Annotated in this window: 212 protein-coding genes, 1 tRNA gene and 1 other annotated feature (1 of these 214 cut by a window edge); of the genes, 45 read left to right on the top strand and 168 right to left on the bottom strand. The window is 39.5% G+C overall.

What is annotated here, in order from left to right; genetic code table 11:
- The 7 genes from ACWTVK_RS07350 to glmS form a co-directional block, all read right to left on the bottom strand.
- On the bottom strand, positions 1-811 hold the 5' portion of the coding sequence (locus ACWTVK_RS07350; protein ID WP_456046439.1) for a hypothetical protein. 461 nt of this gene lie to the left of the window's left edge; only the first 811 of its 1272 coding nucleotides appear in the window; its start codon is at positions 809-811; its stop codon lies off the left edge, out of view.
- Between the two features lie 8 nt (positions 812-819).
- Positions 820-1578, bottom strand: coding sequence for an amino acid ABC transporter ATP-binding protein (locus ACWTVK_RS07345; RefSeq protein WP_060923854.1), 759 nt, complete (start codon positions 1576-1578; stop codon positions 820-822).
- Positions 1579-1691: 113 nt separating this feature from the next.
- The gene (locus ACWTVK_RS07340; protein WP_005387763.1) at positions 1692-2348 is read right to left on the bottom strand and encodes an amino acid ABC transporter permease; all 657 of its coding nucleotides are present in this window, start codon (positions 2346-2348) and stop codon (positions 1692-1694) included.
- A 123-nt stretch (positions 2349-2471) separates the two neighbouring features.
- Positions 2472-3284: an amino acid ABC transporter substrate-binding protein gene (locus ACWTVK_RS07335; RefSeq protein ID WP_129823661.1), complete on the bottom strand. Its 813-nt coding sequence runs from the start codon at positions 3282-3284 to the stop codon at positions 2472-2474.
- 199 nt (positions 3285-3483) lie between these two features.
- Positions 3484-3960 (bottom strand): hypothetical protein, encoded by a 477-nt coding sequence (locus tag ACWTVK_RS07330; RefSeq protein ID WP_456046438.1) that lies wholly within the window; start codon positions 3958-3960, stop codon positions 3484-3486.
- A gap of 36 nt (positions 3961-3996) precedes the next feature.
- Complete coding sequence (gene trpS, locus ACWTVK_RS07325; protein ID WP_005387758.1) at positions 3997-4983, bottom strand: tryptophan--tRNA ligase; 987 nt, start codon at positions 4981-4983, stop codon at positions 3997-3999.
- Positions 4984-5041: 58 nt separating this feature from the next.
- Positions 5042-6874: a glutamine--fructose-6-phosphate transaminase (isomerizing) gene (gene glmS, locus ACWTVK_RS07320; RefSeq protein ID WP_456046437.1), complete on the bottom strand. Its 1833-nt coding sequence runs from the start codon at positions 6872-6874 to the stop codon at positions 5042-5044.
- A gap of 575 nt (positions 6875-7449) precedes the next feature.
- On the opposite strand from glmS, the gene ACWTVK_RS07315 reads away from it, so the two are divergent.
- Positions 7450-8847, top strand: coding sequence for a hypothetical protein (locus ACWTVK_RS07315; RefSeq protein WP_456046436.1), 1398 nt, complete (start codon positions 7450-7452; stop codon positions 8845-8847).
- Between the two features lie 117 nt (positions 8848-8964).
- Here the strand turns inward: ACWTVK_RS07315 and ACWTVK_RS07310 are convergent, their stop codons facing one another.
- The 13 genes from ACWTVK_RS07310 to ACWTVK_RS07250 form a co-directional block, all read right to left on the bottom strand.
- Positions 8965-9957, bottom strand: a complete 993-nt coding sequence (locus ACWTVK_RS07310) for a tetratricopeptide repeat protein (protein WP_456046435.1) — start codon at positions 9955-9957, stop codon at positions 8965-8967.
- Positions 9958-10323: 366 nt separating this feature from the next.
- On the bottom strand, positions 10324-11676 hold the full coding sequence (glmM, locus tag ACWTVK_RS07305; protein WP_456046434.1) for a phosphoglucosamine mutase: 1353 nt from the start codon (positions 11674-11676) through the stop codon (positions 10324-10326).
- 169 nt (positions 11677-11845) lie between these two features.
- Complete coding sequence (locus ACWTVK_RS07300; RefSeq protein ID WP_456046433.1) at positions 11846-13444, bottom strand: NAD(P)/FAD-dependent oxidoreductase; 1599 nt, start codon at positions 13442-13444, stop codon at positions 11846-11848.
- Positions 13445-13717: 273 nt separating this feature from the next.
- Positions 13718-14638, bottom strand: a complete 921-nt coding sequence (locus ACWTVK_RS07295; RefSeq protein ID WP_456046432.1) for a CdaR family protein — start codon at positions 14636-14638, stop codon at positions 13718-13720.
- Positions 14635-15447 carry a diadenylate cyclase CdaA gene (gene cdaA / locus ACWTVK_RS07290; RefSeq protein ID WP_105085212.1) on the bottom strand — a complete coding sequence of 271 codons (813 nt, stop codon included), beginning with the start codon at positions 15445-15447 and terminating at the stop codon, positions 14635-14637. The genes ACWTVK_RS07295 and cdaA overlap by 4 nt, the downstream gene beginning before the upstream one ends.
- 97 nt (positions 15448-15544) lie before the next feature.
- Complete coding sequence (locus ACWTVK_RS07285; protein ID WP_024066914.1) at positions 15545-15859, bottom strand: XdhC family protein; 315 nt, start codon at positions 15857-15859, stop codon at positions 15545-15547.
- Positions 15849-16577, bottom strand: a complete 729-nt coding sequence (locus ACWTVK_RS07280) for an XdhC family protein (RefSeq protein ID WP_213467968.1) — start codon at positions 16575-16577, stop codon at positions 15849-15851. Before ACWTVK_RS07280 ends, ACWTVK_RS07285 begins: the two co-directional genes overlap by 11 nt.
- Positions 16561-17373, bottom strand: a complete 813-nt coding sequence (yqeB, locus tag ACWTVK_RS07275; protein ID WP_456046431.1) for a selenium-dependent molybdenum cofactor biosynthesis protein YqeB — start codon at positions 17371-17373, stop codon at positions 16561-16563. The genes ACWTVK_RS07280 and yqeB overlap by 17 nt, the downstream gene beginning before the upstream one ends.
- The gene (locus ACWTVK_RS07270; RefSeq protein WP_456046430.1) at positions 17370-18092 is read right to left on the bottom strand and encodes a nucleotidyltransferase family protein; all 723 of its coding nucleotides are present in this window, start codon (positions 18090-18092) and stop codon (positions 17370-17372) included. The genes yqeB and ACWTVK_RS07270 overlap by 4 nt, the downstream gene beginning before the upstream one ends.
- Positions 18093-18098: 6 nt before the next feature.
- Positions 18099-18857, bottom strand: coding sequence for a selenium cofactor biosynthesis protein YqeC (gene yqeC / locus ACWTVK_RS07265; RefSeq protein WP_456046429.1), 759 nt, complete (start codon positions 18855-18857; stop codon positions 18099-18101).
- 41 nt (positions 18858-18898) lie between these two features.
- Entirely contained in the window at positions 18899-21193 is a 2295-nt protein-coding gene (locus ACWTVK_RS07260) for a xanthine dehydrogenase family protein molybdopterin-binding subunit (protein WP_456046428.1), read from the bottom strand.
- The gene (locus tag ACWTVK_RS07255) at positions 21193-21648 is read right to left on the bottom strand and encodes a (2Fe-2S)-binding protein (RefSeq protein ID WP_024065760.1); all 456 of its coding nucleotides are present in this window, start codon (positions 21646-21648) and stop codon (positions 21193-21195) included. Before ACWTVK_RS07255 ends, ACWTVK_RS07260 begins: the two co-directional genes overlap by 1 nt.
- Positions 21648-22430: an FAD binding domain-containing protein gene (locus ACWTVK_RS07250; protein WP_456046427.1), complete on the bottom strand. Its 783-nt coding sequence runs from the start codon at positions 22428-22430 to the stop codon at positions 21648-21650. The genes ACWTVK_RS07255 and ACWTVK_RS07250 overlap by 1 nt, the downstream gene beginning before the upstream one ends.
- Before the next feature lie 154 nt (positions 22431-22584).
- Between ACWTVK_RS07250 and ACWTVK_RS07245 the strand changes: the two genes are divergently transcribed.
- Complete coding sequence (locus tag ACWTVK_RS07245) at positions 22585-23463, top strand: epoxyqueuosine reductase (RefSeq protein ID WP_456046465.1); 879 nt, start codon at positions 22585-22587, stop codon at positions 23461-23463.
- A 90-nt stretch (positions 23464-23553) separates the two neighbouring features.
- Here the strand turns inward: ACWTVK_RS07245 and yfbR are convergent, their stop codons facing one another.
- From yfbR to ACWTVK_RS07230, 3 genes are all read right to left on the bottom strand, one after another.
- A complete protein-coding gene (gene yfbR, locus ACWTVK_RS07240) occupies positions 23554-24144 on the bottom strand; it encodes a 5'-deoxynucleotidase (protein WP_119209174.1) in 591 nt (196 codons plus the stop codon).
- 117 nt (positions 24145-24261) lie between these two features.
- On the bottom strand, positions 24262-25119 hold the full coding sequence (locus tag ACWTVK_RS07235; protein ID WP_105094659.1) for a D-alanyl-D-alanine carboxypeptidase family protein: 858 nt from the start codon (positions 25117-25119) through the stop codon (positions 24262-24264).
- Positions 25120-25143: 24 nt separating this feature from the next.
- Positions 25144-26073, bottom strand: coding sequence for a mechanosensitive ion channel family protein (locus tag ACWTVK_RS07230; RefSeq protein ID WP_105094658.1), 930 nt, complete (start codon positions 26071-26073; stop codon positions 25144-25146).
- A gap of 164 nt (positions 26074-26237) precedes the next feature.
- On the opposite strand from ACWTVK_RS07230, the gene ACWTVK_RS07225 reads away from it, so the two are divergent.
- Complete coding sequence (locus tag ACWTVK_RS07225; RefSeq protein ID WP_456046426.1) at positions 26238-27014, top strand: adenosylcobinamide amidohydrolase; 777 nt, start codon at positions 26238-26240, stop codon at positions 27012-27014.
- A gap of 159 nt (positions 27015-27173) precedes the next feature.
- Here ACWTVK_RS07225 and ACWTVK_RS07220 read toward each other — a convergent pair whose 3' ends face one another.
- From ACWTVK_RS07220 to ACWTVK_RS07210, 3 genes are all read right to left on the bottom strand, one after another.
- The gene (locus ACWTVK_RS07220) at positions 27174-28151 is read right to left on the bottom strand and encodes an asparaginase (RefSeq protein WP_105094656.1); all 978 of its coding nucleotides are present in this window, start codon (positions 28149-28151) and stop codon (positions 27174-27176) included.
- Positions 28152-28246: 95 nt separating this feature from the next.
- A complete protein-coding gene (gene nadE, locus ACWTVK_RS07215; protein ID WP_456046425.1) occupies positions 28247-29008 on the bottom strand; it encodes an NAD(+) synthase in 762 nt (253 codons plus the stop codon).
- Between the two features lie 8 nt (positions 29009-29016).
- The gene (locus tag ACWTVK_RS07210) at positions 29017-30468 is read right to left on the bottom strand and encodes a nicotinate phosphoribosyltransferase (protein WP_295867545.1); all 1452 of its coding nucleotides are present in this window, start codon (positions 30466-30468) and stop codon (positions 29017-29019) included.
- Positions 30469-30784: 316 nt separating this feature from the next.
- Between ACWTVK_RS07210 and ACWTVK_RS07205 the strand changes: the two genes are divergently transcribed.
- The 4 genes from ACWTVK_RS07205 to ACWTVK_RS07190 all read left to right on the top strand — a co-directional run bounded on the left by ACWTVK_RS07205 (position 30785) and on the right by ACWTVK_RS07190 (position 35884).
- Complete coding sequence (locus tag ACWTVK_RS07205) at positions 30785-32233, top strand: aminoacyl-histidine dipeptidase (protein WP_456046424.1); 1449 nt, start codon at positions 30785-30787, stop codon at positions 32231-32233.
- A gap of 432 nt (positions 32234-32665) precedes the next feature.
- The gene (locus tag ACWTVK_RS07200) at positions 32666-33535 is read left to right on the top strand and encodes a CobW family GTP-binding protein (RefSeq protein ID WP_456046423.1); all 870 of its coding nucleotides are present in this window, start codon (positions 32666-32668) and stop codon (positions 33533-33535) included.
- A complete protein-coding gene (locus ACWTVK_RS07195; protein ID WP_456046422.1) occupies positions 33532-35067 on the top strand; it encodes a permease in 1536 nt (511 codons plus the stop codon). Before ACWTVK_RS07200 ends, ACWTVK_RS07195 begins: the two co-directional genes overlap by 4 nt.
- A gap of 52 nt (positions 35068-35119) precedes the next feature.
- Positions 35120-35884 (top strand): TIGR03943 family putative permease subunit, encoded by a 765-nt coding sequence (locus tag ACWTVK_RS07190; RefSeq protein ID WP_456046421.1) that lies wholly within the window; start codon positions 35120-35122, stop codon positions 35882-35884.
- Between the two features lie 175 nt (positions 35885-36059).
- Here ACWTVK_RS07190 and ACWTVK_RS07185 read toward each other — a convergent pair whose 3' ends face one another.
- Positions 36060-36626: a biotin transporter BioY gene (locus ACWTVK_RS07185; protein WP_024066798.1), complete on the bottom strand. Its 567-nt coding sequence runs from the start codon at positions 36624-36626 to the stop codon at positions 36060-36062.
- A 335-nt stretch (positions 36627-36961) separates the two neighbouring features.
- On the opposite strand from ACWTVK_RS07185, the gene ACWTVK_RS07180 reads away from it, so the two are divergent.
- Positions 36962-37549 carry a PepSY domain-containing protein gene (locus ACWTVK_RS07180; protein ID WP_456046420.1) on the top strand — a complete coding sequence of 196 codons (588 nt, stop codon included), beginning with the start codon at positions 36962-36964 and terminating at the stop codon, positions 37547-37549.
- Positions 37550-38081: 532 nt separating this feature from the next.
- On the opposite strand, the gene ACWTVK_RS07175 is transcribed toward ACWTVK_RS07180, so the two are convergent.
- The 11 genes from ACWTVK_RS07175 to ACWTVK_RS07125 all read right to left on the bottom strand — a co-directional run bounded on the left by ACWTVK_RS07175 (position 38082) and on the right by ACWTVK_RS07125 (position 49849).
- The gene (locus ACWTVK_RS07175; protein ID WP_456046419.1) at positions 38082-39353 is read right to left on the bottom strand and encodes an O-acetylhomoserine aminocarboxypropyltransferase/cysteine synthase family protein; all 1272 of its coding nucleotides are present in this window, start codon (positions 39351-39353) and stop codon (positions 38082-38084) included.
- 273 nt (positions 39354-39626) lie between these two features.
- Positions 39627-40586 carry a homoserine O-acetyltransferase MetA gene (metA, locus tag ACWTVK_RS07170; protein ID WP_456046418.1) on the bottom strand — a complete coding sequence of 320 codons (960 nt, stop codon included), beginning with the start codon at positions 40584-40586 and terminating at the stop codon, positions 39627-39629.
- 61 nt (positions 40587-40647) lie between these two features.
- Complete coding sequence (locus tag ACWTVK_RS07165; protein ID WP_456046417.1) at positions 40648-41832, bottom strand: MalY/PatB family protein; 1185 nt, start codon at positions 41830-41832, stop codon at positions 40648-40650.
- 13 nt (positions 41833-41845) lie between these two features.
- A complete protein-coding gene (locus ACWTVK_RS07160; RefSeq protein ID WP_456046416.1) occupies positions 41846-42976 on the bottom strand; it encodes a trans-sulfuration enzyme family protein in 1131 nt (376 codons plus the stop codon).
- A 152-nt stretch (positions 42977-43128) separates the two neighbouring features.
- On the bottom strand, positions 43129-43632 hold the full coding sequence (locus ACWTVK_RS07155; RefSeq protein ID WP_105085186.1) for an ECF transporter S component: 504 nt from the start codon (positions 43630-43632) through the stop codon (positions 43129-43131).
- 58 nt (positions 43633-43690) lie between these two features.
- A complete protein-coding gene (locus ACWTVK_RS07150; RefSeq protein WP_456046415.1) occupies positions 43691-44095 on the bottom strand; it encodes a PACE efflux transporter in 405 nt (134 codons plus the stop codon).
- A 387-nt stretch (positions 44096-44482) separates the two neighbouring features.
- The gene (locus ACWTVK_RS07145; protein WP_257847099.1) at positions 44483-45949 is read right to left on the bottom strand and encodes an anion permease; all 1467 of its coding nucleotides are present in this window, start codon (positions 45947-45949) and stop codon (positions 44483-44485) included.
- 244 nt (positions 45950-46193) lie between these two features.
- Complete coding sequence (locus tag ACWTVK_RS07140) at positions 46194-47018, bottom strand: MetQ/NlpA family ABC transporter substrate-binding protein (RefSeq protein WP_456046414.1); 825 nt, start codon at positions 47016-47018, stop codon at positions 46194-46196.
- A gap of 62 nt (positions 47019-47080) precedes the next feature.
- Positions 47081-47752 carry a methionine ABC transporter permease gene (locus ACWTVK_RS07135; RefSeq protein ID WP_005381510.1) on the bottom strand — a complete coding sequence of 224 codons (672 nt, stop codon included), beginning with the start codon at positions 47750-47752 and terminating at the stop codon, positions 47081-47083.
- Complete coding sequence (locus tag ACWTVK_RS07130; RefSeq protein ID WP_456046413.1) at positions 47752-48774, bottom strand: methionine ABC transporter ATP-binding protein; 1023 nt, start codon at positions 48772-48774, stop codon at positions 47752-47754. Before ACWTVK_RS07130 ends, ACWTVK_RS07135 begins: the two co-directional genes overlap by 1 nt.
- Positions 48775-48982: 208 nt before the next feature.
- A complete protein-coding gene (locus ACWTVK_RS07125; protein ID WP_456046412.1) occupies positions 48983-49849 on the bottom strand; it encodes a DMT family transporter in 867 nt (288 codons plus the stop codon).
- Between the two features lie 396 nt (positions 49850-50245).
- On the opposite strand from ACWTVK_RS07125, the gene pflB reads away from it, so the two are divergent.
- From pflB to pflA, 3 genes are all read left to right on the top strand, one after another.
- Positions 50246-52363: a formate C-acetyltransferase gene (gene pflB / locus ACWTVK_RS07120; protein WP_456046411.1), complete on the top strand. Its 2118-nt coding sequence runs from the start codon at positions 50246-50248 to the stop codon at positions 52361-52363.
- 75 nt (positions 52364-52438) lie between these two features.
- Complete coding sequence (gene grcA3 / locus ACWTVK_RS07115) at positions 52439-52678, top strand: autonomous glycyl radical cofactor GrcA3 (protein WP_024066082.1); 240 nt, start codon at positions 52439-52441, stop codon at positions 52676-52678.
- Positions 52679-52690: 12 nt separating this feature from the next.
- Positions 52691-53467 carry a pyruvate formate-lyase-activating protein gene (gene pflA, locus ACWTVK_RS07110; protein ID WP_456046410.1) on the top strand — a complete coding sequence of 259 codons (777 nt, stop codon included), beginning with the start codon at positions 52691-52693 and terminating at the stop codon, positions 53465-53467.
- Positions 53468-53595: 128 nt separating this feature from the next.
- Here the strand turns inward: pflA and ACWTVK_RS07105 are convergent, their stop codons facing one another.
- On the bottom strand, positions 53596-54549 hold the full coding sequence (locus ACWTVK_RS07105) for a 2-hydroxyacid dehydrogenase (RefSeq protein WP_456046409.1): 954 nt from the start codon (positions 54547-54549) through the stop codon (positions 53596-53598).
- A 323-nt stretch (positions 54550-54872) separates the two neighbouring features.
- Between ACWTVK_RS07105 and alr the strand changes: the two genes are divergently transcribed.
- Positions 54873-55985 carry an alanine racemase gene (gene alr, locus ACWTVK_RS07100; RefSeq protein WP_119206986.1) on the top strand — a complete coding sequence of 371 codons (1113 nt, stop codon included), beginning with the start codon at positions 54873-54875 and terminating at the stop codon, positions 55983-55985.
- Positions 55986-56458: 473 nt separating this feature from the next.
- On the opposite strand, the gene ACWTVK_RS07095 is transcribed toward alr, so the two are convergent.
- From ACWTVK_RS07095 to ACWTVK_RS07085, 3 genes are all read right to left on the bottom strand, one after another.
- Positions 56459-56737, bottom strand: coding sequence for a PepSY domain-containing protein (locus tag ACWTVK_RS07095; protein WP_119206988.1), 279 nt, complete (start codon positions 56735-56737; stop codon positions 56459-56461).
- Between the two features lie 158 nt (positions 56738-56895).
- Positions 56896-57561, bottom strand: a complete 666-nt coding sequence (locus ACWTVK_RS07090) for a ribonuclease E (RefSeq protein ID WP_456046408.1) — start codon at positions 57559-57561, stop codon at positions 56896-56898.
- A gap of 514 nt (positions 57562-58075) precedes the next feature.
- Positions 58076-58639: a PepSY domain-containing protein gene (locus ACWTVK_RS07085; protein WP_456046407.1), complete on the bottom strand. Its 564-nt coding sequence runs from the start codon at positions 58637-58639 to the stop codon at positions 58076-58078.
- Between the two features lie 156 nt (positions 58640-58795).
- Here ACWTVK_RS07085 and fliB point away from each other — a divergent pair, with 156 nt between their 5' ends.
- On the top strand, positions 58796-59710 hold the full coding sequence (gene fliB / locus ACWTVK_RS07080) for a flagellin lysine-N-methylase (protein WP_456046406.1): 915 nt from the start codon (positions 58796-58798) through the stop codon (positions 59708-59710).
- Between the two features lie 20 nt (positions 59711-59730).
- Here fliB and ACWTVK_RS07075 read toward each other — a convergent pair whose 3' ends face one another.
- The 7 genes from ACWTVK_RS07075 to ACWTVK_RS07045 form a co-directional block, all read right to left on the bottom strand.
- Entirely contained in the window at positions 59731-60339 is a 609-nt protein-coding gene (locus tag ACWTVK_RS07075; protein WP_213467608.1) for a hypothetical protein, read from the bottom strand.
- A gap of 149 nt (positions 60340-60488) precedes the next feature.
- Positions 60489-60788 carry a hypothetical protein gene (locus tag ACWTVK_RS07070; RefSeq protein WP_456046405.1) on the bottom strand — a complete coding sequence of 100 codons (300 nt, stop codon included), beginning with the start codon at positions 60786-60788 and terminating at the stop codon, positions 60489-60491.
- Positions 60789-61133: 345 nt separating this feature from the next.
- A complete protein-coding gene (locus ACWTVK_RS07065) occupies positions 61134-61817 on the bottom strand; it encodes a hypothetical protein (RefSeq protein WP_456046404.1) in 684 nt (227 codons plus the stop codon).
- 180 nt (positions 61818-61997) lie between these two features.
- Entirely contained in the window at positions 61998-62669 is a 672-nt protein-coding gene (locus ACWTVK_RS07060) for a hypothetical protein (RefSeq protein WP_456046403.1), read from the bottom strand.
- A gap of 166 nt (positions 62670-62835) precedes the next feature.
- Positions 62836-63405 (bottom strand): hypothetical protein, encoded by a 570-nt coding sequence (locus ACWTVK_RS07055; protein ID WP_308522387.1) that lies wholly within the window; start codon positions 63403-63405, stop codon positions 62836-62838.
- A gap of 12 nt (positions 63406-63417) precedes the next feature.
- A complete protein-coding gene (fic, locus tag ACWTVK_RS07050) occupies positions 63418-64023 on the bottom strand; it encodes a protein adenylyltransferase Fic (RefSeq protein WP_456046402.1) in 606 nt (201 codons plus the stop codon).
- A 122-nt stretch (positions 64024-64145) separates the two neighbouring features.
- A complete protein-coding gene (locus ACWTVK_RS07045; RefSeq protein WP_456046401.1) occupies positions 64146-65051 on the bottom strand; it encodes a metal ABC transporter substrate-binding protein in 906 nt (301 codons plus the stop codon).
- A gap of 147 nt (positions 65052-65198) precedes the next feature.
- On the opposite strand from ACWTVK_RS07045, the gene ACWTVK_RS07040 reads away from it, so the two are divergent.
- From ACWTVK_RS07040 to ACWTVK_RS07030, 3 genes are all read left to right on the top strand, one after another.
- Positions 65199-65996 (top strand): metal ABC transporter ATP-binding protein, encoded by a 798-nt coding sequence (locus ACWTVK_RS07040; protein ID WP_456046400.1) that lies wholly within the window; start codon positions 65199-65201, stop codon positions 65994-65996.
- Positions 65989-66807, top strand: coding sequence for a metal ABC transporter permease (locus ACWTVK_RS07035; protein ID WP_105094623.1), 819 nt, complete (start codon positions 65989-65991; stop codon positions 66805-66807). Before ACWTVK_RS07040 ends, ACWTVK_RS07035 begins: the two co-directional genes overlap by 8 nt.
- A 103-nt stretch (positions 66808-66910) precedes the next feature.
- Positions 66911-67318: a Fur family transcriptional regulator gene (locus ACWTVK_RS07030; protein WP_285365889.1), complete on the top strand. Its 408-nt coding sequence runs from the start codon at positions 66911-66913 to the stop codon at positions 67316-67318.
- Between the two features lie 104 nt (positions 67319-67422).
- Here ACWTVK_RS07030 and ACWTVK_RS07025 read toward each other — a convergent pair whose 3' ends face one another.
- From ACWTVK_RS07025 to ACWTVK_RS07010, 4 genes are all read right to left on the bottom strand, one after another.
- Positions 67423-68763: an anaerobic C4-dicarboxylate transporter gene (locus ACWTVK_RS07025; protein ID WP_456046399.1), complete on the bottom strand. Its 1341-nt coding sequence runs from the start codon at positions 68761-68763 to the stop codon at positions 67423-67425.
- 219 nt (positions 68764-68982) lie between these two features.
- A complete protein-coding gene (bioA, locus tag ACWTVK_RS07020) occupies positions 68983-70371 on the bottom strand; it encodes an adenosylmethionine--8-amino-7-oxononanoate transaminase (protein ID WP_456046398.1) in 1389 nt (462 codons plus the stop codon).
- Positions 70372-70496: 125 nt separating this feature from the next.
- Positions 70497-71249 carry a dethiobiotin synthase gene (gene bioD, locus ACWTVK_RS07015; protein ID WP_456046397.1) on the bottom strand — a complete coding sequence of 251 codons (753 nt, stop codon included), beginning with the start codon at positions 71247-71249 and terminating at the stop codon, positions 70497-70499.
- Between the two features lie 645 nt (positions 71250-71894).
- Positions 71895-72440 (bottom strand): beta-class carbonic anhydrase, encoded by a 546-nt coding sequence (locus tag ACWTVK_RS07010; protein WP_060923912.1) that lies wholly within the window; start codon positions 72438-72440, stop codon positions 71895-71897.
- A 341-nt stretch (positions 72441-72781) separates the two neighbouring features.
- Here ACWTVK_RS07010 and ACWTVK_RS07005 point away from each other — a divergent pair, with 341 nt between their 5' ends.
- Both ACWTVK_RS07005 and ACWTVK_RS07000 read left to right on the top strand, forming a co-directional pair.
- Positions 72782-73822: a YeiH family protein gene (locus tag ACWTVK_RS07005; protein ID WP_314356040.1), complete on the top strand. Its 1041-nt coding sequence runs from the start codon at positions 72782-72784 to the stop codon at positions 73820-73822.
- A gap of 135 nt (positions 73823-73957) precedes the next feature.
- Positions 73958-74575: a LysE/ArgO family amino acid transporter gene (locus ACWTVK_RS07000; protein ID WP_303939607.1), complete on the top strand. Its 618-nt coding sequence runs from the start codon at positions 73958-73960 to the stop codon at positions 74573-74575.
- A gap of 125 nt (positions 74576-74700) precedes the next feature.
- On the opposite strand, the gene ACWTVK_RS06995 is transcribed toward ACWTVK_RS07000, so the two are convergent.
- From ACWTVK_RS06995 to ACWTVK_RS06950, 10 genes are all read right to left on the bottom strand, one after another.
- Complete coding sequence (locus ACWTVK_RS06995) at positions 74701-75585, bottom strand: LysR family transcriptional regulator (RefSeq protein ID WP_456046396.1); 885 nt, start codon at positions 75583-75585, stop codon at positions 74701-74703.
- A gap of 210 nt (positions 75586-75795) precedes the next feature.
- A complete protein-coding gene (locus tag ACWTVK_RS06990; protein WP_456046395.1) occupies positions 75796-76998 on the bottom strand; it encodes an MFS transporter in 1203 nt (400 codons plus the stop codon).
- Between the two features lie 178 nt (positions 76999-77176).
- Entirely contained in the window at positions 77177-77782 is a 606-nt protein-coding gene (locus ACWTVK_RS06985) for a hypothetical protein (RefSeq protein ID WP_456046394.1), read from the bottom strand.
- A 152-nt stretch (positions 77783-77934) separates the two neighbouring features.
- A complete protein-coding gene (locus ACWTVK_RS06980) occupies positions 77935-79206 on the bottom strand; it encodes a putative porin (protein ID WP_456046393.1) in 1272 nt (423 codons plus the stop codon).
- A 253-nt stretch (positions 79207-79459) separates the two neighbouring features.
- Positions 79460-80062: a hypothetical protein gene (locus tag ACWTVK_RS06975; protein ID WP_303939615.1), complete on the bottom strand. Its 603-nt coding sequence runs from the start codon at positions 80060-80062 to the stop codon at positions 79460-79462.
- 337 nt (positions 80063-80399) lie between these two features.
- Positions 80400-81071: a respiratory nitrate reductase subunit gamma gene (gene narI / locus ACWTVK_RS06970; protein ID WP_005387642.1), complete on the bottom strand. Its 672-nt coding sequence runs from the start codon at positions 81069-81071 to the stop codon at positions 80400-80402.
- Positions 81068-81592 carry a nitrate reductase molybdenum cofactor assembly chaperone gene (gene narJ / locus ACWTVK_RS06965; RefSeq protein ID WP_105086439.1) on the bottom strand — a complete coding sequence of 175 codons (525 nt, stop codon included), beginning with the start codon at positions 81590-81592 and terminating at the stop codon, positions 81068-81070. Before narJ ends, narI begins: the two co-directional genes overlap by 4 nt.
- Positions 81592-83019 carry a nitrate reductase subunit beta gene (narH, locus tag ACWTVK_RS06960; protein WP_105086438.1) on the bottom strand — a complete coding sequence of 476 codons (1428 nt, stop codon included), beginning with the start codon at positions 83017-83019 and terminating at the stop codon, positions 81592-81594. The genes narJ and narH overlap by 1 nt, the downstream gene beginning before the upstream one ends.
- Entirely contained in the window at positions 83009-86686 is a 3678-nt protein-coding gene (locus ACWTVK_RS06955; protein WP_456046392.1) for a nitrate reductase subunit alpha, read from the bottom strand. Before ACWTVK_RS06955 ends, narH begins: the two co-directional genes overlap by 11 nt.
- Positions 86687-86757: 71 nt before the next feature.
- Complete coding sequence (locus ACWTVK_RS06950; protein ID WP_456046391.1) at positions 86758-87444, bottom strand: Crp/Fnr family transcriptional regulator; 687 nt, start codon at positions 87442-87444, stop codon at positions 86758-86760.
- Positions 87445-87799: 355 nt separating this feature from the next.
- On the opposite strand from ACWTVK_RS06950, the gene ACWTVK_RS06945 reads away from it, so the two are divergent.
- The gene (locus ACWTVK_RS06945) at positions 87800-89137 is read left to right on the top strand and encodes an MFS transporter (protein WP_456046390.1); all 1338 of its coding nucleotides are present in this window, start codon (positions 87800-87802) and stop codon (positions 89135-89137) included.
- A gap of 314 nt (positions 89138-89451) precedes the next feature.
- Here ACWTVK_RS06945 and hemQ read toward each other — a convergent pair whose 3' ends face one another.
- From hemQ to ACWTVK_RS06915, 6 genes are all read right to left on the bottom strand, one after another.
- The gene (gene hemQ, locus ACWTVK_RS06940) at positions 89452-90183 is read right to left on the bottom strand and encodes a hydrogen peroxide-dependent heme synthase (RefSeq protein ID WP_456046389.1); all 732 of its coding nucleotides are present in this window, start codon (positions 90181-90183) and stop codon (positions 89452-89454) included.
- 242 nt (positions 90184-90425) lie between these two features.
- On the bottom strand, positions 90426-92204 hold the full coding sequence (gene hemG / locus ACWTVK_RS06935) for a protoporphyrinogen oxidase (protein ID WP_456046388.1): 1779 nt from the start codon (positions 92202-92204) through the stop codon (positions 90426-90428).
- The gene (hemH, locus tag ACWTVK_RS06930; protein WP_456046387.1) at positions 92201-93100 is read right to left on the bottom strand and encodes a ferrochelatase; all 900 of its coding nucleotides are present in this window, start codon (positions 93098-93100) and stop codon (positions 92201-92203) included. Before hemH ends, hemG begins: the two co-directional genes overlap by 4 nt.
- Positions 93101-93104: 4 nt before the next feature.
- Complete coding sequence (gene hemE, locus ACWTVK_RS06925; RefSeq protein WP_303939624.1) at positions 93105-94148, bottom strand: uroporphyrinogen decarboxylase; 1044 nt, start codon at positions 94146-94148, stop codon at positions 93105-93107.
- Between the two features lie 131 nt (positions 94149-94279).
- Positions 94280-97162 (bottom strand): AAA family ATPase, encoded by a 2883-nt coding sequence (locus ACWTVK_RS06920; protein WP_456046386.1) that lies wholly within the window; start codon positions 97160-97162, stop codon positions 94280-94282.
- Complete coding sequence (locus tag ACWTVK_RS06915) at positions 97152-98423, bottom strand: metallophosphoesterase family protein (protein ID WP_456046385.1); 1272 nt, start codon at positions 98421-98423, stop codon at positions 97152-97154. The genes ACWTVK_RS06920 and ACWTVK_RS06915 overlap by 11 nt, the downstream gene beginning before the upstream one ends.
- A 312-nt stretch (positions 98424-98735) precedes the next feature.
- Between ACWTVK_RS06915 and bioB the strand changes: the two genes are divergently transcribed.
- A complete protein-coding gene (bioB, locus tag ACWTVK_RS06910) occupies positions 98736-99764 on the top strand; it encodes a biotin synthase BioB (protein ID WP_456046384.1) in 1029 nt (342 codons plus the stop codon).
- 119 nt (positions 99765-99883) lie between these two features.
- Here the strand turns inward: bioB and ACWTVK_RS06905 are convergent, their stop codons facing one another.
- Both ACWTVK_RS06905 and ACWTVK_RS06900 read right to left on the bottom strand, forming a co-directional pair.
- Positions 99884-100246 carry a hypothetical protein gene (locus tag ACWTVK_RS06905; protein ID WP_005387626.1) on the bottom strand — a complete coding sequence of 121 codons (363 nt, stop codon included), beginning with the start codon at positions 100244-100246 and terminating at the stop codon, positions 99884-99886.
- Positions 100247-100690: 444 nt separating this feature from the next.
- A complete protein-coding gene (locus tag ACWTVK_RS06900; protein ID WP_456046383.1) occupies positions 100691-101290 on the bottom strand; it encodes a TetR/AcrR family transcriptional regulator in 600 nt (199 codons plus the stop codon).
- A gap of 161 nt (positions 101291-101451) precedes the next feature.
- Here ACWTVK_RS06900 and ACWTVK_RS06895 point away from each other — a divergent pair, with 161 nt between their 5' ends.
- A complete protein-coding gene (locus ACWTVK_RS06895; protein ID WP_456046382.1) occupies positions 101452-102237 on the top strand; it encodes an MBL fold metallo-hydrolase in 786 nt (261 codons plus the stop codon).
- A gap of 169 nt (positions 102238-102406) precedes the next feature.
- Here ACWTVK_RS06895 and cooS read toward each other — a convergent pair whose 3' ends face one another.
- The 6 genes from cooS to ACWTVK_RS06865 all read right to left on the bottom strand — a co-directional run bounded on the left by cooS (position 102407) and on the right by ACWTVK_RS06865 (position 110610).
- The gene (gene cooS / locus ACWTVK_RS06890) at positions 102407-104590 is read right to left on the bottom strand and encodes an anaerobic carbon-monoxide dehydrogenase catalytic subunit (RefSeq protein WP_456046381.1); all 2184 of its coding nucleotides are present in this window, start codon (positions 104588-104590) and stop codon (positions 102407-102409) included.
- Between the two features lie 389 nt (positions 104591-104979).
- Positions 104980-105885, bottom strand: a complete 906-nt coding sequence (locus tag ACWTVK_RS06885; protein WP_227283320.1) for a LysR family transcriptional regulator — start codon at positions 105883-105885, stop codon at positions 104980-104982.
- A gap of 136 nt (positions 105886-106021) precedes the next feature.
- Positions 106022-107650 (bottom strand): phosphoenolpyruvate carboxykinase (ATP), encoded by a 1629-nt coding sequence (locus ACWTVK_RS06880; protein WP_303939635.1) that lies wholly within the window; start codon positions 107648-107650, stop codon positions 106022-106024.
- Positions 107651-107994: 344 nt separating this feature from the next.
- Positions 107995-109608, bottom strand: coding sequence for a PAS domain-containing protein (locus ACWTVK_RS06875; RefSeq protein WP_456046380.1), 1614 nt, complete (start codon positions 109606-109608; stop codon positions 107995-107997).
- Between the two features lie 266 nt (positions 109609-109874).
- The gene (locus ACWTVK_RS06870; RefSeq protein ID WP_456046379.1) at positions 109875-110222 is read right to left on the bottom strand and encodes an energy transducer TonB; all 348 of its coding nucleotides are present in this window, start codon (positions 110220-110222) and stop codon (positions 109875-109877) included.
- 10 nt (positions 110223-110232) lie between these two features.
- On the bottom strand, positions 110233-110610 hold the full coding sequence (locus ACWTVK_RS06865; RefSeq protein ID WP_298698248.1) for an energy transducer TonB: 378 nt from the start codon (positions 110608-110610) through the stop codon (positions 110233-110235).
- A gap of 504 nt (positions 110611-111114) precedes the next feature.
- Between ACWTVK_RS06865 and ACWTVK_RS06860 the strand changes: the two genes are divergently transcribed.
- The 4 genes from ACWTVK_RS06860 to ACWTVK_RS06845 are packed head-to-tail and all read left to right on the top strand — an operon-like array spanning position 111115 to position 114858.
- Positions 111115-112056, top strand: a complete 942-nt coding sequence (locus tag ACWTVK_RS06860; protein ID WP_456046378.1) for a metal ABC transporter solute-binding protein, Zn/Mn family — start codon at positions 111115-111117, stop codon at positions 112054-112056.
- A gap of 11 nt (positions 112057-112067) precedes the next feature.
- A complete protein-coding gene (locus ACWTVK_RS06855; protein WP_456046377.1) occupies positions 112068-112799 on the top strand; it encodes a metal ABC transporter ATP-binding protein in 732 nt (243 codons plus the stop codon).
- A complete protein-coding gene (locus ACWTVK_RS06850; RefSeq protein WP_456046376.1) occupies positions 112796-113761 on the top strand; it encodes a metal ABC transporter permease in 966 nt (321 codons plus the stop codon). Before ACWTVK_RS06855 ends, ACWTVK_RS06850 begins: the two co-directional genes overlap by 4 nt.
- Entirely contained in the window at positions 113758-114858 is a 1101-nt protein-coding gene (locus tag ACWTVK_RS06845) for a metal ABC transporter permease (protein WP_456046375.1), read from the top strand. The genes ACWTVK_RS06850 and ACWTVK_RS06845 overlap by 4 nt, the downstream gene beginning before the upstream one ends.
- An 83-nt stretch (positions 114859-114941) precedes the next feature.
- On the opposite strand, the gene ACWTVK_RS06840 is transcribed toward ACWTVK_RS06845, so the two are convergent.
- From ACWTVK_RS06840 to ACWTVK_RS06795, 10 genes are all read right to left on the bottom strand, one after another.
- The gene (locus ACWTVK_RS06840) at positions 114942-115430 is read right to left on the bottom strand and encodes a GNAT family N-acetyltransferase (protein WP_456046374.1); all 489 of its coding nucleotides are present in this window, start codon (positions 115428-115430) and stop codon (positions 114942-114944) included.
- Between the two features lie 134 nt (positions 115431-115564).
- Entirely contained in the window at positions 115565-115984 is a 420-nt protein-coding gene (locus ACWTVK_RS06835; protein ID WP_456046373.1) for a GNAT family N-acetyltransferase, read from the bottom strand.
- 34 nt (positions 115985-116018) lie between these two features.
- Positions 116019-116483: a GNAT family N-acetyltransferase gene (locus tag ACWTVK_RS06830; protein ID WP_456046372.1), complete on the bottom strand. Its 465-nt coding sequence runs from the start codon at positions 116481-116483 to the stop codon at positions 116019-116021.
- Between the two features lie 30 nt (positions 116484-116513).
- Positions 116514-116837 (bottom strand): hypothetical protein, encoded by a 324-nt coding sequence (locus tag ACWTVK_RS06825; protein WP_456046371.1) that lies wholly within the window; start codon positions 116835-116837, stop codon positions 116514-116516.
- Between the two features lie 8 nt (positions 116838-116845).
- Positions 116846-117256 (bottom strand): hypothetical protein, encoded by a 411-nt coding sequence (locus tag ACWTVK_RS06820; RefSeq protein WP_456046370.1) that lies wholly within the window; start codon positions 117254-117256, stop codon positions 116846-116848.
- 116 nt (positions 117257-117372) lie between these two features.
- Complete coding sequence (locus ACWTVK_RS06815; RefSeq protein WP_456046369.1) at positions 117373-117891, bottom strand: hypothetical protein; 519 nt, start codon at positions 117889-117891, stop codon at positions 117373-117375.
- A gap of 191 nt (positions 117892-118082) precedes the next feature.
- Positions 118083-118913, bottom strand: a complete 831-nt coding sequence (locus tag ACWTVK_RS06810) for a S1 family peptidase (protein ID WP_456046368.1) — start codon at positions 118911-118913, stop codon at positions 118083-118085.
- A gap of 192 nt (positions 118914-119105) precedes the next feature.
- On the bottom strand, positions 119106-120641 hold the full coding sequence (gene guaA, locus ACWTVK_RS06805) for a glutamine-hydrolyzing GMP synthase (protein ID WP_195186290.1): 1536 nt from the start codon (positions 120639-120641) through the stop codon (positions 119106-119108).
- A 194-nt stretch (positions 120642-120835) separates the two neighbouring features.
- Positions 120836-121039, bottom strand: coding sequence for a DUF362 domain-containing protein (locus tag ACWTVK_RS06800; RefSeq protein ID WP_303940737.1), 204 nt, complete (start codon positions 121037-121039; stop codon positions 120836-120838).
- Between the two features lie 206 nt (positions 121040-121245).
- Positions 121246-122328, bottom strand: coding sequence for an HAD family hydrolase (locus ACWTVK_RS06795; protein WP_456046367.1), 1083 nt, complete (start codon positions 122326-122328; stop codon positions 121246-121248).
- Positions 122329-122598: 270 nt separating this feature from the next.
- Here ACWTVK_RS06795 and ACWTVK_RS06790 point away from each other — a divergent pair, with 270 nt between their 5' ends.
- Positions 122599-122949 carry a hypothetical protein gene (locus ACWTVK_RS06790; RefSeq protein WP_456046366.1) on the top strand — a complete coding sequence of 117 codons (351 nt, stop codon included), beginning with the start codon at positions 122599-122601 and terminating at the stop codon, positions 122947-122949.
- Positions 122950-122974: 25 nt separating this feature from the next.
- Here ACWTVK_RS06790 and ACWTVK_RS06785 read toward each other — a convergent pair whose 3' ends face one another.
- Positions 122975-124156, bottom strand: coding sequence for an amidohydrolase (locus tag ACWTVK_RS06785; RefSeq protein ID WP_456046365.1), 1182 nt, complete (start codon positions 124154-124156; stop codon positions 122975-122977).
- A gap of 173 nt (positions 124157-124329) precedes the next feature.
- Here ACWTVK_RS06785 and ACWTVK_RS06780 point away from each other — a divergent pair, with 173 nt between their 5' ends.
- Together ACWTVK_RS06780 and ACWTVK_RS06775 are read left to right on the top strand one after the other, a co-directional pair.
- On the top strand, positions 124330-125112 hold the full coding sequence (locus ACWTVK_RS06780; protein ID WP_105094582.1) for a basic amino acid ABC transporter substrate-binding protein: 783 nt from the start codon (positions 124330-124332) through the stop codon (positions 125110-125112).
- Between the two features lie 140 nt (positions 125113-125252).
- Positions 125253-127622, top strand: coding sequence for a tetratricopeptide repeat protein (locus tag ACWTVK_RS06775; RefSeq protein ID WP_456046364.1), 2370 nt, complete (start codon positions 125253-125255; stop codon positions 127620-127622).
- Between the two features lie 90 nt (positions 127623-127712).
- On the opposite strand, the gene ACWTVK_RS06770 is transcribed toward ACWTVK_RS06775, so the two are convergent.
- The 5 genes from ACWTVK_RS06770 to ACWTVK_RS06750 form a co-directional block, all read right to left on the bottom strand.
- A complete protein-coding gene (locus ACWTVK_RS06770) occupies positions 127713-128954 on the bottom strand; it encodes an inverse autotransporter beta domain-containing protein (protein WP_456046363.1) in 1242 nt (413 codons plus the stop codon).
- A 731-nt stretch (positions 128955-129685) separates the two neighbouring features.
- On the bottom strand, positions 129686-132520 hold the full coding sequence (gene ileS / locus ACWTVK_RS06765) for an isoleucine--tRNA ligase (protein WP_456046362.1): 2835 nt from the start codon (positions 132518-132520) through the stop codon (positions 129686-129688).
- Positions 132521-132915: 395 nt separating this feature from the next.
- Positions 132916-133551 (bottom strand): DUF805 domain-containing protein, encoded by a 636-nt coding sequence (locus ACWTVK_RS06760; protein WP_456046361.1) that lies wholly within the window; start codon positions 133549-133551, stop codon positions 132916-132918.
- A gap of 218 nt (positions 133552-133769) precedes the next feature.
- A complete protein-coding gene (locus tag ACWTVK_RS06755) occupies positions 133770-134339 on the bottom strand; it encodes a DUF805 domain-containing protein (RefSeq protein ID WP_287507114.1) in 570 nt (189 codons plus the stop codon).
- A gap of 1 nt (position 134340) precedes the next feature.
- Complete coding sequence (locus ACWTVK_RS06750) at positions 134341-135264, bottom strand: DUF805 domain-containing protein (RefSeq protein WP_456046360.1); 924 nt, start codon at positions 135262-135264, stop codon at positions 134341-134343.
- A gap of 166 nt (positions 135265-135430) precedes the next feature.
- On the opposite strand from ACWTVK_RS06750, the gene ACWTVK_RS06745 reads away from it, so the two are divergent.
- Positions 135431-135721 carry a hypothetical protein gene (locus ACWTVK_RS06745; protein ID WP_105094574.1) on the top strand — a complete coding sequence of 97 codons (291 nt, stop codon included), beginning with the start codon at positions 135431-135433 and terminating at the stop codon, positions 135719-135721.
- 122 nt (positions 135722-135843) lie between these two features.
- On the opposite strand, the gene trpA is transcribed toward ACWTVK_RS06745, so the two are convergent.
- From trpA to ACWTVK_RS06705, 8 genes are all read right to left on the bottom strand, one after another.
- Complete coding sequence (gene trpA / locus ACWTVK_RS06740; protein WP_456046359.1) at positions 135844-136635, bottom strand: tryptophan synthase subunit alpha; 792 nt, start codon at positions 136633-136635, stop codon at positions 135844-135846.
- The gene (gene trpB, locus ACWTVK_RS06735; protein WP_105094572.1) at positions 136628-137821 is read right to left on the bottom strand and encodes a tryptophan synthase subunit beta; all 1194 of its coding nucleotides are present in this window, start codon (positions 137819-137821) and stop codon (positions 136628-136630) included. The genes trpA and trpB overlap by 8 nt, the downstream gene beginning before the upstream one ends.
- 42 nt (positions 137822-137863) lie before the next feature.
- Positions 137864-139375, bottom strand: a complete 1512-nt coding sequence (trpCF, locus tag ACWTVK_RS06730) for a bifunctional indole-3-glycerol-phosphate synthase TrpC/phosphoribosylanthranilate isomerase TrpF (protein ID WP_456046358.1) — start codon at positions 139373-139375, stop codon at positions 137864-137866.
- Positions 139376-139378: 3 nt separating this feature from the next.
- A complete protein-coding gene (gene trpD / locus ACWTVK_RS06725) occupies positions 139379-140389 on the bottom strand; it encodes an anthranilate phosphoribosyltransferase (protein WP_456046357.1) in 1011 nt (336 codons plus the stop codon).
- A 589-nt stretch (positions 140390-140978) separates the two neighbouring features.
- Positions 140979-141545 (bottom strand): anthranilate synthase component II, encoded by a 567-nt coding sequence (locus tag ACWTVK_RS06720; RefSeq protein WP_005387556.1) that lies wholly within the window; start codon positions 141543-141545, stop codon positions 140979-140981.
- The gene (locus ACWTVK_RS06715) at positions 141545-143014 is read right to left on the bottom strand and encodes an anthranilate synthase component I family protein (RefSeq protein ID WP_456046356.1); all 1470 of its coding nucleotides are present in this window, start codon (positions 143012-143014) and stop codon (positions 141545-141547) included. The genes ACWTVK_RS06720 and ACWTVK_RS06715 overlap by 1 nt, the downstream gene beginning before the upstream one ends.
- A 410-nt stretch (positions 143015-143424) precedes the next feature.
- On the bottom strand, positions 143425-144354 hold the full coding sequence (locus tag ACWTVK_RS06710; protein WP_456046355.1) for a DUF805 domain-containing protein: 930 nt from the start codon (positions 144352-144354) through the stop codon (positions 143425-143427).
- Between the two features lie 65 nt (positions 144355-144419).
- Entirely contained in the window at positions 144420-144803 is a 384-nt protein-coding gene (locus ACWTVK_RS06705; RefSeq protein ID WP_456046354.1) for a hypothetical protein, read from the bottom strand.
- A gap of 182 nt (positions 144804-144985) precedes the next feature.
- Between ACWTVK_RS06705 and ACWTVK_RS06700 the strand changes: the two genes are divergently transcribed.
- Entirely contained in the window at positions 144986-147211 is a 2226-nt protein-coding gene (locus tag ACWTVK_RS06700) for a tetratricopeptide repeat protein (RefSeq protein ID WP_456046353.1), read from the top strand.
- A 49-nt stretch (positions 147212-147260) separates the two neighbouring features.
- Positions 147261-148439 (top strand): MFS transporter, encoded by a 1179-nt coding sequence (locus tag ACWTVK_RS06695; RefSeq protein ID WP_456046352.1) that lies wholly within the window; start codon positions 147261-147263, stop codon positions 148437-148439.
- A gap of 138 nt (positions 148440-148577) precedes the next feature.
- Here ACWTVK_RS06695 and dcuC read toward each other — a convergent pair whose 3' ends face one another.
- The 19 genes from dcuC to ACWTVK_RS06600 all read right to left on the bottom strand — a co-directional run bounded on the left by dcuC (position 148578) and on the right by ACWTVK_RS06600 (position 167776).
- A complete protein-coding gene (dcuC, locus tag ACWTVK_RS06690; protein WP_227720638.1) occupies positions 148578-149831 on the bottom strand; it encodes a C4-dicarboxylate transporter DcuC in 1254 nt (417 codons plus the stop codon).
- 156 nt (positions 149832-149987) lie between these two features.
- On the bottom strand, positions 149988-151232 hold the full coding sequence (locus ACWTVK_RS06685; RefSeq protein ID WP_456046351.1) for a M20 family metallo-hydrolase: 1245 nt from the start codon (positions 151230-151232) through the stop codon (positions 149988-149990).
- A 146-nt stretch (positions 151233-151378) separates the two neighbouring features.
- Positions 151379-152674: an amidohydrolase gene (locus ACWTVK_RS06680; protein WP_227720640.1), complete on the bottom strand. Its 1296-nt coding sequence runs from the start codon at positions 152672-152674 to the stop codon at positions 151379-151381.
- 192 nt (positions 152675-152866) lie between these two features.
- Entirely contained in the window at positions 152867-153808 is a 942-nt protein-coding gene (locus ACWTVK_RS06675; RefSeq protein ID WP_456046350.1) for a DMT family transporter, read from the bottom strand.
- A gap of 88 nt (positions 153809-153896) precedes the next feature.
- Complete coding sequence (locus tag ACWTVK_RS06670; RefSeq protein ID WP_456046349.1) at positions 153897-154790, bottom strand: DMT family transporter; 894 nt, start codon at positions 154788-154790, stop codon at positions 153897-153899.
- 4 nt (positions 154791-154794) lie between these two features.
- Positions 154795-155271: a YhcH/YjgK/YiaL family protein gene (locus ACWTVK_RS06665; RefSeq protein ID WP_456046348.1), complete on the bottom strand. Its 477-nt coding sequence runs from the start codon at positions 155269-155271 to the stop codon at positions 154795-154797.
- A gap of 367 nt (positions 155272-155638) precedes the next feature.
- A complete protein-coding gene (fusA, locus tag ACWTVK_RS06660) occupies positions 155639-157705 on the bottom strand; it encodes an elongation factor G (protein ID WP_456046347.1) in 2067 nt (688 codons plus the stop codon).
- A gap of 134 nt (positions 157706-157839) precedes the next feature.
- Positions 157840-158505 (bottom strand): hypothetical protein, encoded by a 666-nt coding sequence (locus tag ACWTVK_RS06655; protein ID WP_308522447.1) that lies wholly within the window; start codon positions 158503-158505, stop codon positions 157840-157842.
- A 92-nt stretch (positions 158506-158597) separates the two neighbouring features.
- Positions 158598-159734: a [FeFe] hydrogenase H-cluster radical SAM maturase HydE gene (hydE, locus tag ACWTVK_RS06650; protein ID WP_456046346.1), complete on the bottom strand. Its 1137-nt coding sequence runs from the start codon at positions 159732-159734 to the stop codon at positions 158598-158600.
- Positions 159721-160464, bottom strand: a complete 744-nt coding sequence (locus ACWTVK_RS06645; protein WP_456046345.1) for a YaaA family protein — start codon at positions 160462-160464, stop codon at positions 159721-159723. The genes hydE and ACWTVK_RS06645 overlap by 14 nt, the downstream gene beginning before the upstream one ends.
- On the bottom strand, positions 160442-161044 hold the full coding sequence (locus ACWTVK_RS06640; RefSeq protein WP_060925028.1) for a hypothetical protein: 603 nt from the start codon (positions 161042-161044) through the stop codon (positions 160442-160444). The genes ACWTVK_RS06645 and ACWTVK_RS06640 overlap by 23 nt, the downstream gene beginning before the upstream one ends.
- A gap of 244 nt (positions 161045-161288) precedes the next feature.
- Positions 161289-162548: an Nramp family divalent metal transporter gene (locus tag ACWTVK_RS06635; protein ID WP_456046344.1), complete on the bottom strand. Its 1260-nt coding sequence runs from the start codon at positions 162546-162548 to the stop codon at positions 161289-161291.
- A gap of 19 nt (positions 162549-162567) precedes the next feature.
- The gene (locus ACWTVK_RS06630; RefSeq protein WP_456046343.1) at positions 162568-163320 is read right to left on the bottom strand and encodes a hypothetical protein; all 753 of its coding nucleotides are present in this window, start codon (positions 163318-163320) and stop codon (positions 162568-162570) included.
- A gap of 203 nt (positions 163321-163523) precedes the next feature.
- A tRNA-Ser gene (locus tag ACWTVK_RS06625) sits at positions 163524-163614 on the bottom strand.
- 96 nt (positions 163615-163710) lie between these two features.
- A complete protein-coding gene (gene epsC / locus ACWTVK_RS06620) occupies positions 163711-164319 on the bottom strand; it encodes a serine O-acetyltransferase EpsC (RefSeq protein ID WP_303939061.1) in 609 nt (202 codons plus the stop codon).
- Positions 164320-164422: 103 nt separating this feature from the next.
- On the bottom strand, positions 164423-165337 hold the full coding sequence (cysK, locus tag ACWTVK_RS06615; RefSeq protein WP_295869182.1) for a cysteine synthase A: 915 nt from the start codon (positions 165335-165337) through the stop codon (positions 164423-164425).
- 213 nt (positions 165338-165550) lie between these two features.
- Positions 165551-166363 carry a hypothetical protein gene (locus tag ACWTVK_RS06610; RefSeq protein WP_456046342.1) on the bottom strand — a complete coding sequence of 271 codons (813 nt, stop codon included), beginning with the start codon at positions 166361-166363 and terminating at the stop codon, positions 165551-165553.
- Between the two features lie 49 nt (positions 166364-166412).
- On the bottom strand, positions 166413-166910 hold the full coding sequence (gene queF, locus ACWTVK_RS06605) for a preQ(1) synthase (protein ID WP_005387511.1): 498 nt from the start codon (positions 166908-166910) through the stop codon (positions 166413-166415).
- A gap of 95 nt (positions 166911-167005) precedes the next feature.
- Positions 167006-167776 (bottom strand): hypothetical protein, encoded by a 771-nt coding sequence (locus tag ACWTVK_RS06600; RefSeq protein ID WP_456046341.1) that lies wholly within the window; start codon positions 167774-167776, stop codon positions 167006-167008.
- Positions 167777-168025: 249 nt separating this feature from the next.
- Between ACWTVK_RS06600 and ACWTVK_RS06595 the strand changes: the two genes are divergently transcribed.
- Complete coding sequence (locus tag ACWTVK_RS06595; protein WP_456046340.1) at positions 168026-168772, top strand: stalk domain-containing protein; 747 nt, start codon at positions 168026-168028, stop codon at positions 168770-168772.
- A gap of 173 nt (positions 168773-168945) precedes the next feature.
- On the opposite strand, the gene ACWTVK_RS06590 is transcribed toward ACWTVK_RS06595, so the two are convergent.
- From ACWTVK_RS06590 to ACWTVK_RS06540, 11 genes are all read right to left on the bottom strand, one after another.
- Complete coding sequence (locus ACWTVK_RS06590) at positions 168946-169335, bottom strand: hypothetical protein (protein WP_456046339.1); 390 nt, start codon at positions 169333-169335, stop codon at positions 168946-168948.
- Between the two features lie 127 nt (positions 169336-169462).
- Entirely contained in the window at positions 169463-171079 is a 1617-nt protein-coding gene (locus ACWTVK_RS06585) for a membrane biogenesis protein AsmA (RefSeq protein ID WP_456046338.1), read from the bottom strand.
- A 71-nt stretch (positions 171080-171150) separates the two neighbouring features.
- Entirely contained in the window at positions 171151-171513 is a 363-nt protein-coding gene (locus tag ACWTVK_RS06580) for a P-II family nitrogen regulator (protein WP_295792539.1), read from the bottom strand.
- A 29-nt stretch (positions 171514-171542) separates the two neighbouring features.
- Positions 171543-172820, bottom strand: a complete 1278-nt coding sequence (locus tag ACWTVK_RS06575) for an ammonium transporter (protein ID WP_308523037.1) — start codon at positions 172818-172820, stop codon at positions 171543-171545.
- Between the two features lie 251 nt (positions 172821-173071).
- Entirely contained in the window at positions 173072-174904 is a 1833-nt protein-coding gene (locus ACWTVK_RS06570) for a carbon starvation CstA family protein (RefSeq protein WP_295868315.1), read from the bottom strand.
- 246 nt (positions 174905-175150) lie between these two features.
- Entirely contained in the window at positions 175151-175498 is a 348-nt protein-coding gene (locus ACWTVK_RS06565; protein WP_456046337.1) for a HisA/HisF-related TIM barrel protein, read from the bottom strand.
- A 4-nt stretch (positions 175499-175502) separates the two neighbouring features.
- The gene (gene hisJ, locus ACWTVK_RS06560; RefSeq protein WP_456046336.1) at positions 175503-176366 is read right to left on the bottom strand and encodes a histidinol-phosphatase HisJ; all 864 of its coding nucleotides are present in this window, start codon (positions 176364-176366) and stop codon (positions 175503-175505) included.
- Between the two features lie 126 nt (positions 176367-176492).
- On the bottom strand, positions 176493-176993 hold the full coding sequence (locus tag ACWTVK_RS06555) for an N-acetyltransferase family protein (protein WP_456046335.1): 501 nt from the start codon (positions 176991-176993) through the stop codon (positions 176493-176495).
- A 255-nt stretch (positions 176994-177248) separates the two neighbouring features.
- Complete coding sequence (locus ACWTVK_RS06550; protein ID WP_370815411.1) at positions 177249-177917, bottom strand: energy-coupling factor transporter transmembrane component T; 669 nt, start codon at positions 177915-177917, stop codon at positions 177249-177251.
- A 9-nt stretch (positions 177918-177926) separates the two neighbouring features.
- Positions 177927-178739 carry an energy-coupling factor ABC transporter ATP-binding protein gene (locus ACWTVK_RS06545; RefSeq protein ID WP_456046334.1) on the bottom strand — a complete coding sequence of 271 codons (813 nt, stop codon included), beginning with the start codon at positions 178737-178739 and terminating at the stop codon, positions 177927-177929.
- On the bottom strand, positions 178732-180327 hold the full coding sequence (locus ACWTVK_RS06540) for a tryptophan transporter (RefSeq protein WP_456046333.1): 1596 nt from the start codon (positions 180325-180327) through the stop codon (positions 178732-178734). The genes ACWTVK_RS06545 and ACWTVK_RS06540 overlap by 8 nt, the downstream gene beginning before the upstream one ends.
- Before the next feature lie 186 nt (positions 180328-180513).
- Here ACWTVK_RS06540 and ACWTVK_RS06535 point away from each other — a divergent pair, with 186 nt between their 5' ends.
- From ACWTVK_RS06535 to rbsB, 8 genes are all read left to right on the top strand, one after another.
- Complete coding sequence (locus ACWTVK_RS06535) at positions 180514-180624, top strand: putative holin-like toxin (RefSeq protein ID WP_227720659.1); 111 nt, start codon at positions 180514-180516, stop codon at positions 180622-180624.
- A gap of 248 nt (positions 180625-180872) precedes the next feature.
- Positions 180873-181529 (top strand): NAD(P)H-binding protein, encoded by a 657-nt coding sequence (locus tag ACWTVK_RS06530; RefSeq protein ID WP_105086351.1) that lies wholly within the window; start codon positions 180873-180875, stop codon positions 181527-181529.
- Between the two features lie 36 nt (positions 181530-181565).
- Complete coding sequence (locus tag ACWTVK_RS06525; RefSeq protein WP_456046332.1) at positions 181566-181748, top strand: antitoxin PHD; 183 nt, start codon at positions 181566-181568, stop codon at positions 181746-181748.
- A gap of 322 nt (positions 181749-182070) precedes the next feature.
- Positions 182071-182958: a ribokinase gene (gene rbsK / locus ACWTVK_RS06520; protein ID WP_456046331.1), complete on the top strand. Its 888-nt coding sequence runs from the start codon at positions 182071-182073 to the stop codon at positions 182956-182958.
- A gap of 191 nt (positions 182959-183149) precedes the next feature.
- Positions 183150-183563: a D-ribose pyranase gene (gene rbsD, locus ACWTVK_RS06515; RefSeq protein ID WP_456046330.1), complete on the top strand. Its 414-nt coding sequence runs from the start codon at positions 183150-183152 to the stop codon at positions 183561-183563.
- Between the two features lie 73 nt (positions 183564-183636).
- Entirely contained in the window at positions 183637-185118 is a 1482-nt protein-coding gene (locus ACWTVK_RS06510) for a sugar ABC transporter ATP-binding protein (RefSeq protein ID WP_456046329.1), read from the top strand.
- Positions 185118-186053 carry an ABC transporter permease gene (locus ACWTVK_RS06505; RefSeq protein WP_456046328.1) on the top strand — a complete coding sequence of 312 codons (936 nt, stop codon included), beginning with the start codon at positions 185118-185120 and terminating at the stop codon, positions 186051-186053. Before ACWTVK_RS06510 ends, ACWTVK_RS06505 begins: the two co-directional genes overlap by 1 nt.
- A 9-nt stretch (positions 186054-186062) precedes the next feature.
- Positions 186063-186965, top strand: coding sequence for a ribose ABC transporter substrate-binding protein RbsB (gene rbsB, locus ACWTVK_RS06500; RefSeq protein WP_456046327.1), 903 nt, complete (start codon positions 186063-186065; stop codon positions 186963-186965).
- Positions 186966-187020: 55 nt separating this feature from the next.
- Here the strand turns inward: rbsB and ACWTVK_RS06495 are convergent, their stop codons facing one another.
- The 20 genes from ACWTVK_RS06495 to ACWTVK_RS06400 all read right to left on the bottom strand — a co-directional run bounded on the left by ACWTVK_RS06495 (position 187021) and on the right by ACWTVK_RS06400 (position 210848).
- Positions 187021-187419 carry a hypothetical protein gene (locus ACWTVK_RS06495; protein ID WP_456046326.1) on the bottom strand — a complete coding sequence of 133 codons (399 nt, stop codon included), beginning with the start codon at positions 187417-187419 and terminating at the stop codon, positions 187021-187023.
- Between the two features lie 87 nt (positions 187420-187506).
- Complete coding sequence (locus tag ACWTVK_RS06490; RefSeq protein WP_456046325.1) at positions 187507-190743, bottom strand: type I restriction endonuclease subunit R; 3237 nt, start codon at positions 190741-190743, stop codon at positions 187507-187509.
- A 12-nt stretch (positions 190744-190755) separates the two neighbouring features.
- Positions 190756-191913, bottom strand: a complete 1158-nt coding sequence (locus ACWTVK_RS06485) for a restriction endonuclease subunit S (protein WP_456046324.1) — start codon at positions 191911-191913, stop codon at positions 190756-190758.
- Position 191914: 1 nt separating this feature from the next.
- Positions 191915-193654, bottom strand: coding sequence for a type I restriction-modification system subunit M (locus tag ACWTVK_RS06480; protein ID WP_456046323.1), 1740 nt, complete (start codon positions 193652-193654; stop codon positions 191915-191917).
- A 21-nt stretch (positions 193655-193675) separates the two neighbouring features.
- Complete coding sequence (locus ACWTVK_RS06475; protein ID WP_456046322.1) at positions 193676-193897, bottom strand: helix-turn-helix domain-containing protein; 222 nt, start codon at positions 193895-193897, stop codon at positions 193676-193678.
- 339 nt (positions 193898-194236) lie between these two features.
- Complete coding sequence (locus tag ACWTVK_RS06470) at positions 194237-195565, bottom strand: S-layer homology domain-containing protein (RefSeq protein WP_456046321.1); 1329 nt, start codon at positions 195563-195565, stop codon at positions 194237-194239.
- Positions 195566-195639: 74 nt separating this feature from the next.
- Positions 195640-196293, bottom strand: a complete 654-nt coding sequence (gene pcp, locus ACWTVK_RS06465) for a pyroglutamyl-peptidase I (protein ID WP_456046320.1) — start codon at positions 196291-196293, stop codon at positions 195640-195642.
- A 116-nt stretch (positions 196294-196409) separates the two neighbouring features.
- Positions 196410-197339, bottom strand: a complete 930-nt coding sequence (locus ACWTVK_RS06460) for a DUF979 domain-containing protein (RefSeq protein WP_105086341.1) — start codon at positions 197337-197339, stop codon at positions 196410-196412.
- A gap of 1 nt (position 197340) precedes the next feature.
- Entirely contained in the window at positions 197341-198090 is a 750-nt protein-coding gene (locus ACWTVK_RS06455; protein ID WP_456046319.1) for a DUF969 domain-containing protein, read from the bottom strand.
- A gap of 211 nt (positions 198091-198301) precedes the next feature.
- The gene (locus tag ACWTVK_RS06450; RefSeq protein ID WP_119208347.1) at positions 198302-198787 is read right to left on the bottom strand and encodes a GNAT family N-acetyltransferase; all 486 of its coding nucleotides are present in this window, start codon (positions 198785-198787) and stop codon (positions 198302-198304) included.
- Positions 198788-199132: 345 nt separating this feature from the next.
- Positions 199133-201100: an S-layer homology domain-containing protein gene (locus ACWTVK_RS06445; RefSeq protein ID WP_456046318.1), complete on the bottom strand. Its 1968-nt coding sequence runs from the start codon at positions 201098-201100 to the stop codon at positions 199133-199135.
- A 683-nt stretch (positions 201101-201783) separates the two neighbouring features.
- Complete coding sequence (locus ACWTVK_RS06440) at positions 201784-202971, bottom strand: oxygen-binding di-iron domain-containing protein (RefSeq protein WP_060925001.1); 1188 nt, start codon at positions 202969-202971, stop codon at positions 201784-201786.
- A 322-nt stretch (positions 202972-203293) separates the two neighbouring features.
- Positions 203294-203833: a hypothetical protein gene (locus tag ACWTVK_RS06435; protein ID WP_227720675.1), complete on the bottom strand. Its 540-nt coding sequence runs from the start codon at positions 203831-203833 to the stop codon at positions 203294-203296.
- Positions 203834-203933: 100 nt separating this feature from the next.
- Complete coding sequence (locus ACWTVK_RS06430) at positions 203934-204263, bottom strand: DMT family transporter (RefSeq protein ID WP_101928623.1); 330 nt, start codon at positions 204261-204263, stop codon at positions 203934-203936.
- Positions 204264-204338: 75 nt separating this feature from the next.
- A complete protein-coding gene (leuB, locus tag ACWTVK_RS06425) occupies positions 204339-205409 on the bottom strand; it encodes a 3-isopropylmalate dehydrogenase (RefSeq protein WP_105092464.1) in 1071 nt (356 codons plus the stop codon).
- A gap of 245 nt (positions 205410-205654) precedes the next feature.
- Entirely contained in the window at positions 205655-206146 is a 492-nt protein-coding gene (locus tag ACWTVK_RS06420; RefSeq protein ID WP_005387442.1) for a 3-isopropylmalate dehydratase small subunit, read from the bottom strand.
- 1 nt (position 206147) lies between these two features.
- Positions 206148-207407 (bottom strand): 3-isopropylmalate dehydratase large subunit, encoded by a 1260-nt coding sequence (leuC, locus tag ACWTVK_RS06415; protein ID WP_456046317.1) that lies wholly within the window; start codon positions 207405-207407, stop codon positions 206148-206150.
- 1 nt (position 207408) lies between these two features.
- On the bottom strand, positions 207409-208947 hold the full coding sequence (locus ACWTVK_RS06410; RefSeq protein WP_105089572.1) for a 2-isopropylmalate synthase: 1539 nt from the start codon (positions 208945-208947) through the stop codon (positions 207409-207411).
- A gap of 180 nt (positions 208948-209127) precedes the next feature.
- Positions 209128-209331, bottom strand: a binding site (T-box leader).
- 96 nt (positions 209332-209427) lie between these two features.
- The gene (locus tag ACWTVK_RS06405) at positions 209428-209835 is read right to left on the bottom strand and encodes a hypothetical protein (RefSeq protein WP_456046316.1); all 408 of its coding nucleotides are present in this window, start codon (positions 209833-209835) and stop codon (positions 209428-209430) included.
- Positions 209836-210218: 383 nt separating this feature from the next.
- Entirely contained in the window at positions 210219-210848 is a 630-nt protein-coding gene (locus ACWTVK_RS06400) for a hypothetical protein (RefSeq protein WP_456046315.1), read from the bottom strand.
- A gap of 184 nt (positions 210849-211032) precedes the next feature.
- Here ACWTVK_RS06400 and ACWTVK_RS06395 point away from each other — a divergent pair, with 184 nt between their 5' ends.
- The gene (locus tag ACWTVK_RS06395) at positions 211033-211314 is read left to right on the top strand and encodes a type II toxin-antitoxin system RelB/DinJ family antitoxin (RefSeq protein WP_303940941.1); all 282 of its coding nucleotides are present in this window, start codon (positions 211033-211035) and stop codon (positions 211312-211314) included.
- Between the two features lie 292 nt (positions 211315-211606).
- On the top strand, positions 211607-211954 hold the full coding sequence (locus ACWTVK_RS06390) for a hypothetical protein (RefSeq protein ID WP_456046314.1): 348 nt from the start codon (positions 211607-211609) through the stop codon (positions 211952-211954).
- 70 nt (positions 211955-212024) lie between these two features.
- Here the strand turns inward: ACWTVK_RS06390 and ACWTVK_RS06385 are convergent, their stop codons facing one another.
- The 12 genes from ACWTVK_RS06385 to ACWTVK_RS06330 form a co-directional block, all read right to left on the bottom strand.
- Positions 212025-212765: an ABC transporter ATP-binding protein gene (locus ACWTVK_RS06385; RefSeq protein WP_456046313.1), complete on the bottom strand. Its 741-nt coding sequence runs from the start codon at positions 212763-212765 to the stop codon at positions 212025-212027.
- 1 nt (position 212766) lies between these two features.
- Positions 212767-213534, bottom strand: coding sequence for an ABC transporter ATP-binding protein (locus tag ACWTVK_RS06380; RefSeq protein ID WP_456046312.1), 768 nt, complete (start codon positions 213532-213534; stop codon positions 212767-212769).
- Positions 213527-215050 carry an ABC transporter substrate-binding protein gene (locus tag ACWTVK_RS06375; RefSeq protein WP_456046311.1) on the bottom strand — a complete coding sequence of 508 codons (1524 nt, stop codon included), beginning with the start codon at positions 215048-215050 and terminating at the stop codon, positions 213527-213529. Before ACWTVK_RS06375 ends, ACWTVK_RS06380 begins: the two co-directional genes overlap by 8 nt.
- A gap of 68 nt (positions 215051-215118) precedes the next feature.
- Positions 215119-215928 carry an ABC transporter permease gene (locus ACWTVK_RS06370; RefSeq protein WP_105089561.1) on the bottom strand — a complete coding sequence of 270 codons (810 nt, stop codon included), beginning with the start codon at positions 215926-215928 and terminating at the stop codon, positions 215119-215121.
- On the bottom strand, positions 215921-216871 hold the full coding sequence (locus ACWTVK_RS06365) for an ABC transporter permease (protein WP_456046310.1): 951 nt from the start codon (positions 216869-216871) through the stop codon (positions 215921-215923). The genes ACWTVK_RS06370 and ACWTVK_RS06365 overlap by 8 nt, the downstream gene beginning before the upstream one ends.
- 231 nt (positions 216872-217102) lie before the next feature.
- Positions 217103-217696, bottom strand: coding sequence for a hypothetical protein (locus ACWTVK_RS06360; protein WP_060924163.1), 594 nt, complete (start codon positions 217694-217696; stop codon positions 217103-217105).
- A 46-nt stretch (positions 217697-217742) separates the two neighbouring features.
- The gene (locus ACWTVK_RS06355) at positions 217743-218345 is read right to left on the bottom strand and encodes a hypothetical protein (RefSeq protein ID WP_273298828.1); all 603 of its coding nucleotides are present in this window, start codon (positions 218343-218345) and stop codon (positions 217743-217745) included.
- A 190-nt stretch (positions 218346-218535) separates the two neighbouring features.
- Positions 218536-219294, bottom strand: coding sequence for an SDR family NAD(P)-dependent oxidoreductase (locus ACWTVK_RS06350; RefSeq protein ID WP_456046309.1), 759 nt, complete (start codon positions 219292-219294; stop codon positions 218536-218538).
- Between the two features lie 464 nt (positions 219295-219758).
- Positions 219759-220760 (bottom strand): electron transfer flavoprotein subunit alpha/FixB family protein, encoded by a 1002-nt coding sequence (locus ACWTVK_RS06345; RefSeq protein WP_060924160.1) that lies wholly within the window; start codon positions 220758-220760, stop codon positions 219759-219761.
- Positions 220760-221746 carry an electron transfer flavoprotein subunit beta/FixA family protein gene (locus ACWTVK_RS06340; protein ID WP_456046308.1) on the bottom strand — a complete coding sequence of 329 codons (987 nt, stop codon included), beginning with the start codon at positions 221744-221746 and terminating at the stop codon, positions 220760-220762. The genes ACWTVK_RS06345 and ACWTVK_RS06340 overlap by 1 nt, the downstream gene beginning before the upstream one ends.
- A 4-nt stretch (positions 221747-221750) precedes the next feature.
- The gene (locus ACWTVK_RS06335) at positions 221751-222029 is read right to left on the bottom strand and encodes a Ferredoxin-like protein (RefSeq protein WP_024065077.1); all 279 of its coding nucleotides are present in this window, start codon (positions 222027-222029) and stop codon (positions 221751-221753) included.
- Positions 222026-223333, bottom strand: coding sequence for an FAD-dependent oxidoreductase (locus ACWTVK_RS06330; RefSeq protein ID WP_456046307.1), 1308 nt, complete (start codon positions 223331-223333; stop codon positions 222026-222028). Before ACWTVK_RS06330 ends, ACWTVK_RS06335 begins: the two co-directional genes overlap by 4 nt.
- Positions 223334-223723: 390 nt before the next feature.
- On the opposite strand from ACWTVK_RS06330, the gene ACWTVK_RS06325 reads away from it, so the two are divergent.
- Positions 223724-224185, top strand: coding sequence for an ArsR/SmtB family transcription factor (locus ACWTVK_RS06325; protein WP_456046306.1), 462 nt, complete (start codon positions 223724-223726; stop codon positions 224183-224185).
- A 141-nt stretch (positions 224186-224326) separates the two neighbouring features.
- On the opposite strand, the gene ACWTVK_RS06320 is transcribed toward ACWTVK_RS06325, so the two are convergent.
- The 4 genes from ACWTVK_RS06320 to ACWTVK_RS06305 all read right to left on the bottom strand — a co-directional run bounded on the left by ACWTVK_RS06320 (position 224327) and on the right by ACWTVK_RS06305 (position 228082).
- Positions 224327-224605, bottom strand: coding sequence for a type II toxin-antitoxin system Phd/YefM family antitoxin (locus ACWTVK_RS06320; RefSeq protein WP_005387370.1), 279 nt, complete (start codon positions 224603-224605; stop codon positions 224327-224329).
- Positions 224606-224727: 122 nt separating this feature from the next.
- Positions 224728-226044, bottom strand: coding sequence for a pyridoxal phosphate-dependent aminotransferase (locus tag ACWTVK_RS06315; RefSeq protein WP_456046305.1), 1317 nt, complete (start codon positions 226042-226044; stop codon positions 224728-224730).
- A gap of 217 nt (positions 226045-226261) precedes the next feature.
- The gene (locus tag ACWTVK_RS06310; protein ID WP_456046304.1) at positions 226262-227551 is read right to left on the bottom strand and encodes a M48 family metallopeptidase; all 1290 of its coding nucleotides are present in this window, start codon (positions 227549-227551) and stop codon (positions 226262-226264) included.
- Positions 227552-227710: 159 nt separating this feature from the next.
- Positions 227711-228082, bottom strand: a complete 372-nt coding sequence (locus tag ACWTVK_RS06305; RefSeq protein ID WP_005387366.1) for a CGGC domain-containing protein — start codon at positions 228080-228082, stop codon at positions 227711-227713.
- 345 nt (positions 228083-228427) lie between these two features.
- Here ACWTVK_RS06305 and ACWTVK_RS06300 point away from each other — a divergent pair, with 345 nt between their 5' ends.
- Together ACWTVK_RS06300 and ACWTVK_RS06295 are read left to right on the top strand one after the other, a co-directional pair.
- The gene (locus ACWTVK_RS06300) at positions 228428-228793 is read left to right on the top strand and encodes a type II toxin-antitoxin system RelE/ParE family toxin (RefSeq protein WP_054748583.1); all 366 of its coding nucleotides are present in this window, start codon (positions 228428-228430) and stop codon (positions 228791-228793) included.
- A complete protein-coding gene (locus ACWTVK_RS06295) occupies positions 228780-229055 on the top strand; it encodes a helix-turn-helix domain-containing protein (RefSeq protein ID WP_009352030.1) in 276 nt (91 codons plus the stop codon). Before ACWTVK_RS06300 ends, ACWTVK_RS06295 begins: the two co-directional genes overlap by 14 nt.
- Before the next feature lie 72 nt (positions 229056-229127).
- Here ACWTVK_RS06295 and ACWTVK_RS06290 read toward each other — a convergent pair whose 3' ends face one another.
- Entirely contained in the window at positions 229128-230018 is an 891-nt protein-coding gene (locus ACWTVK_RS06290) for a pirin family protein (protein WP_456046303.1), read from the bottom strand.
- Positions 230019-230686: the final 668 nt, after the last annotated feature.

The following is a 230686-nucleotide window of genomic DNA, read 5'->3' as shown; positions in this document are numbered from 1 at the left end:
TAAATTTGATGCCTTCAGCTACACTAATGTCACTAGTGCCAGAGATAAATTGTTTAACACCTTTAATCGTACTAGAACCAGTTTTATTTAATAATTCAAAGGACGGAATCGTATGTTCCATCAAGCCTTGTTCCATAAACTCCCCTTGAATAGGAGCATAAGTACTAGCTAAATTATAGCGATGCGTTGGGTCCTTATCCATGATGAATTCCGCTTCAAATACGGATTGAACGGGCTCTGTAGATGTCATTTCAGCATACGATTTTGGTGTCGTCTTATCCCAACGCGCTGATATAGCCCCTTTCTTGTTAAAGAAGCCACCAACAATATCATTATTTTCAAAGGCATTACTATGTTGACGCCAAATGCTCAAGTATTCTTCATCAGACATACCCTTGATTGGCACACCATACCAAGTCGTATTCCATTCCTTTTGAGACACCCCATCTTGCGGTGTATTATTGCGCTTTGTGAAAGACACAGTATAGGAATCATCTTGTGTAGGACCTGCTAAGTTGAAAGAATAGCCTTGAATATGCTCACTTTCACTGCGCACATCCATATCCAGTTTAACACCATCTGCTACACGCCAAGGAAGCGTAAAGGTATAGCCGTTTTTATAATCCTTAACCACTGTATTCATCGTAGTAGCATAGGACTTATATTGTTCTGGCAAAATAGATGCAGAGTCTTTTTGGGAATCTACAATAGCTAATGGAGTTTCAGGTCTTCCCTGCAAACCTTCCGCCATAATAGAGGTCGTGCCCATAGCCATTACAGCTAATGTGGCAGCAATAAAACGTAACTTCATAAGACCTCCTATAACATATTCTCCAAGAACGCTTTCGTTCTATCGTTCTGTGGATTATTGAAAATTTGCTCTGGTGTACCTTCCTCTTGGATGACACCGTCGGCCATGAAGATGACACGGTCAGATACTTCACGAGCAAAGTTCATTTCATGAGTTACGATAATCATCGTCATGTGATCATCAGCCAATTGTTTAATAGTCTTTAGAACCTCACCAGTTAATTCTGGGTCAAGAGCGGATGTTGGTTCATCAAAGAGCATGATTTCTGGATTCATTGCCAATGCACGAGCGATGGCCACACGTTGTTGTTGACCACCAGATAAACGGGATGGATACATATCGCGCTTTTCCCATAGGCCAACTTTATTGAGTAATCGCTCTGCAATCGGTAAAATCTCATCATCTTTCATGCCTTTTACCATGCGCGGCGCTATCATAATATTATCGAGCACTGTCATATGAGGGAATAAATTGAACGATTGGAATACCATGCCCATGCGTAATAGCAAGTCATGTTGTGTTTCTTGGCTTGCATAGTTTACAGTGCCATTAGCATCTGTACTAGCAAGAACAGTGCCATCTACAGTAATTGAACCACCGTCGATAGTCTCTAATTGACCTAAACAGCGCAAGAATGTAGATTTACCAGACCCAGAAGGACCGATAATAGAAACGATTTCCCCTCTATTCATTTTGAGCGATACATCGCGCAATACAGTTTGATTGTTAAAGCGTTTTTCAATACGCTCCATATTTACAAATGTCATAAGTACCTCTTAAATCGTCGCATCCTTTTATCTAAACATACTAATCATTAAGTATCAGTCCGCTATATGAACAATAATTGGATGTAAAATACGACAAGCAACTACAGAATAGATTAATCTTCGTATACAGCAAATCTTCTTTCTAAGTAGTTGAAGATATTTGTCAAAATAAAGGTAAAGATCAAGTAGAACAAAGCTGCCACCAAGAAGGCAGAGATGTCAAAGTCACGTTGTACGATAGATTTTGTAATACGCAAGATATCGTTCATAGCCAATACGTATACGAGAGAAGTATCTTTCAACAAGTTAATTGTCTCATTCGCAAGTGGCGGTAATACGCGTTTAAACATTTGTGGCAAGATGATCTTACGCATCGTTTGGGCATAAGTAAAACCAAGAACCTTTGCCCCTTCGTACTGACCACGAGAGATGGATTGAATACCACCGCGGAAAATTTCACATAAATACGCTGCATAGTTTAATACGAATGTAAGCACCGCTGCTGTAGCATCATCCATTTGGACAGCACCATCTGTAATGATAGGTAATGCATAATAGACGAATAAAATTTGAAGCATTAGTGGTGTGCCGCGCATCAAATATACGAAGGCTTCAACGATTTTGTCGAGCACTGTAAATTTAGATAAACGTACCAAAGCAAGTAGAATACCACCAGGAATGGATAGGATCCATACAATACAGAATAGCGATACGGTTACCTTTAAACCATCAGCAATGGTTGGGATAATCTGCAATAAATAATCTAACATGGAATACTCCTTCAAAACACGACTAGAGAAGAGGCTTCTGGCCTCTTCTCTAGTGTACATTTCGTTCTTTAATTATCTGTTGTACAAACTGACCATAGTACTATTAGTATATCACGAATTGTACTATTTAGCATCGCTCTTATCTAGGTCTGCGCTAGAGCCCAACCATTTTTCAACGATTTTATCAGCAGTACCATCTTTTTTCATTTCAGCTAAGATACCATTGATTTTATCACGTAATGCAGTGTCATCTTTACGGAAGCCAACAGCGAAGTTATCAACACCGTAATCAGTACCTTCTACGATTTTGTATTTACCAGGTTCTTTTGTCATGAGGTAACGAGCGATAACACCATCTGCGATAACTGCATCAACACGTCCAATACCAAGATCCATAAAAGCACTTACGAAATCAGCATAAGATTTAGTTTCTTTCACAGTTTTACCGCTTGGATCGTTTTGCAATGCAGATTCACCAGTACTTGCTTGTTGAACACCTACTACTTTGCCTGCAAGATCTGCTTTAGATTTAATGGATTCATCTTCATTACGAACAACGATGTATTGTTTATCCTTCATATATGTGTTGGAGAACAAGATATTTTTCTCACGTTCAGGAGAAACTGTTAGACCATTCCATAAAGCGTCGATTTTTTTAGATTTCAACTCAGCTTCTTTACTGGACCAGTCGATAGCTTTGAATTCCACATCCATGCCAGCGCGTTTAGCTGCTTCTTTAGCCATATCGATATCAAGACCTACGATTTCGCCTTTATCATCTTTAAAGCCCATTGGAGGGAAGCTATCATCTAAGCCGATAACGATTTTTTTAGGTAATTCTTTATTAGCCGTTTTAGTATCACTACCACAACCCGTTACAAATACCATCATAGATACTGCTGCAAGGCCAACGGCCATCATTTTTTTCCAATTCATAACTATCCTCCACGGTGTATTACACCTTTAACTACTTGCTAATATATGCTGTACAGAACTCATATCTGTACCCGATGATTGTATTATACTTTAGTTCGTTAAAGTTGTAAATAGATAATTTGATGAATTTTAGAATTTTTTAGTTCTCTTATGGTTCATGCAGGATTATAGTACTAAATGCTTTGTATATACGCACACATTATGTATCTAAATGCTTGTGAATCGCTTCAATCATGGCCATTTTGTCTTTATACCCTACCTGTGCGAGATCTAATGGTATTACATAAATCCCACCATGACCATTCATGGCTTGCAACTCACGCCAACCTTCAGTAAATCCAATTATATGCTCATAATCGACAAAGACAAAATATTCATCGCCATGAAAGAGGCTGTGAAAGTATTCTTTCACAGAAAAAGGCCTTCGCTTTAACACGAGGCCCTTTTCACAGATAAATGCTTGACTTTCACCTAATCTATGAAGGGTCCACAATATTAGGAGTAACAACAGGTAATACCATATACGCTCAGCCCAATCGGAGGGCATATATTTTACAATTAAGGCGCAAACCAATAGACCGATGATACGACCGGCCCACTGAATTCCACGATGTATTTCTAAGCTCTGTTGTACGGTACCTGATGAAAAGCGTTCCATCGCCTCTTGTTTCGTCATGGCTTACCTCACAAATTGAAAGTCTACTATATGATTTTATTTACGACACAAGCCCATAGCTTGCTCTACTTTACGATACATTTGACTTGCTTTAGCATGAGCCTTAGCAGCACCTTCATCGAGAATAACATCGAGTTCAGGGCTTGTAATCAATTCATTATAACGTTGTTGAATTGGCTCAAGAGTTGCCACCAATAGATCTGCGATATCGGATTTGAACACGCCATAACCTTTACCAGCATACATTTCTTCGATAGCTTCATAGCTGTCTTTTGTGATAGCACGGTAAATGCCCATCAAGTTAGAAATGCCAGGTTTGTTTTCTTTATCATAACGCACCGCGTTATCAGAGTCAGTTTGAGCGCGTTTCAATTTTTTCACGATCAAGTCTGGTGCATCCAAAAGACGAATTGTAGCATTTTGGTTATCATCAGATTTACTCATTTTCTTAGTTGGCTCTTGCAAGCTCATAACGCGAGCACCACCTTCGCCTACCTTGATATCAGGTACTACGAAAGTTTCGCCAAATCTACGGTTAAAACGCTCTGCCAAATTACGAGTCAACTCAAGATGTTGTTTTTGGTCCTCACCTACTGGAACATAGTTAGTACCATATAACAAAATATCTGCCGCCATCAATGGTGGATACGTAAGCAACGCTGTAGGGATAGAGTCACCTTGCTTTTGAGACTTATCTTTGTACTGTGTCATACGCTCTAATTCGCCAACATAGCTGATAGATTGCATAACCCAACCGAGTTTAACGTGCTCAGGTACTTCGGATTGCACAAATAATGTTACCTTTTTAGGATCGAGGCCAACAGCGAGGTATAACGCAGCCAAATTACGAGTATTTTGGAATAACTCTTTTGGATCTTGCGGTACAGTGATTGCATGTTGGTTAACGATGCAATAATAACATTCATCAGTATCTTGATAGTCTAAGAAATTACGTAAAGCCCCCAAATAGTTGCCAAGTGTTAATTCTCCACTTGGTTGGATGCCGGAAAATATAACTGCCATAATAGTCTCCCTATATTGAAATAAACCAACAGTGCCGAAGCACTGTTGGTTATATATATTATTCTACGGTTACAGATTTAGCCAAGTTACGTGGTTTATCTACATCTGCGCCGCGTGTAATCGCTGCGTAGTACGCCAATAATTGCAATGGTACAACCGCAAGGATTGGAGCGATGAATTTATTTGCACGAGGCACATAGATTGTATGGTCTACGTGTTTAGATAATTCTTCGTCACCTTTCATGCCAATACCGATTACAACAGCTTCACGCGCTTTTACTTCACGGATGTTGCTAATCATCTTATCATACACATCTTCTTGTGTAGCCAATGCGATAACAGGTACGCCTTCTTCAATAAGAGCCAATGTACCATGTTTCAACTCGCCACCAGCATATGCTTCAGCATGGATGTAAGAAATTTCTTTCAATTTCAAAGCACCTTCCATCGCTACTGCGTAGTCGATAGCACGACCCAAGAAGAACGCATCAGATTTGAAGCCATAATGTTTTGCAAAGGCTTTCATATCTTCGTCTACTTCAAAGATTTCATGAATCAATGTAGGCAAGCTTTTAACACCGCAAAGGATTTCTCCGCCTAAAGCCGGATCCATTTTACCATTTAATTGACCAAGATATACAGCAAACAACAAGCCTGCTACTAATTGAGTAGTATACGCTTTTGTAGACGCTACAGAGATTTCAGGACCTGCCCATGTGTACACAGTGTTATCTGCTTCACGGGAAATACTGGAACCTACTACGTTTGTAATTGCCAAGGATTTAGCGCCATGACGTTTAGCCTCTTTCAAAGCAGCCAATGTATCAGATGTTTCACCAGATTGACTGATAACGATACATAATGTTTTATCATCAGTCAACGGATTGCTATAACGATACTCAGATGCAATTTCCACACTTACAGGAATGCGCGCCAAGTTTTCAATATATTGTTTTGTTACAAGACCTGCATGGTATGCTGTACCACATGCAACGATGAGAATTTTATTGAAAGCTGCTACATCGTCAGCAGTCCAATTCAACTCATCAAAGATTACTGTTTTACCATCTTCGGAGATATGTGTACCGAATGTATCGCGTACAGCTTTAGGTTGGTCATGAATTTCTTTCAACATGAAATGTTCATAACCACCTTTTTCAGCAGCCTCTGCATTCCAACTTACGTGGAATACTTCTTTATCGATAGCATTACCTTCACGGTCAAATACGGATACATTATCACGAGTTACGATAGCTAATTCACCATCGCTCAAGATATATGTATCACGTGTGTAGTTAATGATCGCTGGAATATCCGATGCTACAAAGTTTTCGCCTTTGCCAAGACCGATAACCAATGGATTTTCTTTTTTAGTACAAATGATTTTGTCTGGCTCATCAGCACAGATGATTTCAAGGGCATACGCACCGTCAACACGAGCGAGCATGCGGCGTACAGTACTTACGAAATCGCCATCGTACATATCCTCTAATAAATGAGCTACTACTTCTGTATCAGTTTCAGATTTAAAATGGTACCCTTTTTCGATGAGCTCTTCTTTTAAAGGCATGTAGTTTTCAATAATACCGTTGTGAACAACAGCAAATTTACCATCTTCAGATGCATGAGGATGGGCATTCATATCGGATGGACGACCATGAGTAGCCCAACGAGTATGACCAATACCTACAGTTCCTTCATTAGGATCTGCTTTTACAATAGCCTCAAGATTAGCTAGACGGCCAACCTTTTTTTGAATTTTGATTGCATTTTCAGCACCAATAATAGCGATGCCTGCAGAGTCATAACCACGGTATTCTAATTTCGCCATACCGTCCAATAAGAAATCAGATGCTTGATTAAAGCCAATGTATCCTACGATACCGCACATAAATATATCCTCCTATAACTGGGGGCATTCTAGCCCCAGCCAACAACTAAGGCTAATTAATGTTCTAGATTAATGTTCTAGATTAAAGTTCTAGATTAATGTTCTAGATTAAAGTTCTAGATTAATATTTCAATTATGTATTAATTATTACTTTAATACAATTCATTCAGATACACTTTGTCTCCATTGTTACCAATGGGCTTTTTAGTATCTGTTACGACATGAATCTGCCGGAAGAGCATCCGCTGATTATTCGATCACTCTTCACCTCGTCTACCCTAACGACTGCCTTCGCGGGTACTTGCGCTATTCGCTTTTACGAATTGTGAAACTCCTTTCTATAAGATACGGCAGATCTTTAAAGTATACATCGTATACCAATCTATATTATACGTGATAATGAATGGTGAAAGCAAGACATCCTTATCGACATATCTAAACATCATGATTAATATTTCTTTATAAATCCCATGTATCATTCATACTATTTTCACAGATAATTACTATACTTCTTACAATCTTAATTTTACACAATTCGATTTTATCGCGCAATAAATATTTGGAGGTTATTATATATGACACATTCACGTAATTATAGAACTTTAAAACGTCTCATCGTGCCTGCTTTAGCGGGCGGTGCCCTTGCAGCACTAGCCTTTGCCCCTACATTTGGGGCAGAACCAGTACAAGCTAATAGTCCCGCCCAAAGCATATCAGCGCCTAAAGGCGATGCACCTAAAGCTGATATGCCTAAAACCGATGTACCTAAGGCTGATGTGCCTAGACCTGATGATGTAAAGACAGGCGAAATTAATGAACCAACGCCTCATAAGGAAGCTAATCCTAGTACTTTCACAGGGACCTCTGTTATTAGTGAAAGCAAAACATTCGAACACCAACGATTTGATAATACTACAAGCGACCAAAATTCTTTCATCGGCAAAAACAAAGCGTCAATCACCATTAATAGTAGTGTATTTGATAAAACAGGCAACACCACTAATGATGACAACAGTAATTTCCGCGGACAAAATGCAGTAGTACTCGGCATCGAAGGCAGCCAAACTAGCATTAAAAATAGTAATATCACATCTAATAGCATTGGATCTAATGCAGTATTTGCCACTGGTGAAGGATCTGTTATCAATGTTGAAAACACTAACATTCATACTAAGGGCGATTCTTCTCGTGGTCTAGATGCAACCTATAAAGGCACTGTAAACGGTAAAAACCTAACTATCACTACCGAAGGTGCTCACTCTGCTACCCTTGCTACAGACCGTGGTGAAGGCACTATTACTGCAGAAGCAGCTAAGCTTACAACCTCTGGCACAGGCAGTCCTGTTATCTACTCCACTGGCAATATTACAGCTAACAATGTAAACGGCGTGGCCAACAAGAGTGAAATTGGTGTCGTAGAAGGCAAAAACTCTATTACCCTTACGAACTCTAACGTAACCGGCTATCACGATAATGGATTCATGCTATACCAAAGTTTCTCCGGTGATGCTGAAAGCGGTATTGCTCGTTTAAAGGCGGAAAATAACACACTCACAACTCATGGTACAGGTGCATTCATCTATGTAAACAACACCACTGCTGAAGCGGACCTTACAGGCAACACAATCTTAATGCCAAATACTACGACACTTGTGAAAGTAGCGGCAGACTCCCGCTGGGGCAAAGACGGTGAAAATGGTGGACACCTCACTCTCCGCGCATCTAACCAAGAACTTAGCGGTAACATTGTAGCCGACTCCATCAGCACCATCGCGCTAGACATGGCAAATAGATCTAGCCTCGTTGGCGCTATCAATACCGACAACACAGCTAAAGAAGTAACTGTGAAACTCAGCAAAGACTCCACATGGACACTCACTGGCGATAGCTATGTAAAATCTTTAACTAATGAAGACACAACTGGCGAAAACATTCACTTGAATGGATATAAACTAGTGGTAACTGATAAATAAAACTAAGAAATAAAAGAGGCAACGTCGACGTTGCCTCTTTTATTTCTATGCCGATTCAGAACCATACAAAGCTGCATAAGGTTATATCAAAATTTATCCTGAGAGTTCATGCATGAATTAGTCTATCAAGTAGCAGTCATATATGGGCCATAGTTTTAATTCAACTACAGGCTTGTAGTTTTCATATTTAATCTTATGCTCTAATATATTTAGGCTTTCTAAATCATCTTCCCAACATTGGAGATGCTCTTGTCTCTCTTCTTCACTCGCAAAGTCATCATCTATTTTTACATCTTCAATACATGCTAGTATTTCTGTTCGTTGTTTGTCCACTTCTAGACAGAATTGGTCATGTTGGTTCATAGTCCAAAGGCCAAAATAATAAGGGCCGTAATTTAAGTCACAAGAGCTTTTAGCCTTTTCACACTCTTCTAAGAACAATTTGTACTCTTCTAATACATAATAGGCATTAAAGATATCAAACTCCCAAATTTCATCATCCCGCTGATATGCAGGATCTCCACCAATATTAATTTTCTTCAGATAATCAAGGGATTGGATTTTATTTCCTAAATACACATCACAATAAGCTATACAAAGGAATAATCGCATTCTATTTGGATAGTTTCCAAGTAACTGCAAAAATATGGTCTTTGCTTTTTCATATTCTTTGAGTTCAAATAAACATACTGCATAGCCAAAGTTCATTTCATAATTATCTGATATGCTTATTCCCTTTTCATAAGTCAGTAAGCTTCTCTCCAATTCCTCTACTGAGCCCTTATCTGCATAAGATGAAAAATGATATAAAGCCAGCCCTCGGTAGGTCTCTATATATGGAGAATTTAGCTTTACAGCTGCAGATAGATACCCATATTCTTTTATATTGCCCTCATCATTATAATAAAAAGCCAAATTAGTATAAACTTTAGCTTTTTCAACATCATTCAATTCATCGCTATATTTTTCTAAGAAGTCCTCCAAGATAAGCTGTGAATTTTTCTCTCTCCGTGCTTGTGACTCAGCATATGCAAGCGTACAAGCAGAATCAACACTATTCGGGCACTCATTAAGGAGAGTCTCAGCCTCCCCTTGATTTATATCCTTCATACTACACCTTAACTATTAAACCAATACAATTTAAACTATATAGCTATAATAACATAAATCATGCCCTATGTACGTATTTGCAAAAACACCATCCCATCTCTTAACTATCTAAGAGATGAATTACATCATCTCTGCTATCGGCCTCTCCATCCCCGAAATAACTCTTATGAGTAGAAGTGACTACTCAATAGTGCGGTTCCATTCGGTAATCATCCTATATAAATATAAAATAAATCCCCTCCTATATATGTTCCTGCAGCGACTTTACGTAGGACGGAGCAAAGGAACATATATAGGAGGGGATACTTTTAATATCAAATTGTAGAATGGAACCAAACGGAGTAGTATCAAACTACTCATTAAGAGTTAGTCCGCCAACCCTTGTTCTCTACCGATAATATCAGCAATTTCTTGGCATAATGATTGTAGTTCTTCTTGGTTAGGACCTTCTGCCATTACGCGAATGAGTGGTTCTGTACCAGATGCACGAACTAGAACGCGGCCTTCATCACCAAGTTCACCTTCTGCTGTTACGATGGCAGCTTTAATAATATCATTGTCTTCCCAACCTGTTTTTGTAGCAACACGAACGTTGATAAGAACTTGAGGATACTTAGTCATAATGCCAGCCAACTCAGAAAGTGGTTGATTTTTTTCTTTCATAAGAGCCGCCACTTGAACAGCTGTTAACATGCCATCACCAGTTGTATTGTGATCTAAGAAGATTACGTGACCAGATTGCTCACCACCAACGGAGAGGTCATGTTCACGCATGTATTCCAATACATAACGGTCACCAACAGCAGTAGAAACTGTTTTCATTCCTAGTTCTTCTGCCGCTTTATGGAACCCAATATTACTCATAACAGTACCAACTACAGTATCATCTTTGAGTTTGCCTTCTTCTTTCAATTTAAGAGCACACAATAACATGATTTGGTCACCATCAAGAACTTGACCTTTTTCGTCTACCAATAAGCAACGGTCCGCATCACCATCGTTAGCAATACCGAGGTCTGCATTATGTTGTTGTACAGCCACTTGTAAGCCTTCGATATGTGTAGAACCACAGTGATCATTGATATTCAAGCCATCTGGATTTACATTGATGTTGATTACTTTAGCACCAAGACCAGATAAAATTTCAGGACCTACGCTAGATGCGGCACCGTTCGCACCATCATATACGATAGTCAAACCTTCAAGGGATGTATCAATTGTGTGGCGAACAAAGTGAGCGTAGAAATGAGCTAAATTGCTATTGTACTCAATGGTACCAATGCCATCACCTGTTGGACGTGGCAATTCATTATCTGCACTTTGACGAACATATTGTTCTAATTGATCTTCTACTTCATCTGGCAATTTATAGCCATCGCCATCAAAAAATTTAATACCATTATCTGGATATGGATTGTGAGATGCAGAAATAACAGCACCTGCATCAAAGCCTTGTTGACGTACAAGGTAAGCTACTGCTGGAGTTGGGATAACACCGGCAATTACAACATTACCACCAACAGAGCAAATACCGGATGCTAACGCACTTTCAAGCATGGAGCCAGAAATACGCGTATCACGCCCAATCAAGAATGTGGGATGGTCTTTTTCTTTACCAAAATATGTAGCCGCTGCACGGCCTAAATGATAGGCTAATTCAGGTGTTAAAAATTCATTAACAACACCACGTACACCATCTGTACCAAATAAACGAGCCATAATTATCCTCCTCTAGGGATTGTGAAAATCACAAGTCCTTATATATTCACTGTTGTGTATTATATCACAATATATACACCACACATATATATACTATACAGATATACTATTTTACAGTATCAAAATGAACCTATACTGTAGTTTACTTTACCATACATTCTACTACTAACTAGTTAGGTTTTGCATATTTTGCCATGCATATAATGGCAGTTTCTGCCCCATCAAGGGCTGCACTCATAATACCTCCAGCATAGCCTGCACCTTCCCCCATAGGATAAAATCCACCTACAGTTGGAGAAATACGTTCTTCATTACGCCCCATACGAAGCGGCGCAGAGGTGCGTGTTTCAACACCAGTCATACATACCGAAGGATCATCGAATCCACGAATGCGACGGCCCCAATACGGTAATGCCCGTTCCAACACGGACGTTACGAATGGTGGCAAGCAATCATGTAAATCGCAATTTACTACACCTGGTTCATAGCTATATGTGCTATCTTGTACACCTGTTGCTTGTGAAAGTCCCAAAAACTGACCTACGGTCTGAGCTGGTGCATGGAAGTTAGAGCCCCCTAATTCATAAGCTTTACGTTCCCATTCACGTTGGAATGCTACACCATCCAGAGGATGATTACCAAAGTCATCAGGCCCTACATTAACTACGATAGCACTGTTCGCAACACCGCTATCACGAGCATATAAACTCATGCCATTAACAACAACGCCCCCATTTTCGGACGCTGATGCTACAACTTGACCACCTGGGCACATACAGAAGCTATACGCTGTACGGCCTGTTTCTTTATCGTGGTATACAAGAGAATATTCTGCGGCCCCAAGGCCCAAGCTAGATGGTTCTACACCATATTGAGACTCGTCAATGATAGCCTGATCATGTTCAATACGAACACCGATAGCAAATGGTTTTGCCGTCATTTCTACATTACGTTTATGTAACATTTCATACGTATCACGTGCACTATGCCCTACACCAGATAAGACAACTGTGGTATCAATGCGTTCGTTACCGTTAACTTCAACACCTACGATGCGGTCATTTTCAATAAATAAATCGGTAATCTTAGCACCAAAGCGAACTTCACCACCCCATTCGATGATGCGTTCACGCATAGCTTTTACCATGGTACGCAACTTATCTGTACCTACATGAGGTTTATGTTTATACAAGATTTCTTCTGGAGCGCCGAACTCTACAAAATATTTGGAGATTTCATGCAATCTTGGATGTGTAACGCGGGTTGTCAATTTACCATCTGAAAAGGTACCTGCACCACCCTCACCAAATTGTACGTTAGATTCAGGCTTGAATACACCCTCTTTCCAAAACGTTTCTACATCTTGGCTACGAATATCAACGTCTTGACCTCGTTCAAAAACGATTGGACGATACCCTTCACGAGCTAAATAAAAGGCAGCTAGCATCCCAGCCGGACCAAAGCCCATCACTACAGGACGATGTGCTAAAGGCACATTACCATACACAATAGGTTCTGGATCCTCTGGAGTAAATACAGATACATCCTTTTGTTTACCTAGTTTTTTCATGATTTGAGCTTCCTTATGAACCTCAACAAACAAGGTATACACAAATACAATATTCGGTTTTTTACGAGCATCTACAGCGCGTCGTACAACGTGAATCGTTTCAATAGCGCCTCGCAATTGGGGATATTTCTTTTCTACAATATCCTTTATATCCGACTTGACCGTAACAGCCACGCGGAGATTTATTATTCTAATCATATCTTTCCTTATTTAAGCTATCCTTTTAGGTTAGCAAATTTCTTTCTTATTTGACCTAAATCCTTCAAATTCAACCTACTAGAAATTGGTCATACAACACTATTATACAATATTACGGTAAAAGCTAATACATAATAAACAGAGTAGCCCCATAAAGCATTAAAATAGACCCTAATAGAGTTTAATCTTATCCTCTATTAGGGTCTTATTTTTAATTTAGGTTTTTAGTAATAACAATTTTGGAAATTACTATTACCTCTTTAATCTCATGAACTACGTAGTTTTCTTTTGTATATCTACCTTAACATGTACTGTAGTAACATTACTATTGACACCACTCGGTAATACTAAGTTGTAATTACCTTGAATGCCCTTCGTTGCACCGGTAAGATCAATTGGTTCTGTTTGAATTTCTGAAACAGAGTCAATCATTTCTTCTCGACCAGTCACAGTCAATTGGGTCGGTGTAACGGATATAGACTTAACCTCATACCCATCAGCTATCGTTCCCGCCGTTGGTACTGTAATAGGAACGGCTTTATCTTTACGCAATAAGTTTAGTTCATATTGTGCTTGACCTTGGCTCGGATTGATGTGTACATCTAATACATTACCAGATATATCCCAGGCTTCTAACGTACTAACAGCACTAAAGTTCTTGGTTTGACCAGCAATGTTAACCTTCATAACAACCTTATTTACGGCGTTAACAAGCTGTTTACGTCCAGATACAGTTACCTCTTTCGGTACAATGGTTACTGACTTGAGAGCAACATCGTCAGAGAACTTGCCAATTGGAACAATTTCAACCGGTATTTTCCGTTCTGCATATTCATCTACATTAATCGTTATAGTATCAGGCTTAACCTCAACAAGGCTCATCCCCGCTGGAGAGGTAAATCCAATGGTTACATTATTTTGACCTGGTTTTACACCAGATGCATCAATATATGCACGAAGATTATCTGCCTTTATAGACATAATCATATCTCGAGGGCCCGAAAGGACAATGCGTGCTACATCAGGTGCATCTTCTATAATATAATGTGAATCAAGATTTTGGACTTGAACAGGTACTGTATAGGTTACCTCCATCACAGGGTTCTGATCTCGCATGATAAAGAACCACATGACGATAGCCGCTAGCAATGATAACAACTTAGCTGGCCAATTGCGTTTCAAATGTATCATCATTTTTTTGCCCCCCATTTCCACATACCAGTAATGGTTTGACGAGGGCGTTCCATAAATGTACGCAACGCTTCTTTAATTTGATCTTCCGGTAAATGGCGATAAATATGACCGCCATAGGCGTAGGAAATTGTCCCCGTTTCCTCACTGACTACAACAACGACAGCATCAGTTTGTTCAGACAAACCGATGGCTGCACGGTGACGCGTACCAAGTTCAGTACTCAATGTACGGTCCTCAGTTAGTGGCAACAAACACCCCGCTGCACGAATACGGCCATCTCGGATGATCAGTGCCCCATCATGAAGTGGTGTACTAGGAACGAAAATATTTTTAATTAGTTCACGGCTCAACACAGCATCAATTAAAATACCTGTATCAACGAAGTCATTGAGGCCCACTTCACGTTCAAAAACGATAAGTGCCCCAGTATGCTCACGAGACATAACGCGAGCCGCCGCCATCACTTCATTGATAGCCATATCCATTTCCTCTTCATTGACATTCTGTGCCTTACTGAAAATTCGACCACGGCCCAATTGTTCTAACGCACGACGCAATTCCGGTTGGAATACTACAGGTAATGCGAAAAGAAGAACGGTCATACTTTGTTGCAAAATCCAATTGATAACATATAGATTCAGCAAATGACTCAATAAATTTAGAATTGCTAGCATAACGAGCCCCTTTAAAAGAGCAACGGCCCGTGTATCTTTAAGCAATTTATATAAGTAATAAATACCTACGGCAACGATTAAGATATCAGCAATATCAAGAAGCCTAAAGGTATGTATAAGTGCGTCAATATGCATAAAAATAGCTCCTTATACAAAATAATAAGGTACAACCAACTGCTTGGCTGCACCTTATATTTTAACTCATTTTAGAAGCACTGTAAATTTAATATACTTAGATGTTTTGTGTTTCAATCCACACATCCATCTGTCCGCCACACACCATACCTTCTTTTACAGCTACATCGTCATCTAAAAGAACTTCGATACGACGATGTGCTTCTTTTTTATTCAAGGAATCAACTGCACTGAGACGAATTTCATTTTCTGCTCGGCCACCACCGATAGTGCCAAAGATGGATCCATCAGGGAATACTACCATAGATGTGCCAGCCTTACGTGGTGTAGAACCACGGGTAAATAAAATTGTAGCTACAGCTAGTGTTTCATTTTTACGAGCACTTAAATATTCAATAAACTCACGATTCATGGCTCACTCTACCTTTCCGCAATGAGCCGCCTTTTTTACCACGCACCACTGCCAAATATTCGCTAACGATAGATAATGCAATCTCCTCAGGAGTTTGTGCACCCAAGTCTAGACCAATTGGTGCATATACCATATCTAACTCCTCTTGCGTCCAACCTTGTTCACGCAATACTTCAAATGCATAATGAATACGCTTTTGACTGCCCATAACACCCATATAGGTTGGCAAATAATCACGTAATTGTTCTAAGCATACATTATCATACTCATGAGCACGAGTAACAATGATAAACCCATTATATTCATCAAGAGGTAGATCATTTTTAAAGTTTTCTAATGGTAAGCATTTACGAGTTACACGTTCATCAAAGAATTCAGGAACTACATATTCTGGACGATCATCTACAACAGTAACACGACACCCAATGAATAGTAATAAATCTGTAATAGCACGGCTCACATGACCAGCGCCTAATACAAGAACAGACGGATCATTTTCTACAGGTTGTACGAAACATTCAGCTTCGCCTACCATGCACAAAGAATTAAGCTTTGCTTTATCTACCATAAAGCCTTCAATTGGTGTGCCATACAAAACACTACCATCTTCAGCATAAATTGTCTTATCCCCTTGACGCGGACCAGACAAAACAGTAACCATCAACGTAGTTTCTGTAAGCTGAAGACGGTCTTTCATCACATCATAGATCGTTTCCATCTTGATTCCTTTCATAATCCCATGCAGTGACGGCCTCTAAAACGCCGCCACCAACAGCGAGAGATTTATCTGAAATACTATAACAATGAGATTCTTCACAACGAGCATCTACATCGGCCAATTTAAAATGGTCGGATACGATGAGCCCGCTCTTAAGAATACCTCTAAGAATACCTGTAATTTTTGCCCGCACTGGCTCTTTATCTACATAACCAATGACTTCATTAGCTTGTACAGAATCGCCGATATGGCGCTTAGCTGTAAACAGACCAGCCTTTGATGAGTGAATAACACGTTCATGAGTATAACCACCTACATTACCGGGAATCCCCGTATTAGGCTGCGCTGGACCATCATAGATGCAACGACCTAAGTAATGACCGCGCATGGTTTCAATAACAACATCCACATCATGCCCTGCAGTAAATCCAGGCCCCACACCAATGACGAGATCTGCATCATCACGTTTGGTGCCAAGATTCTTTTTACTTAAAATAGCATCTACAACAATAGCTGGCTTCAATGTATCAAGTAGCTCTTCATATGAACTAGTCACAACGGGAATAACACCTTGTGCCAACGTATCTGCTACTTCACTAAGGGCTACATGACGTGCTACAAAGCGTTCCAAAATCATTTCTCCACGATGTACAGCATTACCATAACATACTTCACGGCGAATCATGGTAGGAATGGCGATTTCGTTAATCACCACAGGATAGCCTGCACGTTTCAATCTATATACAGCGCCAGAAGCGATATCTCCGCCTCCGCGCATAAGTACTAATGGTTTCATAATGCCTCACTTTCACGTTGTTTCAAACGCTCAAAATCATCGGGCGTGTCAATATCATATCCAACATCGTCACGAATCCATAATTTGATAACATGGTCTTTACCACTACCGCGAATGATAGTTTTGCCCCCTTGATCCCCTTGGATATGTTGCAATGATTCAAACCAATGTGAACCAAATAGAACAGGATTTCCCGACTGATAATTCGCCCCATAATGTGGGACGACGATAGTTTTCGAATGAAAGTTATCACTAAATGCACTAATAACCTGATGTACAACATTCCCAGTCAATAGGGGTTGATCCCCTACAGAACAAAGAATGCCGTCTAGCGGTATCGGTGAATTTTCTACCAAGTAACGTACTCCTATCGCTATGGACAGGCCTTGTCCACGATTAGGATGTTCATTCTGAACCACTTCAAACCCATAGCTCGTAACTATAGGTTCTAATCTTTCATGATCATCACCAGTAACCGCTACAAAAGGTAGTTTACAGGATTCAGTAATTCCTACCGAATCATTCCATCCACAATGAAGAGCCCCACAGACCGCATCTAAAACAGTTTTACCACGCCAAGGCAAAAGTTGCTTATTACATCCCATGCGCTTAGATTGACCTCCTACGAGGAGGACAATGCCAATATGCAAAGGACGACGGTCTATGGGGTCTCTCATGGGACTGAAAGCGGTATTAGGTTTTGCTTTCACATAAGTCATGAGTACCTACCGACATTGAATAATGCGACGGATTTCACAACTTGCTTTGTATCCATCAGCTAAGATGATATCGGAAATGTCGCTATCTACAATATGATCAATAAAATCATCAATGATACGATGTTGCACCGTTTCATAACCAGTACAGAACAGAATTTTTTTACCTATACTGTATTGGAATAAACCTTGCTTATGGAGCACAAGATCAGCCAACATGCGTGGCGTTACAATGGCCCCCATATCGCGCTTCACAATATCTTGAACGAGCTCGATATTATGCACGTGCTCATCATCAAGCGGCGCTCCTAACATTTGTAAATTCACAAGACCAATCGTAGTCTTTGTGAGAGATGGGATGACTGGCTCAGTCGTCTTAGGCGCTTTAAGCCATTTTTCCTTTGCCCCATCTGCTTCCACTACAATTTGCCAGTTCGGATGCAATTTTGCTAAACCATCGATAAGATCACAATCTAAGGAGTCTACTTTTGTTCCTGTAATGCCAGAGAACCACGCACCACAATATCCACGCAAAATACGATCAGTACAATATTCATCAGCTTCATTAATATTTCGAGTATAAATCGGTTCATAATGAGCCACTTGAGATTCATAGAGTCGAGTCGTAGTCGTAACTACGATGGGCTGACCTTTCAGCCTTCCATATTCTACTAATTTTGAAAGCACAGTCGTTTTACCGCCTGCCCCAACAAGGGCCACGATTCCCGGCTGAATCAATCGATTCCAATAGGATGTTTGTGATGTCATAAAACCAGGCCTCCTTAGAAAGGAAAAGTAAATAGAAATCTCTATACTTTATATTTCTCGTCCATAGCCATAAATACCTTCTCAGGTGTCATAGGTAGTGTACGAACGTCCGCACCAACTGCATTTTTAATAGCATGTTGAATAGCTGGACTAGCCGTATTAATAACAACTTCACCAATAGATTTGGCACCAAATCCGCCTGTTGGTTCATAAGACTCTACAAAGTCTACATGTAACTCACCGATATCTTGACGGGTTGGAATTTTATAAGTCATAAGGTTATTAGTCTCTAAGCGACCATTATTGGAATAGCGTACATCTTCATACAACGCCATGCCGATAGCTTGTACTACGCCGCCTTCAACTTGAACGCGAGCCAATTTAGGATTGATAACAGTACCGCAGTCGATGCAGGAGTATGTATGAAGCGGAATAACCTTGCCAGTTTGTTTATCTACTTTTACCTCTGCAATGGTTGCCATAAATGGAGGTGGGGATGTATGACTGCCCCATGTAGCGAAACCAGACAATTGTTCTGCATTAACGCCTACCAATAATTTTGGAGCTAATTGATGGATATCCATAGTTTGAGAACCATCTTTTGTTGTAGCTACAACGCCATCAAAGTCGATGTTTTCTACATCTGTATCGAAGAATTGAGCGAACTTAGCAATAATCTTAGTTCGTAATTCTTCAGCAGCCATTTTCGCCGCCGTACCAGTTACATATGTTGTACTAGATGCATAGGAACCTGGGTCAAACGGTACAATATCTGTATCGGATTCAACAACCGTCATATATTCCATAGGACAACCGATTACTTCGCAGGCCATTTGAGTCAATACAGTATTAGCGCCCATGCCCATATCGGAAGAACCAGTATACAATGTGTAGTTACCATCATCACCAAGGCGAATTTCTACAGATGCTACGTCAATATTAGCAACGCCAGAACCTTGCAATGCTAGCGCCATACCAAGGCCGCCACGGTAGCGTTCATCGATATCCCAAGAATGAGGACGTTCATCCCAACGAGCCATTTCTTTTACGCGATTTACAGTATCTTGGAACAAACCAGAATCAAGATATTCATCTGGAGCGTATACTAAGCTTTGTTCACCTTGAGCAATCAAGTTCTTTTGACGCAATTCAGCAGGGTCTATACCCATTTGGTCCGCCAAGTTATTAACTGCACACTCTAAAGGCCATAACGCTTCGGTAGCACCATAACCGCGGAATGCACCGCCTGGTGTATGGTTCATGTATACGCCTTCTGTACCGTAGTGGACAGCTGTCGCTTTATTGTATAAAGGAATGGACTTATGCTCACCAGCTGTAGTAGTAGTGAAACAGTGAGTTGCATGAGCACCTGCATCAGTAATAGAGTCCATATCAATAACCTTGATGATACCATCTTTTGTGGCACCTACACGAATTTGCCATTCACGAGCATGACGTGTAGTAGAGCAAGTTTGCGCTTCAGTGCGATCGTATAAGAGGTAGCAAGGTTTTTTCAATGTCCACGCCACAAAAGCTGTCATAATTTCTGTGCAAGCCGTTTGTTTAGAACCGAAACCACCGCCGATACGAGGTTTGATTACGCGAACCTTTGTAGCTGGAATTCCTAATGCACGCGCAATATGACGGCGTACATGGAATACGATTTGTGTAGAAGATACGATAACTACGCGGCCCAATGCATCAATATAACCAAAACTTTGGAATGGCTCCATCGCTGTTTGACGTGTAGCTTGGTCAAAGTAAGTACCATCTACTACATAATCACATTTTGCAAGTTCAGCTTCAATATCGCCTACTCGTTTATGATAAGATACGCAAATATTGCGTTTGTAATCTTGGCCTACAGGAATATTGTTATGAATATCATCCTCAGGATGAACTACAGTTTCATGGTCGATAGCAGTATGCATATCAAGAACTGGTTTTTGTACTTCGTACTCAACCTTGATAAGCGGCATAGCTTTTAGTGCTGTAGCCTCATCTTTAGCTACTACAAGAGCTACCTCATCGCCAACATACCGAACTACAGGATCCAAGATAAGAGCATCATAAGCAGATGGCTCTGGATAGCTTTGACCAGCCAATGTGAAACGAGTATTAGGCACATCTTCATGTGTAAAGATCGCTTCTACGCCAGGAATCAATTTAGCTTTAGATGTATCGATTGACTTAATTCGCGCCTGTGCATGAGGGCTACGAAGAACCTTAATAACGAGCGCATCTTTTGGAACAAAATCGCCAGTATAAGACGGTTTACCCGTCAAAATACCTTTAGCGTCAACCTTATCATAAGATTTACCAATGTGCTTATTCATTATTTTAGGCCTCCTTCTAAGAATTTACGAACCCCTCGAAGTTGTGATTCATAGCCAGTACAACGGCACAAGTTACCGATGAGGTATTCACGAATCTCATCATCACTAGCCTTTGGATTTTTACGTTTCAAGTTGATAGCACTCATCATCATACCAGTTGTACAGAAGCCGCATTGGTCAGCGCCTTCGCTAGCAATACAAGCCGCTAATAATTCAGCCTCTTCTTGCAAGCCTTCTAATGTAGTGATTTTATGACCAGGCGCACGGAATGTAGGATATGCACAAGACAAGATAATTTCGTCATCTACCCATACAGTGCAAAGGCCACAGTTTGTTGTGTCACAGCCACAACGTACGCTGTAGTAACCAAGATTACGCAATGTATCCAATAACATTTCATCAGTTGGCACATTAACAGTTACATTTTTATTATTAATATTAAGTACGAGTTCCATTATTGTGCCACCTCCTTAGCCAAGCGTTGAACCATAGCTTTTACCATTTCCATACGGTATTCTTTGGACGCATGAGAGTTGGATTGGTAAACTAATTCTTCAGATGCTAATTGACCTGCTTCTTTTGCTGCAGACAATTCTTTTTCTGAAAGCAAAGCACTTGCTTTTTCTGCTAATTGAGGCACACCAGGTCTTGTACCAATGTACACTTCAACGCCTTTGTCATCACGGCGAAGAGCACCTGTCAACACTGGGAAGTCACCACGAGAGATGCGAAGAGCCTCTACAGCTACAGGCACATCTACTTTAGGGATACGAATTTCCACGAGGATATCACGTTCTCTGTATTTCATATAGTCATGTATGGACATGCGACCGCCTTTAAAAGTAACGATGTCTGCATGTACTGCCATTAATGCAGGAATAATGTCGGAGAAGCCAAAGCGGCTTGCTACAGATCCACCCATAGTAGCAGTATTGCGGAATTGAATGCCAAGAATTTCCTTAACACCTTTAACAACAGCACCACTACAGAATTGTTGTAATGGCTCAAAACGTTCCACATCGCCTTGCGTTGCCATAGCACCAATGACAAATTCGTTATCCTCTTCGCGAACATAACGCAAGTCAAGACTAGCCATATCGATCACGGATGGCCATGTACGTCGACCTAAACGCAACCAGCAACCGCCAGCTAGCATTGGGGCAGTTTTGTTTTTTGTGGCTAATTCATAAGCCTCTTCCACCGTCTTCGGTTGTAATACTTTCATAAATGCTAACATAATCTGTCCTCTCAATGGTATACTAATACTAACAGAACTGGATGATAACCACAAAAATACAGATATCACCGAACTACAAACTTAGCAGGAATCTATAGAATTCCTCACGTTTCTTATACTTTTATTTTACCAATTATTCGCCACTAAATCTATGATGAAAGATATAAATTTACAGGAATTTTGCAAAGAATTACATATTTATGAATTTGGGATTGCCCCTTGGCCTCTACCTGAAAATGCAAAAACCATTTTGTACGAAACTAATCCCTGTCCATTTACAGCAGCAGATGTGGAGGAACGACTACTAGGAACAACTGAGTTCACACCTAAAAGTGCTATTGTCTGTCTCTTTCCATACTACGTAGAACATAACGGTCCATCCAATCTATCCCGCTATACATGGGGCACAGATTATCACCTGGTCATTAATGAATATTTAGAAAAACTTATTGAAAAATTACAAAAAATGAATACTTCAGCTCAGTTTTCTATACATTGTGACACCTCTCCCTTGGCAGACCGTTACATGGCATACTTAGCGGGCCTTGGCTTTTATGGCAAAAACAATTGTTTTATCAGTCCTAAATGGGGATCTTATGTTATGATAGGAACAATTTTAACTACCTTAGAATTTGAGCCAAACACACCGCTTGGACAATCTTGCATGGGATGTAATCGTTGTATTACAGCATGCTTAGGTCAATGTTTAGGGCACGACGAATTTAAATATGATACTTGTAAAAGCTACCTAACACAGAAAAAGGGAGATCTTACAAACGAGGAAGAAACCATCATAAGAAAAACGCCACTCGTATTTGGCTGCGATGTATGCCAAGAGGTTTGCCCTCATAATCAGAGTATCCCCGCAACGCCTATACCTGAATTTCAACGGATAGAACCGTACATAGATATTAACGAACTAGAGACCCTAACAAACAAAGAATTCAAAGCTAAGTATGGGCACCGGGCATTCTCGTGGCGTGGAAAGAAAATATTAATGAGAAATCAAGAAATTACGAAGTATAATGATTAATTGATATGCCACTAATAGTCACATACGTAGGAGATTTGGTATTTTTGCAGAATAAAAAGAGACGACCATCCATCGTCTCTTTTTTAATCATTATTTGATTTCGTAGTAATTTAGCTCATCTAAGCTTTTACCAAGAGCAGGCATATAAGTCTCAAGGAACATATCTACCTCTGGCATGTTGAGTGCTTTCAGTTTAGCCAAAATGGAGTCATGTGCTTCTTTAAACTCATCGTTCCCTGCCTTGAGTTCGTTTACACATTTCATATAGGCCGAAATTGTATCTGCCGCCTTAACGATAGGCCACTCAGGATTATCCTCTGCATCTACTATGAAAGGCTTATAAACAGCTTGTAATCGTTCTGGCAAGGTAGATAACATTTTCTCTTGTGCTAATGTTTCAACTTCACCGTACAGTTCACGAAGTTTTGGATCAAAATATTTAATCGGTGTTGGCATGTCACCCGTGAAGATTTCACTCACCTCATGATACATGGCAATAACAGCCACCTTATTAATGTCCACATTACCATCAAAGTATTCATTTTTGAGAGCTGCTAAATTGTGAGCTACCATCGCTACTTCGAGGCTATGTTCTTGAATATTTTCTGTTTCTGTATTACGCATGAGGCTCCATCGATTGATAAAGCGCATGCGTTTTAAAAATGCAAAGAATGAACTCATATATCCCCCATTACATAATAGGTCCTGCATAGCAGGACCTATTTTAATATCATTAATTTAACTATATAACATAAGTTCTACTAGACGCATTCAAGGAATACTCTAATTAAAAATCAATTAAATTACACCCCGTAGTTTAAAACCGTAATCAAGGAATTGTACAGCTTCATCCCAACGGTTATCATCGTTAAGCATAACTACAATCATAGTATGACCATTACGGGTAGCCGATGCAATCAAGCATTCCCCTGCAGCATTCGTAAATCCAGTTTTTAAACCATTAGCACCAGGATATTTATTGCGAATGAAATGGTTTGTAGTGCGAATTGTTTCTGGCGTACGGTTTTGATAAGGTACCTTATAATAATCATTGGCTACTTTATCGCGGAACATTTGGTATTTCATACCATACGCTGCAATCATCGCCAAGTCACGAGCCGTAGAGTGATGGCCCATTTGTGTCAAACCATGAGGATTTAAAAACACACTATTTTTTGCCCCTGCTTTTGCAGCAACGCGATTCATGTCCTTTGCAAAATTCTCTACAGAGCCACTTACATTTTCTGCTACTACAACGGCCGCATCATTACCGCTGGCAACCATCATGCCTTCAAGAACGCCTTCCAAGGTAATTTGATCTCCGACGCGAACCCCCAGATTGGATTCCTCCATACTAGTGGCATAACTACTAATAGTCGCCAGTTCATCAAGTTGTGTACCTTTGAGTTCTAGAGCTGTTAACAATGTAACCATTTTCGTAGTGCTCGCAGGATGCATCCACTTATCAGGATTCTTTGCAAATAGGATTTCTTTTGTATCCGCATCAATGAGAACAACAGCCTCACCTATCGTAGATGGCGGCGCAATATACGCCGCATGAGAAACACTAGTACCGAAAATAATAGCGCCTATACAGGCTATCATCAAAATAAGTCGTTTCCAAACTATACAAGCATTAGTTGTTAAAGATATCATATATCTCACTTTCTGTATCACATATTAACTTTCAGGGTTATCATCAATGGCAACATCCGTTCCACTTGCTTTTTTCTTAGTTCCCTTAATTTCACCAGTAGAGTTATCTACATTTTGAAGATATACAACACGTTGAGGATATGGAATGTCGATACCATATTTATCGAACGCATCTTTTACATCAGACATAATTCCATATTGCACATCTAAGAAGTCTTTCGACTTAACGCGTGCATAGGCAGCAATACGTACAGAGTTATCGCCAAATTCAGAAATACCAATTTCCATATTTTTAGGATTGAGTACACGTTTATCAGCAGCAAAAATATTTTTTAAGATTTTAATTGCTTCATGATGATTATTGTTATAACCAATATCAAAGACGAACGGGATAACCCTTTCATGGGTATAAGCAATATTAGTTATGGCTTGGGAGGTAAGGATAGAGTTTGGTATATACACATTTTTTTGATCTTTAGTAGTGATAATAGTATACATAAATTGAATAGACTTAACACTACCTACAGTATCTCCAACTTGAATAACATGACCTGCTCTAAAAGGCTTAAATATAAGAATTAATAAGCCTGATGCCAAGTTAGATAAGTTGTTTTGTAAGGCCAAACCAATACCTAAACCAAAGGCACCAAAGGCAGCTACAAAGGATGTAGTAGGAACACCAATTTGATTTAAGCAAATCAATATTAGACCTACTAGCAATGCATAATTGATGATCTGCGTAATAAAGCTCATCGCAGCAGAGTCATAAGAGGCCTTAGTCATAATACGGACAGCAAAGGTTTTCACCCATTTAATAGCATAACGACCTACCCAAAATATAATAAGAGCTAATAATATATTGCCCGCTTGAGAAAAGAACCAATCTCGAAATTGAATCAATACATTAGCATCTTTAAACAATATTTCTGATGCAGAATAAAGAATATTGCCCATATTAAACCTCCAATAATATAACTTTATAAATAATTGAGCACATCTATTAATATGGTCATCATAAACATATATGCTATAATTTAATAAATATATTTTACACGATATAGTAAAGTTATTATATCGTTATATTACATATATAACAATCTAAATCTAGGGAGACTTACATGTTCAACAATCCATATGAAGCACCACAAGAGCTTGCAACAGGAGGTCATGTAACGAAAGAATTAAATTCCGTTACAGTACACTTTGACGACATCCATTATGCCTTATCTAGTGGTCAACTCAATGGTGGGTATCACCATACGTTAGCCGTACGAAATCAACAATTAACATACCAAATCGAAACAGAAAAAGATTTACCAGGTGGCTCGGTAGCCAACTATTTAGCACAAGAGTTCGAGCAAATCGATACACCTGTTCATTTTAGTACAGCGCTTCTTACATCTGCTACAATGAACCTTCACGCATACGCCAAGGTCGAGGAACACGATACGATTGTGGAGACTATCGTTACTGCAGGCTATGAAAAAACGGCCCATCGTGCAGGCACAGGCTATTGCTACGAGGAGCGAGATGGTGGTTTCATAGTACCTGGTACCATTAATATTCTTGTCTTTACAAACAAGGCATTAACAGATAGTGCCATGGTGAAAGCCATCATGACAATTACGGAGGCTAAAACCGCAGCCCTCCAAGATTGGGGTGTTGAAAGTGTACGTCTCTATCCATTTATCAACGAAGATATTCCTGAAGCAATTACAAAAAAACGCAAGACTTCTGCTACAGGAACCTCCACAGACGGTATCATTCTCACCATAGATACAAATGGTGATGTGTTAACGGACGCCGGCTCCTTCTCCCTATTTGGAGACACATTGGCTAAGGCCGTTTATGTAGGTATACAACGAGCCTTAGAAAATGCTATTGGCGCCGAATAAAAAAAATACGCATCCTAGGCGAAATAAAAAACCGCACATCCTAGGCGATCGGGATGTGCGGTTCATTGCATATAAAACTGTTACACATAGTATAATACTTGAAAATGAATATCAAATTAAGATTTGAGAGTTTTTCTCAAATCTTTTTTTGTTTTCTAATTAATATTCATAGAAAAACTGTTGTAACTTTTTAAGATTTTTAGTTTTTGTAAGCCCCAGCATCAATAAGATACGAGCTTTTTGTGGACTCAATGTATCACTTACGAGATAGCCTGCTAGTGCATCTTGTGGTACAGCAGATACCATGCCACTCCCTGTACGAGAGGCACGTACAGTTGGGAATGCTGTATTTTGAGTTATTTGACGTACATTTTGAGGAATTGTACCATGACCCAATCCAGTCAAGATGAGCCCATCAGGATTAGTGGCAACTACACTCATTGGCACCATGTCATCCATACCGCCATAGCAAGTCAAAATGACTACACGAGGCAATTCCTTTAAGTCATGTACATCAAAGATGGATTCTTTCGTATGACGACGAGTAGAGGCTTTATAATAATGAGCTACACCATCCTGGACGATACCAAGATGACCTACTAATGGACTGTCAAAGGTAGCCACATTAGTTGTATTCCGTTTAGATACATCACGCGCCCCATCAACATAGCCATTTAGAACAACAAGTACACCTTTACCTACAGATGCAGGTGTTCTTGCCACTTGAATCGCTTGTAATAAATTAATAGGACCATCAGCACTAATTGCCCCAGCAGGTCTCATCGAGCCAGTAATAACGATAGGTTTATCTGTATGAACAGTAAGATTAAGAAAATAAGCTGTCTCCTCCATGCTATCTGTTCCATGAGTAATAACAACACCGCCTATATCCTCTTGATTTACTAATTCTTGTACTAACTTAGATAAATCCAACCAATGCTGGACGGTAATATCAGAACTTTCAATATTACTAAACTGAGTATATGTATATGGACCATATGGTTCTGTGCCTGGTACGGAAGCTAAAATTTCATCGAGGCCTAGTACACCTGCAGTATAACCCGTCAAATCTGTATCGGATGCGCCTTGTCCAGCAATTGTACCACCCGTACCAATCAACGCAATTTTTGTCTCCATATTACCTCCATCATAAAATACATAAGAAATAGTAAATCTTTTGTTAATCACCATTAGCATGAATTAGACTAGCTAAAACAAGTCCTCTCTCAACATTATGGGTGAAAGGACGGCATCAATTCTAATTTATGCTTATTAATACGATTTAAATAATCAATACGTTCTTTCGTTTCAGGATTTTCTATCTCTCCAGTTCTAATATATCGATCTAATACAGCATAGGTAAATCCTAATTTATCCTCATCAGATAGACCGCTGAGTCCATCACTAGGCGTCTTATCTACAAGATATTTTGGAATATCAAGTAATCGACCTATTTGGCGCACCTCTTCTACGACAAGATTGGCAAGAGGACTAAAATCCCCAGCACTATCGCCATATTTTGTAGAATACCCTACATAATCTTCAGATCCATTACATGTATTAGCTACGCGTGCCCCATTTGGCAAATTTTGCCCTACTGCATATAGCGTTGTCATGCGAAGACGCGGCGGTGTATTAATTCCTGCATCCTTAGATATATCAGATCTACCAGTAACTGCTTTATAACCTTCACCTTGAATGATAGCGCTTGTCAAAGCTTCATAGGCAGCTCCAATATTCACTATGATATGTGGAATCCCCAAATGTGCCACTACAGCCTTGGCATCATCGATATCAGACTGAATTCCATTCGGCATAAGAACACCTACTACGCGTTCTGCCCCAAGGGCTTCTTTACATAAAGCAGCTACAATTGTGGAATCCTTACCGCCGGAAATGCCCACTACGGCGCTACAACTAGGCCCATTTTGACTAAAATAATCTCGAATCCATTGAACGAGAGCCTCTTTTGTTGATTCTGGATGGTCTAACATAAGCCCTCCTATTTCTTCCGGAAGATACGATTTAATAAATCCATTTTCATTTGATAGTATCCTGGACTCATATCAAGGTAATGACGATGTGGATTTTCAAAGCGCTGTTCTTCTAACCAAATTTCGCGGTCTAATTGGTCTTTAACGTATTGACGAAGCTCTTCTAGTGTCGGTAATGTTACGATAAGCTTGCCATCTTTAATAATGAGTTGTTTCATCTCTTTAAAGGTGCAATTTTCAAAGTACAATTCACGCCATGGTTGTTCTGGATCGATATAACGATATGGTTCTGTCGTATCTGGCACCTCTTCTAACAATGTTAATAAATCTGCAATGGCACGCCCTTTATCATTGTACACGCGATACACCTTTTTAAAGCCTGGGTTCGTAATCTTTTCAACAGATTCAGAAATCTTGATGCGAGGCTCCCACACACCATTTTTTTCAACACCAGCAATCTTGTATACGGCACCAAATACAGGGTCACTCTTAGATGTAATCAGTCTTTCACCTACACCAAAGATATCAATGGGACCACCCTGTCCCAATAAAGAGGTTATTGTATACTCATCAAGACTATTGGAAGCCATAATTTTGCAATCTTCTAAGCCTGCCTTATCAAGCATACGACGCGCTTTTTTAGCTAAGTACGCAAGGTCACCAGAATCAAGGCGGATACCTTTTAAGCGTTTTCCCATAGGTTCCAATACCTCTTTAGCTACTTTAATAGCATTAGGAACACCAGAGTTTAATACATCATAGGTATCAACAAGGAATACGGCCCCATCTGGATACACTTCAGCGTAAGCTTTGAAAGCTTCGTATTCAGAATCATGATACATAACCCAACTATGAGCCATGGTTCCACTCACAGGAATACCAAATTGTTGGCCCGCTAAAACAGTTGCCGTAGACTGTACCCCACCAATGTAGGCTGCTCTCGCACCATATACAGCGGCATCCACATTATGAGCTCGACGAGCCCCAAAATCGGCTACTACACGCCCATCCGCAGCACGAACGATGCGATTCGCCTTTGTAGCGATAAGGGACTGATGGTTCATCATAGTTAGCACTGCAGTTTCTACGATTTGTGCGTCTATGAGAGGGGCTACGATGGTTATAACTGGTTCATTTGGATAAATAATAGAACCTTCTGGGAATGCATATACATCACCAGTAAAGGAGAAATCTTTAAGATAGTTTAGAAATTCCTCACTAAAGATCCCTTGATTTCGTAAAAAATCGATATCACTTTCATCAAAGTGTAGATTTAAAATGTACTCAACGATTTGTTCAAGACCACCAAAAATGGCAAAGCCACCCTTATCTGGATTGCGTCTAAAGAACACATCAAAAGCGACGCGATCCGTATTTTCATGTTGTGTAAAATAGCCGTGTGCCATGGTCATCTCATAAAAATCCATAAGCATACTAATATTGCGACTGTCGTGTTGCATCGGTTCACCAACCTTCTAAAATCTAATGGATTTAATTAATCGTTAATCGTATATCCTCATTATACATTATTATTCCTATATAGCTAGTACATACATATACTACAATTTTCATTAACTATCCTAATAATCATTCTTGTGATATAACTATATATATACTAACTATTTATATATTCCATATATGTGTCGGTGAAAGTTATCACTGGAATAAATTCTTTTATTAGTATTACAAATTCAGATACTAATAAAAACACTAAGTATTCCGTATAATCAATCAACATATATATCTATTATTTACATGAGAATGAAAGGAACCATTATGGAATCAATCGTTCAAGCAAAACGCGTATTAGAAATATTTAAAGAAATGAGCCAAATTCCTCGTGAATCAGGAAACGAAAAAGGCATCAGCGATTATATCGTAAACTTTGCTAAAAACCTAGGGCTTGAAGTTCATCAAGACGATCAATTTAATGTAGTCATCAAAAAGCCAGCGTCTCCAGGTTATGAAAACCGACCTTCTATCATCTTACAAGGCCATATCGATATGGTTTGTGTACGAGATCATGACTCCAATCATGACTTCTCCAAGGATCCTATTGCAAACATCATCGAAGGTGAATGGATGCACGCAGACCACACTACACTAGGTGCGGACAACGGTATGGGTGGTGCGATGATGCTTGCTATCCTCGAAGATGATAGTCAACAACATGGACCTATGCAATTATTGTTTACCACAAACGAAGAAACTGGCATGGATGGCGCTTTCGCCATTAAAGAAGGCCAAGTAAGTGGCGATTACCTACTCAATCTCGATACAGAGGTAGAGCACGACTTCACTGTTAGCTGTGCTGGCGGTTGCCATGTTCACGTAAACATTCCATTATTGCGCGAAAACAACCAACCTGGTTATGATGCAGGCTTATCTTTTACCGTAACAGGCCTTAAAGGTGGTCACTCCGGTATTGAAATCTCCGAACAACGTGCTAATGCTAACCAAGTACTAACACGTGTACTCTATGATATTCAACAACAATATCCTGTATGCTTAGCATCCTTTGAAGGTGGCGTAAAACATAATGCCATTCCTTCTAAAGCAGTTGCTGTATTATCCGTACGCGCTGAAGATGTAGCGGCCATTAAAACATTAATCGACTACCAAGAAAAGCAATATCTCCATGAATATGGTATCCAAGATCCAGGTCTTAAATTTGTTGTAGAAGATGTCGCTACTCCTGATGTAGTATATGCAGATGACACAACAGAAGCTCTTATTACTTACATCTATCTTGCACAAGATGGTGTTCATTCTGTAAGCAAATCTATCCCAAATCTTGTAGAAACTTCTAACAATATCGCTATCGTACGCGAAAACGAACATACTATTGAAGTACTCATTTCCATCCGTAGCTCCAATAGCAACAGTCTTGAATTCTTGGCTAAGAAAATGATGTTACTTGCGAAAACACTAGGTGTATCTGCAGAGCGTACTGGTGGTTATCCTGCATGGGAATACGATAAAGGCTCCAAGCTTGAAGAACAAGCTATTTCCTTACATAACGAAATGTTTGATACACCAGCTAATGTAAACGCTATTCATGCAGGTCTTGAATGCGGCTTGTTGAAAGGCGTATTACCAAACACACAAATGATTAGCTTTGGCCCTACTATCGTAAGTCCACATACACCAATGGAACGCGTTCATTTACCATCCGTTGAAAATGTGTATGTATACCTCAAAGCATTGTTAGCTAAGTTACAATAAAATTACAATAAATATACTATATTAAATAATGACTATATACTTCATATATAATTTGGTATACTAAAAGTAATCTAATTAGAGATTTATATAACGAATTCTCTTCCCCCCTCCTATGAGGGCTTCAGTCAACTCTTCCCGACTGAGCCTTCTATAGGAGGGATTTTTTTATATTTTTCAAAAAATATAAAATTAATATATATTCAAACAGGAGTATTCATTCATATATAGAAAATCGATAACTTCTACGTTTTCTACAATTAATTATGAATATTAAATACATCTGTTAATATACTCATATAAAGTATATAATCCATATATTTAAAGAGAATTTTAAGAATAATAGAACTCTCATAACTATGCATATACCCTAGGATGTATTTTCTGTGTTATCCTATAGGTGTATACTGTGTTTATCTTACTCAGGAGGCACATATGATTCCTATTATTATCATATCCGGATTTTTAGGTTCGGGAAAAACAACATTTTTACAACATATACTAAAAGAACATAAACCTACAGACAAGGTTTTAATTATAGAAAATGATTTTGGCGAAACTAGTCTTGATGCGGCAAATCTGGCTAAAACAGGTGCTACTATTCGTGAAGTAACGTCTGGTTGTATTTGCTGCAGCTTACAAGGAAATTTCCAACAAGCATTACTCGATATTCTTCAAAATTATGATGTAGATATTATCTATATCGAACCATCTGGGGTCAGTAAATTGAGCGAAATCATCCATACATGTGAAGATGAAGACATTACAAAATCCGCCTATGTTCACGCCTCAATAACAACGGTGGATGCTATGCAAGCGCCTATGTTTATCAAGAACTTTGGTTTATTCTTTAAAGATCAAATCACAAACAGTGACGCTATCTTCTTGAGTCACACCGAAGATGTTCAACAAACAAGCATTACAAAGCGCATGATTCACGAGTTAGCTCCCAACACACCTATTCACGAAGAGTCATGGGATACCATTTCCTTACGAGACTATATTAAACGCCTCTATCACTGTCATGATGACAATTCATTACATGATGACCATCAATTTATGAGTCATACCTTTAAAGACTTGCGTACACTCACTCTATTACAGTGGAAAACGATCTTAGAAGGTATGCCAGACAGTGTGCTCCGCGCAAAAGGTATTGTACCGACCACCGAAGGTCCCCATGAGTTGCAATACGGTACGCATTACTGCTCCCTAGTACCTAGCGAATCCACTGACTACAGCTTAGTCGTTATTGGTACTGATTTTAATGTGCCAATGGTACATAACGAAGTGTGTCAATCATGATACCTGTTTATATCGTTACCGGATTTATCGGTTCTAGTAAAAGTACATTCATAAATGAACACTTACAATACCGTAAAAAACTTGGCGGCACAGCATGTATCAGTGCCGAACAAGGCTCTGTATCACTTATTAAAGATGCTTTACAACTTAGCCCTGATAAACTCAGTGCAATCACGCCTAATCAACCTGACACCTATAGTTCTATAGCAGATGAAATCGCAACCTATATCAACAAGACAAATCCCAAAGAAATATGGATTGAATGGAATGGTATGGTCAGCTTTCACCAACTAGAAACCTTGCTATACAGTGATAAGCTGCATCACATGTTGCAAATTGAAAAGGTATTATACCTTTGTACAGATCAATTCGTCGCATCGATGTTGCCTGGTTTAGGTAATGATGTAACAAGCCAATTATACAGTGCAGATTGCATCATCACAGAGACCGATACACACCATGCCTTATTACGAACCTATAATAGAGAGGCCAAGATTGTAACAGCGCCAACGCCAGAAAAGGTAGAGCAATTATGTCGCAATTCTACGTGGGGCCTCATACCAAATCTATTAGTTATCGGTATTACCGCCTATATACTTTTAGTTACCGCGTTCCGTCATGACATTCCTTACTCCATTCATCAATGCTTTGCCATCATTACAGGGCTCATTGTCGAAGCGATTCCATTCCTTTTATTAGGAACTATTGGGTCAACCGTTATACGCTATTTTGTACCACAGAGCATACTACTAAAACTATTAGGCGATTATTCTTGGAAAAGCTATGGTGCCGCCATGGTTAGTGGCCTAGCCTTACCTGTATGTGACTGTGCTATTATTCCATTATTTAAAGCACTCACAGATAGAGGCGTACCATTATCTGTGGCCCTCCTATTTATGCTCGCCAGCCCAATCATCAATCCTATTACCATTCTCTCCACTTGGTATGCCTTTCCAGATGATCCCATGATTTCTGTATGGCGTATCGTCCTTGGACTTGGCGTAGCTTTATTAGTGGCATTATCGTTCCGCTTCTATCCACCTTCAAAGGCACTAATGAAAGCTAGAAATACTCAGAATCTCAGCTATGAAGAGATTTTAATAGAGTCATCTAAGAGTAAATACATCAACAAAAAAAGATTGTTAATTCATATGGAAAAAGAGTTTTCCCAACTCTTATTCTATTTTTCCATGGCTGCCGGTGTTTTATCAGTAGTTCAAGTATATGGAAAACCTTGGCTCATCAATGCGGGTATCACATTACCTATCGTGTGGGCTATTCCAATCTTGCTAGTATTAGCTTTCTTCTTCTCAATCTGTTCTACATCAGATGCTATTATAGGCAAATCCTTGAGCACCCTATTCCCTATAAGCTCAGTTATGGGCTTCCTCATCTTAGGTCCAATGCTCGATATTAAAAACGTATATATTTTAAAACAATATATGCCAACTTCATTTATACTTCGTCTCGGTATAACCATTGCAGTCATGTCTTATATAGCTGCCTTAGGTTTTCAATTCTTTGTAGGCTAATTTTTAATCATTACAATTTCAGTTCTTAATGAATATAAAAGGAGATGATTCTATGAAATTAGGGCTGAAAGATCGCTTTTCCATCGTGAAAGGCGCTCTCTATCTAATCTTAGGTATCTGCTGTGTATACCTAATTCTGACGGGCCGTTATTTGAACTATATTGCACCTCGATATGAACTACTGCTCGGCATCAGTAGCATAGCGCTTATAGTAGGTGGATTAGCAATTATCATTTGGGCTCCATCCCGCTATTACAAGCACAATTGGCGTTCTATCGTGCCTATTATTATCCCCGTAGTTTTGCTCATTGTTCCCCCTGTCCTAGTTCCTAACACTGGTGTTCACGGCGCAGCACGAGTTAATGATGATACGAACAATTTTGATTTTACAAATGATGCTATAGGTGAGGTTATTACCGTTAATAGTGAAAGCAAAGAGCCTGGCATTTCTAAAGACAAAAAAGAAATCGTACTAAACTCCGATAACTTCTATCAAACCATCGTAAAGGTCGGCTCTAACGTAGACCAATACAAGGACTACACTGTATATATGACAGGCTATGTAAATCGCGATGATAACACGCTAAAATCTAATGAGTTTACCATCTCTCGTATGGCCATGTCTTGTTGCATCGCTGACGTAGCCCCCATTGGCATGACGGCCTATAAACCAGATGGCGATAGTTTAGCTAATGAACAATGGGTTTCTATCGAAGGCAAAGTATCTACACGAGACTTCCACGGTCGTGCGCAACCATATGTAGAAGTAACCAAAATAAAAACAGCAGAACCTATTTTAGGTTATGTATATCCTTAAATAAATATTATTAAATCAATAGTCTTAATAAATCTTAAAGAGATATCATTAAACAGTCTTAAATAGATTTGTAAACAAATAAAACCGAGGCATAACGCCTCGGTTTTAATAAATATATAGTTTTAATAAATATATAGTTTTAATAAATATATAATAGTATTATATAAAGACTATATTATCGATGTAATTCTTTAACAATTCGTTTGCCAAGAGATGCCGCAACGGCACAAAGGAAGATATCTGGACCTACTGGAATCAAGAAGCATGTAATAATAACGGCCTCTACGCCAATTGGTTTACCTAAATACAAGTTCATAATGAAGTATAGATAGATCATACCAAGGCCATATACGATAAATAGGTTCAATATGGATCCTGCTAATAATCGTTTAAAAGATAATGTTTCCATAGACTCTGCAATACGGCCTACTGCATAAGCACCTACCATAAAACCGATCAAATAGCCAAAGGTAGGTTGTAAAATGTAACCGGGACCACCACCAGATGTAAAAATCGGTACTCCAATTAAACCCAAGACAATGTATATGCCAACGCTAGCAGCCCCCAATCGACTGCCCAGTACAATGCCTGCGAGGGTAGTAAATAAGATTTGTAATGTAAATGGACAATTTGGTAATGGTACCCGTATAAAAGCACCTACGGCTATCAATGCGACAAAGAGTGCTGTCATCGTTAACTGACGGGTAGTGATGCGACCTTGTTTCGACACGGTAGAACTCATGGTATACCTCCATTAATAACACATCAACAAACTACTAACTATCTAAATTAAATCACTTGTATTTTTAATTGTCAACTATGTTTGTTGACTTTTAGTTAACTATGTAGTCTAATACTATATATACGGAAATTTCAAGTATTTTATTTTTTTGACTATATATTATAGTTATTATCAATCATTCATAATAACCAAAAGATATACTCATCTTCATACAAAAATCTTCAAATTTCATCTTATATTCATGTAGCAACATTAAATTATACGTAAGTAGATTGAGTAAAATCTACTTTCACAAAACAGTATATAAAAGTACCTTATATTAGGAGGCATTCATTATGAAAAATGTTAAAAAAGTATCAAAGGTATTATGTGCATTTGGCGTTAGTACAGTATTATTAGCAGGCGTAGTTGGCGCAGCTAGCAACCATGCTTACAACAACAATAGCAACTGGAAAGGCGTTGGTAGCGTAGCTCCATCCGCTCAAGCTAACTATTCTGTTGATTACATGGGTGCTGTTACAGTATTCCAACAAAACTTCCCTGGCGCTACTGTAAAATCTATTTCTTACGATGCTAAGCATAACCCTTACTATGAAGTAGAAGGTTACTACAACAATCGTGCAGTAGAACTTAAAGTAGACGAAGCAACTGGCCAAATCGTTGGTAAAGAAGTTAAAGGCTATGCTAAAGCTAACAAAACTATTAATGTTCAAAACATCATTATCCCTGAAGTAGCTGAAACAAAAGCTCTTGAAAAAGTTGGTTCCGACTTCCAAACTATGGAATGGACTGTTGAACGTGAAAACGGCCAAGCTGTATACAAATTCGACATGACAACTGGTGGCGATAAAAAAGCAGAAGTAAAAGTTGATGGCATGAACGGTAAAGTTTTAAGCGCTAAAGTAAAAACTACAAAATACTAAGAAGCTCTTTTCATCTAGTGAACCCCTATCCTAACCCACTAAGATGACACACTACACATATAACACACATACTATACACACAGTATCCTAATGGATACACTCTCTAACACACAAACTAACACACAAACTTAGAGAGCCCTATAACTCATAAAGGGCTCTCCCAAAACCCTATCTCACACAATAGGTAAAGGGTCTGTGCACACACACCACAGACCAAACGTTACACACACTATACTCCCTTTAAAAGACCTTGGATCGTTGAATCCAAGGTCTTTTTTCTATCCTACTCTATCCGCTATCCCCCAGATATGACTATCTATTTACAAAGATCTATCATAACCCAATAAACTAATTTACAATTAACCAGAATATATATTACAACACAAAAAGACCTCCCACGCAGGGAGGTCTCTTGTATAAGTTTTATAGGTCTGATAGTTTGTGTTCTATTTCTTAAGCGAGGTCATACTTAAGAATGTAATTTATGTTCTGAAAGTTTGATCTATAGTATTTCCATATTTGGAGTAGGAAATTATGCTTTATCCAAAGCTTGAGCCAAGTCTTCAATGATATCGTCGATATTTTCAAGGCCAATGGATACACGGATCATATCTGGTGTTACGCCAGCAGATTTTTGTTGTTCTTCGTTAAGTTGTGCATGTGTTGTAGATGCAGGGTGAATAACAAGAGATTTAGCATCTGCTACGTTAGCCAAGTTGGAGAAGATTTCCAAAGAGTCCACAAGTTTAATACCTGCTTCTTTTCCACCTTTTACACCGAATGTGAATACAGCACCAACACCTTTAGGGAAGTATTTATCCGCTAAAGCTTTGTATTTGCTGTCTTCTAATTCTGGATAGCTTACCCATGCCACTTTAGGATGTTTAGTCAAGAAATCTACTACTTTACGAGTATTTTCTACGTGACGTTCTACGCGCAAGGATAATGTTTCAACGCCTTGCAAGATTTGCCAAGATGCAAGTGGTGTAATGGATGCGCCAGTATCACGAAGCAATTGAGCACGAATTTTTACAGTGAATGGAATTGGCAAATCACCATATACTAAACCATTGTAGTGTTCATCGCCTTCGGAGAAGCCAGGGTATTTACCAGAACCTTTATAATCGAATTTACCAGATTCTACTACTACACCAGCCAATGTTGTACCATGACCACCAAGGTATTTAGTAGCAGAATGTACAACTACGTCAGCACCATGTTCTAATGGACGGAACAAGTATGGAGATGCAAATGTGTTATCTACGATCAAGATGATATTATGTTTATGTGCAATATCAGCTACTGCTTGTACATCAACAAGGTTAATACCAGGGTTACCAATGGACTCGATATAAACAGCTTTAGTGTTTTCATCAATAGCTGCTTCGAATTCTTCCAAATTATCTGGATTTACAAATTTAGTATGAATACCCAAACGTGGCAATGTAGCAGTGAACAAGTTATAAGTACCACCGTACAATGTAGAAGCCGCTACGATATTATCACCAGCACTTGCAACGTTCAAAATGGAATATGTAATCGCTGCAGAACCAGATGCTACAGCGATACCACCAGCACCACCTTCAAGTTGAGCTACACGAGCATCCAATACATCTGTAGTAGGATTATTAAGGCGGGTATAAATACCGCCAGGATTAGTCAATGCAAAACGACCTGCTGCTTCTTCTGCGTCTTTAAATACGTAAGATGTAGTTTGGTAAATAGGCACTGCACGAGAACCTGTTGGATCTACCGTTTGACCGGCATGTAATTGTAATGTTTCAAATCTGTATTGTTTGCTCATTATAACAACTCCTTTATATTAACTGTGAATTGAGTTCATTCTTTATACCTAGTATACTACTATGTTTTAAAAATTATGTCTACTATTAATTTATATTGTTAGACATAACTTAAAGCTATATCCAATATATCTATACAAACCAAAGCTCGCTCTTCTGCAAAACTGCAAAGCGAACTCAATTGATAACAAATAAAAATCCCCTAATTACTTTCTTTATATCATCTCACACTAGAGATTTCAGCAGTAATTAGGGGATCTTCTACTAATGATACTTTAGATATAGGCACCTAAGTTCTTATCACGTTCAAATTTCATTTTTTGGATTTGTTCAATAATGTACGGAGTTTCTTGGTAAACATAATAGTTTAACCAGTTTGTAAATAACAATGTACTTACAGAACGCCACCGTACGATAGGACGTTGTTTAGGATCATCATCAGGGAAATAGTTTTCAGGAACTGCGATATCCATGCCTTTTTTGATATCCCGTACGTATTCGCGGTTTAATGTGTCCCAGTCGTATTCAGCATGACCAAAGACAAAGATATGTTTATTATCTAAGCTACGAACGATAGCTGCACCTGTTGCTTCAGATCCTGCCAATAATTCTAAATTGCGGTTTTCCTTAATTTGTTGTAAAGAATTTGTGGTATGACGGGAATGTGGCATCCAGAATTTTTCATCAAAGCCACGCAAGAGCACAGGACGATCATTGTAGATATCATGTTCATATACACCAAATAGCTTTTCATCCATCACGCATTTATTAATGCCGAAATGGTGATATAAACCAGCTTGAGCACCCCAGCAGATATAGAACGTAGAGTATACATGCTCTTCGCTCCAATCCATAATTTCTACTAACTCAGACCAATAGTCTACCTCTTCAAAAGGCATTAGCTCTACAGGAGCACCTGTAATGATCATACCATCAAAGAACCCGTCTTTCACCTCATCGAAGGTACGGTAGAAAGTATCTAAATATTGCTCATCTGTATTTTTAGCCTTACGAGATGCAGTATGTAGTAGTGTCAAATTCACTTGTAATGGACTATTACTAAGAGCACGTAAGATTTGTGTTTCTGTAACTTCTTTAGTAGGCATCAAATTGATTAACAGAATATTCAAAGGTCGGATTTGTTGAGTCTCCGCCCGTTCTGTATCCATCACGAAAATATTCTCTTGAGCTAATTTCGTAATGGCCGGTAAATTTTTTATTACTTTAATAGGCATATTATCACCTCTACACTCTAAACAATTTGATTACCTAATCTAAATAATTTAACTAATTCTGTTAAAACCCTCTAGCCTCGTAGGCACGTCGCCAAGCTTCAAGCCCCTCTTCCAAAGTTTTACGAGGGCACGCTACATTGATGCGCTCAAAGTCTTCCCCATCTACGCCAAACATAGAACCCGTATCGAGCCACAATTTAGCTTCATTAATGATCCATTCATCACGTTCTTTTGGGGTTAATGGCAACTTGGAGCAATCTAGCCACATGAGATACGTCCCTTCTGGACGATATACGTAAATTTTCGGCATATATTTTGCTACATAGTCGATGGTGAATTGAATATTACCTTGAATATATTCTTTTAACTCGTCAAGCCAAGGACCACCCACTTTGTAGGCCCCTTCACAACCAACGATGCCCATCGTATTTAGCTGGCTATAGCCAGCACGGTCGATTTCTTTAATGAAACGACGACGTAAGGAATCATTAGGAATGAAAATATTGCTTACTTGTAAGCCGGCGATGTTGAAAGTCTTGCTCGGTGCAGTACATACAATACAGTGTTCAGCATAGCTTTCACCTAGGTCAGCAAAGACCTTATGAGTATGCCCTTTCCAAACAAAATCAGCGTGGATTTCATCGCTTACGATGAGTACATTATGTTTAATACAAATATCGCCAAGTCGTTTCAACTCGTCCTCAGTCCACACGCGGCCTACCGGATTGTGGGGATTACATAAGAGGAATAATGTTACATTTTCCTCAACGATAGCCCGTTCAATGCCCTCAAAATCAATAGTATACTTCTCTTCGCCTTTGATTAATGGCACATTTATAAGACGACGGTCATTATCATCGATCACCATGCTAAATGGATAATACACCGGTTGATTGATAAGTACCCCTTCACCTTCATGGGTGAAAGCGCGAACAGCCATAGCCAAAGCAAATACGATACCTGGCGTTTTAACGAGCCATTTTTGATCTGGTGTCCAGTTAAAACGTGTACTAAACCAATTTTTCAAAACATCAAAATACTCATCATCGGACTCGGTATAACCAAATACGCCATGATTCACGCGGTCCAATAAGATTTGCTTCAACTCAGGGGGAACCTCAAAGTCCATGTCCGCCACCCAGAACGGTAACACATCTGCTGGTTTACCGCGTTTTACAGCAAAATCGTATTTCAAGGATTTTGTGTGGGTTCTATCTAAAATTTGATCAAAATTATATTGTCCCATAGGAACTCCTTTATTAATTGAAAGCTTGTTCTAAGTCCGCAATCAAATCATCAGTATCTTCAATACCTACAGATAGACGCAATAAGCGACGTGTAATACCTTTACGCTCTGCATCTTCAGGTTTTAAATCTGGATGTGTTTGCGTTACAGGGTAGGTCAACAAGGACTCTGTACCACCAAGACTTTCAGCAAACTGAATAAGCTCAATGCCTTCTAATACTTTTTTGGCAGTTTCTTCGCTATCTACTTCAAAGGATAACATGCCACCGAAGCCAGTCGTTTGAGCTTTATTAATTTCATAGCCTGGATGTTCTGGAAGACCTGGGAACAATACTTTAGTAACCTTAGGTTGTTTTTTGAGCCATTCAGCAAGAGCAATGGCATTCTTTTGGTGTTGCTCCATACGAAGAGCCAATGTTTTAACACCACGAATAACGAGCCAGCTATCCATGGCAGACAAACAAGCGCCTACTGTTTTATAAGTTAAACGCAATTTAGCAGCGAGTTCCTCATCGTTCACAATAGTGAAACCAGAAATTACATCGTGATGACCACCGATGAATTTTGTACCACTATGAACGACAATATCTGCACCCAACGTTAAAGGTTTTTGGAAATATGGACTCAAGAATGTATTGTCGATGATTACTAGTGCATTACGCTCATGGGCCAACGCACAAAGAGCGCGAACATCAGTAATCTCCATCATAGGATTTGTTGGTGTTTCAATATATACAGCCTTTGTATTTGGTTTGAAAGTTGCTTTCACCGCATCAAGATCAGATGTGCCTACATAGGTAAACTCGATGCCATTTTGTTCGTAAATATTTGTGAACATACGGATAGAACCACCGTATAAATCATCGCCCAAAATGATATGGTCTCCTGGGGAGAATAGATGGAATACTGCGTCTACCGCTGCCATACCAGAGGAAAATGCCAATGCATCTTTACCATCTTCAAGGCCTGCAATCAATTGTTCCAAACGGTCCCGTGTTGGATTAGATTCACGCGTATATTGATAACCTGTAGTATCACCCAACTTTGGATGGGAAAATGTACTAGACATATAAATTGCAGGGGAAATTGCACCAGTGCTATCTGGTCTACCGCTGCCATGAACGCATTTTGTATTAAATTTCATTCCATTCAACTCCTCATATTTGTATACAATATGTTAATTATAAAAGTAGACAATGACTAAGGTCAACAAAAATGGGCACTCATACTGCATGAGTGCCCTTAAAAAGTCATATCTATTTTGAATGGCTTGCCATAACTTTAAGTTAAGATAGCCTAATTTTTTGTGCGTTTTGTAATAAGTAGAGCCAAAATAATCCCCAAAGAAGATGTTACCAATTGAGGCCAACTAGATACAAATAACATAGTATTTACAATCTTCGGTGGAAATTGGAATAAAGAAAAGAACAAGGAATAACCACCAAAAAGAACACCAGCTTTTACCAAGGCCGCCACGATGATAAGCAATACCTTCGGTTTATGTTGTAACCAGTGTGCTACGAATACATAGGCTGTCGTGCCAAGGGCAGTAATCAAAATGAACGGCGGCAATGGTAACATACCTTGTAAATGCGCCACCACCGGTGCAATCCAAGCTATAACAAGGCCATTCCTCCAACCATAGCGCCATGTGGCGAGTACAAAGGTAGCAGACGTAATAGAACCGATGAGGAACATGCTCACTTGATTAGGAATAAAGGGGAAAATGAGGCGCAAACTTTGCGCCAATAAGGCTACGGCCAACAATAGACCTGTACCCGTAATAGACTTTGTAGACATAAGAACCTCCTACTATACGATATAGATTTTACAAGAGGTACCTACCTCATATTTCAAATTAAGCCTCTACAAAATATAGACGAGCTCGATCATACACCCAATTATACACATACGTATAACCTAAGATAACCAATGTCATCGTTATATCCGTCATAAAAGCCATCCAAAAGCTCATATGCATCATGTACATAATAATCGGTACAGTAGCAAGCATAAATAGACCTTCAAACAATACGGCATGGATTGTACGGATAATTGGGCCCCGCTCTAATCGATCACCTGGTACTAATTTATCAAAAATCCAGTTAAACACAAAATTCCAAACCATAGCTAGCAAGGAAAAAATAACCATTAATAAAAAAGGCTGTCCCTCATGCGGAACAAACTGCATTACCAAACAACCAATTAAAATACAACCAAGCTCATATAAAATCGACTGCACAATACGCTCAAAAGTAGACATAATAATAAAAATCTCCAGTAAAAACCCCAGATAAGTAACTTACCATCACATCACTATTATATTTGTTTTTTTAGATTTGTCGAGCTTTGTGGAATATTGCCATTTCAGGATAAAAAGAAGCCACATTGTATCTACTAAGCGACTTGTCCTCGGAAGTGAGTATTGCCATTTCAGGATAAAAAGAAGCCGTATTGTATCTACTAAGCGACTTGCCCTCTTGAAGTGAGCTATGCCATTTTAAGATAGAAGAAGCCGCCATATGTCTGTCCAGCGACTTGCTTTTTTAGAAGTGAGCATTGCCATTTTAGGATAAAAAGAAGCCGCATTGTATCTACTAAGCGACTTGCAGCGAATGGAGCGCAAGGAGATACAATGCGGCGGAGCACTTTATCCTAAAAGTGGCATTACGAACTGAATCCATGGAATCCCCACCACGATAAAGATAGCGAGGTAGATAATCCCAAAGATAGCGCCTAATTTCCAGAATTCAGGACCTTTATTATAGCCACTAGCAAACCAGATTGGGCTGTGACCAGTACCATATGGTGTAAGGATACCCATAATCCCCATTGGTACTAAAAGAATCAACATAACTTGCGCTGGGTCAACGCCAGGAATTTGAAGAATTAGAGTAGCAAATAAGCCTACCATAGCCGTTACATAAGCAGTACCAGATGCAAAGAAGTAACGAAGCAAGCAGAATGCTAATAACAAACCAAGAACTGCCATTGTAGGATCTAGAGACACTAAAGAGCCACCTGCAGATTTAGCAAGCCAGTCTAAGAAGCCTACATTTTTAAGGCCAGAAGCCATAGGTACGAGTGTAGCGAACCAAGTCAAAACATTCCATGCTGGTTTGTTAGCAAGGAAGTCTTGCCATGTCATAATCTTAGTGAAAATCATCAAGATAATAACAATTAAAGCTGTTGTAGTTGGGTTTACTTTAAATGTAGAAGCACCAATCCACAATACAAGAGCCAACACGGAAATCAAGGCCATGAAAATTTCACTGCGTGTCATGGAACCTAATTTCTTGTACTCATCCTTTGCCCACGCTGCAATTTCAGGGGAACCTTTCACCTCTGGCTTGCAGAATACATAAGTCAACAACGGAGTGATGATGAACAAAATAAGACCTACTGGCAAGAATGCGAGGAACCATGTGCCCCAGTTTGCCGCCACGATACCAGATTTAGCAGACAATTCAAGAGCCAATGGATTTGGCGCTGCGCCAGTCAAGAAGATGGAGCTAGATACACATGTAGTTGCCAACGCTACCCAGTTCAAATAGGAACCGATTTTACGAGGGTTCTTATCTGGATAAGAGTCAAACATTGGACAAATACTAGATACGATTGGGTAGATCGTACCACCAGAACGAGCCGCATTACTTGGGATGAACGGAGCCAATACAAGATCCGTAATAGCGATGGCATAACCAAGACCTAAAGAGGACTTGCCAAGCTTTGCTACGAGGAACAAGGCAATACGGCGGCCAAGGCCAGAGTTTTCATAACCGATACCAATCATGAAGGCTGCGAAGATCAACCATACGATGGCATTAGAGAAACCGCTAAGGCCCCAACTGATAGCTTGTGCATCAGTAATCGCCTTTGCTACACCAGTTGCTTTATCTACAACAGGTGCAGGACCAACCTTAAACAACATAGACACGGTAACAGCGATGATACCGATGAAAGCTGGTGGCATTGGTTCTAAAATCAACCCTACCACGAGGCCAGCGAAAATACTTACGTAAATCCAAGAATTTGCGCTAAGGCCTTCAGGAGCACCGATGAGCCATACAAGAATAGCTACTACAAGCGGTGCGAATAATTTCCAATTCAACTTCATTAGAAACTCTCCTTACTACTTCAAAACAAAAATTGCAAAAATTGCTTATATAGTATATCAAAAAATTTAATAAGATGATATAAACTCAATCATAATACTTATTAATTGATAATAAACTTTTAGTAATAGCTTTTATAACAATAAAAAGCGATACCAGTTAGAAGTAAAGAATTGAATCTAATTGGTATCGCTATCTATCTATTTTGTAAAAATATTTCAATTGTAATTAGCTTACTAAATTATATTATTCACCTTTTGGAACAAACCATAAGCCATTATTATTTTTTTCCATGTAATCTTTGAATTCTTGAGAGTGGTAAGCTGCCACAATGTCTTTCGCCCATTGTGCATCTTTGTTTTTCTCGTTAACTACAACTTGTAACAACCATTGTGGCAATACATCCTCGTTTGCAAGAGCTGTTTTAGGATCGATTTTTGCATTATAGATAATCGCACCAGTAATGACAATGTAATTGAAATCAGTACGTACAGACGGAATTGTAAGGGATTTCATTTCTGTAAATTTAAGATGTTTAGGATTTTCAATAATATCTGCTTGTGTTACTGTAGCTAAATCTTTATTTGGATCAAGTTTAATCCAACCGATTTTTTGCAATAACGCATAAGCACGAGCCATGTTGGATGCATCATTAGGTACAGCAATAGTATCGCCATCCGCTACTTGATCTAAAGATGTTTTAGAACCACTAAAGATACCTGCTGGTACTGTTGGAATTGGAGTTAAGGCTACAAGATGACCATTTTGTTTTTCGTTGAAGTTTTTCATGTATGCTGTATGTTGTTCAACGTTGAAATCTACTTCACCATCGCTCAACACTTGGTCTGCTTGTACCAAGTCAGACATATCTACGCCCTTAAAGGTATAGCCTTGTTTCTCCAAAATTGGTTTTACACCTTTTTCAAACAATTCAGAGTAAGGGCCTTGAGATTTACTATAGCTTAATTCTTTTTTAGCACCATTATCACTACTGTTTGAGCCGCAGCCTGCGATAAAAGCTACGCTAAATACTAATGCCGCACCGAGGGCAAGAAGTTTTTTTAATTTCATGGTATATTCTCCTATACTTTTATACTTTCACAATCAAGATAACTAAAATCTATTTCATCAAATCAGGAACGACGTGCACGACGTGCAAAGTAGTTACCTATTGTTTGAATAATTTGAACAAAAATAATTAAAATAACAACGGTAAATAGCATCAACGGGAAGTTCAACCGTTCATAACCATAGGTAAGAGCCAAATCACCTACACCACCTGCACCAATGGCACCAGCCATAGCTGTAGCACCGATAAGACCTATTGTACCTGTTGTAATAGATAAAATAAGCGAACCCTTTGCCTCCGGTAAAAGAAAATGCCAAATCACCTCAAAATGAGAGGCCCCCATTGATTGTGCAGCCTCGATAATTCCTTTATTAACCTCTAAAATAGAGTTTTCAAAGAGTCTAGCTAAATAAGGGGCAATAAATATAACAAGCGGTACGATAGCTGCCGTTGTACCCACACGAGTACCTACAATCATCTTTGTTAATGGCAAGATAAACACCATCAAAATAATAAATGGTACGGAACGCACAATATTAACAATTGTATTTGTAATAGTATAGACAATACTATTTTTAACGATACCATTAGGATTTGTTACTACCAGTGTAACTGCGATAATTAGACCTAGTACTGTACCAATGAATAGAGATAGGAACACCATATATAATGTCTGTTCTGCGGCTAATAATAACTGCGATCCTGGAACACCAAGTTCTTGCATAAAGAAATCCATTATAGTGTCACCTCCTGCCATTCAATACCTTGTGTCACAAGATATTCTTTTACCTTGCCCACTTCAAGATCATCACCAATAAACTGAACAATAAAAATACCAAGTACTGTATGTTCTAACTCTGTTACTGTAGCAAATAACACGCTCGTTTCTAAATCAAAGGTTTTATTAATATGATATAAAATATTATCGGTCGTATTATTTCCTAAGAAATGCATCTTAAGAATGGTATAAGGTCGCTTATCGCAGGCCAAGGTATGTTTCACTGTTGATGGAATTTCATCAGGAATTACAGTTCTAACAAATCGTTTCGTTGTTTCATGCTTTGGTTTACTAAATACCTCAAGTACAGAACCACTCTCTATGAGTTTTCCATGTTCCATAACCACAACGCGATTGCAAATTTTTTGAATTACATCAATCTCATGAGTTACGATAACTACTGTTACTCCTAGTTCACGATTAACACGTTCTAGTAATTGTAATATAGATTCTGTTGTATCAGGATCTAGAGCGCTAGTTGCTTCATCACAAAGCAATATGGATGGATCTGTAGCTAATGCACGGGCAATACCAACGCGCTGCTTTTGACCCCCAGATAATTCTCCAGGATATGCATTTGCTTTATCGCCCAAATCAACAAAGTCTAATAAGGTTTTAACTTTTTTATCAATGTCGGATTTTGGCACCTTATTAAGAATTAGTGGGATAGCCACATTATCATACACAGATTTAGCATTCAACAAATTGAACTGTTGAAAAACCATACCGATGCGCTTACGAACCTTTCTAAGCTCATTAAAACTTAAACCATTGATATTTACACCATCTATTTCAACATGACCAGAGGTAGGTACCTCTAAGGCATTAATCATGCGAAGCAGTGTAGATTTACCAGCTCCACTAAAGCCAATAATGCCAAATATATCGCCTTTTTCTATGGTAAAGTTTACATCAGATAATGCAGTAACCTTTTGCTTATTAACGTCAAACTCTTTCGTTACATTTCGTATAGCAATCACTGTACCACCTCTTTCCCTACGCATTAGTAGGAATTAATATTTTTCTAAAACATATCTTTAAGGTATGCTTTAATTGTATACTTAGATTACTACAATTTATAAGGACTGTCAAACACAAAAAAGAACCTCAACACTAAAAAGGTTGAGGTTCTTTTCGTATCTATATACTTTTATTTAAGATTAAGACTAGTCCTTTTTATCAAACCCATCATCTATATCGATTAAAGAGGTATAGTGAGCCTAAAATAACAGGTGCTCCAATATAAAGTCCCATATTTGGTATTTCTCCCAATAAGAACGCTGCCACTATAGCTGCCACGATTGGCGAGATATACATAAAATTGGTTACATCCGAAACTTTTTCAGCATGTTCAAAGGCATAGCTCCAGAATACGAATCCTAATGCACTGGAGAAGAATGCTAGGTATATCATAGCAAACTTCGCAGTAATTGGTGCGGCTTCAATCATTTCAATAGCATGATCTGCAAAAGGTAGTGCCATAATGGCACCTGTAAACATGGACCACATAGCGATAGTAATAGAGTCATAACCTTTCAGACTAAGCCCGCGATTTAGAATATTATAAACCGCAAACAGTATCATACCAATCAACGTCCATATGGCCCCCATTGGAATGGTCAGAGTGGAGTTCCAAAGAATAATAATAGCCACACCTATAAAAGCAGTTATGGTGAAGATCCAACCTATAGGGCGTATTTTATCCTTATAGACTACCAATGCCATCAATGCTGTAGTCATCGGTGTCAAAGCCATAATAATACTAGATGTAGCGGCCGGTATTGTTCGCAATCCTTCATTAAAAACGACTTGGTAAACGAAGTTTCCTGTAGCCCCTAGCAGAATATATATGCCCCACTCACGCCAAGATGTAGGTATATGTAATCCCTTAAATACACCGATAATGAGCATGAGTATAGCACCACCTACAACCCTCGCTACCGAGAGTGTCAATGCATCTACTGATTGCAATGCTACTTTACCAAAAGGAAACGCCGTAGCCCAAACGGCAATGGTGGCAGATGCCCCTAAAATGGCTTTCATACGATTTGTCATTAGCATCTACCTTTCTACGTAATTCCATAATCAATACTATCTAAATCATAATAACGCCCTATAAATATTACCATAATAAGACCCTACAATTCCAAGAAGATACATCATAATATATCGAACACTTTCTATTTATTGATATAAATTTTCATTATTTAAAGATAATATAATAATTAGTTTTCCCAAACTCAAGCCAAAATAAACTCAGTAAACACGTATACTTTCAATATATTTACATAGTATTTTTAATATTATTAAATTACAAATAACATTCATTATTACGAAAATTGCATAGTATGTATTGAAAATATATATCATTTAAAATTTGTTAAATTAGGACAAACATTGTACACTATAGGCATAGAAATCTATAGTTATATCCTTTTATGGAGGTGCAAAATGCAACATACTGCATGGAAAGATTTTAACACAGGTGTGTGGGATAAAGCCGTTGACGTACGCGACTTTATTCAAAGAAACTATATTCCCTATGAAGGGGACGATTCCTTCCTTGCTGGTCCTACAGAAAGAACGACAAAATTATGGGACCAAGTAATGAAGCTTTATGAAGAAGAACGTGAAAAAGGCGGCATGCTTGATGCTGATACTTCCGTGGCCACACACATTACTGCCCATGCGCCAGGATATATCGACAAAGACCTCGAAACAATCGTTGGTTTGCAAACTGATAAACCACTAAAACGCGCTATGTTCCCTTATGGTGGCTTGCGTACAGCAAAATCTGCTATTGAAGAATACGGCTTCAAAATGGATCCGCAAACAGAAGACTTCTTCAGAAAACACCGTAAAACTCATAATGATGGTGTATTTGATGTATATACACCAGAAATGCGTGCTGCTCGTACGGCTCATATCGTAACTGGTTTGCCTGATGCTTACAGCCGTGGCCGTATCATCGGTGACTATCGCCGTATCGCTTTGTATGGTATCGATTACCTCATCGAAGATAAAAAAGAGCAATTCAGCATTACTATGGGTGATATGCTTGAAGACGTAATTCGCGACCGCGAAGAGATTCAAGAACAAATCCGTTCCTTGAAAGAATTAAAAGAAATGGCTGCATCTTATGGTTACGATATTTCTGGACCAGCTAAAGACGTGAAAGAAGCTATGCAATGGATTTACTTCGGCTACCTTGGCGCTATTAAAGAGCAAAACGGTGCTGCTATGTCCATCGGCCGTAACTCTACATTCCTAGATATCTACGCAGAACGTGACCTTCGCAACGGCACATACACAGAAGAGCAAATTCAAGAATTTGTAGACCATTTCATCATGAAATTGCGTATGGTACGCTTCGCACGTATCCACGAATACAACAACTTGTTCACAGGCGATCCTGTTTGGACAACTGAATCCATCGGTGGTATGGGTACTGACGGCCGTACATTGGTTTCCAAAATGTCCTTCCGTTATCTACATACATTAACTAACCTTGGTCCTGCTCCAGAACCAAACCTCACTGTATTATGGTCCCCTCGCATGCCGATCGGCTTCCGCCGCTTCTGTGCAAAACTATCTATTGAAACATCTTCCATCCAATACGAAAACGATGACTTAATGCGTCCTAACTCTGGTGATGACTACGCTATCGCATGCTGTGTATCTCCAATGCGTATTGGTAAAGAAATGCAATTCTTCGGCGCTCGTTCCAACTTAGCAAAATGCTTGCTTTATGCAATCAATGGTGGCGTTGATGAAAAATTGAAGAAACAAATTGGTCCTAAATACCGTCCTATTACTTCCGAATACTTAGAATTCGACGAAGTATGGGAAAAATTCGACGACATGATGGAATGGTTGGCAGGCGTATATGTAAACGCATTGAACATCATTCACTACATGCACGACAAATACGCTTATGAAAAACTAGAAATGGCATTGCATGACCGCAAAGTAACTCGTTGGTTTGCAACTGGTATTGCTGGTTTATCCGTAGTAGCTGACTCCTTGTCTGCTATTAAATATGCTAAGGTAAAACCTATTCGCGACGAAAACGGCATTGCTGTTGATTTCGAAATCGAAGGTGACTTCCCTAAATATGGTAACGATGACGATCGTGTAGATAGCTTGGCAGCAAAAGTTGTTTCCACATTTATGAATAAAATTCGTAAACATCCTACATACCGTCAATCCGTTCCAACTATGAGCTTGTTAACAATTACTTCCAACGTAGTATATGGTACTGCAACAGGTTCTACTCCAGACGGCCGTAAAGCAGGTGAAGCTTTTGCCCCTGGTGCTAATCCAATGCATGGTCGTGATACTCACGGCGCTATTTCTTCGTTGGCATCCGTAGCAAAAATGCCATGGCGTGATAGCTCCGATGGTATTTCCAATACCTTCTCTATCATTCCTGACGCATTAGGTAAATCTGGTGAAACATTTGTGTCCGTCAGCGATTTTGATATCGAGTTAGATCCATCTCAATTACCTAACTCCAATACAAACTTCGCATGTAGTGAACCGAATGTTACTATAAAGGAAGATAATTAACGTCTTCCATAGTATCGGACTGCTTTCACCGGCACCGATACGAGTGTTAGTCTTGGTTGAAAGGAGGCAATACCCATGAGCAACCAACAACAAGTTGATAACTTGGTAGAGTTATTGGATGGCTACTCCCAAAAAGGCGGTCATCATTTGAACGTTAACGTGTTCACTCGTGAAACATTGTTAGACGCTCAAAAACATCCTGAGTTGTATCCTCAATTGACTGTTCGTGTATCTGGTTACGCAGTACACTTCAGCAAATTGACAAAACAACAACAGGACGAAGTTATTTCCCGTACATTCCATCAACAAATCTAATCGAGGTTTCCTATGACAGGACGTATTCATTCGGTTGAAACGATGGGTACGGTTGATGGTCCAGGCATGCGCATGGTGGTTTTTCTCCAAGGATGCCCCATGCGTTGTGCTTATTGCCACAATCCCGACACATGGAATGAAACTAGCGATGATGCTAAGTTCATGACTGTTGAGGAGTTGTGGGACCAGTACGAACGTAACCGCCAATTTTATACTAATGGTGGTATCACCGTCACAGGTGGGGAAGCTCTGATGCAAATCGACTTTGTTACTGAGCTTTTCACATATTTCCGTGAAAGAAACGTCCATACCTGTTTAGATACAAGTGGAATTTGTTTTGATCCCCACCAAGAGGTGGCCTACCGTAAGCTACTCAGTGTCACTAGTCTCGTCATCCTAGACATTAAAGAAATCGATGCTGATAAACATCTGTGGTTAACAGGAAAATCGTTAGAGCCTATTCTCGGCTTTGCTCGATTGACAGCCGACGTAGAGGTTCCCATTTGGGTTCGTCACGTTGTAGTTCCTACGATTACAGATAATGCAGATCATCACTATCGTCTAGGCTTTTTCCTAGGATCCCTGAAAAACTTACAAGCCGTTGATTGCTTACCATATCACGTTATGGGTACTGCTAAATATAAGGAGTTAGGAATTACCTATCGCCTAGAGGGCATACCGGCCGCAACAAAAGATTTAGCGGCTAAAGCGACAAGAACCGTGGTGGAAGGCATCAAGGCCTATCGACGCCATTGGTGGAGTCCCATCAAAACACAACATCAATCATAATCAAGTTTGAGGATAACTACCTCCCTTGATATATATACACATATATATTAAAAACTTGATCTATGATAGCCCTAAACAATAGAGCCGCCCCACACAACCAGGGACGGCTCTTATTGTATTTACTGCATTTATTTAGATACTACGTTAATAGGTTCACCTTTAAAGAATGCTTGTACATTGTCACGAATGATTCCGACCAAGCGTTGACGTGTTTCAAGGCCTTTCCAGCCCATATGAGGTGTGATAATAACATTATCCAGTGTATATAGAGGGCTATCCTCTGCTGGAGGTTCTACCTCTTGTACATCAAGGCCTGCACCTGCAATGCGTTTAGTCGCTAATGCTTCACAAAGGTCTGCTTCATTAATGAGAGGACCACGGCCAGTATTTACGATAACTGCACTAGTTTTCATTTTGCTGATAGCTTCTTTATTAATCATGTACTTAGTTTGATCATTCAATGGGCAATGCAATGTAATATAATCACTATTTTCTAGCAATTCATCAAGACTTACATAACGAACGCCATCTCCATCAGCCTTTGGTGTGCGCGTATGAACCAAGACATTCATACCCAGTGCTTTTGCTACTTTGATCACTTCCATACCAATGTGACCAGCACCAACAACCCCTAATGTTTTACCATTCACTTCTGTGTGGCTCACTTGTAAATATTTTGTGAAATTACTGCGATCACCTTTAGCAAGCATGCCAATTTGTTTCTGCATGGTAGATGCAAAATTGAGGATCATCATAATTACCGTATGTGCTACGCGTTCAGTACTGTACGCTGGGATGTTGCACACAGTGATGCCTCTTTCCTTTGCTGCATTAAGGTCGATATTATTATATCCTGTACCCGCTTCTACGATGAGTTTTACAGTATCTGGGAATTGTGAAAGCAAATCAGCCCCTACGGGTAATTCTTTTGTAACTACAACGCGAGCCCCTTGAATACGTTCTATAAGCTCTTCATTTGTACTATCATCATAAACCTGTACATCACTAGATAATACAGAAAAATCTAATGCATGGTCATAATTCATTTTACTTGCATTGACTACTACTACACGTTCGCTCATGAGAACCTCCTACATAGTTATTAAATTTTATAGAGTATACGTAACGCCCAAATCTTGGGGTTACATACACATATTAGAGAAAACAAATCTACATAAATTATACTATTATTTATATAATTTAAACCATACATATTATAATGCGCTCTATCAATAATGCACCTATCAATTAGTAAACTTTCACATTTATTGTATATAATATATGCAGAAAAGCTATAAAATTCGTAACAAAACCAATATTTCTGTATAAAACTTTCACAAAAGTATTGTGTAATTCCCCAAAAGTTATAAAATAAAAGTAAAGTTATATAGAATTGAGGAATACCATGAGACCTACCTATTTGACCATAAATACAAGTCTCGTTCGCGAGAATTTGCGTAAAATTAAAGATAGTTTACCGGAATGGAGCACATCCACAGCTGTTATCAAGGCCAATGGATATGGGCACGGCAGCGTTATGATGGGCCGTATTGCCGTTGAAGAAGGTTATGAATCCTTAGCCGTTGCCATTCCTGAAGAGTCAGTTCCACTTCGCAACGCAGGGATTATGGTACCAATTTATCTACTTGGCCTCACAAGACCTCAGTCCTTTGAGCTTGTAGCAGATACAAATTCCATTCCAGCTGTATGCGAATCTACCGATTTAGAAGCACTCGACAAGGTAGCAGAAAATCACGATATGATTATTCGCGTTGCAGTCGCCGTTGATACAGGAATGCATCGTATTGGAATCAAGCCTGAAGATGCTGTTGAGTTTATCAAACGCGTTGAGTCCTACGAAAATCTTGAGGTAGATGGTTTCTTCTCTCATATGAGTAACGCCGATGCGGCGGATCAAAGCCACGCTCATGGACAGGCGCAAAAATTCCATAAAATGGTCGATGAAATCCGTGCATTTAGACCTGATGCGGACTATCGCTTCTCTCTTGCCAATAGTGCTGGCTTATTATCCGTAAAAGACAGCTTATTTACCGATGCCCGTCCTGGCATTATTCAATACGGCATTATGCCATCCCTTGATGTGCCAAATCGATTAGGGTTAAAACCGGTTCTCTCCTTCCATAGCGAAGTAGTACATGTACAGCGACTAGAAGCAGGTGAAGGTATCGGTTATGGTTCTACCTATGTAACACCTGAACCAATGACGATTGCTACCATTCCTGTAGGCTATGCAGATGGATATCCTCGTAGCTTATCCAACCGCGGTACAGTCCTCATTCATGGCACACGTTGTCCTGTAGTGGGCCGCATCTGTATGGACCAATTCATGGTGGCCGTTCCAGATACGATTACTGTACAACCAGGTGACAAGGTTGTGCTCCTAGGTTCTCAAGGTCATGAAAGCATCTCTGCACTTGAGATTGCCGCCCTTGCCTCTACAATTCCTTATGAAATCTTTTGTGGTTTCTCAGAACGCGTACCTCGACAATACATATAAAAGGCTAACTATTGTTACTAATAGTAAATGCTCCATATACCAAAAGCGCAGATATACATTGTATCTGCGCTTTTCCAATTTCTACTACGGATTTTTCTTATATGGTACATTTTTATATTGAATGAACATAGAAAAAGCCCGTAATACATGCAGCGGTCTACATGTATTACGGGTTTTTCTGCTCCCCTATACCTAGCGTACTGTAAAGCAGTTACGTTCTTATTGTGAGAGAGAGTATTATATACCAAGTATATAATCTTATGATTGGGAGGGAACCACAATGCATAAGGGGCCCTCTGAACGACAGACGGCATAGGAGAGAGTCAATGTTTGTCTATCCAATCCAGAGGGCTGCGTGTGTGTAATTGTTTATTGTGTGTGTAAGTGTATTGTGTATGTGTGTATAGTATTATGTGTTTAGTGTTCGTGTATTAAAGGGGTTTGCTTTACAGTAGGATAGGCTTAGGATTAGCTTATTTTACGGCCATACCTGTTTTAGCATCCAATGCGATGGATACAGGTTTGTTTTGTGCATCATGGAACTCTACAGTATATATAGGTTTACCATTTTGGTTCACTACAGACCAAGAGTTAATACCAGTTGCTACATTGCCAGTTTGTGCGAAGGCTGCATTGATCGCCACATGTGGAGGTAACACAGTACCAGCATCAATAGCACTAGCTTCCATGGATGCATCATATGCTTTAGGAGTACCTTCAGTTACATTACCAGTTGCCACATCTAGAGTCATGGAATGGGCACCACTAGCATTGAAACCGTCTACTTCATAAATAGCAGTTTTATCGGCAGCTTTAAAGGATACATTAGTAATCTTAGAGTCGCCATATTTATTTTCAAATTGATCGATTAAATAGTTCGCACCAATTACGAAAATACTATTTTGATCGACTACGCCTGCTTGCTTACTTGTTGTGCTAGGTTGTGATTTTCCACTTTTAGAGTTTTTTTTTCCTCTTTAGTAGTTTCTTTTTTGTCAGCTTTTTTATCTGCTTTTACTTCTTTAGTTTCTTTTACAGTTTTATCAGCTTTAACTGCTTTGTCAGCTTTTACTTTAGGCGCTTTATGTGCTTGCGCTTTTTTAGTATTTTTTTCGTCTTTATTAGCTTCTACTTTTTTATCTGCTGCACGTACTACTTTAGCTTCGCTAGGAACTTTTGCTACCGCTGCAGTTTCAATTGTAGGAGTTGCTGCTGCTGGATTAGCTGCTGCTGGAACTACAGTGGCTTGAGCAACTGGAGCTTTTACATCTTGAGTTGCTGTTGGAACTGGTGTAGTATCTTTAGCTGCTGGTGTAGCTGGAGTCACTTCAACTTTAGCTGCTGTAGGTACTACTTTAGCTGTTGTAGGAGCTACTTCTGTTTTAGCTGCTGGAGTCACTTGAATAGTAGGAACTACTTGATGAGTAGCAGGTTCTGCGACAGGAGCTACAGTAGCTGCTACCTCTTGAGTTACAGGAACTGGTGTTGCTTGTTCAGCTGCTGTTACTGCTACAGTAGCACCAAATACGCCAGCTACTGCTAAAGCAATACTGCTTTTTAAAATAGATTTTTTCATAATATCCTCCTTGATAATTCATATATATGCAATCTTACGCATATATATTTTAACCAACTCGGTTTCATCGTTATAGTTCCAAAACATATATCTAGCGTGGACTGTAGATATATAGTCTGGAAACTCCCGATATATTTGAGTTCTGTCTTTTGACTGGACACATATTATCGATAATCTATGAAATAAAAATGTAGAATTCACCGGTCTAGCTTATTTTGGGGTGAGAATAAAATGAATTTATATGTAATTTCAATGAAATTCTATAGTATTCGATTTACAACTAAGTATTCCATGAACTAACTTCAAAAAGCCATTTTTCCCATAAATAAAGGAACAGAAGACACTCATTGTAATTCTCATAATGTAAACAGCCCCTTTCATGAGCAAATGTTCACAAAAAAACTCCTTAAAACTATCCTTTTCTACAAAAAAAGATAATTTTAAGGAGTTTATTCTTATATTTAAAATAATAAACCTTCTACTATTAAGTTATATTTACTAGTTACAGTAATGATTAGTCGTCAAATTTAACAGACAACAACGTACCATTCATAGCATCAATGCGTACATTGACCTCTTTGTCACCTTCTGTACCGAAGCTAACTTTGTATACTATTTTACCTTTATCATAGTGTACAGACCACTCATTAAGGCTTGTCGCTTTGCCTTGTGTTTGAGCATAAGCAAAGTTAACTACCGCTGCTGGCGGTAAGATTTCACGAGGATCAAAGGATTTTTTCTTTAAGGATTTATGGAAGTCACCTTCACGTTTTTCAAAGATTTGATTTGTTGCATAGATATAAGTGAGCTCATATTTGCCACTTTCATCAACACCTTCTACATCATATCTAATTTGACCACCATCCGCATCAAAAGCGATTTCAGTGATAGCTGCATTTGGATGATTTTGAATAAATGCATTCAATAAACCATTTGCACCTACAATCGCTGCATGGTTTCCATCAACAACTGCAATAGTTGGTTCTACTGCTACTAAAGGCGCCGCACTTGCATTTGGCATACCAAACACTGCTGCCAAGGCTAATACAAGACTACCTTTTACGAATAAGGATTTCATAGGCTCCTCCATCTCTCAAACAGGACCTTAGTGTATATATACAATTATACACTAAATCGATACGATTTATTAATCTTTATTTATAATATTAATGCATAGACCACTGCCCTATGATACAATGCACGTAGAATATTTTTTACTACAAGTGAGACCATTATGATTTCAATATATCCTACTATATATCACACATTTCAATGCAAAGCAGATCGATGTGAAAATACATGCTGCCAACTGTGGACCATCGATATTGATGAGACCACTGCTGAACGCTATCATGCCATGACAGGACCTCTTGGTGAAAGCTTACGACAAGCCATCACTGTCGATGACGAAGGTAGCCATTTCGTGTTTTCTAAAGAACAACCTATGTGTCCGTTACTCAATGAAAATGGCCTCTGTAAGGTGGTGCTCGAACTAGGTGAAGAAGGCCTATGCGATACATGTCACATGCATCCGCGATTTTATAAATATATTGAGGACCTCGAGCTATGTGGGGTTGGTTTATCTTGTGAAGCATCGGTAGAACTGCTAGCAGAAGACATACAGTCTAATCAAGTAATCTTTACTATTGAAGACGATAACGGCGAATTTAGTCCTGATGAACGTTTAACTATTCAGAATATATTTGAACTATTAGCCTTTGATATAGATTCAGCACTATTTCAATATATTCCATACCCTGACGCACAGTATTATACAAGCCTATTAGATCTATATGGCACAACAGAGCCTATCGATGAAGAATGGACTGCACAAATTAGTGCATTATCTCATGATATAGATAAACTCACTACCTCTGTTCAAACCTATGTTGCCACTCACAATATGGGGCTATTCAACAAGGTATTCCAATACATCTTATATCGTCAAATCGATATGCTAGCAGATTATTCTTTAGAAGCCATCCTTTCCTATGCTAAAGATGGTGTGGAGTACATACTTATGACAAGTGCCCTCGAAGGCTCTCCACTTAAACAAGTGGCAAGATGGTCCCAACAAATCGAATACGACGAAGATAATGTAGAACTGCTATTACAACATTATGAAGCAACAAAAAACCTCCTAGTATAAACTAGGAGGTTTTTATATAGTTACGCAAACAGTATGCGCATAATCCAGTTATATAAGAGATTTATAATAAATAATACCACATAAACAGCCCCTACTGTAAGAGGCTCTACTTTCATAATACGAGATAAAAGCATAACGGCCACATAGATAACGGCACAAACATAGGCTAGTGCTAAAGGAACTAATAGGATCATCAAAAATGGCGTAATATAAATGCAAATAATAGATACCAAAATTAATGCTAATCCCAGTGCCCCGGTATAGCCTTCCACATAAGCAGTGCCCATTAATACTTGCTTGAAATCAAACTCACGTTCTAAAAGAACGCTCAGTAATTTCCACAGTATAAAGCTACCAACAAACCAATATATACCAAGGCCTAATATCTCTCTCAATATAGAAAATATGCCATATACAGCAGGAATAAAGCCAAATAAAAAACCTCCAAAGGTCATGGCCAAAGGTAACAGAACAATACCTAAAGCAAAGCCTAAAATATGAGTGGCACACCAACCGGCAAGGCCAGCTTTAATACCCTTTTCTAAGGTACCAAACCAGAAGATTTCATCTATTCCCTTCTTCGGTGAACGCACCAGCAGGGATATTTCTCGTAAAAATGTCGTATCCATAACTAACTCCGCTCTCAACTATACTATAAATTTAATTATATCATAAATTCCAAGATTTAAATTATATATAATTAATTTTAATATAAATTAAACGATAAAAAAACCACAAGACTTTCATCTTGCGGTTATACTTGATTTTATGCCTTATATTATTTAACTAATGTATGTACAAAGCGAAGCCATTGAGGCAATACCGATACTGATAGCAATGCTACAACAAACATAACAATATATGTTTTAACAATTCCTAGATTAACATAGCGGCGCATGAGTTGTGCCCCAATAAAAACAGCGTAATACTGACTAAACATGGTAACAAGATAGGCCATATCGCCTACATATTTTGGCATAGATAGATAGAATAATATAAGACCCACTATATGAACCAATACCAATACTACGGTACGGAGTGCATTCGTATAGGCTAAGCCATAAATATAGTTCCGCATTACTCCCTTATAGGTACCTGTGCCTCCTAACAATATAAGTAATCGCCAGATAACGAAAGCTCCTAGGATAATCTGAAAAATTAAAAACGATGCATTCCCGAAGGCACTCACTATATCAAAATGTGTTAATCCTGTCATCCGTTTTATGCCTAATGCGGGCGATATGGCTTTCACTATCAAAGGCAATGCATAAGTTATTACATATAATACAACGGTAGATGTTATGAAATTTAAAATAGCGCGAGCATAAGATCCATTTCTAATAATATTTTGAAAGGATTGTTCACTTAATTTCGTGAATAAATGCAATATATCCTTATACCAAGTCATAATGCTCCTTATCTGTTATCGAGTTAATGTATATAATACTTCACACAACAAAGCCACTAGAATGGCAAGCAACATAATGCTTAGACCTTCATAAGTACTACCATTAATACAAGCCCCTGCAATACGTCCCATGGTCTGTAGTAACAATACAGTACTAAGAATGCATAATACAATCATACAAAAACCAATAATAGCTTGTAGCAGAATTGGTATGGTCGTAAGAATCAACATAATACCTGCCGTAAGAGTGATCATAGCTACTACGAGTTGAGCAAAGGCCATCATATGTAAAACCCCAGTGACTACGCCGCGGATATAGAACTTACGTTTTTGTAGTATCGCATAGCCTATAACAATGCCAGACACGAGGGCCGCTTTTAAAATTACCCACGCAAACCGACCGATATTCCAAAACTCACGCGGTTTACTTAAGTGTTCAAAAAAGACTTGTATCTCATGTTGACCTACGGGAAGCGCAAACATTTGCCACTTCACTAATAGTGATGAGTTGCGTATCAAAGCACGTATAGCATCTAGATATACACTTTCACCGACGATGGTAAATTGATAGCATATGAGCGTCAATACGAGCATCCAAGCAAGCTGTCCATAGGTAACATCATAGTGGTACATTCGTGGATTTTTTTCTTCAATGGGGTTTAATAAGCGATATACGAACTCTACTAAACCTGCCATCATACCTCTCACCACCTTTTACTCAACAAGAATAGCACCATTCCATATAGAATGATGCAGCACACAACACAAGATTACGAATTTCTAACAATAATTTTATTTTTAATTCATACTCTGTTCATTATTATAGCACAAAAGCAAGGTATAATCATACCTTGCTTTCATATTTTTCATGCTATGTAATTATCTAGATGTAGCAAGCATAACCATGCCTACCAATATGCCAATAAAGACCACAGGAATTAAAGATGCCAAAATTCCGATACCAAAAGTCGCAAGTCGTCCCTTTTCAATTTGACGTCCCATAAGTGATAAGCTGACCCACAAAAACCAAATAAAAGTGCCTAGATTAACGATTTGGAAAAAATAATTAAATATGGTTAATCCAAGCGTTGACGATGCCTCATAAAAGCCTAATCCCTTTGCTATGATAATCAACACAATCTCAATGAGTCCTATCATTATTGATAGAAACTGAGTATATGCACTTTGATACCAACAAATCTTTAAAACAGATTCGTAATTAGTATGGGCCCCAAACTTATTAGCTACCTGACTAAAAATAACAGAATAAATTGCTAAAACAAAAAACGTACCTATCAAACCAAGCGTTAAGGACATTACACCTTGACCAGCAAATCGGCCTATAACACTACCCAGTTTCACTATATGAGCACCAAACACATAAGCCAATAGCAACTCTGTAATAGCAGAAAATACTAAAGTTATCGCAACCATGGCTACCGTTGCAGCAAAACCGCGTTGAATTGTACCAAATTCAACAATCTCTGGAATGCCACGTTTAAAAGGCTCTCTAATCAAAGCCCAAAAATCTAAATACCATTTTCGTTCCATATGTTCCCCTCCAAAACATCTAAAGCACATATTTTTATCATTTTACCATAACACACATTTAAAATAAATATAAATTTATTTTAAATCAAAATTTGATATTGAATAGAAAACAAAAAATTGATAGACACCTAAAATGGATCTATCAATATTTCAATTATGTATGTATTTAAACAGACATTGATAATATAATACCACCCACACCAAAGATAAAGGATACTATATAAAAGGAAATACCCGTTATCCAAGGACTCAGGCTAAATTGCTTAGACATTAATTGTGCCATGATAAAGACATTAATGAGTTCTATGGTACTTAATCCGCCCGCCCCACCTCGAATTTGTAAGTTTAATAAGAGATAAATAGGTGCAGCAAAAAGCACAAAAATTAAATGAATCCAACCAGCAATACAAGTATTCAAAAGTAAGTCTGCTACTAGTTGCTTATATGTAACCTGCCCCTTAAAGATCTTGAAAATACCATATAAAATACCAGAAGATGCGAGAACAAATGCTACAATACCAAGTACATATCCAACGATAGGCACTACCTCAATCTCTACGGGGCTTATAATCTCCCAAATAAATGTTTTAAAAAATGGGCTTTTGGAGAAAATTAGCGATAATATATGTAACCCCAAATCAGTTATGATTGCTGATATAACGGCTAATAATAACATATTCTTAATAGTAATCAAATGCATCCATTTCTCTATATATGGGCTAAATAAATTGTTCATACTGTTATAACCTTATAAATCCTCACTTTTAAATAATTGATAGCCCTCAAAATAATAACTATAGTCAAGCCCCTTCATAAATAGTTGCCGATTATTGATATCATCAGTAAGTGCCTCCCCTAATACAGCTTTAATTTCTAAATCATTTATAGGGCTGCGCTCCATAGCAGATAAATATTTTTCCTTATCAATTTGACTCCAATCAATAGTTTTTTGTAGTTCAACACAAAGCATATGATCAAGCCACAAACGCATACTACGTCCATTACCCTCTCTAAAAGGATGAGCCACATTCATTTCTACATACTTCTCTACAATTTCATCAAATGAATTTTGTGGCATGCTTTCAATAGTTTTAACCGCTTCAGATAGATATATAACAGGAACAAAACGAAAGTTCCCTTTAGAAATATTTACAGTACGTAGCTCACCAGCAAAATCATATATATCTTGAAATAATATCTTATGGATGTCTTGTAATGTAGTCCAAGTACCACTAGACATGTTATTAAGTAGGTTCTGCTCAAATAATCTAGTCGCAGATTTTTTACTTATTCGTTCTTCTTCTCTAGCCAAAGTGGGAGAATCAGTAATGCCTAATTTATTAGTGATAACCATATTGGACCTCCTTTTTATTTTATCTCGTAATATATATTATACTATATTCGTTAAACTTTAGTTGAAACTAACATAGCATGCAAATAAAAAAGCAGCCCTTTTAGGGCTGCCTTTCATTCATCTTATTTCAAAGATGCTGCAATTTTAGTAAGGTTTTCATCCATACGTTCTAAGTATGTTTTATTATCTTCGTTACTTTCGATTGTGTAAATAGTTTCTACCTTAGCACCAACTTCGCTTGCCAAAGTCTTGGATACTTCTGGGCTAGCCATTTCTTCTGCGAAGATAGTAGTGATATTGTTTTCTTTACAATACTTGATGAGTTCTGCCAATTGCGCTGCATTTGGTTCGCCTTCAGCAAATACATCTTCTACACTGTTTTGTTCCAAACCAAAGTCACGACATAGGTACGCAAATGCTGCATGACCGGTAACAAAGTTTTTATGAGGCGCTTGTGCAAATTGACCTTCATATTTCTTAATCATTTCATCAAGTTTAGCTACGTAGTCATTGTAATTCTTTTCGTAGTAATCCTTATTAGCTGGGTCAGCTTTTACAAAAGCATCTTTAATATTTTTCACTTCGATTTTTGCATTTTTTAAAGATAACCATGCATGAGGATCTTCTGCGCCATGTTCCTTAATTTCTTCAGGATCAGTATTTTTGATAGCTTCTACACCCTCTGTAGCAACAACAGTGATGAGCTTGCTATTTTTAGCCGCATCAATCGCTTGTTGTGCCCAAGGTTCCATACCGAAACCGTTGTACACGAATACTTGAGCTGTTGCCAATTGTTTCATATTTTCAGGTTTCAACTCGAAATCATGTGGCTCTACGCCATCTGGAATGATAGTAGATACCTCTACCTTGTCACCACCAATAGCCTTTGCAAATTCAGCCATTGCATTAAAACTTGTTACCACTTGGATCTTCTTACTTGCTTGTTCCTTCGGTGCATCATTACCACAGCCTGCAAATAGAGCGGCCATCATAATGCCTATCATTAACAAAACCAGTTTCTTGACCATCGTAGTCCTCCTTTGTGTAATCCTGATCGCTATGCATTCATAGAATACTAACCATTCTATAGTTGCAGTTGCGACTCAGTTGCATTTGTAATATAGTTATAGTATAAACTTACTCAAGATTTTGTCAATTAGAAAAGTGGTTTTTATATGTTATCTATTGAACATCTTTATTTTTCCTATCAAGGTCAGCCACCTTATGTGTTGAATGACCTTAACTTACATATTCACAGTGGTGATTATATATCCATCGTTGGGGACAATGGGTCTGGTAAAAGTACCCTTCTACGTCTCATCTTAGGGTTCCTGAAACCTGTGAAAGGCTCTATCAAGCGAGATACAAACAACATTCGCTACGTATCTCAAAAGAATGATTTCTCTCATGCAGGCTTCCCTATTACGGTAAAAGAAATACTTGATTCCTACCGTAAGCTATTAAAAATTAAAGATAAACATGAAGTAGATCGTGTCTTAGAACTCACCAATATGACGGAGTTCAAAGACCGTCTAATCAGTAAATTATCTGGAGGGCAAGCACAGCGTGTGTCCATCGCTCGCGCCCTCATCGGTAGTCCTGACCTCATCATCCTTGATGAACCATCTACTGGTATCGACCGTAAAAGCCAAGAAGGCATTTACACACTCCTTTGCGAATTAAATCAGGTTCATCACATTACGATTATCTCGGTGGAACATAACCTTGAAATGGCCTTAGCCAATTCAACTAATATTTACCATATCGCAAATGGTCAAGGTCATCTTTGCTCCCCTGAACAATACGCTTGTGAAATTATGCACAGCACAGGACGCAACCCTATGGATCACGAAAGCTGTGCTTGCTTCACAGATGTAACAACTCAGGCTCAGGCTCAGGCTCAGGCTCAGGCTCAGGCTCAGGCTCAGGCTCAGGCAAATGATACTATAATTGAGGAGGTGCGCCATGTTTAGTTATGATTTTATGCAAAACGCCTTCTTTGTAGCCATCTGCATTTCCCTCTTATGTCCCTGTATCGGTATCTTTATGGTACTACGCCGTTCTAGTATGATTGGTGATACCATGAGCCATGCCTCACTAGCAGGTATTACATTAGGCTTATTAACAAATACGAATCCTATCTTAGGAGCATTCATCTTTACCGCTATCTGCGGTGCCCTTATAGAGTTCTTGCGGAAATACTTCTCTCACCATCTCGATTTGATTCTTACTATTATTTTATCTCTTAGCATCGGTACAGCTATTACTCTTATTAGTTCAGGTAAATTAAAAGCTAATGCCAATGTATTCTTCTTTGGCAGTATCTTAACTGTGAACGCTACGGATATGATTAGTATTGCAGTGCTAACAGTTTTATCTGTTCTTACATTGTATTTCTTGTACAATTCACTCCTTTACATCGCTTATGATGAAGAGGCGGCCCGCGTAGCAGGCGTTAAAGTAGACTTTATTAACTATATTTTTGCTATCTTGATGGCTGCTGCCGTATCTATTTCTATTAAGATTGTCGGTGTCCTCGTATTAAGTGCTATGATTGCCTTACCGGTAGCATCGGCATTGCAGTTGGAAAAAGGATTTAGAACAACATTACTCTGTTCTATTGGATTTAGTTTACTAGCCATGGTTATTGGCCTATTTGGATCCTACTATCTCAATGTAGCACCAGGTGGTTTTGTGTCTCTTACATCGGTGGCAATTCTCCTAGTAGTATTAATCATTAAAAACATCCGTACAATCCTACGTCGTATGCAATTTAGTAGATAAACCCCAATAATAATCAATATGTACCTAGATATTCAATTAGCACTATTAGTTACCTATATAAGTGTATAGCATATTAGTATGAAAACAGAATCGAAAGAGCGTTATGAATACAACAAGTTGGCCTGAAGGCATAAAAAAAACCAAACAGCGCGAAGCAATTTGGTCCGTATTAACAACTACAGATAAACCTATTACGGCTATGGAAATCGCAGAGCGATTAGGCGATGGTAGCACTACATGGATGTCTACTATTTACCGCACTCTTGAGCTGTTAGAAGCAAAGGAAATCGTTACCCGTACAACACTCATGGGTAGCGATATGGCATATTATGAAATTACACCGCATACACACCGCCACTATGCAGTGTGTACAAAATGTGGAGCCATGATACCGCTGCACACATGCCCTGTTGTAGAAATGCCACAGGAATTAATTGATGCAGGCTTTACGGTGACGGAGCATCATTTGGAAATTGCCGGAACATGTAAGGATTGTAAGAATAAAGGTTAATAAAAACTCTCTAAATAAATCAAACAAAAAGGACGTAACTTTTGAAAGTTACGTCCTTTTCTTATTTGAATACGTTTGAATTAGTCTTATTTAACTTTTACCAACTACAGCATCAATGGAGCTACTACAAAGCCAAGGGCTACTGCGATAGCGATGGCAAGCACGCCTGGGATGAAGAACGGATGGTTAAATACGAGTTTACCGATTCGTGTAGAGCCGGTGTCATCCATTTGTACAGCCCCCAAAAGTGTTGGGTATGTAGGCAATACGAAGAGTGCAGATACAGCTGCGAAGGATGCGATAATAATATATACGGATCCTGGGTTCTCTGGTGTAATACCGAGAGCTAAAATTACAGCTGGTACCAACGCTTGTGTAGTTGCCGCTTGGCTGTACAACAATGTACTTGCAAAGAAGAATGCTACGGCTAACAAGAACGGATATGCCGTTACCATGCTAGAAGCAAGAGCTTTGATTTCAGGGATATGACCTTTTACGAAAGTATCACCTAACCATGCCACGCCCAATACGCAGACACATGCGGATAAACCGGATTTAAATGTGCTTGTATTAACAAGTTGTGCTGTATCAATCTTACAGAAGAATGTAATAGCAGCCGCAATAATCATCATGAATCCAACGATGGCATCATTTCGACCGAAGATAACTGGTTTAATAAGACCAATGTTCTTAGAGATGGCAGTTGCATAGAATACGATACAAATAATACCAATCAAGAAAATCAATACAGAAGTTTTCGCACCTGGTTTCAAGTGGAAATCAGCATTTTTTTCACGAGGTGGTGCCACGTGACCTGCTGCCAAACGTTCTTGGTATACTGGATCAGAAGACAAATCATTATTCGCAAATGTAGACATAATAAAGGCAGTAATCATAACTGCTACGAATGTTGTAGAAATACAAATAGCGAGTAATGTTGGATAGTTTACACCAAATGGTTCAAGGAAACCACTCATAGCAACAACTGCTGCAGATACTGGGCTCGCTGTAATAGCGATTTGACTCGCTACAACGGCGATGGATAATGGTACAGATGGCTTAATGTTTTCACTTTTTGCCACCTCTACGATTACCGGAATCATAGAAAATGCTGTATGACCAGTACCAGCCAACAGAGTTAAGAAATACGTTACTGTTGGTGCTAAATAGTTGATGTGTTTAGGGTTTTTGCGCAAAATATTTTCCGCAATACGCACCAAATAATCAAGACCGCCGGCTAGCTGTAAGGCACAGATGGCAGCGATAGCAGACATGATGATGAGAATTACATCCCACGGAATCTGTCCAGGGAACATACCCATACCAAGGCTTAACAATACTACCCCAAGGCCGCCAGCGTAACCGATGCCCATACCACCGAGGCGAACACCAAGGAAGATGGCACCAAATAAAATAATAACTTGCATAATTACATAAATGTCCATACGATGACCTCCTTTATACATATATAGTATCATAGATATGCAGAAATATCATCGAATTTTCACAATGTATAGTCTATAGTTTAAAGACATAACTAAAACATCATAATAGATAAACATAAAAAGCTATATATGTCGACAGCCTACATCGTCTGTAGAATCGTGACATATATAGCTTTTATTATTACACCAAACCTTTATAAAATGCTTGATCCTAAATTTTTACAAAATAATTGGCCGTAAATCTTCGAGAATCCCCTCTTCTTCGGTAGCTCGTTGGATACTTTCACCAACGATGCGAACCATATCCTCTAATTGTTCCACAGTAGACGCCAATGGAGGCATGAGAATTACTACATCGCCGATAGGACGGCAAATAAGGCCTTGTTCACGAGCAAGAATAGCCACCTTAGCCCCTACCGCATCATTTGGACGATACGCTTCATGAGCGGCCACATCTTTTTCAAGTTCAATACCTACGATGAGGCCTCGTTGACGAACCTCTTTCACATGTTTTAATTTTTCAATAGGTTTTAATGCATTGGTGAAAGCCTCGATTTTTTTAGGCAATCCTTCGATGACCTTCTCTTCGCGGAAAACTTTCAACGAAGCCAATGCGACCGCACAAGCTAATGCATTACCTGTGTAGGAGTGACCATGATAGAATGTTTTCTTTTCTTCAAAGGTGCCAAGGAATGCATCAAATACGCGTTGTGTAGTCAATGTGGCAGCAAGAGCCATATAACCACCAGTAATACCTTTTGATAAGGTCATAAAGTCTGGAGCCACATCTTCGTGTTCACAGGCAAAGAATTTACCAGTACGCCCAAAGCCTGTTGCCACTTCATCGACAATGAGAAATACGTCATGTTTCGCAGTCAATTCACGAACCCGTTTCAAATAGCCGTGAGGCATGACGAGCATGCCTGCTGCAGCTTGAACCAATGGTTCCATAACAAGAGCTGTGATTTCATCACCCTCTTCATTAAGGATGCGTTCTAATTCAGCCAAAGACTCATCGAAGGCTTTATCTCGATCCGCTACGTCGCGATATACACCAGGGCTTGGCAAGGTCAACGGTTTGAATAGTAGATTATGGAATACTTGGTGGAATAATTGAATACCGCCTACAGATACAGTACCTAATGTATCCCCATGGTAGCCTGCATTAAGGGCGATAAATTTAGTCTTTTTCGTTTGTCCCACTAGTTGGCGGTATTGGTAGGCCATCTTAATAGCAACTTCAATAGCCGTACTACCATCATCAGACAAAAATACTTTATTTAAACCTTCTGGGGCGAGCTCTACTAATTCTTTACACAATTGTGCAGATGGTGGGCTTACAAGACCGAGCAATGTGCTATGAGCAATTTTATCCACTTGTTCTTTCAATGCCTGGTTTAATACAGGATGATTATGACCATGAATGTTAACCCATAAGGAGGAGACGCCGTCATAATACTTTTTGCCGTTCTCATCGATGAGATATACCCCCTCACCACGTTCGATTACGACTGGTTCTTGTGCCAACCAATCTTGCATTTGTGTAAATGGATGCCATACAAACTCATGATCCCATTGTGCTGCTTGTGAAAGCTGTTTCTCTGCCATTTTGTCACCTCATACGTACAATTTTACAAACTATAATTCTCTATCCCTATAAAGTTCTACTACTATAACAATCTATTAATATTAATATTAATGATTAGGCTAGATTAAATTACAATATCTAACTACTATATGCCTAGTACGGTATTCCACACCTTCTTAGAGTCCACAAAGGACCGAGCCCAACCAATCTGAACCTTTTGGATATTCGGACCTTGGTATGGCGGTACAACAGCCACCACAGGAATACCTGTATATCGTTCCATGTCTTCCACATTTGTTTTCAACAAGAACGGATCCACTGCAGTCGTATCATTGACAATGATGGCTTTCACCTCAATACCCTGCATCTTCGCGTATTCACAAGTTAAAATAGCGCGGTTAATGGAGCCCAACCGTCCATCAGCTACAACGATGGCTGGTAATTTAATATCTTTCATTAAATCCGTGAATGTTTTATCGCCGTAAAGAGGTGTGGTAATACCACCAGCACCTTCTACAAAGGTTAGATCATAGCGATTAACAACATCTAATGTATGAGTTACTACACCAACATAATCGATTTCTATACCAGCTAATTCTGCTGCAAGACGAGGAGAAAAATCTCCAGCAATAGCATATGGATTAACCTCGTGACGGCGCGACTCAGGAATGCCAGCGGAACGCATCAAATATGTAGCATCCTTGCTCTCAAGATCCACATTATAATTATCCTCATCCATCGTTACACATTCAGGAAAAGGTACTGCGCTGGAGGACACGGGTTTAACCATACCAACCGCAAAGCCATCATCTACAGCCATGGCCCCTAATAAGCCCGTTACAAACGTCTTGCCTACATCTGTATCTGTACCAATTATAGAAATACCTAACTGCTTCATACACGTCTCCTCTCAGCGATACTTAACGCCGCATAGGTTAACCAATTTATGTGAGTAAGTTTACAATCTAATTACAATATACAGCTAAAAGGAATATATAGTCAACCTATTATTACCGTTTAAGTTTACGATGTTGTGACTCTATGGGGCCCGAATACATCGCTACATTTTAGCTAAAAAGCTGTGCCCCTAACCTCCGTGCTCCAAAGCGAGCTAAGTCACACTTCGCTTAGGGACACAGCTTTTTATAACTTTATCGCCGTATTAGTCCCATAGAGTCATATGTGTTACCCTTGAATACGATAATAATAGGTTGGCTATATATGGAGAAAAGAGAAAAAGAGTGATGACTAACCGATTAGCGACTTAGCTTGCTTTGGAGCGTAAAGGTTAGTCATCACTCTTTTTTACCTAAATGTAGTTATATAAAGGGGTCCCATTAATTTCTCCCCCCTCTCGATACAGCGAAATTACGCTAACTCGTTAATGGATATTTAGATTTGATGGGACTAATTCATAGGTACAGTTAGAAAAAGGACGAGAACTAACCGATTAGCGACTTAGCTCGCTTTGGAGCGTAGAGGTTAGTTCTCGTCCTTTTTCACTTAAATGTACAAATCAACTTGGGACCCATCAAATCTAGGTTTATATTTCGAGGTAGCGGAATTCGCCTGTATCAGGATCCATCATGCCACCATAGAATCCCATTCCTTTTGGGAATAGTGGGTGGTGACGCAAGAAGTTAACTGTGTAGATTACATTGTCTTCAGAGATGTGGAAACGATCCATCCAGTCAATAAGTCCTGGTTCGATCATGCGAATTGCATCTTCACTGATACCTTTTTCTTTCATGGACTCCATAAATGTTGTAGCAGAGAAGTCAATCATACCGCAGTTTTCATGACCGATGACTAATACATCTTCAATTTCCATACCATACGTAGCTACTAGCAAGCTTTGTACGATATTATCGATAGGTTGCGTTACACTATTACCAGCTGTTTTAATAACGATAATTTCACCACGGTTAAAACCTAATGCATCTTCTAGCATGCAGACTAAACGCGTATCCATACATGTAACAATACCTAGTTTTTTAGTAGGATGGCTTGTTAATCCTGCTTTTGGTAATTCTGGGTGGTTTTTCACATACTCTTTATTGGTTTCAATTATTTTTTTAATATCAATCATAAGGTACCTCTTTTATATTTCTATCTTTAAAATAGATGCTATTCATTATATACAATATATTCACTACAAAACAAGTGATTTTTATCACTCATAAATATTAGTTATGGTCAATAACTTTCACAAGAATCCGATAATTCTCATATTAATTCTATATTTATAATTAATATTCATTTATTACACTTTTCAACCTTATACATTCACAAAAATAAATATACCGTATTTTTCTTATATTACTAGTAGATTTTAATTCCCCTAATGTGGTACTATTAAAACCATAGAAAAAAACGCCACATGATACCAAATATGACGTGAACTGTATGTACAGTAAGGAGGTTTTTATAATGGGTATTAATCAAAAAACACTGCCAGGCATTTTGCTCTGTGCGGTCCTCGCTATTCCTTGTTGGCTATTAGGTCTTGAATTTCATCTAATCGGTAGTCCAATCTTTGCTATTATCCTAGGTATAATTATTGGCTCTGTATTCACATCTTGGAAGCGCGAAAAAACTGGCGCCGGCATTGGATTTACATCCAAGAAGATTTTACAATGGGCTGTTATTTTATTGGGCTTTGGCTTAAATATTACGCAAATATTACATGTAGGTTGGATTTCATTACCTGTCATTATTTCAACCATCGCTACATCTTTAATCGTGTCCTATATTATTTATCGCCTTACTCATATGGACTCTAATACAGCCGTACTTATCGGCGTAGGTTCATCCATTTGTGGTGGTTCTGCTATCGCTGCAGCTGCACCAGTTATCAAAGCTGAAGATCAAGACATTGCACAGGCTATCTCTGTTGTATTCTTCTTCAACGTCGTAGCTGCCTTTGTATTCCCGCCATTTGGTGATGCCATTGGCCTTTCTAATATGGGCTTTGGTCTATTTGCCGGTACTGCAGTAAACGATACATCCTCTGTAACAGCTACTGCTGCTGTATGGGATAGCATGAAAGGAACTGGTACACAAGTTCTAGAATATGCAACAATCGTTAAATTAACACGTACCCTTGCAATTATTCCGATTTGTTTAGGCCTTGCTAGTTACCAAGTATATAAAGCAAAACAAAATGCGGCTCAAACTGATGGTGGTAGTGTTAGTATCGCTAAAATTTTCCCTAAATTTGTTCTCTACTTTGTAATTTGTTCTTTAATTACTACTGCATTATCCTATGCAAATATAGATATTCAATTCTTAAGCGTGTTCAAAACTATTTCCAAATACTTTATCACCATGGCTATGGTTGCTATCGGTCTTAACACAAACATCGTAAAATTGATTAAATCTGGTGGCTCTGCTCTTGCCTTAGGTGCTTGCTGCTGGATTGCCATTACGGCTGTCAGCCTTGTAACACAACATATGATTGGTTTATGGTAAAAAATATACACGCCTATTTTAATATGATATAATTGTATATAGTTAGAATAGTAATAACCCCTCCAGCAATGGAGGGGTTTCGTGCTACTATTCACCTTATTAGTACTTTATCATACCATAGTTAGGAGGGTTAACATGTACTTCTTACAAGGACTTCTTGTCGGTCTCGCAACATTTGCCCCTGTTGGCATGCAAAACCTCTTTATTATTAATACAGCGTTAGTCCAGCCAGTACGTCGTATTATACTAACGCTCATCATCTTAGCACTCTTTGACATGAGTCTCAGTGCTGCCGCCTTCTATGGTATCGGTGCAGTACTTGAGATGTGGCCTATCACCAAATTGATTATCCTCATTTTGGGCGGTCTTCTCATCGTATACATGGGCGGCAATATATTTAGAACTGAGCCAGATATACGCAATGTAAATACGCATATTCCTATCAAAAAAATTATTATGTCTGCTATCGCTGTATCTTGGGGCAACCCACAAGCCATCCTTGATGCGACAATGATGCTAGGTGCCTTTCAAGCCAATATTCCAAAAGAAGGCATATACTATTTCTTTGCTGGTTTCCTCACCATGACCCCCATGTGGTTTGGCGCTCTAGCCACAACGATGCACCTACTCGCCAAGAAAATCAAAATCACCCATATGGCGTGGATTAATCGCTTCTGTGGTGCAGTTCTCGTCATTTATGGCATAAAATTATTCATCGATGGTATTACAATGCTCTTAGAATATTTTAATTAAAACAAATTTAATAACCCAATCTATAGATATAAAAGCCGTTAGCATATGCTAACGGCTTTTATATTGTAATTGTTTATTTGTTATATGACGATTAAATTTATTTTACATAATTCGTCTTTGATACGTTAAAACTCTGCTAAAACTTGTTTAAACATTTCTCTAAAGGCTTCTACATAGGTGTTACTTTGATTTTGTTGCGATACAAAGTAGTAATTGCGCTCCATCGATTTACCATGGTTAGTCAATACCTTGCGCTCAATACCTGGCATGGAGTCGGTTAAATATTTAAAACGATCAAGCAGCAATAGTCCTTGTTGACCTGCTACTAAATAGCGAGCCTCCTCTAATGTACGAGCATATGCAAAGGCACCAGCATAACCAATGGCCTTACGATAATGTTCTTCCTCAGCTAGCGTATACTTACCGCGACATACTAAGATAAGTGGTAAATCATCAATAGTTTTAATTTCGACGCTACCTTCCTTTGTATAGCCTTGAGGCACCTCAATTAAGGTGATTGCCTTATCAATCAAATGACTTTCATAATCATCAGATAAAATCTGCCACTGATCATTAAATATTACATCCACACGACGATCATCTAACATGCCATATAGTTCCTCATGGCTGCCACTATACATGCGGATATCTAGGTTTTTATAGCGTTTAGCCATGCGAATGACCGTTTGCTGCATAGCCATCCCACTATATCGATTTAAATAGCCAATTCGTAAACTAACACGTGCATCTGTACCAATTCGGGTTGTTTCTACCTTAATATCGTGAAAGCGTTCTAGTAATTTTTTACCAGATCGATATAAATATTGCCCCGCTGGTGTTAGGTGAAAGCTTCGTTTTTCTCGTACCATCAGCTCCACACCTAAACTTATTTCAAGGGCTTTAATTTGTTGTGAAATAGCAGATTGAGACACATACTGCTCTGTCGCAGCTTGAGTAAAACTATTATTATCAACTACACACACAAAATACTCTAATTGTTTCAACAACATAACGATACACTCTCATCTCTCTTATAATTAGTAGCCTTACTCTATCTACTAGCCCACTACACAACATACACCAACCCCTCTCATTGGTATTTGCTACTCACATAATATTTTCTCTACAACTACAACTACAACTACAACTACAACTACAACTACAACTACAACTACAACTACAACTACAACTATTATATTTCATTGAAAGTAGATTCACTATTATGAACCGCTTTCACGAGACATAACTAAATTACGATATACAAACCAGGACGCCACAAAGAATATTGTCGCCGTAGACCAGAACACAGCACCATATCCAAAGGCACGCGCAATAACACCACTAATAACAGGGCCTAATACATTACCCATCATTGCTACGCTAGATACGGCGCCAAAGACAATACCTCGTCGCTCAATAGGGACGGCCTTGGATATCAGCGTATTTGCAATTGGCGTAATAAAGCCCATAAAGAATCCCGCTATAGCACGGAATACGCCAAGTCCCCATATACTAGGCATTAAGTATTGCAAAATAAATAAAGATCCCACCGCCCATGTAGCAGTAAAGATAATACGAGGCATGGTCAATCGTTGTGTTACCTTACCGATTGAAATGGATGCTAAAGCACTAAACAAACCAGCCCCAAAGATAATAATCCCTACAATGGTAGCCACAAATTCATCATTCACGGCCATATAGTGTTTGATATAAAGCGGTAAGATGGGACCAATACCAGTAATACCAAAGTTACATAAAAACTGCATCGCCACTAATAGACGAACTCGAGGTATCATCAAAAATGATTTAATCAAAGAAATCTGTGATTCTTGAGCGTCTACCTTATGCTTAAACTGTAAGTTAGGCATTAAGAAATAAATACCTAATAAGCAAATGCCAGTCAATCCGGAAAATATAAAGAATGGCGCTCTATAACCTAATAAATCAGCCGCTAAGCCACCCATAAGAGGACCAAAGACAAGGCCCATCACCATAGATGCTTGATACAGCCCCATCGCCCATGGCACCTTTTCCTCAGGCGTTATAAGGACGATAATAGCCAAACCGATTGGTACATAACCGCCTACAACACCTTGCAATAGCCTTAGGACTAATAACTGTGCTGGGGTTTGGGTGAACGCACAGGCCCCCACTGTAACCATCAAGGTAAATAAGATAAACATCATTACCTTACGAGGTCCCAGTTGATTTGCCTTACGCGACCAATACGGTGCACTGAGTGCTACCATACAAGGCGTTACCCCTGATACAATACCGGCCCACATAGCAGCTTCACCTGGATTATGTAGACCTAACTCTATAAGGAATAACGGTAGAAATGATAGTACCCCTATAATTGTTATTCCCCCACCGATCTGTATAATACAGATTAAATAGATAATTCGTTTCCAAGAAGAATCCATAGTGACCTTCTTTCTTATCAGTATATACTTACACAAAACAATAGAATATACTCATAATATTATTGTATCGTAAACTACAAAAAAAGACCATCTCTTCCACATATAAAGGGTAGAGATGGTCTCTTTTTAGTTCTATGATTATACGACTTTTATAAGAATAAAAGTACGTATACATCATTTATTTTTGTTTGAACATCCAATAGATGTAGTAAATAACAAGTGCATACGTCACTACATCAAACACAGGCAAGAATGGTACCATTTTAGACAAACGTCCAAAACCATGAACATGAATATTTGCTGCAATGATAGCAATAAGGTTCAAACGATGAATCCAGATTGCTTTTTTACGAGATACAGAGTTTGCCATATTGCCTACCCAAGGCGTTAAGTACAATACGGCAAAGATAAGAGCAATAAACATGGCTCCAAGGGAGATATAACCGCCCCAGAATCCTAAGAAGGACTTCAATGCTTTCAAGAAGTATACATACCAATGTGCACATACAAGAACAACACTAACGATACCTACGATGCGATGAACTTCAAACATTTCTTTTGGATTATATCGTTTGATAAACCATTTTGGTCTTGTTGCAATATATGTTAATACAAGCCATGCAACATAAGGAATAAGACCTAAGTGAACCTTCCAGTTACCAAATGATCTACCGCTTGTTACATAACCATATTCTACCATTCCCATAAATATTAGGGATAAAACCGCAATCCATATTAAAATATGGTATTTACTCTTAAACTGTTTTTTTACTACTTCTGCCATATAAACCTCACTATTTCTTATACAAACTACCAGTATATATCTAGTTGGCCTAATGTAGCATGCTAACAATTTCAATCCACATAGCATTCTACTTAGAACTTAGAACTTAAAACTAATTAGTTATTAAATCCAGATCCATCCTAAAATTAGAACTAGAATTTGAAGCTAAGGTCTGCACGGTAGTAATCATTTACACGGTTACCATCTTGTGTTTTCGCATGGAAGCCATAGTATGCATTAATACCAATATTTTTCTCTGGTGCGTAAGATGCACCTAATTGCCATGCTTTATAACCTTCATACCGTGTTTTCTTCAATAAATCATTAGATTCATATTTTTGCGTTTTAAATACAGGTGCATTTTTAGCTTGATCATAGTAATCTAAGCGGATATCCCAAGAATTCTTCTTGTTAATTTTATAGTCGCCCCATTTAACGCCTACGTTCCAAATATCGGAATCACTCAAGCCAGATGCTTTTACCCACTCGCCATCAATACCGAATTTACCAACATTATATTTAGCATTAAAGCCATATACATTATCGAATTCGTTATTTTTCTTGCCATTACCCATACGTACATTTGTTGTACCTACATGAGCAAACATACCGCCAAAGCTAAAGCGATCATTAACAGCTACATGGGCATTAATAAGACCTACATCACCATTATCAGCTTTACTAGTCTTAGCAAAACGGCCTGCTGTCATATAACCATAAGCACCATTTAATGTAACTTTATCACCTAGCTTAGCTGTAGCACCTACACCATCAAAGTTGGAGCTATAAATAAGACCGCCACCAAATTTTTGAGTGTAACGACCGGCGTCTACTACAACGTTTTTACCGAACTTGTGCTCTACATATGCCAAGTCCCAGTTAGCTTGCGCTTCTTTAGAGCTATCACCTAGTTCAATAGAGCCTGTTGTAATACGAGCTTTTACAGATGTATTTTTATTAACCTTTGCATCTAGGCCTAAACGTACACGGGCTGTAATTTTATCTTCGTAATCATAACCATCGATACCCTCTTTACCGATGTAGTTGATACGAGCATCACCAGTAACCTTTACATTGCCTACGCGGTCTTCCAATTTAGCTACACGCACACCAAGTGTATTCAATTCATTGGAAAACTCGTCGGCCAAGCGATTCAACATAGCTTGTTGTTCTGCATTAGCACGGTCTTGATTAGCCATGCCTTTTGCAATCATTTGAGCCATTTCGTAACGAGTAATGTTATTTTGACCTTTGAAAGTACCATCTGGATAACCATTGATAATACCAGCTGTAGCCAATTGATCTACAGCTTGGTAAGCCCAGCTATCGGACGGAACATCGGAGAAAGGATTAACAGCAAAGGCTGTAGCCACACCTAATACAGCTGTCACTGCAAAAGCACTAGTCATTTTACGTTTCAACATAATAAACCTCACACACTAAAAATAAGAAAATATAAAATAAGTAGATAATGAATATACAAAGTTAATTATCATTATCATATACAACATTAAAATAATAACAACTTTCATTAACGAAGTAAAGAGAGAATGTATATCAATCTCACAATTATATATGCCTTTAATTAATAATACGCCCTATTAAATTTCTTAAATCATAAAAATATAACGAAAAAATCCCTTCTGTATAAAACAGAAGGGATTGATATGTATCTTATTATTTCTTTTTAAACATCAAGTAGATACAGTAGATAACAAGACCGTACGTGATAATATCAAATACTTGTACGAATGGCACCATTTTGGAAATGCGATTAAAACCATGAATATGGATATCTGCAGCTACTAATGCAACCAAGTTGAAACGATGCAACCAAATACCAATATTACGGCTAGATGCAGTTACTTTTCTAAGTTTTGGCGTTAAGAATGCAAGGCCAGAGATTGTACCAATACCGAAGGCAGTAAGCGCTACATAGCCACCCCACCAGCCGAGGACAGAGTTAGCAGCTTTACCAAAATAGAAATATAAATGGAATGCAATAACAGCTACAGATGCAATACCTAATGCACGGTGAACCTTGAACATTTCACCTAAATTATAACGGCTTGTAAACCATTTAGGGCGCGTTGCTAAGTAAGTCATAACAATCCATGTACACCAAGGCACAAGACCTGTGTATACTTTATAGTTACCAAAGGCACGACCACCTACGATATAGCCCCACTCTAGTAAACCAATCATAATTAAAGAAAATACACCGATCCATATAAAGATATGGTAAATACTCTTGTATTGTTTTGTTTCAACTTGATTCATCTAAAACCTCTCTAAAATAATACCTATGGATACATAATCTATCTAAGATATTTTATCATTTAAATCGATATTTGTAGATTACTTTTATTAGATAAATAATATTCATTATAAGAATAATTCTAATTTAGACTTTTATTCTAACTATGTAAACAACTGCAAAGTATTTCGGTATAAATAGATTACTCAATCAGAAACAATGTTATGTTATCTAAACTACTTTATCCAAAATTAGCAAATAAAAGCCCCTTGTAGTAGTGAGCATCAGCTTTCACTATTACAAGGGGCTACGATTAATTTGTCATATCATGAAGGACATACAAATCAATCATCATCCTAATTATTTTTCGTCTCGTTTACGATATACAATGAACGGACGTGTTAAGTAGTTGAGTGGAACACTCAAGCAGTGTACCAAACGGCTGAATGGGAAGATAATAGCTACCACCATCCACGCTAACATATGGAATTTAAACATGAATGGTACGCCTTCCATCAAGGATGGATCAGGCATAAAGGATAGTAAGCTACGGAACCAAGGACCGATAGATACGCGGTAATCAAAGAAACCAGATGCATTAAGCAATGTACCAGCCATACCACTGAAAATGGCTAATGTTAAGAACAAGTATAACCATTTATCAAGGCCAGATGTGTTAACTTTCATAGCAGGTACAGTAAAGCGACGTTTCATCAAAAGCAAGAAGCCTACGATGAAGATAATACCAGCTACAGCACCCATGTATAACGCACCTTCATGGTACATATGGTCATTAATACCGATTGCAGCAGTCCAAGTTTTAGGGATTAACACACCTACTACGTGACCACCGATAACGCAAAGCAAGCCAAAGTGGAACAATGGATTGGCAATGCGCAATTGTTTTTTCTCTAAAAATTCACTCGATTTTGTAGTCCAGTTTCTTTCAAAATAGAAGAAACGAACCAAAGTACCTACGATTAAGAAGGTGAAAGCGATGTAAGGCAAAGCGCCCCAAAGGAATAGATTCATCGTGCACCGTCCTCCAATCCATTTGCAACAGACAAGATAATATCAAACAAGAATGCATAAGGCAATTTAGCCTCAATGAAGCGTTCTCTAATGTATTCCAATTTTGGCTTACAATAGTCGTAAATTTCTTTTGCTTTTTCATCATCGATAACGGCACATAATTCAAGAAGTGCTGGAACATAGTCTGGCATTTCTTTTGGCAAATCATAGTCGTTTTCTAGGAAGAAAGCTTTAAATTTAACGAGTTCTTCTGCTTGTTCCCCAGTACCTTGTAATTCATAAGTCGACAAATACATTGTTGTATTTTGACTAAAATCAAAGGTACGAACATATTGGTCTTCAAATTCTTTTTTATTGGATTCCTCTACATAGTCGAAGAATTCTAATAAACCTTGGCGAAGTTGAGGATGCCCAACAGATTGGGCGTCCTCTCTCCATTCAGGTAGTTCGTTATACCATTGTTCATCAGGATAGCGTAGAAGAAATGACGCAATAAGAGCGATTTTCTGAGCATCCTTCATTATTGACATCCCCCTGTAGGGCAAGCAAAGCCGCGATTATGTTGCATTTCAAGGCGACCTTCGCGAGATACTTTTACATCAGATGGAATAACAAAGCGATCATTGTATTTGGACAATGCCAACAATTTGTACATACCGTACATTTGATCCTCTGTTAAATCAACTTTATGTTCAATAGGACCGTCACCTGTTTCACGACGGCGCATGTATTCACGCATGTCGAGAACACGTTGCAATGTACGAGCTAAGATTTCTGTATTACCTGCTGTAAACAAGTTAGCAAGGTATTGTACAGGTACGCGCATTTCATGTGCATCTGGCAAGTATACATCAGATGTTACACGTTGCAAGATTGGGCTGAGTGGTGGCACATACCAAACCATTGGCAATGTGCGGTACTCAGGATGCAATGGCAATGCCACGCCCCACTCTTTTACAAGTTTGTATACAGGAGATTTTTGAGCTGCTTTAATCCATGCTTCGGAGATACCTTCTGCACGAGCCGCTTTGATAACCTCTGGATCATGAGGGTCCAAAATCAAATCTAATGTATTTTCATAAATGTCTTGTTCATTTTTTGTAGCCGCCATTTCTTCAACTTTGTCCATGTCGTAGAATACAACGCCAACATAGCGCATACGACCTACACAAGTTTCAGCACATATTTGAGGCAAACCATTTTCTAAACGTGGGTAACAGAATACGCATTTTTCAGCTTTATTAGTTTCCCAGTTATAGAAGATTTTTTTGTATGGACAAGATGGAACACAATGTCTCCAACCGCGGCATACATCTTGAGATACGAGAACTACACCATCTTCGTCGCGTTTATAAATCGCGCCGGATGGACATGCAGCTACACACGCAGGGTTCAAGCAGTGGTTACAAAGACGAGGCAAATAACGCATGAATACTTCTTCGTAGTCAAATACGATATCTTGGCCCATCTTAGTTAAGTTCACATCAGAGCGAGCATGTTGACCACCAGCTAAATCGTCATCCCAGTTAGGGCCCCAAGTAACTTCCATTTTTTGTTTCGTTACAAGAGAACGAGGACGAGCAACTGGTTGGTTATTTTTACGACCACCATGAATCAATGTTTCATAGTCGTAAGTCCAAGGTTCGAAATAATCTTTCAACTCTGGTTGTTCAGGATGGAAGAATAATTTCATCAAACGATTTGTTTTAGAACCTGTAGAAAGAGCTAATTTACCGGAGTTATCTAGCGTCCAGCCGCCCTTCCATTTTTCTTGGTCTTCCCAATTACGTGGATAGCCTACACCTGGGCGAGTTTCCACGTTATTAAAGTACATATATTCCGCGCCTTCGCGGTTCGTCCATGTATTTTTACAAGTGATAGAGCATGTATGACAGCCTAAACACTTATCCAAATTTAGGACCATGGATACTTGAGCTTTAATCTTCAAGCCAATCCACCTCCTTCAACTTACGAGCCACAATTGTCATATCACGTTGGTTACCAGTTGGGCCATAGTAGTTAAAGCCATAGCTCAATTGACCATAACCGCCAATCATGTGTGTCGGTTTCATGTGAATATGAGTTGGTGCGTTGTGTGTACCACCGCGACGGTCTTTCTTAACTTGCGTACCAGGAACGTTGATGTGACGATCTTGGGAGTGATGCATATAGGAAATGCCACGAGGAATACGTGGAGATACAACTGCACGAGCTGCCACAACACCATTTTTATTGAAAGCTTCTACCCAGTCATTATCTTTAACGCCAATTTCTGCTGCATCGTCTTCGTTGAGCCAAATAGTTTGACCACCACGGAACAATGTCAACATTTGTTGGCTATCGAAGTACATACTATGTGTAGACCACTTATTATGTGGTGTTAAGTATTTCAATGTAATTTCTGGAATACCTTCTTGTTTGTAGTCACCTTGTACTGGTTTGTAGGACAATACAGGTTTGTACAACGCCATAGCTTCACCGTAATCGCGCATCATTTCATGATCACAATAGAAGGATTGACGACCTGTTACGGTACGGAATGGTACTTTATCTTCTGTAGAAGTTGTGAATGGGGAATAACGACGGTTTTTATCGTTTTTACCAGTACTTGTTACAGAGCTAATAATGAAGCGTGGTTGACGAACCATGTCATCAAAGGTAATTTTTTCTTGTTCACGACCTTTTGCGTTCTTTTCAAGACCAGAAAGACCAGTTTTTTCTTCCATTGCCTTCCAAGAACGAACAGCCAATTTACCATTTGTACAAGAGGACAATGTCAATACAGCATTACAAGCTTCTTTACATTCGTAAATGCTTGGACGGCCATGAGAAATGAATTCTGGATTATCGATTCTACCATTTTGTGCGTACAATGTTTGATATTCATCAGATACATCCCAAGCCAAGCCATGAGCACCCATTTTATTTTCGATGTTAGGTCCTAAAGCAATGAATTTTTCAAAGATTTGGCTATAGTCGCGTTTTACATGAACGAGGTTAGGCATTGTTTTACCAGGAATTGGTTCACATTCGCCTTTGCTCCAGTCGAGAACCTTACCTTCTGGTTGAGCCACTTCACCTGGGCTGTCATGACCAAGAGGCAATGCTACGATATCTTCGTATTCTGTGAAGCCAGACTCTTTTGCTACGCGAGATACTGTTTCTGCAAGGGTACGGAATGTATCCCAGTCAGATTTAGTTTCCCATGCGCAATCAACAGCAGCTTGGAATACATGTACATATGGATGCATATCTGTAGAAGACAAGTCTTCTTTTTCATACCATGTAGCTGCAGGGAATACGATATCAGAGTACAAGCCTGTAGAAGCCATACGGAAGTCGATGTCGATTAAGAGGTCAAGTTTACCTGCCCCATCAGCTTCACGCCATTTAATTTCTTCTGGACGTGTAGGTGCATCGTCATCTTCTAATACCGCATTTTTAGTACCTAATAGATGTTTCAAGAAGTATTCATGGCCTTTAGAAGAGGAACCGATAAGGTTCGCACGCCATACAAACAAGTTGCGTGGGTGGTTTTCTTTAGCCGCAGGATCTTCTACGCAGAATTGTAAATCTTTATTTTTCAACGCTTGCGCCACATATTGGTTAATTTCTGCTTCTGTACCAGCACCAGCTGCACGAGCATCATTAATCAATTCTTGGCTGCCTTTATTGAAAGTAGGGTAAGATGGCAACCAACCTAAACGAGCTGCCAATACGTTGTAATCGCCAGGGTGACGATAACGAGGCTTAGCTAATTTAGATACGCGGTCTGCCAAGTCGATGCAATCAGAACGGTATTGTTCTGTAGCAAAGTAGAACCAAGATGTACCATTTTGCAAACGAGGAGCTTTACTCCAGTCGTTAGCTGTCATGATACCGCCCCAGCCTTCAATAGGACGAAGTTTTTCTTGACCTACGTAGTGAGCCCAGCCACCACCGTTAACACCTTCTGTACCGCAGAACATGATAAGGTTCAAGATTGTACGGTAAATCACGTCAGCATGGTACCAGTGGTTGATACCACCGCCCATGATAATCATGGAACGACCTTTAGTTTTTTCTGCATTATCTGCAAATTCACGAGCCGTAGCAATAGCGATGTCTGCTTTTACGCCAGTGATTTTTTCTTGCCATGTAGGTGTGTAAGGAGTGTCATCAGTATAAGATTTAGCCACTTCACCACCGATACCACGGTCGATACCATAGTTAGCAAGAATAAGGTCATATACGGTAGTTACTTTTACAGGACCATCAACAGTTTGTACTGTAATCGTTGGAATAGCACGTTCGATAACGCCTTCATGCTCTTCATCGCCAAAGTATGGCAACTTAACAACAGTCACATCTTCACGTTGATCAAACACGGATAAGCGAGGGTCGATTTTAGCCCCTGTATCGCGGTTTTCAAGGCGTAAGTTCCATTTTTGTGGATTTGTGTGACGGTCGCCCATTGTACCATTTGGAACAACGATTTCATTTGTTGTTTCATCAATTAATACAGTTTGGAAATCAGCACCGTCTTCTTTGCTTCCTAAATCCTTAGCATTTAAGAAACGGCCTGGTTGTACAGTGCCGTTGATTTCTTCAACGCGTACAAGGAATGGCATATCTGTGAACTCTTTAGCATACTCTTTGAAGTATGGAGTCTCTTTATCGATGTAGTATTCTTTTAAGATTACGTGACCCATTGCCATAGCAAGAGCCGCATCAGTACCGGCTTTTACATTGAGCCAAGCATCGGAAGAAGTTGTAGATTCCGCATAGTCAGGGGATACGGATACTACTTTAGTACCTTTGTAACGAACCTCTGTTAAGAAGTGAGCGTCTGGTGTACGAGTCAATGGTACGTTAGAACCCCAAGTCATGATGTAACCAGCATTGTACCAGTCACCAGATTCAGGAGTATCTGTTTGTTCACCCCAAACTTGAGGGCTAGAAGGTGGTAAATCGGCATACCAGTCATAGAAAGACAATGGTGAACCACCCATTAAGTTAAGGAAACGAGCACCTGCTGCATAGGACAACATGGACATCGCTGGAATTACAGAGAAGCCTGCGTTGCGGTCAGGGCCGTATGTTTTTGCAGTATATAATAAGGATGCAGCAGTAATTTCTGTCGCTTCATCCCATGTGGAGCGCACAAAGCCACCCATACCACGGGCAGATTTGTATTTTTTTGCTTTTTCTGGATCTTCTACGATAGATTTCCAAGCTTCGATTGGGTTCTTAGCATTCTTTTTCGCTTCTCTCCAAAGCTCAGCCAATTCACCGCGCACATATGGATATTTTACGCGCAATGGGCTATAGAGATACCAAGAGAATGTTGCACCACGAGGGCACCCGCGTGGTTCGTAATCCGGCATATCATCTGGTGTTTCAGGGTAATCAGTAGCCTGATTTTCCCACGCTACAACACCATTCTTAACGTAGATATTCCAGCTACAAGAACCAGTACAGTTTACGCCATGCGTTGTGCGGACAACTTTATCGTAAGACCAACGGTCACGATAAAAATTTTCCCACTCGCGACCGCCATCTTCAGTTATTTGATGGCCGCTTGGAGATACGTTCTTCTTGCGAAGAAACTTAAACTTTTGAGACAACAAGCTCATCTCGTGTCCTCCTTCAAAACTACAAAAAAATCCTTTGTGCTAGCTGAGCTAACACAAAGGAGAAAATACTGTTATTCGATATTACTAATATTAGGGTCTATATTATCAACCTCTAAATCAAGCAATCCGATTAAAGCATCAAAATCACAGATTACTAGATGGTGTTTGTCATAGGCTACATAGCCCAACTTACGCAACTCACTTAGCATGCGATTTAAACTTTCTCTTGATGTGGCAGCAAATTCAGCCAACTCTTGATTTGTTAGGGCGATATCGATAAAGATACCATCCTCGCGCTCTACACCATAACTATTGGCTAAGCGCAACAAGGTAGAATAAAATGCTCCCTTCTTGCCATATAGTAGCAAGTCTCGGTATTTTGCCTGTTGACGACGCATATGTAATGTGTAGATTTTCATCATCGCAATAGCCAATGAATGATCTTTTGCAATAGCTGGCTCTAACACATCATAGCGAATGGAATAAACAGAGCAATCCTCCCGAGCGATGGCGTTGAACACATAAGTTCTTGTGTTCTCCTCATACAACGGAACCTCACCAATTACATTATTCGGACCTACTAGACGCAACGCAAAAATGTGCCCACTAGATTCGAACTTCTTAATGCTCATTCTACCTTTTAACACTACGTAAAAGTGTTCTGCCTTGTCCCCCTCGTGGAAGAGAAAATCACCTTTTTTAAGATGGAGTTCCTCGCCCGACAAAGCAAGTAATTGGTTAATTAAATTTTCATCCATACCTTCACCACTCCATTGTACTTTTAAAATAAAATCCATTAGTTATACTAATCTATTTATAGTAAAAGCACATGTATTATATACTTTTTTGTATATATAAGATTATTATAACTTATTAATTTCAGAATATGTGTGTTTTATGTCACATTCACAAAAAATTTTACAATATATAATATATTTGTGATATAAGACATTGCAATTTTAGTTGATACAATAATTATAACTCAGTTCTCTAAGTAATTCGAATACTTTCTATAGAAATTCTATAGATTGCAATATTCATATACATTGACTGATAATTGTATCTTCCATGTCTTCATTGCATGTATAGTTTTTCAGTAAGGAGAAGTTCAAAATGAGCGAACTAAAAATGCCTCAAGTAGGGGCAAGCCGTAGCGAAATTGTGGCTAATTGGCAACCAGAAAATCCAGAATTTTGGGAAAAGTTTGGTAAAAAAATTGCTAAACAAAACTTGGTTATATCCACAATTGCATTAACCCTTTCATTCTGTGTATGGTATTTATGGGCAACCATTGCAGCACAACTAAATGGCGCTGGCTTTAACTTTACAACAGATCAATTATTTACATTAGCCGCATTACCAGGTCTTGTAGGTGCTACATTACGTTTCGTATATACCTACATGCCAGCCTTAATCGGTGGTAAGAACTGGACATTTATTTCCACACTTATTTTATTAGTTCCTGTTGTATGGCTTGGCTTTGCCGTTCAAGATACAACAACTTCTTATACGACATTCATGATTTTAACAGCCCTTATCGGTTTAGCAGGCGCCAACTTCTCGTCCTCCATGGCGTACATTGGCAACTTCTTCCCTAAATCTGAAAAAGGTACAGCCCTTGGTATCAACGGCGGCGTTGGTAACCTTGGTATCTCCGTAATCTACTTCTTAGCTCCATTCGCTATGGGTTCCGCTGCATTAGGTAGCGTATTTGGTGTAACACCAGCTATTATTAAAGGCAACGCCGTATATCTTGCCAATGCAGCTTTCATGTGGGTCGTACCACTCGTTGTTATCCTTGCACTTATGACACGTTTCATGGATAACTTGCCATTAGAAAAACCAAACCCTAAAAACCTTGTACAAATCTTTGGTAACAAACACACTTGGGCACTTACTTTGTTATATACATGTTCCTTCGGTGCTTTCTCTGGTTATGCGGCAGCACTTGGCTTATTAGTAGGTAAAGAATTCCCTGAAGTTCCATTTGCTTCTATCGCATTTGTTGGTCCTCTTGTAGCAGGTGCCCTTCGTCCTGTAGGCGGTTGGTTATCCGACAAAATTAACAGCGGTACAAAAGTTACCTTTGTAAGCCTTCTCGGTCTATGTGCAACAACAGCACTAATTGCAGTTGGCGTAGATATGCACAACTTCCCATTCTTCTTTGCTATGTCCGTGTTGACATTCGTATGCTGTGGCTTCGCAACTGGTGCTACATTCCGTATGATTCCTCACGTATTCGGCAATCCATTGCTTTCCTCTTTAATTACAGGTTTCGTTGCTGCCGTAGCTGCATACGGTGCCTTCATTACACCTAAAATCTTCGGCTTTGTATATTCCACATTCGGCAATATTCACCCAGCCTTTGCTGTATTGTTAGCCTTCAACATCGTAACTGTAGCAGTATGCTACTGGTTCTATGTGCGTAAAAGCGCAAATATGAACGTATAATTTTCTGGAAACAGAAAATTTACGTTCACTGGACGGTACAACAAAATATAATTCACTTTTCTTAACTAAGTGATAAAAGAAACCCCGCATCTCTCCTCCATACGTATCAGGTCTGCGGCCTAGGGCCTTGACCTCGTAAGTCGGATCGATGCGGGGTTCTCTTTTATGAAAATATAGTTATGGATAAGCTACTCAAACATAGTGAATTATATTTTACGCAGTATAAGTACAGTGCGTACAGTAAATTTTCTATTCAAAATTATAGCCTTCATTTCGAGGGAGAAAAAAGGGACTGCTAGGCAGTCCCTTCTTTTTTATCCAAAGATTTCTTCTAGTAGTGCATCGTCGATGATGGTACCGACGTAGAAGTCGCTGAAGATGCCGTATTTTGCACTAGCTACTTCAAAGCGCATGTCGTATACGATTTTTTTGAATTGGATGTCATCATTACTGAAAATTGTAATGCCCCATTCCCAGTCGTCTAAACCAACGCCACCTGTGGTGAATTCAGATAGAACGTCTAAATATGTCTTACCAAGTTCACCGTGAGATTTCATTAACATACCGCGTTCTTGTGGTGGTAGCATGTACCAGTTATCATTACCTTCGCGTTTTTTAGACATATTGTAGAAACAGATGTATTTGTCGCGAGGTACATGAGGGTAAAGTTTTTGGTTAACTTCTTCTGTATCGAGTTTAGCTTTAACGTAAGCACTTACTTCTGTTACAGATGTATAAGAATATGTTTGAACTAATACGCTTGCAATCGCAAGACGACGGAATTTGCGTTCTACTTGTGCCAAGTATTCAAGGGATGGACCAAGGATCCATAGAATCAAATCCCCTTTTGCGCCATTGCAATCATAGAATGCATAGCTACCTTCTTTAGCTTGATGTTTAGCTTCAAGATCTGCTAAAAATGCTTTTAATTCGTTGCGCGCTGCTGCTTTTTCATCAGCTGTAAAACAGTTCCATGCGCTAAAATCCATGGCAAATACCATGTGTTGGCTATGCCAACCTTCTACTGTAGGGATTGCTTTTCCCATTGTGATCACTCCTATCTATAGTGATTATATTAAAATGATATATCTTTTACTTTAAGAATCGAAAAGACTCCATATACTATTATAGCATATGGAGTCTTTTCTTATAATTATTTATTAATATTAATTTTCAATATGGAATATCAATATACAGCTAATAGTAAACTGTAATAAACGGGCACACATTAGTATTGCTTTTTCGTTTAAATCAATATTTATATTTTACTAATTTTTACTAGTTTTTATTAGTTTTCATTGTCCTCTACAATAGCCTGCACTAATTCTTTTGCTTGTTTTACACCGTCTGGAATACCAATACCATCAAATGGCGTACCGATGAGGTGTAAATTAGGATAGTTTTCAGCTACATGTTCACGGACAGCCTTAATACCTGCACGATGCCCTACATTATATTGCGGCATACAGTGAATAAGACGATTGATACGCACCCATTCAGGCTTAGCAGAGAAACACATAATGTTTTGAATTTCTTCCACTGCTAATTCTGAAAGTTCCTTATCATTGAGATGCTCTACTACATCATTGCCAGGTTTTCCAATAAAGACGCGCAATACGATTTTATCGTCAGGCGTTGTTTGAGGCCATTTTTGATTAAGAATAGTACACGCTGTAAGAGGCGTATCTGTGTTGCGTGTAATCAAGAGGCCCGAACCTTTTAAGTCACCATCAAAGGTAGCTTTATCAAAGGCCATAATAGCAATAGCACAGCTCGACTGTTCCATGGAGCGCAAGAAATCAAAGCCTTCATCATCTTTAAACCATTGATTATACGTCGCCGGCGGTGTAGATATAATCACATGATCCGCCATAGCAGGAGCTTTATCAAGAAGTACCTCTGTAGCTGAATCTGTAGCTAAATCTGTAGTAGAATTGCTAGTTTCAATCCTGTTATCAGCGTTAATAGAATCAGTTTTAATGGAATTGGAATTGGATTTGAAATTAGAATTAAAATTAGCACTAGCATTAGCTTCACAGCCACAAGCATCATTTCCAGACTTCACCACATCGATAGCATACATACCTTCAACATAGCGAATATTAGAAACTAGTGTCCCTGTATGCAAGTGCACATTGCTAGGCATAGCCTCAACAATAGCGGTAATCACGCTTTCAAGACCACCTGTTAACTGGCGGAACATACCAGATTGAGCAGCAGTCCCCTTACGACTCGCCATATCCGCTTGAACCTTACTAGTTTGTCGGTGTGGACCAGTATTTGTGGCATGGCCAGAACTGTTTGAACTATTATTCATAGATGCAGTTTGACTAGACTTTGCTTCATGACTTTCGAATTGACGGTCTGTCATAGTCCCTTTACCAGCACGCGGTACGTCGCCTTCAGCTACGGCGCCTTTAGCCGCTTTAGTAACCCCCGCTTTAGAGTGACCCATCTTAGCAGCCATCATGCCTTTTACCATATTCCCATATTTTTGTTCTACTTGAATAAAATGAGGGAATGTAGATAACAAGCTAATTTTATAAATGTCGCCACCATAGATACCCGCCAATAAAGGCTCGATGAGCTTATCCATCATTTCTTGACCTAAATGGTATTGAAAGAAATGACCAATGGATACATCTCCATTTTTATCTAGCTGGTATGGCTTTTTAAAGTAATCTAAACCAGCGCGCAATTTGCCAGGCCAAGAAATAAGCGTTGCTTTCACAAAAGGCATCATTTCCGTAGGGATGCCCATGATAGAGCCCCCGGGAATAGGATGAATAGAACCTTTGTCATATACAAAGGCTTGCCCTGTTTCATTCGATACAAGGGTGTCCCCTAAGCCGAGATCATAGACGAGATCCGTCATTTCCGTTTTACGGCCTAAGTAAGAATCAGGTCCGAGCTCTACCACGAAGTCATCGACGCGTTGTGTTTGTATTTTCCCACCAAATCGTGGTGCTTGTTCATAAAGAGTGATGGTCCAGTCCGGCTTTGCATGGCCTAAATAATAAGCCGCTGTCAATCCGGTTAAGCCACCGCCCACTATTGTTACATTCACGAATGAATCCTTTCTATTATTGCACTCGCCATCGCTTGCAAGAATGTTTCATCACAATTCGGCATTTCTGCACGCATATATACAGCGCCGCCAGCATCAACGAGTTCTTTACACTCTACATCATTATCGTACAATACCTCTACATGATTACTTACAAAGCCAAATGGTACAAAGGCTATATGTATCGCACCACTACGTAGAGCTTGATTGATTGCTTCCGCTACGGTTGGCCCTAACCATTGTCCGTGAGGGGCTGCGCTCTGCCAAGCTACAGACCACTGTTCTAAATCGCAACGTTGAGCGATTTCTTTTGCACTTTCCTCTAAGGCCAAAGCATAAGAGTCTGCATTATGACTATTAATAAGAGGTATGCTATGAGCACTAAAAATGACAAATACATCTTTAGTGTCATTGATGCAGTCTGAAACTGCTTTTACCCAATACTCGATAAAGGAAGGTTGATCCCACCAAGCACGAATAACATCAAAGGTTACACCTTGAAGGTCACCAATTGCAGCCTGCACTTGCTTCTCATAAGCACCAGTGCCAAGAGACGTAAAGAATGGAGCCGTTACGATAGCGATAATATGCTCTACACCTTGTTTGACTAATGCATCTACCGCATCAGCAATAGACGGCTTCAAATGAAGATATCCAATGGCCGATGGTATGGATGGCAACAAAGTAAGCAGTCTATTATATTGACGTTCTGCCATCGTTTGTAATTCTACGTTGGACCACTGACCAATGACATCATAACGATGGGTAAGATTTGCAACTTCAGCATCGGTCGGCACGCGACCATGACGAATACTCGTCATGTATGGCACTAAATCATCCTTACTTGAAGGGCTACCATAGGATAAGAATAATAATCCTTTTTTCTCGATGTTCACTAGCTTACCCCTCTTGTGCCCATAATTCACGACTGCGTTCATGTACATAGTCTGTGAGCCAATGGAGCTTTTTAGGATCCGCCTCTGGGAATACGCCATGACCTAAGTTAAAGATATGACGCCCATAACGAACACCATCAAGTAAGATACGATCCACTTCGTGAGCTAATGTTTTTTCATCAGCGAATAAGTAGGCTGGATCGAGATTACCTTGTACCGTTTGTGTTACGCCTCGTTCATTAGCCATAACGATGGAACTACGCCAATCAAGAGCGATTACATCCAATGGTAAATGAGACCAAATAGATACGAGATGATCTGTACCAACACCATTCATAGCCATAGGCAAGTGAGGGTATCGCTCCTTTACAGTCTTAATAATGCGTTCCATATGAGGATAAATACCTTGTTTATATTGGTCCGCATTCACTGCACCAACCCAAGAGTCGAAGATTTGTAATGCATTCGCACCGGCTTCGGCTTGCATAGACAAATATTCAATGGACATATCTGCTAACTTTGTCATCAATGCATTCCACACATCTGGTGCACCGATGAGCATGCCACGAGTTTTGTTGTAATTCTTTGTAGGACCGCCTTCGATGAGGTAAGACGCAATCGTAAATGGTGCGCCACAGAACCCAATGAGCGGTACGTCGAGCATACCGGATGTTAATAACCTAATCGTTTTCCCAATATAATCTACCTTTGTAGGGTCAAAGGTATCTAATGTATCTACATCAGCCATGGAGCGAATCGGTGTATTAAACACAGGGCCCACACCAGCCTTGAGCTCTACATTTACATTCATCCCTGCCATGGGGCTCATAATATCCTTGTAAAGGATGGCTGCATCTACGCCGTATTCTTTTACAGGTAGCTCTGTAACACGAGCACACAACTCAGGCTCTTTTGTAATTTCAAAGAGCGTATATTTTTCTTTAATTTTGCGGTATTCCGCTTGGCTACGACCAGCTTGGCGCATATACCACACAGGTGTTACACCAGGGTTCTTACCTTGGATCATATCTAAATATGCTGTATTCAAGTACTCAACCCCTTTCTTTCTAATCAATACTAACACACTATGATAACTAAAACAGTTACTTTAGTTACATCATTTGTAACGTTATCATTACTATTCACTGTGAAAGCTATATACCTTCACAGGGGTTACATTTAATTGCGACTTAATCTATGGCAATCAATACCTGTAACGGATTGAGCCATATCAAATACAGAGCGTTGGCATGTAAACAACCAGATTTGTTGGTTCTTGCCTATTTCTGCTAATAGTTCTAACGCACTACGTTGACGGTTTTCATCAAAGCGCACGAGAATATCGTCTAGGATAATTGGCAAGGATTCAACTTGGTAAGAGAATACCTTAGCTAATGCTAGGCGCAATGCCAAGTATACTTGGTCGGCTAAGCCACTAGACCAGAACTTAAGTTCTAAGCGTTCTCCATTACCATTAACCAGTGCTACCCCTTCGTTGATGCCGAGGATATCAAAGGTGTAGATACCACCAGTCAAACGTTCTATATAAGAAGATGCCAATTCAAGCATGTGAGGCTGTTTTTCTTGCTCGTAAGATTGTTGCGCTTTATCCATGCAGTGGCTCATCAACACTTGGGTAGCCCAATCTTCGAGAGCAGATTCCAGTTCATTTTGTAACGCTTCACGCTCTTGAAGCATTTGGTGTTGCTCTTGGTCAGAACCTAGGGCACGCATAGATTCTACAATTTGCCCACGACGTTCATACAAGATAGCCAACTTATCTTCAATGGAAGCTATTTCTCGTTCAGAATGAGCTAACTCATCTAACCAATTATCCTTATTGCCTTCACGCAAGCGGCGATAGAATAAATCTTTATTCTCCGCATCAGGAGCTAATAAATCTAACTGTACCTGACTTTGCTTGTAAATGGTTTGCCATTGCTTGTATTGGTCTTCATCGATAAGATGTTGACGATACTCGTTAGAGCTTTCCATACCAGCCTTGTGCAATAGCTCTTGTTGACGAAGTAGCAATTCTTTTTCTTTGCGGTGCCAATTATCGTATTCATTGCGGAAGCTTTTACGTTGTGCTTCCTTTTGTTCCCATACAATTTTATTTTGTTGGAAGTTTTTATATTGGTTATAAATACGTTTTAACTCTGTAGGAGATACAGGCGCCTCAACACCAAGGTTATACCACAAGGTCATGGCTTGGTCTTCGATAACACGTAAGCCTTCTTTATGTTCTGCTAAGCGCTTTTCATAACCTTCAATAGTACGTAACTGTTCATGGTACTGATCGTACTCTTGTTTGAGTCCAAAGAAATCATCTTCGTTAAGGCTCTTCGCCGCACCTTGAGGCAACCAATTCTGCCAAGCTGCAAGGGCTTCATCATAAATAGCTTGCAACGTATGACCTTCTTGAATCCAACGATCAAGATGCGCTGCACCCTCTATGGATGGAATTGGGCTCACTACAGGTGTTGCGGCTTTCACAAGTGCCTCTAACTGATGTTCTACATCAGATTTACGAGATGACAAGATTTGTAACTCATAATTCAGTTTAGATACATCAGAATTGCCGTTATGACGTCTCCATGTAGCATACCAGAACAATGCCATAGATAGGATTAATAGTATAAAGCCGCCAATCGTATAGAGTACAGACTCTAATACTAATAAGCCTGCTAATACGAGTAAAACGCCAATCACTGCAGATACGCCACTAATGCGTTGTAACCACTTTGGCAAATTGCTCGGTTGTGCATCAGGACCATAGCTATCCCGTTTTTCTGTAACCCGATCTATATCCATCAAGATAAGCTCTAGTTCACGTTCGAGATGCTCTTTTTTCGCCAAATCCTCTTCGCTGTAATTTGGCAAGGATGCTCCGTCGAGATTGGCTGTTGGCAAATCATCAGAGGCCTCAGCAGGCTTGCGATCTTGCCAATGTAATAATTGATCTTTAGCAGTGCGCAAGCGACTTGCTAAGCGCTCTCCTTCAAACCAATTCACATCATCAGCCATCGGCTCATCATCACGCCACGCAGAATGCATAGAACGAGAAAACTCTAATTGTTCTCGTACCTTAAAGATATACGCATCCCCTTCTTCACACTCACGGCGCAATTGTTCCCACTTGGCGCCTTGTTGGATAAGGTCTTCAATATCTTGACCATACGTACCAAATGGACTATCCGGGCTAAAGTTAGCTGGCATCAAGGCCGCTTCCTTTTCCTGCCACAACTGCATATTATCTCGAGCTCGTTTGATTTCCTCATCGATGCGAAGGAACTCATCACGACTCAAGGCAAGCTCACTATTGTACTGTTGCATATGCATACGCGCTTCTTCGCTACGGCGATACGTATCCCATGCGCGCAATACGACGTCTATACCATCGCGGTATTCCTTCCACTCTTGCAACTGACCTTGTAATTCTGCCTCAGTCTGTTCCGTACTGTGAAAGGCTTTTTGCAATTCTACATATTGCGTTTCATGTTCGGCTAAATGGCTTAATTTTTGACGATTTTCTTTAAGCTCATCCATCAACACATTGATGCGGCGTTTACCATTGGAGGAAGCTACTAATAGATCAGTAGCGCCTTTTTCCACATCTTTTACGACCGAGCCTAAATGCTCGCCCCCTTCAGCACCGAAGAAACGAGACCGAACCTCTACCTCTTGTAGAACATCGAGACCTTGTAAGTCATCAAGGGTCAATGCAAAAATTCGATTATATGTTTTTTTATCAATACCATGCCACCAGTGTTGAGCTGGCTCCTCATGAATGGCTGGATTCCCAGGACTGTAAAAGTCTAGTTGTTTACCCTTACGACCAATGTAGTAGCTTTCACCATTACGCTCTACTTCAAGGGAACCCGTCATAGGTCCATAAGCCTTATGAGTACCGCCGAATAAAAGGGTGCGCATCCCTTCAAGCAAAGAGGTTTTGCCACTTTCATTAGGGCCATACATGAGCTGAACACCATGATTTCCCGTAATGAAAGACCAGTTGCGATACGGGCCAAATTCATCAAATCGTATGTGTTTAATGTTCATCGTTAGCCCCCATCAATACAGTAACACCTTCAATTTCACAGCGCTTCAAGGCGCGAAGCAATAATTCATCACTCAACAAATCGGCATATACACCTAAGCGTTTAAACTCAGGTCGTTCTGCCAAAATTTGACGTACCGTCTGTACCGCATTGCCATCAACCATATCGTCATAGGCGCGTAAATAATCCCCTACTACATCGGATAACAATCTACGTTCAGCCAAATTAATGCTAGGTCGCGTATTACAGATCATGCGGTACGGCATGACAAATATAGACTTGCTTTTCTCTTCACTTTGGGACTCTTGCAACCATAATTTGCGCACACCTTCTTGTGTACATAAACGATGCAATGGACCTGTACCTACGAGAACGATGGAAAGCAAGATATTTTTCTTATGTTGCTTACGGAGATTCTCTTTTTTATGGCGTAAAATTTCTAAGAATTCTGCTTCCGTTTTCATGCCTGCAATATCAATTTTGATTTCTTCAAAACGGATTGCACTTGTTTCAATGAAACGAGGTTCACAATGACCATTATGAGATACAGAGACGAGATAACACCCCTTAGGGCCTATTTCCTTGCGGTGTAAACCTTGGGGATTACCGGAATAGACAACAAGAGGTTCCTCGCTAAGAACTTGAGATTTGTGAATATGTCCTAACGCCCAATAATCCATAGCTGCCTCTGCAAGATCAGTTAAACTGCACGGGCCGGTCACATTATGGTTTTCAGAGCCTGCACTAGAACCGACTGTGCCGTGCATGACAGCCAGAGAAAATTCATCTCGTTCAAAGGCACGGTATTGGCGCGCATAATTGTCGCTTTCATTACCATGGCCACAGCTAATGCCGTAAACGCCACCAATTTCTATATTGTTAACAATTAATGGAAAACGTTGTACTTGTTCACTAGAGAATACATGCACATTATCAGGCATCTGCAATTGCGCCTTCCAACTTTCAGCAGGGTCATGATTACCTTGCACCATATATACTGCAATGCGATGTTCCGCCAAACGATACATGGCGCGCACAAAGCGTACTTGAGCCTCTAGATTATGGTCTTCGCTATTATAAATATCACCAGCTATGACAACAGCATGAACATGCTCATCAATAGCCGTGTCAATAATTGTATCAAAGGCTACATAGGTAGCTTCGCTCACGGCACGATCAACGGCGCGGCTAATACCTGTAGCATATTGAAAGGGTGCCCCTAAATGCAGGTCACCACAGTGTATAAATCGAAATGGCTGCATCTATATCCACTCCTTGTATTAGTACTTTTATTATAGTTATATATAGTAATTACAATATTTTATTATACTACAAAACCGTAAAGATTACTTAAAAATAACTATCAATCAATCTATCAAAATAGATACTAAAATATGGTATCTCCAATTAGATTCAAACTATACGCCTTACCTGTATTAAAAATGGTCTAAAACCTACTGCGACATTTTTGTTAACTTAAAAATACATTAAGTTGACAATTTATACACGAACGTTTACAATCAAATTGTCAATATTTTATGTTTTTATTAAGTTAACAATTCTTGGAGGCTATTATGGCTTTGCCTACAGATCAACAATCAACCCAAGTGGGTACATACGAAAAAATACTTACTATTGCCAACCGCATTATGAACGGCGGCGAAATCACTAAGGAAGAAGCAATCGAGCTGATTCATACTTCAGATGATGATACTATGATTTTACTTGCTATGGCCGATAAAATTCGCCAGCATTTCAATGACAACTCTGTGGATGTATGCGCCATTGTAAATGCACGATCTGGTAAATGCCCTGAAAACTGTAAATTCTGTGCTCAATCTGCACATCATGATACAGGTGTTCAAGAATATCCATTCATGGATGATGAAAGTATCCTTGATGCAGCTCGCAAAGCTAAAGAAGCAGGCGCTATTCGTTTTTCTATCGTAACGAGTGGTCGTAATACTAATAACCCAAACGAATTTAACCAAATCATTCGCGTATTAGACCGTATTAAAAACGAAGTAGGTCTCGAAATTTGCTGTTCTCTTGGTTTGTTAACTTATGAACAAGCTCTCAAATTAAAAGAAGTGGGTGTAACTCGATACCACTCCAATATCGAAACAGCGCCTAGTCACTTCCCAGATATTTGTACAACCCATTCCTACGAAGATAAAATGTCTACTATCGATAATGCTCAAAAAGCAGGCATTCGTGTTTGCTCTGGCGGTATTATTGGTCTAAACGAAACATTAGAACAACGCGTAGAGATGGCATTCGAGCTTAAACGCTTGCATATTGACTCTGTACCAATCAACATTTTGAATCCTGTTAAAGGTACACCATTTGAAAGTAATAAAGCATTACGTCCTCTAGATATTTTACGTACCTTCGCTGTGTTCCGTTTCATCTTGCCAAACGCATTGATTCGTACAGCTGGCGGTCGTGAAGTAAATCTTCGTGACTTACAAGCTTATGCTTTAAAAGGTGGCCTTAACGGCATCATGGTTGGTGGATACTTAACAACTGGTGGTCGTTCTCCACAAGATGATCTCCAAATGATTCAAGACTTGGAATTAGAGCGCAACGCTGCCCAAGTTTAAATTTCTGTATATACCATTCTCATTTGAGGATGTTGTATATAAAAAATATTCCTAAGATTTATAAATTTTTTACACATATAAAAAAAGAACCATCTAGTTTGCTGTGCTAGATGGTTCTTTTATTGCCATAATAAATTATAAATGGCTTGACCATTTGTATTGCCTTCAATAGGTTCTGGGTTTTCATTATACTCTACATTTTCATAAGGTGTACCGTCCGCCATGTACGCATCTACCTTTAACGTTTCCATGGTGCGATTATATCTACTTATATACACTTTATATCGCAATTCGTCGCCACCCAGTTCATTGACCCGCAGCCACAAAAGCGCATCATAGTCACTTTTTTGAACACTGTCATTGTCAATAAATAATTGGTTTCCTGACGCATCTGGTCCAACATAATACCAGTCCGTTGCGTTAGCGGTCCCCCCTATACTGAGTAGCCACAAAAGGGACAATATGGTTAATATTTTCCTCATATGACTGCTCCTCTCATGCCTTAGAGCTGTATACTTTATAAAACTCTAATAGCCATTAAACCTTTATAAAATATACAACTTCTCCTTTATATATAATACCAAAATTGCCCCATATTTATCAACAATAATTAAACTTAATTATTATCTTTTTTAGAATTTCAAGAAATTAAAAGAAATTTCTTAAAAAATTTCATTTTCAACTCATTTTTTGTTCTTATAATGACAATGTCAAATGATAAATAGAGGTAACAATTCCCTGGTTACCATACGTGTATTTATCTCCCGACAAGTAATACTAACCCCAAACCTACTACTTGTTTAAATACATGGTTCATTTGATATTAATACTAACACTCCCCTTACATGAAAAAAGGACTCCAGTTGGAGTCCTTTTTTCGTTGTATAAAACTTTAATAAATCTCAAAATATAAGCGTGTATAAATTCTATCTACTTTGTAATCCACGATAAACTAGTTCAAAAATAATTTTCTGAGCTTCTAACCACTCATCGCTCTGAGACCACTTATATTGTTTATTAACAGCATATAGACCGTGTACTAAAAATATAAAAATAGATACCCCCACATCAAATGAAATCCCAAGTGCTTCTGCCATAACTAGCCCTTGTCGATCTTTTTCACGTCCTATAATGCGTTGTAATACATATTCTGAAATTTGTTCATCTAAAAATAAAGGTAAATACTTTTTATGTCGTATAATACGCTGACATAACGGCAGTCTATCAAAAATAGAATTGTATGCTTCTCTCAACGCAACAGAATTAGAAGCAGCTGATAAGGTGTTAGCTATAGTTTGTAAATTATTGTTATCTACCATTCCCGGCTTTGAATAAGCGATTGCATCATCCACTAAATCATCAACAATTTCCATGATATTACTATAGTGTAAATAAAAAGTAGAACGAGTTATACCCGAAGCTTTACACAACGATGTTACTGTTACAGTCTCAAAAGAATTGTTTGCTAAACAACTAAGCAAGCCTTCTTTTAACAACATACGTGTCATTTCTTTTCGAGTTATCATATAACCTCCAATATAGACACTTTTATACAATGTGTCTATTAATAAACATAGTGTTAATTATTGTTGAGACTAGTATAACAAAACAAGGTACACTAGTTCTAGAGATTACAAATAATAATCTATTCAATTAAATCGACAATAATTTAATTAAGGAGATAACTATGACACAATATACTCACATTCGCAATGCCACAGGAAAATTAACAATAAAAAATACAACATTCCTTATTGATCCATTTTTAGCACCAAAAGATACTTATCCTGGCTTTGAAGGAACATTTAACTATCAACAAAGAATGCCTATGGTTGATTTACCTCTATCTATGGACCAACTATTAAGCGATGTAGACGCAGTAGTTGTTACACATACCCATCTTGATCATTGGGACGATAGCGCAGTTCAAGCTATTCCAAAATCACTTCCTATTTTTGTACAAAATTCAGCGGATCAAAAACTCATCAGCTCTCAAGGTTTTAATGATGTGCGCATCATTTTTGAAAGTGTGGACTTTAACGGCATTACATTAACAAAAACAGGTGGCTCTCACGGCACAATAGAAATGTATGCAAACCCTAATCTAGCAGCATTAGCCGGCGATGCAATGGGCGTAATTTTCGAAACATTAAATGAACCAACTGTGTACCTTGTAGGTGATACGATTTGGACAAGCGATGTGGAAAAAGCACTTCATCATTTCGACCCTAACGTTATTATTATGAACACTGGATATGCTCAAGTTTTAGGCTTTGAAGATAGTATTATTATGGGTACAAAAGATATTGGCCGCATGGTGGTACGCAAACCAGAGGCTAAAATCATTGCGGTTCACATGGATACAGTTAATCATACGGCAACAAGTCGTAAGGATGTGCGCAAATTTATCAAAGGCAACAACATTGAAAGCCATGTAGCAGTGCCTGAAGATGGTGAAACCATCACACTTTAGTAGGTCTAAAACAATTAGTACATTATACTACGGCTAATACAAGACTAGTAAAAAATCTATCCACAAACAATAAAAAACACCCTCTTAATTCTAATAGTCATAATAACTATAAGATCTATAGAGGGTGTTTTTGTACTTAACTACAAATTATAATCTATCAAAAGATAAACTATTTTACTTCAGCCCAACCTAAAGCAGCACGTTTAGCATCGATATCTGCTAAGATTTTTTCAGCTACTTTAGCAGGATCAGTATTTACATACATAACAGAACCTAAGATATCTTTAGTGTCTTCTTTAAGCCATTTTGTAACAGCATCAGAACCTTGTGTAGGTGGCTCAACGCAGTGGTAAGAGTTAATACCCATCAAGCGGAAGCCAAGGGATGCATCGATACCTTTTTCATTGGACCATTCAGGGCTAGACATTGCAAATGGCATTTGTGGTAAGTTAAGTCCTAATTCACCAGCGATACCAGCAAAAATACCGGAGGAACGTGCATTATCTACACATTCGCCAACATGCCATACTGGTGGTTGATCATCGCCTAAGAACTCTTGCAATGCAGGGCTACATTTTTTGTTAGCATCTGTATTACAGTAACCAAGTTTCATCAATGGGAAGGATGCACAACCATTTGTTAAGATGATACAACCATTTTTGATAAGTGTATCAACGATATCTACAGTAGCTTTTTCGTAGATAACGCGAGGGTTGGAACAACCTACTACGTTAACGATACCACGAACTTTACCAGATTTTAAAGCCTCTGCCAATGGTTTGAAGGAACCATAATGTTTAACAGTGGATTCTGGGGAGAAGCCCACTTCTGCAGTAATTTCGTATGGCGGAATGTATACAGGCATGCCTTTACGCAATTCATGAGCTTCAAGGGCACGATCCAAAATTTTGCGAGCCAATTCTTTTGTTTCAGACAAGTTAGTGTGATGATGATCGTAACCGATGTGTTCTGCACCTGGTAAACGAGCTGCATCAGATGTAGTGATAACTTTTGTGTTGAAGCAACGTGCTACGTCCATGATAGCAGGGTAAACGTCTTGAACGTCAGCTACCCAGCAATCAAGCGCGCCTGTACCAAGTACAAGTTCAGCACCGATAGCATTACACAATGGAATAACATTTTCATAACGATACATGCTGGACAAACCAGAGCAGCAGATACCGTAGAATTGGATACCTTTAGCACCGATAGCTTTCGCTTTTTCTAAGTACTCTTCGGACGCACCAATCTTACAAATTTGAGAAACCAATGTTGGTAAGTGACCATGAACAGCGATATTTACATAACCTTTTTTCAAGGCACCAATGTTAACTTTAGAAGTACGACGACCACCAAGACCGAACAATGCGTCTGTTGCGATGTCGGCAGCTACTACGCCTGTGAATGTGAACGCAAGACCACAACGTAAGAATTGTTTCATGTTGCTTTCCCAATCGCCATCTGTACCTACGCATGTACGATGATATGCATCAAATGCTTCATTGTACGCGGAAATAGGCAAGATATCTAAGTTTTTCCAAACTTCGCGACGTTCAGTAGGAGCTAATGCAGTAATTGTTTTATATTCACCTGGCAATGCACGGCTCAAGTCTTCGAGCAATACATCAGCTAAATCATTAGCTACCTCTTTCAAGGAACGACCTTCTTCAGGGATGTTGAAAGCCTTACATACAGTACGGATTTTTTCTTCCCCTAAAATTGGAATATCCAATTGATCATTAGCAGCAGCTTTCAAAGAAATCAAAATTTCACGAGCATGCGCGCCATGTTGAGTCAAACCACCAGCTGCAGCACGTGTCATATTACGAGCTACGATAAGGTCCGCATCGGCACCGCAGACGCCACGAGGACTCTTAGGTGTAATTTTACATGGACCCATGAAGCAGATGCGGCAACATACGCCTGCAATACCGAAAGTACATTGTGGTTGTTGTTTATCGAAACGATCAAATACTGTATCACAACCGATTTGTTCCATGCGAAGAATCATTTCGCGTACAGCTGGATCTGGTGTTTGTTCGATAACATCTTGTTTTGTAGGCCATGTTTTACGGTATTCCGCAACGGCTTTCATGTAGTCATTTACACCATGTTCATGCGGTACTCCTGGTTCATGAGTGTGTGGCACCCATTTATCCGTTGGTAGCGCTTTGCCATGACTATGGTCGTGACCATGTTCATGATCGTGGTCATGATGATCATGGTCGTGATCGTGATGGTGACCGCCACAATGGCAGTGGTCATGGTCATGATGATGGTCATGATCATGATGGTGATGATGTTCACCATGGCTATGGTCATGGGTATTTTTATTTTCCACATCTTTACTCATAATAAACCTCCTAGGGGCCTACGTAGGCCAGCTGACAATAATAAGAAAACATATTCTACATTTATTTCAAGTTAATTCCACCATAATGATGGACTTTAAATCCTATCTCCAAAATATGTTTTAAACTACTATAAGTATATTTTCTGAAAGGATATTTGTCAATTAAATTTTGAGAAATTTTTGACCCATTTATGCTTATAAAACATTATAATAACTACATTTATCAAATTCGATACTTTCAGATTTCTTTCATAAAACGAAAGAGATTAATTCCTAAAAATTATAGGAATTAATCTCTTTTATTTATATGACACATTATCTATATATTTATGTATCCAACTTATTATTCGATAATAGTATTAAATTCGCCAATATTCTATCTGTATAATTTATAAGAATTGTTGCATGATCTGAGCCACTTCAGGCAAATGGAATCGCTTTGCTCTATCTGATCTTGCTACAAGAACTAATTGACGGAAACATAGTTTTGATGCTAAAGGATAGAATTTAACTTTATCATCATCGCCCTTACTATTTAATGTGCTTGGCAAGAATGTAATACCATAGTCATCTTCTACTAAAGAACGGCAGGTATCTAAGTTTTCAGAACCAATAACAGCTTTTGGCACAAAGGATTCAGCCTGACATAGACGATTTACCAAAGTTCGTAACTTAAGGCCTTCTCTTATGAGAATAAAAGGGAAAGACCCAAATGGTGCTATCTCATGTATTCCATTCGGTGTCATGAGCGAGTCAGCAATAGCTATAGCTTTTTTATTCTCTACACTAACAGCTAATAAAATTTGCTCATCTAACACAGGATAACTTTCAAGAGCTTGAGAGTAAATTGGTGTTGGAAATAAACCTACATCAACTAATCCATCACAAATTTGTTGCTCCAAAAAATGGGACTCCCCTTCTACTACATGAAATTCCCAGGATGGCTCAATTTGTTGAAAGCTCTTCAATGTTTTACCTAACATATGGTGACCATAGAATTGAGATAATCCAATACGCACATGATAAGCCGCGTCAGACCCTTGATTAATGATAGACTGCGTTAAAGCCTCTACCTTTCCTACTAAAGGCATACCCTCTTTAGCAATTTGTAAGGCTGCAGCGGTTGGTACAACCTTTGTCCGATCTCGAGCAAATAAAGGCACCCCTAACTCAGCCTCAATGCGACGAATACTTTGACTCAATGCAGGTTGAGAGATATATAGTTTTTTAGACGCCTTTGAAAATGATGCCATCTCAACGATGGTACTTATATATTTAATATCCTTTATATCCATAAAAACACCTTATAACAAAACATTATTGATTTATCATAAGTATATATTACCACAAAAGAAAGAACCCTCCACAAGGAGGGCTCTTTCTTTAAAGTTTTAAATAATCTTAAGACAGAAATTAAACTGACTCAATATATTACATTAGAGTTTTTAATACATCCAATACTTCTTGTGGCAATTCGTTTTTATGACCAATAAGTTTTTCTACATAGTCATAGCGGAACTCGAAAGCTTTGTGTAATTGGTGATGGTATTCACGCACTTGGAATGGTGGTTCAAAACCAGGAACCTCAACATAAGAGAGGTTTTCATATTTATAGAATGGTTTGAAGTCCAATGTACCTTCTACCAAACGTTCCAATAAATCAAGAGTTACTTCTTTAGGAATTTTATTTTCCAAGAAGAAACCTGTATTCATAATGTAGCATTGTACGCCACATTCAGAGAACAATTTTTTGTAGCTTTCATAGTCACAAACCAATGGATATGTGCGGAATGGATTTGCATAAGGCTCAATAACAAGTGCGTTCGGATCAACGTGAGCATCGAGTTTTTCAGCAGTAGAACGACGTGTAGCAAGAGTTGCGCCCATTGTAGATGCCAAAACAGGGTCATTAATTTTAAGGATTGGTGGCAAAGTTTTATCTTTCATAAGCCATACAATGGCATTAACTGGTTGATCTACGTAGTTTACACGATTATCTGTCCAGAATTGAGATTTAATAGCGCGACCATTATTATTACGCACATCTTCTGCCAACACAACCTTACGGCCATCCTCATCCATAGTTACGCCAACATTTTGTAGAGTCAACAAGAATTCATTAGCAGGATGTTCCACAGGATAGTCTTGCATTTTGTCGAAATATGTAGGTTCAAGAGCAATAGAACTCAAGTCATTAGTATTGATGATATACGCATCGTCATGCAAGATAGAAATATCATAACGACCATCGTGTTTTTCATGAGTCAATGTAGATTTACCGGAACCGGACAAGCCAAATACACCGATTGTGTAGCTTTTACCATTATCAAGGTTGTAACGTTTCATACCACCATGGCAAGCAACATAGCCGAGGCGATTTGCCAAGGACCATGCCAATGTAAGGGTACCTTTTTTATGCTCACCAAAGTAGCGCATACCAAGAATCATAGCACAGTTATGAGCTGGGTCAAAAATAGCAAGCCCACCTGGATGACCTGGCACTACATAGTCAGGATCAGAATAGATATAAATATCGCCTTCTGGAATTTCTACACTATCATTGTAGAATTCTTTTACAGCAGCATCAAAGAACTTGAAGTTCATGATCCAAGAATACAAAATAGATGCGTGATCTTTTGGAATCATCAAATGCGCACGAGCGGTGAATTTTTTATCTAAACCAACAATAGCTTGAGCAGCAATCCACTCTTTATCGCGGCTATCATACACAGCATCACGTGCAATATTAGCAAGTTCCACTTCGTCAATGCCTTCATCGCCAATAATGCGACGAGCTTTTGCATAGCGACCTGTAGTTTTACCATCGTTTGTAACTAGTACCTTTGCATCAGCTGGCAAACCTTGCTCGCATGGTTTATATACAGGCATATCGAGGACGATAACGCCAGGTTCTTCAGTGGCAAATTGATACGCTTGTGCCACAGATGTAATAGGCGTTACATTGTTTCCATAAAATGCAGTTTCAATAGTACTGCGCATCTTAGAAAATAATGGGTTTGTTTTAATTTCACTTTGCTTCCAAACGCGTCTTGTCGACATAGTATCCAGATCCTCACCTTTAATATATACGTAATTTCTCTTGTAAAAGTAGTTTAAGATAAGAAAATACTGCCTCGGCAAATACTTTCATTATGTTTTATTGTACCCTTTTCAGACAAATTTGTATACATAAAACAGATGAATTATAGGAAATTAATGTATGTTTATTTTGAATTAGTGCAACACATCTTTAACAACAAAAATTGATAACTAATCATTCCATAACGATGCAACCAAGGTAAATAACATATGATTCAATATTCATAGACACTGCACAATACTAATAACAAAATAAAATGAGGCAAGGTCCTAAGACCTCACCTCTTTCATATTTAAAAGCTCAATTATTTCTTATTTTTATTAATGAATGCATCAATTTTACCAATCAAATCATTTACATCAAAATCACCGCGTTCCGCAATCATCTTGATGGTAGCCACCTTAGCCATTACTTTTACCATAGGTGTTTTCAATTTTTCAAATTTAGGATTTAAAGAAATTAAATAATCTACCACCTCAGGACTTTGTTTAATCAAATTAGAAAGAGTTGTTTTTGCATCGATATGGAATCGACCATTTGCATCAGCTGTTAACGGTTCTTCCTCTACCTCTTCGGCAGCCTCTTGAGCCAATGATTTTTCTTTGCTACTATCGCCTACAAAGTCAGTTTTATCCCAAGTCAACAATGTACGGGATCCTTCTAATTCACGGATATGCGTGCAATCTTGCATCATTTCTAGTACACCACGGAATTTACCATTTTCATCGCGTACCGCCGTGTAGATAACATAGATAAACAAGCCCGGCTTATTGATCCAGAATTCTGCTTGGCTTTGTTCACCAGAACGGAATTTCTCTACGATTTCTTCTACTATGTGAACAGACTTCGCTGGATGACAGTTCTTAACCTCACGGCCAATAACGTTAGCACTGCGAGGGAAAATGCGATGTGGTGTGTCGCTGTAGAACTTAACAAGTTCATTTTCATCTACATAGGATAAATCCACAGGAAGATGACGGAATAACAAATTGATTTGTTCCAATGTCAATTTGCCAGTGGCTACATCTAGAACAGCATCCTTATTTACAGCTGCACCGCCTACAGGACCAACATATTTGGATAATAGACCTGCTAAATCGTTTAGGAACTCATTAGATACACCGTTTTGACCGGAGTTATTTGCATTTAGTTGCGCCGCAGAATCATTGATGCCCGGCACTACATATAAACCTGGCGGATCAATGATAGCATAACCAATTTCATGATCATTCTTGCTCATACGAACAAACTCTTCATCGCTTAACAATTTATAAGATGTGGGCAATAGTACTTCTAACTCTTTGGAGTTCAAATCGCGTAACTTCTCTAACGTTTCTGGTACAGATGCTAAGAATTCTTCGTATTTATCCTCCCGTAGCAATGCATAGGATACAGAGATAGCATCGCGTACGCCGTCATCAAAGGTCCACATAATACGTGTTGGGCGGTCAAAACCATGATCTTCTAGCATTGGATACAGTTGATTTTGCTTACGAGACAGATGCGTTCTCCATTGCGCTAAAGAATCAAAGATACCTAGCCACGGGTTCTTGATAAACTGCTCTTGCTTCAATAGTTCATCTGCTTCAAGAGCCACCTTTTCAACAGCATTGATTTCTTCTAAGTACACCCACAACGGATGATTTTCAGGATACTCATTTTCTGCGCGAACTAATACGCCATCAAACAAGTTCAATAGTTCATCCATCTTGTCTAAGATTTCTTCATCTTTGTAAACACCTTTTAAGCTTTGCTCTGCATAAGCAAACTCATCAGGCGTACAAGTACCTAGTTTTTCTTTCAAAATGCGATTGCCCTCTTCTAAGGACAATTTGCCGTCTAAATAATCTTCTTTAACGGACACAATAATTCTGTAACGTTCATTGTTAATATCTAGCTTTTGTTTTAATGGATTCATATCTATATACCTCCAAGGGTTAATTGATGATTATAAATCCATTATATCATTTTGAAAATTATTTTCAGTAGCTATAGATACAGTTTTATTATTTTGTAAAAGTTTCTCAACTAGATTTGCTTAATTGTGGTTAACATCTAATTAAAAGTAATTTACACAAATAGTGCATCATCTTAAGATTTCACACAAAAAAGCACCCATACCATTGTAACGGCCCCAAAGAGTCTAACTTTTTGAGGTCACTACACATGTACGGGTGCTTTTTATTAGTTATTAAAATCAATATATTCTGTTTTAGAAGATGCCACTGGATTACCATTGGAATCAGTAGCAGGGTTAAATCGCCATGTAGAGATCTTTTCTACAAGTGCTTCGTCAAGAGCAGTGATTCCACTGGACTTTACGACTTCTATATCTCCTACAGAGCCATCTTCATTAATGGTAAAACGCACATCAGCACTATGAGCTGCGCCACCATAACCAGCAATATTAATTTGATCTAAGGATGGTGTAGATATCGCTACAGGAAGTTGGAATGGAGCCGCCAACACAGAGGCTACCATACTAGTTACAAACAATGCGCTTAACACAGTACAACGCAACACTTTATTCATCATATTCTCCTTATTTAGCTGTTACAGCTTGTTTAGGTAGAGTAATTGTCATCCCAATAATAGATTCATGAGCTTTTTGATCCACCCCAATAGCAGGTGTGAATTTCCACTGCATGATTGCTTTTTTTACGGCTTCATCAACTGGAGCATAACCAGAGGAACGTTCTACAAATACATTTTTAACATTCCCTTTTTTATCAATCAAGAAGCGTACACGCATATTAGGTGCGACCGTAGCTGTTTGAGGAATCTCAGGCAACTCAGGTTTTACAATTTCCACTTCTCGTGGAGATTCTAAGAACTTAGCCGCATCAGCCGTATAATTACCTAATACGCCAAAAGATGCAACAAGTAAAGCCGCCGCAGTGAATCTGAATAATTTATTCATAATAAGCCTCCTTATTAACTCGTATCTATGCATAATATCATACTAAATAAAGATGAATATTTAAAGAACATTTTCTTGTTGATAATTTTTCTCATTTATGATATATTGAACACAAGATAACTGTTCGGACTTACATATCAGGTAGATATGACAAAAACTACACAAAGGAGGTTCATCATGAGACGTAGAAAGCGTATTCAAATGAAGGTCATGATGGTACTTGGTATCGTTGCCCTCGTTGGGCCTAACCATCTACAAGCTCTCATCCACTAATGGATCGTGACCCTAGCAGACGAACGTATAACTGCCAATAGCCGCTACGTTAGTAGCGGCTATTTTTCTGTTTAAATCGGGGTAGTAAATCACCTTTTCAAAGCATTTTATCTGTTACTTATGTATTCTTAATTATTTATATTGGTTTTTCTACATTGTCATTACATCATTTTTGTATTAACAAGATAACTAAAGTTTTTAAATTCACTAACTATAAAAAGGAGGTTTATTATGAAGTTCAACCGAGTCGTATTAGTCGTTATATCATTAGCACTTATGTTACTAGCCCTTGCAGGCTGTGGTAAGGATGCAGCACAGGACAGTCAAAAGAAATTAAACGTCGTCGCCACAACGACAATGTTAACGGATTTAGTAAAAGAAATTGGCGGTGACCATGTATCTGTACAAGGTCTCATGGGTCCTGGCGTAGACCCTCACCTCTACCAAGCGAGCGCCGGCGATGTAACAACTATGTCTAAGGCAGATGTTGTGGTGTACAACGGCATCCACTTAGAAGGTAAAATGGGTTCTATTTTTGACAATTTAACAAAACAAAATAAAGCTACTATCCGCGTATCTGACGCTATTGATCCAGCCACTCTACTCGACTTTGACGAAGAAGATGGTGTAAAAACTAAAGACCCTCACATTTGGTTCGATGTAGCTAACTGGAAACTAGCAGCCAAAGCTGTTTATGAAGGTCTTGCGAAAGCAGATCCAGCACATAAAGAAGATTTCAAAAAACGATATGATGCGTACCTTACTAAATTAGATGAAACAGATGCATATATCAAAGCACAAGCAGAATCTATTCCTAAAGAATCCCGCGTTCTAGTAACAGCCCACGATGCATTCCAATACTTTGCTCGCGCTTATGGCTTTGAAGTAAAAGGTTTGCAAGGTGTAAGTACTGCTACAGAGGCAGGCACACAAGATGTAAATGAACTTGTGCAATACATCGTAGATCATAAAATTAAAGCTATCTTCGTAGAATCTTCTGTACCACACAAAACAATTGAAGCCGTTCAAGAAGCAGCTAAGGCTAAAGGCTGGAATGTTGCCATCGGTGGCGAATTATACTCTGACTCCCTCGGCTCAGAAGGCACTGAAGGTGGCACATATATTGGCATGGTAAAAGCTAATATCGATACAATTGTTAAAGCACTTAAATAAAGGAGGTCTCCATGGAATGGGCCGTTGAAGTTGAAGATATGACCGTAGCCTATACGACAAAACCCGTATTATGGGACGTAGATATGAAGGTACCCATCGGTTCTTTAGCGGCCATCGTCGGCCCTAATGGAGCTGGTAAATCTACATTATTAAAGGCCATGTTAGGCCTATTAACAGTTATCTCAGGTAGTGTTAAGTTTTATATCGACCACCACTTAGCGATGGACAAAAAGGATTACAAGAAAATCGCCTATGTCCCTCAAAGCGGTAGCGTAGACTGGGACTTTCCTACTACCGTATTAGACGTTGTCCTTATGGGTCGTTATGGTCATCTAGGTTGGTTCAAACGACCAAGTAAAAAGGATAAGGAGCTGGCCCTCTCCATGATTGAAAAAATGGGCATGAGCGACTATGTAAATAGGCAAATCCGTCAGCTTTCAGGGGGCCAACAACAGCGTGTATTCCTCGCGAGAGCCCTCGTACAAGAGGCAGATATTTACCTCATGGACGAGCCTTTCAAGGGCGTCGATAAAAGAACGGAGCACGCTATTATTTCACTTTTACAAGAAATGAAAGCGCGGGGCAAAACGGTTATCGTCGTTCACCACGATTTAAATACGGTGCCTCAGTATTTCGACTGGGTAACGATGGTCAATAAGCAAACTGTTGCCTATGGCCCCGTGTCAGATACCTTTACAGACGAAGCCATTGAACGCACCTACGGTAAGGGGAGGATTGTATGACCATACTCCAATCCTACACGACGCAAATGGTATTGCTCGGCACAGCACTCTTGGGCCTTGCCAGTGGTATTGCAGGCACCTTTGCAGTACTACGCAAGGAAAGCCTCATCGGTGACGGCCTCTCCCACGCGGCACTGCCCGGTGTAGTCATCGCGTTCTTGCTGACCGGCATAAAAGACATTGAAGTACTGATTATAGGTGCTGCTCTGTCCTCTATTACTGCGGCGTGGCTCATTACCATCGCAGTAGAAAACAGTAAAATCAAATTCGATGGCGCTCTAGCTACTATACTATCTGCTTTCTTTGGTCTTGGTATGGTTCTACTCACCTACCTTCAAAGTCTAAACAATGCAGGTCAGGCGGGACTTTCAAAATTTATATTTGGACAGGCCGCCACCATATTAGCTCGCGATGTGTACATCACATCGGCGGCAGCGCTCATCATTATCGTTTTAACAGCTTTATTTTGGAAAGAGCTAAAACTCATCTCTTTCGACGTAGAATATGCTAAAACATTACAAATTCCCGTCACCTTTACACTCATTTTATATCGTTCCCTATTGATCATGACCATCATCATCGGCATTCAATCAGTAGGTGCTATCTTAATCAGTTCTCTCCTCATTGCACCGGCCGTAGGGGCCCGTCAGTGGACAAACAAGCTAGGTACCATGTGTATACTAGCAGGATGTTTCGGCATGGTATCTGCCATGGGTGGTACCCTTTGGAGTACAACAGTACAAAAACTGCCTACAGGACCTGCAATCATCGTCATTCTGTCAGTTATCGTACTGTTGAGCCTCATTTTTGCACCTAATAGAGGCATTTTATGGCAATATCGTAAAAACAAACAATCAAAACAAGCTTTACTATCTGAAACCGCAAAAATAAGTCCCGCCGATTTGCAACAAAAGATATATAGAGCAGACAGTGGACAGCCTCATATAGGAGGTGCCCCATGACAGTACATACAGAGATTTTACTCATCGCCATCGCAGTATCCATCGCGTGCGCTATCCCTGGTGTATTCCTCGTGCTGCGCCGCATGTCCATGATGGCCGACGCCATTACGCACACCGTATTCCTTGGCATCGTGCTCGCATTCTTTGTAACGGAAGACTTAAACTCTCCCTTGCTTTTAGTAGGGGCCACCTTAGTCGGCGTAGGAACGGTATGGCTTACAGAGATGGTTCATAACACGGGCCTCGTCAACGAAGACGCGTCCATTGGTATCATCTTTCCGCTCCTCTTCTCCATTGCCATCATCCTCGTCAGTCTCTATAGCGGCAACGCACACCTTGACGTAGATACAGCACTTCTAGGGGAAATCGCGTTCGCTCCATTCGACAGATGGATTGTAAACGGTACCGACTTAGGTCCTGTATCACTATGGATTTCCCTTGGGGTAGCGGTCATCAACCTCGTATTAGTTATGCTCTTCTACAAGGAATTGCAGCTCTCTACCTTCGATCCACTATTAGCAGGGCTTTTCGGCTTCATGCCCGCCCTCATCCACTACGTGCTGATGACCATGGTATCCCTTACCGTTGTGGCCTCCTTCCAAGCGGTAGGTGCCATCCTCGTTATTGGCCTCATGATCGGACCTGCGGTTATCGCTTATTTATGGACGGACTCTGTGAAAGCCATGCTCACTAGCAGTATCATCATCGGCATTATCTGTGCCGTCATCGGTACGGAAGTTGCTTTCACCCTAGACGTATCCATTGCAGGCGCCATCGCAACGACGATCGGTATCGCTTTATTAATTGCCGTTATTTGCACGCCAAAGACAGGCTATATCGCAACCTATCTTCGCCAACGCCACTTGCGTCGTCACTATCGAGAAACGATGATGCTCTGCCACATCTATACTCATATGAATACACCTGTGGCGGCCATTGAAAACGGTATCGGTACCATTCACGAACACTTGAACTGGAAGCCAGACTATACACACCAAGCCGCATCACACCTTAAGAAACAAGGCTTGTTGTATGTAACAAATGGGTACTATATGCTGACCGATAAAGGCGTGGCACAAGTGAAAGAAATCATTTAATTAACGTTAATCAGACACCTCTAAAATACATACTTTTCCAACAAAAAGGAGCTGAAATCAATTAAGATTCAGCTCCTTTTAGTCTAAAATGCAATCCGCATTTGGTACCATTTAGCACCACCATGATCAGACTCTGATTCACCTTCATTTACAAAACCAAACTTGGCGTAATAGTGAATCTTTTCTTCCTTACAAGTTAGAATAACACCTTTACGTTTTTCCACTCTGGCCAATTCTATGAAAGCCTCTATCAACTGACCACCTACACCGCGATTGCGGTATTCTGGCATTGTATTTAGACCAAATATCATCTGCCATGCACCGTTAGGGTTATGCAGTGAAGCATCACCAAACATCTCATCCGTTAAGACTTCATCATCCGTTACAAATCCATCGATAAAACCAATTGGTGTATCACCGTCGAAGGCAATTAAAAATTGACCTGCATAATGGTCTAATCGTTCCTTAAAAGCCTCACGAGGTGCCGCCTCAGCAGGAGGAAAACAAGTTGCTTCTATATGTGTCACTAAATCTAAATCAGCGGTTGTCGCTTTTCGTATTAATATATCCATAACTTTCTCCATCGTATCTACATATCGGTTTTAGTATATACCGTTTATAAAACAAAGGCTACACATTCAATGAGTGATGTGTAGCCTTATGTTAATAATACCACAAATTATTTTCCATATAGATTATCTAGCAATTATTTTTTCGTATATTTAGGCACATTACGATATTGCATTGGTAAAGAATTCTCTTTCACCTTAAACCCATGCTTCTCGTAAAATGGTGCATTCTTGCTATCTCCAATCATAACATTAATGTACAAGTAAGACTTGTAAGCATCTTTCACCATTTCTAGCAAATGACCTGCAATACCTTGGCCATGATAATCAGGATGAACTAGCACATAGTTAATGAAACATACTAGCTCGCTGTCATCCATGACGCGGATAAGGCCCACTAAACGGTCGCCATCCCAAGCACTAATCACACGAGAGGAATTCATGAGCGCCTTGTGTAATCGATCAGGATATTTACCTACCACCCAACGAACAGACAGAAATAAATCTGCTACTTGCTGGGATGTAAAATTTCGCTCCTCAGTATATGTAATCTCCATAAAAGCTCCTCCAATGAATCCCAAGATAGCTCTATCAATCGAGTTCCTTACTCATATAGATAACATCGTCCATAGGATTATGATAGTACGGTTCGCATTCAACAAAGCCATGCTTCTTATACAAATGTATCGCTGCTTGCAACGGCTCAATTGTATCTAGCACCATTTCTTTATATCCAGAGGCCTTAGCATGGTCCATGATACTTTCAATCAGACGATTCCCGAGAGCATGACCACGCCCTGCGGGACGTACATAGAGGCGTTTCATTTCACAACGGGTATCGCTATGCTGATAATACGCCACCATGCCGAGCACGACATCATTATCATCAATAGCAACCAATAATTCACCATTTGGTGCCGTATATTTTTCTGCTATATCTGCTAATTCCTTATCTAAATTCTGAAAGGACAAATCGCGACCAAGCCACTGCGTATACTCAGTAATCAACTCTTTTACTTGATCTAAATACGGTTTGCCATCAATAATTTTAATCATATAAACTCCAACGGATATAATACTCTACAATTATTTTTCCCCATGTGGCTTATGTTGAAAGATTTCTTTTACAAGCCCTTCTCCAACAATAGCACTGCCTTCTAGGATAAGAAACTTCGTACCTTCTTGTAGTGCAGAATAATCTATATCTTCGTTTACTGGCAACGCATTTGCACGTATTGATTTATCAAAGATAACATCTTCACCATCAATAAAGTTTACACTTAACAGCTGATCAGAGCCCTTTATAACAAGTTGAGGACAATACTTTCCATTATTTAAATTTGGTGGACTCGTCATCTTCTTGTTAAAGAAGGTAATAGTGCAACTAATAGTAAAATCTAAATTGCTCATTTCCAGCCTCATTCAACTACATATACCATATCACCTTTAAAGTATATATTCATTATACAGTGAACGGGATTCCCTTCGGTCCATAACCAACCTTGCAGCACAGCTCGTCCCCAGTTATAGGTCTCCGTAATGACCTCAAATTCACTTTCACTATATTCCTGCTGATACTGAGGTAACTCAATTCTTTTACCTGTGAAGGTATCTAATATTGTACTATTAAAGACGAGAATTTCTAAATCATCCATATCGCACGTCTCAAACACAACTTGAGCCTTATGAGTTTGTTCAACACCATTCTCATAAGAGAAAATGTACTCAAAAGTAAGAATCAAATTATCATCTTCATATTCTATTTTCTGCACCCTTGCATCGTGGAGCGAATATTTTGGATACTCGCCAAAAGATCTTGTGGTTTTCATAGGACCTCTATTTTCAAACAACTATTTAACCAAAATCTATAACTTAAAATCAGTATACCAATTTTTTTGTATAACATAAAAGGGGCTGTAACAAAACAGCCCTCAATCATAAATTTTTAAATACCTAAAGTAAAAACATCTTTATAAAATGCTATCATCTCTTTTGCATATTTCGCGGCCCAAGGAATGCCCAATCTTTTATAATAGTCAGCTACTATCTCTTGATGATTCTTCAAGAGATCGAACTCAATTATATACAAAGCAATACTCGTTTTAGAATATTTTCCTATTTCAATTGTAGTTGATACATCCTCCTCAGATATTTCCTCTCCTTTTGGAAATTCTCCATCAGGATACTCCTCAATAGTATCGTCGCTATATTGCAAAAACTTCTTACTCCAAAGGATAATATCTTTTCGATACTCTTCTATCATTTGCTCGTAAAACTGCACCATCTCTTTTTCTGAAAGCACCTTACAATTAAAGCCTTCGAGTAAGAATTGTCTCTGTCTTAATCGATTTTTTAGCTCTTCTACTTCAACACTTTGTACGTCTTGATTAAAGTTGTCGACACCTAGCTCTTTTATAATATCTAAATATATGTCACTATCTAAAAATTCTTTCAAAGTCTCCATACCCTTATTTCCTTAATAATATTGTCAGTTTCCATTATTCAAATCCAGTGGAGGCTTTTTATTTTTATTGAAAAGTAACTCTACCACAAATAATAAAATCTAAATTGCTCATTTTGCTCATTAAAAATATAAAATTATTACTTCCAACAAACTATCAAGTTTATTATAAAGGCTAAAAATAACCCCAAATATTATTTGTGGGATTCTATATATTCCATAATAAAATCCCTAAACTTATGAAGTTCAGCTCCCTTAATATAATAACCTAGATTAGTCATTATAGACGTTGTAGACCAAATTGCTTGATTAGTTGTTGGTATTTCTCTTACAATTACTTCGCCTTCAGCTCTATATACAGGGCCAGAATATAAAATACCAATTAATATTATTCTTTTCGCACCCAAATAAGTATTTCCATCTCTATCAGAATATCCATTTTCATTTAATATAAAAATCGGTGAACCTGATGAACCTGGAAAACATGCCATATCAACTAATCCTATCCCTTCTTCATTAAAGTCTAACGCAGGATGAGATGCAGTATATCCACTCCTAAATATTGGAAAATTATTTTTTTCATCCCAAAGACCAATAGGATATCCCACCATAACAACTTCTTCAAGAGCACTCAGTGTTTCCAGATTTTCTTCAGATGCAACAAGAGTATTATCAATTGGTATTGTAAATACCTCTTTCTGACCAGTAACATTCTTAATATATTCAAATAGAGGATTAATAAAGCAAAAACATAAATCCTTAGATGAATGAAAAATCCAATCTGCTTGATACTTTACCTTATAATTTTCACATAAATTACCATCTTCTCCTTTTAAGTGTAAATAAAATGTCATAATTTCATCTGGATTATTATTTACAACATGTTTATTAGTAACAAGAACTTGACAGATATTCTCATCATCAATATTATAAGTATAAAAAAATCCAGTTCCAGAAGATCCATCTTCAGCCTCTAATCTTACAGTACTAAACATTAAACATTCAGAAATTGTTTTCGGCTGCATAAAATTTCTCCTTATCTCTATAAAATCTAAATTTACCAACTACTATCATAAAAGCCTCCCATCAAAATGATGGGAGGCTTTTATGCACTCTTTAAATTCACTAACTCCCCTTCAAACCTATTCTTTTACCTTTCAGTTAAAGTTAGTATTACTCAAAAGTTTAGTTAATGAATTTAGAATCAATATTTCTTATTATTCCCACTCAATTGTAGCAGGTGGTTTAGATGTAATATCGTACACGATACGATTGATGTGTTGTACTTCGTTTACGATACGACGGGAGATTGTGTCCAATACGTCGTAAGGGATGCGCGCCCAGTCAGCAGTCATGAAGTCTGTTGTTGTTACGCCACGCAATGCCAATGTGTAATCGTATGTACGGAAGTCACCCATAACGCCTACAGTACGTGTAGATGTTAATACTGCAAAGTATTGGTTAATGTCGCGATCAAGACCAGCTTTTGCAATTTCGTCACGGAAGATGTAGTCCGCATCACGCAAGATGTCGAGTTTGTCTTTCGTGATTTCGCCCATTACGCGAATAGCAAGACCAGGACCTGGGAATGGTTGACGCCATACGAGGTAGTCAGCCAAACCTAATTCAGAACCAAGTTCACGCACTTCGTCTTTGAAGAGGTTGCGCAATGGTTCGATAAGGCCTTTGAAGTCTACAACTGCAGGCAAGCCGCCTACGTTGTGGTGAGATTTGATAACTTCTGCTTCACCAGTACCGGACTCAATAACGTCAGGGTAGATTGTACCTTGCGCCAAGAAGTCAACGGAGCCGATTTTACGACCTTCGTCTTCGAATACGCGGATGAATTCTTCGCCGATAGCTTTACGTTTTGCTTCTGGATCTTCAAGACCAGCCAATTTATCTAAGAAACGTTTTTCTGCATCGACGCGGATGAAATGCATGCCGGAATCTTTGAAAGCTGCTTCAACTTCGTCGCCTTCGTTTTTACGCATCAAACCATGGTCAACAAAGATACAAGTCAATTGGTCGCCAACAGCTTTAGAAATAAGAGCTGCTGCAACGGAGCTGTCTACACCGCCAGACAATGCTAACAATACTTTACCATCGCCTACAGTGTTACGAATTTCTTCAATAGCAGTTTTAGCATAGTTTGCCATTGTCCATGTGCCTGTGAAACCACATACTTCGTACAAGAAGTTGTGAAGCATTTCTTTACCATGTTCAGTGTGCAATACTTCTGCATGGTATTGCATAGCGTATAATTTGCGTTCTTTATTTTGCATAGATGCAACAGGGCAGTCTTTTGTATGCGCAATGATTTCGAACCCTTCAGGAACTTTTGCTACATAGTCAACGTGGGACATCCACACAACTTGGTCTTCGTCCAAGCCTTTGAACAATGGAGATGTAGTGTCCACTTTAGTAGGTGTTTTACCAAACTCACGATTGTCAGCAGATTTAACTTCGCCACCCAATGTATGCGCCATAAACTGCATACCATAGCACATGCCAAGAACTGGAATACCAAGTTCAAAAATCTCTTTTTCGATTTTTGGAGAGTTTTCTTCATACACGCTGTTAGGACCACCTGTGAAGATGATACCTTGCGGTTTTAATTCTTTAATTTTGTCCAGCGCTTTGTTGTATGGATATACTTCGCAGTATACGTGATTTTCACGAACACGGCGTGCGATCAATTGATTATATTGACCACCAAAGTCAACAACAATAACAAATTCCTTGTTTTCCATGCCTTCCTCCATATGCATCTATTTGTGAAAGTATATTCACTATTTTTTAATACCCTTACATTTCTGTACTGGCGGTGCGTTTTCTCGAGCAAAACGCTAAATTTCATTACATTTCATTATACCATACGAAGTATATGGACTCCATATATTCCGTATGAAATTTATGATTAATATTTTAATGTTCGGATTTTAGTTTATATATCAGTTTTATGAGTTTCACCTTTAGACATCTTTACTGCGCCTACAGGACAGATGGAGTAACAATCGCCACATCCGATACAACCTTTACCTATATTAAACTGAGTCTCCCCTTGGGTAATGCATTGAACAGGACAATCTACTGCACACGCACCACACTTAACACAAGTATCATCGATAATAAACTTTAGATTTCCCATTCTACATCACCTCCTATGTCTAACAATGCTATGTCAATATTGCTACATCAATGATATATATGTTTTTTCCAGATACTACCAGTTAAAAGTATTTATTTTTAACTGGTGGTATCTCAAATACAGATATATTTAACCATATCAAAAATAATGTGATTTATTTTTAACTGGTAGTATCTCAAATATAGACATATCTAGTCGAAGCGAAATTAAAGCAATTTATTTTTATTTAGCTCATCATTATGTGCTATGGCCGAGTAGATTGCTTTGGCCACGCCATGATGGTTATTATCCGTCGTCACATAGCGCGCTGCTTCTTTAATATTTGGCTTCCCATTGCCCATAGCTACGCTAGCACCTGCAAAACGTAGCATGGATAGGTCGTTCTCACTATCCCCTAATGTCATGACTTCATCAGGACTAAATTTCCAGTGATTTGCCAGTGCTTCTACAGCGGTCCCCTTTGTGGTATGTGGTAATACGAATTCGAGATTACCTTCACTAGAGAGCAGTACATCGTAAAAGCGTTCACGACCTGTACCATCATGAGACATACCTTGATATTCATCGCGCAAGTCTTGTAAGATACGCTGACGCATTGGTTCATCACCGTAGAATATTTGTATTTTCTCAGGTCCGTCCTCTAAAGATTCCATATGAGCTAGCAGGTCACATACCATGGTTCGCGTTGCTAAGATAAAAGGACGAATATTAGGTCTAAAGAAGAAATTAGACTGTTCTACTTCACATTCGGACATAGTCGCTTTTGCCACTTCATCGCTTTCAGCAAGAGCATAGTGATCATGGGTTTCACCAGGCAGATGTCCCCAAAGACCTTCCTCATCTGCACAAGCACATAAACGTTCCGGTGTAATACAGCGAGATGGCGGATACATACCAAAGATTTTATCTTTCACATAAGCTTCTACATAAACACCATAGGTTAAAAGTTTGCGCAACAAATAGAGTGCTTGTTCTTTATCAAAAGTTACATGGAACAAACTACGGTTTTCTTCCTTGTCCATTACATAGGCCCCATTGGTACACATGAAATAGCGTAAACATGGTAGTTTCTCGATGACATCATTCATCTCATTCCAAGCACGACCAGAAGCGATGGCTACGCGAATGCCACTTTCACGAGCAGCACGAATAGCCTCAATAGCCTCATCAGGAATTGCTTTTGCATCGTTAACTAATGTGCCATCAACATCAGAGGCTATAAATTTAATAGGCTTATCACCCTTAAGACCTATGTAGTTTTTAATTTGTAATGTTTCAGTTGAGGACATGAAGCCTCCTTTAATACAGTAGTATATAAATAGATAAAGAATTAAATAGATATACAGTTATCTAGATAAATAGTTGTGTATATAAATAGTTGTATATATAAATAATTAAACAGATAGAAATGTATTTCTACTCAGCAAGATATTTCAGTAGGATATTAAAGTTTATAAGGTGTAAAATATAAACTAAAAGAACAGTATAAACTAAAAGAACAGTATAAACTAAAAGAACAGTTAGATTGAAATCAAAATATAGATTGGAGGCGAGATAATATGCGTATAATAATCGATCGAGATGCTGTTTGTGCAGCCGATGATGTTAGTTGGCATCGTGAAGAATTTACCGTACCAGATGATATGTCCATAGCCGGTTTATTTGAATTTCTTGAGTTTAAATACATCCCTGTCATCGCCGGAAACGACGTGGTATGGGCGCTCTACCACCACGATGTTGAGGTAGGAACCTATTTCACAAAGATTCAGAGTTTTATCAATGGCAACATGCTATTATCGTCCATTATTAGTAATTCTGAAAGAGACAATACATTCTATCTAAGATATTACAGCTCGCCCCATCGATATAGAAAGCACTGTATTAGCATTGACCCCTTATCTAAATGCTAGTTGGTTAGATTACATACAAATAAAACTATTTAGATGCATTAAATTCAGCTACAATCTCTTCTAATACTGCTGGGTTTTCTACCAAACTTAATAATGTACGACCAATAATATTGGCTCCATCAAGGATTGTTTGTTCAATGGTTGGTTCTAGCATAGCGGCTGCGAATTCTTTAGAGTGGCATACTTTATCGTCCCCAGCAAGTCGTAATTTAGGGTGGAACGCCGCACATTGATAGCTCACATTACCGATGTCTGAACTGCCCCCAATATCCGCTGGGCCCGGTTTAAAATCTATGCCCATATCAGTCATTACGTCTTCAATAAGTAATGTACCTCTTTGGTTTTGATTCATATCATCATAGGGATTACCGTAAAATTCTATGTCGACTGTTGTTCCAGTACAAAGGGCTGCTCCTTCAAAAATTTTCTTAATCTGTTCAGATAGACCATTCAAATAGTCCCGTTCGGTATGACGTACGGTTACTTCTAACTCGCCAAACTCAGGGATGACATTAGAAGCAGTACCACCGGCAATAATCCATGTGCCGATGCGCGTTTCAGGTCGCACTTGTTGGCGCATCATATCCATCGCGTGAATAGCAAGTTGTACGCCATTTACCGCATTAATGCCGTTCCAAGGCTCACCTGCTGCATGGGCTGGTTTACCATGATAGCGTGCACGGAAACAGTCTAGTGCCAAGAATTGTGAATTAGGTCGTGTTTCTTCACCATCGAGGTGAACCATGATAGCTAAATCATAGTCTTTAAATACGCCTGCATTACACATATCCACCTTACAACCTGTAGCTTCTTCATCTGGTGTTCCGATAATATCAATGTCCATATTGAAAGCAACGCCGTCTTGTTGCATTTTGCGGAGCGTTAATGCGGCGAGTACACTCATGGAACCGCTCGCACAGTGACCACATGCATGACCTACTTCAGGCAACGCATCATATTCACAGAGGATAGCCAAACGGCCTTTAGGGTTATCTACTTTTACAGGAGATGCCTTAAACGCTGTTGGTAGATTACAAAATTCATAAGTTACATCCATACCATATTTTTCGAGAACAGCACCAATCGTTTTTACGGTCTCAAATTCATGACTAGAAAGCTCAGGATTCTTAGCTAATGTATAGTTAATAGCAAACGCATCAGGTGCAAAGCTTTTACAAAGATCTGAAAAGGTATTTGTAAGGGACATATTACCTCCATGTATATATCCAAATTATTGTAAAGAATTTTAGTACTCTACAATAAAGAATAGAAAACTCATTTACTATTAATTATACAATGTTATTGCCTATTATTGTAAAATTCCGTACAATATAAACAGAATTTGATAAACCATGTATATGGATGTTTGAGGAGGTTTCTATGTTTAAGTTCAAAAAGTTGACAGCCATCGCCCTCGTAGCGGTAGCAGCAATGGGTTTATTGGCTGGTTGTGGCAATGACAAACCAAAAATGACACAACAAGAAGGTGTATTGCGTGTAGGTTCTGAAACTACATTCCCACCATTCGAATTTACTGAAGGCGACAAATACGTTGGTTTCGACGTTGATTTGTCCGAAGCAATTGCTAAAAAATTAGGTTTAAAAATGGAATTCAAATCCATGGGCTTCGATGCTTTGATTCCAGCAGTTCAATCTGGCGATATCGACATGATCGCAGCAGGTATCAATGCTACACCTGAACGTGAAAAAGCATTGGACTTCTCCGATGTATACTTCGACCAAGGTGGTTTCATCACAGTTGTTCGTAAAGACAACACAACAATCCATAACATGGATGAATTAGCAGGTCATACTGTAGGTGCTCAAATCGGTACTATCCCTGTTGAAATGGCTCAAAAAATCCCTAATACAACAGTAAAACAAATTGATTCCAATGCTAATATCTTCATGGAATTGAAAGCTGGTACAATCGACGGTGCTATCATCGATAACGCAGTGGCTATGTACTACCTTAAACAAGGTGCTGACAAAGACCTTAAACTCGTAGGCGAACCTACTAAAGCTGAAGGTACAGTTCTTGGCATGAAAAAAGGCAACAAAGCTTTACAAGAAGCTGTTAATAAAGCTCTTAAAGAACTTAAAGAAGACGGCACTTACCAAAAAATCTACGACAAATGGTTCGGCGATTACAACAAAAAATAATATCTATCTCTATGAACTAGGATAAATATGACCCCTCTGAAAGACTTCAGAGGGGTTTTTTCCTCTTTTGCGGTCTCTTACGTTCGTTATATAATAAATATGTATTCTATAGTAAATGTAATTAATATAAAGGAGGCCTTATGGCACAGTACTTTACGGAACGCCTAGAAAAGGTCTTCCACATGATTTTCACATCATATAATCAAGAGATGGCTCAAGAAGGCTTACGCCAATTAGAGCTCATCGTAAACAATCAGCAAAGCCCTGAGCAAACGAAGCATCAAGCCTTGCGCAACGATATGACTACCTCTTTAGAAAACGAAATCGACACTAAAGAGGACGTACTAAAAATTGCCAATGATCCAGAGGCTCGCGAAATAGCCGATGCGTATGCTTTGTTAGCTCGCATCTACGCAGGGCCACGCTTTACATGGGAAGAATCAAACTTCCCAGAAAATAACATGCGCACTTATCAATGCTTGCATGATAGCATTCGCCGTTGTAGTCCTATTGGTACCTTACAAGCATTGCGTATCAACGGAACGATTACACCTACTGTTGAAAAGGATATGTTAATATCCTTTGACGATGCGTTTCGTATCGTTTACGACTACGCTGAACAAGGCGATGCCTTTTGCCAATACATTATAGGTAATGTCTTTTTCTGGCGCGATAATGATCGCATTAGCTTAGCCCGTGATATGATTACACCGCCCCGCCTAAGCTGGGCAAAACGGATTCAACAAAGCTTACAAAAAGGTTCTATACAAGAACGTATTGGAGCCTTACAAGGCACTGTTTCAGACGAAACATTACAGGAAAATGCTACTAAACTCGCCAAGGAATGGTTTAACAAAGCACTTGATAACGGGCTTGCTATGTTCCAAGGTAATTTACGCAACATTTATATCGACGAAGGCGATTTTAACAATGCGCGCCGTGTAGCGTTAACCGCCTCTGAGCTAGGTAATCCAACCATGATGCTCTACACCGGTCTAGACTGTCATGAGCACGGAAAATTTGAGGACGCATTCACATGGTTTACGAAAGGTGCCGCCTTAGGTCAAGCTGAAAGTACCGCCGAATTAGCAGATTATTACTATCATTTCTATGATACTAAAGAGCTACGCAGAGTCATCCCTTATGATCCTGTTAAAGCAATTGGACTGTACCGACGTGCAGCTACTAAATATTTTAGTGATGCAGGCTATGCAGCATTACAAGCTGCCTTTGGCTATATATTCCACATCGGTCACCTACCACTCGACTGGGGACTCATTGCGGACTTAACACACATGGCAGCCACAAAAGAGCGATTTATGTTTTCCTTGCCATACATCGGTTACATGCGCATCCATGGCTTAGGGGTAACCAAGAATATACGCTTTGGTGTTCAATCCTTAACACGTGTACTAGAGGAAGAAAAGCGAGCATTAGAAGAGGAAGATCGCGTTCTCTTTTACGATATTACACGAGCTTTAACGCGCGTTGCCTTAGGCTATGCCTATGAAAAAGGCTATGTCACAGGCAAACCTGATTTAGATGCCGCTGTAGCCTATTACGAAGAGTCTCATCAATATATACTATCTCACAAGGCAGGCCTTGATGAAGAGCTGAAGGATATCCCTATCGATAATGAAGCAGAAGAGCGCTTAGCGGCCTTCGAAGAAATAGATGGCCATTGGCACTATAAAGAGGGCTTTACAGAGTCTACCTCAACAGTACGGCCTGGTCACACTGAATGGCCTCAAAATGCAGCTCGCTTATCTGTAAACATGGATGACTTCTTATGGGATACTACCTTATATGATTGGCAAACCATTGAGCACGCCTTAACATCACAAGACGAAATGAAGCTAAGCTTTTACAATCATTTCCTATCCGTTCCAGATAAGCTACGCAACATTTTTAAGCTAGATGTAAAGCGTATGCTACGTGATATGTACCAAGTCAGACTCCATGGTTATGACCCATCAGAAGGTCAAGAGACCATTTACCGAGCACTGCTCAAGAAAGAGAATGCCATTCAGCTATTAAAAGACCTCTACGATACGCACCAATTGCCTATATTAGGAGACAACTGGTCCATCGAAACGAACGAGGAAAAGCCGACTTGGCATTATGTACTCGATGTAGATCAACAAGCATTCCTACTTGAAGAATACGACGATGCTAACGCCATGATACAAACTGCACTACAAGGCTTAAAAGACAAAAAATACGAACAAATTAATGTCCGTACTCATGACTTTATTGGCCCATCCTATTTCATTTTCAGAGGCAATCACGCAAATCCATTTAGAGTTCAACTCTATCTAAAAGAATCCGTACGCCACTCTATCGACAAAGATGGAAACCCTCTAGATACGCCAGGTAATACCTATCTATTTGAACAACATTTAGGTAACGAAGTATCATTAAACTACTGGATTCAAAAAACGATTAATACCTTGGAAATACCTGAGCTAGATAACTGGAAAAAACTCAGCGTGCCTAAGGGGTTACAATAATAAACAAATATACAAAAAGGAGCTAGTACACAGTGTACTAGCTCCTTTGTTATAAACGAAAATAAGCTATATTTAGTCTAAAATTACAGATTATAAACCAACATCGACAAACTGCTGTTCATAAGTATTTTCCACAGTTTCTTGTACAACCATGTCGCTACGATGTACCTTATCAAGCATCTTGGAACGAGCCGTTGTAATCGCGCTTTCACTATGTTTACCACCACGCCAAGCAAACTTGGAGGTACCGATGGTATATTTCAAGGTCGCATAAGGACCACTCAAATGATGAGATGCTGTTTGGTAACCCGCATCAAGGGTAAGATGCGGTGTGATATGGAATTCTGCACCCACTTTAAAACCTTTTATGGCATCACGTTTTTTTAATTTATAATAGCCTACTTTTACAGCCTCTCTACCACGCCAATTATAATAGTCTGCATAGACACGAGCCCAACGAGTATTTTTGAAAGTTCGTGAGTATCCTACATCAAATCCACTGGCAGCAACCTTTTCTGATAGCATCCAATGATTTTCATAAGCAGCCACACCATAATTATAAAGACTTTGATCAGGATCCATACCATATGGATATAATCCTGCAGGATCACCCATAACTACACTACGCCCATGGAGACCTATATATTTTCTATCATCAGTCCCTAGATTTCGGTACAGATTAGCATGAAATTCATTAAGGCCTGCCACATATTCTACACCGCCACTAACACGCTTATAGCCACCTTTAAACACATGGTCATAGAATGCATTCACACCAACATAAGCATGTTCACCTTTACTAAGGCGACGATAACCAATACCAATATTAGCATTCATTCCTAATGATTCTTTCGTATCTGTTTGTTTATCGTGTCTTATAAACGTCCCTGCAGGTCTGGCTGGCTCCAAATAACCATCTAATTTATAAGATGAAATCTTTTCTCCACTACGTCCAATACGACCTTGTACAAAGACAACGCTTTTAGCGTTTTCATCATAATGGGTTATAGGTTGCAAGGTCTCAATATACAATTTATTGATTTCAGTAGATTTTGAATTTTTCGAGGTTACAGTATGTAGATCAGTTCTCAGTGGTGAACCAACAGCATGGTCCTGTGTATGCGTCTCTTTCGAATCTTTCATACCAACCCCAACAACCACATCTGTGCGATCCATCCAATTAGAACGAACAGCTTCATGTTTAGCCTCATTCACTTCTGTAGTAGAATCTGCAATACCTTGTCCATGCCCATTGGCTGCCATTCCTGTAATAGTGAAAGCACATCCTATAGATCCTAAAACTAACGCCTTAATGATTACGTTTTTTCTCATGCCTTACACGCTCCCCTCGTTTTACATAAGAAATAAAACCACACAAACTGTACGCCCTTCACGTTCATTTCATGGTTCATTCATTTTAATTATAGGTATACTATTTTCCATAGTCAATATAAAGCCCTATAGTTAAACGATAGTTAAAGATTCTCTAAATCATTATGTTACAAATTGATTTCTATTTTCAGACAAAAGAAAAAGACCACCTGCAAGCCAGGTGGTCTTTTTTCTGGGGAATGAAATTGTTATTTGAATAAAGGCAAGATTGCGTTTGCTAAACCAGTAAGCGCAGCCAAGATTGCTTTAACGATAGTTGCTACCATTGCTGTTCCTCCTTCTCATATAAGCACAATAACTAAACTAACTATAAATATCTTAAACCAGTATATTAAATTTAATATGAAATGAGTAAAAATTTACACATTAATTTTTCATGAGGAAAATAACAATCTAACAATTATTATAGATAGTTTTATGAGAAAGATAGCATACAACGAATTCATAAATTTCTATAAATTTTTAACAATTTGTAAAACAATGTAACTATTATACGTAAAGCACATCATACTATAATCACATCAGAACCAACTCTCAAAAAAATACCTCGAAATAAAACAAAACCCTTCTCTATCCAAATTTAGTTCAACATAAACTAACAAGGTTAGAGAAGGGTTTCTTTTTTTACATACACAATACATTATTCGTATTATGTATGTTTATATGTGTGATTATAGAGATTCAACAATCTCTGCACAACGTTGGCAAAGTGTAGGATGTTTGCTGTCTTGACCTACTGTACCGCGGTGGATCCAGCAGCGTTCACATTTTTCAAGTTCAGATGGAGCAACTACTGTCGCTACGCCTGTTTCTTCGTCTTTTACAGCCTCTGCTGGTGCAGCGCCATTTACAATGTGAGCTTCAGATACAATAACGAGTGCAGCTAAGTCTTCTTCACCAAGAGCGTTCAATGCGTCAAATGCAGCGCCTTCAGCGTATACTGTAACGGATGCATCCAATGGGTGACCAATTGTTTTGTTTTGACGAGCAAGTTCCAATGCTTTTTGTACGGATGTACGCAAGTCTAACAATTGGTTCCATTTATCAGCCAATTCTTGGTTGAAGTGTTCAGGATGACCTTCTGGCCAATCTTGAAGCATAGCGGATTCAGGCATGCCATCTTCTTTAGGCATGTATTTCCAAACTTCTTCAGCTGTGAAGGAAAGTACTGGAGATACCATAGCTACCAATGTTTTCAAGACTTCATACATTACTGTTTGAGCAGAACGACGATATACGTTATCTTTGGTTTCAGCATACATAGTAACTTTCATTACATCAAGGTAGATGGAGCTCAAGTCTACTGTACAGAAGTTATGAATTGCATGATACAACATGTGGAATTCATAGTTTTCGTACGCATCAGTAACCTTTTGTCGTACTTCTTCTAAGCGCAACAATGCCCATTTGTCGAATTCGGACATATCTGCATAATCCACTTTGTCAGTATTTGGATTGAAGTCATCCAAATTACCAAGCAAGAAGCGGAATGTGTTACGGATCTTACGATATACTTCGGATAATTGTTTTACGATGTCTTTGGACAAACGTACGTCTGCTTGGTAATCCGCAGAGGATACCCACAAACGCATAACGTCAGCGCCGTATACGTCGATAATGTCGCTAGGTGCCACTGTATTACCTACAGATTTAGACATTTTGCGACCTTCGCCGTCCACAACGAAGCCGTGAGTCAATACGGAATTATATGGTGCTTTACCAGTTGTTGCTACTGCAGTCAACAAAGAAGAGTTGAACCAACCGCGATGTTGGTCAGAACCTTCAAGGTACATTGCACATGGTACATCTAGGCCGTTAACTTCAAGTACGCCAGACCAAGAGGAACCAGAGTCAAACCATACGTCCATGATGTCTGTTTCTTTTTTGAACTCATCATGACCGCAATGAGGACATTTGAAACCTTCTGGTAACAATTCTTTAGCACTGTGTGCCCACCAAGCATCAGAGCCTTCTACGGCTACTTTTTCTTGTAATGCTTTGATCGTATCATCATTGATGATGTGCTCGCCGCAGCTTTCACAATAGTAAATAGGAATTGGTACGCCCCAAATACGTTGACGAGAAATTACCCAGTCACCGCGGTCGCGAACCATATTAAAGATACGATCATGGCCCCATTTAGGAATCCATTGTACTTGATTGTCGATTGCATCAAGTGCTTGTTGACGATATCCATCTACAGAGGAGAACCATTGTTCTGTAGCACGGTAGATGACAGGATTTTTACAACGCCAGCAGTGAGCGTATTGGTGACGCAAGCTAGATTTGTGAAGCAATGCATTGTTGTGCGCCAAGATTTTGATAACAGGCACCTCTGCATCGTGAATTTCTACGCCAGCCAATGGGAATTCAGTATCGCCATAACGGTTGTCGTCCACTTGTTTCGTGTAGTTACCAGTTTCGTTAACAAGGGATACGATAGGAAGCTCAACTTTACCTTCTTTGTTGTAACGTTGAACGATGTTAAAGTCGTCTTCACCGTGTGCAGGCGCTGTATGTACGCAACCAGTACCTGCTTCAAGTGTAACGTGGTCACCGCATAATACAGTGGATTTACGTTCTACGAATGGATGTTTGAATTCAGCCAATTCCAAATCTGCGCCAGAGAAACGATTTACGATTTCGTAGTCTTCAATGCCGATGTCTTTCATAGCCGCATCAACGAGTTCAGTAGCCATCAAGTAGTATTCGTCGCCTACTTTTACCCAGCCATATTCAAGTTCAGGGTTAACGGAGATTGCAACGTTGGCAGGCATTGTCCAAGGAGTAGTTGTCCAGATAACAGCAAATGCTTGTTTTGGATCTACGCCAGCTGGCAATGTTACCTTTTTCTCGGATACGTAAGGGAATTTTACGTAGATGGAGAAAGATTTTTTCTCAGCGTATTCGATTTCTGCCTCTGCCAATGCAGTTTCGCAGTGAGTACACCAGTATACAGTTTTAAGACCTTTATAGATGTGGCCACGTTTTGCCATTTCGCCGAAGATACCAAGTTGTTTTACTTCGAACTCAGGACGTAATGTCAAATAAGGGCGATCCCATTCACCCAATACACCAAAGCGAATAAAGTCTTGCTTTTGAGTTTCTACGCATTCTAATGCATATTCCTTACATTTGTTGCGCAAGTCCAATGGCGCCATTTCATGACGGTTAAGGCCAGTGTTTTTAATAACCGCATGCTCGATTGGCAAACCGTGCGTATCCCAACCAGGGATGTAGCGAGTATAATGACCAGTCATAGTCTTGTATTTCATGATGATATCCTTCAACGTTTTGTTGAGGGCATGACCGATATGCAATTTACCGTTCGCATATGGAGGGCCATCATGCAAGATGAATGGTTTTGCGTCTTTACGCAATTCCAAACGTTTTTGATAAATTTTGTGATCTTCCCAGAACTTTAAGATTTCTGGTTCGCGCTTAGGCAAATTGCCGCGCATTGGGAATTCTGTTTCAGGCAAATGTAACGTCTTACCGTAATCCATGATGTGCTCCTTTTACATAAAAAAATCGCCCGTCCCCGAAGGGACGGACGTAATATCCGTGGTACCACCCTACTGACCTTCTGTGAAAGCTAGAATATTCCGAGCATACGGAATAACTAGGCTTCATTTTGTGAAAGCCACTTAAACATATAACGGTGTTCACCGGCAGGGTTCCTGCTTGCTCCAAAGTGATCCGCAAATCTCTAGATTTCCAAACCTTTCAGCCCATGAGTTTGGTCTCTACTAAATCCGTCTGAGACGTGCCGTCTTTTTCAACGCAATATTCATATAATAGATAATTATAGGGCTCATGAGGGGGTATTGTCAAATAATTTTCCATATAAAAACCAGTCCTCTACTCTATATAGGGAACTGGTTTTTACATATATATTATTTTACATCACACTTGTCGTTAGCAATCGGTCTACCAAGAACCACAGCACAAAGATTGCACATAGTAATCCTGCTGTAAGGCCTGTAGTAGGTGTAGCATCAATCAAACCAATTTCATGAGCCATTTGTTTTGTTAAGATCACTTGCCCTGTAGGAGAGCCAAAGCGATTTGAGTGGCTTTCACCAGGAAGCACCATTAACACTAGTAATATAATTGTACCAATGACAGGAACGAGTCCCACAAAGACAAGTCCGCCAGAGCGGCCTTGATCATGCAGGCGCCGCACCGCAACAGCTACGCCAGGAATGACCATAACGACGGACATAAGTACAAGAATGACTAGCCCGAAGCCAACGCCTACTGCACTAGAGAGCGGACTAATATAGCTCAAAAAAGCACAGGTAAATAAAATGGCTACAAACAGCAGTTGGTACATCAAAAAGAAGTTCCAATATTCGCTACGACTAGCGCGTCCTTCAAAGTCAGCATATTTGTAAATCAAACATTGTTTAAAGTTTTCAATCAATCCCAAGTTATATTTATCTAACGAAATAGGTGCTTTACGAATACGTCCACAGTTTGGACAGTATCGTTCATTTTTTAACACCTCATGCCCACAATAGGGACAAGATCTCATACTAAACTCCTTCCATTCACAGCAGGAAACAGTGAAGCTCATAAATTCCTGTTGTTCTTAACTCATATAGTAACTTAGATATGTTGTAACGTAACCATATCTATTTTTTTAAATTCATCTTGATTTCATTTTACTACAAAGTGTTATATTGTCTATAAAGGAGTTGTTAAACTTTTATAAAATAAAATAATAAGTATGCTATTTGATACAGGTTAATACTATATGTAGCCATTGGCATTAATACCATACCATAATATATCACCGATAGTATCACCAAAGACGATGGATTGAAGAACGAAGATGGTAATGCCCATAACCCAGTCTTGTTTTCGAGATGGAGTTGCTTCAAGCCCCGTAGATTCACTTATATTCCTAGTAATAGGTATATAGGCAGTTCTTTCACCGTAACCATTCTCGCCTTCATCGCCTCGTTTCAATTCATAGTTCAAGAATATAAAGAAGCCTATAATGGGAATAAAGGAGATGAGTTGAGTCCAGCCACTGCGACCAATATCATGCATACGTCGCGTTGTGATGGCGATATTAGGAATCACGAAAAATAAAGTGACTAACAACGTAATCGTATCAATAATAGACTCGAAGTTATAAAGACCAATACCTTTACAAAGAATGGCTACAACCCCTAGTGTTCCTTGAACCATCATCATTCCAGCCATAAATCGCCAGTATTCACTACGGCTCGCACGACCTTTAAAGTTGGCGTAGTTTTTGATGCCTAGCACGAAGGCATCAGTATAGTTTAAATCATATACATTTACAGATGCCATACTAGTCCTCCTCAAACTCTTCAAAACCAACGATTTTCCAACCGTTACCCACATTATATAAACGTACTAACATAGATGGTCTTTTATCTACAAAGTCCACTCTATATCCGATATAATCCACTGTTACATCATCATCAACATCTTGAGACACATAGTCTAATTGTATAGATTCCACAGCAGAACGTTGTTCCTTCGCCTTAGCTTGTTGCCAAAGATCAAAGGTGCCATATCGTTCCATTTCACGACTACTCAATTCTCGATACGCACTATGATAATCCCCATTCGCAAGTGCTTGGTAATACTCTTTCACAACTAGATAACCTTCTGTTGTAGCAGAATCACTACGTAGTAAACGGTTTGCTTTTTTGGTAAAAGCACCTTGTCCTAAATTACCAAAGGCTGTTTCTTCTACCATATAATTATGACCCATCATAGAGGTCCCTACACTACTAGCAATCCAACCTAAAACAAGGATAGCCACGATGAATACACCCGAAATTGATTTCTTTTCCTTTATACTTGGTTCTGCAGATATCTGTTCATTAATTACGTTTACTTCTTGTGTTGGAGCCGACCTCTTGCATAATAGGTACAGCAAAATCAACCATCCTAAAATAGGAATAAAGATGAGAATCATCAATGTTGGATCATTATTAGAATCTCGCAACCGTCTTGCAACTAGCATAATAGTCGGCAATGTTAACACTACTGTCAATGCAGTCAATACGCCGCCCCCTAAGGATATAGCATATAAAAATCCATAAGGAATGAAGGTAGCAAGACCTGTTATGAATATAACTAGACCGTATACAAAGGTCATAGCGCTTATGGTAAGCCAAAAATCGGCTGTCGTTGTTCGTCCTTTACCATTTGCATAGTTTTCTACTAGCTCGCGATAGAGGATTTCATATACTCTCTGTTTCATAAAACTCCTACTATATTAAGATATTATACAAACTTAGCTATAACTATTATACTATGCTTTACCAAGGCTTACATTTCATTTTTTCTTCATTAATTTTACCTATACTAATAATATATTTTTTACAACTAAAATTCGTGCAATTAAGTTTGTATAGGAGATAATACTTATGAACGCTAAATTGACTAAAGTAGTAGCTATGGCCAGCTTGGCAGCATTCTTAACAGTCGGTATTGGTGCCAATGTAGCGCAAGCTAAAGATTACCACTTCAAAATCGGTGAAAACCATCGCATGGAAAAGAACGATGATGGTACTGTAGATAGCAGTGCTCATCCATGGTTCAAACCGGACCAAAAGAAATATAAAAAACACAGAGTATCTGAACGTGAAAAACATGATAAAAATGCCACTGCTAAACGCAGCGAACAACATCAACGTTCCGAATCTACAAATGGCTAATCATTCCCCTTTCATAACTGGTTATCCAGTCATATAACACATAACTAAACTAACTAACCTAAAAAGGACGTTATACCACATGTATAACGTCCTTTTTAGTATGTATTGTATTATCTATTTTATTATGCGTTAGCTTTTTGTACCGCTTGTTTCATGGATTGTACGTAGTCAAATAACGCTTGGTCAGCATGTTCACCGTGTTCTGCAACGATTTTAACGATAGCAGAGCCAACGATAGCACCGTCAGATACGCGAGCCATTGCTTCCGCTTGTTCTGGCTTAGAAATACCGAAACCAACAGCTACAGGAATATCTGTATATTTGCGAATCGTCTCAACGATGGATTTAATATCTGTCTTGATTTCGCTACGCATGCCTGTAACACCGAGGGAGGATACGCAGTACACAAAGCCTTCTGCATCTTTTGCGATCATTTCGATGCGGTTTTCAGATGTTGGAGCGATCAAGGATACCACTTCAACGCCGTGTTTATTAGCTACACTAGCGAGTTCACCTTTTTCTTCAAATGGCATATCAGGCACAATAACGCCAGAAATGCCAACCTCTTCGCAGAGGGTAAAGAATTTTTCACGACCGAATACATAAATAGGATTCAAGTAGGTCATGAATACGAGTGGTACTGTCACTGCATCTTCGCCAGTACGTAAACGACGCACCATATCAAAGATATCGTGAATTTTTACACCTGTAGATAGAGCCCGCGTGCTTGCCTCTTGGATAACTGGACCTTCCGCTGTTGGATCAGAGAACGGAATACCAATTTCTACCATGTCGGCACCGGCTTTCACCATGATACGAATATAACGTTCTGTATTTTCAATACCGTGGTCGCCAGCACTAATGAACGGGATGAATGCCTTGCCCTTTGTGAAAGCGTCTTTAATTTTACTCATGAAGATCGACCCCTCTGTATTTCGCCATAGCCGCTACGTCTTTGTCGCCACGACCAGATAAACAAATAATAATAATATCGTCCTTGCTCATAGTAGGAGCGATTTTACGCGCATGCGCCACTGCGTGAGCACTCTCGATAGCTGGAATAATGCCTTCTAATCGAGACAAATATTCGAAAGCATCTACTGCTTCATCGTCCGTTACAGGCACGTATTCTGCACGGCCACTATCGTGCAAGTACGCATGTTCAGGTCCGATGCCAGGGTAATCAAGGCCTGCGGAGATAGAATATACTGGTGCAATTTGGCCGTCTTCGTCTTGGCAGAAATAGGATTTCATGCCATGGAAGATACCAACAGAACCTTTTGCGATTGTTGCTGCATGTTCCTCTGTATCAACACCACGACCTGCCGCTTCACAACCGATGAGGCGAACCCCTTCATCAGGAATGAAGTGATAGAACATGCCCATCGCATTGGAGCCACCGCCTACGCAAGCCATAACCGCTGTTGGCAATTTGCCTTCTGCTTCAAGGATTTGCTCACGCGCTTCACGGCTAATGATAGATTGGAAATCACGAACGATCATCGGGAATGGATGCGCGCCCATAACAGAACCCAATACATAGTGTGTATCAGACATGCGGTTTGTCCATTCGCGCATCGCTTCAGAAACAGCATCTTTTAATGTACTTGTACCAGTTGTTACAGGATGTACCTTAGCGCCCAATAATTCCATGCGATATACGTTAAGTGCTTGACGTTCACAGTCCTCTGCACCCATGTATACTTCACATTCCATGCCCATCAACGCAGCGATAGTAGCTGTTGCCACGCCATGTTGACCTGCACCAGTTTCAGCAATAACGCGCGTTTTACCCATACGTTTTGCCAATAACATTTGACCAATTACGTTGTTCAACTTGTGGGAACCAGTATGGTTCAAATCTTCCCGTTTTAAATAGATTTTAGCGCCCCCAAGGTCCTTTGTCATGCGTTCTGCATAGTATAAAAGGGATGGACGGCCTGTATATTTTTTATGTAAATCCTCAAGTTCGCGTACGAAATCAGGATCATCTTTGTACTTGTTATACGCCTCTTCCAATTCGATGACTGCATTCATCAATGTTTCTGGCATAAATTGGCCACCAAAGGAACCAAAATAACCATGTCTTTGTTCACTCATATAACTTACCTTTCTATCTATCATTCCTGCTAATGTGCCATGTTATGACAGGGCTATTGTTCTTACGATGTGGGTGAAAGCTTTAATCTTTTCATTGTCTTTCACGCCTTCTGTTTCAATGCCGCTGCTAATATCGATGCCATAAGGGCGAACCGTACGAATCGCACGGGCCACATTGGTACTATCGATGCCGCCTGCGAGCATAAATGGTCGTTCAAACTCATCTAACGAGGACCAGTCGAATACTTCGCCTGTACCGCCCCGCTCTTCTTTGTGGTATGCATCAAATAAAAGCATATCCGCACTACTATCAATCCATTTTTCTGCATCTGCCGCACTACGGACTTGAACAGCTTTCCAAACCTCTACATTAGACTGTTCTTTTAGTGTTTGGATGAAAGACTCATCTTCATCGCCATGAAGTTGAATCACATCGAGTTTGACTTCCTCAGCAATCTTAAGTAGGTTTTCTACTGTTTCGTTGACGAATACACCTACTGTTTTAATCTTCTCAAAATTAGAGTTTCCTTGGACAAATTCCTCATTGTCCTGACTGTCTTGTGCTGTACCAGTATTCATTGGTGCTGTAGCTTCACCATATATTTTTTCGTATTGCTTATGGAGCTCGTCCACTAATGTCTTAGCTTGCTCTACAGTGACTTGTCGTTTGCTCGGTGCAAATACAAGACCCATATAGTCAGGCTTTGCATCGACTATAGCAGGAATTGTTTCTACCTTAGAGATACCACACATCTTAATTTTTGGTGTGTAGTAGGTTGGACCATAGAGATATGCCAATTTCTCAACCTTATTAGGGGAACGCATAAAGGTTTCTCCCATCAAGGCGACACCGATATTATTATCCCGCAACACTTGTATATCCTCTGGCGTTTCAAGGCCGCTTTCAGATACGAAAATTACATCATCTTCTACGAGATTGCGTAAGCGTACGCTGTTTTGTACGTCCACCGTGAAGTCTTTCAAATTGCGGTTGTTAACGCCAATGATACGGGCACCACAATCGATAGCCATTTGCACCTCATGCTCGTCATGAGCCTCTACTAAGGAAGACAAACCAAGAGAATCGGCTAACTCACGGAATCTTGTTAACGTAGGCACATCTAAACATGCACAAATCAAGAGAATCGCGCTAGCGCCCCACACCTTCGCTTGGTAAATTTGGTATTCATCGATAATGAAGTCCTTGCGAAGTACAGGGATTTTTACAGTGCTTGCAATTTCTTGGAGATATTTTTTATCACCTTTGAAGAAATCTGGCTCAGTCAATACAGAGATAGCCGCAGCGCCTGCTACTTCATATTCTTTAGCGATGTCTAAATAGGGAAAGTGCTCAGCAATGATGCCCTTAGACGGAGACGCCTTCTTTACTTCGCAAATGAAGTTAAAGTCTTGCTGACGAAGGGCTGCTTCAAAAGGAAATCCTGTATCAGATGGTAACGCCAAAGCCACTGCTTTTACAGCCTCAGGCGTTTCCACCTGTTTTTCTTGGGCTACTCGAATTTTGGTAGCCTCTACAATTCTATCTAAAATCAATGGTTATACCTCTTGTGTTGCTTTCACAAACTGTTCCATTGTGGCAAGAGCCTTGCCAGAGTCAATCATGTTTTTCGCCTCTTCAATGCCCTCTGCTAATGTAATGCCATCTTTTGCAAGGTAAATCGCCATGCCTGCATTAAGAACAACGGCAGTGCGTTTGCCACCTTGCTCACCACCGAGAACGCGACGAGTAATCTTAGCGTTTACCGTAGCATCGCCACCTTCGAGCTCAGTTTTATCAGCGTATTCGAAACCATATTCCTTAGGATCTAATTCGTAGCTTGTGAAAGTACCATTATTAATTTCGCATACGTACGTTTTATTGGTAGCCGTAATTTCATCAAGGCCATCGAAGCCGTGTACCACAGCACCGCGTTTCACGCCGAGGTTAGCCAATACGCGAGCCAATGGTTCTACTAAAGATTTATCGTACACGCCCATTAATTCTACAGTAGCACCTGCAGGGTTTGCCAACGGTCCAAGGATGTTGAATACCGTACGAACGCCCAATGCCTTACGTACAGGACCTGCATATTTCATAGCTTGGTGATATACAGGAGCAAACATGAAGCACATATTTGCTTTATTGAGAACCGCCTCGTTTTGTTCACCATTAAGCTCTAATTTAGCGCCTAAGGCTTCGATTAAATCAGCAGCGCCACATTTACTGGATACACTGCGGTTACCATGTTTTGCTACAGGAATACCTGCTGCAGAAATGATAAAACCAGACGTAGTAGAAATGTTGAATGTATTCGCTTCATCACCGCCAGTACCTACGATTTCTACAACAGTACCTTCATGAGGCACAGAACCAGCCTTCTCGCGCATAACCTCAGCAAAAGCCGTAACCTCATCTACAGTAGGGCCTTTTGCTGCAAGAGCACACAAGAAACCTGCCATAGGCACCTCGGGTACGTCACCGCTCATAATCTTGTTCATTGTATCTTTAGCAAGGTCGTAGGATAAATCTTGACCGTGCGTTACTGCATATAATGCGTCTTTAATCATTTATATCTCCTTACTTGTTGTTCATTTTTATTGTATTCAATGCGATGGTAGGGCATATATTTGCATTCATATTACATGTGATTCACGTGGACCTATGCCCTCCACTGGCCGGGTCTGACTTCGGCCTACGGCCTTCGCAGGGCCAAAGTCGGGCCTAGAACCCCGTGAACTCACATAAACACTATGACATTTAATCATTTATATGCCCTACCCACATTCATAACCAATATAAAAATGAACAACAATTCAATATATATTAAATGATCCTGCGCATTATATGGAGTAATGCACTGGTCATTTCTTTATAGGGAATGGGAATGGTGGCGCTATGCACCACTTCTTCTTAGATTAGGGGTCCTGATTCGCATATTTCTTTAGAAAATATGGCTATTGTTCGATCTATGTATTATAGAGGGGCTATTAAGTAGGTATTACCAAGGTTGAGTTGGCAGGAAATAAGGTCTTAAGGAACGACTTGGCGGCCCCACGTAGTGGGGCGGTAGCCACTCGGAGTTCCGAGAGACCTTATTTCTGCCCCATCGTTCTAGGCCTTATAAATAGCCCCTCGATACATAAATTGGGGTGTAGGTTATTTTTCTAAGAAATTGCGAATCATTTGTTCCCCGTTCGGTGTCATGATGGATTCCGGATGGAATTGCACGCCGTAGATTGGGTAGTCTTTGTGTTCTACGCTCATTACTTCGCCGTCGTCGGTAATGGATGTAACGATGAGTTCGCTTGGCATGGTTTCGTCAATAATTGCCAAGGAGTGGTAGCGTGCTACTTCGAATTGTTCAGGTACATCTTTAAGGATTTTGGATGGGTGTACTTGTTTGGCTACGCTTTGTTTGCCGTGCATAACTTGTTTTGCGTAAGATACGGTGCCGCCGAATACTTCGCCGATGGCTTGGTGACCGAGGCATACGCCAAGGATTGGGAATTCACCTTTGCATTCGCGCAATAGGTCTTCGTATACGCCCGCATCAGCCGGTCTGCCAGGTCCTGGTGAAAGTATCACATAGTCTGGTTTCAAAGCGCGGATTTCTTCAACTGTTAATTCATCGCTGCGGATGACTTTAATATCTGGATCGATAGAGCCTACTAATTGGTATAAATTAAAGGAGAAGCTATCGTAATTATCTATAAGGAGTACCATTATTCTACCTCCTGTGCATCTGTAATTGCGGAAATCATGGATTGGCCTTTGATTAAGGTTTCGTTGTATTCACTGGCAGGCACGCTATCGCGAACGATACCAGCACCAGCTCGAACATAGACCTTGCCGCCTTTATTCATGGCCATGCGGATGCCGATACATACGTCCATGTTACCGGAGAAATCGATGTAACCTACGGCACCACCGTATACGCCGCGTGGGCTTTTTTCAAGTTCGTGTAAAATCTCGATAGCACGAATCTTAGGAGCCCCAGACAATGTACCTGCTGGCAATGTAGCACCGATGGCATCGAGGGCATCTTTTCCATCTTGAATATCACCGCTTACAGTAGATGTAATATGGATTACATGAGAGAAGCGTTGTAACATGTGTAACGCTTCAACTTTTACAGAGCCGAATTTAGCAATCTTACCTAAATCATTACGACCAAGGTCAACGAGCATGTTATGTTCAGCCAACTCTTTTTCGTCATTAATGAGTTTTTCCTCAATAGCGAGGTCTTCTGCTTCGTTTTTACCGCGGCGCATAGTGCCTGCAATTGGGAAGGTGTACATTTTACCATCTGTTAGTTTTACCAATGTTTCTGGAGAGGCACCTGTAAGCTCTACATCACCACCAGATAAGTAGAACATATATGGAGATGGGTTCAATGTACGCAATACGCGGTATGCATTTAACAAGCTACCATCAAACTCAGCTTCGCGGCGATTAGATACAACACATTGGAAGATATCCCCTTCCTTGATATAATGTTGTGTTTTTTTAACAACTGCTTCAAACTCATCCTTTGTAAACTCAGAGGTAAACTCAGTTTTAAGAATGCCTTTTGGAATATTAGCCTCTTTGCCGTTTACTACGAGATCAGCTAATGCTTTCAACTCAAGCTCAGCCTTGTTGTAGTTCCGTTCTAAATCGTTTGTACTGATGTTAGCAATCAAATAGATTTTATTTTTATAGTGGTCAAAAGCGATTACTTTATCAAAGAGCATAAGGTCTACATCGTTGACCATAGCAGAGTCATCATCTGGCGTTGGGAAATCGAGAGTTGGCTCGATGTAGCGAATGTATTCACAAGCAAAGTAGCCTACAAAGCCACCTGTAAAGGTTGGTAACTCTTCCAAACGAGGGCTTTTATATTGGCTCAAAATATTGCGAATTTCTGCAGCTGGGTCAGAGCATTCAAAAGTACGTGTTGTACCGTCTTTGATAGTCATTGTATGGTTTTTGCAGAAGAGCTCAATCTTAGGATCGTAGCCCAAGAAGGAGTAACGGCCCCAATGATTACTATTATCCGCACTTTCAAGCAAGTACGTATGACTGCTCACTTGTTTTAATGCTTTCAACACACTAATCGGTGTGCGTACGTCGGATAAAATTTCCATATATACAGGCACGATATCGTAGCCTGGTGCGATAGCTTTCACACTGTCAAGACTAGGGAAAATCATGAGAACCTCCATCTGGCGATGCCAATAAAAAAACTCGCCCATGACAATATAACGTCAAGGACGAGTCTATAGTTCTATTCTTATACAATTATTAGAAAATACTTGTATTATGCTATAAATCGCGGTACCACCTTGTTTGAATGCAACGCATTCCCCTTTCGCAGGATACTAACATATCCCTCACGACTAACGCTCGTGTGACGTCGCACCATACTAGGAATGAAAGTTCATTCTGTTCCATGCGCCCTCGGTGGTCCATTTAATAAGCTGCATACTACGGGTTCTCAGCTAATCCCGCTCTCTGTGAGTGCATTTCCTATTTTTATCTCCACCTCATCGGTTTCTTTTAGGCGAGTATAAAATTATAATCTGATTATAATGTTTCTATAGAATGAAAGTCAAGGAGAATCTTAACTTTCAATATGCCAAGATCTTTTAAACAAAAGATGATAGCTAACAAAAATATTAATATACGGAACGAAAAGACCAATAATCCATAACCCACTTAATAGGGAATCATGAAGTCTACGTATGCCTAATGTAATCATTGCTATAGCTGGCCATATCAGGATATACATAAATCCCCAACGTGGTATATAAAGAGGTATACCAAGCTGAACAATTAACGATACTACGGCTATAACCATATTCATAATGATATCCATGAAAAGACGAGTTCCTATGAGACCAACCCAAAAAGCTGATACGGAAGCTCTTCCTTTAATATCAAATGACTTAGCAAATAAAACATCCCATATACAGCTACAAATATAGTCAAATTTACTATTATTTGTAGCTTTAGTAATCGTGGAACTTCGAGTATAGGCAATAATATAGTTATTATATCTATCTCGTCCTTCATCTAAACCATACTTATTAGAATCTGGCACACTAAGTGGCAACGCAAAGCAAGCCAAGATAAAATACTGCCAGAAAAATCCGTCCCAATGAAAGCCTGCATTTATAAAGGTTTCGGATATAGATTCCAAACTAAAACTCATACCCCAATATACCCACAAACTTAGGTATGCTATGGGTACTAAAATCATATACCACCAGGATGAACCACTGTCATTCAATCTACGTTTAAGTAAAAAAATAGTTACTACTATATGTATAATCTGCAAACATCCAAAATAAATATATGACAAATATGTACTGCCTTGAAACAAACCATCTTGAATAAATCCTATCAATACCACAAATAGAAGGTACGCTAAAAATTTACTTCCTATTAAACCAAGTACAGCCCATAAAAATGCCAATCGGCCTATACGTTGATTCACTCGCTGCATTTCTATATTTTGTTTAAATAGTGAAAGTTCATTATCTAACCACATTAAAATAAATCTCTCTTCTCTCTCATACCGAAGGATATCTACAAATTAAAGCTATGTAAACATAATCAATACAAAAACATATAGATAAACAATAATAATATAAAGCTCAAAAATACTATCACAATAAGACTATTCTTGTAGTCTTTAGATACTTTCTTTTGAGCAATCTGTAGTATTCGACTTACAACAAAAGAAATGCCAGCAATCATCATAAATCTAAACGAAATTTCCGTTAAACCTTCAATACAATAATAAGTAAATGCAACAATAATCAATAAAGAACTACATATACAGACCCATTTATATAAATTGGGAAATAGCATAAATTCTCTCCTAGCTGCTTCACGCTCAGAAAGTTGCTTGCCCATAACATACTTATAATACCCTCTACAATTAAGAATCAACATAACTAAGGCTGCAATCATCATATCAAAATTAACATTTCTCATATTCATCCCTTTTATTGTTATATCACACCCAGTTTTCTATCTATTCTAATATAAATAATTAAAATTGAATATATTATTCCTTAAGCAATGGATAATTTATATTGTTTTCCCCTAAACACTAATAGTATACTGAAATTACATATGTTATCAGCTTCTACTGATTATTATGCGAAGGAGAGAGAATGAGTTTTTATTTTACTGATCAAATACAGCAGTCTTTCAATAAAATATTCCATCAATGTAATAAAGATATCGCTTGGGAGGGCAAGGCTGAGCTTGAGACCCTTGTGAAATTAGACGAGGAAGGCCAAACGATTCCTGGTATTGGCGATGTGTACGCTATTTTGGCGCGCGTCTATTCTGGCCCTCAGTTCACGTGGATTGAGGCAGGCTTTCCTGAGGATGACTCAAAGGCATATAGTTATTTACATACGGCTATTCGCAAAGGCAGTGCCATCGCTATTTTACAAGCTATGCGTACCTCTGGTGCCCTTACACCAACCATTGAAAAAGAGTTGCCTATGACGAAGGACGAAGCATTCCAGCGCGTTTATGAGGGTGCCCAAAAGGGTTGTTCTTACTGTGCCTACGCCATTGCCAATGTATATCAATGGGGGGATTATCACATCTTACCATCGGCTAAAAAGGTGGCTAATGAAGGTGAACCATCTGGCTTTGCCCGTTTTTTAAAGGGCTTATTTGTACAAGCAGATCAACGTAGATTGGCCAATAAAGTAACTGCTATTGCTCAGCAATGGTTGCGTAAATCTGCCGAGGCAGGCCTTGTTATTGCATACCGCAACTTGCGCATTACCTATGTAGAACAAGGCAATAAGAAAATGGAAGAACAAGTCATTTTTGAAGCTGCTAAAGCAGGTTTGCCACTCATGATGTATTTAGCAGGTGATATTTGTAAATCACGTGGGGAGCATGAACGAGCGCTTGAATATTTTGAGCGCGGCGCCGCCATGAATAATGGTATGTGTTTGCGTGAAGCTGCCGAGTACTATGCAAAACCACGTGAGTCTAACAAAAGAATCCCTCAGGATATTCAAAAGGCCCTCAGATATTACGAGCGCGCTGCTATAAGCCCAGATTATTTAGACTTTGACGACCACGCTTATGTTACCATGCAAGCCATCATTATTCGCACCTTGAACATCGATGGTCAGTCCCAAGACTGGTCGCGCATTGCTCACTTATTGCAACAACCAGCTATTTACACTCTCGATGCTATCTGGCCATATCTCGCTTATGTATTTACTTTCAAAAAAGGTAATAGCCCTGCCATAAGAACCGCCATAGAGTGCGTTAATCAGGCTAGCAAATGTCACGATAGATACGGTAGTTATGACTATGCTGACCATCTATGGCAACTGGCAGCCGGCTATTGCTACGAAATTGGTGCCATTACAAAAGAACCTGATTTAGACCAAGCCGTTACGTTCTACGAGCATGCTCGTGAAAGCATCAGACGTATTAACACAAGAAATGATAATTGGTTAAGTACTGGTGAGCCGCTGGTAATTCCTGACGAAGCGTCTGAGCGATTAGAAGCCTTTGAACTCGTTAATGGACACTATCAGTACAAAGAAGGCATAAAGCAATCTTCTACAACGTGTAATCCTATGCCACCTGCATGGCCTCAAAACTCTGTTGATGTATTAGAAATCTTCGAGGACTCTACTACTGGTTGGCGCACCAATAAATACGACTGGAATTTCATTCAACGGGAATGGGATACACAAAAATATCTCAGCTTTATCATCTACGATAATCGTCAATCCATAGAAAACGTCATTTACGATGTGTACAGTATCGTTATGTTCCACAATGAAGATAAAAACTCTTGTACAATCTATCTATACGGCTACCTTGAGGCTACTGATGAACGAGATGAAAAGTCGGAGCCTACAGTATATGAAATCAGATACTTTAAAGAAATGTCCATTCCTGAGGGCCTCGCTTTAATTAAAGAGTTCTATGATCATGCTACATTGCCTATTATTGATGAAAGTTGGGAGAAACAGTACAAAAATACTACGCCTCCACGGGAATATGTATTAACTTGCGACAACGATATCTTCTACCTCAATCAATATGAACTTTCCAATCAAATGATTAAGGATGCCTTAGAAGGCGTAGCCAATGGCAAGTATGATATCATGGCGGTTCGCCCATCTAACCTCGACGATCCAGGTATTAGCTACTTCATCGAGCGTGGAAAAGGTAAAAACTTACACATTAGCCTCTATATCACTATAGAAGACGACACAGAGGACGACATCGTATATGGCTTTGAACGAGAATCTTGCAACTTAACCTCCATCAACTACTGGATTCAGGAATCTATAACTAGCAATAAGCTTCCTGACTTAAGCGATTGGGATGAAATTAAAAAGAAATAAGGGTATTATTTTATTAAGAACGTACTAAAACTAAGAAAGGAGGGATACGTTGGAAACGTGGAAACGAACGGTGTACATCAGTTTAGTCTGTGTATTTTGTACAGCCTTTGGTGTAAGCCAGTTAGCTCCAATTCTGCCTTTATACTTTCATGATTTAGGCGTGCAAACTCCAGAAGCTATGTCCTTATGGTCTGGGTTAGCCACTGGCGCAACCTATATAATCGTTTGCTTAGCAGCACCATTTTGGGGGCGTGTGGCGGACAAAAAAGGTCGCAAAATTACATTAATACGATCTAGCTTTGGCATGGCATTATGTAATATATTAATTGCTTTTCAAACTACACCCGAAGGGGTTGTTTTAATCCGGCTCGTCCAAGGTCTAGTAAGTGGCTTTTACTCGGCATCAATTACATTAATAGCTTCAGAATCACCTATTGAACGAACTGGTTGGGCTTTAGGTTTACTAGCTTCTGCCAACCTTGCTGGTTCACTAATAGGGCCTTTATTAGGTGGATATATTGCAGATACAGTAGGCATTCGTAATGACTTCATCATCGTCGGTGCGCTCATGGGTTTAGCTGGTGTGCTGGCTACTATATTCATCCATGAAAATTATGTACCACAACCGAATCCTGAAAAACTTTCCCTCCGTAAGTTGAAAGAGCAAATACCGGAATTTAATAGTATTGTCGCATTATGTGTAGCGTCCTTTATCTATGCAATATGCATCATGTCCTTACAACCTGTTATCTCTGTATATATTAAGGGAATCGTTCCTAGTGATACAGAAAATCTAGCATTTATTGCAGGCGCTGTATTCTCCGCTATGGGTATTGCTCAACTTATGAGTAGTTCTCCACTTGGTAAATTAGTCGACAAGATCGGGCCACGTAAAGTATTAGTAGTATCTCTTATTTATGTAGGGATTCTAAATATTCCTCAAGCCTATGTTTCTGATGTATATCAACTTGCAATAATCAGGTTCCTACAAGGTTTTGGTTTAGGTGGCATGTTGCCTGCCTTAAACACTTACCTCTCGTCAAAAACGCCTCGAGAATTTACAGGCCAAGTATTTTCCTATAATCAATCTTGTTTGTTTTTTGGTTATTTCTTAGGGTCTGTTGGCGGTGCTAGCCTTATGGCATGGCTAGGCTTTACTACCCTATTCTGGGTTAGCGGTGGCTTATTTATTATTTCCGCTCTCTGGATTGGCTTCAAACTTAAATAATATAAAGATATATAAAAAGAACCCTATCATGATTTTGATCACAATAGGGTTCTTTTCTTGTGAATTTTAAATTTAAGGTCGTTGAGCAGATGCGCTTTATAGCATTACAACTGCACAACTACTTTCATCTAATTATAATTATAATAACAATAGCATAATCACTACTGTAGCAATAATACATGGTACCGCATTACGTTTTGCCATTTCCATAGGGTTAATACCTGCAAGACCGGCAATGATGATACCTGCACCTGCTACTGGACTCATGCTACGGCCGATGCCAGCACCCAATTGGGCCATGGAGCCGAGTTGCATAATGCCATAGCCAAAGTCTGCCGCATGCGGTGTAACAGCTCCGTTAAATGCAAGGGCTGCTGCATTACCAGAACCAGAGATAACAGCTAATAAGAATGGACCAAAGGCTGCACCAATTTGAGCGATTTGTTGAGAGTTCTTCATGCCATCAATGAGTGCACTTGTAAGGCCGATATATTGCATACCAGCTGTAAAGGCTGCAGCAGCAGCCATAAGACCTACTACATCACACATGCCATCGCCAGTACCGCGGAAGAATTTCTTAACTGCTTCCGTTACATTCGGACGTACGGCAATAATACCGATAGCTGTACCAATGAGCATAGATACAGGAACAGAAATTTCAGGAATCACTGCTACTTGTTTACTACCGAGTACGAGTAATACAAGCGGAATAATTGGGATGATAGCATATAAATAATTTACTTTAAATTCTTTACCTTCTTCTTCGTTAGCATCTTTCAATACATATCCTGTATGCTCTTTCTTAACGATAGCTACGATATTGAGCAAAATAGCTGCTACGACAATGCCAATAATAGCTTGCATAGAGAAGCTCGCAATAACGGTCATTACGTCTTCACCGGCGAGTTGTGCTACTTGTGGGTTAAACATAAGACCTGGGCTCAATGCACTTCCCCATGTACCTAGGAAAATAGCAGAGCCTGCCATTGCTGGATGCACACCGGAGCGAATAAGTGCAGGAATTAATAGAGCACCTACTGCAGCTGCACAGCCTGCCGCTGTAGGTAACGCAATGTTAATCAAGAACGTAATAATAACAGCACCAGGAATGATGATTTTAGTCATTTTTTTTAGGCCTGCAGAGATGAAATATACCATGTGCTCTGTACATTTTGTATACTCCATAACATAACTAAAACCAAGCACTGTACAAATGGTTGGTACAAGCCCTGGATTTGTAAGCTCTTTTACAAAGGCTGTCGTACCAGCACTAAACTGCCCACCAATAAAGCACATTAACAAGCCCGATAATAACAACACGAGCCGTGTTTCAAACTGTTTAATAATGGCGATAAACGTCGCCACTACGATAACAATACCAGCAATAACCATAATCTCTCCAATCCATGTATTCCCTACCAATAGCAAGTATTCTTTGCCATTCTATTACGGAATACACCCTTCTAACCACGTAAAAAATGATATCTTAGCTAGTTAACACAGATCTAACTAAATTATATCTACATCAAATATTCTATAGTACTCAATCTAGTTAAGTTTAGTACTTTCTAAGCTAAGCTTTCTTAGCACAGTATCTAATATCTTAGCTCCCGTAACGATGTCATCCATATCTGCAAATTCAGCCGGATTATGGCTGATACCTTCGCGGCATGGAATAAAAATCATCCCTGTAGGAACTACATCAGCCCAATGCATGGCATCATGACCAGCACCGCTTGGCATAGTCATATGGTCTACGCCTACAGACTTAACAGCCTCTTCAATTTCGCGAATCATCACAGGATGCATCGCCACCGGATGATCTTGTGCAACAAGCTCAATCGTATAGGATAAGCCTCGTTTCTCTGCAATAACATCAATAAATTCCTTAATGAGGGTAACTACAGAATCTCGGGCCACCTTAGAAATACTGCGAATATCTACGCCCAGTTTAACAGCCCCAGGAATAACGTTCATCGCTCCTGGCACAACCTCTACTACACCGACTGTACCCACTACTGGAGGCTCTTCTTGCATGGATGCAATCTCCTCTATACCGAGGATAATTTTTGAAGCCCCACAGAGCGCATCATGACGCAAGTTCATTGGTGTGGCTCCACTATGATCCGCATTGCCACGGATGGTTACATAGAACCGCTCTGGTGCGGCAATCCCTGTTACAATGCCGATGGGTTTAGCTTCGTGCTCTAACACTTTACCTTGTTCAATATGAATTTCTGTGAAAGACTTTACAGGTCGCTTATATTCCATATGCTCAATAGCATCTGGATTTAAATTACGCTCTTTTAATGCGTCATACAAGGAAATGCCTTGTTTATCTACTAAGCGATGTAAATCTTGCAATGTCAATTCACCGCGCATAGCTTTACTACCCAATGTGGCTGCTCCAAAGCGGCTAGACTCTTCACACATAAAGTCTACTACTGCAATAGTATGGTCATGTTCAAAACCATCATCAGTCATACTGCGAACCGCTTCGATAGCAGATAATACACCCACAACACCATCATAATTGCCTCCATTAGGTACGCTGTCCGTATGAGAACCAACCATGACAACCGGTAAATCAGGATTCTTACCTACCTTATAGCCTAGCACATTTCCAAAATCGTCTATCTCTACAGTTAGACCCGCATCAGTCATACAATCAATAATATATTGGCGACCTTCCCAATCAGAATCGGTGAAAGCTAGACGATTAATACCTTCACCAGGTGCAGTCAACTGTGCCATAGAATCAAAGTCCTTAGCTAAACGCTCTCGTTGAATCATATAACTCCCCACAATCTAATACTCATATTACATCTAACTTATAGCCCACTATACATATTTCTATGCATAACTATATAGTTATACATCTATATAGTTATGCATCTATAGTTTGGATATATACATCGCAATATCTCAATCAATATAGCCTATTTTAAATAGTGAGTAGCAATTGTACCTAACGCAATAATGCCATTTAGCATGTCTTCTTCATCAATATCGAATAATGGATTATGATGAGGTGCTTTAATAGCTGAGCCCAATACCATATAGGTTGCTCGACCACCACGATCAATAACACGATTTAAGAAATACGCACAGTCTTCACTACCGCCACCGCTATAATCGAACGGTACTTCTTTGAAAATACCTAATGGTTCAATGATAGATTGTACTTCGCGAGCTAAATCATCGCTAATACGGCCTGCAGGAGTTTCACCTTGTTTTGTAATTTCAAAGGTACAATCATGCATTTCTGCAGCACCTTTAATAATGGTCTTAGTGCGTTCAATCATATAATCATTAATCTCTGTAGTAGCACCACGAGTTTCTAATTTAAGTGTTGCTACATCAGGAGTAACATTGCGACCTGTACCACTTTCAAAAACGCCTACATTCATGCGAGATGCACCCCCACTATGGCGAGCAATGGCTTGTAAGTTAATAACAGCTGTACAGCCTGCAAGCATGGCATTTTGAGCCTTTTCTGGAGAACCACCTGCATGGGAAGAATAGCCATGGAATACAGCATCAAGTTTTGTAGTCGCTAAAAAGCCATGATCACTACAAGCAAAGCAATTAGATAACTGTTCATTAAATCCGATATGCATACCGAACATCAAGTCAACATCATCTACTACGCCAGCCTCTACCATCGCTTTAGCACCACGCACGCCTTCTTCTGCTGGTTGGAAGATAAGTTTAATAGTACCCTTCAAGCCATCCTTATGTGTAGCAATATATTCGGCAAGACCAAGGCCCATTGTCATATGTGTATCATGACCACACGCATGCATAGCCTTCTCATGGCGAGAACGGAAACCAGCCTTAGCAGGAATATGGTTAGATGCTTTAGATTCGATTACATCATTGGAATCCATATCTGCACGGAACGCTACTACAGGACCATCATCACTAAACTTCATAGTTGCCACAATAGCTGTTTTACCATAGCCCATCTTCTCTACTAGTTCAGGATCAGCACCTTCATCCATAGCACGAGCCATGGCTGCTTTCATAACATCCTCGCTCGGCAAGCCCATACGAGAATCTAAATCAAGCACTTCTGCACCGAGTGCCACATCATAACCCAAGGCAATTAGCTTTTCAGCTACTTTAGCGGCAGAACGATATTCGAGCCAAGCTGGCTCTGGATACATATGAAAATCTCGACGCATAGAGATAAAATCATCGCGGCGTTGTTGTACGAAATCTTTTACAGACATACTTACCTCCTAAAATACAATAGATACCTATATTTCAACTATATTAAGAGCTACACAAATAGCTAATTAAATAGTCAACCAATAAGATTATGTATACAGAATTATAAATTTCTATATACATCAATAATAATTCTTGTATCTATTATAACTTATATTGATATTTTTAGAAATAAAAGAGCATACATACGCAGATCACACAATTTCCTCTTTATTTAATTTTTTTAGTACTTCTCGTTTAATTTGACGTTGTCGATCCCAGGCGATAATGAATACGGTTGCAATGATGCAAATCATGCCAAAAATACCGACCAGCGTAAAATGATTCCCTAGCAATACCCATCCAAAGATCGCTGCTGAGATTGGTTCTAATGATGAAAGTATAGAGCCTTGTATAGCACCAATGAGTCTAACCCCTTCCATATAAGCATTAAAGGATACGACTGTACCAAGTATGATGATGGCGAATAATCCTAACCAGGTCATGCCATCCCAGAGGGCTTCCGATTCTACTTGTTGAAACATAGCTAAAGATAAAATACCACAAATAAACATGGCAAAGCCCACAATGGATGTGGTGCCATATTTCTTTAATAGCTCAATAGGTTGCAATGTATATACACAGATACTGGATGCCGATACAAGCCCCCAAAATAAAGCAAGCACGTTAAAGTTCGAAATATCTAGCCCTTCTTGCATGACGATACAGAGTGTTCCCACCAAGGCTAATACAATACAGAAAAGCTCTGGTACAGATGGCTTTTTAAAGTATCTCAAAAATAAATAGATAATGATCAGCGTAGGCGCAACATATTGAAGGACCGTAGCAATACCGACGCCTGAAATGGCAATAGCCTTGAAGTATGAGTACTGAGCTAAAGCAATACCTAAAATACCAAATACTAATAATTTCCCTATATCCTTTGGTTCTTTAAAGATAGAGAAAATACGCTTACCATCCCTTATATAGGCAAGGCCTATCGACAATATACCTGCTATGAGCAAACGCGCTTCTAGTAGCCACTCCACATTGATATGCTTTGCATTTTCAAGGAATTGTACAGATGTGCCTGAAAGCCCCCAAAACAAGGCTCCCAGAATGGCTAGGCTCATACCTTTCCATTGTTTTTCCTCCATACAACCTCCTCTAACAACTACTTTCACATTATGTACAATCATAACAAAGAGGCCTCTAAACCGCAATATCCAGCAAAGAGACCTCAAACTATGTACGTTTTTCTAGAGCAATTATAATAACAGTAGCAATGATCATAGCCATCCCAATTAGCCCTAATGCACTAAATTGGTTGCCTAACAAAGCCCATCCAAAGAAAGCTGCTGAAATCGGTTCAATAGATGATAAGATGGATCCTGGAACGGCGCCAATGCGTTTAACCCCTTCCAAGTAAGCATTAAAGGATACGATGGTCCCAAGAAAGACAACATTGAAACAACCAATAATAGTCCATACATCCCACATCGCATACGAATTAGGTTGATGGAACAATATGGCGGCAACAATACCACTGAGAAGCATACCAAATCCTACAATCGGCAAGGTTCCATATTTATATAGTAAATCTACAGGAGAAACACTATATACAGCGACCCCTACAGCAGATAGAAGTCCCCATACGAGCACTGCCAATGGGAATCGCTCCATAGAAAAGCCATCATTCCCCATCAAACAAACCGTACCTACCAAGGCCAGTATAACGGAAATAATTTCCCCTTTAGAGGGCCTTTTACCATAACGAGTTAGCATATAAATAATAATCATTGATGGCGCCAAGTATTGGAGTACCGTCGCAATACCAGCCCCTGCTAAAGCAATAGATTTAAAGTATGTATATTGGCATAAAGCCATGCCAAATACGCCAAAAACGATAAGGCCTGCTGTATCTTTTAAACTACGAAAGACATGGAAGATAGAATTACCATATTTAAACCATGCATAGATAACAGTCAACAGTCCTGCTGTAATTAATCGCATGGTGACTAGCCATTCCAAGTTCATATCCCTAAAGTTACTTAAGAACTGTACTGAAGCACCTGATACGCCCCATAAAACAGCACCTAATAGGGTTAGTAAGACACCTATAATTTCATATCGCTTCATAGGATTACTCGCCTAAGAGATCCACATGTACTTTTACAACAACCTTGCGGATTTTAATAGGCTTATCATTAACAGCTAATAGTGGTCTATGGATATCAGATGGGAAGAATACTGTATAGTACCCTTCTGGGCAATGGATTTGTCCTTCATCGACAGCTTCGTTTGGGTAGAAATAACAATCACGATCTGGATGAGACTCCACAGGCTTTACGAGGCCTTTATCTACAAAAAAGCCCATATTTTCTTCGCCGCATACCATGAATTGAATATCTACATAATTGCGGTGAGACTCAGGTTTTGTAGTTTCAAATAATTTTGTTTCTACATCGTCTACATTGGCGTACATCATGTCCCCTTCAATGGCATGACGGCCGCCTGACAATGCTTTCAAATCTGTATTTTTTAGGAAATCCAAAGCTCGTACGATAGCTTTAGGATACCCCATTTTTGTATAATCTGCAGTAATGCTAGAAAAAAACATATACGATCCTTTCCCGATATATGGAAATAACACCCGATACATAAGCAATTATATTATCTTAATGTTAGCACATATATACATAAAGGACTAGCAATTCTATTATTTCCACTGCTATTTCCACTGCATCTATATATACCAGTGATTAGGTTCCAATATTCTCCGTTATCGATTAAGCTCTATCCTAATCTATTTCAAATATAGTAAAAGCCCTCCATACGCTACATATATGGAGGGCTCGTGTAAAATACTATTCAAATTTATGACTTACGTCAATTGTTATGCTATTAAGTTGTTACGATATGCAATTATCTATTCAGTTGTAGTGATTCTAACTGTATTTGATACAGTACGTGGACATGGTCTTACTTTATTCTTGAGTCTTACGAGCAGCGATAATTTCTTCCGCTTGCTTATGTGGAACCTCTTCATAAGTATAGAACTGACGGTTAAATACGCCTTGTCCTTGAGTGATAGAGCGCAATGCAGTTACATAGTCGGCCATTTCAGCCAATGGTACTTGTGCTTTAACAACAGAAATACCTGTTCTTTCACTTTGTTCCATGCCTAATACACGACCTCGACGGCTATTCAAATCACCCATGATGTCGCCCATGAAAGCATCTGGTGCAAACACGTTAACTTCATAGATTGGTTCTAATAGGACTGGTTTCGCCTTAGGAATTACATCCTTGATAGCCTGTGACGTAGCTACTTTAAATGCTAACTCTGAGGAGTCTACGCTATGGTAAGATCCATCCAAGAGTGTCACTTGCACGCCAATCATAGGATATCCCGCAATTAAGCCTTTATCTAGGGTTTCTTTGGCACCCTTTTCCACTGCTGGTATGTATTGTTTAGGTACAGCACCACCAAAGATTTTGTCTACGAACGCAAATTCCGTACCATCATATAATGGGTCCACTTGAATCTTAACGTGACCATATTGACCATGACCGCCACTTTGTTTTTTATATTTAGACTCGGTTTCAGCAGAGCCTTTGATAGTTTCGCGGTATGGAATATATGGAGTCACAAGTTTAGCTTGTACGCCATATTTACGATCCATTTTGTTGAGGATATGCTCGAGATGAACCTCGCCCATACAATCGATTTGTAGTTGACGGGCCTCAGCATTTTTCACTACTACACAAGTAGGATCTTCTTCTGCCACTTTTAGAACAGCACTAGCTAATTTTTCCTCCTCACCTTTTTTCACAGGTTCTAATGCTACTGTGTATAGAGGTTGAGGGAAACGGATAGCATCGTATGTCACTTTAAAGTCAGGAGCAGTTAATGTATCGCCAGTCTTAGCATTTGCCAATTTCGGTATCACTACGATATCGCCAGCTTTAGCGGCAGATACAGGGATTTGTTGCTTCCCAATAAGGGTAACCATCTTGCCCCATTTTTCTTCTACGCCTTGATTTACATCAAAGAGGCGATCGCCTTCTTTTAGTTCACCAGAGAAGATACGTACAAAGCTTTGTTTGCCTGCGAATGGGTCTAACAATGTTTTAAATACGAATGCAGTTAAAGGTTTATCTACATGTACTACACATTGTTCGCCGGTTCCAGCATCAGTTGCGGTCATCACTTTTTTAGTTGCATCCGGCATGTAACGGATCATACGATCCAATACTTGATCTAGGCCAATACGAGATGTGGCACTGCCACACATGATTGGGCACACACGGCCACTAATCATCCCTTCACGCAAGCCTTGGCGAATTTCCTCTAAGGATAATTCTTCGCCTTCTAAATATTTTTCCAACAATTCATCGCTACCTTCAGCCGCGGCTTCTACGGTCATTTCCCGAATTTCTTGAGCCTTTTCGATAAGGTGAGCTGGTACAGCAATCTCTGTTGGTTGGCCGTCCTTGTAAGTAAACGCAGTCATCTTTGCTACGTCTACGACGCCTTCAAAGTTGGCGCCTTCACCGATAGGAATCTGCAATGGCATAATGCCTTTGCCAAATAATTCCCGCATTCTTTCAATAGTACCGAAGAAATCGGCACCATCCACATCCATTTTATTGATAAATGCCATGCGTGGCATTTGTAATTCCACTGCATAATCCCATGCGCGAACTGTGTCAGTTTCTACACCAGATGTGGCGGATAGTACCATCAACATACCATCGCACGCACGCAAAGCGGCACGAACTTCACCATGGAATTCATTATAGCCTGGAGTATCTACGAAGTTAACCTTATGGTCATGCCATTCACATGGAGCCATGCCCAATTGGATAGTTACGTTACGTTTAATTTCTTCAGGTTCAAAGTCCATAATATGTTTATTGTCTTGGCCTTTACCTACGAAATCAACCGCACCAGAGGTTAACAACAAAGATTCGACAAGAGCTGTTTTACCCGCACCATCGTGGGAAACAACAGCAACATTTCTAATTTTATCACTACTGTACTCTTTCATCGGAATCGCCTCCTTAATGGCAAATTACGGCTTTTGCTATTACATTTCGACACCCAAATAGAAAAGTCCTCTTTTTTCGAAAAAATTTATCAAAAAAAGAGGACTCTTTATTAATATTAATTTATATATGAGTATTATCTACCCACTAAAGAGGCACAGCCGCTAAGAAGCGCCATGAAAAGTGCCCAAATTATAGCGAAGATTATGGACGTTAAGATGCACGCAATGAATACTTTCATCTTCGAAAGCATTACTTGTGTTGCCATAAGTTCTAAGGATACCCAAATAGATATAACCAATAAGGCTATTGTTCCCACAAAATAGATAACACCAGCAAAGGCCCTACTATCGAATGCAAGTCCTAACATGCCCATTAAAACCAAGATTATCGTATAACCAATACTAAATAATAGTACCCCATACCCTTGTAGATACCAACTAACTTTCATAATCGCCTGTACATTGTCGGTACCACCCATCTTAGTGATAACCCAGTTGTATACATAGGAACCAATGGCCACCATCACAAAGGACCAGCCGATACTGATAAGCCATGCAAAGATGAACATAAAACTGGCACCGATACCGATTAAATAGGTTAAACCAGTAAATTCATTATGAGGGAGAAATGGAATTAACATAGTCCCAAATAAAGCCAATATAATATATGGAATAGCCCACAAGAATACAGTGCCCCAGAATCCTTTATTCAATGTCCCCGATTGTACAACTTGATCAATACCGCCTTTAAAAGGACTAGCAAACAACCGCCAAAAATCAGAATACCATTTCGTCTCCATAATACACCTCATGTAATGGGGCCCCATCTATATATAGGTAAAACTACCCCAAAACTTATAATAGGATCAATGAATTAAATACACAGAGAAAACTAAAACTCTCCCGTACGCTTGCCGTAGTGTTTGGAGTCACCATTTTGCTTCCAGCCAACGGTATCACCGATGGACATTACGCGGCGCGTTAAGCAGTCTTTACATTTATCTGCATTATCATCTACACAAGGTTTGTTATCATATAACAAATACTTGGCCCGATGTTCAGGGATTGTAATAATAGGCATCAAAATATTGGCACCTGCAGCAAGGCCTTTTTCACGGCCAAGTTTATACAAAGCTTGTAATGCTGTTGTAGCCGCAATATTTACGTCTTTTAAGAATAAACGTGTTAACGCAATCATCTTGAGACCCAATTGAATACGGCGCAATTTACCAGCTTCGTCATCAATTCCCATCGCTAAAGCCTCTTGGCCTAGCGGCGTATCGTGATGTACTACATAAGGCCCCATACCGATCATGTCAATATCCATGTCGCGATAGAACAAGATATCATTCACGAGATCTTCTTCCGTTTGACCAGGCAAACCAATCATGACACCTGTACCTACTTGGAAGCCTACGCGGCGCAAACGACGTAAGCATTCAACGCGCGTTTCAAAGGAGTGCAATTCATCTTGAGGATGAATTTTATGGTACAGTTCTTTATTTGTTGTTTCAATGCGCAATAAATAACGACTAGCACCGGCTTCACGCATGCGGCGATACGCCTCTTCGCTTTGTTCCCCTACGCACATCGTAATGCCCAGGGAACCATCGCCGATGGCTTTAATATCGCGAATAAGATCTACCACATAATCGACAAATATATCATCACTGCGTTCACCAGATTGAAGTGTAATAGAACCATATTCATGGTCATAGGCCCACTGCGCCATCTTGATGATGTCTTCACGATTCATATCAAAGCGTTCCGTCTTATCATTTTCACGACGGATACCGCAGTAATTACAATTCTTAATGCATCGGTTCGAGAACTCGATGAGGCCACGATAGTACGCTACAGGCTGTACATATTTTGCCTTTACTTCATAAGCCTTTTTATATATTAACTGCAACTGTTCTTCATCAGTTACAGACATGAGAAATCTTAGCTCATCCTCGGTTAGCCATTCATCGCCAACGAGGTCTTTTCCGAGAATGTCTTGCACTTGCAAACAATCACTTCCTTTCATAACGAACCGTCATCGATTCGCTTGGTATAGTAATGGAATCTATGTCAGTGACACAGGTAAACCCATTCACTTCGCGCGGCAAATCACACACATGTTGCACTTGTGCTGTTAAACATTCGTGAGCCATCACACCGCGACTCATTTTGGAGGACGTACTCATCTGTTTAAACGCATCGCCTCGTAATTCCCAAAATTCAACGGTTACCACCTTCTGATGGTTCACCATTTTGGCATATTCTTTAGATGCTAGGTTTAGGATCCAATCTTCCTTGTGAAAGTATGCATCCACAGTTTCCCGCCATATGTCGTATAGATTAATACCTACCTTATCAACCATATCAAGCCGATAATCGCGCACGCCCATCGTAGGCTCTACGACACCGTACAACGCAGACATCACAACAAGGTGGCTTTCACCAAAGGCCTTAGCCTCATTAGACAAGTTCTGCCAGTCTAAATATTTGAAAGCAATACCATCGTAGCTTTCACAAGCAATACCTACTGGCTGGGACTCAAAATCTTGATAAAAATCAAAGAGCGCCTGTGCCTTATCATCCTTGAGTTTCAAAGCCTTACCAAGGGCCGCCACATCTAGGGACTGCACATGTTTTACAATGTCTTGCGTAATGTGCGGTTGAAATTGACCGTCCTGAACTGCAGTATGTACTGCCTCATCATTGCCAACAGTAGTAATCGTTTTTGTCTTACTAGGAGAGAGGACGATTTTCATGGGATAATTCCGCCTTGATAGTTTCCTCTGTCAAATTGTCGATCAACTCAGGATTCCACAACATAAGAGGCACAGCCACTACATGACTAGCTTTCATTTCTTTACATAAATTAATGCATTCTTTAAGGTAATCAGAATCTTCATCTACAAGATCGCATACAATAACAACGTGACGACCTTTTAAATTTACACCTTCGTAGTCGATGCTGCCAGCAGATACTGTAAGCATGCCAGTTTCTAGACGACCTTCGCTCATGTCGTTCAAGCGAGACATTAGAACGTGTTCGAGCATAGTAGATACAGGTGTTACCACGCGACCAATGCCGATAAGAGCCTCAGGTTGGGCGTGAACAATAACTGTTTTCTTGCGTTTATCAGTTCTAAAATCAACGAGAGCTTTTTCTAAAGCGCCAAAGAACACGAATAATTGCCAAGGATCAAAAGAACCTGTTTGGAACATGTCGATAACAGAGCCATCCTCATCCATATTTAGGCGCGTTAATAATTCCTCTGCAATGTCGTTTACTACAACACTGAAATCAGATTGCATTGCATCTTGTACTTTTACTTCCTCTGCCATTAGGTCCTCCTAATTTCTATCTATTACACTGGTGAGGGAATGTTCCCTACAGGATTTATACTATCTTTAATTGTAACATATTTTATAGCCCACATGGGTATTCATAGATACACTTTTTACATAACAACTATACCAGTTATATGACAAAGTAATTCTAATAAAACAATGTTACATGATTAATATAATTTTATCATTTTTAAACACCTATTATACAAAAAAAGACCGCTAACACGGTCTTTTCCTATTACCCTACAATGAGTAGGTAAATATTCATTACAGTAACAACAATACCAATACCCCATAATAGTACATTCGTATATTTATGGTTCGCATATTGCCCCATCACCTTACGGCTACTCGTCATATAGAGCTGCAAGAAAATTGTAATAGGTAGTTGCAAACTCAAGAACATTTGAGAGATTAGCAATGCTTGGAATGAATCAGTAACAAATACAATCAACAACAATGCCGGAATGTATGTTAAAGCCAAGCCTAATCGAGTATGGAAGTCTTTCATATCGTAAGACTCACCAAACATGCCTGCAAATATACTCGCTCCAGCCATACCTGCTGTAGCAGAAGAGGCAAAGCCCGCAAAGAGCAATGCGATAGCAAAGATAGTACCTGCTGCAGGGCCAATGAGAGGTCGTAACAACTCCTCCGCCTGTTCAAGCTCTGTTACTTCAATGCCGTGAGTAAAGAACACTGCCGCCGCCAGTAAAATCATGGCGGAATTAATCATCCACCCAATCCCCATAGAGAATAAGGTGTCCAGGAATTCATAACGCAATTGGCGCTTCATTATAGAAGGATCTTGCGTGTTGAATTGCCGACTTTGGATGATTTCTGAGTGTAAGAACAAATTGTGAGGCATAATAACAGCCCCTAAGATACTCAAAATAACGAGCATCGATTCATTCGGAATCTTAGGATTTACCCAACCAATGCCTGCTGCCGCCCAGTCTACATTGACCATATTGACCTCAATGAGGTAGGCCAATGCAATAAGGGATACAAAACCGGCAATAATCCGCTCCAGTTTTCGATAGGAGTTTGTAATGAGCATAACAGTACATATAACGGCCGTTAATACACTACCTATCAGAAGCGGAATGCCAAAGAGCATTTTCAATGCAATAGCAGCGCCGATAAATTCAGCCAATGCCGTCGCCGCAGCTGCAATGCCCGCTGTACTCAACACAAATCGAGATACATAGGGAGGCAAGAATTCATAAGCACATTCGGATAAGCATTGGCCCCGTACAATGCCTAAATGAGCCACATTATGCTGCAATAGAATGAGCATAATTGTAGATAGTGTTACTACCCATAAAAGTTCGTAACCATAACTAGCACCGGCAGCTAGATTAGCCGCCCAATTGCCAGGGTCGATAAACCCTACAGTTACGATAATGCCAGGCCCTATAAATTTAAAGGCCTCGCTCACCTGGTGCTTACCATTTTGGTGAACAGTAAACAACTGTTTCTTTAAGAAATCAATCATTATAACTCCTTATTAAGGGTTATAGAGTAAAGGTCATCTCCGTTTGCATGCGAGCATCGGTTTTAGATTTTGTATCCTTACCACCGGTATAACGGATGCGCACATTATTATTTACTTTAACACGAGAATCATCAATTTTGAATTTCTTCATTTTTTCTTTGATTTGTTCATCTGTTAAAGCGCGCTCTTCTGGTTTTGCCACTTCATCATTAGCGCTATCTAAAGCCTCTTGTTGAGATTTAGATACTTGGTATGTTTTACCAGATTTCTTAGCTTTTTCAGCACGTTTTTCGTCTAATTTTTGACGGCGCTCTTGCGTAACCTTCTTATCACGAGCAATACGATAGTCCATTACATCACGCATATTTTCTTGATAAATGCGCAATGCATATTGACGATCGTTTTCGTTCATTTGCTCCCGTTTTGTTACCACCTCATCGATAAGAGGCATAAGCTCATCCTTTGTATAGCTTGTATTGCCATCAAAGACAAAACCATGTGTATCTGTAATAGCACCGTGTTTAATTAACGTTTGTAATGCCGTATACGTCCAATCACTTGGCGTAATTACACCTGCACTCACATGATGTTGTGCTTTACTAGAGCTACTAACAGTTTCTACATCAGCACTAACACCATCCACCATAGGACGTGCACTTGGAATAGCAATGCTTTCAGCATGAACAAAGCCAACAGAGGCAACAAGACATAATGTGCCAATACCGATAGCGCGACGAAGTAAATTCATGTGACGTGTATATTTTATATTCATAAGAGTCTCCTTAAAATTACATTTTATACAATCTATTATATGAAACCCCTTGTCATACGTCAACTCTATAACCTTACACGCCTGTATACATCAATATTTACAAGACCTTAAACTCATTTAAGTCCTTACACATTAAGGTCCATACCTAGTAAATATTACAATAAACAAAAAGACCTCACATCGCGTGATGTGAGGTCTCAGCATGGCGGAGGATTAGGGATTCGAACCCTAGCGACGGTAACCCGCCCTAACGATTTAGCAAACCGTCCTCTTCAGCCTCTTGAGTAATCCTCCATGCTTTACTGGGTAATCATATCATACCCAATAAGGCATTGTCAATCGTATTATTTCAACATAGATTCGATGAACCAGATTTGTTTTACTACTATATTAAATATAGTATTCTATATAGCCATCGGGGATTTTCTTTTCCTCAGTCTTACCGTTATTAGTACGACGAGGTTTACGGACATACATATTTTCTGGATCCGTTTCAAAAATAACCATGTCTTTCGGGATATCATGTTTAATAACAAGGTTACAACCGATTTTGGTACGCGCCCCAATGGTAATATCACCTAAAATTTTCGTACCTGTACCGATGAGTACTTCATCTTCAATAGTTGGATGTCGTTTTTCCTGTTTAGAGGACATGCCGCCTAACGTTACTTGATGGAACAGTGTTACATTATCACCTACGATGGCGGTTTCACCGATTACAACGCCCATACCATGGTCAATAAATAAACCGCGGCCTATCGTTGCACCTGGATGAATTTCAATGCCCGTTACGTGACGAGAATGTAATGCTACACGACGCGCCAAGGTTGGCCACCCCGCCTTATAGAGGCGGTGTGCAAAGAAATGCCAGAATAAGGCCGTAATATGTGGATACGTCCAAATAACCATCCACACACTTGTTGCGGCTGGGTCAGAATCCATTACGCGCTTTATATTATATTGAATTTTGCCCCATAATTCGCGCAAACCTTGCATCATAGTGACTCCATCTCAAATAACTCTACTCATATAATAATATATAGTATACAACATATGTGGTCTGTATTCCTATACATAAGATGTTTTATCTATGCGAAATCCGTTACTTTACATATTCGTTATTAGCAAAATCCAAAAGGGATAAATATTTTTCTACCCCATCTGGTGCAATAACCACTATATTCGCCTTTGGTTCTTCTCGTGCAATGCGCTTAGCTGCTACAATAGCTGCCCCCGCTGAAAGTCCAATAGAAACACCGCTTTCACGCATAAAGGTTTGTACTTCGCTAAAGGCTTCTTCATCGCTTACAGTTTGTACGCCATCCATCAAGCTTTGGTCGAAATTTTCAGGAATAAAGCCCGCACCAATGCCTTGAATTTTGTGAGGCCCACCCTTGCCTTCTGTAATGGCCGGAGATCCTGTTGGTTCCACTGCGATAGCTTTCAGATTCGGATTATGCTCTTTCAAACGTCTAGTAACACCTGTGAAAGTACCACCTGTACCGATACCTGCCACAAATACGTCTACATTCGGCACTTGCTCTACGATTTCAGCCCCCGTAGTACGGTAATGTATATCTGGATTCGCAGGATTTACAAATTGGCCCAACGTAAACGCATTAGGATATTTCTCTAAGATTTCATTGGCTCGTTCAAGAGCTCCCTTCATGCCCGTTTCTTTTGGTGTTAAGATGAGCTGTGCACCGTACGCTTTAATAAGTTCACGACGTTCTTTACTCATGCTTTCAGGCATAATAATTACAGTTTTAATATGTAAGATAGCACCCACCATGGCAAGAGCAATACCTGTATTGCCACTTGTAGCCTCTACGATGATACTATCCTCATGGATGCGGCCTTTCTCCTTGGCATCTTGTAACATACCAAGAACGGCACGGTCTTTCACAGAGCCACCTACATTATATTTTTCAAGTTTTACATAAATATTGGTATTTGGTAATTGATATACCGGAGTTTTACCAATCAGTTCAGTTGTTTGATTTGTTACTATGCTCATCTGATCCTCCCTCTAGCGACAGATGATAAAAATCGTCCTCAGGAATATCCCAAGGACGATATGTATTTCACCTTGTTACTCACTATACACTGGGTATAAACGTTTATGTATTCCGATTAATACAACCATACTCTAACACCTGAATCAATTCATTGTCAAGAGAATGAGAATAGCTTTTAATACCCTAAAAACACAGGAAATAACTAGGTTCATCTATTTACTTGTAAGCACGTCCACCACCACATCCCAAGTGATAGGCACGAATATGATGGCTAGCGCCAATCCAATAAAGAGAACGGCCCCCGCCAATACACTTAGGCGAGGAACTAAAGATATAACAACGCTCTTTGCCAAACCAGATGCTTTACTTAAGTCATGATGTAACGCTACATGGCCCCATAGGAAGCCTGCCATTACATAAGAAATAATATATGGATCTAGCAGTAGATGCGTAGACAGCTCATGATTTTCATGCATAATGCGGTTGATAACGGGTGAAACTAGTACATTTACTAGCATAGCTAACACCTTGAACCACACAATACAGATAATATATGTCCACAGGCTCCTCTTAGTCATCCAGAGCATGTATAGGAGTCCTATTATACTTGCCCCCAGCGAGCCCTTCTCGCGTTCCATGTATCGCTCCATCCAAGAGGGCTGCTCCTTACCCGCCTCTACTTGGCTGTAGTAAAAGGATAGATTTCTTTCACCATGGGCTATATCGACAAGTCCCAAAACTTGGAATAACACAAGCAAAAACAAGACCGCTACAACGATTTGGAAACTTTCACTAAAGAAAACATCCATAAAATCAACATCGAGATGGCCTATGTTCATAAGGTTGCCGTATATATCGTAAAAGGCTAGATATACAGCATTTGTTAGGAACAGGTCCATAACAAATAAGAGCAACACAAAGATAATATAGCCGTTCCATCGAGTCCATTTGCCTTGTGATTCTATATAGGTATTCGTCCCAACCATAATCGACGCAGGGTGTATAGACAAGGTCACACCAATCATAAAAAACATTATGAACGATGTGACCATTGTTAAATATTCGTATGCCATATTAACGGTATGCTACGCGCTCAGGCTGCATGTCGTGGAAATGAAGACGCTCTTTGGCAGTCTTTTCCCACTCCGTGCCAGGCTTGCCATAGTTTGCGTATGGATCGATGGACAAACCACCACGCGGCGTAAACTTGCCCCATACCTCGATGTATTTAGGATCCATCAACTTGATGAGGTCTTTCATGATAATGTTGATGCAGTCCTCGTGAAAGTCCCCATGATTGCGGAAACTAAAGAGGTATAATTTCAAAGACTTGGACTCTACCATTTTCTTATCTGGTACATAAGAAATATAGATTGTCGCAAAGTCTGGTTGACCTGTCATAGGGCACAAGCTAGTGAACTCAGGACAGTTAAACTTAACGAAGTAATCGTTATCAGGGTGTTTGTTATCAAACGCCTCTAACACCTGTGGTGCATAATCAGTTGGGTAATCGGTCTTGTGACCTAACATCGTTACCCCTTGTAACTCTTTTTCAGATCTGCCGGATGCCATAAGGAACCTCTTTCTGTAAACTCTATAACTCTATCTATAATTAAGATATATTAAATAATTCATGTAACACTTAATTATAGCATATTAAAAATCACCTATAACACTACATTTCCTTGCAATTCATCAAAGGTAAAAGCATATTCTTCCACACGCATAATCTCTTCCCAATCATTATTTAATAAAAGGGAGATATGGATTGTATCCTGTTCCTCAAATATATCTGCACCAACACAATAGCACGGAGATGCAAAAGAAATAATTTTACTTTCACTAGCATTTTCTAAGTTGATAAGCTGTAGCTGATTTTCACCAATCGCTAACAAATATGTATTAGATGCTATTAGTTGATAGTATTTAATAGAAACTACATCTGGAATTTCAATAACGCTTGTACCATCTATAATTATTATATTCCCAGAGTCATGACAGATTAATTTATTCTTTCTAAAATACATAACTATTCCATTATATCTATTTTGATACTCATTAAATGGATATTCATCAACAGAAGTAAGTTCTAGCACTGTAATTTTGAAGTCAATCAAATCTAAAGATACTACATTCTTACTCGTATCTATCATAATATGATCTTTACAGAAACAATGTAAGTTTGAGAAATATATATCTTGAAGATCATCAGGAAGCTCTATTAATTTAACCCCACTACTTTCAATGTCAACTAAACACAAAAATGCTTCCAACTTAAAAAGCATCCTATTATTAACGTAATCTATATATCTAGCTTCAGGATAAAACAGATTTTCATCTACCTTAATTCTTTTCACTTCATTCCATGAGGAATCCAACACAATAAGCCCTTGATGGTTATCATTTATTATGCTATATGGTCCTATTCGTTCTAACATATATATATCATTTTGGTTATATATACTCCGTATTGATTTTATAGGTTTCATGATTATTATCATATCCTTTCTTTGTATCAATTATATAACGACAACAAGCCTCAATAAACAAGCTCTTTTTCATAGATCACATTATGTTCTTCCTTCGATATTTAAATTGCATAAAATTTAAGTTTATAATAAAATATTCATATACATTTGGTAACGTTAATACATTCAGAATGATATAACACCTTATGGAGGTCCCTTATGAAATTGAAACAGCTTATTTTATCTAGCATCGCTGTAGGTGCACTAGCTTTCACATTTGGCACGGTACAACCTGCACAAGCAGCTATTGGCATGGAAAATCCTGGCCCAGCAATGAACCTTGAAAAACCTGCATCTGTTACAACTGCTCATCACATTAATGTAGATGGCAAAGTTGTAGAGCCTATCAATGGTCAACAAAATGTAATTTATGTAGATGGTCAACCCCTCGTAGCATTGCGCCAAGTATCTGAAGCATTAGGCTACAAAGTGGCTTGGGATGAGCCTACTAAAACAGCGTTGGTAGATATGAACATTGCTACATTAGCAATCCAACCAGACTCTGCTGAAGTAGTCCGCCATGGCAAATTAAAGATTATCAACCTTGATACATCTGAAACCTTCTTGCCTGCAGCTCGCAAAGTAGACGGCACAATCTTTGTAAAACCTCAAGTGTTCAAATTATTATTGAACGACGTGAAAATTACAAAGGATGAAATCTTCATCGCCCCTCAACGCGCACAATTGGCATCCACTACAAACACAGAGGTATCTCATAAGAATGAACTCAATACATTCTTACCACCATCTCAAGAAGATGTGAAGAAAAAAGAAGATCCAAAAGCTAAAGAAAAACCACTTATCAAAATCAAAAAATCGTTAGCCAAAGATACTGTCACAACAGATGAACAAACAACAGCTACAGAAGTATCTGAATACCAACGTGCTAATGGATTAGATCGATAAGTAGATCTATTAGATTGTTAAACAAATCTAGTACGTCGTTAACGCAATCTAGACACATAAAAAAGGTCCCATAAAGGGACCTTTTTTGTGTTATATGACCAAATCTAGTTATGGCTAAATTTAATTATACTCAAATCCAATTATTTGAGATTGAGCCTACTAAGTTGAGGAAACTATTTACCAAAACCATAGCGGTTAAGTGCCGTATTACCACTACCATATATAGCCATAATCTTCGCCATGAAATAATCAGCCACAGCTAAAGAGTATGCTGCAATATCATTGTAATCGGAATATTTAGGTGCAACATCAGTCACTTTAGTGCTATTAACACTAGCTTTAGGAGTAGTCAATTTATTTGTAGCAGGTGCAGGATCTGTAACTGTTACAGTAGAGCCCATAGCTGGATTAACATAACCTGTTGGAGTGGATACTGGTGGGCGTTGGGAGTCAGTATATTTATAGCCATAAGAAGCGTCCGCTTGTTGTGGCGCCAATGTAGCTACACCGAACGCAAGTACAGATGCAGCCAAAACGATAGATAATTGTTTAGATGCTTTCATAAAAACCTCCATAGCAAGTACTAAAAGAAATGCATTGTTATCAAAAATTCTGATAACGGGGATTTATTATAAATTAATTAATTAAACGTACAATGAAAGAAACTAAACATCATCTACATTTCATTTATCACTTAATTTGAATACTTTTAAGTCCATTTTTAACGCCATCCATTTGCCGTTTTAAATCATCAAAAGATGATTTAATATCCTCAGGAGGCTTGATATTATCCATACTTTTAGCCGAATTAGACGCTTCTTTGCTATTTTCTCGGGCCTTTTTCATGCCAGATTTAATACGATCCATATTCTCATCTAGCTCATCAAATGAGTCTTCATCATAGATGATAAAATTACTGCCCCCATGGGATGTAATGTTAAGTGGTCTCATGGTGAGTTGCCCATTATCTATACGTAACGCATCTGTTGAAATTGTGGTAATATTCGTATTTACTTTCACATCACTAAATGACAAATGCCGTCCCTTATTGTGAAAGTTCCCTGTAATACTTTTAATGGGAATGAGCATATAATGCCCTTCACCAGACCAGAAGTTCCCCCACACCTCCATATCACGAGGCTGCCCTTCACTTTTAAAGTTCAAATTCGCCGACACAGGAACGACGAACTCAGGCGTTTTGAGAGCCACACTACTATCTAAATCCTTGGCAACTCCCGTAATGGTGTAGGCCCTTGTATCTAAATTATACACACCTTTTGCCTCTAGTTTACCGTTGTACACATTGGCATTCACGTTAGAGAAATTCAAAATGCCATCTTGGTACGTTACATCGCCTACTACATTTTCAAAGGTAAGCGCAGGAATACGCAAAACAGGCATTGTTACACGACCTTTAGCCAATGGACGATTAAAATCACCTGTTACCTTTGTCAGCAAGGTCATTGCATCGTGGATATTATCGCCAAAACCGAGTGATGATGGGTCTACACCTTTTACATCAAACTGTAAGTCTAACTGAGGCATGCGATGCTTTAATACATCCTTTAGATCAACACGACCTTTTAGTGTAAGACCATCACCAATGGCTGTGCCACCGAACTTACCCGTCTCCATATCGATGCGAATAGCACGGTTACTATCAAGATGTATCTTAGAATTCACGTTCTTCATTACATAGTGACGATTTTTCTGAAAGATTTCCAGCTGGTTATTTCTCAATGTAATCGTAAGATTTAAATGTTGACCGTCCCAATTAAAGTTACGAACTTTCTTGCCCAGTTCCTCCTGTCGCTCTTGAGTCGTCTTTTTAGGAGGTTTAGGTCGCGGCTCTACCTCATTGAGTGGCTTATTTACATCAGGCGAAGCAGGCACAAAGTCAAGACGGTTGTTATCGTCTAAATCGACTACAATTGTCGCATCATTTAGCTCGATTCCGTTTATAGCAGAGGCCTTAAAATTCCGTGTTATTACGTTCCACATATTAACGCGAATCTTTCCATCTGGCACTGTGAGCAACTCTCGGCCTTCTGGATCCTTCCATACCAAGTCAGTAAAGGATAATGTCCCCCATGGTGTTGCAGTTAAACTCTCTACCGTTACAGTCCCTCTCATCATCGTTTGACGAGCCATTACCTCGTTAAAAATAACGCCCATTCCACGGCTCGCTATCGTAGCGAGCACAAAGACTATAATCGCTCCAATGGCAAGAAAAGCAGCAATACCTTTTAAGCCTTTCTTATACAATTGTTTATATTTTGTCCAATAGGAACGTATGTAATGTTTCATAGCCTTATTATATCACGATGCATTTATAATTTGGTTCAACCTTGTCTTTTGTCTGTTTAAGCACTCAGATATTATGCTTCATCATCGGTCACGGCTTTGGTTCCTCTTGTACCTGTACGAATGCGCATTGCGTCTTCTACATCATATACAAAAATTTTACCGTCCCCTACTTCGCCAGTTTGTAACGTATTTCGTGCTGTGTCCATTACAAGGTCAACCGGCACATCACACACAACGGTTTCCACTTTTACCATAGGAATGAGATTCACATCATATTGTTGGCCCCGATAAACTTCAGTATGCCCCTTTTGTAAACCACAACCAAAAACTTGTGACACCGTCATACCTTGAATACCAATCCTATTTAAAGCCTCTTTTAGATCCTCTAATTGCTCAGCACGAGCGATTATATCTACCTTTTTCATTCGTTTCATATACTTAACTCCTATTCAATAATCGTAACTCATAATAAGGATGTTTGATTGGACGAAATAAATCGACCAGAGCTTTTAAATTCAGATTGATTATAAGCGCCTTCTCCATGTTCACTAATATCGATACCTAGTGACTCAGAGCCAATGCTAACACGCATATCCATAAAAGCGCTGACGATTTTAAATAGTATAAATGTACCTACAATGGCAAACACATAAGCAATCACTAGTGAAAGTAATTGCGGTCCTAATAAGGAACCCCCATAGAATAACCCATTCGCCCCCTCAGAATTAACAGTAGTCGTAGCCCATAAACCTGTAGCAATAGCCCCCCATGTGCCACCTACCCCATGAATGCCAAAGGCATCAAGTGAATCATCGTAACCAAGGCGGTTTTTAATGATTGCTACGGCTAGATAACACACAACTGCGCCTATAAAGCCAATAACAATGGCCGCCATAGGCGTTACAAAACCTGCGGCTGGTGTAATTGCTACCAGACCAGATACACCACCAGAGGCAGCCCCTAATACAGTAGGTTTACCACGATGCAACATTTCTACTAGCACCCATCCTACAATCCCTACAGCCGCAGAGATTTGCGTAGTCAAAACTGCATTAGCTGCAAGGAACCCTACACCAAGAGCAGATCCTGCATTAAAACCAAACCAACCAAACCATAGAATAGCTGCCCCTAGAATTGTCATCGGCAAATGGTGAGGCAGCATAGGCATACGTCCATAGCCTCGGCGACGGCCTAGCAACATACATAAAGTCAACCCAGACACACCGGACAACACATGAATCGCAAGCCCACCTGCGAAGTCTAATGCGCCCAAATCACTAAGGAATCCTCCACCCCAAATCCAATGAGCCATAGGATTATATATAAAAATAGACCATAATAAAGCGAATATTACAAATGGTAAAAAGCGCATCCGACCAGTAATAGATCCACTCATGATGGCCGGTGCAATAACAGCAAACATACATTGGAAGGCTACAAAGGCAAGCTCCGGAATATGTGTATTAATTAGCACTGTTGTCTCTGCACCACCAAGGCCAAACTTGCTAAAATCACCGATGATACCATATATATCATCACCAAAAATCAAAGTATATCCTAACAAAATAAATTCAACTGAAATGACACCAATCAAAAAGAAGCTCTGCATGATTGTACCTAGCACATTTTTACTACGCGCCATTCCACCATAAAACAACGCTAAACCAGGTGTCATAAAGAATACTAATGCAGTACACAACAATACCCATGCTGTGTTACCGGTATCAATCATATTGACCATAAGAAACTCCTTTCCATACAAAAAACGCCTTGCTCGCAGAAAGTCTGCATGCAAGGCGCCGTTACCTAACTATTTTGTTGTAGTAATATACATCACTACTAACATCCTATATTAGATTATTATATATGTCAATGGATTCTATAGAATTTCTACAATACCGCTTTCAATAAAATACATAAGGCTCTATAACACTATAAATTAAAAGTGCACCCACAAAGGTGAGTGCACTTTTATATGTTAATAAACCATTATTATGCTTTTGCTTCTTTACCGTATTTTACAAGGCTTTCAGCTTCAATTTCAGCTTGTGTACGGTAATCTTGAGGAATGCCAGACAAGCGAATCCAGCTACGTACTGCTTCTACCAATACGATAAGGATCATGAGGAACATGGCAGCACTGAATGCTACTAGGATCCATTTACCCGCTGGGATATAGCTGTTAAATACGTTTTCAAAGTCTGCAGCAATAGCAACGATAGCCATTAGGATACATGGAATACCTGTAACCCATGCATAGCGTTTGCGGCCAAGTCGCATGATAACTGTAGTACCTACAGCCAATGTCATAGTACCTAATAATTGGTTAGATACACCGAATAGAGGCCAAATAATACCGATGTTACCTTGTAGAACTAGGTAGCCCCACAAGATACAAATCAAAGCTGCACAACCATAAACACCAGGAGTCCAGTGTTGGTCGTTGAATTTAGGATGGAAATGACCTAATAATTCTTGAAGTAAGTAACGACCTACACGAGTACCAGCATCGATCAAAGTCATGATGAACAATGCTTCGAACATGATACAGAAGTGATACCAGTACCCCATCAAGTGATCCATGTTAGGCAATCTGGAGAAGATATGAGCCATACCTACTGCAAGAGATACGGCGCCACCAGGACGGTGCATCAAGTCTTCACCAACCATCGCAGACAAAGCTGGCAATTCATGAACTTGAAGGCCTAATGCTTTAAAGGATTCAACAGTGGAGTTAATTGCGAAGTAATCATCTGGATGCAACGCAGTTGCGGCGATTAACGCCATCATAGCGATGAAGCCTTCTGTTAACATTGCACCATAACCGATAGGTAAAATTTCTTTTTCATTAGTAAGCATTTTAGGTGTTGTACCTGTTGCGATAACAGTATGGAAACCAGATAACGCACCACATGCAATAGTAATGAAGATATAAGGGAATACAGAACCTTTCAATACAGGACCGCCACCCCAGATATAAGGAGTTACAGCTGGCATTTGAATTTCAGGCATTACGATGATAATACCAAGAGCCAATGCGCCGATTGTACCGATTTTAAGGTATGTGGACAAGTAATCACGAGGAGCAAGCAATAACCATACAGGTAATGCTGCTGCAAAGAAACCATAGACTGCAAGCATGATTTCGATAGTTTGCAAATCGTATGTAAACCAAGAAGCATATTCACTAGCTGCTACATTTGGACCGTAGATAATAGCTGCGAAAATCAACGCTACACCGATAATAGTTGCTTCTTGAATTTTACCAGGACGCAACCATTTCAAATAAATACCAATGAAAATAGCGATTGGAATCGTAGCAAATACAGAGAAGAAACCCCATGGGGAGTTATGCAATGCGTTAGCTACTACTACGGCCATACCAGCAAGGGTGATGATCAATAGGAACAATGTAGCAAGCATAGCACCGAAACCAGCGAATTTACTGATTTCTTCTCGTGCAATATCCGCAATAGATTTACCATCATAGCGAACGGATGCGAACAAGATAACCATGTCATGTACAGCGCCGGCTAATACGGAACCGATAAGGATCCATAATGCACCAGGCAAATACCCGAACTGGGCTGCGATAACAGGACCTACCAAAGGACCTGCACCAGCAATGGCTGCAAAGTGATGACCAAATGTTACCCATTTGTTTGTGGGCACGTAATCGTGACCATCATTGTGGACCATAGCTGGCGTTGGACGATATTCATCCAATGTTAATACTTTCGCCGCTATGAAAGCCCCATAAAAGCGGTACGCTAAAATTAGAATACACGCGGAGGCTATAACTAAGTAAATACCATTCATAACCATATAAACACCTCCAATTGTCTTGTGTGACATGGTGTTATATAAAAATATCTGATAAATCTTTTGCACATCCATGCCACATTGGCTCTCAAAACTTTTAGTACTTACAATAATATTGTATATCTAAACATAGAAGTGTCAATTATCAATTTCTCATTTTGAATGTACATTATGAGTTAAAAACATAACTAAAAAGCATTCTCCGTTACTTAGAGAATGCTTTTATCGTTTTATTTTGATAGTAATTATCTATTGTCTTACTACGACTCCTGATTTATGAAGGGCCTTTTTAATATCTTTTATAGTTAAAACTTTGTTATGTAACAACGCCCCTGCAAGAGCTCCAGTTACATTTGTATTTGTAAATAAATCCATAAAATGCTGTATATTTCCAGCACCACCAAAGGCTGTTACAGGTACATCCACAACCTCTGCTAAAGCTTGATATAATTCAATATCAAAGCCACGCCCCGTGCCATGTCTATCGATACTCGTTACCAATAACTCACCTGATGATGGTTCATGATAAAACATATAAGCTATAAAAGCTGTTATTAGAGTAATCAGAATAATAATCCCAAACAAAAGCTTTTTCATCAATCTAGCCCCAAATTTTTTCTATATCTGCTATGCTATGTGCATCAGAACCAAGTACGAATGGCACACCAATAACAGCAGCCATGCCTTGAATAAAGCGGCTTGGGTACATTTCACGGCAGTCCGGTTTAAAGAAGCCACTCATGTTGTAGTCTAGTTCGCGCCCTTGTACGCGCATGATATGCAAAATATCGCTTACCACCTGCGCATTGCGACGATCCAAATGGTGTTCAAAGCCAAAGTGGTGTTGGTATTTCTTAATCAAATCAAAGTGACCAATGCGTTTTGGCGTATATTCACCGAGGTCAGCGCGCACAGCTTGGCGCACAGTAGAGTAATATTTGTAATATAACTCATATTGCTTTTGAATCCACGGACCAAAGCCCTTTTCAAATTCTTTAGGGCTGTAATCTAAACAGTAATAGGCATTATTAACGCCTTCCATAAAGTGAACAGACAAAATATTATCATCCGTCAACGGACCGTAGCGATCTAAGAACTCTTGAATATCTGCCTCAAAGCCTGGAATGTAATCTACTTCAAAGCCAAGGGAGATGTCGATATGCGTGCCATAAGCACGTTGTAATTGACGACCTAATTCTAAGTAGGCATCTACTTGGTTCAATTTCAAAGATGCAGTGTCATAAGCCTTTTGATCGCCACCGTACTCAGCCGCAAAAGCCTTTGGCAATGGTGCATGCTCAGTGAGGCACACCTTTTCAATGCGCAACTCGATGGCCTTTTCAATCATCAACGCAGTACGGTCGCCACTACCATGGGGACACAATTCTGTATGTACATGACCGTCCACAAGTCGGCTGCGATACTTGCTATAGCCAACGAACTGTCGTTCATCTTTCATGTTCATTCAATCACCCTATTCGCCCTAACCCGTAGCGAACCCTTATCTATCATCTGTACATTATTAATATATCTAATTTATGTACCTAATTCATATACCTAATTTATATATCGTATTATTATCTACGTTTTATTATACCAATAATGCGTATGTTTCGGTATCCTGATATTTACCATGTTTGAAACCAACTTGCGGTGTTAGACCGCAATAGGTAAAGCCAAACCGTTCATGCAGTGCTGTACTTGCCGCATTTCCCGCCGTAATGACAGACACCACCGTATGTAATGTTTCCGTTTCTTTCGCATGCTCTAATATATGGGCCATCAATTTAGACGCTATGCCTTTACCGCGATACCCTTGATGAATGTAGATAGATAATTCGACGGTACTTTTGAAAGCATCCTTCGTTCTATATGGTGAAAGTGATGCATAGCCTACCACAACATCGTCCATAATCCCTACAAAAATGCAGTGCTCAGACGTTTGATGTGCATCAAACCACTCCTGCCACTCTGGCAGAGTACGCGGCTCAAGATCAAGGGTGGCTACGCCGTTTGCAACTTCGTAATTATAAATATCTAAACAAGGAGGTACATCATCCTGTGTAATTGGTCGTATTACTAATTCACTCATAAGTATTCCTCAAAATTGTGGATATCCTAAAAAACATTATTTCTATTTAACATAATATATAAAAAGAGCCCACATACGCAAGAAAAAGGATGAACTGTTCGTAGCACATACCATTTCACATTTCTGCATTTTTAAGAAGTAAAAATTGCATATTTTACTTCTATATCCCCAATACAACAAAACTGAGTGGTAAAAACATCAATTTTTACCACTCAGTTTATGTATTTAAGTTTTAATTGTAAATATATGAGAAGATTAAACTACTAGAAATAAAAGTACTGTAATAACAATCAAAGCCCCAATCACGCCGTAATCGATAGTTTTCAAACCTACAGATGCTGCAAAGCTATGTGTAGGTCCACCAAAGCCACGTAGTTCTAAGGACAACGCCATTGTTTCGGAGCGGCCCAAGGATTTTAAAAGCAATGGTTGGATAACGGATGCGTAAGATTTCATGCGCTTCAAGAAGTTGCCTTCTAAGGATAAACCACGGCATGCTTGTGCCTCCTGTACAGCATGGCTTTCAGCAATGAAATCAGGCACGAAGCGAAGTGCGGCAGTGAACATGAATGCATATTCATAAGGAATTTTGCATTGTGTTACGAGCGATGCTGTAAGGTCTTGTAATTTTGTAGTTGCCAACAAACAGATGAATACAAGTGTCATCGCAAGCATACGCAAGCCGGATACGATGGCAGATGTTACATCACCGCTACCGAGAAATTGAACAATACCAAGGAATACAGCAAAGCTAGTCAATGCCACAACGGCTTTGCGTTGTTTGAATAGTAAACCAGCTACAAGCAATACACCCAGCTCTACAACGACCAAGGCTAATAGAGATGGCCAGTCGCGCAATAGGATGGCCCACACGGATACGGCGAGGGTCATCAAAATTTTTGTTAACGGTACCAAACGTTCCATATGTCCCTCCTATTTTCCGCTCAACTGAGCCACTAACTTAGATTTCAATTCATCCATGGATTTGCAATAGCCTAGGGATGGTACCGCTAGTGAAAGTTCCACACTTGGCGGTTTTGTAAGGCCTAGGTCTTGCAATTCGTCCGTAGACTTCTTGAATAATTCTTCTGGACTGCCATCAAAGGCAACTGTTTGGTTACCCATGATGAGTGCACGGCTACATTCGCTAGCCATGATTTCCATATCATGTGTAATAAGAAGGATCGTAATCCCTTCTTGATTGAGCTGACGCAATAAAGCTAGCAACTCTTTTGTTTCCTTACCATCTTGACCACTTGTTGGTTCGTCAAGGATGAGGATTTTAGATTGCATTGCTAGCGCAGAAGCGATAGCAACGCGTTGCTTTTCACCGCGGCGCAATGTTGGAGGGTACGCTTCACGTAAGTGAGAAATACCTGTGCGCTCCAACACTTCATCAACGATTTGTTTTACTTCGGATTTACTGCGACCTAGTGATTCAGGGCCGAAGGCAACCTCTGTAGCTACTGTTGGTCTGAACATTTGGCGATCCGGTTGTTGGAATACATAACCAATAAATTGACCACGTTTAGATGGCGGCATAGACGTAATGTCAGTACCGTTATAGTACATACGGCCTTCACTAGATTTTTCAAGGCCAACGAGCAAACGAGTAATTGTCGTTTTACCACAACCGTTGCGACCACCGATGGCGATGTATTCGCCCCCTTCGATGGTGAAAGTCACATCTCGGAAGATATCTACAGATGGCACATAGCCAAAGCGGATATTTTCAACCTTAAGCATGAGCGCCACCGTCCTTTCCTTGTACATCATCAACGCGTTGAATTGGTTGCTTATTTTCTACTGTATTAGATTGATTTGCTGGAGAGCTGCTTTCACCATGCACCTCTTTTTGAATCGCGTGAGCCATTTCAATTTGGTGCAAGCCCTTGATAGCAGACTCGATGCTAAGCCAAGGCTCATCACTGTGGAAGCCTGCTTGTTCAAGTTCCATATACGTAGTGAACACGGATGGCAACGCATCAACGTGAATATTGTGTTCGTACATGTAACGAAGCGTAGTTGGTACATCGTCATCACATGCAATAGAGCCATCCACCATGAGAGCCATGCGGTTTGCATACGGCAATACAGCGTGTAAGTCATGGTCGATAACGACAACGGTAATACCGTGTTTCTCATTTAAATCACCTACGAGGCGATATAATTCTGCAGTCCCATCTGGGTCGAGGGAGCTCGTTGGTTCATCAAGAACAAGTACAGTTGGGTTCGTAGCCAAAACGGAAGCGATCGCCAAACGTTGGCGTTGACCACCGGATAAGCTTGTAATCTTGCGGTCTTCTAAACCGACAAGACCAACTTGCTTAAACACCTCTTCAGAACGAGTTCTAATCGTTTCACGATCATAACCGCGGTTTTCCATAGCAAAGGCTACTTCTTCGCGAACAGTCATCGTTACAAGTTGTGTATCGTAATCGGCAAGAACGACACCGATGTGATTAGCAAGTTCAGGAATTTCCATTTGGGTAGTCGCTTTGCCATCTACGAACACCATGCCTTCAAGGCGGCCGCCGTAGAATTTAGGCACAGCCCCTACCATGGCCATGCAAAGGGTACTTTTACCACAACCAGCAGGACCTGTTACAACGAGGAAGTCCCCATCATGTACATCGAGATTGATGTTTTCAAGGGACGGCGTAGTCGCCTTTGGATGGTAATAATTTACGTGCTCAATGGAAATCTTAGCTTGGCGCTCAGGCAAGATGGTCATATGACTATGGTCAGACGTCAATTGATCTGTGCTTGGCAACATGCCGCGTTTAGAGAATAAACGTTGCGCCGGAATGTACAAGATTGGTGTAATGGCACCGTTCAAAGCACCTACGATAAGAACCATTGGCCACATACCGTACATGTACACATTATCTGGCAAGCCCAATACTTTCCACAAGAGGGTAACGAAGATACCGCCAGATACAACTGTGGCTAAGAAGCCAGATAGGATTGGCGTCAAATCAAAGCCACCGATTTTGCGGAACTTCACGGACAACATAGCGCGTGTCACGAGAGCTGCTGTCAAAGCACCACCTGGTTCAGACAACAAGTTGCCGTACGGGAATGCTGACTTAGATGTCAAAACATTGATGAGGGCCGCTACTAAGCCAATCCCCAACGTTTGACTCAAACTAGGACGAGTCAATAAAATAGCTACGCAGTACGTAGCAATCGTCCAGTTCGGCGTTACCCCAGCCACACTAGGGCTCACCAAATGCAATATCGTGCCCAATGCGAGCATCAATGTGCTGACAGTGACCCATCTAAACTGGCCACCCTGCACATGCGTGTACACAAGATCTTGAATCCGTTCCATAATAGCCTCTTTTCTAAAAATGAATATATAATCTACATTTTATCACTCTTCGAGGATTTTTGCACGTGCTAGCACATTATATAACGTTTAATACTTCAGTTGACTCTATTGGTCACCTATGTGACTATTAGTCACTTTTCTTTATAATACAACTAATATACGATACTGATAGGAGCCAATTAACGTGTGTTAGTTCATCTCCTTCGTACATTGAAAGGAGATGGTGATATGACTGTATTTGAAGCCATATCATTAATGATTGCGTTCGCAACATTAGTCGTTCTTATTGTAAAATAAGAATGACCTAACACCCCAAACGGGACGTTAGGCCATTTCTCATTTTCTTATTTCCTAGGAGATGAGCCTAACGCATTCCAGAACGTTAATTGGCTCTTCTTGTTTTGTATTATACCACATCTAATAATATATTACAGCTGAGAAAAGTAACTTTTACTATCATAATTAAATTGTTATTCTCACTTTCTCGTCATATAGTTGTGATATAATGCATATAAATACTTATGCCTAGGACATAGGAGGTCTTTATGTACAAATATATTACTATTTTAGGGGCCGCAGGCCAGATTGCACAGAAGTTAACTGCTACATTATTAACATATACAGATATGCACCTTACATTATATGGTCGTCAATTATCTACTCGTTTGCATCCAGAAATCTTGGAACATGAACGAGTTACTGTTATCGAGGGTTCTTTCCAAAATCCTGCAAAATTAGAACAAGCTGTAACAAACGCCGAAATCGTTTTCGTAGGCGCTATGGAGTCTGGCAGTGATATGGCATCCATTGTGAAAGCATTGAGCCGCAAAAATGTACGCCGTGTCATCGGTGTTTCCATGGCTGGTCTTTCTGGTGAATTCCCAGCAGCACTTGAAAAATGGACCTTCGACAACTTACCGATTAGCTATGTACAAGGCGAACGTCAAGCACGCAATGTATTGCGCGAGTCCAACTTAAACTACACAATCTTACGCCTCACATGGCTCTACAATGATCCAGAAAATACAAATTACGAGCTCATCCCTGAAGGCGTTCAATTTAACGATGCCCAAGTTACACGAGAAGCTGTAGTAAAAGCCATCTTCGACATCTTACATGTAGATGATGAAACTCCATTCCATCGTGCAAGCATTGGTATTGGCGAACCAGGCACACACTACGACAAACCAAGCTTTCACTAATATATAACTATATTAAGAACAAAGGCCTAACAGACTATGAATATAGGTAAAAGCTACAGTGATACAATAAATATTAATGATACTACAACTAGCATTTTACAAGCTAAGATAGATATATTATCTGCTATTGTAGAAGGCCAAAATGATATTATCCAAGGGCGTACTCTATCTCTAGAGGAAACCTTTGATAGTATAGATAAAATGTTAGAAAAAATATAAATAATAATATAATATATTGCTCTTTTAAAGTGGTATATCCTTTTTCTGCCGAGTACATTTTTACTCATGTAAGGCCGTTTCAGGATATACCTTTTCTTATTCCTATATTTTATAGTTATTTATATAGATAAAGTCGCTTATTTAGGCTATACTTATAAATGATTAAGTTATACTAATAGATATGTAAAAGTAAACGCCTATGCGGTTATGGATTACAAGTATATACATTTTAACGTATAAAATCCCCTAATTTTTGTGTATAAAAATAATCAATAGCTATTTTTCTGTCCCACTCAGGGCAAATGCTTATTAAGGAGTTATTATGAATCGTATTGTTGTTATTGGTAGTTGCAACATGGATATTGTAGTCCTTGCGGACAAACGCCCTACAGCAGGAGAAACAATTATGGGCAACGAATTGCACATCGCTCACGGCGGCAAGGGCGCAAACCAAGCTGTAGCTGCTGCACGTCTAGGTGCAGAGGTTACTATGGTAGGTTGCATCGGTGCAGATGCATATGGCCAAATGATTTTAGAAAATCTAAAAGAAAATCATATCAACACAGACTACATCGTCACTGTACCAGATACTACAACAGGTACGGCACACATTACATTGGCTGAAGGGGACAACAGCATTATCGTTATTCCTGGCGCTAATGCTAAGGTTGATCAATCTGTAGTAGATAATGCTTGGTCTGCTATCGAGCAAGCAGATCTCGTAATGGTACAAAACGAAATTCCTATTCCTACAATCGAATACATCGTTCGTCGCTGTCACGAGGCTGATGTGAAAGTCCTCTTAAATCCTGCTCCAGCAGCGGACCTCAATCCTAAATGGTTAGAATTGGCAACCTATATTACGCCAAACGAGCATGAATTGTCTGCCCTCTACCCTGACCAATCGACAGAGAAAACATTATTGGCAAACGAAAACAAAATCATCGTTACCCTTGGCAGTAAAGGTGTAGGCTACGCCAACAACGGTGAAATCCACACCGTATCTGGCTTCAAGGTTGATCCAGTAGATACGACCGGTGCAGGCGATACCTTCAACGGGGCCTTTGCAACAGCTATCGTTAATGGTAAAAGCCTAGCTGACGCATTACACTACGGCAATGCAGCTGCGGCCCTCTCCATCCAACGTTTAGGCGCCCAAGGCGGCATGCCTACAAAGGACGAGGTTGCCGCATTTTTAACAAAGAATTAGCATATTGAATAGACCTTTAAAAGCTCCACTGGCCAGGTCTGCATTCGCAGGGCCAAAGTCGCCTTGAAAGGTCTATTCAATACAAGCTATACATTCTTATGCAACAAATGCATCTGCCCTCTATATAACAAAGAGAGTTAATGAATGAGTCTCTAAAGCCTCATTCATAATAATATAAAAAGGAGTTATCTATGCAACGACACGGCATTTTAAATAGCCATATCGCTAAGGTTCTTGCAGATCTTGGTCATACAGATACGATTTGTATTGCTGACTGCGGATTGCCAGTACCTGAAGGCGTTCAAAAGATTGACTTAGCCTTAGATTTTGGTGTACCAAGCTTTGAACAAGTGGTATCCATCATCGCTAAGCATATGAAATCCGAAGCAATTCATGTGGCAAAAGAGATTAAGGAACATAATCCTGAGGCTTATGACTTCTTGGAGTCTACATTCCCATCCAGTCAATACGAATGGATTGAAACGAGCCACGATGCTTTCAAAGAAGCAACAAAACAATGCAAATGCATTATTAGAACTGGTGAAGCATCTCCGTATGCGAACATTATCTTGCGCGCCGATTGTATCTTCAGCGATCGTCCCTAGAGCAATAGATTAACTGACCCTCAAATCTATTACATACATGAGAGATACTTTCACCAATCATATAGGAGTAGTTATGGAAATTGTTATGTCAGGCATTGCAAAGGCATTTGGTACGAACCAAGTACTGCGCGATGTAAGTATTACCCTCAAGGAGGGCGAGGTTCACGCCTTGATGGGCGAAAACGGCGCCGGCAAGTCCACCCTCATGAATATCCTTACGGGCATTCACAAGGCAGACGCTGGTACAATCACCATCGACGGCGTAGAGCGGACCTTCCCGAACCCGAGAGAGGCCGAGCTAAACGGCGTGGCTTTCATCCACCAAGAGCTCAACATTTGGCCTAATCTAACATTGTTAGAAAATCTATATTTAATGAGACCGAAGCGCAATAAATTTGGTATGCTCGACAATAAAGCGATGCTCGCTGAGGCAGAAAATACATGCCGAGAACTCGGTATCGAATTGCCACTCACTACTGAAGCGGGCCTTTGCTCCGTTGGTCATCAACAAATGACGGAAATCCTTCGCATCTTGATGTTAGATGCAAAGGTTGTCATCATGGACGAACCAACAGCGGCCCTTACAGAGCGTGAAACGGCAACATTGTTTAATATGATGCGCAAAATGAAAGCACGTGGCGTTGCCATCGTATATATCTCTCACCGTATGGAAGAGGTATTTAGCGAATGCGATACGATCACAGTTATGCGTGATGGTCACACTGTCATTACAAAACCAACATCTGAGATTTCTGTAGACGAAGTAGTACGCCACATGGTAGGCCGTTCTATCGACGAGTTCTACCCAGCTCGCACTACAACGCCAGGCGAAGTGGTCATGAGCGTAGATAACCTCAAACCAGAAGGTTTCGACAATGAAATTTCCTTCTCCTTGCGCAAAGGCGAAATCCTCGGCGTAGCAGGCCTTATGGGCGCTGGCCGTACAGAAATCATGCGCGCTATCTTTGGTGTAGATAAACACAATGGCGGTACCGTAACAGTTAACGGCTCCGTTCTGAACTGTAAAAAACCAGAAGATGCCATCAAAGCTGGCATTGCTTTCATCACAGAAAATAGAAAGAGCGAAGGCTTGATCCTCGATTTCTCCATCGGTTCCAATATTACATTGCCGAACCTGGGCGAAATTTGCCCATCTCATATATTGGATAAGGGCAAGCTCAATTCCTTTGCTGACGAATTGTCTAAAAAACTAGGCGTTAAAACACAATCTATTCACGAACCGGCATCGTCCCTATCCGGTGGTAACCAACAAAAGGTGGTTATCGCGAAGTGGGTTGGTAAAAAGCCATCCATTATCATCATGGACGAACCGACACGCGGTATCGACATCGGTGCGAAACGTGATATTTATGATTTAATGAACGAATTAACGAACGATGGTGTGTCCATTATCATGGTGTCCTCTGAGTTACCTGAAGTACTGGGCATGAGCGACCGCGTTATGGTCATTCATGAAGGTCGCGTAGCAGGTATCTTGGACCGCAGCGATGCAACACCAGAATCGATTATGACATTAGCCACAGGAGGACAATAATGGACAGCAAAGCTCTACAATATGTAAAAAAATTAGGCCCCCTCATCGGCCTCATCCTATTATTTATCATTATTTCTGTCATGAACGACAGTTTCCTTGAATTCTCTAACTTGCGTAACTTGTTGCGCCAAGTATCCATCAATGCAATCATCGCCTTTGGTATGACTTTCGTCATCTTAACGGGCGGTATCGACTTATCCGTTGGTTCCATCCTTGCCCTTTCTAGTGCAGTGATGGCCAACCTTATCGTAACTGGTACTGACCCTGTGTTAGCTATCGTATTAGCTGCAGGTGCAGGCCTTGTATTGGGCGGTATTAACGGTCTCGTTATTACTTATGGCCGCGTAGCTCCATTTATTGCGACCTTGGCGACCATGACCATCTACCGTGGTGCGACGCTAGTATTCACAGACGGTAACCCAATCTCTGGCCTTACCCAAGACCCTCTATTCCACGGCTTTGGCCAAGGGGATATTGCAGGCCTTCCAGTTCCAGCGATCACAATGTTCCTAGCTTTCATCGCCCTCTGGTTCGTATTGAGCCGCACATCCTTAGGCCGTAAAACATACGCCGTAGGTGGTAGCGAAAAGGTAAGTTACATTGCTGGTATCAAGATTGACCAAGTTAAAATCTTCGTGTATGCCTTGACTGGTATGCTCTGTGGTATCGCTGGTGCAATCATTACTTCTCGTCTTAACTCTGCACAACCTACAGCAGGTGCAGGCTACGAACTTGACGCTATCGCAGCCGTAGTTCTTGGCGGCACAAGCCTTGCTGGTGGTCGTGGTCATATCGTTGGCACATTAATTGGTGCCCTAATTATCGGTACCCTCAACAACGGGTTAAATATTCTCGACGTTTCCAGTTTCTATCAACAAGTTGTAAAAGGTATTGTTATTTTACTGGCTGTTCTTGCAGACCGTAAGAAAGCCTAGGAGGTTCCTATGAAAAAACTATTGTTACTGTTGGCGATGGCCGTTATGGTTATCGGTCTTGTAGCAGGCTGTGGTAAAAGCGCTGATAACGGCGGCGACAAAAAATCCGGCACTATCGGCTTCTCTGTTTCCACATTGAACAACCCATTCTTCGTAACTATGAAGGAAGGCGTTGAGGCTCAAGCTAAAGCGCTTGGTCTTAAAGTTAAAATCGTTGATGCTCAAAACGACCCTGCAAAACAAGCAAATGATATTTCTGACTTGCTTGAAAGCGGCGTTTCCGTATTGATCATCAACCCTGTAGACTCTGCAGCTATCTCTACTTCTGTAGAAGCAGCAAACGCTAAAAACATTCCTGTAATTACTGTTGACCGTTCTGCTGATAAAGGCAAAGTAGTAGCTCACATCGCTTCCGATAACGTAAAAGGTGGCGAAATGGCAGCTCAATTGATCGCTGATAAAGTAGGCAAAGCTGCAAAAGTAGCTGAAATTGAAGGTATCCCTGGTGCTTCCGCAACTCGTGAACGCGGCCAAGGTTTCCACAACGTAGCTGACAAAGACTTAACAGTAGTAGCAAAACAAAGCGCTGACTTCGACCGTACAAAAGGTTTGAACGTAGCAACTAACATCTTGCAAGCTAACCCAGACGTACAAGCTATCTTCGCTCATAACGACGAAATGGCATTGGGCGCTATCCAAGCAGCTAAATCCGCAGGCAAAACAATCTTCATCGTAGGCTTCGACGGTACTGCTGATGCAGACAAAGCTGTTAAAGACGGCACATTGGCTGCAACAATTGCTCAACAACCAGACCAAATGGGTAAAATCGCTATCGATGTAGCTCAAAAAGTTATCAAAGGCGAAGCTGTAGAAGCTAAAATCCCTGTAGATCTTAAAGTTGTTACAAAATAATTGTATATAGAAACTGGGTACAAAAAAGAGTCGCATCTCAAAGACGCGACTCTTTTTATTTCGGCTCTTTCTCTAAAAACACTTTAAAGAACTCAATAAACTTTGGTAAATACGTTTGATCTAAACTTTCAATAGTCATATTACATTTGTAATTATAAGTGGTACAGATAGTAACATCCATTGTCAAAGCACCCTTTTGGTCTAAAGAGAATGTTAGCGTATCCCCTTCTCCCGTCAGAATATTTGTAAAGGTTGCTTCGCCTTTGCAGTTTTCATACAAGTTAACTAATGCTTTGTAACCAGCATGAATTCCTGACCAATCACTAGGGTCAATGTACCCAGCACAGATATTATAGCCCCGTTTAATATATACGCCAAACACACCAAATGGAGATAACTCTGTGTCCATATCAAAGGCAATGGTTAAATTTGGTTCATTTACAATTTCATACATTCTATTCACACTCCACAAACAACAATTTTTTATTTATTATAGCACTGTGTTTGTGAATATAATAGAAATTATAGGTTTTTCCGGAAATTAGACAGATCCAATCCATCCATATCCTTGTACTGCCATATCCATAAAATGATTCATAAGTAAAGATACCTTAGAATCAAAAGATGCTTTATCATAACTTTCAGGCAAATCATCATTCAAGGATAGTTCTACCTCATATTTTAGCTTAGCAATTGGTTGTTCATCCTTATACCAATCTACTACAAGAAGGTTATTACGATTATCGACTAGCTTCTTATAAAGATTCTTGGCAGAGAGTTTTACTTTTTGCTCTTCATCCTTTGTCACCTTTTTTCCAGCAATAAGCAAATCAAAGATTTCCAGTTCTTCTTCTGTAAGGCCTTCTGTATTTGCACGATTATCTTCCTGCCGAAGTTCTTCAAGAAGTTTTACAAGTTGCTCATAGTAATCTTCGTTTTCAGTACCACCTGCATTATAGGAGTCAATAATTCGTTTGAAACGTTCGGAGAATTTGGTTCTTGTGCAATTTCTATTAAGCATCTGTTCGAGTGCTTGCTCAATGTATTCTTTCAAGTCGTTAATCTCAATAGCCTTATACTTAGCTACCTTGATTTCTTTTCTCAATTGCTCAACATCAACCTTAGAAAGATCAATAGCCTTTGTGCCTTTTATCATGTACTGTGCAGGTTTTTCCCGTACATAATTAACGAACTCTTGACTTGCTGTAACACTGCCATCCAGAATCTGATTCATTTTCTGTCTAGCACGAGCCACCTTTTCATCGTTAACAGTGTTATATAAGAGACCATGCAAATACACAAGCGGGGCAAACTTATCGTTGTTCCAATGCTTCTCAAAGATTTCTGGCTTTGATGCTTCGTATAGATTTGTCAAAGAATTAAGGATAACCTTAAATTTTTCTTTATCATCATCTTTTGCCACGATAGTGTCATAAGCACTTCTTAATGCATCTAATTTATCCAGTGTATTAGAATCAGCAATTATCTTTTCTAAATCAATATCAAGAGATATCAAGAAAGAATCTGCTTCATCAATTGTACCGTCAATATAGCTGATTAATTGATCAATATCTTTTGCAGGGAATTCTGTTCCGTCATCACCAGTGGCATATTCGGTTAATGCCTTCTTCATGTATTTAAACACGTTGACATAATCTACAATGATTCCGGCAGGTTTTTCTGGATACACTCTATTGGCACGAGCTATGGCTTGCATCAGCGTGTGGCCTTTCATTGGCTTATCAAGATAAAGTGTAGATAAGTTCTTTACATCAAATCCTGTTAACCACATGGCACAAACGAAGACAAGTTGCAGTGAGTCCTTAGGATCTTTAAATCTATCCTCAATATCTCTTCCATCCGGTGTGATTTCTTTCATCTTTGCACGATGCTCAGATATCTTTAATCCTTGCTTAGCAAACTTCGTTTCTTCATCATTTTCCTCTGAAATGATAACTGCCATTTCAACCTTATTCATATAAGTAAGAATACGAGTGAGCTGGTCACGTTCTTCCTTAGTATCAGCTGTGTTTCGCTCTTTCATGATATTCTGCTTTTCTATAGCCCAGTAATGCTGAACCTTGTCATACATTTTGACAGCAGTATACTTATCGACTGATACGACCATCCCTTTTCCAAGAAATCCGCGTCTTGGAAAGTGATATGCAATATCCTGTGCCACCTTATCCAGTCTATCATCACGCTTGATAACTTCTAAAATACGAGAGGATGCATTCTCCAATAGGCGAGTTTCGTCTTCATTAAGGTTTTCCTCTTCGATAATATCTACAACGTCATCATCAAGGAAGTCATTTTCAAGCCCAACTTCTGGGACTCGTCTGGAATAGAATAATGGTACAGTAGATCCATCTTCGACAGATTGTGCAAAGTTATACTCCGAAACATACTCACCAAACCATTGATTCGTAAGGCGTTTAGAGCCAAGAAGAGGTGTTCCTGTGAATGCCACAAAGTTAGCATTCGGAAGTGCAGTTCTCATGTTCTCTGCTAAATCTTTATATTGTGTTCTATGTGCTTCATCAACAAGAACGATAATATCGTCACGAGTAGAAAGCACTGGATATTTCTTTGTCTTATCATATCTGAACTTATGTATCAGCGTGAAGATAAAAGCCTTATTGGTAGTCAAGAAATCTCTTAACTGCTTGCTATCCTTTGGCTGACATTCTTCTTTAGAGCCAATAACCTCTGTACGCACAAAGTTCTTATAAATCTGTGTATCTAAATCTTCACGATCTGTAATAATGAGGAACGAAAAGTTACCTTGAATCTTACGTTTCACTTTACGGGCAAACATAACCATAGAATAGGATTTACCTGAACCCTGTGTATGCCAAAAAACACCAAGCTTACCGTTAAGCTCTTTTCTGTTCTCTACTGATTCCATTAGATTATTTACACCTAAGTACTGGTGGTTTTTAGCGATAATCTTTATTCTCTGGTTTTCAAAGAGAATGAAGTTTTCAATATAGTCAATCAATCTATCTTTGTTAAGAAGACCATCTACAAAATATCTGACAGAGCTATCCTTAACATTATCCGCAGCAAGAATTGCTTCTCTGTCCAGTTTTTCTTTTTCGCTATCAATTTTGAGCCATTCAAAGAAATAATCATAGGTTGCATTAAATGCACCAAGCTTCGTTTCCAAACCATTTGAAAGCACACAAATCTGATTAAATGCAAAAATATTAGGAATGTCCCGCATATAATCTTTGAGATTCTTATTGTAGGCTTCTTCAATCTTAACAATGCTATTTTTCAGTTCAATAAACACAAGGGGCATACCATTGACAAAGATAAGAATATCTGGTCTCCGGTAGTAGACCTTCCCCTGAATCCACATCTGAGATACCGCTGTGAAAGTATTATTCTCCGGATGTTCAAAGTCTATCAATTTTACAAAATCAAAGTCTTCTTTTCCGTTTCTACGAACAGTGATTTTTATATTATTGCGGATTTGTCTATATAATTTGTAATTCGTATCTACAATGTCCGTCCCTGTATAATCTTGCCTTAATATTTTTACGATCTCTTTAATTTTATTTTCTTCGATAGTAGGATTGATACGCTTCAGAGAGGTCATCATCACATCAGGAAGAATACATTCCTTCTTAGAGTTTCTGCCAGTACCATCATTCAAATAATCACGCTTACTTGGATCAGCATCGCAAACGAGGATGTCATATTTAAACGGTTCAGCTTTTAATTTTGAAAGTATAGCCTGTTCTATATCATCTTCAGATATAAAATTACGCATATGAACACCTCCTTAAACCTCAAGTTTTCCACTCATCAAGCGTGGCAAAATCATATCTCGTTGCTTTTTTAATAATTGATTTTCATTCCACAGTTTCTGTTCTTCTTCTATCAGCAGGGTAACGATATCAGAAAATGCCTTTTGTAATTGATATGGTGGAACAAATATTTTCATAGCTGTGAGTCGACCCCAATGCCTTTTATATTCTTCAGTAGAAATAAGCTTATGAACTGCATAATATAGATAATAATTATCAATCTCATTCTCATAAGCTGTTATAAACGGGACAACATTTTCCCCAAGAGAAAAATCTCTAATCATTAAAACAAATTTACACGAATGGTCGCCAAATAAGATAATAGGTTTTTCTATACTTGCATAATGAGATGGCTCATTATTATGAAACCCAAGAAAATCGGATGAAGATTGATCTATAACAATTACAGTTCCCTCATTTTCCAAATCACTCTGTTTATACAACTGATTAAAAGGAAGTCTTTTCACACAATTTTTGACTTTTTTAACATCCCAACCTTTAGGTATTACATTTTCGAATTCTATATTCTCATATCCCGGAAAACGAAATCTTACAAACCATTCCTTGTAAAGACTTTCAGCCATTTGCTCTAAAAGTTTGATGCGCTTGTTGTTGTTTTCGATAAGATTATCGTAAGCTGAAAGAATATCAGCTATTCGTTTCTGCTGTTCATCGGTGGGAAGTGCTATTTGCAAATTACCAATTTGCTTGAGGTTAATATTGGGTTGTGCTGCTTGAGCACTCATACAATTCACATAGGCATTGAAACTTTTTTGAACCATAAAGTAATATATATAGTCAATATTTACACCTTTGTTAAATCGAATAAGTGCTACTGCTTGATTGGTATTAGCTGGAACATCTTCATCTTTTACAATTGCAAGTTTGCCAAGATAAATTCCTGCCATCGAAAATAAAATATCATTCGCCTCAATTTGAGATCTTTTGAGTTTATTATGTGTGCTCTCTGAAATGAACATCATTCCACTAGACTTATCCAAATACTTAGCCTTTCCTAACATTTCAGAGCGAAAATAATTTATTCCTTCATCTGTAAAGCTGGCACCTATATTAGCTGGTGTTGTTCCCTTTGTTATTTTCGTCGTTATATCCTTAAGTTTTACATATTCCATATCACTCACCCAACAATCCTTTCAGATTATTTGCGATGAGTTCTTCAAGTTTCTTTGCCTCTGCACTTAATGTAGTGAACTCAACATTTAAAGAATACATTTCTTTTTTGAATTCTTCCTTGGTTAAGCCGTCGTCTTCAATCACTACACCAACATAACGGCCTGCATTAAGAGAATAATCTTGATCAATGATTCCGTCTTCACCGTCCATAGATGCTGCCTTACAAAGACCGATAACATCAGCATACACACCGTCAGGGAATCTTTCAGTTAACCAGTCAATCTGTGACTGCCAATATGCTTTTGTAAGAACTTCCTTGTCATCAGAAGCTTCTGGAGCATTTGCAAGTTCTGCTTTATACTCATCAATCAAATCAACAAGAGCCTGTGTATCGCCATGATAAAGCTTTGTGATAACACCAAGATTCTTGATTTGCTCCTCAGAGAACTTTCTGTGGGCTCTATCTACCTGTGTGAACACATTTCTTGCATCAATAAATAAGATTTCACTTTTCTTGTCTGTGTTTGGCTTTTGCTTATCAAAGAACCACAGAGTCGCAGGAAGGGTAACTGATGAGAACATTTTAGAAGGAAGTGTTACCATCTGAGAGATGATGCCTTCTTCAATCATTTTCTTTCTAATATCATATTCTGAACCAGATACATCAGATGCAGAGTTAGCCATAACAAGTGCTGCCTTACCATTTTCATTTAAGGCAGTAGCGAAGTAGCCAATCCACAAATAGTTAGCATTAGGCACAGTTTCTTTCTTATCAGATTCTTTCTTTTTTGATTTGCTTTTGTTTCTTGGCACACCATATGTATTAAAACGTGCATCGTCAGAAACCTTCTCAACCACAACCTCATCGACGTTAAAGGGTGGATTCGCCATTACATAATCAAATTGTCCGAATGCATTATATGGATCAGAATAGAATGAGTTAGCTTGTGTAATATCACCACGGATATTATTAAGGAGCAAATTCATCTTTGCTAGTTTTACTGTATCAGGTTCCTTTTCAACACCATAGCAACGGAATTTCATCTGTTCACTTTCACTGGCATTGTGATTATGCATATATCGTGCGGCCTGAACGAACATACCTCCAGAACCACAAGCAGGGTCCAAAAACTTCTTTTCACCGGGCTGAGGATTTAATACTTCGACCATATATCTTACAACAGTTGCAGGTGTGTAGAATGTTCCCCCATCCTTCCCCTCTGCAAGGGCAAAGTTCCCTAAGAAATATTCATAAATTTCACCAAAGATATCGACTGTACTATTTTCTGGAATATCTTTGAAAATACGTATGATATTAGAGAGCAATTCTGGCTCTTCTTCTGGTACAAGCTGAGCATATACTTCTTTGGGAAGGACACCATCCATTTTAGGGTTTTCAGCCTCAATTGCTTCCATAGCATTCTTTACAAGAGTAGCTTTACTAGCATCATCTGGTGCATCATTGATAAAGTCATAATAAGCACATTCAGGAAGATAGAATCCACACTTCTCGATAGAGATTTCTTTGATGGACTTTTCCATACGTCCGCCTTTAAGACGATTATACTCTTCCTCAATATTTTCCTTATGTTGTTTATATAAGATATCTGCATATCTAAGGAAGATAAGTCCAAGAATAGGCTGACCATATTTATTAGCAGCTAAATGAGCACTAGCTCGAAGCACATCAGCAGAGTGCCATAGCGTATCTTTTAACTGTTTTAATTCATTATCTGTCATAACAATAGTGCTCCTTTATTTTTATATTTTATAGTCAAGCCAAGATTCTTCTAGTACTTCATAAGAGATATTATTATCTACACAAAATGTATTAATACTTTTCATGGCTTTTAGATTTGGCTTTGAACATCCAGATTCCCAACGATTTACGGTAGAAAAAGCCACACCTAGTGCATTTGCAAATTCCTGCCGTATTAAAAATGAACGTTGTCTAATTCTTTTTATTTCTTTAGGAAAATCCATATATATGCATCTCCTTTTTATCCATTAATATAGCATTATTATAGCAAACAAATATATATTTTTTTAGTATCTATCCACTAAGCATTTTGACTTATCAGTATGTGCCAATATCAAAATTAGAGAATATGATAACCATATATAAATAAGTTCAAAGTACTCTTGATATTAATACTGTAGTAGTAATATCTTATAGAAAAAGCTCGAGCCACATCTTTTTAGATATAACTCGAGCTTTATTTAGGTTATGTGTTACGTAAATGTTATACGCTATGTAAACATGATCTGTTATATAACTATTATGTATTATATAACTATTATGTGTTATGCAAACAACATATATTAGAACATGAAGTTTACATCTGTACGCCAGTAATCACCTAATTTATTGTCGTCCATGTCTTTGTTACCGAAGCCATAGTAAGCACCGATGGATACATTTTGGAATGGTACGTAGTTTACATTTGCTACGAAGCCTTTAAAGCCATTACGTACATGGCCGACGCCTTTATTATCTACATAGTGTTGATTGTAGAAGCTATAGGCAGGAGCAAAGGCACTACTGAAGATTGGAGAATTTGCTTCTTCATAGTAGTATTGACCGCGAACGCTATAAGTATGAGCTTTCTTAATGTCATAGTTACCATAACCAAGGCTAGCCATCCACGCATGAGAATCAGATACGCCTGGTGCTGTAAGCCATTCTCCGAAGACGTTCCAACGTTTAAAGTTCATGTTTGCGTTGAGGCCCCAAATGTTTTTGTATGGAGAATCAATAAAGGATTTAACTTGTTTACCAGTAAGTGCATCCACATCTTGGCCTTGGTACAATTTACCATTATGGAAGCGACCATACATACCACCAAGGGTAACATGTTTATTGAGTTTACCCTTAACTTCAACCATAGCGGCAGTAATAGTATTGTCTTTAGTTTGGTATGTAGGAGCGCCGCCCAACCAGTAACCATAACTAGCGGACACATCAAGCTTGCCATGTTTGTACATAAGACGAGCACCATCAACAAGATCATCATACATAAGACCTAGAGCCGGTGTATAGAGTTGACGCCCTACGCGCAAAGTTGTATCTTTACCAAAATGATGATCTACATAGGCAAGATTAATTTTGCCTTGTGTTGCATTGCTATTACCGAGTTCACTAGAGCCTTGAATACGTACAACAGCATCAGTTTTATCGTTAACTTTAGCATTAAAGATAACACGGGCACGATAATCAAAGGAAGAATGTTTACCATATGCATAGGTATCATTTTTCAATTCGCTGCCACGGTAACGCAATCGATAGTTACCAGTTACCTTTACATTACCGACTTGGTTTTCTAATTTTGCTACCCGTACGCCCAAATTGTTAAGCTCAGAACTAAATTCGTCCGCTAAGCGATTAATCATCGCTTGTTGCTCAGCATTAGCTTTATCTTGGTTAGCCATCGCTTTAGCCACCATTTGAGCCATTTCGTAACGCGTAATAGGATTGCTGCCTTTGAAAGTTCCATCCGGGTATCCATTAATAATACCTGCATTTGCTAATTGCTCAACAGATTGGTAAGCCCAACTAGAAGCATCTACATCGGAAAATGGATTAGCTGCATACACACTTACAGAACCCAATACCATACAGGAAACTAAACTTGCTACCAACTTTTTATTCATTAAAAGACCTTCTCTCATATAGATATCACACAATATCTTATATATTAATATTACTTTAATTACATCTGAGTTTTTTATTCGTGAGGTGTTGTATAGTTAATATCTTGTGCTTTGTAGCTTTCACCATGAGCTAATACGTGAACAATAGTTTCCAATGTAGCACGTACAGTTTCGCCAGCCATACTTGGTTGGTTTGGTTTATCTACCACTTGAGATGGCAAGTACGGAATATGCATGAAGCCTGCCTTGATATTCCCTTTTTGCGCTGCGTAGTGACACACGCCATACATCAAGTGATTGCATACGAAGGTCCCTGCCGTATTAGAAACCTTTGCAGGAATGCCATTTTGATGCAATGCGTTAACAATGTTTTTTATGGGCAACGTTGCAAAATAGGCACTAGGACCATCTGATACAACAGGTTCATCTTCAGGTTGGTTGCCTCCATTGTCTGGAATACGAAAGTCATCGCAGTTAATAGCAACACGTTCCACTGTAATATCTGGGCGTCCCCCTGCTTGACCTACACATAGAATAAAGTCTGGTTGGCATTGTTCAGCCGCTGCTTTCACAGTATCAACAGATTTGTAACGTATAGTAGGAACCATTTGAGTCACTACCTTATAATCACCATCGGTATAGCCATCCATGGTTTTTACCGCTTCCCAAGCTGGGTTAATAGGTTCACCGCCAAATGGATCAAAACCGGTAATCAAAATTGTTTTCATCACACTACCTCATAACGATATATCTTATGGTGCATTAGAATAATCAAACATGACACGTAACCTTAAAAGGATATATCATATAGTTTCATAAGAATATCGTACTTTCACAAAATGAGTTAAATAAAGTAATACATCAATAAGATGTTTAATACGAGCATAATCAATGCAATTGGAAGTTGAGCTTTAATAACGCCGTATTGGTCGCGCATTTCAAGGAGCGCTACTGGTACGATATTAAAGTTTGCCGCCATAGGTGTCATCAAAGTACCGCAATAGCCAGCAAGCATTGCGATAGCACCAACAGCAGCTGGGTTTGCACCATGAGCTACAACGAGCATTGGAACACCGATAGCACTTGTAATCATCGCAAAGGCTGCAAAGGCGTTACCCATGATCATTGTGAAGATAACCATACCGATGCAGTATGCAACAACTACGAGGAATACATTATCTGCTGGCACTATACTTGCTACGGCACTGGAGATAATTTTACCAACGCCAGCCAAATTAAATAGATAGCCTAGAGCAGCCAATAATTGGGACAAAATAGCAGTCCAACCAATCGCATCGATAAGACGACGACCTTCATGGAAGCCTTGGTTAAGTTTGCCTTTTGTAATGTAAAGAGCGGCACACATCGCGATGATTGCTGCAATACCTATCCCTACAAGAGCACCTAGCTTAGTAAAGAAACCAATTACGAAGGTAATGATACCAACAAGTAAAGCTGGTACAAAAATAATATTACCGATACGAACTGCTTCATCTTTTTTAAATTCGATAGGAGATTCGAAGTAATGACCTTTACCGAGTTGTTTTACCAAAACGATAGCTGCCATGCCAATTACGAGCCAACCATTGATTTCTTTAGAAAGATAAGAGCCAAAGATAAAGGATACGCTGTACAATAACCAGAATAAGCCTGTACCAATACGATATTTATGTTCTTTATCTAAAAACGATTGAATTGCGAAAATAAATAGAATAATACCTACAAGAAGGTATACATAATCTAAAGGCTGCATTTTATAGAGTATTTCTAACATATTAATTAGCCTCCTTCTTTAATTCTTCTGGAGTAACGAGGATATTAAATTCATTTGGTACTAATTTACCAGCTTTCATATCAGCTTCGTCACGAGCTACAGAGGCTTGAATTGTTTTATCAAAGATAATAAAGCGAATAAAGTTAACGATATATGCACAAACAGCTGTTGGCAATCCGTACAGTACCATATCTGTTAATTCCACAGAATAACCTAATTGTTCCATAACACCTTTGATGAGTAACAATCCACCAGCAGCAAGGAATAAGTTTTGACCAAAGAAGTTACCAACGTTATCGGCAGAAGCAGCTATACCGCGTACCTTATCAAGTGTACGTTGAGATACAGGACGACCTTGAGCTACCGCAGCCTCACTCATAGGTGCGATCAACGGACGTACCATGGCAACCATACCGGACATGTTAATACCAAAAGCTACAGTTACTTCGCGTACAAATAAGTAAATCATAAAAATACGACCAGCCGTAGCAGCGTTGATCTTGCCGATCAAAATTTCTGCCCGTTCACGTAAGCCATGACGTTCCATAAGACCAATAACAGGTAAAATCAAAATAAATAATGACATATAACGATTTTTAACGAAAGCCTCCCCAATGGCACCAACGATATCGTTGATACTAAGGCCACCTGCAAGGCCCGTTACAAACCCTGCGGCTACGACAACTAACAAGGCATTAAAGCGTAGCATCAGGCCGATGACCATCACTAAAATACCAGATAAGACTAACATAGTCACACATCCTTTCAACAAACCATCTATAAACTCATAGTCTATAGATATACTATATATAGTTTATATTATATACCTAAATATTCATTTTTTACATAAATAAACCTTACACATTACTCCATTTAACGTAGCTTTTAAATCTTATTATTAAGACACTCTCTATTAAATGAAATCATGTATAAGGTTTAGTTAGTATATATAGAAAGATTTACTATAGTAAATCTTTTTTGAAAAGTATTGTAGTATGTTGTTTACCTCTAAAATGAACTTTATCATATGCTTTAAAGCCGAAAGATTCATACATTTTAGGCAACCACGGATGTTCTTGTGCTGTACCTAATGTAACAGCTGGCGTTTTAAATTGATTGATCAATAATTCTTCCGCATAACCAAGCGTTTCCCGAGCATAGCCTTTACCTTTGAACTCAGGTGCCGTTACAAAGTGAGCAATGTGTGGAAATTTATCCGGTGTAGAATATTTAATCCACGGCATACAGAACGTAATGGAACTAACAAGTTGCCCATCAATATACAATCCATATACAGGATAGGTTTCGATCCACTCCTTGGATTCTTCTTCTGTAAAATCGATAGCATCGAATGTAATTGGATAGTCTTTAATCGCTGCATAGCCGTCAATTAATACCTTATGATATTCTGCTGTATCCGCTACTGTTAATTGTCTAAATTCTTTCATGGTCTTTCCCTCATATCTATATTTTATTCACTAGTTTTGTATATTTATTACTTATGAAGGTTATTATACACCTATATGTATTAAGTTACAATATATTTACATAAATATTGCATGAAGTTTTGATATCTAATAAGAAAATAGAGGATGATATATTGTAATATCAATATACCATCCAGCATCAATACTTCTCTATCATAAAAGTTATCCAACATACATAGACTGTATAAATATTAATATTTTAGAAGCAATATATTAGCATCTATATAAGTACAAAAAACAGGATGTATCTTAAGGATACATCCTGTTTTTGAGCTTTCACAAGCTTGAGAGGAAGTTATCAATATATTATTGATTAATACGGGAACCGTATACGTCGCGTTGAGTTTTAGGTTCGTTGTTAACGCGAACACGTTCTGTTTTATGACGATCGTTGTCAGCACCAGAAATACGATCCACACGGAAGTGGTTAAGACGAATATTTTGTAATTCAGGACCAAATTCGTTCATAGCACGTTTCATGTTGTCATCGATAGGAGCACCATTTTGAAGTGCACGGTACAACATAGTAGCGAATTCGTAACGAGTCATCTTAACGTCGCCTTTGAATGTGCCATCAGGGTAGCCAACAAGGATACCATTACCAGCCAATTGGCTAATGTATTGGTAAGCCCAGTGGTTACGAGGAACGTCTGGGAATTCAGCAGTTTTGCTAGGATCAATTGCATGTGGAGTCAAGATTTGTAACAAGTTGTTATATTTGTTTTCCATGTCTTGAAGACGTGCGTTCAATTCAGCAATTTCACGGCCCATAGCTACACGAGAGCGGGACTCAGGAGAACGTTTACCAAGACGAAGAGATACGCCAGCGTTCAATTGAGTTTCGCCAGTACCTACAGTACCACCAACGGAGAACATTGTGTCTTCGTTAGGACGGTAGAAAGCGCCCAATGCAGCGGAGTTAGCATTGTGGTAGTGACCATAACCAGCAGCGATTGTCCATTTGTCATCTGGGTTGAAGTCCAATGGATGTAAAGCAGCCAATGCAGCAGAACCTGCACCTACTTTATTAACGCGTTTTTCAACATTGCCAACTCGGTTGTTCAAGTTAGTAATATTATTGTTGATTTGACCTGGTGTGGAGTTGTTGATTTGAGTTTGTAAATCATTTGCTACGGAGTACAATTGGCTACCGTTTACAGCATCTGTGGAATCAGCGGAAATTTTACCAGCTGCTACGTTGTGAATTTGGCGTTCTTGGCCAGCTTTACCAACGGATACAGAACCTACAGGGCTAGTACCTGCGAAGCCACCATATGTATGACCAGCTACAGTTGCGTTAGTTACATTTGTTGCAGAACGAGTAGTAGAATTAGCACCTAATGCAATGGAGTTTGCAGTGGATGCATTAGCTTTGTTACCGATTGCAATGCTGTAATCAGCAGTTGCAGCTGCATCAGAACCGAATACGTTAGTACGTACGCCTGTTGCTTGAGCACCAGCACCGAATGCTTGTGCATGATCGCCAGTAGCTGTCGCAGAGGAACCAATAGCATTAGCATGGTTACCATTAGCTGTAGCATCAGCACCGATAGCATTAGCTTTGTAACCAGCGGATTTTGCTTGGTGACCAAGTGCTAAAGAACGTACATCAGTAGCAGTTGCACGAGTACCAATTGCAATGCCCCAAGTTTTATCAGCTTGAGCTTCATGGCCGATAGCAATAGATTCGCTCATATTTGCTTTTGCTTCATTACCTACTGCCAATGCGGAGCTACCTTTTGCAGTATTTTTAGAACCAATAGCTACGGAGTTGCTATTCCAAGAACCGTTTAATAATGTAGCAGAATCAGGCTCATTATCGAAAGTACGATCACGGAAGTTTGTAGTTGTACCTTCTACAGTATTGTTATAACCATAACCGATAGCATTTGTACCACTGATCACGTTGCTATCACCGAAAGCTTGTGCAAACGCACCTGTAACAGTGTTACCATCACCGAAAGCATTAGCTTGGTTACCATTAATAGTATTTTGGTTACCATATGCGCTGCTAGAACCATTAGCGCTTGTAATTGTATTACCTTGACCTACAGCGATGCTAGTAGCTGTACCATTAGCAACAGTACCATAAGCAACACTATTATGTGTAATATCTGGAGTTTGACCAGCTTGATCACCTACGGCTGCAAAAATAAAACCATCTGCTGTAGATACAGGTGTTGCCGCACTAACAGGAGCAACAGCAGTACCTACTGCTGCAGCTGCAGCTAATACAGCAAATGCTAATTTTTTGGAATGTTTGTTTTCTCTCATCTTACACCCTCACTAAATTAAAATTCTTAACCAAACACAATACAATTTTTCATTCTCTCTAAGTTCCGCCTCTCTCCTCGGGCTGATAAAATATACTTCTTATTCTAAGCTAAGAAATATATTCAATTCATTTTAAGAAAAATTTATATTGTCGATTACCCGCATAGCATATCAAAGTTTTACGATATAAACAAGCCTTTTTCCCATATAAAGTTCATTAATAACTCTTCATAATTCCAAAAGATAGCATGATTACTGGTATTCTTTGTTGTATCAATATACTCATCATTTTTAATGATGAGTAAGAAAAATCACACCTTTTTTAAGATTCTACAGAATATATTTTGTATAACTTATAAATAATCGTCACTTTAATAAGTTTTATAAATATTTCAAATAGCCTATCAGCCCTTATTCATATTAACTTCATGAACACTTTCTGAATTTCCAATAAGAGAATAATTAATCATTTTTCTGAATTTTATAATAATTTTATTTTTATTCTTAATAGTATTCTACATCTATTTAAATAAGTTGATAAGTATACACATATCACCCAAAATATCTGCATAACTTTACAAAACAAGGCTTAATCTACATATACAGCATCCATATCCTTTCCATAGCTATCATAAAAACCAAAAAGCTCCTACGTTATATGAACGTTAGGAGCTTTTTGTATATTATGCCAACAAGGCTTTTACAAGTTCTTCTGCTTTACCAAAATCATCTGTATCTGGATTCCAGTTACATTTAATTTCAGGTTCTACCACGGAGAAACCATATTTAGTTAATTCTTCACGAAGTACCTTCGTAGATTCACCAGACCAACCGTAGGTACCAAATACGGCAGCCTTTTTATTTTTGAACTTCAATTCACGCAAAAAGTCTAGCCAACCAGCTACAGAAGAGATAACACTATTCCCTACTGTTGGGGATCCCACAGCAATCGCTTTTGATTTGAATACTTCTGTCATGATGTCGTTTTTATTTGTTTTACTGATATTAAAGATCTTAACCCGTGTATCAGGTGATTGTTTAGCAATCTCATCAGCAATTTTATGGGCTAATTTCTTTGTACCATCCCACATAGTGTCATATACGACTGTAATTTGGTCTTCTTGGTATGCTTGAGACCACTCATAGTATTTCTCTACGATTTGCAATGGGTTTTCACGCCAAATTGCACCATGGCTAGTAGCGATAATATCAATTGGCAAGTTGAGCTTTTGAATTTCTTCAACCTTAGCTTTTACCAATGGAGAGAATGGATTCAAAATATTGGCGTAATATTTCATCGCCTCTGCCCATAGACGACATTGATCAGCCTTATCGGCCCACAATTCTTCTACCGCGAAATGTTGGCCGAACGCATCGTTAGAGAACAAAATATTATCGCCAGTCATATAGGTTGCCATAGAGTCAGGCCAATGGAGCATGCGCATTTCTACGAATACCAAAGATTTACCGTTGCCGATATCTACAGAATCACCTGTCTTCACAGTTTTAAAATTCCATTCTGGATGATGATATTGACCAACCAAGGACTTAACAGCATTTTCTGTACAGTAAATTGGCGTATTAGGGATTTTTTCCATCAAAGCTGGCAAGGAACCGCTGTGATCGACTTCGCCGTGATTACATACGATGAAATCAATCTTGTTTAGATCAATTTCAGATTCCAAATTATCGATAAACTCTGAGGAATGAGGTTTCCATACGGTATCGATGAGGACGGTTTTCTCCTCTTCAATCAAGTACGCGTTTTGGCTAGATCCATTATTAATACTGTAATCAGAGCCGTGGAATTCTTGTAATTCCCAATCAATTTTACCAACCCAAGATACGTTATTTTTTATATGCTTTCTCATAATAACCTCCATAATTCTTGTGAAAGTCTTTCACAATTAACAATATGTATGGCCTATGTGGTATCTGTGTATATGTACCTATGTATATACCTATGCATATATCACAACTCGGTCATTAACTATGGTTTTATTATAACCATATTGCATAGTTAAGTCTGTATCTGTAGGTACAGATTTGATAATTATTCTAAAAAACCACTCATAGATAATCAAATTCTATACATTAGCGTATAATAGATTTCCTATGAGCGGTTACGAGCATATGCAGTTTTAATAGCGGGTTGTTTATTATCTAGCTTAGATAAGCTAGGATAACGTCCGATTATTTATTCTCAGGCTTAGATAATCCTGGGATAGCTTTATAGATATATAACGCAATATATCCATCAACTATACTATGAATGATGGTCCCGCCACCAACAAGGACAAATACGACATAGATAAGATCGATATTTGGTATCGTAGTTGTCGTATAGAATAATAGGCACGCAAGCACTTCACCAATAGCGTGAACGATAGCACAAGCAAGGTTGAAAGCAGCAAAGGATAAGGCTCCTGTTAAGACACCTGGATGATGTTTTATATAATAAGCACCCATCAAGGCAAAGATGATATGAGAGGCAGCGCGCATAACGATAACGATAGGGAAGCCAGCTACAAAGAAACCTAGCGTAGAGCCGATAACAACGCAAGCAGCCATCTTACGAGACAAGAACATGGCTAGGAATATAGGTACATGACTAGCCAATGTATACGAAGCCGGTGGAATGACAACTTTCAGAGGCATCATAATAGGAATCATGATGGCTAACGCCATCAATAAAGCAGTAATAGTTAAATTTCGATACATGGAAGAATTCATAAAGGCCTCCTTATTAGCTCTTCTCTCATCTAACAATATGATTATGGTAATTATGATATAAGACCAATCTAATTAAAGGCTACATTAACAGTCTCATAGATTAGTGACCTACGTTCCCCCACAAGTTAAGGATGACAACACCCACTACAATAAGAGCAATACCTAATATAGTGTAAATATTATAGCCCTCACTAAAGATAAAGACAGAAATGAGTGCTGTCACCACGAGGCCTACGCCAGACCAGGTAGCATAGGTAACACTGAGTGGAATATATTTCAGTACATGCGTCAATGTATAGAAAGATCCTACATAGCCACATACGCAGGCAATAGTCTGTAACGGCCGCGTAAAGCCATCAGATGCTTTCAACATGGTCGTAGCAAATAGCTCAAGCCCTATAGATAAGGCAAGTAAAAAATAAGATAACATAACGCCTCCCACAAAAAAGAGAGGGCCTTACTACCCTCTCTTCAATACTTAAGTACGTACTAACTCGCACTGATCTTATAATCGTTCGATTACAGCTTGTGCCATTTCTGTGGTACCTACGCGTTTTAACCCTTCACGGTAGATATCGCCTGTGCGGTAACCGTCAACGAGCACTTGTTCCACAGCTTTTTCAATTGCGTCAGCTACTTGAGGTAAATCAAGGGAGTGACGGCACATCATAGCCGCGGACAAGATTGTGCCCAATGGGTTCGCCAAGTTTTGGCCCATAATGTCTGGTGCAGAACCGTGGATTGGCTCGTACAATGCTGTGCCAGTACCCATGGATGCAGATGGTAAAAGCCCGATGGAACCAGAGATTACAGCGCCTTCGTCAGACAAGATATCGCCGAACAAGTTTGTTGTCACAATAACGTCAAACTGTGCAGGATTTACAACGAGTTGCATTGCTGTGTTATCTACGTAGAAGTAATCTGTTGCGATGTCTGGATTAGCTGCCGCTTTCTCTTGCGCAATTTTACGCCATAAACGAGAAGAAGCCAATACATTTGCTTTATCTACGGATACAACCTTTTTATTACGTTTGCGAGCTGTTTCCATAGCAATGTCCATGATGCGCTCTACTTCGTAACGGCTGTATGTTTCTTTATCCCATGCGAACTCATTAGCACCTTCCCCTTGTGCCTCTTCGCGTTCGCCGAAATAAATACCGCCAGTCAACTCACGAACGATAACGAAATCTACATCTTGTACGAGTTCCTTTTTAAGAGGAGAATACTCTTGCAAGGATGGATAGATTTTTACAGGACGCAAGTTACAGAATAAACCAAGCTCCTTACGAAGGCCAAGGATTGCTTTCTCAGGACGGATAGAAGGATCTACATTATCCCATTTAGGACCGCCTACAGCGCCAAGCAATACCGCATCAGCCGCTTTACAAGCCTCGATAGTATCCTCAGTCAAAGGTACACCGTATGCATCAATAGACGCACCGCCCGCTTTTTTATCAATCCAATTAACCTTTACACCGGCTTTCTCAAAAGCCACATCACACACAGCCTTCGCTGCAGCAATAATCTCAGTACCGATACCATCACCAGGAATCAATACGATATTCTTTTCGCTCATATTACCTCTCCATATAACCAATATTATGGATGAACCACAAACTCATCTTTCGTTATTTCTCCGCTACAAATTCATTCAAGATTTTAGTAGCTGCTAGGTTTTTAAAGTTTTGACCAAAACCGAATAATAAAATACGTAGATCCGAGGTGCATGCGCTAACGCGACTTTAGTAGGTCAAGGCTATGCCGCAGACCGTTAAGCTAGCTGGAGCGGCAGCGCATCACCGAGGATCGGCCACGTACTTATTACTTACGGTTTTTTGCAAAGTTTACAAGACCGCCAGCTGCCGCAATATCTTGAATGAATTGTGGCAACTCAGTCCCTTGGTATTGTTCGTTTTTAGTCAAGTTGTACACGATACCTTTAGACAAGTCTACGCCGATAGCATCGCCTGCATCGATACGATCAACTTGTTCACCGATTTCAATTACAGGTAAACCGATGTTGATGGCATTACGGAAGAAAATACGTGCAAAGGAGTGTGCAATGATAACAGGTACACCTTTTGCTTTGATAACGCCTGGTGCATGTTCACGGGAGGAACCACAGCCAAAATTTTTACCAGCTACCATGATTTCGCCAGCTTTCACATTGGGAGCGAAAGTAGTATCAATATCTTCCATCGCATGTTCAGCTAATTCGTTCCAATCGGCAATTGCCAAGTAACGAGCTGGAATGATTACGTCTGTATCTACATCATCGCCGTAGCGCCAGATTTTTTTGCTTTCAAAATCCATATTAAACCTCCTCAGGGCCTGCAATGCGGCCTAATACAGCACTTGCTGCCGCCACGTAAGGGCTTGCCAAATATACTTCAGAATCAACGTGACCCATACGACCACGGAAGTTACGATTTGTAGTGGAAACGGTTCTTTCACCAGCTGCCATGATACCCATGTAACCACCTAGGCAAGGACCACAAGTTGGCGTGGATACTGCGCAGTCAGCTTGAATGAAGATATCCAATAAACCATCTTTCATAGCTTGATCGTATACATCTTGGGAACCAGGAATTACGATACAACGAACGAATGGAGCTACTTTGCGACCTTTGAAGATTTCTGCAGCTGCCACCAAGTCTTCGTAACGGCCATTTGTACAAGAACCGATGATAACTTGGTCAATTTTAATATCTTTATCGATTTCGTTGATGTAATGTGTATTGGATGGCAAGTGAGGGAATGCTACCACCGGTTGCAATTTGGACAAGTCAATTGTAATTGTTTGGGCATATACTGCATCAGGGTCAGCATTAATAGGTTCTACAGGACGATTTACGCGACCTTTGATGTATTCTTCAGTCACTGCATCGTAAGGGAATACACCACATTTACCGCCTGCTTCGATAGCCATGTTACAGATTGTAAGGCGATCAGCCATAGTCATGTGTTGTACGCCTTCACCAGCAAATTCAAGGGCCATGTAACGAGCGCCATCTACGCCGATTTGACCGATCAAATCAAGGATTACGTCTTTACCAGTTACCCATTTGTTAGGTTTGCCAATAAGCTCAACCTTAATAGTTTCAGGTACTTTGAACCAAGTTTTACCTTCTGCCATAGCAACGCCCGCATCAGTGGAGCCTACGCCTGTGGAGAATGCATTTACCGCACCATATGTACAAGTGTGGGAGTCAGCGCCAATCATCATTTCGCCAGGACCGATAAGACCTTTTTCTGGCAAAATAACGTGCTCGATACCCATTCTACCGACTTCAAAGTAGTTTGTAATGCCATGTTCGCGTACGAAATCACGCATTACTTTCGCTTGTGTAGCGGATTGAATATCTTTGTTTGGTGTGAAATGGTCAGGCACCAAGTAGATTTTATGACGGTCAAATACAGGTTTGCCGATTTTCAAGAACTCTTTACGCGCTGGTGGGAATGTGATGTCGTTCATCAATACCGCGTCCAAATGACATTCGATGATTTGGCCTGGTTTTACAACATCAAGACCCGCGTGGCGAGCCATATTCTTTTCAGTAATGGTCATACCCATATTATTTTTCCTCCTCTTGTTCTAGCTCCATAGCTAGGAATACTGAGTTTACTGCATTAATATATGCATTTACACTTGATTTAACGATATCGGTGCTTATACCACGACCATGGTACAAACGACCGTTATATTCTACCTTAAGGGTTGCTTCCCCAAGGGCATCTTTACCTGCTGTAATAGCGCGGATTTGGTAATCTTTCAAACTAATTGGCAAGCCAACCACACGTTCAACCGCTTTAAGAGATGCGTCTACTGGACCGTCACCAACGGCAGCATCGGCTTTTTCACCTTCTGGAGTCATGAGACGAACGTCTGCGTAAGCATAGCCTTTTTCACCCAATTTGTAGTATTGTGCCACAAGCTCGAATGCTTTTTTATGATGTAAGTTGTCTACTACAAGAGCGATGATGTCATCATCGTATACTTGTTTTTTGCGGTCTGCCAATTCTTTGAATTTAGCGAAGAGGTCGTTGATTTTCTCTTCTGTGAAAGATTGGAAACCAAGTTTTGCCAAATGATCGGCAAAGGCATGACGACCAGAGTGTTTGCCCAATACGAGGTCTGTTTTTTCAGCCCCTACGGACTCAGGAGTCATGATTTCGTAAGTTTCAGGGTTGCTCATCATACCATGTTGGTGAATACCAGACTCATGAGCAAAGGCGTTGGAACCTACGATTGGTTTATTTGGAGGAACTACGACACCTGTCAAACGACTTACTAGTTTAGAAACTTTCGTAAATTGTTTTGTATCAATGTTCACTTGAAGATCGCCGAAGTAATCATGGCGTGTTTTAAGAGCCATTACAACTTCTTCAATCGCTACGTTACCAGCCCGTTCGCCTAGACCATTGATTGTACCTTCTACTTGGCGTGCACCTGCTTTAATAGCGGCTAACGTATTCGCATTGGCAAGACCTAAGTCGTCATGACAATGAACGGAGATAATTGCATTTTCAATGCCTGGTGTATGTTCTTTAATATAGCGGATTTTATCACCGAACTCATTAGGGTTCATGTAACCTACTGTATCTGGTACATTAATAATCGTTGCACCACCAGCAATGGCAACACCAAATACTTGGCATGCGAAATCTAAATCAGAGCGTGCCGCGTCTTCACCGGAGAACTCGATTTCATCAACCTTACCTTTTGCATATGCCAATACGGATTTAACCTTATCCAATACCTCTTGGCGAGTCATTTTTAATTTATATTCCATATGAAGTTCAGAAATAGCAATGAATACATGCAAACGGCTACGTTCCGCATCTTTCAATGCATCAATCGCTTTTTGTACGTCCTTTTCATTAGCACGTGCCAACGCACAAATTGTTGCGCCTTTCACTTCGCGTGCAATCGTTTGTACTGCTTCAAAATCTCCAGGGGATGCTGCTGGGAAACCAGCCTCGATTACATCGATGCCGAGGCGTACTAGGCCTTTCGCAATTTCAATTTTTTCAGGAGTTTGTAAAGACACACCTGGTGTTTGTTCCCCATCACGAAGGGTTGTATCGAAGAAATATACGCGATTTTGATCCATAATCTTCACCTTTTCTATACTAATAAAACATAACGCTGTATTATATCTATCTATTGTGAAAGTTTAGTAAAATCGCCGATTTCAACGCTATTTCAGCTGAAGCCAACATAGATACATCAAATCAGTAATTTTACTAGACTTTTACAATAAAAAAAGCCCCTCAGAACAACTGTCGTTGCTCAAAGGGGCGTTATATTCATAACACGGTACCACCCTAATTGGGACTCGTTGCGGGTATAACGGAACCACCGTCGATGACTACTGCTGCATTCGCCACCAAAGCTCACGGGAGAGTGTCAGCGTACAACCTCTATTGCCTCGCACCAACCGGCAACTCTCTGAAAGCAGGATCTGTAAACCTTTATACCCATTCATAGCTTGTTTTAAGATATAAGGGTATTGTACTGTATTCTATAGACTTATGTCAATTAAAATAAGATGAATATGATACATTCTCGTTAGTAACTAGCACAATCAATCTTAAAAACCTATCCATTCTAAATCCTCAAAATTGTTTAGAATTCGCTTATCCATTTTTACAACTTGATTAGTAAGTTCTATTCGATGATTAACAAATGAAATATCTGTATACCATTCCTTTAAACTAGCATACACTTCATTCTCTAAATCAATAATGATGGTTTCAATGGGATCCCAAGTTTTGCATCTTACAGACTCCACCATAACCATACTACTACCTATGAAAGTAACATCCCTACCATAAACCCAAAACGGCAATATTTTTCCCTTTATAGAAATAGAATATATAGCATCACCATGCGGCGGTTCCGTTACATATTGTGCACGTATTTGGTACCTTTCCATAATTTTATTACTACTATTTTCTATATATGGTAGCTTTGAAATCTTGTAATTTTCTAAGTTCATAAAAACTCCGTTATTTTTAATATCAAGCACAACAAAGAGGACTGTATATCGCTATTTGTGTAAAGTATATTTTACTATACTATAAGTGTTACCAATTCCTTTCCAAATCAGGTAACGGAAAGGAGGTGCATTTAAATCAACACGCTCTGACAAAAAAGCCTTTGCTAGGACCGCCATCCTTTGCAAGGGATTCTTTAGTGTATTTAATCAACACTTTGCTCTATTGATATTCTACCAAAAAAAGTAAAATAGTGTCACTATGGATAACTTCATTTTCATATATAATGTACAAAATCCCTCGGAGTTGCCGCTCCGGGGGATTTTGTAGTTAATTGCACAACTATCAATTGCCTATCTATAATATACTACACTTAAGTGTTTTTTCAATATCCTACACTATTAATCAATTCTCTAACTCGCTCAACAGAAACTGGTTCATTAAATAAAAACACATGGTTTTGCCCCTCATGTTCCCAAGATGCTAAGTAAACGGCGTCATCCACCATTCGATAGGTTACCGTCATACTATTTACAATATCCGTCTTCTGAGGTAAATAATCCTTATAATCGCCTGCAATATTACCTGATAGCGTCGATACGCGATACTTAATATACTTTGGCATATCATCTACACGATCAAAGTATTTTCCTTTTAAAAGTTCATGATAGGCATACACGACTTGTAATACATCGTGATCCACAATGGATACATGTACGGAACGTAATCCCTCTAAACCACTTGGCAACTGCGGTTTAAAGTTCAAATGTTGCTTAGCCTCATATACAGTATCAAACACCTCTAGCGATTGACCTTTACGAGTGCTTCTATAATCCTCATCAGTCATCCTGCAACTTCCAAGTCTATCTGGACAAGGAAACTCATTTCGATCACCATAGGGCTGGTCATAAATAGAATTACCATTAAGACGAAACCGCATCAAATCATCTGCGGACACAATATTGATAGAACCTATGAAAGCTAGCGTAGCTAACCCGCATACAACCTTTTTCATGATATAATCCCCTGTAAACAAACTACATATAGTAAGTTAATTATATCACCTAGAATCCTAATATTCTTATGTTTATAAGGATTTTTACTCCAGAAAAAGAAAGGTATTTTGCTTGCAATTTGTAATCATATGATTGCTTATATAAAACATCTGCATTACGATATAAATAACAGGAGGTGGTACTATGGCTAAAACAGCCTCTATCAGTTTACGTATCGAGCCAGCTGTAAAAGCACAATTAGAAGCATTATATGCTAGCTTTGGCATATCCGTAACTGATGCGATTAATATTTTTCTCCACACATCATTAATGGAAGGCGGATTTCCATTTCAACCTAAACAACCTCGTTATAATATAGAAACAGAAGCTGCTATTCAAGAAACAAAAGATATATTAGCAGGAAAAGTAAAAGCAAAATCATATGCTAATGTAAAGGAAATGATTGAGGATTTAGGATTGGAGTAATCGCTTATGTTGAGATTAGTGCTTAGCAGTAAGTTCAAAAGGATCTAAAGCGCTTAGATTTATTCTAATGAAGCTAAAGAGGAATGTGAAAGCATTCCTCTTTTCTATACCCCCAAATTAAACCAGCTATTATCATAAATCTATTACATTTGATAGTATCTATCATAAATCATTCTACTATTCAAAATAACTGTAGATGTTATAATGAAATCATCAAAAGGAACAAGTACTCATATGATACTAAATGCACTATTCCGAAACTATGGTTAGTAATTATATGGAGGTAATAATCATGACACATACACAATTAACACAACTCGTACAAGCGTTATTAGATGCACCACAAAGTAATCCAACTGTAAAAGAATTTGCTCAATCTTGGCTCGATGCAGAAGGCACAGAAAAACAAGCAGAGCTTACAAAACAGCTCGTATCCGTAGCAGAGCAAAACATTGCACTCATCGATGAAACAATCGGCTTTGCAGGCTCTGAACTCGCTGTACAAATCCTTGGCGAAGAAGGTGCTGCTAACCTATTACAACACGCTAAAGCCATCAAAGCAGAAGGTGCAAAATTCTGTGACTGCCCTAGTTGCACTGCCGCAAAAAATATTATCGATTTGAAAGCAGAAATTGAATAAACCTATATGTTTCAAATTAAATAATAAATATATAGCAAAAGGCCCCTGTTCTAAACAGGGGCTCTTTTTTCTACTCACTCGCTTCCACAAGTGCTTGTGTATATGGGTGTACCGCTTCTTTAAGTCGTTTTGATTCGATAGTTTCTACGATTTGCCCATCTTTCATAACGATGATTCGGTCTGTTACGGCTTGTAATAGTCCGATGTCATGGCTGACGAATACGTAGCCGAAGGGTTGTTCCGAATGGAGTTTTTGTAATAGGTCTAACACTAGTTTTTGATTCACCGCATCAAGGGCTGATGTAGGTTCGTCAAAGAGTACTAGCTTGGGGTTCATCAACATGATCCGTGCCAATACGACACGTTGTAGCTGACCACCGCTAACTTCGTGAGGGTATTTATACACCGTATTTTCTGGCAAATCTACTCGTTGCATCCATTTACGGATATCGTCCTTTGCTGACGCCACATCCATAAGCCCATAGTTGATATACGGCTCTAAGAGAAATGCTTCTAAGTTCATTCTAGGCGGAATCACCGCCAAGGGATTTTGGAACATCATCTGCATAGAGCGATATATTTCTGTATGATTTTGAATGGAATGGATATCCTCACCAAAGAGTCGCAAGGTGCCAGATGTAGGTTTTTCTAGCATGGCAATCATCCTAAGCAATGTACTTTTACCAGAACCACTACCACCAGCAATACCTACCCGTTCATTCTCCGCTACAGAAAAAGATACATCATCAACAGCACGAACCGTATGATTGTGGTTTGTATATTGTTTACAGATATTCTCGAGTTGAATCATACTACACCACTTTCATTACAGAATCTAACAAAATACGAGTATACTCATCTTTTGGGCATGCCATAACCTCTTCGGTGGAGCCTACTTCAACGAGCTGTCCCTTATTCATAACGCCAATGCTATTGGCAATTTGTGCGGCCGACTTGATATTATGAGTTACGATAATCACCGTTGCTCCAAGAGCCTGCGTTACCTCTTTCATAAGGTCCAATACAGAGGCTTGCACCAGCATATCTAAGGCACTAGTTGGTTCATCAGCAAATACGATGCTCGGCTTCAAGATAAGGCTTAAAGCTATTGCCAATCGCTGCTGCATGCCACCGCTCAATTGAAACGGATAGGACTGCAAGATACGCTCTCCGTCGGTTAAGTGAACAAGATTAAGCATATCTATAACGCGGCTTACATCATAGCTTTCATCATGAGCACAGAACAAATCCTTAAAGTGATTTTCTACGGTGCGATTTGGATTTAGATAGGCGCTGGGATTTTGAAAGATCATAGAAATCTTCGTGCCCCGCAATTGTCGCCAATCACCATCACTCAATGTAGAAACATCGGTTCCGTTTAGTAAAATTTGGCCGCTAATGGTAGCTTGTTTCAACATGCCAAAGGCGGCACGAACTAACGTAGATTTACCAGATCCACTTTCACCAACGATAGCAAAGACCTCACCATTGGGCACGGAGAAGGATACATCGCGTACCGCTTGCTCCGCACCATATGAAATTGTAACCTTATCAAATACGATACAATCAGATTTATTCAATAGTAGAATCCTTTGTTAATAAGTAGTAATCGATAGGATGTACTGGTACATTTTTAACTTTTGTAGTAGATACAACTGTTGCACTTGGATATAACAAGTAGATATCTGCCACGTCATCAACTAAGATTTGTTGCGCTTGTTTTGCAATATTAGAGCGTTCGTTTTGATCAAATGTTACAGACAATTGGTCGATTAACGCATCTACTTGAGGGTTAGAGTAGCCGCCAATGTTTGCTTTCGCACCAGTTTTGTAGAATAAGCTGAGGAACCAGTAAGGATCGTTTGTAGACATAGTCACTACATTGCGTTCTACCAAATCAAAACCATCTGTACCAAGTGTATCTACTTCATCAGGGCTTTGTAATTTCTTAAGAGTTACAGCAATACCCGCTTTTTTCAATTCTTGTTGGATTTCTTCGTATAAGCTTGTGTCTTTACCCCAAATAGCAATGGTAATCGCTAATTCTTTGCCATCTTTTGCATACATGCCGTTTGCATTTTTAGCGTAACCAGCTTGAGTCAAGATTTGGTCAGCTTTTGCTACATCTGTCATCGGTTTATTAGCAATCGCATCATAGCCTAAGTTGGCAGATGGCGGGAATGGTGCCGCCCCTGGTGTAGAGCCATTGCCGATGATTTTAGCCATGGAATCATAGTTAATGATATGAGCAATAGCGGAACGTACAGCTTTATCATGCAATGGAGATGCTTCTGTGTGGTTTGCTTTCAACATGAGCACACGAACGCCAGCAACGTCTTGAATATTGAAACCGTCTTTGAACAAGCTGCGGTTAGCAGAGTCCACTTTTTGAATTACGTCTACGTCTTTAGATTGCAACGCCATAGCGCGTTTATTGTTGTCTTCAATGTCTTTTACAGTTACAGTATCAAGACCTGGTTTGCCACCCCAGTAATCTGCAAAGGCAACGAGTTCAATAGTTTCACCTTTTTTGAAAGTAGTGATTTTGTAAGGACCGGTAAGAACTGGTTTAGATGCTACATCTTTAAGATCTGCAGTGTCCATGATAACGAAAGCTGGTTCAGTCAAGCTAGATAACAAGGAACCATTAGGTTCTGTTGTTTTAATAATCAAGTTTTGACCATCTACTGCGATAGATTCTATCTTAACAGCTTTTGCAGAACGAGCACTTTGTTTCATTGTGTACTCGATGGACTCTTTTACCTTTTGTGGCGTCATTGGAGTGCCATTGTGGAATTTAACATTTTCACGGATGTGGAATTTCCATGTTGTAGGGTCCACATTTTCCCAAGAGTCTGCTAATTGTGGAGCAAATTTCATATCTGGTGTTACCGTTGCCAATGTTTCACCAGCGCCGATACGCGTCAATGTCCACGCATCCCACTCGTGAGTTGGGTCTAATGTTTCACCAAACCAATACAAACCAACATTCATATGCTTCCCTTGTTTGCCTTGTTTAGCGGTATCACTTCCGCAACCTACCAAGAGAGCTACCATGCACAGCATAGTTAGACATGCTAATAACCAACGTTTCATAACTTCTCCTTTTTGAACATCGCCTCTGTGAAAGAGGCTTTCAACATAAACATCTATACACAGCGCGGTTAGCGAGATACATCGAGGGCATCGCGCAACGCATCACCAATATAGTTAAATAAAACAACAGTAATAAAAATAGCGAGCCCCGGGTAAATTAGCAGCCACGGCGCCGTTTGTAGAAAATCTCGGGAGCTCAACAAGATAGCGCCCCACTCCGGATCCGGCGGTTGCACACCGATGCCTATGAGCGAGAAACTGGCTACCAAAATGATGGCATCACCTAGATGTTGAATAATAACAATCACCAACGGTGGCAATACATTCGGCAGAATATAGCGCCACAGAATTCGTAGATTTGAAGCACCTGACATACGAGCAAAGGTAATATACTCCGCATGGCGTTCAATCTGTACGAGGCCTCTCGTGATACGGGCATATTCCGCCCATTTCGTAATGCACAAGGAAATGATTACATTCGTTATGCTAGGTCCCATAATACCGATGAAAGCAATGGCAATCACCATATTCGGAAACCCTAGTACCAAATCAATCAAGCGAGATAACCAACGGTCAATGCTAGGTGTAGAGAATCCTGCTAACCCACCAATAGCGATACCGATGGCCCCACTAATGCCAATGATGGTGAAAGCAATCCCTAAAGAGGCTTTACCACCGTACAAAATACGAGACCACACATCACGACCAAGTTGGTCAGTACCTAATAGATGGGTACTACTAATGTCTTGTAAGCGGTCCGCGATACTCGTCGTTTCAGGATCAAATGGTGCTATATAGGGAGCGCATAAGAAAAATGCAATCCACAGAGCTGCTAATACCAACATAACGTATAAAGTATAGGGCTTTTGTCTATTCATAAGAGCCTCCTTTTATGGCGGCTCTTCGCTTCGGATTCAGCCAAACACTCAATACATCAATGATGATATTAATTACGATGAACACCAAGGTAATCCAAATGATATAACCTTGCATCAATATATAATCGCGAGCCATAATGCCTTGTACCATCATGTAACCAATACCTTTTATGGAGAATACCGTTTCAATAACGGCAGAGCCACCTAGCATAGCGCCCATCGTTACCCCCATCATAGGCAACAACATAAGTCCCACATGAGGGAATATATAACGGGTGTAGACCATCCATTCTGGCAACCCTAATGCTCGCGCCCCCTGTACAAAGGGCTGTCGCGACACTTCTAAAATAGCATTGCGCAATCGACGAATATAGAGACCACATATCCATAAAGCAAGGGTTACCGCGGGCAATACATAGGCAGAAAAGCCATTGGTATTCGTTACCGACACTAGCTGTAATTTAACACCGAATAAGTACAGTAATAATAAACCGACCCAGAACCCAGGGATTGCTAATGCTAGGAATGTAACGAGACGAACTCCATGATCAATCCATGAGTCTTGATACTTTGCAGATAACATACCGAGCGGTATGGTCACCACTATCCCCATAACAAGAGCTAAGGATACTAGCCCCAATGTATTAGGCAAGGCGCCACCAAGAATGGTCGCTACTGGTAAAGCATACAGAATAGACTCACCAAAGTCCCCTTGTACAATTTGACTAAGCCAACGCATATATTGTTGCCACCAAGGATCATTGAGCCCTAACTGCTCTCGTATCTGTGCAACCACAACTGGATCAGGAGTAGCCCCTACAAGATTAAACTTCATTGACACCGGATCGATCGGTGATAACTTTATCAATACAAATGTACCAATAGTAACTACCAATAAAATACCTACAATACTCGCCAAACGCTGTAGTATTAATCGATACAATACATCACCTGCCTTCTTTATCACAAAATAGCTATATTTATATTCTATCAATGTAATACTTATATAGATATATCCATGTAGGTATTTAGAATCGTTATCATTATGAAAGTTTTGCATACCAACAAAAACGGCCCCTCATGAGAGGAGCCGCTTCTTATATAACCCTTACAGTGTCCATGCGAGTGCTTCACCACAGCTCGCATGCCTATCCCACTAGGCTGGACTGTTATATTATTTTGTATATGCTGTATGTGCTGTAGGTGCTACAGTGTTAGCAATGATCGCTTTTGCCATGTCGCGATTTACAGGGCGTTCAAAGTACATCGCATGGTTTTGACCATCTTTTGTCCAACCAGCGAGATATACCATTTTTTCGCCACCTTTGAAAGTAACCTTTGTACCGTTTACCTTTTCTGTAGCTGTAACGCGATAATCCTTATGATTACCACTGATATCACCTTTTGTAGTACCTACGCGATACACAATACGTTTGCCTGCCGCTTGGTTCCGCGTTGTATCTTCACCAGCTTGGTAAACATACACAACTTGCAAAACATCTTTATTGATTGTGCTTACAGACTCAATATTATAGCCTACAGGTAATACTTTAGGTAGATGAGGCATAATATTCATGTATTTAGCAGCTTCATTAATAGTAGCGAATTCATGAATTGGGCTTGGCATACCAACCATTGGCGCTGCCTGTTCTGCAACTACAGGTTTAGCTGGATCTGGCTTTACATCAAAAGTACCTTGTGCACCAGCAACAGTGTAAGAACCTACACAAGCACATGCAACTGCCATTAATACAAATTTTTTAACCATGAGTATAATCTCCCTTCGGTCAATAAAAAAATTATTAAAAACACATTTATTTTGTATGTGATTTTTCCTCAACAATATTATGGATAATAGCCTTCGCCACATCTCGTGTAACGGGACGCTGAAATTCTAAAGAGTGATTTTGTCCATCTTTCATCCACGATGCAAGATAAACCATTTTCTTACCACCTTTGAAAGTAACCTTTGTACCATCTACACTTTCAGTTTCTATAACCTTATGAATCTTATGGTCATCGCTGATATCACCTTTTAATGTAGTAGAGGTACGATAAAAAATAAGAGCACCACCGGCTTTATTTACGTACGGATCTATACCGGGTTCGTAGACATAAACAACTTGTAATATATCTTTCTCTAAAGTTATAACAGATTGAATATTAAAGCCTACAGGTAACAACTTTGGCATCTGTGGTGTAATATTCATATACTCCGCCGCTTCTTTAACTGTAGTGAACACATGTACAGGACTCGGCATAACAACGCCAGGAATAGCTGCTTCAACAGACATCTCTAGGGGGCCAGAAACTTTAGTTTGTGCATCTATAGCATCTTGAGCCTTAACAACTCCATAAGTACCTATACAGACGCAAGCTAACGCCATCAAAAAAGATTTCTTTAGTATTGAGGTCATAATAATATACTCCACAAAATATATTTTGTAAAATTATATTTATTAAAATACTCTTAATAAGTATATCCTAAATAATTGGGGAATTCAAGTAATATTCATCATATATCGGTTTTTATTAATATAGGTAAATAAAATCATTTATCAACTATGATATGACTAGTTACTTTTACCCAAACTATCAAGTATTAAGCTATTTCTTATGTACCATAAAGCCTGCCGCTTGTTGGTTTGCCATGATTGTCACATCAGAGATTTGCAAGCGTTTAGGTTGGTTCGTTACATATAGTACAACATCGGCCACATCCTCTGGTTGGATGGCATCGATACCAGCGTACACAGATTTAGCTCGTTCCGCATCACCGTGGAAGCGTACTTCACTAAATGGAGTTTCTACGATGCCTGGTTGAATGGTGGTAACCTTAATATCTGTAGCTATAGTATCCATACGAATGCCATCACTTAATGTCTTAACAGCTGCCTTTGTGGCGCAGTAAACAGCACCACCTGGATATGCATAAATGCCTGCCGTAGAGCCCATATTTACAATATGACCTTCATTTTTATCGATCATAAAAGGTAATACTGCTTTTGTTACATATAAAAGGCCTTTCACATTGGTATCAATCATAGTCACCGCATCATCAACAGTACTATCTTGGAAAGGATCAAGCCCTTGTGCAAGACCCGCATTATTTACGAGCACATCGATGCCACCAAAAGCCTCAATAGCAGCAGGAACCTTACTTTCAACATCCTCGCGACTACGCACATCAAGAACTAAAGTCTCAACACGCACGCCATATTCCTTAGACAAACGAGCCTGTACCTCGCCCAATAACTCAGCACGACGACCAGAAATCAACACATTATCGCCATGCTTTGCATAAGTCTCAGCAATACAAAGACCAATACCAGACGTTGCACCAGTGACAAAAACATTACGACCCATAAAAGCCTCCTCATCATCAATCCGTTCTATTCTAATAAGTTAATTATACCATTATAAAAATCAAAAAACGCTACCCTACTACCTATAATCGATAAAAATAGTGTATACATTGGAGCCTTCCTCTATTTCCTAAAATGATATGCTGGCTCATCTGTATGTAAAACAAAAATATTTGAGCTCTACCACATCTAGAAAGCAAATAGGGATACCTATTCGAAGCCGCCTTGGGCGCTACGCGTAGCATTCTCTCCTTTTCCCCTAAATGATATGTCGGCACAGATAGGATTTAAAAGAATACATAAAGTGGCTTATGGATTTATGAATATGATAATAAAAAGAGGATACCCTTTCTGAAAACGACTTAGCGGCCCCGCATAGCGGGGTGGGTGGCTTTGGAGGCTTTCAGGAAGGGTATCCTCGGTCTATATTCTATTAAATATCTAACGCCACTTTATGCACATCTTTTATTTCAGATGCGCCAACATATCATTTAACACTTCCATGCAATCCCCTACGATGCCATAGTTAGCGTGTTGGAAGATTTCTGCGTTTGGATCGTTGTTAATAGCTACGATTGTGTCAGCACCGGAGATGCCGCTCACGTGTTGGATAGCGCCGGAGATACCGAATGCCAAATATAGTTTAGGGCTTACAGTTTTACCTGTTTGGCCTACTTGGTATGGCAATTCAATCCAGCCTTTTTCAACGAGTGGACGTGTAGCCCCTACAACGCCACCGATAGCATCGGCTAGTTCGTAAAGTTTATCGAAGTTTTCTTTAGAGCCCATGCCACGGCCACCGGCTACAATGATATCTGCTTCTTGGATATTGTAACCATCTTTGCTGAACGGAATGAAGTCGAGACGCTTCATGCGAATGTCTTCAGGCTTGAGGTCAAATTGTTCAATTTGGATACGACCCCAGCTATCTGCGATGCGTTCAGGTTTTTTAAATACGTTAGGACGGACAGAGCCCATTTGAGGACGATGGTTTGGAGAAATGATTTCCGCCAAAATATTGCCGCCCAAGGCAGGACGTGTCCATTCAACAAGGCCTTCATTTGTATCTACTGTCAAGATTGTACAGTCCGCAACAACGCCGTTTTGCATACGACCAGACATGCGAGGCGCCAAGTCACGGCCATTGTTAGTGGCACCAATCAAGAGGATATTCGGCTTATGGTCTTCAAAGAAGTCTGTTAATACCTTAGTATAGCCGTCTGTTGTATAGTATTTCAAAAGGGGGCTTTCAAAAACGTGAACAATATCAGCACCATGTGCGACGAGTTCCTCTGCTTCGGTTTGCACATTCTCACCAAGGAGCATAACTTGAACGAGCTGGCCCAATTCCTTAGCAATGCGGCGAGCTTGACCGATTAGTTCATACGTAACCGGATGTACCACGTCATCGATGGTATCGGCTACAACAAAGACGTCTCTATATTCATCAAAATTTGTTACGGCCATTACCGGTCACCTCCTTTAGAACCTTCATCACCTTTAGCAGCTGCTACCGCCTTAAACTCACTAGGGGACACGCTTTCAACAGATGCAGCCCGTTGTACAGGATCTTTTACATCTACGCCCTCATCATTATCCTCAACTACATCAACAGGTGCATCATTTGGCACCAATAGATGAGCAAATTTTTCAGGCTTAATATGATAAGCCAATTCAAGAACCTTTTTAGCCCCTTCCTCGATGGATGGCAACATTTCTACCTTGCCACGAAGAGGTGGTTGGTATACCTTGCGCACCCGCGTAGGAGAGCCGTTAAGCCCGATACGACTTTCATCAATATTCGGCATATCACGCAATGTAATATGAGAAATGGTATAACGTTTTGCATAAATAGAGCTCCAAAGACCTGGTTGGCGTGGTTCATTGAGTTCAGCTGTTGCTGTTACGAGCAATGGCAACGGAACCTCTACGATTTCATAGCCATTTTCATGTTGTCGTTTCACAACTGCTTTTCGGGCACCTTGATCAACGGATAGTTCACAGGCATAGGTAGCTTGTGCCATACCGAGTTCCTCTGCAATTTGAGGGCCTACTTGTGCCGTATCGCCATCGATAGCCTGCTTACCGCAGAAGATAATTTGGAATTGACGGTTCATAGTCCGTTGAATATGACGGATGGCAGACGCAATGGTATAGCTAGTAGCCAATGTATCAGCACCACCGAACGCGCGGTCTGTAACGAGTACCGCATCATCGGCGCCGAGGGACAAACACTGGCGAAGCGCTTCTTCAGCCTGTGGAGGGCCCATGGATAAAACGGTCACACGACTACCTTCATATTGGTCTTTCACCGTAAGAGCCGCCTCTAACGCATGCATATCGTCAGGGTTTACAATGCTAGGCAAGCCTGTGCGGATGAGATTATTTGTTTCCGGATCCAGCTTAATCTCAGATGTATCTGGAACCTGTTTGATACATACTAATAACTCCATACACTCACCCCTGTCTAAATTCTACGCCCTTAGCGTTATGCGGATATTTCCATGTTTTTACTATTGTTTCACCACAAAGAACGCGGCATGTACCGCACTCTAAGCAACCAGCGAAATCAAAGGCTAAATCGCCATTCTCTTGTAATGTATATAGACCGGCAGGACAGCCGTTTACGAGTTTCATTTTCTCTTCGTGGCTAAAACCAGCGCCATCCACCAAGATATGAGGAGACGTTTCATCTACATAATATTTATTGGCGCCCAAACGCTCTTCTAATTTCATAGGGAACGCACCCCTTTCCAAACATCACGAATCAAGGTAAATAAGCCAATGTCTCCGACACGGCGCATAATTTTTTTCATCATTGGCACTGCACCATCACCGTTTACAGTGAATACGTCGCGCATCAAATTGTTAACAAATGCTGGGTATTCATTGAAAATACGTGGATGTGTAGCAAGGAATTTAGGCATATTCTTGTAACGCTTCAAATCCTTCAGCAACCAAGAAGCCTTGATTTGACGTTCATACAACTTAGCCACACGGTCCATATTTTCGTCGCGCAAGGCTACGTTAACCGCATCTGCTGCACACATACCGGACTCGATGGCAAGGTCCATACCACGAATAGTATAGCCAAGATTCATACACATACGTGCCGCATCACCGACGATAACATACCCATTACCGCCCAACTCAGGCATAGATTTATAGCCACCTTCTGGTACGAGATGAGCACTATGCTCTTTCAATTGGCCATTTTTCAATAATGGTGCAATTCTTGGATGGCTTGTGAAAGCTGACAGCATATCATCTACAGAACGATCGGCTTTGCCAATATCTTCAAGACCTACAACCATGCCCACAGAAAGGCTTTCTTTATTTGTGTAAATAAAGCCGCCGCCCAATAGACCATCAGTCATATCGCCCAACGTAAGCCATGCCATACCTTCGTCACCGGATAACATGAGGCGATTTTCAAGGTCTTCTTTTTTAAGCTTGTATACCTCTTTTACACCTACTGCCATTGTACTTGGATCTGTAGGACCTGTTAAACCAGCTTTTTCCAATAACAATGTATTGGAACCTTCTGCGATGATAACGAGTTTTGCATACACTTCATCATCGTGACAGCGAACACCTACAACACGGCGATGCTTGCCTTCCCCTTCAATAATGAGGTCTGTTACTTGTACATTAGATACGAGAAGGGCCCCTTTTTTCTCAGCTTCTTCAGCGAGCCATTTATCAAATTTAGCACGTAATACTACGTAGGATTCTTCATTTGGTTTACCATCTTGGTAACTGTACTCGACAGTCGTCATTTCATTGCCAGTACCAATAGAAATGCGCTCTTTTGTCACTTTGCGTTCCAATGGTGCACGTTCTCTAAAGTCCGGTACTAACCGTTCTAAAGAATGTGTGTAGATACGTCCACCCATCATATTTTTAGCGCCTGGTGCGGTGCCACGTTCAATGAGCAGTACTTTTACCCGCTGTTCTGCGAGGCGTAGTGCCGCCGCAGAGCCCGCTGGTCCTGCACCAACGACGATAACATCAAATGCTTCATTGCGATCAATTGCCATATACTCAGCTCCTTTAAATGAAAGCTTAACTTACATAAGTTTATACAGTATATATATATTCTCTATGAAGAACGAAAACACCTTTAAAAAATCGGCAAAAAAAATAAATATATTCTATATTTTACGAAATTGTGTTATATATCACTATATATGATGTATATATACTCATTATAAGCTCATACTATTTCACACTAGGATTTTTAATTAAGTGCAATAAAATTCATCAATTCGTGAAATTTATAAGTTTTTCTAGCTTTCACCGTGAAAGTAGCGTATGATAAAAGTAGGAAAAACCCTATACGGAGCAACACGCGTATAATACGACCGCATAATGCAAGACCACGGTCAAGGTTAGGCACTCATTATTTTGGAATTACCAGAGGAGGCCATATGGACCCGTTAAGAATCTTGAAAGCATTATCAAATCCACATCGGTTAGATATTATATTGTGGCTAAAGCACCCAGAGAAAGAATTCGGTGTACAAGTACACACTAAAACTCTTATCGATTTCCCTAACAGTGTAAGTGTTAAGAGTATTCAAAAGCGCTGTGGTGTATCTCAATCTTCCATCTCTACATTTATGAGCATTTTAGAAAATGCGGAACTCGTAGAGTCTCGCAAGATTGATCAGTATACCTATTTCCGCCGTAACGAAAAAGTAATTCGTGAGTTTGGCGAATGGTATAACAAAGAGGTATCCCTCCAATCGGATGATATCGATAAATTATTAAAAACGCTTAACTTAGAAGACACTTCGTATCCTACAATAGAGGAAAACTCTGCGCCTGGCGAGCAACTCGCTGTCGAAATCAATACCAAGGGATCCGATCATGAGGAAAACAGAAAATAAAATTCTCCCTTATTCACTATACTTAGGGATAAAAGAAAAAGAGCTATAATACATGTAATTATAGCTCTTTTTGATTTTTAATCATCTAATATATTTTGTAAATCTCGCCGATTATAGTAAATTAATGGTAAAATCGTAAGTTTATATTTCCGCTCCATCGATTCTCTCCCTTACTCGACGAAATACATCGGCACCAGAGTATCGAATTTTACTTTCTTTTGCTGCAGAATCGGCTTCATCCAAGGCATACTCAATAGGATCTGTTAATGCTGAATATTGTTCAATACTCATTAACACCATTGTTCCATATCCATTCTTAGTTAAAAATACAGGCGAATTCGTTGTAATAACAGTTTCTTCAACTTCAGGAAATTTATTACGCAAGTCTGATACAGGTCTAATATTAATCAATATATACACCTCCTTATATCATAATTCTATCATTATTTTATTAATTTTACTAACAATATTATGGTAATAATAATTCAACTAAAAATGCCCTCCAAAAGGAGGGCATCTATTATATTGGAATTATACTTCTTCTATCGTTGTGCTTCGTAAGCTCTGAATAGTTTAGATAGTAATTCAGGTGCCAAGCGCAATAGGTCTGGGTTTTCACAGAAGGATACGCGCAATTGTGTTCGACCAGGGTTGTTCTCTCCCTTTTTACCGCTATAAAAACCATTAAGCGGAGCCATAAGAAGTGTGTACTCCTTGCCATCTTCAAGGCTTACTGCACCATGTTCAGCACACCAGGAGGCAAATTCTACGCCATCAAAGCCAGGTTTTGCTACCTTCCGTACGTCGATAACAAAGTAAATAGACGCTTCTGGACGAGATACGATGAAATCAGGTTCTACCGCTTTAAAACCTTCATGGAGTTCAAAGATCATCTTACGATAGTAGTCCCGTTGTTGCTCATACCAGTTATGAAGATCTGCGTGGCTTTCATGAGCCAAAGCACCAAAGATATATTGGCCTAGTGTATTAGCACTAAGGTTTGCTGTATATTCAGCTACAGATTTTTCATAGCATAATTTATTATCTGTAATGATGGCGCCAATGCGTAGGCCACAAGCATTCCATACCTTACTAGCCGTTTCAAGGCTGATACGACGGCCTTCAATGCCAGGCACATCCTTATCGGTTAAAGCCCAGATACTAGATGTTTCTTTCCCTTTTTCGTAAGCCAATTCGCGGTACGCTTCGTCAGAAATAATCCACAAATTATGTTTAACACATAATTTTGCATATTCAATCAACGTTTCTTTACTGAATAATTGACCTGTTGGATTATCGTAAGGAATGATGAGCAACGCACCCGGTTTTGTATCGATAATGCGTTGTTCTACTGTTTCAACGGATGGTAACTCAAACTCACCATCTTCGTTAAGTCGACGTTCAACAGTTACAGTTTTACGACCGATCCGAAGACCAACCGCATCATAGTTTGTATAAGATGGGTTGAACATCAAAAGAGGACGTTCCTCTTCGCCTGCACCACCACATACGCCAAGCATAATGATTTCCATCGCCATGGATGCACCATCTGTTACGAGTACATCAAGACCAGTTGTATCGAAACCTTGGCTGCGTAAAATGTGAAGGAATGCTTCGCGACATTCATCAGTCCCCGTAGTTGGTACGTATGGCACGATGCCATTATGGAACGGGCTATTCACACCGCCCAAATCGAACAACCGACGCTGCATGGCGGGATGCATAGGACGCATTACATTACCAATAGAACCATTCACCAAAATTGGTGGGTTCTTACGTTCCAAGAATTTAATTTGTCCTAAGCGAATGCCAGATGGCTTTCGAGCCATCATATACGGTGACAATTCTGGTTGTTTCATTCAGATCCAACTCCTCTAAAAAAAGAAACTGCCTCAGCAATGAGGCTATGAATTCCTAATATATTGATATATATAGATACTTAATATTATAGTGCTTTTCTTATAGAAAATCTATAGTTTTCTAACATATACTAACTCACTTATATACTATGGCCTTTAACACACAAAAAAGACCGAGCTATTTATAGCCCGGTCTTATATAGCTGTAACAATTAAATTATCTATCGATTGTTTTACGTCCATTGTCCGTAGAGTGTGAATGATTTGTAGCTTTAGCTGTATGTTTTGTTGTAGAAGCCTTAGTAACAGGTTTTACTTCTTTACCTTTAGCCAGTTTAGCTTTTTCTGCTTTCACAGGTTTAGCCTTTTCTTGTTTTGCCTTTTTAGGTTTCTCTTGTTTTACTTTTACAGGATTTTTAGCATTAACCGCTGCACCTGCTGGTTTAACAAAGGCATTATTAAGGTTTGTTGCCACTTGTAGTGCTACGTCTGAATTTGGGGTAGATACGATGGATTGACCTGCAACCGTTACAGTGCCACCACTGTAAGATGCAGAGCCTGGCGTAATTTGGTTGTTATGGTACAGACCTGCTAATTTACCAGCCATGTAATACGCACGTTCTTCCCCTGTATAACGGCCGCTACCTGCTGGGCTATAGATATTATCGCCGTTCACGTAAACTGCGCCATTAGACACGTTTACGTGGTTTCCAGAGTATGTGTACATGCGGGAAATATTGTTATTTACACGATCAGACAACTTAGGATGGTTATTAGGTGCCACTACTTGTGAAAGCCCTTCACGATAGTGTTCCCCCACTTTGTTGCGTAGTACTGCCATGGAACCAGCTGCACCGCCCACATTATAAGGAGATTCGCTTAAAATCTTGAAGCCTAATTCATCGGCTGCTTTTTCTTGGCTCATTGTAAATACTTGGTTAGACAAGTAGTTGCCGGCTACATTAGACAATAACGCGGCCCCTTCACTACCACCAGCTGCAATACCGACTGCTGTAGAAAGGCCAATTTGCTTTTTAGCGCCATTGATAATATCTTTGTGCTCACCATGTGCAATTTCATGGGCCATTACGTACGCCAATTGATCATCATCAAGGGTATCCATAGCACCTTTATTAACAGACATAACGCGACCAAGCGTTGCAAAGGCATTAAACTCTGTATCAGGGTTTGCATAAACAACGTAAGAACGTTTTACGCTAGGAGAAGCCTCTAAAGTTTTCATGATACGTTGTACACGTGCTTGCGCTACACTATCGTTCAAGTAACCAGTTTTCTCCTTAGTACGTGCCAAGCTTTCTTGTTGGCCTTGTTCGGAGTTATCCATTTTATTTAATGCAGTAGATACATAAGCCATGGCAACAGCACCACCCGCCAATGTTTGTACTGCACTAGATGCAGCATTCACAGGAGCAGTTTGCATAATAGCAGGCGCCATTGTCGCAGCCATAGCTACAGATAATGTAGCTACTGTAAGTTTCTTATTCATTCTCTCAACCTTTCAAATGATATAACCATATCATAATAAATCAAAATAGTACTCTAACATTTACACACTATGAATATAGTAAATCTTCATCGTAAATATAGAATGAATAATGGAACAATCATTCATCTGTCATTACTATCTATTGATTCATCGTTACGATTATTGATCTGATGTTACTGGTTTAGCTGAAAGTACTACCGCTTCTTTACCATCTTTAGAAACGGCACCACCATGGGTATAGCCTACTACATCAAAGCCTGCCTCTGCGCACTGCTCTGCGATGCTTTCATAATTTTCATTCTTACCACGCGTACATGTAGAAAGATGGACGGTAGTAACACCTTTTTTCTTGAAAGACTCGATTTTCTTGGCAAGATCACCACCGCTATGGGTGAAACCTACCAACTCAATATCCTCATCTGCATAACGCTCAAAGGAATCCGCTTTATTCATAAATGCTTTTAAGCAACCGCCACAAGAACAGCGCTGCATTGTATCCTCATTAACGAGAACCGCAATTTTTTTAGTCATAAGACCTCCTATGAAAATATAGTTTGAACTTTAGTATAACATATGTATTGAGAAATGATGTATCTTAAAGCACATAAGTGAATATAAGATATATATAACTATATATGTATTATCAATAAACATGATATAACTTGAAATTCCAGTTGAACGCTCTTAAAAGATAGGCAAATCAATATAAACTTGAATAGTAATTACAAAGGTGTTAAATCATCCCCATTAATTCTTTAAGCTACCAAAAACTATTCACGTATCTATATAGTAAAGATAAGAATTTAGAGGATATAAAACTATTTAAAATTGAAGCGTGATAGCATATATGCTATCATAGAAGAAAGAAGGATTGGGATGGAGAAACCTAAGTTTGAGTTCTATACAAGACCTAATGGACATAATGAATTTCTAGAATTTTTAGAATCACTTACTGAATCTGATTCGGATAAAATGTTTTCATTAATACATAAAATCCAGGATTCAGGATTGTTAGTTGCTCAATATATGCAGTGGGTAAAGAAAGTGGATAAAAATCTATATGAAATCCGTCTTAAATGTCCTAATAGTATTCAAAGGGCATTATACTTTCATGTAATTAATAATAGATATATTATTACACATGGATTTACTAAGAAAACGCAGAAAACACCTAAAAGAGAGATAATTCATGCCAAACAAATTAGGCGCGAGTTTGAGGAGGAATATTATGCCAACAATTAAATTTGACGATTTTCTGAAAGAACAATTAAAAGATCCAAAGTTTAAAGCTAGATTTGAAAAAGAATCGGCTAATCTAGAAAGTGCTATAGTGATTGCAAAAGCTCGTGAAGCAGCCGGTTTAACACAACGTGATTTAGCTGAAAAATCTGGTGTCCCTCAATCCACAATTGCAAGAATAGAACAAGGTGCAAATACAAGTATTAGTACTCTCTGTAAGATTGCATTTGCTTTAGATAAACAAGTGAAGATTAGTTTAGTATAAGAAGACCCCCTATAAGCTAGTTAATGTGGCTTATAGGGGGTGTATCTTTTCTTGTAGAGTAAGATTTACGTATTACATAATAGCTTCTTCACGGCCAAATTTACCGTTTATGTATTCTCCATAAGCGAGGAGAAGCTCTGTTTTATTTGTCATAACATATGGCCCTTGTTTTACCACTGGTTCATTGAGTGGTTCTCCAGCGAGAACGAAGATTTCAAGACCTTCATCACCAGACTCTACCTCAAAGCGCTCTCCATCATTGTTGAAAAGTACAAAGTCTCCAGATTCTATGCTTTCACCATTGGTAGTACCTGTACCATTAATCACAAGAAAGCCTGTATTCCAAGTCATATTCTCAGAAATAGAGATCCATGAATTAGGTTGAAGTTTTAATTTGTAAATATTCATCGGTGTATGGGATTTAGCAGGACCTGTTATATGTCTGAAAGCACCTGTGTAAACGATGGCATCGATTGTTTCATCAAGAGATTGATACCGCCCCATTGTGGTAGCAGGTATATATTGATATGCAGGTGCATCATTTTTATGACGTTCAGGTAGATTTATCCATAATTGTAAAGCATGGAACAAACGTCCCCGCTTTGCATATTCTTTTTCATGAAATTCTTTGTGCAAAACACCACTAGCTGCAGTCATCCATTGCACATCACCAGAATGAATAACACCACTATTACCAGCTGCATCTTTATGTTCAATGGAGCCGGAAAAAGAAAATGTTACCGTTTCAAAGCCTTTATGGGGATGTGGAGTGTCACCTGTATCAAAAGGACTGCCCTCAAAATAATATGGCTCGTTATAGTCGAGTAACAAAAATGGAGACATACGATCAAGCATAGGTGACTCATCGCTATCAGGGAAGTACTGACGTACTCTAAATCCAGTGCCTACCCAATGAATATCAGGAGCTTTAATAATTCTTTCAATTGTTCTTACAGGATTCATTCTATCACCTCTTAATCGAACAGGATTTATAATAGTTATATTATATATGAATGGTTACTCATATATCCTAATACTATTATATCTATTTTTTTCGATATGTCAAGGGGAGGTAGTAGAATAGTAATTTACATAAGTTTCGAGCGACTCAATTAATTTACGGTTTGATAATACCATTGGTGATATATACTGCGAAATTGATTACCTATAGTTAATTTACATAAATTTAAAGTTACTAAACTAGTTTACAGTTCGGTAACATTGGCACGTTGTGCCGCGTTACCGTATGGATATGATTTGCCTCCTACCAATAGCCGCAGCTTCCTATCACACTCGCCCATGGCGACATATAATACAATGTTTTAATGTACAGCACATACTTTAGGGCTTCGTCGAAGGTGATGTGTGGGCCCCATGCGTCGCTACGCTCCTCTGTGGCCTCACACCCTACCCTTCCCAGCTCCGTCTGACACGGACACCTAGATAGGTGGTACCTCTACAACCTTGGCTGGAGGCGGCTCTAGCAGGATTAGCTAGTCGAAGACTAGCAAAAAGAAAAAGGCCTACCTTTAGGTAGACCTTTTTCTTTTAGTCAATCAGCGGCTTCCTATCCTCCCAGGCCGTCTCCAGCCAAGTACTTTCGGCGTTTATGAGCTTAACTACTGTGTTCG

This window comes from Veillonella sp. Ser01, assembly GCF_053850375.1.
The sequence above is the reverse complement of the archived record's forward strand: the minus strand, read 5'-3'. Positions and strand labels throughout refer to the sequence as shown.

Excerpts from the sequence above, each read along its gene's own strand:
- ACWTVK_RS06610 (WP_456046342.1), bottom strand. The coding sequence starts at position 166,363 with ATGATTGGTGTGACCTTGTCTATACACCCTGCGTCGATTATGGTTGGG.
- ACWTVK_RS07030 (WP_285365889.1), top strand. The coding sequence starts at position 66,911 with ATGAATACAACAAGTTGGCCTGAAGGCATAAAAAAAACCAAACAGCGC.
- ACWTVK_RS07285 (WP_024066914.1), bottom strand. The coding sequence starts at position 15,859 with ATGAATCGTGAGTTTATTGAATATTTAAGTGCTCGTAAAAATGAAACA.
- ACWTVK_RS06485 (WP_456046324.1), bottom strand. The coding sequence starts at position 191,913 with ATGGAATATGTAAAACTTAAGGATATAACGACGAAAATAACAAAGGGA.
- ACWTVK_RS06895 (WP_456046382.1), top strand. The coding sequence starts at position 101,452 with ATGACACAATATACTCACATTCGCAATGCCACAGGAAAATTAACAATA.
- ACWTVK_RS06770 (WP_456046363.1), bottom strand. The coding sequence starts at position 128,954 with ATGAGAAAAAACGTAATCATTAAGGCGTTAGTTTTAGGATCTATAGGA.
- ACWTVK_RS07295 (WP_456046432.1), bottom strand. The coding sequence starts at position 14,638 with ATGATGATACATTTGAAACGCAATTGGCCAGCTAAGTTGTTATCATTG.
- ACWTVK_RS06435 (WP_227720675.1), bottom strand. The coding sequence starts at position 203,833 with ATGAATTCTTCCATGTATCGAAATTTAACTATTACTGCTTTATTGATG.
- ACWTVK_RS07105 (WP_456046409.1), bottom strand. The coding sequence starts at position 54,549 with ATGAGCGAACGTGTAGTAGTAGTCAATGCAAGTAAAATGAATTATGAC.
- ACWTVK_RS06745 (WP_105094574.1), top strand. The coding sequence starts at position 135,431 with ATGAACGCTAAATTGACTAAAGTAGTAGCTATGGCCAGCTTGGCAGCA.
- ACWTVK_RS07165 (WP_456046417.1), bottom strand. The coding sequence starts at position 41,832 with ATGGGACAATATAATTTTGATCAAATTTTAGATAGAACCCACACAAAA.
- ACWTVK_RS07255 (WP_024065760.1), bottom strand. The coding sequence starts at position 21,648 with ATGGAACTCGTACTTAATATTAATAATAAAAATGTAACTGTTAATGTG.
- ACWTVK_RS06370 (WP_105089561.1), bottom strand. The coding sequence starts at position 215,928 with ATGAATAGACAAAAGCCCTATACTTTATACGTTATGTTGGTATTAGCA.
- grcA3 (WP_024066082.1), top strand. The coding sequence starts at position 52,439 with ATGAGCAACCAACAACAAGTTGATAACTTGGTAGAGTTATTGGATGGC.
- ACWTVK_RS07005 (WP_314356040.1), top strand. The coding sequence starts at position 72,782 with ATGGGTATTAATCAAAAAACACTGCCAGGCATTTTGCTCTGTGCGGTC.
- trpD (WP_456046357.1), bottom strand. The coding sequence starts at position 140,389 with ATGATTAAAGACGCATTATATGCAGTAACGCACGGTCAAGATTTATCC.
- ACWTVK_RS06455 (WP_456046319.1), bottom strand. The coding sequence starts at position 198,090 with ATGTTAGTCTTATCTGGTATTTTAGTGATGGTCATCGGCCTGATGCTA.
- ACWTVK_RS06885 (WP_227283320.1), bottom strand. The coding sequence starts at position 105,885 with ATGGATATAAAGGATATTAAATATATAAGTACCATCGTTGAGATGGCA.
- ACWTVK_RS06480 (WP_456046323.1), bottom strand. The coding sequence starts at position 193,654 with ATGACAGATAATGAATTAAAACAGTTAAAAGATACGCTATGGCACTCT.
- ACWTVK_RS06630 (WP_456046343.1), bottom strand. The coding sequence starts at position 163,320 with ATGAATATAAAATATACACGTCACATGAATTTACTTCGTCGCGCTATC.
- ACWTVK_RS06470 (WP_456046321.1), bottom strand. The coding sequence starts at position 195,565 with ATGAATAAAAAGTTGGTAGCAAGTTTAGTTTCCTGTATGGTATTGGGT.
- ACWTVK_RS06870 (WP_456046379.1), bottom strand. The coding sequence starts at position 110,222 with ATGAATAAAGTGTTGCGTTGTACTGTGTTAAGCGCATTGTTTGTAACT.
- leuB (WP_105092464.1), bottom strand. The coding sequence starts at position 205,409 with ATGAGCGAAAAGAATATCGTATTGATTCCTGGTGATGGTATCGGTACT.
- ACWTVK_RS06845 (WP_456046375.1), top strand. The coding sequence starts at position 113,758 with ATGACAGTACATACAGAGATTTTACTCATCGCCATCGCAGTATCCATC.
- fusA (WP_456046347.1), bottom strand. The coding sequence starts at position 157,705 with ATGAAAGAGTACAGTAGTGATAAAATTAGAAATGTTGCTGTTGTTTCC.
- ACWTVK_RS07225 (WP_456046426.1), top strand. The coding sequence starts at position 26,238 with ATGTTCAACAATCCATATGAAGCACCACAAGAGCTTGCAACAGGAGGT.
- ACWTVK_RS07055 (WP_308522387.1), bottom strand. The coding sequence starts at position 63,405 with ATGAACAATTTATTTAGCCCATATATAGAGAAATGGATGCATTTGATT.
- ACWTVK_RS06990 (WP_456046395.1), bottom strand. The coding sequence starts at position 76,998 with ATGGATTCTTCTTGGAAACGAATTATCTATTTAATCTGTATTATACAG.
- ACWTVK_RS06750 (WP_456046360.1), bottom strand. The coding sequence starts at position 135,264 with ATGAAACAGAGAGTATATGAAATCCTCTATCGCGAGCTAGTAGAAAAC.
- cysK (WP_295869182.1), bottom strand. The coding sequence starts at position 165,337 with ATGAGCATAGTAACAAATCAAACAACTGAACTGATTGGTAAAACTCCG.
- ACWTVK_RS06335 (WP_024065077.1), bottom strand. The coding sequence starts at position 222,029 with ATGAAATTAGAAGAGCGTTTGGGCGCCAATAAATATTATGTAGATGAA.
- ACWTVK_RS07200 (WP_456046423.1), top strand. The coding sequence starts at position 32,666 with ATGATTCCTATTATTATCATATCCGGATTTTTAGGTTCGGGAAAAACA.
- ACWTVK_RS06720 (WP_005387556.1), bottom strand. The coding sequence starts at position 141,545 with ATGGTACTCCTTATAGATAATTACGATAGCTTCTCCTTTAATTTATAC.
- dcuC (WP_227720638.1), bottom strand. The coding sequence starts at position 149,831 with ATGGTTATTGCTGGTATTGTTATCGTAGTGGCGACGTTTATCGCCATT.
- ACWTVK_RS06410 (WP_105089572.1), bottom strand. The coding sequence starts at position 208,947 with ATGGATCAAAATCGCGTATATTTCTTCGATACAACCCTTCGTGATGGG.
- ACWTVK_RS06915 (WP_456046385.1), bottom strand. The coding sequence starts at position 98,423 with ATGCAGCCATTTCGATTTATACACTGTGGTGACCTGCATTTAGGGGCA.
- ACWTVK_RS07065 (WP_456046404.1), bottom strand. The coding sequence starts at position 61,817 with ATGATGGCAGGTTTAGTAGAGTTCGTATATCGCTTATTAAACCCCATT.
- ACWTVK_RS06490 (WP_456046325.1), bottom strand. The coding sequence starts at position 190,743 with ATGCGTAATTTTATATCTGAAGATGATATAGAACAGGCTATACTTTCA.
- pcp (WP_456046320.1), bottom strand. The coding sequence starts at position 196,293 with ATGAAAACAATTTTGATTACCGGTTTTGATCCATTTGGCGGTGAACCT.
- ACWTVK_RS06325 (WP_456046306.1), top strand. The coding sequence starts at position 223,724 with ATGGACCCGTTAAGAATCTTGAAAGCATTATCAAATCCACATCGGTTA.
- ACWTVK_RS07060 (WP_456046403.1), bottom strand. The coding sequence starts at position 62,669 with ATGGAACGAAAATGGTATTTAGATTTTTGGGCTTTGATTAGAGAGCCT.
- yqeB (WP_456046431.1), bottom strand. The coding sequence starts at position 17,373 with ATGAAACCATTAGTACTTATGCGCGGAGGCGGAGATATCGCTTCTGGC.
- ACWTVK_RS06955 (WP_456046392.1), bottom strand. The coding sequence starts at position 86,686 with ATGAGCTTGTTGTCTCAAAAGTTTAAGTTTCTTCGCAAGAAGAACGTA.
- ACWTVK_RS06715 (WP_456046356.1), bottom strand. The coding sequence starts at position 143,014 with ATGATTTTCCCTAGTCTTGACAGTGTGAAAGCTATCGCACCAGGCTAC.
- ACWTVK_RS06980 (WP_456046393.1), bottom strand. The coding sequence starts at position 79,206 with ATGTTGAAACGTAAAATGACTAGTGCTTTTGCAGTGACAGCTGTATTA.
- ACWTVK_RS07190 (WP_456046421.1), top strand. The coding sequence starts at position 35,120 with ATGAAATTAGGGCTGAAAGATCGCTTTTCCATCGTGAAAGGCGCTCTC.
- leuC (WP_456046317.1), bottom strand. The coding sequence starts at position 207,407 with ATGGGTATGACCATTACTGAAAAGAATATGGCTCGCCACGCGGGTCTT.
- ACWTVK_RS07085 (WP_456046407.1), bottom strand. The coding sequence starts at position 58,639 with ATGAAATCCTTATTCGTAAAAGGTAGTCTTGTATTAGCCTTGGCAGCA.
- bioA (WP_456046398.1), bottom strand. The coding sequence starts at position 70,371 with ATGGCAGAGAAACAGCTTTCACAAGCAGCACAATGGGATCATGAGTTT.
- ACWTVK_RS07180 (WP_456046420.1), top strand. The coding sequence starts at position 36,962 with ATGAAAAATGTTAAAAAAGTATCAAAGGTATTATGTGCATTTGGCGTT.
- ACWTVK_RS06445 (WP_456046318.1), bottom strand. The coding sequence starts at position 201,100 with ATGAGAGAAAACAAACATTCCAAAAAATTAGCATTTGCTGTATTAGCT.
- ACWTVK_RS06300 (WP_054748583.1), top strand. The coding sequence starts at position 228,428 with ATGGAGAAACCTAAGTTTGAGTTCTATACAAGACCTAATGGACATAAT.
- rbsB (WP_456046327.1), top strand. The coding sequence starts at position 186,063 with ATGAAAAAACTATTGTTACTGTTGGCGATGGCCGTTATGGTTATCGGT.
- ACWTVK_RS07230 (WP_105094658.1), bottom strand. The coding sequence starts at position 26,073 with ATGGGCAATATTCTTTATTCTGCATCAGAAATATTGTTTAAAGATGCT.
- ACWTVK_RS06830 (WP_456046372.1), bottom strand. The coding sequence starts at position 116,483 with ATGATTAAAATTATTGATGGCAAACCGTATTTAGATCAAGTAAAAGAG.
- ACWTVK_RS07205 (WP_456046424.1), top strand. The coding sequence starts at position 30,785 with ATGGAATCAATCGTTCAAGCAAAACGCGTATTAGAAATATTTAAAGAA.
- ACWTVK_RS06525 (WP_456046332.1), top strand. The coding sequence starts at position 181,566 with ATGAATATAGGTAAAAGCTACAGTGATACAATAAATATTAATGATACT.
- ACWTVK_RS06800 (WP_303940737.1), bottom strand. The coding sequence starts at position 121,039 with ATGGGAAATCTAAAGTTTATTATCGATGATACTTGTGTTAAGTGTGGT.
- pflA (WP_456046410.1), top strand. The coding sequence starts at position 52,691 with ATGACAGGACGTATTCATTCGGTTGAAACGATGGGTACGGTTGATGGT.
- ACWTVK_RS06350 (WP_456046309.1), bottom strand. The coding sequence starts at position 219,294 with ATGGGTCGTAATGTTTTTGTCACTGGTGCAACGTCTGGTATTGGTCTT.
- glmM (WP_456046434.1), bottom strand. The coding sequence starts at position 11,676 with ATGGCTCGTTTATTTGGTACAGATGGTGTACGTGGTGTTGTTAATGAA.
- ACWTVK_RS07160 (WP_456046416.1), bottom strand. The coding sequence starts at position 42,976 with ATGAAATTTAATACAAAATGCGTTCATGGCAGCGGTAGACCAGATAGC.
- epsC (WP_303939061.1), bottom strand. The coding sequence starts at position 164,319 with ATGATGCAAGGTTTGCGCGAATTATGGGGCAAAATTCAATATAATATA.
- ACWTVK_RS06390 (WP_456046314.1), top strand. The coding sequence starts at position 211,607 with ATGACACATACACAATTAACACAACTCGTACAAGCGTTATTAGATGCA.
- ACWTVK_RS06590 (WP_456046339.1), bottom strand. The coding sequence starts at position 169,335 with ATGAAAGCATCTAAACAATTATCTATCGTTTTGGCTGCATCTGTACTT.
- ACWTVK_RS07250 (WP_456046427.1), bottom strand. The coding sequence starts at position 22,430 with ATGTTAGCATTTATGAAAGTATTACAACCGAAGACGGTGGAAGAGGCT.
- ACWTVK_RS06755 (WP_287507114.1), bottom strand. The coding sequence starts at position 134,339 with ATGGCATCTGTAAATGTATATGATTTAAACTATACTGATGCCTTCGTG.
- ACWTVK_RS06760 (WP_456046361.1), bottom strand. The coding sequence starts at position 133,551 with ATGAGATCTTGTCCCTATTGTGGGCATGAGGTGTTAAAAAATGAACGA.
- ACWTVK_RS06360 (WP_060924163.1), bottom strand. The coding sequence starts at position 217,696 with ATGGTTAAAAAATTTGTATTAATGGCAGTTGCATGTGCTTGTGTAGGT.
- ACWTVK_RS06570 (WP_295868315.1), bottom strand. The coding sequence starts at position 174,904 with ATGGTTATGAATGGTATTTACTTAGTTATAGCCTCCGCGTGTATTCTA.
- ACWTVK_RS06835 (WP_456046373.1), bottom strand. The coding sequence starts at position 115,984 with ATGGAGATTACATATACTGAGGAGCGAAATTTTACATCCCAGCAAGTA.
- ACWTVK_RS06945 (WP_456046390.1), top strand. The coding sequence starts at position 87,800 with ATGAGCGAACTAAAAATGCCTCAAGTAGGGGCAAGCCGTAGCGAAATT.
- ACWTVK_RS07235 (WP_105094659.1), bottom strand. The coding sequence starts at position 25,119 with ATGATATCTTTAACAACTAATGCTTGTATAGTTTGGAAACGACTTATT.
- ACWTVK_RS06670 (WP_456046349.1), bottom strand. The coding sequence starts at position 154,790 with ATGAAGCGATATGAAATTATAGGTGTCTTACTAACCCTATTAGGTGCT.
- ACWTVK_RS06840 (WP_456046374.1), bottom strand. The coding sequence starts at position 115,430 with ATGGATATATTAATACGAAAAGCGACAACCGCTGATTTAGATTTAGTG.
- ACWTVK_RS06555 (WP_456046335.1), bottom strand. The coding sequence starts at position 176,993 with ATGAGTGAATTAGTAATACGACCAATTACACAGGATGATGTACCTCCT.
- ACWTVK_RS06375 (WP_456046311.1), bottom strand. The coding sequence starts at position 215,050 with ATGAAACGTTGGTTATTAGCATGTCTAACTATGCTGTGCATGGTAGCT.
- ACWTVK_RS07010 (WP_060923912.1), bottom strand. The coding sequence starts at position 72,440 with ATGATTGATATTAAAAAAATAATTGAAACCAATAAAGAGTATGTGAAA.
- ACWTVK_RS07175 (WP_456046419.1), bottom strand. The coding sequence starts at position 39,353 with ATGAGCAAACAATACAGATTTGAAACATTACAATTACATGCCGGTCAA.
- ACWTVK_RS06585 (WP_456046338.1), bottom strand. The coding sequence starts at position 171,079 with ATGAAACATTACATACGTTCCTATTGGACAAAATATAAACAATTGTAT.
- ACWTVK_RS06330 (WP_456046307.1), bottom strand. The coding sequence starts at position 223,333 with ATGGCAATTGATCGCAATGAAGCATTTGATGTTATCGTCGTTGGTGCA.
- ACWTVK_RS07260 (WP_456046428.1), bottom strand. The coding sequence starts at position 21,193 with ATGAATAAGCACATTGGTAAATCTTATGATAAGGTTGACGCTAAAGGT.
- ACWTVK_RS06395 (WP_303940941.1), top strand. The coding sequence starts at position 211,033 with ATGGCTAAAACAGCCTCTATCAGTTTACGTATCGAGCCAGCTGTAAAA.
- yqeC (WP_456046429.1), bottom strand. The coding sequence starts at position 18,857 with ATGACATCACAAACATCCTATTGGAATCGATTGATTCAGCCGGGAATC.
- ACWTVK_RS06825 (WP_456046371.1), bottom strand. The coding sequence starts at position 116,837 with ATGAGCAATTTAGATTTTACTATTAGTTGCACTATTACCTTCTTTAAC.
- guaA (WP_195186290.1), bottom strand. The coding sequence starts at position 120,641 with ATGGAAAACAAGGAATTTGTTATTGTTGTTGACTTTGGTGGTCAATAT.
- narI (WP_005387642.1), bottom strand. The coding sequence starts at position 81,071 with ATGAATCTATTCCTTTGGGGCGCTTTGCCTTACATCGCTTTCACCTTC.
- ACWTVK_RS06315 (WP_456046305.1), bottom strand. The coding sequence starts at position 226,044 with ATGAAACAACCAGAATTGTCACCGTATATGATGGCTCGAAAGCCATCT.
- bioD (WP_456046397.1), bottom strand. The coding sequence starts at position 71,249 with ATGAAGCAGTTAGGTATTTCTATAATTGGTACAGATACAGATGTAGGC.
- ACWTVK_RS07330 (WP_456046438.1), bottom strand. The coding sequence starts at position 3,960 with ATGACGAAACAAGAGGCGATGGAACGCTTTTCATCAGGTACCGTACAA.
- ACWTVK_RS07125 (WP_456046412.1), bottom strand. The coding sequence starts at position 49,849 with ATGACAAATCGTATGAAAGCCATTTTAGGGGCATCTGCCACCATTGCC.
- ACWTVK_RS06855 (WP_456046377.1), top strand. The coding sequence starts at position 112,068 with ATGGAATGGGCCGTTGAAGTTGAAGATATGACCGTAGCCTATACGACA.
- rbsK (WP_456046331.1), top strand. The coding sequence starts at position 182,071 with ATGAATCGTATTGTTGTTATTGGTAGTTGCAACATGGATATTGTAGTC.
- ACWTVK_RS07075 (WP_213467608.1), bottom strand. The coding sequence starts at position 60,339 with ATGGATACGACATTTTTACGAGAAATATCCCTGCTGGTGCGTTCACCG.
- ACWTVK_RS07095 (WP_119206988.1), bottom strand. The coding sequence starts at position 56,737 with ATGACTCTAGATGTGGCAACTGGTAATGTAACTGAAGGTACTCCTAAA.
- ACWTVK_RS06675 (WP_456046350.1), bottom strand. The coding sequence starts at position 153,808 with ATGGAGGAAAAACAATGGAAAGGTATGAGCCTAGCCATTCTGGGAGCC.
- ACWTVK_RS06635 (WP_456046344.1), bottom strand. The coding sequence starts at position 162,548 with ATGATTGATTTCTTAAAGAAACAGTTGTTTACTGTTCACCAAAATGGT.
- ACWTVK_RS07150 (WP_456046415.1), bottom strand. The coding sequence starts at position 44,095 with ATGTCTACTTTTGAGCGTATTGTGCAGTCGATTTTATATGAGCTTGGT.
- ACWTVK_RS06775 (WP_456046364.1), top strand. The coding sequence starts at position 125,253 with ATGGCACAGTACTTTACGGAACGCCTAGAAAAGGTCTTCCACATGATT.
- ACWTVK_RS06815 (WP_456046369.1), bottom strand. The coding sequence starts at position 117,891 with ATGGAGACTTTGAAAGAATTTTTAGATAGTGACATATATTTAGATATT.
- ACWTVK_RS06785 (WP_456046365.1), bottom strand. The coding sequence starts at position 124,156 with ATGTCCCTTACAAATACCTTTTCAGATCTTTGTAAAAGCTTTGCACCT.
- ACWTVK_RS06875 (WP_456046380.1), bottom strand. The coding sequence starts at position 109,608 with ATGAATCCATTAAAACAAAAGCTAGATATTAACAATGAACGTTACAGA.
- ACWTVK_RS06665 (WP_456046348.1), bottom strand. The coding sequence starts at position 155,271 with ATGTTTTTTTCTAGCATTACTGCAGATTATACAAAAATGGGGTATCCT.
- ACWTVK_RS06460 (WP_105086341.1), bottom strand. The coding sequence starts at position 197,339 with ATGTTAGAAATACTCTATAAAATGCAGCCTTTAGATTATGTATACCTT.
- ACWTVK_RS06550 (WP_370815411.1), bottom strand. The coding sequence starts at position 177,917 with ATGGAACGTTTGGTACCGTTAACAAAAATTTTGATGACCCTCGCCGTA.
- ACWTVK_RS06640 (WP_060925028.1), bottom strand. The coding sequence starts at position 161,044 with ATGGCAGAGGAAGTAAAAGTACAAGATGCAATGCAATCTGATTTCAGT.
- ACWTVK_RS07090 (WP_456046408.1), bottom strand. The coding sequence starts at position 57,561 with ATGAAAAAATCTATTTTAAAAAGCAGTATTGCTTTAGCAGTAGCTGGC.
- ACWTVK_RS06450 (WP_119208347.1), bottom strand. The coding sequence starts at position 198,787 with ATGAAAGAATTTAGACAATTAACAGTAGCGGATACAGCAGAATATCAT.
- ACWTVK_RS06790 (WP_456046366.1), top strand. The coding sequence starts at position 122,599 with ATGCGTATAATAATCGATCGAGATGCTGTTTGTGCAGCCGATGATGTT.
- ACWTVK_RS06595 (WP_456046340.1), top strand. The coding sequence starts at position 168,026 with ATGAAATTGAAACAGCTTATTTTATCTAGCATCGCTGTAGGTGCACTA.
- metA (WP_456046418.1), bottom strand. The coding sequence starts at position 40,586 with ATGCCTATTAAAGTAATAAAAAATTTACCGGCCATTACGAAATTAGCT.
- trpB (WP_105094572.1), bottom strand. The coding sequence starts at position 137,821 with ATGAGTGAACAAAGACATGGTTATTTTGGTTCCTTTGGTGGCCAATTT.
- hisJ (WP_456046336.1), bottom strand. The coding sequence starts at position 176,366 with ATGAACATGAAAGATGAACGACAGTTCGTTGGCTATAGCAAGTATCGC.
- ACWTVK_RS06530 (WP_105086351.1), top strand. The coding sequence starts at position 180,873 with ATGTACAAATATATTACTATTTTAGGGGCCGCAGGCCAGATTGCACAG.
- rbsD (WP_456046330.1), top strand. The coding sequence starts at position 183,150 with ATGCAACGACACGGCATTTTAAATAGCCATATCGCTAAGGTTCTTGCA.
- hemQ (WP_456046389.1), bottom strand. The coding sequence starts at position 90,183 with ATGGGAAAAGCAATCCCTACAGTAGAAGGTTGGCATAGCCAACACATG.
- fic (WP_456046402.1), bottom strand. The coding sequence starts at position 64,023 with ATGGTTATCACTAATAAATTAGGCATTACTGATTCTCCCACTTTGGCT.
- ACWTVK_RS06920 (WP_456046386.1), bottom strand. The coding sequence starts at position 97,162 with ATGAACATTAAACACATACGATTTGATGAATTTGGCCCGTATCGCAAC.
- trpA (WP_456046359.1), bottom strand. The coding sequence starts at position 136,635 with ATGAGTAAAATTAAAGACGCTTTCACAAAGGGCAAGGCATTCATCCCG.
- ACWTVK_RS06545 (WP_456046334.1), bottom strand. The coding sequence starts at position 178,739 with ATGCTTAAGGTTGAAAATATCCGCTTTGGCTATGTGCCATCTGTAGAT.
- ACWTVK_RS06710 (WP_456046355.1), bottom strand. The coding sequence starts at position 144,354 with ATGTGGTTAGATAATGAACTTTCACTATTTAAACAAAATATAGAAATG.
- ACWTVK_RS06580 (WP_295792539.1), bottom strand. The coding sequence starts at position 171,513 with ATGAAACGAATGAAAAAGGTAGATATAATCGCTCGTGCTGAGCAATTA.
- pflB (WP_456046411.1), top strand. The coding sequence starts at position 50,246 with ATGCAACATACTGCATGGAAAGATTTTAACACAGGTGTGTGGGATAAA.
- ACWTVK_RS06985 (WP_456046394.1), bottom strand. The coding sequence starts at position 77,782 with ATGGCAGAAGTAGTAAAAAAACAGTTTAAGAGTAAATACCATATTTTA.
- ACWTVK_RS06295 (WP_009352030.1), top strand. The coding sequence starts at position 228,780 with ATGCCAACAATTAAATTTGACGATTTTCTGAAAGAACAATTAAAAGAT.
- ACWTVK_RS06355 (WP_273298828.1), bottom strand. The coding sequence starts at position 218,345 with ATGACCTCAATACTAAAGAAATCTTTTTTGATGGCGTTAGCTTGCGTC.
- ACWTVK_RS06505 (WP_456046328.1), top strand. The coding sequence starts at position 185,118 with ATGGACAGCAAAGCTCTACAATATGTAAAAAAATTAGGCCCCCTCATC.
- ACWTVK_RS06645 (WP_456046345.1), bottom strand. The coding sequence starts at position 160,464 with ATGAAAATCGTCCTCTCTCCTAGTAAGACAAAAACGATTACTACTGTT.
- glmS (WP_456046437.1), bottom strand. The coding sequence starts at position 6,874 with ATGTGCGGTATCGTAGGATACATTGGCTTTAATCAAGCATCTGATTTC.
- queF (WP_005387511.1), bottom strand. The coding sequence starts at position 166,910 with ATGGCATCCGGCAGATCTGAAAAAGAGTTACAAGGGGTAACGATGTTA.
- ACWTVK_RS07035 (WP_105094623.1), top strand. The coding sequence starts at position 65,989 with ATGTTTAGTTATGATTTTATGCAAAACGCCTTCTTTGTAGCCATCTGC.
- ACWTVK_RS06400 (WP_456046315.1), bottom strand. The coding sequence starts at position 210,848 with ATGAAAAAGGTTGTATGCGGGTTAGCTACGCTAGCTTTCATAGGTTCT.
- ACWTVK_RS07345 (WP_060923854.1), bottom strand. The coding sequence starts at position 1,578 with ATGACATTTGTAAATATGGAGCGTATTGAAAAACGCTTTAACAATCAA.
- ACWTVK_RS06905 (WP_005387626.1), bottom strand. The coding sequence starts at position 100,246 with ATGAGGAAAATATTAACCATATTGTCCCTTTTGTGGCTACTCAGTATA.
- ACWTVK_RS06310 (WP_456046304.1), bottom strand. The coding sequence starts at position 227,551 with ATGAATAAGAAACTTACAGTAGCTACATTATCTGTAGCTATGGCTGCG.
- ACWTVK_RS07155 (WP_105085186.1), bottom strand. The coding sequence starts at position 43,632 with ATGTCTACAAAGTCTATTACGGGTACAGGTCTATTGTTGGCCGTAGCC.
- ACWTVK_RS06865 (WP_298698248.1), bottom strand. The coding sequence starts at position 110,610 with ATGAATAAATTATTCAGATTCACTGCGGCGGCTTTACTTGTTGCATCT.
- ACWTVK_RS07220 (WP_105094656.1), bottom strand. The coding sequence starts at position 28,151 with ATGGAGACAAAAATTGCGTTGATTGGTACGGGTGGTACAATTGCTGGA.
- cdaA (WP_105085212.1), bottom strand. The coding sequence starts at position 15,447 with ATGCATATTGACGCACTTATACATACCTTTAGGCTTCTTGATATTGCT.
- ACWTVK_RS06860 (WP_456046378.1), top strand. The coding sequence starts at position 111,115 with ATGAAGTTCAACCGAGTCGTATTAGTCGTTATATCATTAGCACTTATG.
- bioB (WP_456046384.1), top strand. The coding sequence starts at position 98,736 with ATGGCTTTGCCTACAGATCAACAATCAACCCAAGTGGGTACATACGAA.
- ACWTVK_RS06340 (WP_456046308.1), bottom strand. The coding sequence starts at position 221,746 with ATGGAGTTATTAGTATGTATCAAACAGGTTCCAGATACATCTGAGATT.
- ACWTVK_RS06995 (WP_456046396.1), bottom strand. The coding sequence starts at position 75,585 with ATGTTGTTGAAACAATTAGAGTATTTTGTGTGTGTAGTTGATAATAAT.
- ACWTVK_RS07315 (WP_456046436.1), top strand. The coding sequence starts at position 7,450 with ATGACACATTCACGTAATTATAGAACTTTAAAACGTCTCATCGTGCCT.
- ACWTVK_RS07145 (WP_257847099.1), bottom strand. The coding sequence starts at position 45,949 with ATGAAGTTGAATTGGAAATTATTCGCACCGCTTGTAGTAGCTATTCTT.
- ileS (WP_456046362.1), bottom strand. The coding sequence starts at position 132,520 with ATGGATTACGGTAAGACGTTACATTTGCCTGAAACAGAATTCCCAATG.
- ACWTVK_RS06495 (WP_456046326.1), bottom strand. The coding sequence starts at position 187,419 with ATGTATGAAATTGTAAATGAACCAAATTTAACCATTGCCTTTGATATG.
- ACWTVK_RS07045 (WP_456046401.1), bottom strand. The coding sequence starts at position 65,051 with ATGGTCAAGAAACTGGTTTTGTTAATGATAGGCATTATGATGGCCGCT.
- narJ (WP_105086439.1), bottom strand. The coding sequence starts at position 81,592 with ATGAAGGATGCTCAGAAAATCGCTCTTATTGCGTCATTTCTTCTACGC.
- ACWTVK_RS07195 (WP_456046422.1), top strand. The coding sequence starts at position 33,532 with ATGATACCTGTTTATATCGTTACCGGATTTATCGGTTCTAGTAAAAGT.
- ACWTVK_RS07300 (WP_456046433.1), bottom strand. The coding sequence starts at position 13,444 with ATGATTAGAATAATAAATCTCCGCGTGGCTGTTACGGTCAAGTCGGAT.
- ACWTVK_RS07000 (WP_303939607.1), top strand. The coding sequence starts at position 73,958 with ATGTACTTCTTACAAGGACTTCTTGTCGGTCTCGCAACATTTGCCCCT.
- ACWTVK_RS07270 (WP_456046430.1), bottom strand. The coding sequence starts at position 18,092 with ATGACTTATGTGAAAGCAAAACCTAATACCGCTTTCAGTCCCATGAGA.
- ACWTVK_RS06900 (WP_456046383.1), bottom strand. The coding sequence starts at position 101,290 with ATGATAACTCGAAAAGAAATGACACGTATGTTGTTAAAAGAAGGCTTG.
- ACWTVK_RS06540 (WP_456046333.1), bottom strand. The coding sequence starts at position 180,327 with ATGGAACGGATTCAAGATCTTGTGTACACGCATGTGCAGGGTGGCCAG.
- ACWTVK_RS06705 (WP_456046354.1), bottom strand. The coding sequence starts at position 144,803 with ATGAGAAATGTTAATTTTGATATGATGATTGCAGCCTTAGTTATGTTG.
- ACWTVK_RS07280 (WP_213467968.1), bottom strand. The coding sequence starts at position 16,577 with ATGGAAACGATCTATGATGTGATGAAAGACCGTCTTCAGCTTACAGAA.
- ACWTVK_RS07245 (WP_456046465.1), top strand. The coding sequence starts at position 22,585 with ATGAAAGATATAAATTTACAGGAATTTTGCAAAGAATTACATATTTAT.
- ACWTVK_RS07210 (WP_295867545.1), bottom strand. The coding sequence starts at position 30,468 with ATGCAACACGACAGTCGCAATATTAGTATGCTTATGGATTTTTATGAG.
- ACWTVK_RS06575 (WP_308523037.1), bottom strand. The coding sequence starts at position 172,820 with ATGGTCAATATGATTGATACCGGTAACACAGCATGGGTATTGTTGTGT.
- ACWTVK_RS06810 (WP_456046368.1), bottom strand. The coding sequence starts at position 118,913 with ATGCAGCCGAAAACAATTTCTGAATGTTTAATGTTTAGTACTGTAAGA.
- ACWTVK_RS06565 (WP_456046337.1), bottom strand. The coding sequence starts at position 175,498 with ATGAAAAAGCTTTTGTTTGGGATTATTATTCTGATTACTCTAATAACA.
- ACWTVK_RS07185 (WP_024066798.1), bottom strand. The coding sequence starts at position 36,626 with ATGAGTTCTACCGTGTCGAAACAAGGTCGCATCACTACCCGTCAGTTA.
- ACWTVK_RS06290 (WP_456046303.1), bottom strand. The coding sequence starts at position 230,018 with ATGAATCCTGTAAGAACAATTGAAAGAATTATTAAAGCTCCTGATATT.
- nadE (WP_456046425.1), bottom strand. The coding sequence starts at position 29,008 with ATGTTAGACCATCCAGAATCAACAAAAGAGGCTCTCGTTCAATGGATT.
- ACWTVK_RS06700 (WP_456046353.1), top strand. The coding sequence starts at position 144,986 with ATGAGTTTTTATTTTACTGATCAAATACAGCAGTCTTTCAATAAAATA.
- fliB (WP_456046406.1), top strand. The coding sequence starts at position 58,796 with ATGATTTCAATATATCCTACTATATATCACACATTTCAATGCAAAGCA.
- ACWTVK_RS07340 (WP_005387763.1), bottom strand. The coding sequence starts at position 2,348 with ATGTTAGATTATTTATTGCAGATTATCCCAACCATTGCTGATGGTTTA.
- ACWTVK_RS07335 (WP_129823661.1), bottom strand. The coding sequence starts at position 3,284 with ATGAATTGGAAAAAAATGATGGCCGTTGGCCTTGCAGCAGTATCTATG.
- ACWTVK_RS06880 (WP_303939635.1), bottom strand. The coding sequence starts at position 107,650 with ATGTCGACAAGACGCGTTTGGAAGCAAAGTGAAATTAAAACAAACCCA.
- ACWTVK_RS06420 (WP_005387442.1), bottom strand. The coding sequence starts at position 206,146 with ATGGATTTTGAAAGCAAAAAAATCTGGCGCTACGGCGATGATGTAGAT.
- ACWTVK_RS06600 (WP_456046341.1), bottom strand. The coding sequence starts at position 167,776 with ATGTTAGAACGAATAGGACCATATAGCATAATAAATGATAACCATCAA.
- ACWTVK_RS06685 (WP_456046351.1), bottom strand. The coding sequence starts at position 151,232 with ATGATTCAACGAGAGCGTTTAGCTAAGGACTTTGATTCTATGGCACAG.
- ACWTVK_RS06345 (WP_060924160.1), bottom strand. The coding sequence starts at position 220,760 with ATGGCCGTAACAAATTTTGATGAATATAGAGACGTCTTTGTTGTAGCC.
- ACWTVK_RS06385 (WP_456046313.1), bottom strand. The coding sequence starts at position 212,765 with ATGATTCAACTCGAGAATATCTGTAAACAATATACAAACCACAATCAT.
- ACWTVK_RS07070 (WP_456046405.1), bottom strand. The coding sequence starts at position 60,788 with ATGCGGAACTATATTTATGGCTTAGCCTATACGAATGCACTCCGTACC.
- ACWTVK_RS06430 (WP_101928623.1), bottom strand. The coding sequence starts at position 204,263 with ATGTTATCTTATTTTTTACTTGCCTTATCTATAGGGCTTGAGCTATTT.
- ACWTVK_RS06850 (WP_456046376.1), top strand. The coding sequence starts at position 112,796 with ATGACCATACTCCAATCCTACACGACGCAAATGGTATTGCTCGGCACA.
- ACWTVK_RS07025 (WP_456046399.1), bottom strand. The coding sequence starts at position 68,763 with ATGGACATTTATGTAATTATGCAAGTTATTATTTTATTTGGTGCCATC.
- ACWTVK_RS07040 (WP_456046400.1), top strand. The coding sequence starts at position 65,199 with ATGTTATCTATTGAACATCTTTATTTTTCCTATCAAGGTCAGCCACCT.
- ACWTVK_RS06510 (WP_456046329.1), top strand. The coding sequence starts at position 183,637 with ATGGAAATTGTTATGTCAGGCATTGCAAAGGCATTTGGTACGAACCAA.
- ACWTVK_RS07310 (WP_456046435.1), bottom strand. The coding sequence starts at position 9,957 with ATGAAGGATATAAATCAAGGGGAGGCTGAGACTCTCCTTAATGAGTGC.
- ACWTVK_RS06780 (WP_105094582.1), top strand. The coding sequence starts at position 124,330 with ATGTTTAAGTTCAAAAAGTTGACAGCCATCGCCCTCGTAGCGGTAGCA.
- alr (WP_119206986.1), top strand. The coding sequence starts at position 54,873 with ATGAGACCTACCTATTTGACCATAAATACAAGTCTCGTTCGCGAGAAT.
- ACWTVK_RS06950 (WP_456046391.1), bottom strand. The coding sequence starts at position 87,444 with ATGGATGAAAATTTAATTAACCAATTACTTGCTTTGTCGGGCGAGGAA.
- ACWTVK_RS07135 (WP_005381510.1), bottom strand. The coding sequence starts at position 47,752 with ATGGATTTCTTTATGCAAGAACTTGGTGTTCCAGGATCGCAGTTATTA.
- cooS (WP_456046381.1), bottom strand. The coding sequence starts at position 104,590 with ATGAGTAAAGATGTGGAAAATAAAAATACCCATGACCATAGCCATGGT.
- ACWTVK_RS06975 (WP_303939615.1), bottom strand. The coding sequence starts at position 80,062 with ATGAATCAAGTTGAAACAAAACAATACAAGAGTATTTACCATATCTTT.
- ACWTVK_RS06305 (WP_005387366.1), bottom strand. The coding sequence starts at position 228,082 with ATGACTAAAAAAATTGCGGTTCTCGTTAATGAGGATACAATGCAGCGC.
- ACWTVK_RS07140 (WP_456046414.1), bottom strand. The coding sequence starts at position 47,018 with ATGAAATTAAAAAAACTTCTTGCCCTCGGTGCGGCATTAGTATTTAGC.
- trpS (WP_005387758.1), bottom strand. The coding sequence starts at position 4,983 with ATGGCAGTTATATTTTCCGGCATCCAACCAAGTGGAGAATTAACACTT.
- ACWTVK_RS06475 (WP_456046322.1), bottom strand. The coding sequence starts at position 193,897 with ATGGATTTTCCTAAAGAAATAAAAAGAATTAGACAACGTTCATTTTTA.
- yfbR (WP_119209174.1), bottom strand. The coding sequence starts at position 24,144 with ATGAGTTCATTCTTTGCATTTTTAAAACGCATGCGCTTTATCAATCGA.
- ACWTVK_RS06680 (WP_227720640.1), bottom strand. The coding sequence starts at position 152,674 with ATGTCTGTAAAAGATTTCGTACAACAACGCCGCGATGATTTTATCTCT.
- ACWTVK_RS06795 (WP_456046367.1), bottom strand. The coding sequence starts at position 122,328 with ATGTCCTCAACTGAAACATTACAAATTAAAAACTACATAGGTCTTAAG.
- ACWTVK_RS06405 (WP_456046316.1), bottom strand. The coding sequence starts at position 209,835 with ATGAACTTAGAAAATTACAAGATTTCAAAGCTACCATATATAGAAAAT.
- hydE (WP_456046346.1), bottom strand. The coding sequence starts at position 159,734 with ATGAAAGGAAGTGATTGTTTGCAAGTGCAAGACATTCTCGGAAAAGAC.
- ACWTVK_RS06820 (WP_456046370.1), bottom strand. The coding sequence starts at position 117,256 with ATGAAAACCACAAGATCTTTTGGCGAGTATCCAAAATATTCGCTCCAC.
- ACWTVK_RS06440 (WP_060925001.1), bottom strand. The coding sequence starts at position 202,971 with ATGAGAAAGCATATAAAAAATAACGTATCTTGGGTTGGTAAAATTGAT.
- ACWTVK_RS06655 (WP_308522447.1), bottom strand. The coding sequence starts at position 158,505 with ATGGAGACGAAATGGTATTCTGATTTTTGGCGGTTGTTTGCTAGTCCT.